At 61.4% G+C, this 230,686-nt stretch carries 202 protein-coding genes and 3 tRNA genes (2 of these 205 running past the window's edge); 130 read left to right on the top strand and 75 right to left on the bottom strand.

From position 1 onward, the window contains the following. The 7 genes from GM415_RS01055 to GM415_RS01085 form a co-directional block, all read left to right on the top strand. On the top strand, positions 1–735 hold the end of the coding sequence (locus tag GM415_RS01055) for an ATP-binding protein (protein ID WP_158945915.1). The gene continues 1,518 nt to the left of window position 1, outside the view; 735 of the gene's 2,253 nt are visible here — the last part of the coding sequence; the start codon falls outside the window, past its left edge; it ends in the stop codon at positions 733–735. 36 nt (positions 736–771) lie between these two features. Beyond that, on the top strand, positions 772–1,290 hold the full coding sequence (locus GM415_RS01060; protein ID WP_158945917.1) for an alpha/beta fold hydrolase: 519 nt from the start codon (positions 772–774) through the stop codon (positions 1,288–1,290). Beyond that, positions 1,287–2,441 carry a rhodanese-like domain-containing protein gene (locus GM415_RS01065; protein ID WP_158945919.1) on the top strand — a complete coding sequence of 385 codons (1,155 nt, stop codon included), beginning with the start codon at positions 1,287–1,289 and terminating at the stop codon, positions 2,439–2,441. Before GM415_RS01060 ends, GM415_RS01065 begins: the two co-directional genes overlap by 4 nt. Before the next feature lie 4 nt (positions 2,442–2,445). Continuing rightward, a complete protein-coding gene (locus GM415_RS01070) occupies positions 2,446–3,408 on the top strand; it encodes an ABC transporter substrate-binding protein (protein ID WP_158945921.1) in 963 nt (320 codons plus the stop codon). Beyond that, the gene (locus GM415_RS01075; protein WP_242012308.1) at positions 3,405–5,342 is read left to right on the top strand and encodes a SpoIIE family protein phosphatase; all 1,938 of its coding nucleotides are present in this window, start codon (positions 3,405–3,407) and stop codon (positions 5,340–5,342) included. Before GM415_RS01070 ends, GM415_RS01075 begins: the two co-directional genes overlap by 4 nt. 184 nt (positions 5,343–5,526) lie before the next feature. After that, entirely contained in the window at positions 5,527–5,844 is a 318-nt protein-coding gene (locus GM415_RS01080) for a phage regulatory CII family protein (protein ID WP_158945923.1), read from the top strand. Between the two features lie 173 nt (positions 5,845–6,017). Next, on the top strand, positions 6,018–7,286 hold the full coding sequence (locus tag GM415_RS01085) for a class II fructose-bisphosphate aldolase (RefSeq protein ID WP_199244318.1): 1,269 nt from the start codon (positions 6,018–6,020) through the stop codon (positions 7,284–7,286). A gap of 772 nt (positions 7,287–8,058) precedes the next feature. Here GM415_RS01085 and ychF read toward each other — a convergent pair. After that, positions 8,059–9,156 carry a redox-regulated ATPase YchF gene (ychF, locus tag GM415_RS01090; protein ID WP_158945927.1) on the bottom strand — a complete coding sequence of 366 codons (1,098 nt, stop codon included), beginning with the start codon at positions 9,154–9,156 and terminating at the stop codon, positions 8,059–8,061. Positions 9,157–9,362: 206 nt separating this feature from the next. Here ychF and GM415_RS01095 point away from each other — a divergent pair, with 206 nt between their 5' ends. Beyond that, on the top strand, positions 9,363–11,750 hold the full coding sequence (locus GM415_RS01095) for an acetate--CoA ligase family protein (RefSeq protein WP_158945929.1): 2,388 nt from the start codon (positions 9,363–9,365) through the stop codon (positions 11,748–11,750). A gap of 68 nt (positions 11,751–11,818) precedes the next feature. Here the strand turns inward: GM415_RS01095 and GM415_RS01100 are convergent, their stop codons facing one another. The 3 genes from GM415_RS01100 to GM415_RS01110 are packed head-to-tail and all read right to left on the bottom strand — an operon-like array spanning position 11,819 to position 17,643. Further along, positions 11,819–14,980 (bottom strand): beta-phosphoglucomutase family hydrolase, encoded by a 3,162-nt coding sequence (locus GM415_RS01100; RefSeq protein WP_158945931.1) that lies wholly within the window; start codon positions 14,978–14,980, stop codon positions 11,819–11,821. Positions 14,981–15,020: 40 nt separating this feature from the next. After that, positions 15,021–16,217, bottom strand: coding sequence for a trehalose 6-phosphate synthase (locus tag GM415_RS01105; RefSeq protein WP_158945933.1), 1,197 nt, complete (start codon positions 16,215–16,217; stop codon positions 15,021–15,023). 10 nt (positions 16,218–16,227) lie between these two features. Further along, entirely contained in the window at positions 16,228–17,643 is a 1,416-nt protein-coding gene (locus tag GM415_RS01110; protein ID WP_158945935.1) for a DUF4139 domain-containing protein, read from the bottom strand. A 222-nt stretch (positions 17,644–17,865) separates the two neighbouring features. Between GM415_RS01110 and GM415_RS01115 the strand changes: the two genes are divergently transcribed. Continuing rightward, positions 17,866–18,846: a diguanylate cyclase domain-containing protein gene (locus GM415_RS01115; RefSeq protein WP_158945937.1), complete on the top strand. Its 981-nt coding sequence runs from the start codon at positions 17,866–17,868 to the stop codon at positions 18,844–18,846. Positions 18,847–19,072: 226 nt separating this feature from the next. On the opposite strand, the gene GM415_RS17940 is transcribed toward GM415_RS01115, so the two are convergent. After that, a complete protein-coding gene (locus GM415_RS17940) occupies positions 19,073–19,237 on the bottom strand; it encodes a hypothetical protein (RefSeq protein ID WP_199244319.1) in 165 nt (54 codons plus the stop codon). Between the two features lie 412 nt (positions 19,238–19,649). Beyond that, a complete protein-coding gene (locus GM415_RS01120; protein ID WP_158945939.1) occupies positions 19,650–20,309 on the bottom strand; it encodes a LexA family transcriptional regulator in 660 nt (219 codons plus the stop codon). A 161-nt stretch (positions 20,310–20,470) separates the two neighbouring features. On the opposite strand from GM415_RS01120, the gene GM415_RS01125 reads away from it, so the two are divergent. The 5 genes from GM415_RS01125 (at position 20,471) to GM415_RS01145 (ending at position 27,639) form a co-directional block, all read left to right on the top strand. Further along, positions 20,471–20,893: a YccF domain-containing protein gene (locus GM415_RS01125; protein WP_158945941.1), complete on the top strand. Its 423-nt coding sequence runs from the start codon at positions 20,471–20,473 to the stop codon at positions 20,891–20,893. 149 nt (positions 20,894–21,042) lie between these two features. Continuing rightward, on the top strand, positions 21,043–21,777 hold the full coding sequence (locus tag GM415_RS01130; protein ID WP_158945943.1) for a Bax inhibitor-1/YccA family protein: 735 nt from the start codon (positions 21,043–21,045) through the stop codon (positions 21,775–21,777). Between the two features lie 39 nt (positions 21,778–21,816). Then, a complete protein-coding gene (gene lpxK, locus GM415_RS01135) occupies positions 21,817–22,947 on the top strand; it encodes a tetraacyldisaccharide 4'-kinase (RefSeq protein ID WP_158945945.1) in 1,131 nt (376 codons plus the stop codon). Further along, complete coding sequence (rnr, locus tag GM415_RS01140) at positions 22,940–25,138, top strand: ribonuclease R (RefSeq protein ID WP_158945947.1); 2,199 nt, start codon at positions 22,940–22,942, stop codon at positions 25,136–25,138. Before lpxK ends, rnr begins: the two co-directional genes overlap by 8 nt. A gap of 77 nt (positions 25,139–25,215) precedes the next feature. Then, positions 25,216–27,639 (top strand): tetratricopeptide repeat-containing diguanylate cyclase, encoded by a 2,424-nt coding sequence (locus GM415_RS01145; protein ID WP_158945949.1) that lies wholly within the window; start codon positions 25,216–25,218, stop codon positions 27,637–27,639. A 78-nt stretch (positions 27,640–27,717) separates the two neighbouring features. Here GM415_RS01145 and GM415_RS01150 read toward each other — a convergent pair whose 3' ends face one another. Next, positions 27,718–29,022, bottom strand: a complete 1,305-nt coding sequence (locus tag GM415_RS01150; RefSeq protein WP_158945951.1) for a methyl-accepting chemotaxis protein — start codon at positions 29,020–29,022, stop codon at positions 27,718–27,720. Between the two features lie 262 nt (positions 29,023–29,284). On the opposite strand from GM415_RS01150, the gene nhaA reads away from it, so the two are divergent. After that, positions 29,285–30,649, top strand: a complete 1,365-nt coding sequence (gene nhaA, locus GM415_RS01155) for a Na+/H+ antiporter NhaA (protein WP_158945953.1) — start codon at positions 29,285–29,287, stop codon at positions 30,647–30,649. Positions 30,650–30,711: 62 nt separating this feature from the next. Here the strand turns inward: nhaA and GM415_RS01160 are convergent, their stop codons facing one another. The 6 genes from GM415_RS01160 to GM415_RS01185 form a co-directional block, all read right to left on the bottom strand. After that, a complete protein-coding gene (locus GM415_RS01160) occupies positions 30,712–30,990 on the bottom strand; it encodes a hypothetical protein (protein WP_158945955.1) in 279 nt (92 codons plus the stop codon). Positions 30,991–30,992: 2 nt separating this feature from the next. Further along, entirely contained in the window at positions 30,993–32,384 is a 1,392-nt protein-coding gene (gene mnmE, locus GM415_RS01165; protein WP_158945957.1) for a tRNA uridine-5-carboxymethylaminomethyl(34) synthesis GTPase MnmE, read from the bottom strand. A 66-nt stretch (positions 32,385–32,450) separates the two neighbouring features. Continuing rightward, positions 32,451–33,176 carry a class I SAM-dependent methyltransferase gene (locus tag GM415_RS01170; protein WP_158945959.1) on the bottom strand — a complete coding sequence of 242 codons (726 nt, stop codon included), beginning with the start codon at positions 33,174–33,176 and terminating at the stop codon, positions 32,451–32,453. A gap of 89 nt (positions 33,177–33,265) precedes the next feature. Beyond that, the gene (locus GM415_RS01175) at positions 33,266–33,691 is read right to left on the bottom strand and encodes a hypothetical protein (protein ID WP_158945961.1); all 426 of its coding nucleotides are present in this window, start codon (positions 33,689–33,691) and stop codon (positions 33,266–33,268) included. 97 nt (positions 33,692–33,788) lie between these two features. Further along, positions 33,789–34,724, bottom strand: coding sequence for a LysR family transcriptional regulator (locus GM415_RS01180; RefSeq protein WP_158945963.1), 936 nt, complete (start codon positions 34,722–34,724; stop codon positions 33,789–33,791). Positions 34,725–34,879: 155 nt separating this feature from the next. Further along, entirely contained in the window at positions 34,880–35,788 is a 909-nt protein-coding gene (locus tag GM415_RS01185) for a LysR substrate-binding domain-containing protein (protein WP_242012309.1), read from the bottom strand. A gap of 96 nt (positions 35,789–35,884) precedes the next feature. On the opposite strand from GM415_RS01185, the gene GM415_RS01190 reads away from it, so the two are divergent. Together GM415_RS01190 and GM415_RS01195 are read left to right on the top strand one after the other, a co-directional pair. Further along, positions 35,885–36,358 carry an NHL repeat-containing protein gene (locus GM415_RS01190; protein WP_158945965.1) on the top strand — a complete coding sequence of 158 codons (474 nt, stop codon included), beginning with the start codon at positions 35,885–35,887 and terminating at the stop codon, positions 36,356–36,358. A 41-nt stretch (positions 36,359–36,399) separates the two neighbouring features. Further along, entirely contained in the window at positions 36,400–36,663 is a 264-nt protein-coding gene (locus tag GM415_RS01195; protein ID WP_158945967.1) for a hypothetical protein, read from the top strand. On the opposite strand, the gene GM415_RS01200 is transcribed toward GM415_RS01195, so the two are convergent. Then, positions 36,653–37,516 (bottom strand): hypothetical protein, encoded by an 864-nt coding sequence (locus tag GM415_RS01200; protein WP_158945969.1) that lies wholly within the window; start codon positions 37,514–37,516, stop codon positions 36,653–36,655. The two genes, GM415_RS01195 and GM415_RS01200, sit on opposite strands and share 11 nt — an antisense overlap. 293 nt (positions 37,517–37,809) lie before the next feature. On the opposite strand from GM415_RS01200, the gene GM415_RS01205 reads away from it, so the two are divergent. Together GM415_RS01205 and GM415_RS01210 are read left to right on the top strand one after the other, a co-directional pair. Then, on the top strand, positions 37,810–39,045 hold the full coding sequence (locus GM415_RS01205; protein WP_158945971.1) for a M48 family metallopeptidase: 1,236 nt from the start codon (positions 37,810–37,812) through the stop codon (positions 39,043–39,045). A gap of 232 nt (positions 39,046–39,277) precedes the next feature. Next, positions 39,278–39,769, top strand: coding sequence for a Crp/Fnr family transcriptional regulator (locus GM415_RS01210; protein WP_158945973.1), 492 nt, complete (start codon positions 39,278–39,280; stop codon positions 39,767–39,769). Positions 39,770–39,914: 145 nt separating this feature from the next. Here GM415_RS01210 and GM415_RS01215 read toward each other — a convergent pair whose 3' ends face one another. Next, a complete protein-coding gene (locus tag GM415_RS01215; protein WP_158945975.1) occupies positions 39,915–41,879 on the bottom strand; it encodes a methyl-accepting chemotaxis protein in 1,965 nt (654 codons plus the stop codon). A gap of 349 nt (positions 41,880–42,228) precedes the next feature. Here GM415_RS01215 and pgm point away from each other — a divergent pair, with 349 nt between their 5' ends. Continuing rightward, on the top strand, positions 42,229–43,866 hold the full coding sequence (pgm, locus tag GM415_RS01220; protein WP_158950693.1) for a phosphoglucomutase (alpha-D-glucose-1,6-bisphosphate-dependent): 1,638 nt from the start codon (positions 42,229–42,231) through the stop codon (positions 43,864–43,866). Positions 43,867–43,885: 19 nt separating this feature from the next. Here the strand turns inward: pgm and GM415_RS01225 are convergent, their stop codons facing one another. Both GM415_RS01225 and GM415_RS01230 read right to left on the bottom strand, forming a co-directional pair. Continuing rightward, on the bottom strand, positions 43,886–44,677 hold the full coding sequence (locus GM415_RS01225; RefSeq protein WP_158945977.1) for a substrate-binding periplasmic protein: 792 nt from the start codon (positions 44,675–44,677) through the stop codon (positions 43,886–43,888). 204 nt (positions 44,678–44,881) lie between these two features. Continuing rightward, positions 44,882–46,654, bottom strand: a complete 1,773-nt coding sequence (locus GM415_RS01230) for a motility associated factor glycosyltransferase family protein (protein ID WP_158945979.1) — start codon at positions 46,652–46,654, stop codon at positions 44,882–44,884. A 143-nt stretch (positions 46,655–46,797) separates the two neighbouring features. On the opposite strand from GM415_RS01230, the gene GM415_RS01235 reads away from it, so the two are divergent. Further along, the gene (locus GM415_RS01235) at positions 46,798–49,080 is read left to right on the top strand and encodes a cysteine synthase (protein ID WP_158945981.1); all 2,283 of its coding nucleotides are present in this window, start codon (positions 46,798–46,800) and stop codon (positions 49,078–49,080) included. Between the two features lie 848 nt (positions 49,081–49,928). On the opposite strand, the gene GM415_RS01240 is transcribed toward GM415_RS01235, so the two are convergent. The 4 genes from GM415_RS01240 to GM415_RS01255 form a co-directional block, all read right to left on the bottom strand. Further along, entirely contained in the window at positions 49,929–50,219 is a 291-nt protein-coding gene (locus GM415_RS01240; RefSeq protein WP_158945983.1) for a YciI family protein, read from the bottom strand. A 109-nt stretch (positions 50,220–50,328) separates the two neighbouring features. Beyond that, positions 50,329–51,174: a deoxyribonuclease IV gene (locus tag GM415_RS01245; protein WP_158945985.1), complete on the bottom strand. Its 846-nt coding sequence runs from the start codon at positions 51,172–51,174 to the stop codon at positions 50,329–50,331. Positions 51,175–51,259: 85 nt separating this feature from the next. Continuing rightward, complete coding sequence (locus tag GM415_RS01250; RefSeq protein WP_158945987.1) at positions 51,260–51,541, bottom strand: hypothetical protein; 282 nt, start codon at positions 51,539–51,541, stop codon at positions 51,260–51,262. 218 nt (positions 51,542–51,759) lie between these two features. After that, a complete protein-coding gene (locus GM415_RS01255) occupies positions 51,760–52,392 on the bottom strand; it encodes a peroxiredoxin (RefSeq protein ID WP_158945989.1) in 633 nt (210 codons plus the stop codon). Between the two features lie 275 nt (positions 52,393–52,667). On the opposite strand from GM415_RS01255, the gene GM415_RS01260 reads away from it, so the two are divergent. From GM415_RS01260 to metK, 4 genes are all read left to right on the top strand, one after another. Then, complete coding sequence (locus GM415_RS01260) at positions 52,668–55,577, top strand: insulinase family protein (protein ID WP_158945991.1); 2,910 nt, start codon at positions 52,668–52,670, stop codon at positions 55,575–55,577. Between the two features lie 109 nt (positions 55,578–55,686). Further along, positions 55,687–56,535 (top strand): pantoate--beta-alanine ligase, encoded by an 849-nt coding sequence (gene panC / locus GM415_RS01265; protein ID WP_158945993.1) that lies wholly within the window; start codon positions 55,687–55,689, stop codon positions 56,533–56,535. 4 nt (positions 56,536–56,539) lie between these two features. Beyond that, positions 56,540–56,917 (top strand): aspartate 1-decarboxylase, encoded by a 378-nt coding sequence (gene panD / locus GM415_RS01270; RefSeq protein WP_158945995.1) that lies wholly within the window; start codon positions 56,540–56,542, stop codon positions 56,915–56,917. Between the two features lie 39 nt (positions 56,918–56,956). Next, positions 56,957–58,126 carry a methionine adenosyltransferase gene (gene metK, locus GM415_RS01275; RefSeq protein WP_158945997.1) on the top strand — a complete coding sequence of 390 codons (1,170 nt, stop codon included), beginning with the start codon at positions 56,957–56,959 and terminating at the stop codon, positions 58,124–58,126. A gap of 374 nt (positions 58,127–58,500) precedes the next feature. On the opposite strand, the gene GM415_RS01280 is transcribed toward metK, so the two are convergent. From GM415_RS01280 to GM415_RS01290, 3 genes are all read right to left on the bottom strand, one after another. Beyond that, positions 58,501–59,748, bottom strand: a complete 1,248-nt coding sequence (locus GM415_RS01280; RefSeq protein WP_158945999.1) for an EAL domain-containing protein — start codon at positions 59,746–59,748, stop codon at positions 58,501–58,503. Between the two features lie 124 nt (positions 59,749–59,872). Next, on the bottom strand, positions 59,873–60,205 hold the full coding sequence (locus tag GM415_RS01285; RefSeq protein ID WP_158946001.1) for a P-II family nitrogen regulator: 333 nt from the start codon (positions 60,203–60,205) through the stop codon (positions 59,873–59,875). A 42-nt stretch (positions 60,206–60,247) separates the two neighbouring features. Continuing rightward, a complete protein-coding gene (locus GM415_RS01290) occupies positions 60,248–61,606 on the bottom strand; it encodes an ammonium transporter (RefSeq protein ID WP_158946003.1) in 1,359 nt (452 codons plus the stop codon). A gap of 545 nt (positions 61,607–62,151) precedes the next feature. Between GM415_RS01290 and GM415_RS01295 the strand changes: the two genes are divergently transcribed. The 12 genes from GM415_RS01295 (at position 62,152) to trpA (ending at position 74,378) form a co-directional block, all read left to right on the top strand. Further along, on the top strand, positions 62,152–62,946 hold the full coding sequence (locus tag GM415_RS01295) for a 2-amino-3,7-dideoxy-D-threo-hept-6-ulosonate synthase (protein WP_158946005.1): 795 nt from the start codon (positions 62,152–62,154) through the stop codon (positions 62,944–62,946). An 18-nt stretch (positions 62,947–62,964) separates the two neighbouring features. Further along, positions 62,965–63,948: a 3-dehydroquinate synthase II family protein gene (locus GM415_RS01300; RefSeq protein WP_158946007.1), complete on the top strand. Its 984-nt coding sequence runs from the start codon at positions 62,965–62,967 to the stop codon at positions 63,946–63,948. Positions 63,949–64,290: 342 nt separating this feature from the next. Next, the gene (gene pheA / locus GM415_RS01305; RefSeq protein WP_158946009.1) at positions 64,291–65,391 is read left to right on the top strand and encodes a prephenate dehydratase; all 1,101 of its coding nucleotides are present in this window, start codon (positions 64,291–64,293) and stop codon (positions 65,389–65,391) included. Beyond that, positions 65,388–66,728, top strand: a complete 1,341-nt coding sequence (gene aroA / locus GM415_RS01310) for a 3-phosphoshikimate 1-carboxyvinyltransferase (protein ID WP_158946011.1) — start codon at positions 65,388–65,390, stop codon at positions 66,726–66,728. Before pheA ends, aroA begins: the two co-directional genes overlap by 4 nt. Positions 66,729–66,764: 36 nt before the next feature. After that, on the top strand, positions 66,765–67,535 hold the full coding sequence (locus GM415_RS01315) for a prephenate dehydrogenase (protein WP_158946013.1): 771 nt from the start codon (positions 66,765–66,767) through the stop codon (positions 67,533–67,535). Between the two features lie 299 nt (positions 67,536–67,834). After that, a complete protein-coding gene (locus GM415_RS01320) occupies positions 67,835–69,292 on the top strand; it encodes an anthranilate synthase component I family protein (RefSeq protein ID WP_158946015.1) in 1,458 nt (485 codons plus the stop codon). Further along, positions 69,273–69,845: an anthranilate synthase component II gene (locus tag GM415_RS01325; protein ID WP_158946017.1), complete on the top strand. Its 573-nt coding sequence runs from the start codon at positions 69,273–69,275 to the stop codon at positions 69,843–69,845. Before GM415_RS01320 ends, GM415_RS01325 begins: the two co-directional genes overlap by 20 nt. Before the next feature lie 4 nt (positions 69,846–69,849). Further along, positions 69,850–70,857, top strand: a complete 1,008-nt coding sequence (gene trpD / locus GM415_RS01330) for an anthranilate phosphoribosyltransferase (protein ID WP_158946019.1) — start codon at positions 69,850–69,852, stop codon at positions 70,855–70,857. Next, the gene (locus tag GM415_RS01335) at positions 70,847–71,617 is read left to right on the top strand and encodes an indole-3-glycerol phosphate synthase TrpC (protein ID WP_158946021.1); all 771 of its coding nucleotides are present in this window, start codon (positions 70,847–70,849) and stop codon (positions 71,615–71,617) included. Before trpD ends, GM415_RS01335 begins: the two co-directional genes overlap by 11 nt. A gap of 1 nt (position 71,618) precedes the next feature. Next, complete coding sequence (locus tag GM415_RS01340; protein WP_158946023.1) at positions 71,619–72,248, top strand: phosphoribosylanthranilate isomerase; 630 nt, start codon at positions 71,619–71,621, stop codon at positions 72,246–72,248. Between the two features lie 75 nt (positions 72,249–72,323). Then, positions 72,324–73,487 (top strand): tryptophan synthase subunit beta, encoded by a 1,164-nt coding sequence (trpB, locus tag GM415_RS01345; protein WP_158946025.1) that lies wholly within the window; start codon positions 72,324–72,326, stop codon positions 73,485–73,487. A gap of 129 nt (positions 73,488–73,616) precedes the next feature. After that, on the top strand, positions 73,617–74,378 hold the full coding sequence (gene trpA / locus GM415_RS01350; RefSeq protein WP_158946027.1) for a tryptophan synthase subunit alpha: 762 nt from the start codon (positions 73,617–73,619) through the stop codon (positions 74,376–74,378). A gap of 474 nt (positions 74,379–74,852) precedes the next feature. On the opposite strand, the gene GM415_RS01355 is transcribed toward trpA, so the two are convergent. From GM415_RS01355 to GM415_RS01370, 4 genes are all read right to left on the bottom strand, one after another. Then, positions 74,853–75,581: a tetratricopeptide repeat protein gene (locus GM415_RS01355; RefSeq protein ID WP_158946029.1), complete on the bottom strand. Its 729-nt coding sequence runs from the start codon at positions 75,579–75,581 to the stop codon at positions 74,853–74,855. A 308-nt stretch (positions 75,582–75,889) separates the two neighbouring features. After that, positions 75,890–76,357, bottom strand: coding sequence for a TadE/TadG family type IV pilus assembly protein (locus GM415_RS01360; protein ID WP_158946031.1), 468 nt, complete (start codon positions 76,355–76,357; stop codon positions 75,890–75,892). Positions 76,358–76,367: 10 nt separating this feature from the next. Beyond that, on the bottom strand, positions 76,368–77,588 hold the full coding sequence (locus GM415_RS01365; protein ID WP_158946033.1) for a pilus assembly protein TadG-related protein: 1,221 nt from the start codon (positions 77,586–77,588) through the stop codon (positions 76,368–76,370). A 19-nt stretch (positions 77,589–77,607) separates the two neighbouring features. After that, positions 77,608–77,994 carry a TadE/TadG family type IV pilus assembly protein gene (locus tag GM415_RS01370; protein ID WP_158946036.1) on the bottom strand — a complete coding sequence of 129 codons (387 nt, stop codon included), beginning with the start codon at positions 77,992–77,994 and terminating at the stop codon, positions 77,608–77,610. A gap of 257 nt (positions 77,995–78,251) precedes the next feature. On the opposite strand from GM415_RS01370, the gene GM415_RS01375 reads away from it, so the two are divergent. The 16 genes from GM415_RS01375 to GM415_RS01450 all read left to right on the top strand — a co-directional run bounded on the left by GM415_RS01375 (position 78,252) and on the right by GM415_RS01450 (position 95,135). Next, complete coding sequence (locus tag GM415_RS01375; protein WP_158946038.1) at positions 78,252–79,643, top strand: sigma-54-dependent transcriptional regulator; 1,392 nt, start codon at positions 78,252–78,254, stop codon at positions 79,641–79,643. 47 nt (positions 79,644–79,690) lie between these two features. Then, the gene (locus GM415_RS01380; protein WP_158946040.1) at positions 79,691–80,845 is read left to right on the top strand and encodes a phosphatase PAP2 family protein; all 1,155 of its coding nucleotides are present in this window, start codon (positions 79,691–79,693) and stop codon (positions 80,843–80,845) included. A 10-nt stretch (positions 80,846–80,855) separates the two neighbouring features. Continuing rightward, a complete protein-coding gene (locus tag GM415_RS01385; protein ID WP_158946042.1) occupies positions 80,856–81,017 on the top strand; it encodes a Flp family type IVb pilin in 162 nt (53 codons plus the stop codon). Positions 81,018–81,898: 881 nt separating this feature from the next. Next, the gene (locus GM415_RS01390) at positions 81,899–82,075 is read left to right on the top strand and encodes a Flp family type IVb pilin (RefSeq protein ID WP_158946044.1); all 177 of its coding nucleotides are present in this window, start codon (positions 81,899–81,901) and stop codon (positions 82,073–82,075) included. Between the two features lie 149 nt (positions 82,076–82,224). Further along, positions 82,225–82,770: an A24 family peptidase gene (locus GM415_RS01395; protein WP_158946046.1), complete on the top strand. Its 546-nt coding sequence runs from the start codon at positions 82,225–82,227 to the stop codon at positions 82,768–82,770. Between the two features lie 15 nt (positions 82,771–82,785). Next, positions 82,786–83,610 carry a Flp pilus assembly protein CpaB gene (gene cpaB, locus GM415_RS01400; RefSeq protein WP_158946048.1) on the top strand — a complete coding sequence of 275 codons (825 nt, stop codon included), beginning with the start codon at positions 82,786–82,788 and terminating at the stop codon, positions 83,608–83,610. 9 nt (positions 83,611–83,619) lie between these two features. Continuing rightward, positions 83,620–85,059 carry a type II and III secretion system protein family protein gene (locus tag GM415_RS01405; RefSeq protein WP_158946050.1) on the top strand — a complete coding sequence of 480 codons (1,440 nt, stop codon included), beginning with the start codon at positions 83,620–83,622 and terminating at the stop codon, positions 85,057–85,059. Between the two features lie 17 nt (positions 85,060–85,076). After that, positions 85,077–85,358, top strand: coding sequence for a hypothetical protein (locus tag GM415_RS01410; RefSeq protein WP_158946052.1), 282 nt, complete (start codon positions 85,077–85,079; stop codon positions 85,356–85,358). 2 nt (positions 85,359–85,360) lie between these two features. Continuing rightward, positions 85,361–85,510: a hypothetical protein gene (locus tag GM415_RS01415; RefSeq protein ID WP_158946054.1), complete on the top strand. Its 150-nt coding sequence runs from the start codon at positions 85,361–85,363 to the stop codon at positions 85,508–85,510. 44 nt (positions 85,511–85,554) lie between these two features. Beyond that, positions 85,555–86,739 carry a CpaE/TadZ family protein gene (locus GM415_RS01420; protein WP_158946056.1) on the top strand — a complete coding sequence of 395 codons (1,185 nt, stop codon included), beginning with the start codon at positions 85,555–85,557 and terminating at the stop codon, positions 86,737–86,739. Beyond that, on the top strand, positions 86,736–88,115 hold the full coding sequence (locus GM415_RS01425) for a TadA family conjugal transfer-associated ATPase (protein WP_158946058.1): 1,380 nt from the start codon (positions 86,736–86,738) through the stop codon (positions 88,113–88,115). Before GM415_RS01420 ends, GM415_RS01425 begins: the two co-directional genes overlap by 4 nt. Positions 88,116–88,118: 3 nt before the next feature. Beyond that, complete coding sequence (locus GM415_RS01430; RefSeq protein WP_158946060.1) at positions 88,119–89,093, top strand: type II secretion system F family protein; 975 nt, start codon at positions 88,119–88,121, stop codon at positions 89,091–89,093. A 12-nt stretch (positions 89,094–89,105) separates the two neighbouring features. Further along, positions 89,106–90,047: a type II secretion system F family protein gene (locus tag GM415_RS01435; protein ID WP_158946062.1), complete on the top strand. Its 942-nt coding sequence runs from the start codon at positions 89,106–89,108 to the stop codon at positions 90,045–90,047. Positions 90,048–90,069: 22 nt separating this feature from the next. Continuing rightward, positions 90,070–91,410: an SPOR domain-containing protein gene (locus tag GM415_RS01440; protein ID WP_158946064.1), complete on the top strand. Its 1,341-nt coding sequence runs from the start codon at positions 90,070–90,072 to the stop codon at positions 91,408–91,410. Positions 91,411–91,591: 181 nt separating this feature from the next. Next, entirely contained in the window at positions 91,592–93,739 is a 2,148-nt protein-coding gene (locus tag GM415_RS01445; protein ID WP_158946066.1) for a response regulator, read from the top strand. A gap of 148 nt (positions 93,740–93,887) precedes the next feature. Continuing rightward, positions 93,888–95,135 carry a hypothetical protein gene (locus GM415_RS01450; protein WP_158946068.1) on the top strand — a complete coding sequence of 416 codons (1,248 nt, stop codon included), beginning with the start codon at positions 93,888–93,890 and terminating at the stop codon, positions 95,133–95,135. Here GM415_RS01450 and GM415_RS01455 read toward each other — a convergent pair. Both GM415_RS01455 and GM415_RS01460 read right to left on the bottom strand, forming a co-directional pair. Then, entirely contained in the window at positions 95,132–96,769 is a 1,638-nt protein-coding gene (locus tag GM415_RS01455) for a sensor histidine kinase (protein ID WP_158946070.1), read from the bottom strand. The two genes, GM415_RS01450 and GM415_RS01455, sit on opposite strands and share 4 nt — an antisense overlap. After that, entirely contained in the window at positions 96,766–97,887 is a 1,122-nt protein-coding gene (locus GM415_RS01460) for an FIST signal transduction protein (protein ID WP_158946071.1), read from the bottom strand. Before GM415_RS01460 ends, GM415_RS01455 begins: the two co-directional genes overlap by 4 nt. 188 nt (positions 97,888–98,075) lie before the next feature. On the opposite strand from GM415_RS01460, the gene GM415_RS01465 reads away from it, so the two are divergent. Together GM415_RS01465 and GM415_RS01470 are read left to right on the top strand one after the other, a co-directional pair. Next, positions 98,076–101,735 carry a DUF748 domain-containing protein gene (locus GM415_RS01465; protein WP_158946072.1) on the top strand — a complete coding sequence of 1,220 codons (3,660 nt, stop codon included), beginning with the start codon at positions 98,076–98,078 and terminating at the stop codon, positions 101,733–101,735. A 55-nt stretch (positions 101,736–101,790) separates the two neighbouring features. Continuing rightward, on the top strand, positions 101,791–103,683 hold the full coding sequence (locus GM415_RS01470; RefSeq protein ID WP_158946073.1) for a PAS domain-containing sensor histidine kinase: 1,893 nt from the start codon (positions 101,791–101,793) through the stop codon (positions 103,681–103,683). Positions 103,684–103,711: 28 nt separating this feature from the next. Here the strand turns inward: GM415_RS01470 and GM415_RS01475 are convergent, their stop codons facing one another. Then, the gene (locus GM415_RS01475; protein ID WP_158946074.1) at positions 103,712–104,338 is read right to left on the bottom strand and encodes a TetR/AcrR family transcriptional regulator; all 627 of its coding nucleotides are present in this window, start codon (positions 104,336–104,338) and stop codon (positions 103,712–103,714) included. Positions 104,339–104,480: 142 nt separating this feature from the next. Here GM415_RS01475 and ispH point away from each other — a divergent pair, with 142 nt between their 5' ends. From ispH to GM415_RS01500, 5 genes are all read left to right on the top strand, one after another. Beyond that, the gene (gene ispH, locus GM415_RS01480) at positions 104,481–105,329 is read left to right on the top strand and encodes a 4-hydroxy-3-methylbut-2-enyl diphosphate reductase (protein WP_158946075.1); all 849 of its coding nucleotides are present in this window, start codon (positions 104,481–104,483) and stop codon (positions 105,327–105,329) included. 383 nt (positions 105,330–105,712) lie between these two features. Then, positions 105,713–106,075 (top strand): molybdenum cofactor biosynthesis protein MoaE, encoded by a 363-nt coding sequence (locus GM415_RS01485; protein ID WP_158946076.1) that lies wholly within the window; start codon positions 105,713–105,715, stop codon positions 106,073–106,075. Positions 106,076–106,205: 130 nt separating this feature from the next. Then, positions 106,206–107,210, top strand: a complete 1,005-nt coding sequence (gene moaA, locus GM415_RS01490; protein WP_158946077.1) for a GTP 3',8-cyclase MoaA — start codon at positions 106,206–106,208, stop codon at positions 107,208–107,210. 138 nt (positions 107,211–107,348) lie between these two features. After that, a complete protein-coding gene (locus GM415_RS01495) occupies positions 107,349–110,207 on the top strand; it encodes a bifunctional diguanylate cyclase/phosphodiesterase (protein ID WP_158946078.1) in 2,859 nt (952 codons plus the stop codon). A 108-nt stretch (positions 110,208–110,315) separates the two neighbouring features. After that, positions 110,316–111,170, top strand: a complete 855-nt coding sequence (locus GM415_RS01500) for a glutaminyl-peptide cyclotransferase (protein WP_158946079.1) — start codon at positions 110,316–110,318, stop codon at positions 111,168–111,170. Positions 111,171–111,227: 57 nt separating this feature from the next. Here GM415_RS01500 and GM415_RS01505 read toward each other — a convergent pair whose 3' ends face one another. Genes GM415_RS01505 through GM415_RS01515 form a run of 3 tightly spaced genes read right to left on the bottom strand, consistent with a single transcriptional unit; the run spans position 111,228 to position 114,069 of the window. After that, a complete protein-coding gene (locus tag GM415_RS01505) occupies positions 111,228–112,157 on the bottom strand; it encodes a calcium/sodium antiporter (protein WP_158946080.1) in 930 nt (309 codons plus the stop codon). 39 nt (positions 112,158–112,196) lie between these two features. Further along, on the bottom strand, positions 112,197–113,270 hold the full coding sequence (locus GM415_RS01510; RefSeq protein WP_199244320.1) for a tRNA(5-methylaminomethyl-2-thiouridylate) methyltransferase: 1,074 nt from the start codon (positions 113,268–113,270) through the stop codon (positions 112,197–112,199). A gap of 58 nt (positions 113,271–113,328) precedes the next feature. Further along, positions 113,329–114,069, bottom strand: coding sequence for a substrate-binding periplasmic protein (locus GM415_RS01515; protein ID WP_242012311.1), 741 nt, complete (start codon positions 114,067–114,069; stop codon positions 113,329–113,331). A 311-nt stretch (positions 114,070–114,380) separates the two neighbouring features. Here GM415_RS01515 and recA point away from each other — a divergent pair, with 311 nt between their 5' ends. From recA to GM415_RS01565, 10 genes are all read left to right on the top strand, one after another. Continuing rightward, the gene (recA, locus tag GM415_RS01520; protein WP_158946082.1) at positions 114,381–115,433 is read left to right on the top strand and encodes a recombinase RecA; all 1,053 of its coding nucleotides are present in this window, start codon (positions 114,381–114,383) and stop codon (positions 115,431–115,433) included. An 86-nt stretch (positions 115,434–115,519) separates the two neighbouring features. After that, positions 115,520–118,159, top strand: a complete 2,640-nt coding sequence (alaS, locus tag GM415_RS01525; protein ID WP_158946083.1) for an alanine--tRNA ligase — start codon at positions 115,520–115,522, stop codon at positions 118,157–118,159. Positions 118,160–119,258: 1,099 nt separating this feature from the next. Continuing rightward, on the top strand, positions 119,259–120,758 hold the full coding sequence (xseA, locus tag GM415_RS01530; protein WP_158946084.1) for an exodeoxyribonuclease VII large subunit: 1,500 nt from the start codon (positions 119,259–119,261) through the stop codon (positions 120,756–120,758). Next, entirely contained in the window at positions 120,755–121,744 is a 990-nt protein-coding gene (locus tag GM415_RS01535; protein WP_158946085.1) for a M23 family metallopeptidase, read from the top strand. Before xseA ends, GM415_RS01535 begins: the two co-directional genes overlap by 4 nt. A 33-nt stretch (positions 121,745–121,777) precedes the next feature. Then, the gene (gene xseB / locus GM415_RS01540; RefSeq protein ID WP_158946086.1) at positions 121,778–122,014 is read left to right on the top strand and encodes an exodeoxyribonuclease VII small subunit; all 237 of its coding nucleotides are present in this window, start codon (positions 121,778–121,780) and stop codon (positions 122,012–122,014) included. After that, positions 122,004–122,903, top strand: coding sequence for a polyprenyl synthetase family protein (locus GM415_RS01545; protein ID WP_158946087.1), 900 nt, complete (start codon positions 122,004–122,006; stop codon positions 122,901–122,903). The genes xseB and GM415_RS01545 overlap by 11 nt, the downstream gene beginning before the upstream one ends. A 21-nt stretch (positions 122,904–122,924) precedes the next feature. Then, positions 122,925–124,826: a 1-deoxy-D-xylulose-5-phosphate synthase gene (gene dxs, locus GM415_RS01550; RefSeq protein ID WP_158946088.1), complete on the top strand. Its 1,902-nt coding sequence runs from the start codon at positions 122,925–122,927 to the stop codon at positions 124,824–124,826. Between the two features lie 324 nt (positions 124,827–125,150). Further along, positions 125,151–125,909 (top strand): MBL fold metallo-hydrolase, encoded by a 759-nt coding sequence (locus tag GM415_RS01555; RefSeq protein WP_158946089.1) that lies wholly within the window; start codon positions 125,151–125,153, stop codon positions 125,907–125,909. Positions 125,910–126,249: 340 nt separating this feature from the next. Further along, positions 126,250–126,591 (top strand): hypothetical protein, encoded by a 342-nt coding sequence (locus tag GM415_RS01560; protein ID WP_158946090.1) that lies wholly within the window; start codon positions 126,250–126,252, stop codon positions 126,589–126,591. Between the two features lie 2 nt (positions 126,592–126,593). Beyond that, positions 126,594–127,163, top strand: a complete 570-nt coding sequence (locus tag GM415_RS01565) for a MarR family winged helix-turn-helix transcriptional regulator (RefSeq protein WP_199244321.1) — start codon at positions 126,594–126,596, stop codon at positions 127,161–127,163. Positions 127,164–127,309: 146 nt separating this feature from the next. Here the strand turns inward: GM415_RS01565 and GM415_RS18025 are convergent, their stop codons facing one another. The 7 genes from GM415_RS18025 to GM415_RS01600 all read right to left on the bottom strand — a co-directional run bounded on the left by GM415_RS18025 (position 127,310) and on the right by GM415_RS01600 (position 133,824). Next, complete coding sequence (locus GM415_RS18025; RefSeq protein WP_242012312.1) at positions 127,310–128,116, bottom strand: 4Fe-4S binding protein; 807 nt, start codon at positions 128,114–128,116, stop codon at positions 127,310–127,312. 11 nt (positions 128,117–128,127) lie between these two features. Then, positions 128,128–129,207: a hydrogenase large subunit gene (locus tag GM415_RS01575; RefSeq protein WP_158946091.1), complete on the bottom strand. Its 1,080-nt coding sequence runs from the start codon at positions 129,205–129,207 to the stop codon at positions 128,128–128,130. A 9-nt stretch (positions 129,208–129,216) separates the two neighbouring features. Beyond that, complete coding sequence (locus GM415_RS01580; RefSeq protein WP_158946092.1) at positions 129,217–129,585, bottom strand: NADH-quinone oxidoreductase subunit C; 369 nt, start codon at positions 129,583–129,585, stop codon at positions 129,217–129,219. Between the two features lie 21 nt (positions 129,586–129,606). Further along, positions 129,607–130,050: an NADH-quinone oxidoreductase subunit B family protein gene (locus GM415_RS01585; RefSeq protein ID WP_158946093.1), complete on the bottom strand. Its 444-nt coding sequence runs from the start codon at positions 130,048–130,050 to the stop codon at positions 129,607–129,609. Positions 130,051–130,053: 3 nt separating this feature from the next. Beyond that, positions 130,054–130,902 carry a respiratory chain complex I subunit 1 family protein gene (locus GM415_RS01590; protein WP_158946094.1) on the bottom strand — a complete coding sequence of 283 codons (849 nt, stop codon included), beginning with the start codon at positions 130,900–130,902 and terminating at the stop codon, positions 130,054–130,056. Further along, the gene (locus GM415_RS01595; RefSeq protein ID WP_158946095.1) at positions 130,902–132,803 is read right to left on the bottom strand and encodes an NADH-quinone oxidoreductase subunit 5 family protein; all 1,902 of its coding nucleotides are present in this window, start codon (positions 132,801–132,803) and stop codon (positions 130,902–130,904) included. The genes GM415_RS01590 and GM415_RS01595 overlap by 1 nt, the downstream gene beginning before the upstream one ends. A gap of 337 nt (positions 132,804–133,140) precedes the next feature. Next, positions 133,141–133,824, bottom strand: a complete 684-nt coding sequence (locus tag GM415_RS01600) for a phosphoadenosine phosphosulfate reductase family protein (RefSeq protein WP_158946096.1) — start codon at positions 133,822–133,824, stop codon at positions 133,141–133,143. 69 nt (positions 133,825–133,893) lie between these two features. Here GM415_RS01600 and GM415_RS01605 point away from each other — a divergent pair, with 69 nt between their 5' ends. The 4 genes from GM415_RS01605 to GM415_RS01620 all read left to right on the top strand — a co-directional run bounded on the left by GM415_RS01605 (position 133,894) and on the right by GM415_RS01620 (position 135,456). Continuing rightward, the gene (locus GM415_RS01605; RefSeq protein WP_158946097.1) at positions 133,894–134,325 is read left to right on the top strand and encodes a pyridoxamine 5'-phosphate oxidase family protein; all 432 of its coding nucleotides are present in this window, start codon (positions 133,894–133,896) and stop codon (positions 134,323–134,325) included. Between the two features lie 51 nt (positions 134,326–134,376). Further along, a tRNA-Arg gene (locus GM415_RS01610) sits at positions 134,377–134,453 on the top strand. Positions 134,454–134,569: 116 nt separating this feature from the next. Next, a complete protein-coding gene (locus GM415_RS01615; protein ID WP_158946098.1) occupies positions 134,570–134,827 on the top strand; it encodes a zinc-ribbon domain-containing protein in 258 nt (85 codons plus the stop codon). Positions 134,828–134,829: 2 nt separating this feature from the next. Further along, a complete protein-coding gene (locus GM415_RS01620) occupies positions 134,830–135,456 on the top strand; it encodes a phosphatase PAP2 family protein (protein WP_158946099.1) in 627 nt (208 codons plus the stop codon). Positions 135,457–135,533: 77 nt separating this feature from the next. Here the strand turns inward: GM415_RS01620 and GM415_RS01625 are convergent, their stop codons facing one another. From GM415_RS01625 to GM415_RS01655, 7 genes are all read right to left on the bottom strand, one after another. Continuing rightward, positions 135,534–135,728 (bottom strand): YgaP family membrane protein, encoded by a 195-nt coding sequence (locus GM415_RS01625; protein WP_158946100.1) that lies wholly within the window; start codon positions 135,726–135,728, stop codon positions 135,534–135,536. 4 nt (positions 135,729–135,732) lie between these two features. Further along, a complete protein-coding gene (locus GM415_RS01630; protein ID WP_158946101.1) occupies positions 135,733–137,499 on the bottom strand; it encodes a M14/M99 family metallopeptidase in 1,767 nt (588 codons plus the stop codon). 99 nt (positions 137,500–137,598) lie between these two features. Then, positions 137,599–138,303, bottom strand: a complete 705-nt coding sequence (locus tag GM415_RS01635) for a hypothetical protein (protein ID WP_158946102.1) — start codon at positions 138,301–138,303, stop codon at positions 137,599–137,601. Continuing rightward, on the bottom strand, positions 138,300–139,559 hold the full coding sequence (locus GM415_RS01640) for a L,D-transpeptidase family protein (RefSeq protein ID WP_199244322.1): 1,260 nt from the start codon (positions 139,557–139,559) through the stop codon (positions 138,300–138,302). The genes GM415_RS01635 and GM415_RS01640 overlap by 4 nt, the downstream gene beginning before the upstream one ends. A gap of 50 nt (positions 139,560–139,609) precedes the next feature. Beyond that, positions 139,610–140,170, bottom strand: a complete 561-nt coding sequence (gene pyrE, locus GM415_RS01645) for an orotate phosphoribosyltransferase (protein WP_158946103.1) — start codon at positions 140,168–140,170, stop codon at positions 139,610–139,612. A 1-nt stretch (position 140,171) separates the two neighbouring features. Next, positions 140,172–141,470 carry an adenylosuccinate lyase gene (purB, locus tag GM415_RS01650; RefSeq protein WP_158946104.1) on the bottom strand — a complete coding sequence of 433 codons (1,299 nt, stop codon included), beginning with the start codon at positions 141,468–141,470 and terminating at the stop codon, positions 140,172–140,174. A gap of 205 nt (positions 141,471–141,675) precedes the next feature. After that, positions 141,676–141,975 carry an FmdB family zinc ribbon protein gene (locus tag GM415_RS01655; RefSeq protein ID WP_158946105.1) on the bottom strand — a complete coding sequence of 100 codons (300 nt, stop codon included), beginning with the start codon at positions 141,973–141,975 and terminating at the stop codon, positions 141,676–141,678. 435 nt (positions 141,976–142,410) lie between these two features. Between GM415_RS01655 and GM415_RS01660 the strand changes: the two genes are divergently transcribed. Further along, a complete protein-coding gene (locus GM415_RS01660) occupies positions 142,411–142,914 on the top strand; it encodes a hypothetical protein (protein ID WP_158946106.1) in 504 nt (167 codons plus the stop codon). A gap of 88 nt (positions 142,915–143,002) precedes the next feature. On the opposite strand, the gene GM415_RS01665 is transcribed toward GM415_RS01660, so the two are convergent. Together GM415_RS01665 and GM415_RS01670 are read right to left on the bottom strand one after the other, a co-directional pair. After that, positions 143,003–143,227 carry a hypothetical protein gene (locus GM415_RS01665; protein ID WP_158946107.1) on the bottom strand — a complete coding sequence of 75 codons (225 nt, stop codon included), beginning with the start codon at positions 143,225–143,227 and terminating at the stop codon, positions 143,003–143,005. Between the two features lie 164 nt (positions 143,228–143,391). Beyond that, positions 143,392–144,000, bottom strand: a complete 609-nt coding sequence (locus GM415_RS01670; RefSeq protein ID WP_158946108.1) for a hypothetical protein — start codon at positions 143,998–144,000, stop codon at positions 143,392–143,394. A gap of 255 nt (positions 144,001–144,255) precedes the next feature. Between GM415_RS01670 and GM415_RS01675 the strand changes: the two genes are divergently transcribed. The 5 genes from GM415_RS01675 (at position 144,256) to GM415_RS01695 (ending at position 150,247) form a co-directional block, all read left to right on the top strand. Then, the gene (locus GM415_RS01675; protein ID WP_158946109.1) at positions 144,256–144,525 is read left to right on the top strand and encodes an acylphosphatase; all 270 of its coding nucleotides are present in this window, start codon (positions 144,256–144,258) and stop codon (positions 144,523–144,525) included. 250 nt (positions 144,526–144,775) lie between these two features. Beyond that, entirely contained in the window at positions 144,776–146,200 is a 1,425-nt protein-coding gene (locus GM415_RS01680; RefSeq protein ID WP_158946110.1) for a HAMP domain-containing sensor histidine kinase, read from the top strand. After that, positions 146,197–147,576: a sigma-54-dependent transcriptional regulator gene (locus tag GM415_RS01685; RefSeq protein WP_158946111.1), complete on the top strand. Its 1,380-nt coding sequence runs from the start codon at positions 146,197–146,199 to the stop codon at positions 147,574–147,576. Before GM415_RS01680 ends, GM415_RS01685 begins: the two co-directional genes overlap by 4 nt. Positions 147,577–147,688: 112 nt before the next feature. Beyond that, positions 147,689–148,642: a chemotaxis protein CheV gene (locus GM415_RS01690; protein ID WP_158946112.1), complete on the top strand. Its 954-nt coding sequence runs from the start codon at positions 147,689–147,691 to the stop codon at positions 148,640–148,642. 27 nt (positions 148,643–148,669) lie between these two features. Next, entirely contained in the window at positions 148,670–150,247 is a 1,578-nt protein-coding gene (locus tag GM415_RS01695) for a DUF885 family protein (protein ID WP_158946113.1), read from the top strand. A gap of 81 nt (positions 150,248–150,328) precedes the next feature. Here the strand turns inward: GM415_RS01695 and GM415_RS01700 are convergent, their stop codons facing one another. Both GM415_RS01700 and GM415_RS01705 read right to left on the bottom strand, forming a co-directional pair. After that, the gene (locus GM415_RS01700; RefSeq protein WP_158946114.1) at positions 150,329–152,071 is read right to left on the bottom strand and encodes an HD-GYP domain-containing protein; all 1,743 of its coding nucleotides are present in this window, start codon (positions 152,069–152,071) and stop codon (positions 150,329–150,331) included. 16 nt (positions 152,072–152,087) lie between these two features. Continuing rightward, positions 152,088–152,468 carry a response regulator transcription factor gene (locus tag GM415_RS01705; RefSeq protein ID WP_158946115.1) on the bottom strand — a complete coding sequence of 127 codons (381 nt, stop codon included), beginning with the start codon at positions 152,466–152,468 and terminating at the stop codon, positions 152,088–152,090. 387 nt (positions 152,469–152,855) lie between these two features. Here GM415_RS01705 and GM415_RS01710 point away from each other — a divergent pair, with 387 nt between their 5' ends. Then, a complete protein-coding gene (locus tag GM415_RS01710; protein WP_158946116.1) occupies positions 152,856–153,281 on the top strand; it encodes a DUF2721 domain-containing protein in 426 nt (141 codons plus the stop codon). Here the strand turns inward: GM415_RS01710 and GM415_RS01715 are convergent. Further along, positions 153,272–153,772: a hypothetical protein gene (locus GM415_RS01715; RefSeq protein WP_158946117.1), complete on the bottom strand. Its 501-nt coding sequence runs from the start codon at positions 153,770–153,772 to the stop codon at positions 153,272–153,274. The genes GM415_RS01710 and GM415_RS01715 overlap by 10 nt on opposite strands. A gap of 197 nt (positions 153,773–153,969) precedes the next feature. After that, entirely contained in the window at positions 153,970–154,314 is a 345-nt protein-coding gene (locus tag GM415_RS01720; RefSeq protein ID WP_242012313.1) for a hypothetical protein, read from the bottom strand. A gap of 432 nt (positions 154,315–154,746) precedes the next feature. Between GM415_RS01720 and GM415_RS01725 the strand changes: the two genes are divergently transcribed. The 3 genes from GM415_RS01725 (at position 154,747) to rpsI (ending at position 157,122) form a co-directional block, all read left to right on the top strand. Further along, complete coding sequence (locus tag GM415_RS01725) at positions 154,747–156,027, top strand: cyclic di-GMP phosphodiesterase (protein ID WP_242012314.1); 1,281 nt, start codon at positions 154,747–154,749, stop codon at positions 156,025–156,027. Positions 156,028–156,291: 264 nt separating this feature from the next. After that, positions 156,292–156,720, top strand: coding sequence for a 50S ribosomal protein L13 (gene rplM / locus GM415_RS01730; RefSeq protein WP_158946119.1), 429 nt, complete (start codon positions 156,292–156,294; stop codon positions 156,718–156,720). Positions 156,721–156,732: 12 nt separating this feature from the next. After that, on the top strand, positions 156,733–157,122 hold the full coding sequence (gene rpsI / locus GM415_RS01735) for a 30S ribosomal protein S9 (protein ID WP_158946120.1): 390 nt from the start codon (positions 156,733–156,735) through the stop codon (positions 157,120–157,122). A 155-nt stretch (positions 157,123–157,277) separates the two neighbouring features. On the opposite strand, the gene GM415_RS01740 is transcribed toward rpsI, so the two are convergent. Next, entirely contained in the window at positions 157,278–158,549 is a 1,272-nt protein-coding gene (locus tag GM415_RS01740) for a toxin-antitoxin system YwqK family antitoxin (RefSeq protein ID WP_158946121.1), read from the bottom strand. 347 nt (positions 158,550–158,896) lie between these two features. On the opposite strand from GM415_RS01740, the gene GM415_RS01745 reads away from it, so the two are divergent. From GM415_RS01745 to GM415_RS01800, 12 genes are all read left to right on the top strand, one after another. Further along, positions 158,897–160,159 (top strand): radical SAM family protein, encoded by a 1,263-nt coding sequence (locus tag GM415_RS01745; RefSeq protein WP_158946122.1) that lies wholly within the window; start codon positions 158,897–158,899, stop codon positions 160,157–160,159. Positions 160,160–160,182: 23 nt separating this feature from the next. Further along, positions 160,183–160,968 (top strand): hypothetical protein, encoded by a 786-nt coding sequence (locus GM415_RS01750; protein ID WP_158946123.1) that lies wholly within the window; start codon positions 160,183–160,185, stop codon positions 160,966–160,968. A gap of 395 nt (positions 160,969–161,363) precedes the next feature. Continuing rightward, positions 161,364–162,482 (top strand): BMP family lipoprotein, encoded by a 1,119-nt coding sequence (locus GM415_RS01755; protein WP_158950703.1) that lies wholly within the window; start codon positions 161,364–161,366, stop codon positions 162,480–162,482. A gap of 3 nt (positions 162,483–162,485) precedes the next feature. Beyond that, a complete protein-coding gene (locus GM415_RS01760) occupies positions 162,486–163,961 on the top strand; it encodes an ATP-binding cassette domain-containing protein (protein WP_158946124.1) in 1,476 nt (491 codons plus the stop codon). Continuing rightward, on the top strand, positions 163,958–164,998 hold the full coding sequence (locus GM415_RS01765) for an ABC transporter permease (protein ID WP_158946125.1): 1,041 nt from the start codon (positions 163,958–163,960) through the stop codon (positions 164,996–164,998). The genes GM415_RS01760 and GM415_RS01765 overlap by 4 nt, the downstream gene beginning before the upstream one ends. A 46-nt stretch (positions 164,999–165,044) precedes the next feature. Next, positions 165,045–166,028, top strand: coding sequence for an ABC transporter permease (locus GM415_RS01770; protein WP_158946126.1), 984 nt, complete (start codon positions 165,045–165,047; stop codon positions 166,026–166,028). Positions 166,029–166,178: 150 nt separating this feature from the next. Next, positions 166,179–167,342 (top strand): M20 family metallopeptidase, encoded by a 1,164-nt coding sequence (locus GM415_RS01775; RefSeq protein ID WP_158946127.1) that lies wholly within the window; start codon positions 166,179–166,181, stop codon positions 167,340–167,342. A gap of 105 nt (positions 167,343–167,447) precedes the next feature. Further along, positions 167,448–168,455: a phosphotransferase gene (locus GM415_RS01780; protein ID WP_158946128.1), complete on the top strand. Its 1,008-nt coding sequence runs from the start codon at positions 167,448–167,450 to the stop codon at positions 168,453–168,455. Continuing rightward, on the top strand, positions 168,431–169,387 hold the full coding sequence (locus GM415_RS01785) for an ABC transporter ATP-binding protein (protein ID WP_158946129.1): 957 nt from the start codon (positions 168,431–168,433) through the stop codon (positions 169,385–169,387). Before GM415_RS01780 ends, GM415_RS01785 begins: the two co-directional genes overlap by 25 nt. Further along, positions 169,384–170,601, top strand: a complete 1,218-nt coding sequence (locus GM415_RS01790; protein ID WP_158946130.1) for an ABC transporter substrate-binding protein — start codon at positions 169,384–169,386, stop codon at positions 170,599–170,601. The genes GM415_RS01785 and GM415_RS01790 overlap by 4 nt, the downstream gene beginning before the upstream one ends. Further along, positions 170,588–171,478, top strand: a complete 891-nt coding sequence (locus GM415_RS01795) for an ABC transporter permease (protein ID WP_158946131.1) — start codon at positions 170,588–170,590, stop codon at positions 171,476–171,478. The genes GM415_RS01790 and GM415_RS01795 overlap by 14 nt, the downstream gene beginning before the upstream one ends. Continuing rightward, complete coding sequence (locus GM415_RS01800; RefSeq protein WP_158946132.1) at positions 171,475–172,260, top strand: ABC transporter permease; 786 nt, start codon at positions 171,475–171,477, stop codon at positions 172,258–172,260. Before GM415_RS01795 ends, GM415_RS01800 begins: the two co-directional genes overlap by 4 nt. A gap of 15 nt (positions 172,261–172,275) precedes the next feature. Here GM415_RS01800 and GM415_RS01805 read toward each other — a convergent pair whose 3' ends face one another. The 6 genes from GM415_RS01805 to GM415_RS01830 form a co-directional block, all read right to left on the bottom strand. Next, positions 172,276–172,935 carry a Crp/Fnr family transcriptional regulator gene (locus tag GM415_RS01805; protein ID WP_158946133.1) on the bottom strand — a complete coding sequence of 220 codons (660 nt, stop codon included), beginning with the start codon at positions 172,933–172,935 and terminating at the stop codon, positions 172,276–172,278. A 546-nt stretch (positions 172,936–173,481) separates the two neighbouring features. Further along, entirely contained in the window at positions 173,482–174,615 is a 1,134-nt protein-coding gene (locus tag GM415_RS01810; protein ID WP_158946134.1) for a calcium-binding protein, read from the bottom strand. 383 nt (positions 174,616–174,998) lie between these two features. Then, a complete protein-coding gene (locus tag GM415_RS01815; RefSeq protein WP_158946135.1) occupies positions 174,999–176,420 on the bottom strand; it encodes a carbon starvation CstA family protein in 1,422 nt (473 codons plus the stop codon). A gap of 136 nt (positions 176,421–176,556) precedes the next feature. Then, positions 176,557–178,257 (bottom strand): LytS/YhcK type 5TM receptor domain-containing protein, encoded by a 1,701-nt coding sequence (locus GM415_RS01820; RefSeq protein ID WP_199244323.1) that lies wholly within the window; start codon positions 178,255–178,257, stop codon positions 176,557–176,559. 11 nt (positions 178,258–178,268) lie between these two features. Next, complete coding sequence (locus tag GM415_RS01825) at positions 178,269–179,048, bottom strand: LytR/AlgR family response regulator transcription factor (protein WP_158946136.1); 780 nt, start codon at positions 179,046–179,048, stop codon at positions 178,269–178,271. Between the two features lie 125 nt (positions 179,049–179,173). Beyond that, entirely contained in the window at positions 179,174–181,867 is a 2,694-nt protein-coding gene (locus GM415_RS01830) for a cation-transporting P-type ATPase (RefSeq protein ID WP_158946137.1), read from the bottom strand. A 248-nt stretch (positions 181,868–182,115) separates the two neighbouring features. On the opposite strand from GM415_RS01830, the gene GM415_RS01835 reads away from it, so the two are divergent. Continuing rightward, positions 182,116–183,021, top strand: coding sequence for a universal stress protein (locus GM415_RS01835; protein ID WP_158946138.1), 906 nt, complete (start codon positions 182,116–182,118; stop codon positions 183,019–183,021). On the opposite strand, the gene GM415_RS01840 is transcribed toward GM415_RS01835, so the two are convergent. Next, positions 183,002–183,691, bottom strand: coding sequence for a carbonic anhydrase (locus tag GM415_RS01840; RefSeq protein ID WP_158946139.1), 690 nt, complete (start codon positions 183,689–183,691; stop codon positions 183,002–183,004). The two genes, GM415_RS01835 and GM415_RS01840, sit on opposite strands and share 20 nt — an antisense overlap. A 273-nt stretch (positions 183,692–183,964) precedes the next feature. On the opposite strand from GM415_RS01840, the gene GM415_RS01845 reads away from it, so the two are divergent. Then, positions 183,965–184,774 carry an MBL fold metallo-hydrolase gene (locus GM415_RS01845; RefSeq protein WP_158946140.1) on the top strand — a complete coding sequence of 270 codons (810 nt, stop codon included), beginning with the start codon at positions 183,965–183,967 and terminating at the stop codon, positions 184,772–184,774. 29 nt (positions 184,775–184,803) lie between these two features. Here GM415_RS01845 and GM415_RS01850 read toward each other — a convergent pair whose 3' ends face one another. Next, positions 184,804–187,947 carry an AfsR/SARP family transcriptional regulator gene (locus GM415_RS01850; RefSeq protein WP_158946141.1) on the bottom strand — a complete coding sequence of 1,048 codons (3,144 nt, stop codon included), beginning with the start codon at positions 187,945–187,947 and terminating at the stop codon, positions 184,804–184,806. 249 nt (positions 187,948–188,196) lie between these two features. Between GM415_RS01850 and GM415_RS01855 the strand changes: the two genes are divergently transcribed. Continuing rightward, positions 188,197–188,658 (top strand): hypothetical protein, encoded by a 462-nt coding sequence (locus tag GM415_RS01855; RefSeq protein ID WP_158946142.1) that lies wholly within the window; start codon positions 188,197–188,199, stop codon positions 188,656–188,658. Positions 188,659–188,773: 115 nt separating this feature from the next. Here the strand turns inward: GM415_RS01855 and GM415_RS01860 are convergent, their stop codons facing one another. Then, a complete protein-coding gene (locus GM415_RS01860; protein ID WP_158946143.1) occupies positions 188,774–189,109 on the bottom strand; it encodes a zinc ribbon domain-containing protein YjdM in 336 nt (111 codons plus the stop codon). A gap of 378 nt (positions 189,110–189,487) precedes the next feature. Here GM415_RS01860 and GM415_RS01865 point away from each other — a divergent pair, with 378 nt between their 5' ends. The 3 genes from GM415_RS01865 to GM415_RS17945 all read left to right on the top strand — a co-directional run bounded on the left by GM415_RS01865 (position 189,488) and on the right by GM415_RS17945 (position 191,364). Continuing rightward, positions 189,488–190,714 (top strand): DEAD/DEAH box helicase, encoded by a 1,227-nt coding sequence (locus GM415_RS01865; RefSeq protein WP_158946144.1) that lies wholly within the window; start codon positions 189,488–189,490, stop codon positions 190,712–190,714. Positions 190,715–190,839: 125 nt separating this feature from the next. After that, a complete protein-coding gene (locus GM415_RS01870) occupies positions 190,840–191,106 on the top strand; it encodes an RNA recognition motif domain-containing protein (RefSeq protein WP_158946145.1) in 267 nt (88 codons plus the stop codon). A gap of 102 nt (positions 191,107–191,208) precedes the next feature. Further along, a complete protein-coding gene (locus GM415_RS17945) occupies positions 191,209–191,364 on the top strand; it encodes a hypothetical protein (protein ID WP_199244324.1) in 156 nt (51 codons plus the stop codon). A gap of 125 nt (positions 191,365–191,489) precedes the next feature. Here GM415_RS17945 and GM415_RS01875 read toward each other — a convergent pair whose 3' ends face one another. The 3 genes from GM415_RS01875 to GM415_RS01885 all read right to left on the bottom strand — a co-directional run bounded on the left by GM415_RS01875 (position 191,490) and on the right by GM415_RS01885 (position 194,871). Continuing rightward, positions 191,490–192,992, bottom strand: coding sequence for a tetratricopeptide repeat protein (locus tag GM415_RS01875; RefSeq protein ID WP_158946146.1), 1,503 nt, complete (start codon positions 192,990–192,992; stop codon positions 191,490–191,492). Between the two features lie 85 nt (positions 192,993–193,077). Continuing rightward, positions 193,078–193,545: a hypothetical protein gene (locus GM415_RS01880; RefSeq protein WP_158946147.1), complete on the bottom strand. Its 468-nt coding sequence runs from the start codon at positions 193,543–193,545 to the stop codon at positions 193,078–193,080. Positions 193,546–193,611: 66 nt separating this feature from the next. Further along, on the bottom strand, positions 193,612–194,871 hold the full coding sequence (locus tag GM415_RS01885) for a hypothetical protein (RefSeq protein WP_158946148.1): 1,260 nt from the start codon (positions 194,869–194,871) through the stop codon (positions 193,612–193,614). A 673-nt stretch (positions 194,872–195,544) separates the two neighbouring features. Here GM415_RS01885 and GM415_RS01890 point away from each other — a divergent pair. Further along, positions 195,545–196,519 carry a sensor histidine kinase gene (locus tag GM415_RS01890; protein ID WP_158946149.1) on the top strand — a complete coding sequence of 325 codons (975 nt, stop codon included), beginning with the start codon at positions 195,545–195,547 and terminating at the stop codon, positions 196,517–196,519. A gap of 225 nt (positions 196,520–196,744) precedes the next feature. Here GM415_RS01890 and GM415_RS01895 read toward each other — a convergent pair whose 3' ends face one another. After that, positions 196,745–197,611 carry a serine hydrolase domain-containing protein gene (locus GM415_RS01895; protein ID WP_158946150.1) on the bottom strand — a complete coding sequence of 289 codons (867 nt, stop codon included), beginning with the start codon at positions 197,609–197,611 and terminating at the stop codon, positions 196,745–196,747. 366 nt (positions 197,612–197,977) lie between these two features. On the opposite strand from GM415_RS01895, the gene GM415_RS01900 reads away from it, so the two are divergent. The 7 genes from GM415_RS01900 (at position 197,978) to GM415_RS01930 (ending at position 203,950) form a co-directional block, all read left to right on the top strand. After that, on the top strand, positions 197,978–199,159 hold the full coding sequence (locus GM415_RS01900) for a LuxR C-terminal-related transcriptional regulator (protein WP_242012315.1): 1,182 nt from the start codon (positions 197,978–197,980) through the stop codon (positions 199,157–199,159). Between the two features lie 58 nt (positions 199,160–199,217). Next, positions 199,218–199,457, top strand: coding sequence for a hypothetical protein (locus tag GM415_RS01905; RefSeq protein ID WP_158946152.1), 240 nt, complete (start codon positions 199,218–199,220; stop codon positions 199,455–199,457). Between the two features lie 260 nt (positions 199,458–199,717). Continuing rightward, positions 199,718–201,031: a lysine 2,3-aminomutase gene (gene kamA, locus GM415_RS01910; RefSeq protein ID WP_158946153.1), complete on the top strand. Its 1,314-nt coding sequence runs from the start codon at positions 199,718–199,720 to the stop codon at positions 201,029–201,031. Continuing rightward, on the top strand, positions 201,021–201,881 hold the full coding sequence (gene ablB / locus GM415_RS01915) for a putative beta-lysine N-acetyltransferase (RefSeq protein WP_158946154.1): 861 nt from the start codon (positions 201,021–201,023) through the stop codon (positions 201,879–201,881). Before kamA ends, ablB begins: the two co-directional genes overlap by 11 nt. Further along, positions 201,829–202,725, top strand: coding sequence for a YitT family protein (locus tag GM415_RS01920; protein WP_158946155.1), 897 nt, complete (start codon positions 201,829–201,831; stop codon positions 202,723–202,725). The genes ablB and GM415_RS01920 overlap by 53 nt, the downstream gene beginning before the upstream one ends. A 32-nt stretch (positions 202,726–202,757) precedes the next feature. Beyond that, entirely contained in the window at positions 202,758–203,381 is a 624-nt protein-coding gene (locus GM415_RS01925) for a class I SAM-dependent DNA methyltransferase (protein ID WP_158946156.1), read from the top strand. Between the two features lie 14 nt (positions 203,382–203,395). After that, on the top strand, positions 203,396–203,950 hold the full coding sequence (locus tag GM415_RS01930) for a class I SAM-dependent methyltransferase (protein WP_158946157.1): 555 nt from the start codon (positions 203,396–203,398) through the stop codon (positions 203,948–203,950). A gap of 252 nt (positions 203,951–204,202) precedes the next feature. Here GM415_RS01930 and GM415_RS01935 read toward each other — a convergent pair. The 3 genes from GM415_RS01935 to GM415_RS01945 form a co-directional block, all read right to left on the bottom strand. Next, a tRNA-Asp gene (locus GM415_RS01935) sits at positions 204,203–204,279 on the bottom strand. Positions 204,280–204,326: 47 nt separating this feature from the next. Then, positions 204,327–204,402: transfer RNA gene (locus GM415_RS01940), tRNA-Val, on the bottom strand. Between the two features lie 181 nt (positions 204,403–204,583). Then, on the bottom strand, positions 204,584–205,867 hold the full coding sequence (locus GM415_RS01945; protein ID WP_158946158.1) for an RsmB/NOP family class I SAM-dependent RNA methyltransferase: 1,284 nt from the start codon (positions 205,865–205,867) through the stop codon (positions 204,584–204,586). A 144-nt stretch (positions 205,868–206,011) separates the two neighbouring features. On the opposite strand from GM415_RS01945, the gene GM415_RS01950 reads away from it, so the two are divergent. From GM415_RS01950 to GM415_RS02025, 16 genes are all read left to right on the top strand, one after another. Further along, positions 206,012–207,679 (top strand): FG-GAP repeat domain-containing protein, encoded by a 1,668-nt coding sequence (locus GM415_RS01950; protein ID WP_158946159.1) that lies wholly within the window; start codon positions 206,012–206,014, stop codon positions 207,677–207,679. A gap of 65 nt (positions 207,680–207,744) precedes the next feature. Next, positions 207,745–208,758 (top strand): TRAP transporter substrate-binding protein, encoded by a 1,014-nt coding sequence (locus tag GM415_RS01955; RefSeq protein ID WP_158946160.1) that lies wholly within the window; start codon positions 207,745–207,747, stop codon positions 208,756–208,758. A 51-nt stretch (positions 208,759–208,809) separates the two neighbouring features. Then, positions 208,810–209,298, top strand: coding sequence for a TRAP transporter small permease (locus GM415_RS01960; RefSeq protein ID WP_158946161.1), 489 nt, complete (start codon positions 208,810–208,812; stop codon positions 209,296–209,298). After that, a complete protein-coding gene (locus GM415_RS01965) occupies positions 209,298–210,602 on the top strand; it encodes a TRAP transporter large permease (protein ID WP_158946162.1) in 1,305 nt (434 codons plus the stop codon). The genes GM415_RS01960 and GM415_RS01965 overlap by 1 nt, the downstream gene beginning before the upstream one ends. Further along, positions 210,599–212,599, top strand: a complete 2,001-nt coding sequence (gene bioA / locus GM415_RS01970; RefSeq protein ID WP_242012316.1) for an adenosylmethionine--8-amino-7-oxononanoate transaminase — start codon at positions 210,599–210,601, stop codon at positions 212,597–212,599. Before GM415_RS01965 ends, bioA begins: the two co-directional genes overlap by 4 nt. Before the next feature lie 12 nt (positions 212,600–212,611). Beyond that, on the top strand, positions 212,612–213,934 hold the full coding sequence (locus GM415_RS01975; protein WP_158946163.1) for a sodium:solute symporter family protein: 1,323 nt from the start codon (positions 212,612–212,614) through the stop codon (positions 213,932–213,934). A 340-nt stretch (positions 213,935–214,274) separates the two neighbouring features. After that, a complete protein-coding gene (locus GM415_RS01980; protein WP_158946164.1) occupies positions 214,275–215,378 on the top strand; it encodes an iron ABC transporter substrate-binding protein in 1,104 nt (367 codons plus the stop codon). A gap of 1 nt (position 215,379) precedes the next feature. Next, the gene (locus tag GM415_RS01985) at positions 215,380–216,450 is read left to right on the top strand and encodes a FecCD family ABC transporter permease (protein WP_158946165.1); all 1,071 of its coding nucleotides are present in this window, start codon (positions 215,380–215,382) and stop codon (positions 216,448–216,450) included. Next, positions 216,447–217,202: an ABC transporter ATP-binding protein gene (locus tag GM415_RS01990; protein WP_158946166.1), complete on the top strand. Its 756-nt coding sequence runs from the start codon at positions 216,447–216,449 to the stop codon at positions 217,200–217,202. Before GM415_RS01985 ends, GM415_RS01990 begins: the two co-directional genes overlap by 4 nt. A gap of 26 nt (positions 217,203–217,228) precedes the next feature. Further along, entirely contained in the window at positions 217,229–217,840 is a 612-nt protein-coding gene (locus GM415_RS01995; RefSeq protein WP_158946167.1) for an FmdE family protein, read from the top strand. A 207-nt stretch (positions 217,841–218,047) separates the two neighbouring features. Further along, on the top strand, positions 218,048–220,423 hold the full coding sequence (locus tag GM415_RS02000; protein WP_158946168.1) for an intermembrane phospholipid transport protein YdbH family protein: 2,376 nt from the start codon (positions 218,048–218,050) through the stop codon (positions 220,421–220,423). Between the two features lie 11 nt (positions 220,424–220,434). After that, positions 220,435–220,656: a hypothetical protein gene (locus GM415_RS02005; RefSeq protein WP_158946169.1), complete on the top strand. Its 222-nt coding sequence runs from the start codon at positions 220,435–220,437 to the stop codon at positions 220,654–220,656. Continuing rightward, positions 220,646–221,005, top strand: a complete 360-nt coding sequence (locus tag GM415_RS02010; RefSeq protein ID WP_158946170.1) for a YdbL family probable chaperone protein — start codon at positions 220,646–220,648, stop codon at positions 221,003–221,005. The genes GM415_RS02005 and GM415_RS02010 overlap by 11 nt, the downstream gene beginning before the upstream one ends. Before the next feature lie 215 nt (positions 221,006–221,220). Continuing rightward, entirely contained in the window at positions 221,221–222,120 is a 900-nt protein-coding gene (locus tag GM415_RS02015) for an RluA family pseudouridine synthase (RefSeq protein WP_158946171.1), read from the top strand. 75 nt (positions 222,121–222,195) lie between these two features. Next, positions 222,196–222,750, top strand: a complete 555-nt coding sequence (locus tag GM415_RS02020) for a BON domain-containing protein (protein ID WP_158946172.1) — start codon at positions 222,196–222,198, stop codon at positions 222,748–222,750. Between the two features lie 10 nt (positions 222,751–222,760). Next, positions 222,761–223,279 (top strand): C40 family peptidase, encoded by a 519-nt coding sequence (locus tag GM415_RS02025; protein ID WP_158946173.1) that lies wholly within the window; start codon positions 222,761–222,763, stop codon positions 223,277–223,279. A gap of 80 nt (positions 223,280–223,359) precedes the next feature. Here the strand turns inward: GM415_RS02025 and GM415_RS02030 are convergent, their stop codons facing one another. Next, positions 223,360–223,815, bottom strand: coding sequence for a hypothetical protein (locus tag GM415_RS02030; protein ID WP_242012317.1), 456 nt, complete (start codon positions 223,813–223,815; stop codon positions 223,360–223,362). Positions 223,816–223,991: 176 nt separating this feature from the next. On the opposite strand from GM415_RS02030, the gene GM415_RS02035 reads away from it, so the two are divergent. Further along, a complete protein-coding gene (locus GM415_RS02035; RefSeq protein WP_158946175.1) occupies positions 223,992–224,882 on the top strand; it encodes a hypothetical protein in 891 nt (296 codons plus the stop codon). On the opposite strand, the gene GM415_RS02040 is transcribed toward GM415_RS02035, so the two are convergent. Both GM415_RS02040 and GM415_RS02045 read right to left on the bottom strand, forming a co-directional pair. Beyond that, on the bottom strand, positions 224,879–225,112 hold the full coding sequence (locus tag GM415_RS02040; RefSeq protein ID WP_158946176.1) for a hypothetical protein: 234 nt from the start codon (positions 225,110–225,112) through the stop codon (positions 224,879–224,881). The genes GM415_RS02035 and GM415_RS02040 overlap by 4 nt on opposite strands. Positions 225,113–225,170: 58 nt before the next feature. Beyond that, on the bottom strand, positions 225,171–226,643 hold the full coding sequence (locus GM415_RS02045) for an alpha,alpha-trehalose-phosphate synthase (UDP-forming) (RefSeq protein WP_158946177.1): 1,473 nt from the start codon (positions 226,641–226,643) through the stop codon (positions 225,171–225,173). 204 nt (positions 226,644–226,847) lie between these two features. Here GM415_RS02045 and GM415_RS02050 point away from each other — a divergent pair, with 204 nt between their 5' ends. The 3 genes from GM415_RS02050 to GM415_RS02060 all read left to right on the top strand — a co-directional run bounded on the left by GM415_RS02050 (position 226,848) and on the right by GM415_RS02060 (position 229,609). Continuing rightward, positions 226,848–227,108 carry a co-chaperone GroES gene (locus tag GM415_RS02050; protein WP_158946178.1) on the top strand — a complete coding sequence of 87 codons (261 nt, stop codon included), beginning with the start codon at positions 226,848–226,850 and terminating at the stop codon, positions 227,106–227,108. 81 nt (positions 227,109–227,189) lie between these two features. After that, entirely contained in the window at positions 227,190–228,776 is a 1,587-nt protein-coding gene (gene groL / locus GM415_RS02055) for a chaperonin GroEL (protein WP_158946179.1), read from the top strand. Between the two features lie 281 nt (positions 228,777–229,057). Further along, entirely contained in the window at positions 229,058–229,609 is a 552-nt protein-coding gene (locus GM415_RS02060) for a tetratricopeptide repeat protein (RefSeq protein ID WP_158946180.1), read from the top strand. Between the two features lie 12 nt (positions 229,610–229,621). Here the strand turns inward: GM415_RS02060 and GM415_RS02065 are convergent, their stop codons facing one another. After that, positions 229,622–230,686: the 3' portion of a methyl-accepting chemotaxis protein gene (locus tag GM415_RS02065; protein ID WP_242012318.1), read on the bottom strand. The gene runs 1,002 nt beyond the window's last position; 1,065 of the gene's 2,067 nt are visible here — the last part of the coding sequence; its start codon lies off the right edge, out of view; its stop codon occupies positions 229,622–229,624.

Here is a 230,686-nt window from a genome sequence, read left to right on the forward strand (position 1 = left end):
GCCTTCCTGTTCACCGCCCGCTTCAACCTCTCCGAACCGATCGACATCATGCCGGGAGAGCCCCTCCCCACCATCGAGGACGGCGACCTGCCCGCTCTGAACCTGCTCGTATGCGAGGACTCCAAGTACAACGCCTTCGTCATCCAGACCTATCTCAAGAACACCCCCTGCACCCTGACCATCGCAGAAAACGGCCAGGTCGGCGTGGACGCCTTCAAGAGAGAGGCCTTCGACTGCGTGCTCATGGATATCCAGATGCCGGTCATGGACGGGTATGAAGCTACCCGCACCATCCGGGAGTGGGAGGCGGAAAACGGGCGGGCGCGCACCCCGCTCATCGCCATGACGGCCTACGCCCATTCCGAGGCCGCCCAGGCGTGCCTTGAGGCGGGGGCCGACAGTCACCTGGCAAAGCCGGTCAAGAAGAGCGCCCTCTTCGACGCACTGCAAGCTGTCAGTCTCCCCAAGGGAGGAGACGCCGAGAGCGAGGAAGCTGAGGCGGCCCGAATCAGCGTGAAAGCGGCCTACGCCGCATTGGAGCGCGACGACTTCGCCTCTGTCCGGGTGCTGGGCAGCGACATCGAAAACCGAGGGAAGGCGCTGTCCCTGGAACTGCTGACCGAAAGCGGCGCAGCCCTGCAACAGGCAGCCGGAGACGTTCCTGATCGTGCGGCTGTCAGACGAATCCTGGACGACCTCGCCCAAGTCGTTGATATACCGGGGCCGTTGGGGTAGCTTCCGTAAGGGTTGAACAGCAGTCGGGGAGAGGTCATGCATGATATTCGTCTAATCTGGTGCCACGGTTCACTGAGTGAACCATGGGGCGCCAAGTCCAGATACCTGGCTGGCGTGGCCGAAACCGCCGGGCTGGAGATGGACGCCCTGGATTTTCGGGATCTCGACGACCCGGACGATCGAGTGGAGCGCATGGTGTCCCACCTGGAGGGCTCGGACGTGCCCGCCATCCTCGTAGGTTCCAGCATGGGGGGCTACGTGGCCGCCGCCGCTTGCAGCCGCCTGAAGATCGCCGGAATCTTTCTCCTCGCGCCCGCCTTCTACCTGCCGGGATACGCCACCCATGTCTTCAACGGCCTGCCCAAGGCCGTCACCGTGGTCCACGGCTGGCGGGACGATGTGGTTCCCGTGGAAAATGCCATCCGTTTCGCAAGCCTCCACCGGGCCGAGTTGCACGTCCTCGACGACGGCCACCGGCTGGCCGCCAGCACCGAGGCCCTCGGCGTATATTTCTTCAATTTCCTCGATGCCATCAAGGGCGGAGACCAGGCATGATCCCGGCCCGCCGCGTCATTGCTCTCCTGGCGGCCCTGGTTGTGCTGCTGGCCTGCGCACCGAGCCTGGCAGAGGAGTCCTTTCCCCTGCGCCCCTACTATCCCGAGGTCCGCTACATGAGCACCGAGCAACTCCTCAGGGACTACACCCGGACCGTGGTTGTCGATATCCGCTCCAGCTTCGAGTACGATGTGGCGCGCATCAACAAGGCCAAGCTGCTTCCCCTGACCACTCCGGACTTCGGAGAAAAGCTGGAAAAGCTCAGGCCCAAGGACGATCCCACGCCCATGGTCTTCTATTGCAACGGGCACAGCTGCGCCAAGAGCTACCAGGCAGCCCAGGTCGCCCTCTCCCTTGGATTTTCCCACGTCTTCGCCTATGACGGGGGCATCTTCGACTGGATCGGAGCCGCACCCGACAAGGCCACGCTCATGAATGAGACCCCGGCCCGCAAGGACCGGATCATCTCCCCGGCCCAGTACGAGACGCGACTTCTCGGCTTCGACGAATTCTCCCGCCAGGCCATGGAAAAGGATACCGTCACCATAGACATCCGCGACCCGTTCCAGCGCTCCATGCGACCGCGCATACCTGGCGTTCGCAACATTCCCCTGGACCCCCTGCTCGACCTGGTTGTCTCGCGCATCTGGACGGAAAAACGGCTCCTGTTCTTTGACGCCGTGGGCAAGCAGGTCCGCTGGCTCCAATACTTCCTGGAGTCCTACGGCTACTTCGACTACGCCTTCCTGCGCGGCGGCATGCGCGCCATAGAGCACGATCGGGGCAAGGCCGAACCGGTCATCGAGGCCAACCGCTCCATAGTCTCCAACCAGGAGATGCTGCTCACCCTTACCGCCGACGGCAGGCTGGACAACAGCGACCGCAAGGTCATGAGCTTCCTGCTGGCCAACGTCAAATTCGACAACTACATCGTGGTGGGCCTGGGTGACGCGGTGAAGACCCTGTCCATGGGCCGGGACCTGCTCATGAGCACCATGCGCAAGCTCGACCAACTGCAATACGCCACCCACTCGGTCATGCAGGACTCACTCATCGTCAAGGTGGACCCCCGCCTGGCCTGGAAGGGCAAGCCCGGCACCAAGGCGTGGAAGGACAAACTGGCCGAATTCCGGGCCTCGGTGAGGGATTAGACTCATGCGCCGCGCCGTATACAACCTGCTCCTGCCCCTGGCCGTCCTCGTGCTGCTTTCGCCCGTGGCTTTTGCCGCAGAGAAGGCTTCCCTGGTCCTGCAATGGACGCCGCAGGCCCAGTTCGCCGGATTTTTCATGGCCCAGGAAAAGGGCTTTTACGCCGAGGAAGGCATCGACCTGACCCTCATCTCGGGCGGTCCGGACGTCCTGGCCAGCGAATACCTGGAGACGGGCAAGGCCGAATTCGCCACCATGTTTCTCTCCTCGGCCCTGCAGCGGCGAGCCACCCTGCCCGTGGTCAACGTGGGGCAGTTCGGCCAGCACTCGGCCCTGATGCTCGTGGCCATCAAGGGCAGGGGCATCGAGCGCATCGAAGACCTCGGCTGGAAAAAGATCGGCCTCTGGGCCAATGAATTCCAGATCCAGGCCCGCGCGCTGTTCAAGCGCAAGGGGCTCAAGGTCACGGTGGTGCCCCAGTCCGACTCCCTGGACCTGTTCATGCGTGGCGGAGTGCAGGCGGCCTCGGCCATGTGGTACAACGAATACCACACCCTGCTCTCCTACGGCCTGGACGAGTCCGAACTGATCCCCTTCTTCTTCCGCGATTACGGCCTCGACTTCCCTGAAGACGGCATCTACTGCCTGGATACGACCGCAGAGAAGAAACCGGAACTGGCTCGCGCCCTGGTCAGGGCTACGGCCAGGGGATGGCGCTACACCTTCGATCACCCCGACGAGGCGCTGGATACCGTGCTCAGCCGGATGCGGGAGGCGCGGATTCCCGCCTGCCGCGCCCACCAGAAATGGATGCTCGCCCGGATGCGGGACATCATGGTCGAAGGCGACGTGCCGTCCATGGGCATCTTGCGCCGCAAGGACTTCGAGCGCGTCCGGGACGTACTCCTGGAAACGGGATTCATCAGCAACAAGACTGACTTCAACGATTTTTACCGAGGTGAGCGATGATCCAGCGACGCGGCCTCGCCTTCAAGCTCGCACTCTCCATCCTCGGCTGCGCCCTGCTCGTGGTGGCGGCCATCCTTGCCTATACCTACCAGTATTCCCGGGATATCATCCTGCGACAATCCAGGGAGCACTCGAGGAGCCTGGCCATCGAGACCGCCAGCCGCATAGACTCGGTGCTCGCGGGCGTGCAGAAGGTGGCCTCCAACATCGCCTTCTCCCTGGAAGACGCCAGCCTGACCGAAGAGGAGATCCTGGACCTCAACCGACGAGTGCTTGCCAACAACCCTGAAATCTACGGTATGGCCATCGCCTTCGAGCCCTATTTCCTGACGCCCGACAAGCTCTACTTCGCGCCCTACCATTATCGGTCCGGCAACCGAATCGCCTACACCAATCTCGGGTCGCCGCAGTACCGCTATTTCTACATGGACTGGTACCAGCTTCCCAAGGAACTGGGCCGCGCGGTCTGGACCGAACCGTACAGCGACGAAGGCGGCGGCAACGTGACCATGGCCACCTACTCCGTGCCGTTCTATCGAACCGAGCACGGGCAGCAGGTATTCGCCGGCGTGGTCACCGCGGACATCTCCCTGGATTGGCTCCAGGAGATGGTCCATGAAATCAAACTGTTCGACACAGGCTACGCCTTCCTTATCTCCCGCTACGGCACGTTTGTCACCCACCCGGAAAAACACCTGGTCATGAACCAGACCATCTTTTCGCTGGCCGAGGAGACCGGCTCGACCCAACTCCGCCAGGTGGGCCGGGACATGGTCGAAGGCAAGCGCGGGTTCGTCCAGCTGAAGGAGGACCGGGGCGAGGCCAAGCGTTATCTCTATTACACCGGGCTGAAGAACGGAGGCTGGTCCCTGGGCGTGGTCTTTCCCAAGAGTGAGATGATGGCCGACGTCTACTCCCTGTCCAAGGCAACCGGTCTCATCGGCCTCGGCGGCTTCGCGGTCCTGGCCCTGGTCGTGATCGTGGTGGCCCGCCGCATCACCTGGCCCCTGACCGAACTCTCCGGCTCCGCCCTGGAGATCGCCTCGGGCAACCTGGACCTCAAGCTCCCGGATATCGGGAGCAACGACGAAGTAGGCGAGCTGGCCGAGTCCTTCTGGATCATGAAGACCTCCCTCAAGCGGCACATCGCAAACCTGACCGCCACCACCGCGGCCAAGGAGCGCATCGAATCCGAACTGCGCATCGCCCGTGACATCCAGATGGGCATCCTGCCCAAGCTCTTTCCCGCATTCCCGGATCGCGACGAATTCGAGGTCTTCGCCTCCATCGAACCGGCCAAGGAGGTGGGCGGCGACCTCTACGACTTCTTCTTCGTGGACGAAACCCACTTCTGTTTCCTGGTCGGCGACGTCTCGGGCAAGGGCGTGCCCGCCGCCTTTTTCATGGCCGTGACCAAGACCCTGCTCAAGGTCGTGTCCGAGCGGGGGCTTGATCCGGGCGAGGTGCTGACCAAGGTCAACTCGGACCTGGCCGCCGACAACGAGTCGTGCATGTTCGTGACCCTGTTCCTGGCCGTCATCGACATCGAGACCGGCGAGACCCGCTACGCCAACGCCGGGCACAACCCGCCAATCTTCCTGAAAAAGGGCGAAAAGCCGGAGTGGGTCCCCCCCTTGGGCGAACCCGTGGCGGGCATCATGGAAGGCTTCGAGTATTCCACCAAGACCATGGTCATGGACCCGGGCGACATCCTCTTCATCTACACTGACGGCGTGACCGAGGCCATGAACCCGGCCAAGCAAATCTACTCCGACGACCGGCTCATGGACCTGCTCACCTCCATGCGCGACCCGGCTGCCACCGCCATGATCAGGGACATAGACACCTCCATCAAGGACTTCACCCAGGGCGCGGAACAGTCGGACGATATCACCATGCTCGCCATGCGCTTCCAGGGGCCGGACAAGAGCTGACCTCGGCTGTTGCAGTGCAAAAAAGCTAACAATCCATATTTCAACCGCTTATCCGGCATTCCCCCGCTCTTTTAGGGCGCTCTTCTCGAAAAACACCGCCCTTTTTTCGGTTTTCGTTGACGCAAAGTCGAAAATGGGGCTAATTTGCATACTAGCCAGCAATTCCAACATGTGGGGGGTAAACATGTTCGAGAAAAGCGTGACAAAGAAGATGCAGGACATTGTCCTGGGTGGCAGGGTTCCGGCCAAACAGGTGTGCCGGGAAATCAAGAAACCGTATTCAACATTGCTGCGGGAGCTCAATCCGTTCGACAACCACGCCAAGCTCGGCGCGGAGACCATGTTCGAGATCGTCAAGGCGACGCACAACGTCTCCATCCTCGAATTCATGGCAAGGGAGCTGGGTTATACACTCATGCCCATGGAGCGGGACAATCCCGTCGGCAGGCCCAAAGGCCGCAAGACCACGGAGCGCGTGCGTCGCCAGGCAGCGACAATGTAGCCGTTCTCTTACCGGCCCTTCATCGCCCCCCGTGCGCGACGCACCGGGGGGCTTGATTGCGTGATAATCCGGTGAAGAGGGCACCTTGCATTTTGACTTTTCAGGATAATTGGTTTTAATTAATGGTTGCGCGTCAACGCACTCAAGCCACACCATTTCCCAAGGAGGAACTCGTGTCTCAGGATACATTCAACAAAGCGCTCGCCGTGGGCCGCCCGCCGAACGTGGTCCGGAATTTCCCCAACTCCCAGGCGCTCATCGTCAGCGGCAAGGTCATCGACCGCGCCATGCTCGCCAAAGGGCAGGCCATGACCATCGCCGCCAACGGCCGCAACATCTTCGTCATCGAGGGCGCGCTCAAGGCCGCCCAGCGCGCCAACGCAGCCATCATCATCGAGATCGCCCGCAGCGAGTCCACCTACTGCCCGACCACCCTGTGGAACATCGCGCGCCGCGTGGACTATCTCTGCAACATGCACAACATCACCGTGCCCGTTGCCGTCCATGCCGACCATTACTTCATGAAGAAGTGGGATGACGTGCCCGTGGCCAAGGCCGAGATTTCGTCCGTCTTCGACGCGGGCGTCACCTCCATCGCCATCGACGCCTCGCACATGACCGACGATCTCAACCTGCTCGCCAACATCGAAGTCTCCTCGTCCATCCCCTCCTGGGCCGGATACGAGACCGAAATCGGCGAGATCAAGGGTGAATTCGGTCTCTCCACTCCGGTGGAAGCCAAATATCTCTGCCAAGGGCTCAACGCCCATGGCCTGTGCCCGGACTGGATCGCCCTGAACAACGGCACCACCCACGGCATCGAGGCCTCCGGCGAAGGCATCCAGGTGGACGTCACCGCTGAAATTCACGAAGCCCTGAAGGCCTACGGCACCTCCGGCGCACAGCACGGCACCTCGGGCAACGACTCCGCCCGCCTGCGCGAAATCGCCGCCAAGACCAAGACCACCAAGGCCAACGTGGCCACCGCTCTCCAGATGATCGGCTGGGGCGTCAAGGTCAACGACTTCGGTAACGCCATCATGACCGATGACGGCCGCTTCGACAAAGTGCCCGGCGAAGGACTCCAGGACGCCCTCTGGGAAGAAATGGTCGCCTACGCCGATGCCAACGACATCCACGGCGGCAACTACAAGAAGCTCAACCTGCCCTTCGAGCGCCGCTGGCAGGGCCAGGATGCCACCTCCCGCGACCGCATGGCCAAGGCCGTCGAGGATTTCGTCCACCACCTGCTGGTGGATGTGTTCAACGCCGATGGCACCGCCGACATCGCCTGCGACCTCATCCTTGAGGCCGGTTCCTACGACCTTGGCGCCAAAGCCGAGCAGTTCGAGGACCCTGCCGAGTGGACCGAGGAGAAGATCAAGGCCAGAGCCGCCGCCATCGATACCGACAAGGGCCCTGAAGGGGACTTTGACGACTAGGGTGTAGCGATATGCCAATGCAAACCGGCCCGACCGCTTGTGCGGTTGGGCCGGTTTTTTTGTGGTTGGCCGGGGGGGTAAGAAGCTGTTATTTTTGCAATAAGGTGGGTTGTTGCCGCACTCCGCAAAGAGCCGGTGTTGGAGCGTTCCGCTCCTCCCCCTCCAGGAATCGCGCTTGCAGCGCGAACAGAGCCGTGTTTGGGGGCTGTGCCCCCAAAAGCCCTCCATGCCCTCCCGGCGGGGTCCATTTCTTTTGCTGCGCCAAAAGAAATAGACGAAAGAAAAGGAGCTTGGAGCGTCACCCCCGCCCCGATCTCGCTGGCGAGAATCTCATCCAACCCGGTCGGCTCCGGACTACGTTGAGTGAAACGCTCTGCCAGCCTTATCAGTCGGAGGCCGTCAGGCTCCTTCGTACAGCGGCTGAAGAGCCGCCGACCAGTTTGGTGAGCTTCTAGGCCCGCGAGCAAGGGGCTGACTGCGGAGCTTCGGATGGAAAGGCGAAGAGCCCAATGGCTTCTTTCTAATTCGTAGAGAGGTGCTAGCTCGACTTGACGGACGGCTGCAGCTACAAAAAAGCGCGTCTTTTGCCTTCTTTTGAACGCGCTAGACTAGCGGTAACCGTTGGCGAGTCTTCGAGCCTTACGGATAGCGACAGCAGAGCAAAGACGGTCGCCCCGAAAGGGGCGAAATCCTTCCTACATCAATCGCCGCCTGAAAGGTGGCTTCCTCATCTCTTCCTCTTTCTTCCAAAAGAGACAGGAGACAAGCAAAACTAGACGTTGAACAGGAAGTGGGCGACGTCCCCGTCATGCATGACGTAATCCTTGCCCTCGACGCGCAGGACGCCTTCGGCCCGGCACTTGGCCTCGGACCCGTACTGGACGTAATGGTCGTAGCTGATGACCTCGGCACGAATGAAGCCGCGCTCGAAATCGGTGTGGATGACGCCCGCGGCCTGGGGGGCCTTGTCGCCCTGATGAATGGTCCAGGCACGGACCTCTTTGACGCCGGCGGTGAAGTAGCTGATCAGCCCGAGGGAGTGGAAGCCGGTGCGAATAATCTGGTGCAGGCCGGACTCCTCGATGCCGAAGGATTCCAGAAACTCCTGCTGCTCCTCTTCCTCCAGGCCCACGAGTTCCTCTTCCATCTTGGCGGAAATCTTGACGAACTCGGCACCGCGTTCAGCGGCCAGCTTGCGCACGGACTGGACGTAGTCGTTGTCTTCCATCAGACCGTCTTCGTCCACGTTGGCGCAGTAGATAACGTTCTTGGCGGTGATCAATCGCAGCTCGGCGAGCAACTCGGCCAGCCCCTTGCGTTCTTCGGTGAAGGTGGCGGCGGGCTGTCCCTGGTCGAGATGGGCGAGGAGCGCCTTGGCCGCCTCGATCTTGGGGGCCAGGGTCTTGTCGCCCTTGACCATCTTTTCCATGCGCTCAAGCCGATTCTCCAGAACCTGGACGTCGGCGAGGATCAGCTCGGTTTCGATAACCTCGATGTCGCGCAGGGGATCAACGGAGTTGGCCACGTGAATGACGTCGTCGTTGTCGAAGCAGCGGACCACGTGCAGGATGGCCTGGGTCTCGCGGATGTTGCCGAGGAACTTGTTGCCCAGTCCCTCGCCCTTGGAGGCGCCTGCCACCAGGCCCGCGATGTCCACGAAATCCACGGTGGAGTACTGCACGCGCTGGGGCTTGACCAACTCGGCCAACACCTCGATGCGCGGGTCCGGCACGGGCACCACGGCCTTGTTGGGTTCGATGGTGCAGAAGGCGTAGTTGGCGCTCTCCGCGTTCTGGGCCTTGGTCAGGGCGTTGAAAAGCGTGGACTTGCCCACATTGGGCAGGCCGACGATACCGATGCTGAGTGACATGGATGCTCCTGGAAAAGAGATTGCCGGACAAAACCGGCGCGGTGCTGGAAGTACCGTCCTTTATCGGTGAATGCAAGCAACTTTTCCGTCACGCCCCTTGAAGGGACCGCTGTACATGGGAGAAAAATGCCACAGGACACGCCTTGATGGGGAGGACTGGAGTGGGGTAGGATGGATAATCGAAAAGCTCCAGCCAGAGGAACCGCATGCAAGCCGCAACCCGAATCGACTTTCCCGCCCTGACCGAAAACCTGGCCTCGGCCCACCGTGAGGGCCGGAACTTTCTCTATGAATATGAAGTATACGACTTCCTGGCCAACCTCGGCTCGGAGACTCCACCCCGCTGCCATCTGGTGGAACGCGGCGAACACGTGGCGGACGAGAAGATCCTTTCCCTGCCCGGTGACAAGGCGGTACTCAAGATCGTTTCTCCCGCCCTGCCGCACAAGACCGAGGTAGGCGGCGTGCGCATCGTGGACAAGGAGCCCAACAAGGTCCGCTCCGCCATCAGGCGCATGCTCTACGAGGTGCCGGAGAACGCGGCCATGTGGATCGAGCGGAACAAGGACGTGGCCCACGAAGCCTATCTCGGGCTCTCGGGGGACGAACTGGTGCAGGCCATCGCCGATGACATCCGGGGCGTGCTTCAGGTCCAGTTCATGCCGCCCGACTCAGAGGCCTTCGGCAACGAGCTGATCGTGGGCCTGCGCAACACCCGCGAGTTCGGCACGATTATCAGCGCCGGGCTCGGCGGCACCGACACCGAGCTGTACGCCAGGCGATTCCGCAAGGGACAGGCCATCGTGGCCGCCTCGGTGGAGATGATCGACGGCGGCGGATTCTTCGAGCTGTTCAAGCGGACCATCTCCTACCGCAAGCTGGCGGGACTGACGCGCGGCCAGCGGCGCATCGTCACGGACGAACAGATCGTGGAGTGTTTCAGCGCCTTCATCGAGGTGGGACGACATTTTTCGTCCGGCAACCCCGACGCGCCCTTTGTCATTGAAGAGTTGGAAATCAACCCGTTTGCCTTCACCGACTACCTGATGATCCCCCTGGATGGGCTCTGCCGCTTCTCCCTGCCCGGCGATGCCCCGTCATCCAGGCCTGTACACAAGATACGTTCCATCGTCGCGCCGGAGACCATCGGCGTGGTTGGCGTGTCATCCAGCCGGATGAACTTTGGGCGGCTCATCCTCAAGAACGTCCTCGACGCGGGTTTTGCGCGGGAAAAAGTGTTCGTGATCAAGCCGGACGCGGACGAGGTGGACGGCGTGCGCTGTGTACCGGACCTGCACTCCCTGCCGGAACCGCTGGACCTGTTCGTGGTGGCAGTGCCAGCGCCTCACGTCCCGGCCATCGTGGACGAGGTGCTGGATACGGGCCGGGCCGAGGCCGTGCTCCTCATTCCGGGCGGCATGGGCGAGACCGAGGAAAGCCGCGAGCGGGCCGCCGAGTTAACCGAGCGGATGCGCAAGGCGCATGAAACCGGCGGCGGACCAGTCTTCCTGGGCGGCAACAGCATGGGCGTAGTCTCGCATCCTGGCCGGTACGACACCTGGTTCATCCCCGAGAACAAGTTTCCCAAATCCCACGGCAAGCCCTACAAACGGGCCGCGCTCATCTCCCAGTCTGGGGCGTTCATGCTCACCAGACTGGCCCAGTGCCCGGAGATCGAGCCCGCCTACATGCTCTCCATGGGCAACCAGAACGATCTGACCCTGGGCGACATGGCCCGCTACTTCAAGGACGCGGACGACGTGGACGTCATCGCTGTCTATGCCGAAGGATTCAAGGACCTGGACGGGCTGGCTTTCTGCCGGGCGGTGCGCGAAGCCGTGCTGGCAGGCAAGGACGTAATCTTCTACAAAGCGGGCCGGACCCCGGAGGGCAAAGTTGCCACGGCCGGGCATACGGCCTCCCTGGCCGGGGATTACATGGTCTGTGAGTCCTGCGTGCGCGAAGCCGGGGCCATCGTGGCCCGGAGCTTTACTGAATTTCAAAACCTGGTCCTGCTGGCCCAGCGGCTGCATGGCAAGACAATCGCAGGCAACCGGCTGGCGGCTCTTTCGGCCGCAGGCTTCGAGGCCGTAGGCATGGCCGACTCCATCGAATCGGACGATTTCGCCATGCGCCTGGCCCCGTTGCGGCGCGAGACCCGCGACCGCCTGGCCGCGCTGTTCGAGCGAAAACGCCTGTCAGGACTGGTCACCCCCCGCAACCCCCTGGACGTCACCCCGGCGGCGGACGACGAGACTCACGCCGAAGCGGCCCGGGCCCTTTGCCAGGACCCCGGCGTGGACGCGGTTGTGCTGGGGCTGGTACCCATGTCCCCCTCCCTGGACGCGGTGGCGGATACCTGCGGTGCCTCGGAGCGGGTCGAGACCATCGTCCCCCTGCTCGCGGCCCTGGCGGCAGAAAGCGACACGCCGCTGGTCTGCGTGGTGGACGCCGGCAGGCTCTACGAGGGGCTGATCCGGCGGCTCATGGAGGCGGACATTCCGGTCTTCCGCTCGTCCGACCGGGGCGTGGCAGCCCTGAGCCAGTACATCGAGGGCAGGCTCCATGCCGCCCGACTGCGTGATGAGAGCTAACCGGAGGCCATAAAAATCGCCCGTCCCCGAAGACCGGAGACGGGCGCATACTTTAGCACTTCCGACCGCTAGCGCCGAGCCTCAACCGTCATGCCGGGCTTGAGGTTGTACTTCTTGCCGAATATCTCCACGGGCACGAGCTTGTCGCCCTTGTGGTAGGCGGTCATGTTCACGCGGTCCTGATCAATGACCAGATCGAACCAGATTTTCTTCCAGGAGAAATTGAGGTGCATCTCGCCCCAGTGGGCGGGCAGATCGGGGTCCACCTTCATGGGGGTGGAGGAAAGGTTCAGCCCGGCGAAATCCTGCTTGAGCACTTCCAGGGTTCCGGCCATGACGCCGGTATGGACGCCCTCGATGGTCGTGCCGCCCTGGGTATCGTAGATATCGCTCCGCATTGCCTCCATGAACCAATCCCACGATATTTCACTAGGATATATGTACTTCGAAATAACCGCGTGAACGACCTTGGAAAGGGTTGAACCATGGCTCGTCCGCTGTTCGTAGAAGTCGTAGTTGGCCTTGAGGAGCTTGAGTGGATCGTCCACCTTGTGGCCAAGTTGGGTCAGGATGCGGGCCACCTCCTCGGGTTCAAGCACGTACCAGGTCATCAGGGTGTCTGCCTGCTTGGCCACCTTGTAGTTGTCCGGGTTGTCGCCTTCGGCCTTGAGGATGCGGTCCATGCGGTGGATGGAATAGAACCGCTTGCGGTAGCTCTCCCAGTCCAGCTCCTTGAGGTCCATGTAGCCTTCGAACTGGGGAATGATGCCCTCTTCGGTCAACGCCACGTTGAGCTTGGTAGTCATCTCCCGCCACTTGCCGATCTCCTCGTCCGTGAGGCCTATGGTCTTGCGAATCTTGGCCAGAGGCTTGGCAGGTATCTCCTCCAGTATCTCAAGCGACCTTTCCAGGAGCCAGACCACCATGATGTTGGTGTAGGCATTGTCGGTGAGGCCGTGCACGCCGCTGCCCGGCAGGGCCTCATGGAACTCGTCGGGGCCCATGACCCCGCTGATGTGATACTTGTCCGTGTCCTCGTCGCGAGTGGCGATGCTGCTCCAGAACCGTGCGATGTCGAGCATCATCTCAGCCCCGTACTCGCGGAGAAACGTTTTGTCACCGGTCCAGGAAACGTAGCGCCAGGCATTGACGAAGACCGCGATGGACACATGCCGCTGGTTGCGGGAGAGGTCCGGCCCCCAGTCCTTGGCCTCCGGGTTGTAGTGGACCTCCTGGGTCTCCTCGGTGCCGTCATCCGCAGTCTGCCACGGGAACATGGCCCCGGAGTAGCCGTTCTCCCTGGCGTATTCCCTGGCGGCATCCAGCCGGTTGTAGCGGTACAAGAGCAGTGACCGGGATATCTCCGGAAAGTTGGAATCGAAGAACGGGAGGATGTAGAGCTCGTCCCAGAAGATGTGCCCCCGGTAGGCTTCGCCGTGCAGGCCGCGCGCGGGCATGCCCGCGTCCAGGTCCACGTTGTGCGGCGAGGCCGTAACCAGAAGATGGTAGACATGCAGCCTGAGCACCCGCTGGACGAGGCGATCGCCCGTGACCCGGATGTCCGCCTTCTGCCAGAGCGACTTCCAGCTCTTGGCACTGGGGCCGTATACCCCCTGGTAAGTGCGGACCTTGGCCAGCGTGTCCAGGCACATATCCTTCAGGTTGCCCGGAGTGCGGTCCAGAGAGGTCCGCACACACACAAATTTCTCCAGCGCGTAGCGGGTGTTCTCCTGAGCGTGAATCTGCACCTCCTCGGACACCCGGCTGCGGTTCTGGGTCACGGTCTTGATCGGAGTCAGGGGCTTGCCATCCTCCATTATCACGGTCTTGGAGGCCATGACGATCTGGTAGCGGGAATGCGTGGTCTCCATGTGCAGGTAGATGCCGTCGCCCGCCTTGCCCGCCGAGACTCGGCAGAGATGATGCATGTTGAGGGAGGAGTAGCGGGCCACTCCGCCATTTTCCACGTTGCCGTCCAGGGAGGAGCGGAAGGTCAGCTTGCCCGAATAGTTGAGCGGCGTAATGCCGAAATTGAGGGCGCACAAGTGCGGGTCCGCCATGGAGGCCACCCGGCGGGAGGCAATGCGCGTGATCCGCCCCACCTGGTCCTTGACGACCATGAACCGTTCCATGACTCCTTCCCGCATATTCAGTTGATGGCAATAGCTGAGGATTTCCATGTCGAACGGACTGGCGAACTCGCCGTTGCCTATCTTGAACTCCACGGGCAACCAGTTCGGACAATTGACGAGATCATTGTTCCATATCTCACGGCCCTGAACCTTGCTCGGAGTCTTGTTGAAGATGCCCGCTATGTATGTTCCGGGATAGAAATTGAAGCCCGCGCAGGCGCACTCGGAAGCACCGCGCGTGCCAAGGTAGCCGTTGCCCACGGTGGTCAAGGTCTCGCGAAGTTTTTCGTCACCAGGATCAAAGCCGGAGTAGGTCAGGAACCAGTCGTCAGTGGCCATGCCGGTCTCGAACCACTCCTCGAAGTCCTGGACCGTGATCTCGCCCAGATCGGAGACGACCATGTCCGCGCCGAAGCGCAACAGCATCTCGCCCTGAACGTTTCGGGCGACGCCGAGGGTCAGGCCGAAGTTGCCCGCGCGTCCGGCCTGGACTCCTGAAATGGCGTCCTCAACCACCACGCACTCGCCAGGATTGAGCCCAAGATTCCTGGCAGCTTCAACAAAGATATCCGGGTCCGGCTTTCCCTTGAGCTTGTGCTCGGCCGAATACACGCCGTCCACCTGGGCCTGGAACACATCCTCGAGCCCGGCCAGTTGGAGGACCAACTGGCAGTTGCGGCTGGAGGTGGCCACCGCCACTTTGATGCCGTATCCCTTGAGTTCCTCGATCAACGCCACCGAGGTCTGGAACACCTCCGGCCCCTCGGTGCGCAGGATGTCCTGAAAGAGTTCATTCTTGCGGTTGCCGATGCCGCAGATGGAATCCAGGCTCGGCGGGTCCTCGGGATCGCCCGGGGGCAGTTGCACGTTGCGCGACTTCAGGAAACTCAAAACGCCCTCGAAGCGGGGCTTGCCGTCCACGTAGTTCTGGTAGTCGTTGGTCCGGTCAAAGGGTTCGAAGCGCAGGTTCTTCTCCTCCGCGCGCTTCTTGAGAAATTCGTTGAACGCGGTCTCCCACGCCTGGGCATGCACCTTGGCCGTACGGGTGATGACACCATCCAGATCGAAAATCACGCCTTTGAGGGTAATTGCAGACACGGTCACTCCTTCACGCTTGATTGACGTCGATCATTCCGGGCTAGAGCGTGCCCAGAATGGTCACCAACATATCCGGCTGCGGCACGATGAGCGCGTTGCGGCTCAGGCCGGTCACCCGTTTCGCCAGTTCCTCGTTTTCCGTTACATAGATGGCCCTTGCCTCCGGGGTAAGCTCCAGGGCCGCTTCCAGCATGGGCACGTCGCTGCCGGTGTCGCCGCAGATGAGATGGGGCCCCCGGAACATGTCCAGGCCCAACTCGCTGTTCAGGAAGCCGACACCATCTCCCTTGTCGAAATCCTTGAGTCCGTCCCCGCCCGTTTCAATGGTCAGGATGATCTCCACGTCCAGCCCGGTGTCCTCAATGCGGAAGTTCAATCCATCGGGGTCCAGTTCGGCGACCAACGACTCCAAAGTCCGAAGAAACGCCTCGGACTCGGCGGGATCGATGGACTTCCCGATGTCCTGGCGGGCCACGGTGGACTGGCCGAACTTGAATTGCAGCCCCGAGCCGATGAGCGAAAACTTTTCGTAGGAGGGTTCCCGGAGCAACGCATCAAGACGGACGTTGAGCACATCAATGGCATCCTGCTTGTCACGAGAAATGGGCAGACGGCGGACCCGCCCCTCCCTGTCCAGGCACTCCCGCCCCTTGGATGCGGCGTAATAGAACTGCCCCTCCGGGTTGACCGAGATGTGGATCAGGCCGTCCAGGGGGGCCGAGGTCAGGATAATCGGCTGCTGCACCCTTTCCCGTGCGAAGCGAGAGAGGAAAACCGCGTTGTACACGGACTGGATGGAGGTGAGATACCGGGCGCAGTAGTTGTTGATGGTCCCGTCGCGGTCGGAGACAAGGCAGTTGAGCTCCAGGCCGCGCAACAACTCATGACCTGCGGCCACCCGCTCGTCGAAACCGGGATGCAGGTCCGCAAGCAGGTCCAGAAAGGTCTCCTCGCCCTCCTCCAAATAAAAGACATCCTTGCGCAACTCATTGATTTCGTAATCCATGTCCAGGGAAACACTGCGCTCTCCATCCAGGGAGAGGGTCTTTCTGCCGTCCTGCTCAGGGATGTCCTCCAGAGTGGACAGCGCATTGGACAGGGCTGTCACCGCCTCCTCGTCCACACGCCTGTCGGCCAGGATGTTGCCCACCGCCCGGTAGCGCACCTCGCGGGTGACGTCCATGAGCGCGTAGAAATCCCTGAGGGTTTGCAATTCCGTCTGTTCGATCTCCGCCATGATTCCCTTCCTAGTAATTCACCTGCACGGTGTAGTTGACTGTCATCGGCTTCCCATCGGGTGTCGGCGGGACCTCCAGCGCAAACTGGAGAGTGGCTCCATCGCGCCGGGTGTGCTCCCGATCGGCGGTCAGCACCTTCCACTGGCCCGGATAGACGTCGCGCAGAAGCAGGGCCTGCTTCTCCTTGCTGCCGTTGCGGACCTCGATCCGCCATGACATCTGATAGCTCTGCTTGCCGAGCTTCTGAAACTCGGCCTGGGTGCGCGTGACGCTCAGGTCGAAGGCGCGACCCAGAGGAAGCCGGACTTCGCCCCCTACAGGGGAGTGCCCCACACGGGTCTCTCCGGCCAGAAGCAGTGCCCCGTCACCGGCGGGCTTGAAGACCCGTACCAAACCGGCGGGCATGGGCTGGCCGAGCCCTCCCGCCTCAGTGTTTTCAAGAAGATAGGCGAACTCCACGTTCTGCCGGACCTCGTCCCGCAACTGGCTCCCTGCCCTGTAGGTGGAAACCAGTTCCCGACGGGCCTTCACCGAAGGCGCGGAAAACAGGGCTATCTGCCGCATGCCCGATTCGGTCAGGGAAACCGGCTCCGGGATGGTGTAGACGTGATACTGCGTAAACTCTTCGCGCACCGGGGCTGATTCCATGGAGTCCGCCTCGGCGCTCTTCATCATGACCGCGCGGGCCATGGCAGGACGGGGAGCCGCGTTCTCACGACGGACCTCACCGGCCACCAGCTTCAGCCTCGCTCCGGAAAAAGCCCGTCCCGAGGAATTGGATACCGTGGCCCAGGCGCTCAGCGAGGCCGACTGCCCGGCGCCATCCAGGACCAGGGTATAATCAGCGCGCCAGTTCAGGCCGGACATGAGATAGCTGAGCTCCACGTCGCGTTTGCCCGCCGAGCCGCTCTCCGCAGTCAGGGCCAGGGACGGCTCCTTTTGCAGATCCTTGGGCAGTTCAGGGAAAAGCAGCGCGTCGTACTTGCCCACGTAGACCTCGTTGCCCACGAGAAAAACCGGCCCCTCCGCCATGGAGGCCAGGGTCGCCTTGCGCAGGATGCGCGCATCGGCCCCGGAGGGATCGGGCATGACCACGGTCAGCTCCTTGCCCAGGTAGCGCTTGAGCAGATTGTGTTCGGTGATGGGAACAAAGCTGTACTGAAGCTCGCGCACGGTCATACCCTCGGCTGCGGCATGTACCGATGTGGGGTCGAGGGTTCCGGGCACATCCTTGAAGATGATGGAGGCCAGCCCTGCCGGCAGGTTCACCGACCTCGTCTCCTTCACCAGCGCCTGTCCCGAGTTGTAGACTGCCAGGTCGGCCCCCTTGATGTCGGCGGCCAGGGAGGCGGAAGTCATTGCCGAAAGCAACAGAAGCGGCAAGGCCAAGACACTGAGAACACAACAATATTTACGTCCGATCATTTTTCCTCCAAGAACGGGAGCTAGGCTCCCGGTGATTGTCATAGCATTGAAACTGTAGCCCATGTTACATTGGCCCGGACGGTTTTGCAAAATATTAACCCAAGTTATCTTTTCCCTTCATCAGCCAGGAGGAGCCGGTTCCGTTACGATTTGCTCGGGAAGGCTCTGCAGAGGCATTCTCCGCTCGCCATCTGTATGGATGTTTGATATGAGAAAACTGTCATGAAGATTCTCATCGTCGATGATTGCCGAACCACGGCACTGCATCTGGCGGGACTCCTCAAACAGGCGGGATATGAGGACTCCGTCATCGTTCCCGGCTATGAACAGGCCATCCTGACACTGACGGCCTGCAATGAGACGTCGGCTCAAGTAGACCTCATCCTCATGGACGTCTCCATGCCCGGCACCGACGGGATCGCCGCCACCCTGACCATCAAATCCCAATACGACTTCGAGGATATTCCGATCATCATGGTCACCAGCCATGGCGAGGATGAAATCCTGGATCGCTCTTTTGCCGCTGGAGCATGCGACTTCATCGTCAAGCCCGTGGGCAGGGTTGAACTCAGGGCCAGAATCCGCTCGGCATTGCAACTGCGCAAGGAAATGCTCAGGCGGCATCGCCGGGAACGGGAGCTGGAACGGCTGGCAAGGGAGCTTGAAAAGATGTCCAACCTGGACGGGCTCACCGGGATCGCCAACCGGCGCTGCTTCGACGACACGCTGATCCAGGAGTGGGTGCGCACCGGACGGCTTGACGCCCCGCTTGGCCTGCTGATGATCGACATCGACCACTTCAAGCCCTACAACGACTCACTCGGCCATGTGGTAGGCGACGGCTGCCTCTGCGCGGTGGCCAAGGTCATCCAGTCCGCCGTGCATCGGCCCGGCGACCTAGTGGCACGCTACGGCGGCGAGGAGTTCGCGGTAATCCTCCCGCATACGGACTACATGGGTGCCTGCGCCGTAGCCGAAAACATCCACGCCAACCTGGCTGAGCAGTGCATCCACCACCCCAGCTCACCGGTTGAGGACTGCGTGACGGTCTCCATCGGCGTGGCCTCGGGCGTTCCCACCTGCGAGACAACCCCCGAGCATCTCCTCAACGCTGCGGACACGGCCCTGTACCAGGCCAAGCAAGCCGGACGGAACAGAACCGAATCAATGAATCTGGCCTGCAGAGACGACATTCGGCAATAACCCACTCTTCACACCGGAAAGGACGGCGCCAGCGACAGCAGACGCCGCATCGGGTTCATCCGCTCCAGACCAAGATAAAACTCAACCGATGGGGAAACAGAAAATCCCAAAAGCGAACGCGGGGCGCCACCGTGCCGTTCGGCGTGCGCCCCGCAGTCGACAGGGAAGGGGGAATGACGGGGTGAGGAACCGCCCGGAGGCGGACCCCGCCATGGGGATGTGCTTATTATCGAAGAAAATGGATGGAGAGGTACGCTCCGCAGTGAGGGCAGACCTTGACCGGGGAAGGCTCGCCGTCATCACGCATGATGATTGCCTCCCAGGGAAGGAAACCGTCGAGGGTGTACTGGACCTTCAGCCTGTGACCACACTTGCAAAACCGTTCCTGCATGACTCTCCTCCTGATGTCGCGCCGTGGCGCGTTTAGTATCGTTCACAATCAACGTGAGTCATTAATAAACAGTTTCGACACACAGTGTCAATTTAAAATTTACATTTTGTCGTCAAAAAATTCACTTCCTTCAAACAAAAAAATAATCTCCAATAAATTCAGCAGACACAGTCAGACAAGATGTAGAAAACACGCACAGGAAGCCTACCTTGACCCTGAGATCACGTCGCTCAAAAGGGAAAAGAACTCCACCCAGATCCTCGCGCAAATGAACTTCCTGCCTGACACCTGCCAACAGAGCAGCTGCTGCCAGAGCCCGTCTTTCCGATCCTGCACCACAAAAAAACGGGCCCGAACGCATCAAGCGTCCGGGCCCGGTCTCGTTTCGGATGCGAGAATACGGACAGATCGGCTAGCGGTACTCCCTGGAGGCCCACAAAACCTTGCCAATGACCCGGACGTTGTCCAGCTCATCGCCGGAGAGATGGATGGGCGAATAGTCCAGGTTGTCACTGCGCAGGACCAGGGTGCCGGGCAGCCGCTCCACGCGCTTTACCATGACCGTGTCCTCCACGCCCACGGCGTAGATGGACCCGGACAGAACCTGGGTGCGCGACTCGTCGATGAGCACCATGTCGCCTTCCTTGATCTCCGGCTCCATGGAGTTGCCGACCACCTCCATCAGGACCATGTTGGTGGGATTGCCCCGCGAGTGGAGCCAGTCAGCCCGAAAGGAATAGTACCCCTCCACCTGGGACTCGGTCTCGAAGGAACCGCCTCCGGCAGAAAGCCGGGCGCGCACCTTGGGCACCTCGAAGTAGGCGGGGTCGTCCTCGCCGGACGCCCCCGCCGCCTCGGGACGAGGTACTCCCCGCCCCTGCTCCAGCCAGAGAGGATTGAGGCCGTAGGCCGCAGACAGGTCCAATATCCATCGGGCCGGAACCGAGTCCTTGCGCTTGGCCAGTGACACGGCGGCCCGGCCCACGCTCAGTTCGCGGGCCAGTTGAGATTGATTGGTAATGTCCGTCTCCGAACACAGTCTGCGGAAAAACGCCTCGAATCCATTGTTCATTGTTGCGCCCTGGTTGGTGTGTTGCTTTTGTTGCCCACTGTTTAACATCGGTATACACATAAAGTCAAGACCATGGTGAAAACTTTGCACACCCATTGACGCCGCAAGGTGATTCGGTGCAAGAATGGCGGGACCATCAACCATGACCAAGGAAGACAATAGTGCTCTCACTCATCGGTAATATCATATGGTTTCTCCTGGGCGGCGTGTTCATGGCCCTGGGCTGGTTCCTGGCGGGCTGCCTCATGGCCATTTCCATCATCGGCCTGCCCTGGGCCCGCGCGGCCTTCGTCATCGCCAAGTTCTGCCTGGTACCCTTCGGGCGGACCCTGGTGCGGCGCGATCTCCTGACCGGCAGACGCGACGTGGGCACCGGCGTGCTCGGCTTTATCGGCAACATCATCTGGTTCGTGTTCGCGGGCTGGTGGCTGGCCATAGGCCACGTCCTCTCGGGCCTTGCCTGCTGCGTGACCATCATAGGCATCCCCTGGGGCTGGCAGCACCTCAAGATCGCGGCCATCACCCTGGCCCCCATCGGCATGGCCGTGGTGCCCATCAACCAGGCAGAGCGAGTGGAACGCTGAGGTAAGGAAATAGGACCACAACGCATGAAGCGGATTGTGCAAAATCCGGTTTCTCTTGCCAGCCGTCGCAATCCTGCTTACTTATGGACAACTACGGGAAACATCCCGGCAATCAAACACAGGAACATCACTTCTTCGGAGGCAAAACAATGAATCAGTATCCCAGCATGCAACGCTCCGCCGCCAAGGCCGAGGTTCTCAACGCCTTCATGCGCGGCGTGTACGGCTGGATGTCCGGAGGCCTGGCCCTGACCGCCGTGGTGGCGTACCTCACGGCCAGCGTCCCGGCTCTTCAGCAGCTCGTCTTCAGCATCGACCCGGCTACCAACACCGTGGTCGGCATCTCCAGCCTGGTCTGGATTCTCATGTTCGCCGAGATCGGCATCGTTTTCTACCTGGGCGCGCGCATCAGCTCCATGGCCGCATCCACGGCGACGGGTCTGTTCCTGCTCTATTCCGGGCTCAACGGCCTGACCCTGACGCCCATCCTGCTCATGTATACCTTCGAGTCCGTGGCCTCGACCTTCCTCATCACGGCCGCCATGTTCGGCACCATGTCCATCTACGGCATGATCACCAAAAAGGACCTCACAAGCTGGGGCTCCCTGCTGTTCATGGGGCTGATCGGCCTGCTCATCGCCATGGTGGTCAACATGTTCATGCAGTCCTCGGCCATGGCCTTCGCCATCTCGGTCATTGGTGTGATCATCTTCCTGGGCCTGACCGCCTACGACACCCAGAAGCTGAAGACCATGGGTGAAATGGTCCCCGAGGGCGACTCCGCAGCCATCCGGCGCGGCACCATCATGGGCGCGCTGACCCTGTACCTCGACTTCATCAACCTCTTCCTCATGCTGCTCAGACTCATGGGCGACCGCAGATAAGCATTCCGGGGGAGGCCGCACGGCCTCCCCTTTCTCCCCATGACAAGCACCGTCACCTCGCTACAGCATGCCTTCGGACCAGTGCTCAAACCGGCAGCCTGGGCCAACGGCAAGGTCATGCGCCTGCGCGAGTGGCTCTACAGGCGCGGGCTCAAGCCCTCCTGGCGACCCGCTCCGGTGACGGTCTCGGTCGGCAACATCGGCTGGGGCGGCTCGGGCAAGACCCCCATCGCAGGCTGGCTCCTGGACTGGGCCGAGGCCAACCGCAAGACCGCCCTGCTGCTCACGCGCGGCTACCGCGCCAAGCCCGAACGCTACCCCTATCTCGTCAGACCCGGCGCCCTGGCCGAAGAGGCCGGGGACGAACCGCTCATGCTCGCCTGCGACCATCCCAAGGCGCACGTGGTGGTGGACCCGGTCCGCAAACGCGGCGGCCGCTGGGGCGTCAAACGCTTCAAGCCCGACCTGATAGTGCTTGATGACGGCTTCCAGCACATGGCCGTGAGACGGCACAGCAACCTGGTCCTGCTCAAGCCCGAGGACCTCGGCGAGCAGTGGAACAGGCTCATCCCGGCGGGCTCCTGGCGCGAACCAGCCTCGGCCCTGGCCCGCGCCGACGCCTTTCTCATGAAGGTCGGCCCGAAAAATTTCCATCGCGTCGAGCCTCGCTTCAAGCAATTGCTCGGCCACCTGCGCAAGCCCCTCTTCACCTTCCAGGTGGTGCCCACCGGCATCCGCCAGGTGACGGGCGGCGCGGCCAAACGAGACTTTGACAACGAGAACTACCTGCTGGTCTCGGGCGTGGGCGATCCGGCCCTGGTCGAACGTACGGCCACCAGGCACTTCGGCTACAAGCCGGTCAAACATCTCATCTACCGGGACCACCACGCCTTCACCAAGGCGGACGTCAACGCCATTCTGGCCGCGGCCCAGGGCCACGGCTGCGAGGCGATCCTGTGCACGCCCAAGGACGCGGTCAAGCTCGGCCCCCTGTGCAACAAACAGTTCTGGCAGTTCGACCTGCGCGTGGAGTTCGGCCCTTCGACCATCGGGCCCAAGGCGACCTTCGCCGCATGGTGGCCCCGCCACTTCGAACGGCTCCGGACACTCTCTGCCGTACACGGCCCGCAGTCCCGCCTGAATCACGAAACCGGAGACGACAATGGCTAACCGCAAGCGCAATCAACCCCGCCCCTCCACGCCGCCCCTCTCGCCCACAGCCCTGCTCAAGCTGTTCAAGGAGGTCAAGCGCCCCCTGTCACGGGCCGAGGTAATCCGCCACCTGAAACTCAAGAAGAGGGACAAGAGCGTTGTCAAGGACCTGCTCGGCTCCCTGGTGGAGCAGGGCAAGCTGATCCGCATCCGGCGCGGCTACGGCCTGGCCGAGGCCATGCGCTGCGTCACCGGGCGGCTGGAAATCCAGCGCGGCGGGTTCGGCTTCGTGGTCCCGGAGGACTCCCGGCGCAAGGACATCTTCATCAGCCAGCGGGACATCGGCGAGGCGTGGCACGGCGACAAGGTGGTGGCCGCCATCGTCCGGGAGAACAAAGGGCAGCGCAACAACGAGGGGCGCATCGTGCGCATCCTGGAGCGCGGACGAAAGACGTTGCCGGTCAAAATTTTCAAGCAGATGCGCGACGGGGACTGGCTCTGCCGTCCCACCGATCCCAAACTGGCCTTCGGTATCATCGCCACCCTCGCCGACGAATCCCTGAAGCTCACGCCCGGCGACATCGCCCTGTGCGAGCCCGGCGACAAGATCGATCCCACCATGTGGGAGGGACAGATCACCGGCATCCTCGGCCCGGAAGAGGACATCACGGTGCAGGAGGCCCTGGTCAAGTCCAACCACAACATCCGCACCCGCTTCCCCTCCGGCTCCCTGAGCCAGGCCGAAGCGCTGCCCGAGGAGCCCTCGGAGAAGGACCTCAGGGGTCGCCGCGACCTGACCGCCAAACCTTTCGTGACCATCGACGGGTCAACGGCAAGGGACTTCGACGACGCCATCCTGGTGGAGCAACGCAACAACGGCTACCGCCTCTGGGTGGCCATCGCCGACGTCTCCCACTATGTGCCCGAGGGTTCGCCCCTGGACCGCGAGGCCCTGGAACGCGGCAACTCCTACTATTTCCCCCGGTCCGTGGAGCCCATGTTCCCGGAGCGGCTCTCCAACGGACTCTGCTCCCTCAACCCGGACGTGAACCGGCTGGTCATGGTCGCACGCATGGACACGGGCGAGGACGGCGTGACCCGAAGCGCGGAATTCTTCCCGGCGGTTATCCGCAGCCACGCACGGCTGACCTACGGGCAGGTGAAGAAGGCGATCCTGGACAAGGAGCCGGAAGCCCGCGAAGCCATGGGCGAAGTGCTGCCAATGGTCGAGCTGGCCGAGAAGCTGGCGCGCAAGATCAACCTGCTCCGGCAGCGGCGCGGCTCCCTGGACTTCGACCTCCCCGAGGCCGAGATTCTCTTTGATGACAACTCCGAGGTGGTGGACATCCGCCCCAAGCAACGCCACTTCGGGCACCAGCTCATCGAGGAGTTCATGATCGCGGCCAACGAGGCCGTAGCCCGCTTCCTCACCGAGAGCGGCCTGCCCTGCCTCTTCCGCATCCACCCGCCCGCGGACGAAGAAAAGCTCAAGAACCTGTTCCGGCTCCTGGCCCAGACCGACAAGAGCATCCTCATGCCCAAGGAGATGGAGCCCAAGGTGATCCAGCGGCTCATCGCCTCCCAGGCCGGCACGGACAAGGAATACATCGTCAACCGCATGCTGCTGCGGTCCATGAAGCAGGCCAAGTACTCGCCGATCAACGAGGGGCACTTCGGTCTGGCCTCCGAGGAATACTGCCACTTCACCTCGCCCATCCGGCGCTACGCCGACCTGGTGGTCCACCGACTGCTCAAGGCGGCCCTGGCCATCGGCGACAAGGACGCCCCGCCCCGCCCGGTGCCCGGCCTGAAAAAGTTGACCAACGTGGCCGGCCAGCTCTCGGGAAGGGAGCGCGCCGCCATGGACGCCGAGCGCGAGATCCACAAGCGGGTCATGGTCCTGTTCATGCGCGACAAGGTCGGCGGCACCTTCGGCGGCGTCATCTCGCACATCACGGACTACGGTTTCTACGTGGAGCTGCGCGAGGTCATGGCCGAAGGCATGGTCCGGCTCTCGACCATGGACGACGACTACTACACTTACTGGCCACACCGGGAAATGCTGGTGGGCGAGCGCACCGGGCAGTCCTTCAAACTCGGCCAGGCCGTGGAGGTCGTGCTGGAGGAGGTCAGCCTGGAGCGGCTGGAGCTCAACTTCTCCCTCAAATCCGTGACCGCTGCGGCCATGGACTACAAGGACCTGATCTAGGCTCTGCAGACACTCCGCCAGGGACACGCGCCAAGTTTTGTTTGTGAAAAAACCCGGCGCGTTGTACCCTTTTCGCCATGAGGACAATCAATGACATCTTCGCGGACGGGTCCCTGTCGCTCACGCCCCAGGAGCTGATCGACTTCGAGCATACGATCAAGGATTGCATCGCCGAATTCCTGCCTTTCACCTCCTACAGCCTCTTCTTTCCCAGAGAGACGCCGGGCGACGCCGTGCCCGACCCGGAATACCGGGCGGACGACAAGGAGCTGATCCTCCCGCTGGTCTTCCAGGGCAAGCTGCTCTGCTACTTCATAGCCAAGGGCGTGCGTCTCAAGGCGCCCTCCACCGCGCCCAGATACATCATGGCCCTGGCGAGCAACGTCCTCGAAAAGCTCGCCCTCTACAAGATGGCGGTCACCGACCCGCTCACCGGCCTCTATTCCCGCGACTACTACCTCGACGAACTGGGCAAGGCCATCGACCAGGTCCAGGGATGCATCGAGACCGGCAGTTGCCAGGCCGGGGTGGAGAGCCGCGCCGTGGACATGGCCTTCTCCGGCACCCTGGGCGTGCTTTTCCTCGACCTCGACAATTTCCAGTGGATCAACGAGCACTACGGCTACCTTACGGGTGACGCCATCCTGCACGAGGTGGGGCTGTTGCTCAAAAAGGTCTGCCCCAAATACACCACGGTCTCGCGCTTCTCCAACGACAAGTTCGCGGTGCTGGTGCCCGACGCCAAGCCGCGTGCCTGCTTCCAGCTCTCCGAGGTCATTCGCTCGGACATCGGCAAGCTATCGTTCACTGACGAGATCACCAACGACACCATTTCCATCACCGGCTCGGTCGGATTCGTCAACTATCCTCAAGGATTGGAAGGAGCGCAGTTCAGGCGCACGGTTTCGGAACAAGCGCGTATGCTGGTACGCAAGGCGCGCAAGGGCGTGGCCGTGGCCAAAGACCGTGGCCGCAACCGGGTGTTCGGCTACGCGGACATCCTGTCCAAGGGCGGCCGCGTGCTCGACGTGCTGCCCATGAACCGCATGGTCGTCTCCCTGGGCGAGACCTCCGGGGCCAAGGTGGGCCAGCGCTTCCTGGTCCGTGCGCCCAAGTCCGGCGAGGCCGCCACCGCGCACCTGACCGAGGACGAACGCATCCAGGTGCGCTACCCTGCCATCTACAAGGGCGAAGTGGTCCTGGTGGAAGTTCAGGACGAAATAGCTTTCGCCGAGGTGCTCAGCCTGGGCGACGCAGCCGCCACAGTCACCTCGGGAGACCGCCTCAAGCTGGTGACCGGGGACGATTCGCTTTTCGAGGAAACCATGGAAAAGGACGACACCGTGCGCAAGGACGCCGCCACCCAACTCTTCAGCTACAGCGACTTTGTCGCCAATTTCTCCACCGCCCGCCTTGCCCCCGAGTCCTTCGGCCTCTCCCTCATCCGCATCCTGGATCAGCCCGCCGAGTCCGAGGAGAACTACCAGGAGGCCATGGACCAGATGGTGTCCCATGTGGGCAAGATCGCCCGGGGAGCCTTCTCCGGCGGGACCATGGGCGGAAGGCACGGCCTCAACGGCATGATCTTCTTCCAGGAGGACGTGGACGGCAAGACGCTGCGAGAGCAGACCCTGGAGATCGTACGCCTGGCAGACGAAAACTACGGCATCACCGTTTCCATCGGCTCGGCAGGCTACCCCTTCCTCAACTTCGACCGCTCCGCCATCCTGGAGAACTGCCGCAAGGCCCTGGAGCACGCCCTGCTCCTGCCCGAGCCGCGCGTGGCGGTCTTCGACTCCATTTCCCTCAACCTGTCCGCGGACCGCAGGTTCATGGACGGCGACATCTACGGGGCCATCGAGGAATTCAAGCTGGCCCTGCTCGACGACGAGAACAACCTGCTGGCGCGCAACTCGCTGGGCATCTGCCACGCCCAGCTCGGCCGGTTCGAGGAGGCCCGCAAACAGTTCGAGGAGGTCATCGCCATCGACGGCAACGACATCCTCGCCCTGTACAACCTGGGCTGGGCCAACCACCGCCTGGGCGACCTCAAACGCGCTCGGCAGGCGTACAGGGAGTGCCTGAAAGCCGACCCGGACCACGTGTTCTCGCTCATGCGCCTGGGTACCATCGAGGAAAACGCCGGCGCTCTGGACAAGGCCGCCGGCCTCTACAAGAAGGCGGCGGACCTGCCCGGCGGCGAGCGCATGGTCCTGCGCCCCCTGGCGCGCATCGCCTACAAGCGGGGCGACATCGAGGGGACGCGCGAATATCTCCACCTGGCCCTCAACGCGGACCACAACGACCACCAGGCCATGCACCTGCTGGCACGGCTCTATCTCGACCAGGGAGAGGACCCGCAGATCGCCGAGGTGCTCGCCCGCCAATCCTCGGCCCTGTACCCCGCCAAGGACGCCTACTGGGACGTGCTGGTAGAGGCCCTGGAGGCCCAGGGCAAGTCCGAGGAAGCGGCCAAGGTCGCTGCCCGCGCCGCCGGCTAGGACCGGAAAATCAAATTACGGTTAAAAAAGGCCGCCGGGATTACCCGGCGGCCTTTCACTGTTCCGAGGAAGAGCAGGCTAGCGGTTCCGAGAGGAAGGAAGGGATCGCGGCTGGGATGAGCACTGTCCGGCCTGGCCCATGCCGGGCAGCCGGAAATAGCCGATCACGTCCCGAAGCTGCTGGGACTGGGCCGCCAGTTCCTGGGCGGTGGAGGAAAGTTCTTCGGAGGCTCCGGCGTTCTGCTGGACAACGGCGTCCATCTGGCTCACGGCGCGGGAGACCAATTCGGTGCCCTCACGCTGTTCCTCGCTGGAAGCGGCCACTTCCTGGAGGCGCTCCGCAGTGGACACGATGTCCGGCACCATCTGCTTGAGGATCTCCCCTGCCTTGGCCGCCACGGCCTGGCTGGAGGCGGAGACCTCGCCGATCTCGGCAGCGGCCTCACCCGATTTCTCAGCCAGCTTGCGCACCTCGGCGGCGACCACGGCAAAGCCCTTGCCATGCTCACCGGCTCGCGCGGCCTCGATGGCCGCGTTCAGGGCCAGCAGGTTTGTCTGGCGGGCGATCTCCTCGATGATGGTGATCTCTTCGGCAATGCGATTCATGGCCTCCACGGTCTGCGCCACGGACCTGCCGCCCTCTTCGGCCTCGTTAGCCGCAGAATTGGCCGTGGCCGCCGTGGACTTTGCGGTCTCCGCCGTCCGGGCGATGGTGGACGTCATCTGTTGCATGGAGGCCATGGCTTCCTCGACGCCAGCGGCCTGCTCAGAGGCTCCCTGGCTCATTTCCTGGGAAGAGTTGGAAAGGACCTCGCTGCCTTCGGCCACGCTGCACGCGCTCAATTGAATCTGCCCGACCACCTCGCGCAGCTTGTCGCCCATGGTGTTGAGCACGCTGCCCAACTCCTCGAATTCATCGTTCACGGCGTGTTTGTAAATCTTGCAATCGCGGCAATCCAACCCCTGAATGGCCTTGGGGCAATGCGGGTCGGCGTTGAAAGACCCGGCCTCAACCCAACAATAGGCCTCCTTGCCGTAGGACCGGCACTGAGGCTGCCCGCAGCCGACCTTGTCCCCGCAGTTCACGGCCTTGCCCATGGGGATGTACTCCACGTCGAGGTTGCCGAGATTGAGCTGCTTGAGCACGTCGGCCACCCGCATGACCGCACCGCTGACATACATACCGAGCCCCTGCCCCGCGCCCAATGCGATAAGCAGCGACAGGCCGCCCAGACCCCAGGCCCAAAGCCGGATCGATCCAGCCAGCTCCTGGGCCTGGACCGAATCGCCGCCGGTTTTCCAATAGATGAGACCAATAAAACAGGCGGCCGTGACCACGGCCACGGAACCACTGAGCGTAAGCACCTTGTATCCGACTTTCATAACAGCATTCCCCCAATGCACACAGGGCCGTCCATGTTGCGGCAGTTTCTTAAAACCGCACTCTCTCCCATGGGACAGCCCAATTCAGACCAGACAAGTATGGTAAGACATAGCGCAAATTTCTCATCCTTTGCCATTATAAAAATCCGAAGACGACACCGACGTCAAAGGGGCAAAAGCGCGATGTGTCACTCTTGATTGACCGGGCAGAAATTCCTGCTAAACTAGAATGGAAATCAAAAAGAGGGAGTTATCCGATATCATGAGCCAACCCGCTGAACGTCCCCTGCCGATCCGTTGCCTGCTGCAATCCTTCAACGACTTTTTCAAGATGGAAGCGGCGGGAGGCATCGCCCTGATGGTCTGCACCGTGGCCGCGCTCGTCTGGGCCAACTCGCCCTGGGCGGAGTCCTATCACGCCTTGTGGCAGGCCAAGATCACCGTGGGGGTGGGAGACTGGATGCTCTCCAAGGCGGCCATTCTGTGGATCAACGACGGCCTGATGGCCATCTTCTTTTTCCTGGTGGGCCTGGAGATCAAGCGGGAGCTGATGGTGGGCGGGCTGTCCACGCCGAGCCAGACCGTCATGCCCGTGGCCGCGGCCCTTGGCGGCATGGTCGTACCGGCGCTCCTTTTCTTCTCCCTCAATGCGGGCACCGAATCCATCGGAGGCTGGGGCATCCCCATGGCCACGGACATCGCCTTCGCCCTGGGCATCATGTCGCTGCTCGGCAACCGGGTCCCGGTGGGGCTGAAGATATTCCTGACCGCCGTGGCCATCGTCGACGACATCGGCGCGATCCTGGTCATCGCCCTGTTCTACACCACCTCGCTGGACGTCGCGGCCCTGGGACTGGGCGTGGCCGTGCTCGGGCTCATGGCGGTATTGAACCTGCGCTGGAAGATCCGGCACTCCATCCCCTATCTTGTGCTCGGGGTCATCGTCTGGTTCGCGTTCCTCAAGTCAGGCATCCACGCGACCATCGCAGGCGTGCTGGCGGCAATGACCATCCCTGCGGGCACGCGCATGAACTGTGTCTCCTTCGTGGAAGAACTGCGGGGAGCGGCCGAGACCTTCGAGCTGGCCATCACGCCGGGGAAAACCGTGCTGACCAACAAAGAGCAGCAGGTTGCCCTGCACTCCATCGAGCACGCCTACAACGACGCCACCACGCCGTTGCAAAATATTGAGCATGCCCTGCATCCCTGGGTGGCGTTCTGCATCATGCCTGTCTTCGCCCTGGCCAACGCGGGCGTGGCACTGAAGGCTGACGTCTTCCGGGATCTGCTCACTCCGGTTTCCATGGGCATCTTCGTGGGATTGGTGGTGGGCAAGCAGATCGGCGTCACAGGCGCGTGCTGGATCATCAGCAAGCTGGGCCTGGCGAAGTTCCCGGACCGGACCACCCTGGTTCACCTGTGGGGCGCGAGCTGCCTGGCGGGCGTGGGCTTCACCATGTCCATCTTCATCGCCAACCTCGCCTTTGACGAAGGCTCACGACTGGTGGAGCTTTCCAAGATAGCCATCCTCTTTGCCTCACTGGTTGCGGGCGGACTGGGCTACTTCGTGCTCAAGTACCTCGCTCCGGACGCATCGGAACGGCCCGAACCCGGTTCGAATGAGTGACAAAAGAAGAACGGCAGGGCCGGGAACGGCGGTGACAACCGGGAATGGGAGTCCCTACAGGACTAGAATTCCATGAGCCCGAGGGGGTCCAGCTCGCTGATCTCACGGCGGTGGAAGGTGACGAGGTCGTAGAAGAGCTCCTTGCGAACATCCGTGAGGAGCCACTTGCCCCCGGTGCCGAAGGAATTCCAGAGTTCGGTTTCAATGCCCTGGCGGACCTTGAAGGCCAGCACGTCAACTTCGGGCTCGGAACCTTCGAGGTGAGTCTGGATGAGCGGCACCAGGCCGCAGGTCACATGTTGGACGTCGATGACTTCCGGAGTATCAGTGTGTTCGGTCACGGCTATTTTCCTATGCAGAATCCGTCGAAAATGGTGTTCAGAATCTCGTTTGACGTAATCTCGCCCGTAATGTTCGCCAGACTGTCGCAGGCCGTCTCGAGCCTGACGCTCAGCAGGTCGTAGGGAATGTCCGCCATGGCGTCTTCTTCCAGCAGGAGCAGCTCCTCGCCCGCTTCGGCCAGTACCTTGGCTTGGCGTGCGTTGGGCGCGATTTCGTCTGGGTCCGGCTGCCCTGCCCCGCCCAACACCCGGTCGCGAATACGCTCGCAGAGCCTGTCCACGCCGTTGCCGGTCTTGGCCGAGACCGTCACCGCCTCCATCCCCATGTCGGCCAGGGGAGCCCCGTGCGCCTCGGCAAAACCGGGCAGGTCGGCCTTATTCAGCACGACCAGGGTTCGGGCCGGGTCCAGCCCTGCGGCGGTGGTCAAAACATCTTCGGAGAAGGGCTCGGAGGCGTCGGCCAGGAGCAGCACCAGGTCAGCCCGGTCCATGAGCTCACGCCCCATCTCCAGACCCGCTGCCTCCACTGCGTCCTCGGTCTGACGGATGCCCGCCGTGTCGGCGAGCCGGATGTTCAACCCACCGAGGTTGATAGACTCCTCCAGGTAATCCCGCGTGGTACCGGGCTGATCGGTAACGATGGCCCGGTTGCGTCCGAGCAGGGCGTTCATCAGGCTCGACTTGCCCGCGTTGACCCTGCCCGCCAGTACCACCAGGGCGCCCTCGCGCCACGCCCGGGTCCGGTCCACGGCGGCCAGCAGCCCTTCGATCTCCCCACGCACGGAGGAGCAGACCGCCACCATTTCCTCGGGCGGCAGACACTCGAGCTCGTCCTCCGGGAAATCCACGGCCACCACCAGTTGGGCGCGCAGCCCCTCCAGCCGCTGCCGAAGCCGCTGGATAGTCTCGCCGAGCACGCCGGAAAGCTTGACCTGGGCAAGGTGCATGGCCGCCTTGGTAGGCGCGTGGATCATCTCGGCCACAGCCTCTGCCTGGGAGAGGTCGATGCGCCCGTGCATGAACGCTCGGTAGGTGAACTCGCCGCGCTCGGCTAGCCGCGCACCCCGGTCCAGGATCTCCTCCAGCACGGCGGCGAGCACAGCCCTTCCGCCGTGGCAGTTGATCTCCACCACATCCTCGCCGGTGTAGGAATTGGGGCCGGGCATGAAGGCGGCGAGCACGTCGTCCAACTCCCGCCCCTGCGCGTCGAGCACATGGCCGTAGTGCAGGCGATACGGCTTGAAATCAGCAAACGTCGAAGCGGCTGGCCGGAAGACGGCGGACGCGATGATCCGGCTGTTCGGGCCGCTGATGCGGACGATGCCGACCCCGCCGTCTCCGGGTGGAGTGGCGATGGCCGCAATGGTGTCCTTGGCGAGTTTGGGATCGGGCATGGGTGGGTAATACAGGAAGGCTTTTTGAAAGAAAAGCAGAGAAGGGACGCCTTCGGGACCGACCGTCTACTCCGCGCCCTGTCTCCGCTGGAAAAAGCCCATGTTCCCCTCTGCCCGGAGAACGGCGTCCATCCCGGCCCCGGCGAGAATTGCCAGCACCTCCTCACTTGTCCGGCAGACGACCTCTCCCTTGCGCTCCCACATCCGCAGGTAGCGATCCGACCAACGCCCCGAGAGATGCAGCGTGGTGAAGCCCGCCTGCCCGGAAGGTCCGAGCACCCGCCGGACCTCGGCGAGCATGCCCTCGGGCTCGGGCAGAACGTGAAGCATGTTCATGGACATGACCGTGCCGAAGGCCTCGTCACGGAACGGGAGCGCCATGACGTCCGCCTGAAGCAGGACGATGTTCTCGCCGGTCATCCCCTCCGCCAGCAGCCGCTGACGGGCTTTCCTGAGCAGGGTCAGGGACTGGTCCGCCAACACAACGGGGCGGCTACACCGGGCGTAGGCACCGGCGGTGAAAGCCAGCGAACCGCACCCGGCGTCCAGGAACCATCCCTCGCCCCCGGAGAGAAGGATTTCGCAGAACCGGTCCAGCCCGGCTGTCCGGTATCCCCACATCAGGCGGTTGTATATCGGGTTGCAGGCCACGGCGTCGTAAAAGGCGAGCGCGCCGTGATCATCATAGGAATTGGCAGAGCCCAGGGGCAGCACGGTCAGAATGCCGGGCTCCACCTCTCTGGCGGGAATACTCGGGTGCAGCAGGCCGGTAAAAGATGCGGTCTCCGTCACGGGGTTCCTCCTTGCCGGACAGTGGTGACATCGACCGCATACGACACATGAGGCCCTTTAACAAGAAATCAGCGAACAAAATTTCCCGGTCAATCGCAGGCCTTTTGGGGCGCTCCCACACACTTCCGAAGAACCGGGTCCCACGCCTGGCACTCATGGGGGCACTTTTGCGGCTGCTCCCAGCCCGGACACGAGAACTCCCCCTTGGCCGAGCATCCGGCATCCGGGCAGGCCTTAAGGTTGTCCCGGCACTGCTTGTAGCAGGCTACGGCGCGGGTGCCCTCCTGCCCCTGACAACTGCTAACGCAGGAGCGGTAGGCCGCATAGCAGCTTGCGGGCAGGGTCGCCTGGAAGGCTTCTTCGCAACAGGAGGTGCATTGATTTTCGCCGGGGAGGCAACCCAGCAGGCAATCGGCAAAAGTCCCGGACTCGGCGGACGCCTTGACGGGACCGGCAAGGACAAAGGCCATGACGAGCATGGCGGCCACAGCCATGAATTTCGGCGACGGACGCATGACGAGCACTCCTTTTTTCTTCCCCATAGCACGGCGGCGCAGGAAAGGCATGCGCAAAAGAAGGAATCACGTCCGAAACGATGGGAGCGTCCAATTATCAGTTGGAGGCCAGAGGGCCGTCCGCCGCATGCAGAAGTTTTTCCTCCTGACAGTAGCCGCCCATGAGTTCGAGAAAACGGCTCAAGGCGGGAGAGAGCGGCCCGTCGCGCCAGGCGAGCATGACGATACCTTTTCGCACGGCCCCCTCCCATTCAAAAGGCACAAGGCGGACCTGGGTGGGACAGACCTCGTGCATGCGCTCGGGCACGAACCCGACGCCCATGCCCGCAGCGACCAGGGCGAGCTTGGTGTGGTGGGTCTTGGCCTCCTGCACCACGCACGGCGACACGCCGAACTGCCGGAACCGGTTCATCATCAGGTCATAGCTGGCCGGATAGTGACGACGAGAGAACATGATGAACGGCTCGCCGTCCAGATCCTTCCAGCGTCCGATGCCGCGTGCGGCCACCGGATCGTCCCGGTGCACGGCCAGATAATAGTCGTCGTAATAGAAAAGGCGACTGGCCAGCCAAGGCTCCCGGGCATACCAGTCGTGGCAGATGCCGACGTCCAGCTCGCCCTCGTGGAGCGCCTTGGCCTGGTTGAAGGAATCCATCTCCCGGATGTCGAGAATAATGCCGGGATACTGTTTGCGAAAATCGGTCAGCGCGTCGGGGAAAGGCGTCTGAATGGAGGAATTGAGGAAGCCGATGCGCAACAGGCCTACCTCGCCACGCGAGACCATGCGGGCGTTTTCCACCCCCTGAGTCAAGCCGTCCAGCGCGCTCCGGGCCGTAGCCAGGAAGCTCTCGCCCTCGGCGGTGAGCCGAACCCGCTTGTTGGTGCGATCGAAGAGCCTGATCTCCAGCTCCTCCTCCAGCTTCTTGATCTGCTGGGAGAGAGGCGGCTGGGCGATATGGCACCGCTCGGCCGCGCGAGTGAAATTCAACTCCTCGGCCACGGCGATGAAATACCGAAGCTGTCGCAACTCCATGTCCGCCCTCCATCATACTTAAGAAGTATCGTCAGTGAATTGAATATATATTGTACATATCATCATTCAGACGCATATGTAAGGGTTCATCCACTGAAAAATTCCGGAGGAACAGAAAAGGAGGCCTCATGAACAGGCAATGCGGGCAATGCGGCTCAGGCCGAGACGGCGTCGGAAATCTCCCGGAACTGTGCCACCACATCAAGGAATTTCCGCAGCAGGACACTCTCGTTTTTCTTTTTCCAAAGGGCTGTGATCTCCCATTGCGGGAGGTCGCCGTCCAGGGGGCGGAAGACCACGCCGGAGCGCCGGTCGCCTGCGCTGGAGGCAGGAACCAGAGCGCAGCCCAGGCCTGTGGCCACCAACGCCACGGTGGACTGCTCGGTGTTCACCTCCTGGACGATGCTGGGCATGAACCCGGCCTTGTGAAAGGAGCCGATGAGCGAGCGGTACAGGGCGGGCTGGGCGATACGCTGATTGAAGATGAGCGGTTCGTCCTCCAGGTCGGTGATGTCGATTCGTTCGCGGCTGGTAAAGGCGTGGCCTTCGGGCACGGCAAGGACATAGGGCTCGCGCAGGAAAAGCAGCGTGTCGAGCCCGCGCGTGTCGTGGCCGAAGAGCCGGACAAAGGCGATGTCCAGCCGGTCGCCACGCAGCATGGGCAGTTGTTCTGTGGTGGACTGGGCCGAGAAGTCCAGCCGGATGTTGGGATTCTGCTCGCGGAAGGCGCGGATGGCCTTGGGCAGTTTGGACAGCGACGCCGGGCCGATGAACCCGACCCGGAGCTGCCCCTCCAGTCCCTGGGCCATGTCCTGGACGCAGTTTACCGCCTCTTCGAGCCGGTCCCGGATATCCCGACAACGGCGCAGGAACTCGGTGCCCTCCGGGGTGAGGGAGACCTTGCGGCTGGTCCGTTCCAGGAGCGTCACCCCCAGCTCCTCCTCAAGGCGCTTGATCTGCTGGGAGAGTGGCGGCTGGGCAATGTGGCACCGTTCGGCGGCTCGGCCGAAGTGCAGTTCCTCTGCCACGGCGATGAAATACTTGAGTTGTCTGAGTTCCATCATTCAGATGTAACAGATATCAATCTTCGTGTAAATATGTATTGGACATATCAATGTGCAGAAAATAGCGTCGGGCGCACACGATAAAGGAGGTTCGTCATGCAGGGTTTTTCGATGTTTCGATGCGTGTTGGTTGTGGCGATGACCGTCATGCTGCTGGCCGTAAGCAATGCCTTGGCCGCACCCGGAGGCAAGAGCGCGCCCATGGGTCATGTCCTCTGCCGGGTGATGCCCACCGCTGTGGGACTGGTCCTGGACAAGCGGGGTAACCTGTACACCGCCGACAGGGACACCGGGTGCGTATACTGCCTGACGCCGAGTTCCGGCACGGTGCTGTTGGCCCGGGTGCCGGGAGAACCCCGCGTCCTGGCCGTGGATCGTTTACGCACCGTGTATGTCGGGACCGGCGAAGGCGCGGTTTATGCGGTCTCCCTTGCCGGCGAGGTCGGCGAGGTCTGCCGGTTCGGGACCGGCGTGGTAGGGATGGTAGTGGACCGGGATGGCGGACTGGCCGTGGTCCTCGCAAACGGAGCGGTCATGCGGGTTGACAGGGAGCGCTTTCGCATGCAGTGAAATCCCTAATGCGGCGCAAAAAAAGGGCCGATAAGAAAGGCATGCAGCGTTTCATCTGGATCATAGGACTGGCGGGACTCGTGGGATACGCCATGGCCGCGGCGGCATTGCTGTTCGCCGGGTCCGGTTGGTGCGGCCTGCTCGGCACGGCCATGGTGGCGTTTGCGGTGGGATTTGCCGTCTTTCTCGCCCGACTGGTGATCGAGGGCCGCCCTTCGGGAACCGGTCGGGGATGGCGAAGCCTGCTCGCCCCGTGGCTGTTCCGGCCGCGTCGCCGCGATTGCCTCGGACGGCCTAGAAATTGAGATCGTGGGTTTTCTTGGCCTGCCCTCCCGAGGGCTTGGCGCTGCCCCCGGCCATGACCCGGGGTTCGGCCTGCTTGAGCAACTTGCTGGCCTCTGCGTTGAGCGGATTACGATCCAGTGCGGCCTTGGCGTTGTTGTAGACCTCTCCCCAGTCCCGTTTGGCCAGGTGAAGTTTGGCCGCCCGCACGTAGAGATTTTCGCTCACGCCCAGGTAGCGCATGCAGTTCTGAATGGCGTCCAGCCCCTTTTCCGTCTCCCCCAACCCTTCATAACAGGCAATCAGCGCGTTGTGGGCGCGGATGTCACTCATGGATATTTCCAGGGCCTTGGTCAGGTACTCGACGGCTTCCTGAAACATGCCGAACTGGGTCATGCGGTTGCCGATGTCCGAATCTATGCCCTCAATATCCTGGAAGTGCTCGGAAATCTTCCGGTAAAGCTTTCGAGCTTCGAGTTGATCGCCTGCCTGGACCAGCTTGCCCGCCTTGATCAGGTTATCGTCGAGAACCTGGTAGCGGTTGCGCTGCTTTGTCGTACGGGCCTTGTCCATGGCCTCCTTCAGCTTCTTGTGAAGGCGCATCAAGGTGAGATAAAAATCCTTTTCCTTGCCCCGCTGGTACTTGAGCCCGGCCGGAAAGAGCTTCTCGATCATGGGCATCTTGTTCAGATCTCGCATGGCCTCGTCCAGGTGGGCGTAGATCTCGAACTTCTCCGCCCCGAACACCGGACTGGTGAGCATATTCTTGAGCGCGCTGGCCAGACAGGAGAGCGTCCTGAGATAGTCGTTCTTCCTGGCGTAGGCTCGCGCGCGGGCGATATCTTCCCTGATGTCCTTGGCGGTGGCTTTGGGCATGGCTTCGTTTTTTCGATGGTTGTAACAGTATTGTTAAGCGCAAATTAATACAGGGCGAAGGTTTTCGCAAGCCGATTGGCGAATTGGCCCATTTTCCGAGAGGATAGGAGGCCGGGATAAGCGGATGGCACCCGTTCCGGGGTGACGATTCCGCGTGGCCGTTTCCTTTTTCCCATTCCGCCATTGACGCGAAAGCGTCCACCGTATAGCGTACATTCCCAATCTTTTCCGTTGCGCCAACAGGTTGCCGCAACTGGATATTCACGCCACCAACAGAACGAACCGGAGCCCAGTTGAACGTATATCTCGCCGTCATCCTCGCTTCTCTCGCCCTCTCATGGCTCCTCGGTGTGCTGTCTAACTTTCTCACTACCAGGGCCATGACACCCGAGCCGCCTGAAGAATTCGCGGACATCTACGACGCCGGGGGCTATGCCGATTCCCAGGCCTATGCCAAGGCGAACATGCGCTTTTCCAATGTGGCGGACACGGCCTCCACCCTGGTCTCCTTTGCCGTCATCCTGCTCGGCGGCTTCAACTGGCTGGACGTCGCAATGCGCTCCCTCGGGTACTCGCCGCTGATCACCGGGTTGCTCTACATCGGCACCCTCAGCCTGGCCAGCTATGCCCTGAGCCTGCCCTTCGAAATATACCACACCTTCGTGCTGGAGAACCGCTTCGGCTTCAACAAGACCACAGCGGGCACCTTCGTGGCCGACCGGGTGAAGGGGTTGGTGCTCACAGCGCTGCTTGGCGGCGGGCTGTTGGCCGGAGTGCTCTTCTTCTTTGAGCGCACCGGGGACTCGGCCTGGCTCTGGTGCTGGGGCATGGCCTCGCTCTTCAGCCTGGGGCTGACCTATGTGGCCCCCACCTGGATACTGCCGCTCTTCAACAAGTTCACGCCCCTGGAAGACGGGGAGCTGCGCACCGCCCTGGAGAATTACGCAGCAGGGGCGGACTTCGAGCTGGAGGGCATCTTCGTCATGGACGGCTCCAAGCGCTCCACCAAGGGCAACGCCTTTTTCACCGGATTCGGCAGGCGCAAGCGCATCGCCCTGTTCGACACCCTGATCAGGGAGCAGTCCCCGGAGGAAATCCGGGCCGTGCTCGCCCATGAGGTCGGCCACTCCAAGCGCGGGCACATCCGCAAACGGCTGCTGGTAGGCATCGTCAGGACCGGGGCGGTCTTCTACCTCATGTCCCTGTTCATGGATTCACCCGGCCTGTTCGCCGCTTTCGGCATGGAGCAACCCTCCCTCTACGCGGGGTTGGTCTTCTTCATCCTGCTCTACACTCCCCTGTCGCTGGTCCTCTCCGTGGCGGGCAACTACGTCTCCCGCAAGCATGAATTCGAGGCGGACGAGTTCGCGGCCAGAACCACGGGAGCGCCGCAGGCCATGGTCTCCGCCCTGAAAAAGCTCTCGGCCAGCAACCTGAGCAACCTCACCCCGCACCCTCTGACCGTATGGCTCGACTACAGCCACCCCCCGGTGCTGGCGAGGGTCCGCGCCCTGAATGCGCTGAGCTAGGTCGTAAAGCCAACCATCCGCGCCGCCAGGTCGAAGGCACGACGGCCCCCCACGGCACTTGGGTAACACCCATGGCGCAACCTGAGGTGCAACGCCCCCCCGCTCGCATTGGCATATACGATCCCGCCGCGAACTCGGGACCACATCCTGTTTTAGATACGCCCATGTCGCATCGCTCATATTTTTCTGTTAAGTTGGGACAAACCGAGTGCTCTACCCGACGAGGTTCGACATGAAGGAAGTCCCTTTCGATCCGGAAAACAACTGTTTCATGAAACGGTTGCGTTGCGTACCCGCCTTTGACGCCCTGCCCGACGACCATATCCGCCTGGCCATGAACGCCGCATCCCTCCGCCGCTACGACCCGGGCGAGGTGATCATGGGCGACGGTGTGTGTGAACGGCAGGTCCACTTTCTCATTGCCGGAGAGGTGGAGGTGAGCGGGATCGGCGAGGAGCCCTACCGTCTGGACCGGTTGGGGGATGTATTCGGCGAGGTCTCGGTGGAAGACGGGTGCTCATGTTCGAGCCGAGTCACGGCACTTCGCCGGTCGCTGGTGGTGGCCTTTGACGAAGACGCCCTCGGAGCCATGGGCGACGTGGGCAAGATTTTCACCCAGGCGATCATCTACAGAATATTTGCCGAGGTTCTGGCCATGCGCCTCAAGGAGGCGGACCGGAGAATCGCCAAGCTCCAGGCCGAACTTGACGATCTGCGCAACTGATCCCCCTGCCGGGAGGACGCGTCGAGTCTCCTGGCCTCCCCTTGCCATCATGGCCCGTCACTCCTCCGTGGGGCCAAAGCCAACAAACAAAGGCGGCGCACCCGAACAGGATGCGCCGCCGTTTTAATCTCGCTCCAGGAATCGCTTAGAAGCGCTCGTACTCGTCCTCGCCATCGGCCGTGATAGCCTGACGCATGATGGGCTTGGGCTCGGTGTGCGGCGCGCCGTGAGCTGCCGACACGGCCGGAAGCTGCCGTTGGGCGGGCCGGCCGACCACCTTGACGCCTCCCCGCATGGACGGGTCCGTGCGATGGGCCGCGACCCGGAAGAAGTCCATGGTCTGCTGCAACTGAACTGCCTGGCTGGACAGCTCCTGGGAGGTGGCGGACAGTTCCTCGGAGAAGGAGGCGTTCTTCTGGACCACCACGTCAAGGTGCTGGATGGAGGTGGTAATCTGTTGGGAGGAGTCGTGCTGCTCGCGACTGGCCGCGGCGACTTCCTGAACCAGCTCCTCGTTGTGCTGGATGTCCTGCACGATCTGCTCGAGCATGGAACCGGCCTTTTCCGCCACCTGCAGGCTGTTGCCGGTCAGCTCGCTGATCTCGGCGGCGGCCACGCCGCTGCGTTCGGCCAGCTTGCGGACTTCGGCGGCGACAACGGCGAAGCCCTTGCCGTGCTCTCCTGCGCGGGCGGCCTCAATGGCCGCGTTCAGGGCCAGCAGGTTGGTCTGGCGGGCGATCTCCTCGATGATGGAGGTGCGGTCCGCGATGTCCCGCATGGCGGAGACGGTCTGCTTGACGGCCTCGCCGCCTTCCTGGGCGTCCCGGGCCGTACGCACCGCGATGTCGCGGGTCTTCTGGGCGGTCTCCATATTGTGCTTGATATTCTCGGCCATCATTTCCATGGAGGCGGAAATCTCCTCCACGCTGGCGGCCTGCTCCACGGAACCTTCGCTCATCTGCTCGGCGGAGGCGGCGATCTCCTCGCTGCCCGCGGCGACCATCTCGGCAGCGGACTTGACGTTGTGGACCACGCCGCGCAGGGCGTCGACCATGGAGCCGAGGGAACGCATGAGCCGTCCCAGTTCGTTGGGAGACTTGGAGTCGATGTCCTTGAGCAGGTCACCCTGGGACATGTCGTGAGCCAGGACCATTCCATCGGACACAGGCGAGATGACCAGCCTGTTGAGGAAGAGGGTGACGATGCCGATGACCAGCAGGATGATACCCGCGCCGATGCCCATGAGCACGTAGCCCTGGTGTATGGCTCCGGCTGCCAGGTCATCCTCGAAGGCGGACATGCACACGATCCAGCCGGTGGTTTCATCCGTGACAAAGGCCATGAATTTGTTCTTGCCGTCCCACTCGTAAGTGATTTGGCCCTTGCCCATCCGCATGGCCTCCTTGACGAAACCTTCGCGGCTGTAATCCTTGAGCATGGCCGAGGCGTCCTTGGGGTGGTGGATGAAGCGGCCCGTCCCGTCAAAGACGAAGCCGTATCCCTCGGTCCCGATGACGATGGGGTCTATAAAGACCTTGGTGAACTTGTCCCAGGAGCACAGCAGGGCGATGCCGCCGAGGACGCTGCCGTTGTTATCGTAGACCGGCTGGCTGGCGCCGAAGAGGTAGGACGTGCCGTCCTTGGATTTGAACACCGTGTTGGTCACGTAGTTCTTTTTTCCGGACAGGGCTGCGGCGACGTAGTTGCGGGTGGCGACGTCCATGCCGTGCATATCCGCATTGGCAGCGGAGGACCCGGCCAGGATCTTGCCGCCCCGGTCGAAGATCAGCACGCCCCAGAGGTTGGTGTTGTTCGCCAGGTAGGCCTTCATGTCAGGCGCGGCTTCCTTTTCATTGAGCCTCAGGGCCCGGATGACGCCGGGATCCTGAGCCAGGGCCATTCCGGCCGCCAGGTTGTCGCGCATGAAAAGGTCCAGGGAGTACGCCACGGTCTGGGCCTGGTTGTGGGCCGCCTTGCTTTCCCCTTTCAAAACCATGTCGTAGGAAGAAAGATTGACATAATACACAAGCGCGGCGACGCCTAAGATTATGGAAGTTATTATTGGAACCAGGATGGCCCGTTTGAGGCTTTTTGCGATCCAGGTAAGCATGTCCAGACTCCTAAAATTGCTGCGGGTTGAGGTGTTTTCAAACAGGAGGTTTAGACCATCTCTCCTGCAGAGAATGCAAGAAAAAAAGTATCTATATACACTTTCTATTCTCTGCAGACTGATTGATCAATCTGTAGTCGCGTTTAATAGCTTGGGCCATTATAAATTACTCCCTATTTCGTGTCGTTATTGTTACGGTTTTGGTAAAATACGTGATAGTCGAATCCGTCGTGGCCTTTCTCCCGCTCCTTTGCTATGGCTGGGATGCTGTCCGGCTACAGGCGGTTCAATGGCGTTCGCCGACCGCTCGGGCGGCGTGGCAATCGATACTCAACACCGGAGAGACGCCGTGGCACTGCATGAACTGGCGGGTCTGCCCGCCCCTCAGGAACTTCTCGTCAACATTCCCCGCCTGGTTTCCGCCTATTACCTTACTAAGCCCGACCCGACCGAACCCGGCTGCCGGATTTCCTTCGGCACATCAGGGCATCGCGGCTCGTCCCTGGACGGCAGTTTCAACGAGGATCACATCCTGGCCGTGACCCAGGCCGTGTGCGAACACCGGGCGCAGGCGGGCATCGACGGCCCCCTCTTCCTGGGCATGGACACCCACGCCCTGTCCGAGCCAGCCCTGGCCACGGCCCTGGAGGTCTTCGCGGCCAACGGGGTGACCGTGTACATTCAGGAAGGGCTCGGCTACACCCCCACTCCGGTCATCTCCCACGCCATCCTGACCTGGAACCGGGGCCGGGAGACCGGCCTGGCCGACGGCGTGGTCATCACCCCGTCCCACAATCCGCCCCGCGACGGCGGCTACAAGTACAATCCGCCCCAGGGCGGCCCTGCAGACACGGCCACTACCGGCGCCATTCAGGACCGGGCCAACCAGTTGCTGGAGAAAGACCTGGAGGGTGTCAGACGCATGCCCTTCGAGCGGGCGCTCAAGGCCGCGACCACAGTGCACCACGACTACATCGCTCCCTATGTGGCAGATCTGGAGACAGTGGTGGACATGGCGGCCATCCGGGCCACCGGGCTGAAGATCGGGGTGGACCCCATGGGCGGCTCGGGCATCGCCTTCTGGGAACCGATTGCCGAGAAATACGGCCTGGACCTGACCCTGACCAGCAAGGTGGTGGACCCGGCCTTCGCCTTCATGACCGTGGACAAGGACGGCAAGATCCGCATGGACTGCTCCTCGCCCTATGCCATGGCCTCGCTCATCCGGCACAAGGACGCCTACGACATCGCCTTCGGCAACGACCCGGACTATGACCGGCACGGCATTGTCACCCGCAGCTCCGGCCTGCTCAATCCCAACCACTACCTGGCCGTGGCCGTAAACTATCTTTTCACCCACCGGCCGGACTGGCCCGTGTCGGCCGCCATAGGCAAGACCGTGGTCTCCAGTTCCATGATAGACCGCGTGGCCGCGGACCTGGGCCGCCGCCTGCACGAGGTGCCGGTGGGCTTCAAGTGGTTTGTGGATGGACTGCGGGACGGGTCCTGTGCATTCGGCGGCGAGGAATCCGCCGGGGCGGCCTTCGTTCGCCTGAACGGGAGAGTGTGGACCACGGACAAGGACGGCATCATCCTCGACCTGCTGGCCGCCGAGATCACGGCCCGCACAGGACGCGATCCGGGCGAGGCGTATACGGAACTGGAAGCGCGGTTCGGATCACCGGTCTACGAGCGCATGGAGGCTCCGGCCAACCGGGAACAGAAGGCGGCCTTCAAGGCCCTGACCCCGGAAATGGTCACCGCCGACACTCTGGCGGGCGAACCCATCACGGCCAGGCTGACCCATGCCCCGGGCAACGGCGCGCCCATAGGCGGTCTCAAGGTGACCACCGAGAACGGCTGGTTCGCGGCAAGGCCCTCGGGAACCGAGGACATCTACAAGATCTACGCTGAATCCTTCAAGGGCACGGACCACCTGCGGGCCATCCAGTCGGAGGCGCAGGAAATCGTTTCGGCTCTGTTCTAAAGGACGTCAGGAACTCAGCTCAACGCAGGCTGTCATCCAACTCATGGAGCATCGTGCGCAGCCTGCCGCTTTCCCGCATCTGGAACAGGGCGGTATTGAACGCCTGCCAGAGCTGGTAGGCGTAAGAAGTGTGCTTGCTGAAAATGACCCGGTAGAGTGACGTGCGCAAGGGCTTGGGGTGCGGCGCGAACGCACTGGAATATACCATGTTGCCGGATTCCTTGATCGCCGACAGAAAGACCCTGCGGTTGCAGATGACTGCGTCGATCCGTCCCTTGAAGAGCAGGTCGAGCAGCGTCTGATAGGAAGAAACCTGAAGCAGTTCCACGTCTCCCTGTTCATATGCCTTCAGAAACTGGCAAGGCAGGGATTCACCCATATGGTTGCCCAGACGTAACCCCTTGGTCGCGCCTGTGGACTCGTAGTCGAGGGGCTTCCTGTCCGCCCGTTGCCAGAGGACAAGGTCCCCCTGAAACAGGGGATCGCTGCCCAGATGGGTGGAAGCCCAGGTCCGCCATCCGCCCCAGGCCGCAACGCCGTCGATCGTGCCGTTCTTGGACTGCTCCAGAGCCCTGGCCCACGGCATGGGCCTGAACTCCACCTCTATGCCGGACAGGCTGAAGGCCTCTCGTATGATCCGGCAGACAATGCCACCATCCTCCAGATCAGGAGAGACGTAGGGCCGCCATTCACCCGTGGCCAGAACGACCTTTGCGGGTGGATGAAGCTCTTCCGCGTTCGCTGTTCCGGCAGAAAGAAGCAGGAGCAAAACGAGGAGAACTAGCGGGATTATGACGCGGCACGATTTCACGGACATTCTCCAAGATCGACTTTGTATATTGTCGACCCACAAAAAGAATAAAACCGTCGATAGTTGGCAGGCAAGTATTTTTTTAGCTCAGTGAAATGCGGCGTTGAATCGCATGCAGAGCAGCGGGAACCGAAAGGAGAAGATACAAAAAATCCGGCCCGCTGAGCGGACCGGATCATGAGTTTTCCGTTAAAGCGAAGCCCGCTATGCCACGGCCTCGGCTTCGTCCCCGCCTGTGCAGACCAATCGGTCGATCTCCCGAACCTTTTTCAGAGCGCACCGGGCGATACGCTTGAATTCCGGGAAGTCCTTGGCCTCGTAGCGGTGCTTGGCGCGGGTCAGCCCGGCCAGATCGAGGGTCTCGTTGAAGAGATAAGGCATATACAGCGGGTCCTGCTTGAAAAAGATGTCCACGCGACCGAGGGTTTCATGGATTTCCTTCTGGTTTTTTGACAGATCCTTGAACAGCTTGCCCAGGCGCTTCTCTGCGTTGCGCAGAGACGTGCTCCACATGGGGCCGCGCGGTTCGAAGCGCATGCGCTTGCCCTTGCCACGACAGGCCATGAGGTCGGTCATGAACCGGTCCACGCTGCCGGGGGCGGAAGCGAGCACGCCCTGCTTGAAGGCGGTTTCGATGTCCAGGGGCTTGGTCCCCTTGATCACCGCGCCGCCGCCGTAAATGTTGTAGACCGGGAAAGGAGACTTGCGCAGGTCCTCTTCCAGTTCGCGTTTGGCGGTCATGTACTGGATGGTGGTCAGAATTTCCTCTCCGTCCGCGTTGGTGGTGGTCTGGTGGAAGGAGCGCTTGTGCATCTTCGTGGCGCAGCTGTGGTGGCCGCCCGCATGGGACTGGTTGTTGATCCAGGCGTAATCCTGGCCGACCATCACCAGGTGGTTGACCCCGAACCGTCGCAGCAGGCGGGACAGGGTGACCGAGACGTTGCCGCCCGCGTCGATGACCAGGTCGTGCTCCTTCATGACGAAGGTGCCCAGGCCGCCCACGGTCCAGATGGGCAGGGTCGGCCCGGCATACCGCTTGACCGCCTCGGGGACGATCTTGGTTGAATAGAGCAAGGGAACGTCCTGCACGAAATCCGGGTCAAGGCGCTGGAAAATATCGAGCATGGACTTGTCGTAGTCGATGGCCACGCAGAAATGAGGCTTGAGCCCGATTTTCTGCAGGGCGGGCACGGTCTGCAGGCCGCAGGCGTAAAGCACGTGGCTGCGCCTTTTCAGCAGTTCCGGCCCGTGCCGCTCCAGGCTGGGGCCTGCGCCCAGGAGCACTGCGCCGACTCCGCCGGCCTTGCCCTCCAACGACTTGATGGAGCCGTCTGCCAGAGCGCGCTGAAAATTGTGCACCTCGTTGCCGACCATGATGTCCTGGCGGAAACGCAGGGTGGAGAGCTCAAGGGAGAAGTTCTCCAGCTTGTCGCGCAGGACCCTGTGCCACCAGGCGTATTCCTTGCCGAGCTGACGGCTGGGGATATCCGCCTTGAGGTGAATCTGGCCATAGACGAACTGGAGGTCCAGATTGCGGATGACCTCGGACACGTAGTCGCGGTCCGGCACCAGGAAGTGCAGCTTCTTGGCCTTGAAAAAGGGGCGGTAGTCGGTCTGCCCCAGGCAGGCCAGGAGCATCTCTGCGCGCGGCTCCATGACCATGACCTTGTGGGAATCCGGCGTGTTGGACAGGACGTGATTGATGCCGTAGCCGAGGTTCGCGCCCACGATGAAGGTGGCCGAGGTCTCGGGCTTGGGGCTGTCGGTCCACCCCGCATAGAGGCCGTGGGGAGGCAGGGACTCGAACATGCCCTTGCCGCTCTCCATCTTCCAGTCGTGCAGCCCGAACTGGTTGATGTAGATGTTGTTCAGCAGTTCCTCCTGCTTGAAATCCTGTCTGGAGAGCCACTGATACACCGGATGGCCGATGCGTTGGAGATACTCGATGTTGTCCTGCAAAAACGGATACGCGGTCATGCCTGGTCCTTTTGCTTGCTGAAGTTTGCCTGGGGATACGGGAACCGAATTGCATCTTGCGTGCCAGTTGCGCGAAGCGTTTTTTTACCCTACTGTGCTCTGGTTACATCGAAATACTTTGCCCATGATTTCAGGGGAATGTCATGAATGAAGACCTGTTGGCGCTCATCGGCGGCACGCCGCTGGTGAAGATCCGTCATTTGAATCCGCATCCGAACGTCAAGATTTTGGCGAAGATCGAGTCCCAGAATCCCGGCGGGTCCATCAAGGACCGTGTGGCCGCCGCCATGATCGCGGCAGCCGAGGCCTCGGGCGAACTGACCCGCGACAAGACCATCATCGAGGCCACCTCGGGCAACACCGGGGTGGGGTTGGCCATGGTCGCGGCCATCAAGGGATACCGCATCAAGCTGCTCATGCCGGAGACGGCCAGCGAGGAGCGTAAGATGATCATGGCCGCCTACGGCGCGGAGCTGGAGCTGACACCCGGACACCTGGCCACGGACGGGGCCATTGAACAGGCTTACCGTTACGCCCGCGAGGAACCGGACAAGTACGTGCTCATGGACCAGTACAACAACCCGGCCTCCATAGACGCGCACTACAACGGCACGGGCCGAGAGATCTGGGAGCAGACCGGAGGCGAGGTCACCCACTGCGTCATGGCACTGGGCACCACAGGCACGGCCATGGGTATCGCAAAGCGGCTGCACGAGGAAGGCGACGCCTATGTGGCCGCGGTGGAGCCGTACGCAGGGCACAAAATCCAGGGCCTCAAGAATATGCTCGAATCCTATCCGCCCGGCATCTATGACAAGTCTGCCCTGGACGAGGTGCTGCACGTGGACGACGAGACCGCCTTCGACACCTGCCGCAGGCTGGCCCGCGAGGAAGGGCTCTTTGTGGGCATGAGCTCGGGCGCGGCCATGGCCGGCGCGCTGCAACTGGCCGAACGCCTGGACTCGGGCCTGATCGTCGTCATCTTCCCCGACTCGGGCGAACGCTATCTTTCCACCCACCTTTTCCGCCGCCAGGCCGGTTCCGGCATCACGGTGCACGACATGGCAACTGGCACGGACAAGCACCTGAACACCGGCGGCGGGCTGGGCGTGTACGCCATGGGCCCGAGCCTGGACAATCCGGACGGCCTGGACGCATGGCGGCGGGTCATCCTCCTCGACGTCTTCACCCGCCACCTCGCCTCTCGCGGAGTGGACATCTCCGCCGCCGTGGGCCTGACCGACATGGACGACCGCACCCTTGCAGCGGCCCGCGCCGAGAACGGAGCCCGGGACACCTTCGCCGCCAGCCGCAGGGAGGCCATCCTGGCCCGCGCCGCGCAGATGGGCGTCTCCGACACAATCGACTTTCCCCTGTCGTCGGCCTCCAACGACGCATCCCTGGACCTGTGCCGCAAGCTGCTCGGCAAGGGGCTGGCCTACGAGAAGCTCCGCTCCGTCTACTTCGACGTATTCCGAGACAAGCGCTACGGCGAGATCGGAACAGTAGATATGGACAAGGTCTCCGGCGGCCGCACCGTGGACCTGGACGCCTACGTCAAGGACAATCCGCTCGATTTCACGCTGCTCAAACGCGCCTCGTTACTCGACTTGAAGCGGGGCGAGGTGCTCGAAACCCAGTGGGGCAACGTCCGCCCGAGCTGGTTCCTGCAGCACGCCGCCGCCGCGCTCTCGGCCCAGCCGCGCACGGACGTGATGATCGGCAGCGAGAAGCACCGCTTCCCGCATCTGGAGAACCTGCGCGCCATCTGGTCCGTGACCGGACGCGAGCTGCAGGCCTGGATGGTCTGCCAGCAGGCCACCGACACGGGTGGCGGCGACCTCGATTCCGTGGCCGAAGCCTTGGGCGGATTCCGCGCGGCCCGGCTCTGGCTCCTGTCCGCAGCCAGCCGCAAGCCGCTGTGCGCCAGCCCGGAGAACCTCTCCATGTGGGCGCGCAACTGGCGCAAGATACAGGAGTGCGCCGCCGCGCTGACCCTCTCCCTGGACGCCAGGGGCGACGCGGTTCCAGCCGGTGTTGAACAGGCCGTCTTCGACCTCAAGGCCGGGCTCAAGACCGCCCTGGAGGAAGACCTCTCCCTGCACCATTTCTGGCCCGTGCTCTTCCGCTTCGTGAAGCGCGTCAACGGCTGGCTCGCCGCCGGTGAGTTGAGCGGCGCGTCCGCCCGGACATGCCTGGAGGAGCTCAAGGCCGTGGACGCCGTCCTCGGCATCTTCGACCCCGAACAGATGCCCATCCCTCTCTCCGACCTCCCGGCCGGGGTTCAGGGCATGCTGGCCGACCGCCAGAAGGCGCGGGAGTCCAGGGACTTCGCCGCCTCGGATGCGCTCAGGGATGAGATCGCCGCCGCCGGATACCGGTTGGAGGATACGGCGGGAGCGCCCAGAGTGTTTAAGGTGGTTTAGCCTGACGGCGTCTTTAAGAGAAAAGGAAAGCCGCCCTTTTGGGGCGGCTTTTTTCATGGACTGTGCGTCTGCGGTGCGGGCGAAGAGTCAGCGTTGGGGCCTGCGGCCCCTCGCTTCCAAAGATCGCGCTTGCAGCGCGCGGAGAGCCGGGTTTGGGGGCTTTGCCCCCAAAAGCCCTCCATGCCCTGCCGGGCGGGCCTACTTTCTTTGGCAGCGCCCAAAGAAAGTAGCAAAGAAAGGTCGCTGTGAATGGTATCCCCGCCCCGGTGCTCACTGGCGAGAATCTCATCCATCCCGGTCGGCTCCGGACTACGTGGAGTGAAACGCCCTGCCAGCCTTATCGATCGGAGGCCGTCCGACTCCGGGCGGGTTACGGCACAGGAGCCGCCGCCCGGGTTGGTGAGCTTCTAAGCCCGTGAGCAAGGGGCTGACGGTGGTCCTTCGAATGATTATTCGAAGAGCCAAATGACTTCTTTTTATTCGATCGGCTAGTGCCAGCTCGGCTTGATGGGCAAAAGGCAATTGCCGCTTTCGGAAAGTTACCAATTACCCCGGCAGCGACCGGTCATCGAGTTCGAGGCTTAGAGCCGCTTGCACACGGCTGAAGTGGAGCCCGAAGCGCGCCTGCCCGCAGGCTTTCGCTTTTCGGGCAGCGGAAGCCGTGTTAGCGGCTCTTAGGCCCGAGATCGCGCTGCAGCAACAACAGAGCGACTTTTGCTTACTTTTGGGCGCTCCGGTCCAAAAGTAAGTCGCCCCGAAAGGGGCGAAACCCTTACAACATCAATCGCCGCCGACAGGCGGCTTCCCTATCTCTTTTCAACCGTAAAAAGGCTCTACCCCCTACCCTTCTAGGCTTCCTTTAACGCCTCCAACCCTTCAGCCGTCATGGTCGGCAAAAACTCCATGATCTCATACTCGGCGATGCCTTCCTTGAAAAACGGGTCCTGGCTGACCAACCGCTCCACGGCTTCGCGCCGGGCCGCGCGGGCCATAATCACGCCGCCGGTGCGGGGATTCTGCGGGCCGGAGAGAAGCAGATTCCCAGCCGCATAGTGCTTGGCCAAAAACTCGCGATGCGCCTCAAGGGCGCGTTCAACGTCTTCGATGGGCTTGAGGTAGTTGACGAGAATAATGAACATGAGGATTCCTCCCTGTCTTTCAGAATGATGCCGTGGATCGGCGGGACAGGCAGGATAGCGCCGAGGACGAAGGCCGTCCACGGGAAAAGGGTAAAGCTCTGCGGACTGCCTAAGCGGCCAATTCGCGCAGTATCCCGAGGTTGCGGACGTCGTCCTGAAGGTCCTTGTCCTTGGGCGTCTCCAGGGTCTTGGGGATGTCCGCGAAACGCGCGTCGCGCATGAGGTTGCGGAAGCCGTCGAGTCCGATCTCGCCCTGGCCGATGTGCTCGTGGCGATCCTTGTGCGAGCCGAACGGATTCTTGGTGTCGTTGAGATGGAAGAACTTGAGGCGGTCCAGGCCGATGAGCCGGTCAAAGGCCGCGAAGGTCTCGGCGTAGGCCTCGGGGGTGCGGATGTCGTACCCGGCGGCAAAGGTGTGGCAGGTGTCGTAGCACACGCCCAGCCGGTCAGCATGACGGGAAACGGCGATGATGGCGGCCAGCTCCTCGAAGGTGGCGCCGAGATTGGTGCCCTGGCCCGCCGTGGTCTCCAGCAGGACCATACCCCGCTCGGTGCGGGAGGCCTCGATGGCCTTGTCCAGATTGGCGGCGTAGCGCTCTATGCCCGCGTCCACGCCTTGTCCCAGGTGCGAACCGGGATGGGTGACGAGATACGGCACTTTCAGGGCCTCGATGCGACGGAGCTCCTCGGCGAACGAAATGCCGGACCGCTCGGCCTGGTCCACCTTGGGCGAGGCCAGGTTGATCAGGTAGGAGTCGTGGGCCGCGATGGGATAGTCGCCCCACTGCTCCCATGCCACGGCGAACAGTTCCGCATCATACGGGGTCAGGGGCGGAATCTTCCACTGCCGCTGATTGCGCGTGAATATCTGGAGGGCGGTGCCGCCCACCTTGCGAATGTGCTCGAAGGCCATGTGCAGGCCCCCGGCAATGGACATGTGCGCTCCGAGATACATGGATGTCCCTGCCTGTCCCAGTCGGATTCGATGCGGAGTTTCAAAAGGATCGCCCGCCTTGACGGCTCGATCCCTTCGGTCTTCCCTACTCGATCCAGCCCTTGAGGGCCTCGACGATCTTCTGGGCCTGGGCCTGGCTGGAAATGTTGAACTTGGACTTGGGGCGGTAGGTGCCATCCACCTTCTGATAGCGGCGGATGGTAAACTTCTCCGGGCCGTATTCGCCCTTGGCGCGGTTGAGTTCCTGATAGCGGAAAATGATGGTGGTCCAGGCTCCCTTGGAGAGGATGACCTTGTCCAGCTCCTTGACGATGAGCTGGTTGTCTTCGGAATAATTGATCGTGATTTCGTCCACGTTGGTTGCCATTGTCTGCTCCTTGAATATATCTGGCATCCGCATTTTCATGCGGTGAGGCGTCCCCCTTTACATATGATAATGGGTGTTGGCAAGGGCGTGATAGGGCTCTCCCTCGGCCAAAACCCCGCAAACGGTGCCTTTCCGACGCGGACGCACCCCCGGCGGACCATCCGCCGGGGGCGCTATTCCAAGCAACAGGAGGCGAGAGTGTGACTGTATTCGCTATCCTAGTCGTTCAAGGCTTCGTAGACGTGGCCCACCAGATTTTCGCCGGGGGTCAGGGTCTTGCCGCCCGGGGTCCACTTGGCAGGGCAGACCTCGGCGGGGTGGTCCACCAGGTAGGTGTTGGCTTCCATCTTGCGGGTCAGCTCGTCGGCGTTGCGGCCCACATTGTAGAAGTTGATCTCGGAGGAGACCAGCACGCCTTCCGGGTTGATGACGAAGGTGCCGCGCAGGGCCAGGCCGGTGTCGTAGTCCCAGACGTCGAAGAAACGGGAGACCTCGCCGGTGGGGTCGGCGCCCATCTTGAATTTGACGTCGGCCAGGAGCCGCTCATCGGTTTTCCAGGCCATGTGCGTGAACTGGGTGTCCGTGGACACGGAGATCACCTCGGCCCCGAGCTTGACCAGCTCTTCGTGTTTGGTGGCCAAATCGGCCAGCTCGGTGGGGCAGACAAAAGTGAAGTCCGCCGGGTAGAAGAAGAGCACTACCCATTTTCCGGCCTTGCGCAGTTCGCCCAGGTCAACTTTGGCGAACCCGCCCTCGGTGGGATCGAAGGCGTCCAGGGTGAACTCGGGAACCGGCTGGCCTACTTTGGCGAATTCCGGGAACAATTCTTCATGGTTGGTATCGCAGGACATAATATTCTCCTTTATTGAAAGCTGGTTGATTTCGAATTAGGAATGATTGCTGTTTTCAAGAAGCTAACGATGAGCCGGTCTGCCGTCAAGCCTTTTCTCGAATTTCCGCAAAAAAAGGCCAAGCCAACCGCTCCACATGATGAAGAGACTACATGACGGTGCGGGAGAGCTCTCGGCGCCGGTGGGACAACAATCCAAACTGGCGTATTGCCACTATCGACCATGGTGCTTATAACCTTGGTTCCGCCAACGAAAATCAAACCAAGCGAGCATACATGAGTCACGGTTTTACCAAGATACAAGAGCAGGCCATCCCCGAACTGGCGTCCGTCGCCCACGTCTACCGTCACGACAAGACCGGCGCGCGCGTGCTGTCCATTGTCAACGACGACGAAAACAAGGTCTTCGGCATCTCCTTCCGCACCCCGCCCGAGGATTCCACCGGCGTGGCCCACATCCTGGAGCACTCGGTGCTGTGCGGCTCGGACAAGTATCCGGTCAAGGAACCCTTCGTGGAACTGCTTAAGGGCTCGCTCCAGACCTTTCTCAACGCCCTGACCTTCCCGGACAAGACCTGCTACCCCGTGGCCAGCGCCAACACCCAGGATTTCTACAACCTCATCGACGTCTACCTGGACGCGGTCTTTCACCCCCGGCTGACGCCCAACACCCTCAAACAGGAGGGCTGGCACTACGAGCTGGAGGCACCGGACAAGCCCATCACCTACAAGGGTGTGGTCTATAATGAAATGAAAGGGGCGTATTCCTCGCCCGACTCCCTGCTCTACGAGCACTCCCAGCAGTCCCTGTTCCCGGACACCACCTACGGCATCGATTCCGGTGGCGACCCACTGGTCATCCCCTCCCTGACCTTCAAGCAATTCATGGCGTTCCACGAAGACCACTACCACCCGTCCAACGCCTACGCGTATTTCTACGGGGACGACGATCCGGAAAAACGGCTGGAGATTCTGGACGCGGTCTTCTCCGAATATGAGAAGATCAACGTGGAAAAGACCCGGGTTCCGCTTCAGGGCCGCTTCGACGAGGCCAAACAGGTGCGCAAGCCCTACCCGGCCTCCGAGCGACTGGCCAAGGGCATGTTCACGGTCAACTGGCTGCTGGCCGAGACTGCGGACGCCAACCTGAACCTCGCCCTGCACATTCTGGAGCATATCCTCATCGGCCTGCCCTCCTCGCCCCTGAAGAAGGCGCTCATGGACTCCGGCCTGGGCGACGACCTGGCGGGCGTGGGCCTGGAGGCCGACATGCGCCAGATGTTCTTCTCCGTGGGCCTCAAGGGCATGCACCCGTCCAACGCCATCAAGGCGGAATCGGTCATCTTCCACGCCATCAAGGACCTGGTGGAGAACGGCATCGCGGCAGAGGATATCGAGGCCGCAGTGAACTCCGTGGAGTTCGCCCTGCGTGAGAACAACACCGGTTCCTACCCGCGCGGCCTCTCGCTGATGTTCCAGGCCCTGTCCACCTGGCTCTACGACGACGAGGAGTGCGAGGGCGATCCGCTCACCCTCCTGCCCTTCGAGGAGCCACTGAAAAACGTCAAGGCCTGGATCGCGAACGGAGAAAAAATCTTCGAAGAGCTGCTTGCCCGCCTCTTCCTGCACAACCCGCACCGCACCACCGTGCTCCTGGAGCCGGACCACCAGATGGCCGCCAAGATCGCGCATAAGGAAGCCAACCGCCTGATAAAGGTCAAGGACTCCCTGAGCGCGGAACAGGTCGAAAAGGTCATCGCCGACGCTGCGGAGCTCTCGCGCCTCCAGGGCGAGCCAGACTCCCCCGAGGCTCTGAACACCATTCCCCGCCTGTCCGTGGCCGACCTGCCCAGGGAAAACCGGCCGATCCCCACGGAAGAAAGGGAAATCGCGGGGGCCCCCCTGCTCTTCCACGACCTGCCCACCAACGGCATCGCCTATTTCGACCTCGGCTTCGATCTCTCTGTGCTGCCCGCCGAACTCCTGCCCTACGCAGGCGTCTTCGGCCGGGCTCTGACCGAGTCCGGCACGGCCAAGCGCGACTACGTGGACCTGTCCCAGTGGATCGCCCGGACCTCGGGCGGCATCTGGGCCCAGCCCTTTGCCGCCCCCGTGCGTGGCAGCGCCAAGGCGGCCTCCCGCCTCTTCCTGCGGGCCAAGGCCACGGGCGACAAACTGGCCGAGACAGTGGAAATCCTGACGGAAATTCTGACCTCCGCCACCCTGGACAACAAGGAGCGGCTGACCCGCATCGTGTCCGAGGCCCGCGCCCGCGCCGAACAGCACCTGGTCCCGGCAGGGCACCAGGTGGTCGCCACCCGGCTTCGCGCCCGCACTCATGCGGCCCACGCCATGGAAGAGGCCATGTCCGGCCTGAGCAACCTCGACTTCCTGCGCTCCCTGGAGGAACGACTGGAAGCGGACTTCAGGGGCGTTGCCAAGGACCTGGAGCGGATGCGCTCCCTGCTCCTCTCCCGCAGCGGTCTGATAGTCAATGCCACCATGGACGCGGACCTCTTCGCCGCCGCCGAGCCCGAGCTGGCGTCCGTCGCCTCGGCCCTGCCCGAATCGGACGCTGCTCCCGCCTCCGGCTTTCCCCTCGATTTTCCCGCGCGCGAGGGGCTGGCCATCCCGGCCCAGGTCAACTACGTGGGCAAGGGCGTGTCCCTCGCCGAACACGGCATCACCCTTGGCGGCGCGGCCCAGGTGGTCAACAAGCTCATCCGCACCGGCTACCTGTGGGAAAAGGTGCGCGTCCAAGGCGGCGCCTACGGCGCTTTCTGCCTCCTCGACCGGCTGGCGGGAGCCATGGCAATGGTCTCCTACCGCGACCCTAACGTCGCAGCCACGGTCAAGGCCTTCGATGGCGTGGCCGACTACCTCGAGACCATCGACGTCAATGCGGACGAACTCGAAAAGTCCATTATCGGAGCCATCGGCGAGATCGACGCATACCAGCTGCCCGATGCCAAGGGTTTCACCGCACTGACCCGTTATCTAACAGGCCAGGACGACGATTACCTTCAGGAGATTCGCGAACAGGCCCTGTCCGCCACCGAGGCGGATTTCCGAGCCTTTGCCGAGGCTGTGCGCGTCAACGCCGCCCACGGCGACATCTGCGTGCTCGGGGACTCCCTGGCCATGGAAAACGCGGACCTGGACCTGGAAATCCGTCAGGTGCTCTAGCCGGACCCGGATTTTCCGGAAGGAATGAGGCTATATCAATACATCTTGATATAGAAATTTCGCTTGACTAAAGTGCGTAACCCTGTCAGCACCATTTTACATTATGGACATGCAGATCATTACCGCCCCCGCAAAGCTGCAACGGCAGTGCCTTACCTGGCGGCGTGAGGGGTTGACTATCGGCCTGGTCCCGACCATGGGCTTTTTCCACGACGGGCATCTCGCGCTCATGGAGCGCGCCCGGCCCCTGTGCGACAAGCTTGTGGTCTCGCTCTTCGTCAACCCGACCCAGTTCGGGGAAAACGAAGACCTGGATAAATATCCGCATGATCTGGACGGAGACACGGCCAAGGCCTGGTCCAAGGGCGTGGACCTGCTCTTCGCCCCCGAAGCCGGGGCCATGTACGCCCAGGACCACGCCACCTGGATCAACGTCCCGGCCCTGGGAGAGCACCTCTGCGGTGCGGCCCGGCCAGGCCACTTTCAGGGCGTGTGCACCGTGGTGACCAAGCTCTTCATGCTGACCCAGGCCAACCTTGCCGTATTCGGACAGAAGGACTGGCAGCAATTCGCCATTCTCAGGCGCATGGTCCGCGATCTGAACATCCCGGTGGAACTCATCGGCCACGAGATCGTCCGCGAAAAGGACGGTTTGGCCATGAGCTCGCGTAACGCCTACCTGACCGAGACGGAGCGCGCCTCCGCCCCGGCCATTCGTAAAGGTTTGCTCAAGACCGCCGATAAGGTACGCTCCGGGATGCGGAACGTGGACGACATAAAACGCTTCCTGCACGACGAGTTCGCCGCCGCCCTGCCCATGGGCGAGGTGGACTACGCGGAGATAGTGGACCCGGACGACATCGTCCCGCTGAAGGAAGTGACCGGTCCGGCCCTGCTGGCCGTGGCCGTGCGCCTGGGCAAGGCGAGGCTCATCGACAACCTGTTACTTGAGGGGTAGCCCATTGGCCCAACGCTGTTTTTTGAGCGCCAAGATACACGGCGCGACCATCACCGAGGCAAACCTGGAATACCGGGGCAGTCTCTCCATAGACACGAAGCTCATGAAGACCGTGGGCATCCTGCCCTACGAGCAGGTGGACGTGTACAACCTGGACAACGGGGAGAGGCTGACAACCTACGCCATCCCCGGCGAACCGGGACAAATCTGTCTCAACGGCGCCGCCGCCCACAAGGGTGAGCCCGGACAGCGCGTCATCATCGCCACCTACGCGTGGCTCGACGAAACCGAGGCTCGCACCGGCAAGCCCCGAGTCGTCATCGCAGGCAAAAACAACGAGATCGATGAAATTCTCGAATGCGATCTCAACCCGAATTTCTAGGCGACGTACCTAGCAGTACCCCATAAGGAGGATTGTTTAATGCAGATTGAAGGCAAGTATCTCTTCACTTCCGAGTCCGTGACCGAAGGCCACCCCGACAAGGTCGCCGACCAGATTTCCGACGCCATCCTGGATGCCATCATCGGCCAGGATGAGAACGCCCGCGTGGCCTGTGAGACCCTGGTCACCACCGGCATGGCCTTCATCGCCGGCGAAATCTCCACCACGGCCTACGCCGATTTCCCGGATATCGTCCGCGCCACCATCAAGGACATCGGCTACAACTCCGCCGACACCATGGGCTTCGACTGGCAGACCTGCGCGGTCATCTCCTCCATCGACAAGCAGTCCCCGGACATCGCTCAGGGCGTCGACCGCCAGAAACCCGAAGATCAGGGCGCGGGCGACCAGGGCATGATGTTCGGTTTCGCCACCAACGAGACCCCGACCCTGATGCCCACCCCCATCTACTACGCCCACAAGCTTTCCCGCCGACTGACCTACGTGCGCAAGGAGGGCATCCTTGACTACCTGCGCCCCGACGGCAAGACCCAGGTCTGCGTCGAGTTCGACAACGGCAAGCCCGTGCGCATCGACAACGTGGTCGTCTCCTCCCAGCATGACGAGAGCATCGCCTACTCCGATCTCCAGGAAGGCATCCTGAACGAGGTCATCAAGAAGACGCTGCCCGAGGACCTGATCGACGACAGGCTCAAGACCTACATCAACCCCACCGGCCGGTTCGTCATCGGCGGCCCCGTGGGTGACTGCGGCCTGACCGGACGCAAAATCATCAATGACACCTACGGCGGTGCCGGTGCCCATGGCGGCGGCGCTTTCTCCGGCAAGGACCCGTCCAAGGTGGACCGCTCCGGCGCCTACATGGCCCGCTACGTTGCCAAGAACGTGGTTGCCGCCGGCCTCGCCGACCAGTGCGAAGTGCAGATCGCCTACGCCATCGGCGTGGCCGAACCCGTCTCCGTGGTCGTCTGCTCGCGCGGCACCGGCCAGGTCTCGGACGAGCAGCTGACCAAGGCCGTGACCGAGGTCTTCGACATGCGCCCCTACTACATCCAGGAACGCCTCAAGCTGCGCCGCCCCATCTTCCAGAAGACCACCAACTACGGCCACTTCGGTCGCGAACTCCCCGAATTCACCTGGGAGCAGACCGACGCCGTGGACGATCTCCGCACTGCCTGCAAGATCTAGCACGCGCAGAATCGTAATGCCGACGGGGCCGGGAAGCATGCTTCCCGGCCCCGTTTTTTTTGAATGGAAAGCCTCTCCCCTTCCCCCGAACCCCCATCCTCTCTCCTTTCCTAAACTCTTTAGCGCCGCTTCGCGGGGAGGCTGACGATTTTACGGATTAATCCCGGGAAAGGTATTCGTTGCGCGACAGGCCCGGGATTAATGCACACTGGAGGGTGTAGTCAGGAGATTTTCGTGAGTAATTCAAGCGGCAAAACGGAAAGTAAATGGATTACGGGCGTAGCTGCAGCCACGGAAAGATTCCTTTTTCCCTGACAATGCAGTCAGTTGAGACAATCTGCAAACGCAGCAGAAGGGTCTCGAGACGACACCAATTAGATGCGGTAGCCGTGGATATCGTCCCGGCTCAAGTCCACGCAGAGAATGAGGTGACGGCCGGTGCTGCGGTGGTAGAAAACCTGTGAGATGGTGGTGCAAAGATTGCCGGAGGCCAGGGAAATGTAGGGAGGGGAAGTGAACCGCTCAAGGCCGGCCTGGATGGGCAGGAAGTACTTCTTGAGAGAGTGGTCCGCCCCCTGGCGGGCAGGCTCGTACAGGCAGCGCTTGGACTTCTTGAGCTTGTCCGGGTTGCATAGGGTGTCGGACGTCTGCCGCCCCTTCATGTCCAGGACATAGAGGCACTCAACATTGGTGTAAGTGTCTATGAAACGTGTCAGGGAGCGGTTGATGTCCCGGGAAGGCACGTCGGCCAGGGCCTGGCACATGGTCAGGACCATGAGATTGAAATTCGAGAAGAGGCGCTTTTCCTCGGCGATGTGCCGGGTCCGGTTTTCCCGGTACTTGTCCGCCAGGGCGTCGACCTTCTTGGCCATGGCAGGAACCGCGTCCAACCCCGGGGCCGGACGGGCGAAGAAGAACCCCTGGAAAAGGTCCACCTCCTGACCGAGCAGACACATGGCCTCGGAGCTGGTCTCCACGCCCTCAGCCAGGACCAGACAGCCGAGGCGGTCCGACATCTGGACAAAGGAGCGCACCACTTCAAGCTTGTGAAACTGGCTGTCCACCCCGGAAATAAGGGAGCGGTCAAGCTTGATGATATCCGGCTTGATCAGCGGGATTCGGTCCAGATTGGAAAACCCGGCGCCCACGTCGTCCAGGGCGATGAGAAAATTCTTTTTTCGGTAGAAGCGGACGAAGTCGAGGAGCGCGTCCTGATCTTCGCACCGGGATTCGATGATCTCGATGATCACGTTGCTGGGGCTGATGCCGTAGTGCTTGACCAGCTTGAGCAGATGGTTGGAGCCCCGCGTCATGCTGTTGATGCACGTGGCGTCGATGTTCATGGAGAGCATCACCGACTTGTCGCGCCGGTGGAGGGTGGCGAAGGATTCCACCGCTTTTGTTCGGCAGGCCCGGTCCAGGGCGAGCCGGGATTCCTTGTCCCGGGCCTGCTCGAACAGCAGGGTTGGAGGTATAATATCTCCGCTTTGGGGGTCGAAGCCTCGGCTCAAAGCCTCCAGCCCGATGACGGCCTTTCTCTTGAGGGAGACCTGCGGCTGGAAGTGGGTAAGGATTGAACCGGATTCAATGATCCCCTGTAAATTTATGTCTGTAGTCAGCATCTTTCGAACCGTTTCGGCGAGTTGCCGGGAGGGGGCTGTCGAAGTTCGTTTTCCCGTTTCTCCGCCGATACAAGGCCGGGGCGGCTTGGCCGCCCCGGCACTCATATATTCTCGCAATCCGATTTTAGAGGATTCCGTCTTCTCCGGTCCGGATACGGAGGGCTTTGGCGAGTTCGGTGACGAAGATCACGCCGTCGCCTTCGCTTCCGGTCTGGCCGGCGGTCCGGATGGCGTCGATGGCCTTGGCCTCGAACTCATCGTTCACGCCGATCTCCAGGCGGACTTTCTTGAGCAGGTTCACTTCCATCTGCACGCCGCGGTAGGTCTCGGTGAACCCTTTCTGGCGGCCGGAGCCGAGGATGTTGGTCACGGACAGGGAGTAGATCTCCTTGGCGTACAAAGCCTGCTTCACGTCGTTCAGCTTTTCGGGCCTGATATATGCTATGATAAGCTTCATTTTCTTGTTCTCCTTATAATGTCTGGTAATCGAGCTTCTTGACTATTCGTTGCTGAAGAGCTGGAAGCCGTTGTAGGACTCGGAGCCGTGCTCGGCGATGTCCAGACCCTTGAGCTCCTCTTCCTTGGTGACGCGGATGCCGAAGATGGCCTTGACGATGGACATCAGGATGAAACCGGCACCGAAGGCCCAGACGAAGAAGACGCCCACGCCGAGGAGCTGCACGCCGAGCTGGGAGAACCCGCCGCCGTAGAGCAAGCCGCCGTCAACGTTGAACAGACCGCAGGCGATGGTACCCCAGGCACCACAGACGCCGTGGACAGAGGAAGCGCCGACCGGATCGTCGATCTTGAGGACCTTGTCGATGAATTCGATGGACAGGACGACCAGCACACCAGCGACCAGGCCGATGATGATGGAGCCGCCGGGAGTGACGGTGGCGCAGGGGGCGGTGATACCGACCAGACCAGCCAGGGCGCCGTTCATGGTCATGGAGATGTCCGGCTTGCCGAAGCGGAACCAGGAGATGACCATGGAGCCGAGCACGCCGGCACAGGCGGCCAGGGAGGTGTTCATGGCGATCAGGCCGATGGTGTCGTCAGCTGTGGTGGTGGAACCGGGGTTAAAACCGAACCAACCGAACCAGAGGATGAAGACGCCGAGACCGGCCAGGGGAATGTTGTGACCCGGGATAGCGTTGGCCTTGCCGTCCTCGGAGTACTTGCCGATGCGGGGACCGAGCACCATGGCGCCGGCCAGGGCGATCCAGCCACCCACGGAGTGAACGACGGAGGAACCGGCGAAGTCGCAGAAGCCGTAGGCTTCGAGCCAACCGGCGCCGTCATCGCCCAGCCACAGGGAACCCCAGGCCCAGTGACCGGAGATGGGGTAGATCAGGCCGCTGAGGATGATGGAAACCACAACGTAGCTGCCGAACTTGGTACGCTCGGCCATGCCGCCGGAAACGATGGTGGCGGCGGTGGCGGCGAACACGGACTGGAAGAACCAGAAGGTGTAGGTCCAGGAGAGGTCGCCTGCGGCAACGCCACCCAGGCCGAAGCCGGAGGTGCCGAAGAAGCCGCCGGCATCAAGGCCGAACATCAGGCCGAAGCCGAACAGGAAAAAGACGATGGAGCCGGCGGCGAAGTCCAGGAAGTTCTTCATCATGATGTTACCGGCGGATTTGGCGCGGGTGAAACCGGCCTCGACGCAGGCAAAACCGGCCTGCATGATCATAACCAGACATGCGGCTACGAGCGTCCAAAGGATGTTGGCGTTGAACTGGGTGAGGTACTCTACCTCTTCAGCGTGGGCGAGGGTCGGAGCAAGGACAGCCACTGCGGCTGCGAGTGCTATTGCGACCTTCGGGAACTTGTGGGTCGGGGACTTTCTCAAAAACATTACGGTACTCCTCCTTGAAGTGGAATGCGTTACTAACCTGAGCCCCCCTCTATCAAGACCCGTGCCAAAGTCGTTTTTTGTTGATATTGGCGTAAAATCGTTGTTCTCAGCCGATTTTACATTTGCACTTTTTAGCAATTTTGTTATTTATTACATTTTTGCAACCGATTTTTTGCCCCAAAATTGTCAATACGCACAAAATTGAAAAAATGACCGCCGGTCGCAAAAAAATAACCTGTTATGTCCTATCTAATTGAAATCGTAACAAATATAATTGTTGACACAACTTCTACCCTAGTGTTAGGTTCCCTTCACCATGAAGTTTAACACCTCTCTACCCGCATACTTTACCAACTTTTATTTTGGCTACTGGTATTCCCGCGCTCGCGGTCAGGGGAGAGGTACACTGTAAGCAAATGGCTGATTACAACTAAGAAAACCTCTTCAAGGGCCGCGGGCGAAAGCCGGCGGCCCTTGTTTTTTAAGTTGTCGTCGATCCGCCGGTCCCGGTTTGAAGAGAGAGAAAAACCTACGAGGAGAGAATCATGCACATCGGCAAGGCAATCAGGCTGGAGAGAATCGTCAACCGCAACACCGGACGCACCATCATCGTTCCCATGGACCACGGCGTGACAGTCGGCCCCATCGACGGGCTGGTGGACATGCGCGAGGCCGTTGGGCGGGTCGTCGATGGCGGCGCAAACGCAGTCATCGAGCATAAAGGGCTGGTCCGCTGCGGACACCGCGCCCAGGGCAAGGACATCGGCCTCATCGTCCACCTGTCCGCGTCCACCACGCTTTCCCCCTTCCCCAACGCAAAATCCCTGGTCGCCAGCGTCGAAGACGCCATCCGCCTGGGAGCTGACGCCGTCTCCATTCACTGCAACCTCGGCGACGAAACCGAAGCCGCCATGCTCAGCGACTTCGGCAGGGTGGCCTCCGAAGCCTCCAACTGGGGCATTCCGCTCCTGTCCATGATCTACGCCCGCGGCCCCAAGGTGAAAGACGAATACGATCCCGAAGTGGTCGCCCACTGCGCCCGCGTCGGCACCGAACTGGGCGCGGACATCATCAAGGTTCCCTACACCGGCGACATCGACACCTTCGGCAAAGTATGCGACGCCTGTTGTGTACCCGTGGTCATCGCCGGAGGCCCCAAGCTCGACAGCACAGAATCTTTCCTCCAGATGGTCCACGACTCTCTGGAAGCCGGCGGCGCGGGCCTCTCTGTCGGTCGAAACGTCTTCCAGCATGACGATCCCACCCGCCTGGTGGAGGCCCTGAACATGGTTGTTCACGGCGACGAGTCCGTGGAGACCGCCCTCAACCATCTCAAATAGTACATACGGAAACACCCCATGAAAAAAGTCATCTTCAAATCCGTTCCCTTTGACAAAAAACTCATCACCCTTGCCCTGGAATCGGGCGTGGACGCCGTGATGGTCGAAAAGGACCAGGTCAAGAACGTGCAGTCCCTGGGACGCGTCACGGTCATTACCCCTGAAGACATGCCCGTGGTCGAACTGACCAAGAAGGCGGACGAGGACGTGGCCGTCAACAAGATCAAGGCCGGCGATAACGTGGCTCTCAAGAAGGGATGGGAGATCATCCCGGTGGAAAACATCCTGGCCCAGGTGGAAAACCTGGCCCTGGAATGCGAGAACCTGGACCGCGCCATCCTGGCCGCAGGCATCCTGGAGCGCGGCTGCGACACCATCGTGGTCCTGCCCGAGGGAGCCACCGATCTCAAGCAGATCGTGGCCGAGCTCAAGCTCTCCCAGGGCAAGCTGGACCTCCAGGCCGCCACGGTCACGGCCATCGAGGCCACCGGCCTGGGCCATCGCGTCTGCGTGGACACCATCTCCATGCTCAAGCGCGGCCAGGGCATGCTCATCGGCAACTCCTCGGCCTTCTCGTTCCTGGTGCACGCCGAGACCGAGTCCAATCCGTATGTTGCCGCTCGCCCCTTCCGGGTCAACGCGGGCGCGGTGCACGCCTACGCCCAGATGCCCGGCGACAAAACCACCTACTTGGAAGAGCTGGCCGCCGGCACCGATGTGCTCATCGTCGGCGCGGACGGCAACACCAGCCTGGCCACCGTGGGCAGGGTCAAGGTCGAAATCCGGCCCATGCTGCTCATCAAGGCCGAGGTCAAGACCAAGGACGGCGTCAAGGCCGGACAGGTCTTCCTCCAGAACGCCGAAACCATCCGCGTGGTCTCCGACAAGGGCGAACCCGTGTCCGTAGTCACCCTCAAGGTGGGCGACAAGATCATGGTCAAAACCGACGAGGCCGGCCGACACTTCGGCATGCGCATCAAGGAAGAGATCAAGGAAGGATAAGATGCCTCCGGCGGCCGGGGGAAGGGGAGAAGGAAACCCTTTGAGGAGGGTTGTCCCTCTCCCCTTCCCCCGGACCCCCATCCCCTCTCCTTTCCCAAACTTTTTGGCACCGCTTCGCGGGGTGGGGGATGACATGACGAGGCACGGCTGCAAATTTTGACGGATATGTTAGGCTGGCGGAAATGAACAAGAGACCCGACCCGCCGAAGGCGCGTTAAAAAGTTTAGGAGGGTCCAGGGAACCCTTTACAAAGGGTTCCCTGGCCGTCGGAGACGCCCCGCCGGCGAGGCGCCGCCGGAGGCAACCCGCGCAAGCGGCATCCTGAAGAGAGAGAATAAAGACATGGCTGACAAGGAACAAAACGACATCCCGGATCTCGGGGAACTGCGCGAGAACATCGACGCCATCGACGATCAGATCGTGGAGCTGCTGAACAAACGCGCCGAGCAGTCGCTGGGCGTGGGCCGCTACAAGGCGGCCAAGGGCGAGGCCATCTACAAGCCGTTTCGCGAGCAGGAGGTCCTGAACAAGATCGCCGACTCATCGCCCGGCCCGCTGCCGGACAAGCACCTGCGCACCATCTACCGCGAGATCATGTCCTCCTCGCGCCACCTGCAGCGGCCGGAGCGCGTGGTCTATCTCGGCCCTCCCGGCACCTTTTCCTATTTTGCGGCCATCGAACACATGGGCAGCTCGGCCTCGCTCACGCCCAAGAGCAATTTCGAGGAGATCTTCCGCGCCGTGGCCGAAGAGGGAGCGGAACTGGGTGTCATCCCCCTGGAGAACTCCATCGAGGGCACCGTGGGCCAGGTCGTGGACCTGTTCATGAGATATAAGGTATATATCCAGGCCGAGGTCTTCAGCCGCATCAGCCACAACCTCATTTCCAACGCCACGAGCCTGGAGGACGTGGAGGTCATCTACTCCCACCCGCAGCCGCTGGGACAGTGTCGGGAGTGGCTCAAGCACAAGATGCCCGACGTCCCGACCATCTCTACGGAATCCACGGCCGAAGCCGCCGAGATCGTTTCCGGCAAGAAGGCCGCCGCGGTCATCGGCCACCGCAAACTGGCCGATCTCTACGGCATGAACATCCTGGCCGAGGCCATCGAGGACCAGCCGGACAACTGGACCCGGTTCCTGATCATCGGCGCGTCCCCCTCCCAGGAGGACCGGCGCGACAAGACAACCATCCTGTTCACCCTGCCGGACAAACCGGGCGCCCTCGCCCGGGTGCTGACCACCCTGGCCCATCAGTCCATCAACATGACCAAGCTGGAATCCCGCCCGTTCAAGGGCGAAAAATGGAAGTACGTCTTCTTCGCCGACCTGGAATGCGATTTCGGAGCCGACCGCTACGAAGATGTGCTTGAAGACATCCGGCACCAGTGCCACACGCTCAGGGTGCTCGGGTCCTACCCGACCCAGGAGGAAAGACAATGATGAAAGAACCGATCCTGATCAACGCACCGGCATCCAAGTCCCTATCCCACCGGACGCTCATCGCGGCTGCGCTGGCCAACGGCGTGTCCGAGGTCTCATCGGCCCTGGACTCCGACGACATCACCCGTACGCGCGGCTGCCTCACGGCCTGCGGCGCAACAATCGAGAAAAAGGACGGCGTACTTGTGGTCACCGGCATGGAAGACGGCCCCAAGGGCGCCAATGCCGACGGCAAGCACAAGGACGAGGAGCCCCACGAACTCTACATGCACGAATCCGGCACCACCTGCCGGCTGATGACCGCCGTGGCTGCGGCAGGGCATGGCACCTTCCGGGTTCACGGCGCGCCTCGCATGCACGAGCGGCCCATGGGAGAGCTGACCGGAGCCCTGACGACCCTGGGCTCGAAATTTCAATACGACGGCGAAAAGGGGTTCCTCCCCTTTTTCATGACCAGCAGGGGCTACACCAAGAAATCGGTGGACATCACCCTGGAGGAAAGCAGCCAATACCTCTCCGGGCTGCTCCTGGGTGCGCCCCTGGCTGGCCACGAAATCACCGTCAACGTCACCGGCAACAAGGCCGTATCCTGGCCTTACGTAGCCCTGACCCTGCGCATCATGGAGGACTTCAAGGCCGAGTTCGAGGTCCAGCTCAAGAAGAACGGCAAGTGGCAGGCCGTCCCCTGGCGCTCGGTCAAGGGTGTCACCCCGGGCAAGATCCGCTTCGTGGTACAACCCTCGGGCTACCAGCCCACGAACTACCGCGTGGAAGGCGACTGGTCCAACGCCAGCTACTTCCTGGCGGCGGGAGCCGTGGGACGCAACCCGGTGCTGATCAAGGGACTGGCCGCCGATTCCCTCCAGGGAGACCGCGCCATCATGGACATCCTGAGCCAGATGGGCGCGTCCATCCAGGTCACCTTTGACGGCATCCTGGTCGTGCCCGCCCCCCTGCGCGGCATCACCGTCGACATGAGCCGCTGCCCGGACCTGGTGCCCACCGTGGCCGCGGCCGCGGCCTTCGCGTCCACGCCGACCACCATCGAAAACGTGGCGCACCTGCGCATCAAGGAGACCGACCGGCTGGCGGCCTGCGCCGAGGAAGTGGCCCGGACCAGGACCGACACGTCCATCGTCGGCGATTCGCTGATCATCCGCCCCGGCGCCCTGCCCAGGGGGGAGACCATCGCCTTCAAGACGTACAATGACCACCGCATGGCCATGTCCATGTCCCTGTTTTCCCTTGCCGGAATGGACGTCGAGCTTGACAATCCCGCCTGTGTGGGCAAATCATTTCCCGGCTTCTGGGATGAATGGAAAAAGATCACCGGCTAGATCCCCGGAACCGGACACGACAACACCAATGAGACAATGACCGAACCAGCCCTTAAACATATCGCCATCGCCGGAGCCAACGGCTCCATGGGAGCGCTCTTCCTGGAGCGTTTCCCGGAGGCGGGGTGTTCCGTTGTCGGGCTGGCGCGTCCGTACACGGAGGACAAGCTCCGCGAGGCGCTGTCCGAATGCGACATGCTCATGGTCTGCGTGCCGGTCACGGTCATGGCGGATGTCGTGCAAACCATGCGCCCGTACCTGCCCGAGGGGTGCATCCTGGCCGACGTGGGTTCGGTCAAGGAAGGTCCCATGCGGGCCATGCTCGAAAACTACGACGGCCCGGTGGTGGGCACCCACCCGCTATTCGGCCCGGTCATTCCCGACGGCTTCCTGCCCAAGACGGCCATCGTGCCCGGCAGGGAGAGCGACAAGGAGGCGGCGGAGAAGGTCTACTCCCTCTTCGAAGCCTGCGACTACGATCCGTTCATGACCACCGCCGAAGAGCACGACCGGGCCATGGCCTTCATCCAGGGCCTCAACTTTACGTCCACCGTGGCCTTCCTGGCCGCCACCAGGGACGTCCAATCCATCAAGAATTTCGTTACGCCATCGTTCAAGCGCAGGCTGGATGCGGCACGCAAGATGTTGACCATGGACACGGAGCTCTTCGAGACCATCTCCGAGGCCAACCCCTACCTGCAGGAATCCAACCGCAAGTTCATGACGTACCTTAGCCTGGCTGCCGGCGGCGACCTCGAGTTGCTCTCCAACCGGGCCAAGTGGTGGTGGAACAGAAACATTCGTTAAGGGGTGCGGCGCTTGCCTGCACACGGATCACGGTATTTGACCGAGGCCGCACCCCAAACGGGAGCGGCCTCATTTTTTTTGAGGAGGACCAATGAAATTTACCTGAAAGTCGTATGAAAACCGGAAGAAGATAAAAGGCTGGGAAGTTATTCCCCGCCCATACCATTAAAAGAAATCACAGCGGCTTTCGATAGCGGCGCAATCGCGTAGCGAAAGGGTTAATCCTTTCTCGACGTGGCCGGGCCATCCGCCCGACACTGGCTCCACTCCCGAAAGCATGCATACGAAAGGAATACGGAATGAATAAAATTTTACTGACGCAACACGGGAAATGGCTCCCGGCCGATGTCCAGACGACCATCAGTCTGTACATGGGACTGGTGGGAGACCAGCCGGGAATCCTCCTGGAATCGGCGGAAGTCGACGGACGGCTCGGACGCTACAGCCTCCTTGCCTGGGATTACCGGCTCACCCTGCATCCGGTGGACGGCAAGTTGGTGGTGGACACCGAAGATGAACGCCTCCTCCCCCTCAAGGACCTCCAGGGCATGGACTACCTGCCCGGCATAAAAGAGGTCGTCAAACGCCTCTCCATCGAACAGCAGGCCGAAGGCGGCAACTCGCGCGACGGCCTGCCCGGCCTGACTCGGGGCCTCTACGGCTACTTCGGCTACGGCGTGGCCGGCATGTTCGAGCGCAAGCTCAAGGACGTGTGCAGGCCCGAGGACGCCGAGGCGTGCCTGGTCCTGCCCGGCCAGATGGTCCTCTTCGACCACCTCCGCCACTCCTGCTGCTACCTGAGCCTGGATGAAGGCGCCACGCCCACGCCCGCGCCCGTGCAATGGGGCGCGGACCTCACCGCTCCCGAGGCCGGGACGCCCACGGTCCACCCTGGCAAGGAGGAGTACATGGCAGGCGTGGAGAAGTGCAAGGAGCTCATCGCCGAGGGCGAGTGCATCCAGGTGGTCCTCTCCACCCGCTTCACCATGCCGGTGCCGGACGATCCGTTCAAGATCTACCGGCGGCTGCGGCAGGCCAACCCCTCCCCGTTCATGTTCTACATGAAATTCCCGGACTGCGTGTCCAAGGGCAAATCCTGCGGCACCACCCTGCTCGGCTCCTCGCCCGAGATGATGGTCCGCTCCGCCGCCGGACAGCTGGAAGTGCGTCCCATCGCGGGCACCCGCTGGAGGGGCGAGACCGAGAAGGAGGACATGCGCCTGGAGAATGAACTCCTGGCCGATCCCAAGGAACGCGCCGAGCACGTCATGCTCGTGGACCTGGGCCGGAACGACCTGGGCCGCATCGCCAAGCCCGGCTCGGTCACCGTGGAGAAATTCATGAACGTGGAGCGGTTCTCCCACGTCATGCACCTGACCTCCTACGTGGAGGCCGAGCTCAAGGACGGGCTGGACGGCGTGGACGTGCTCCAGGCCACTTTCCCGGCGGGCACCCTCTCCGGCGCGCCCAAGATCAGGGCCATGGAGATCATAGCCGACCTGGAACCCCAGGATCGCGGCCCCTATGGCGGCTGCATAGGTTGGATGGGACTGGACGACGGCGTGGTCAGTCTGGATACGGGCATCACCATCCGCTCCATGTGGATTCGCGACGGCATCTGCCACTGGCAGGCCGGGGCCGGGATCGTCTACGATTCCAACGCCGAAGCCGAATGGAACGAATGCCACAACAAGGCCCGCGTCATCCTCGAAGTCATCACCGGTAAAGGAGGCACCGATGTTTTTGCTGATAGATAATTTCGACTCCTTTACGTTCAACCTGGTCCAAGCCTTCCAGCAACTGGGGGCCGATCCCACGGTCATCCGCAACGACCGGGAAGAGGTCCTGGAGCTGGCTGAATCGGGCAAGCTGACGCGAGTATGCCTCTCGCCCGGCCCTTCCAACCCGGAGAACGCGGGCTACTGCCTGGAGTTCCTGGCGCGGCTGCCCAAGGAAATCCCGGTGCTGGGCGTCTGCCTCGGACACCAGACCCTCGGCCACTTCGCCGGGGCTCCTGTCCGGCGCGCCGACCGCATCATGCACGGCAAGACCTCCGAGGTGTACCACGAGGGCAAGGGTGTGTTCGCAGGGCTGGATTCCCCGTTCACCGTCTGCCGCTACCACTCCCTGGTGGTTCCGGCCGAGCTGGCCCCGGACCTCTTGGAAGTCACGGCCCGCACCGACCGCGACGAGGTCATGGGCATCCAGTACAAGGACCGCCCGTGGCATGGCGTGCAGTTCCACCCGGAATCCATCCTCACGCCCCAAGGCCCCAAGCTGTTGCAAAACTTCCTGAACATCAAAGGATAAGATCATGACCGTACCTGAAATTCTTGAAATACTGGCCCAGGGGAAAGCACTGACCGACCAGCAGGCCGACTTCATGTTCGGCAAGCTCATGGAAGGCGAACTGACCGAAGGACAGACCGGCGCCCTGCTCATGGGCATTCGCGCCAAGGGCGAGGACTCCACCGACCTGGCCGCGGGTGTCCGCGCCGTGGTCACGCATGCCCGGAAGATTCCCGGCTATGACGGCGAACGCTCTGAACCGGTCATCGACACCTGCGGCACGGGCGGAGACGGCCAGTGCAGCTTCAACAACTCCACGGCGGTCTCCCTGTTCCTGGCGGACATGGGCTACACCGTGGCCAAGCACGGCAACCGCGCCCTGTCCTCTTCCTGCGGTTCGGCTGACGCGCTCGAAGCCCTGGGCATCCCCCTTGAGCAGACCCCGGAAGAGGCGGCGGCAGGACTGGACAAGTACAACTTCGCCTTCCTGTTCGCCCCGGCCTACCATCCGGCCTTCAAGTTCGTCATGCCGGTGCGGCAGCAGCTCGGCATTCGGACCCTGTTCAACTTCATGGGACCGCTGACCAACCCGGCGCGCCCCTCGCACCAGCTCATCGGCGTAGGCGACCCGGAAAGGCTCCACCTCATGGGTGAAACCCTGCTGCTCACCGGTGTCAAACGGGCCCTCATTTTCTCGGGCGCGGGCGGCTTCGACGAGCTGACCACCTGGGGCGTAAACCGAGGCTATGTCATCAAGGACGGCGTCATGGAAAAGATCGCCGTCGACCCGGCCAGCCTCGGCTTCGAAGCGCACCGCCCAGAGGACGTGGTAGTGAACGGCAAGGACGACGCCGTGGAAAAACTCAAGGCCATCCTGGCCGGAGACGGGCCTGCTGCCATGATGGACATGGTGGCCCTGAATCTGGCAGGGTGCCTCCATCTCCTCGACGAGGGCTCCCTGGCCGAGTGCGCCGCCAAGGCCCGCGACGTCGTGAAAAACGGACTGCAAAAAGGAATCCCCTATGTTGGATAAATTCAGAGAGGCCAAGCAGCTCGAGATCGAGTCGCTGCGCAAGGACTTTGCGGAAGGCCGCATCCCCGCCGCCTACCAGGGCGAGCGCCCCTCGTTCGTGGACGCCATCCGGGCCAAGGGTCCGGGCGCGATCATCGCCGAATTCAAGCCGGCCAGCCCGTCCAAGGGCGTACTCGGCGAGAACCTCAACCCACTCGACTGGGCCGAGACCTACGCAAAGAACGGGGCCGCCGCCATCTCCGTGCTCACCGAGCACAAGTACTTCAAGGGCACCCCGGACTTCCTGTTCATGATGAACGGCCCGGGCGTCCCCCTGCTGCGCAAGGACTTCATATTCGACCCGCTCCAGGTGGCCATGACCGCGTCCAGTCCGGCCTCGGCAATGCTGCTCATCGCGCGCATGTGCGACGACGCCGCCCACCTGCGCCAACTGATCGAAATCGCCCGCATGCCCGGCCTTGCCCCGGTGGTGGAGATCTTCGACCAGGCCGACCTGGACATGGCCCGCGAAGCCGGAGCCGACATCATCCAGGTCAACAACCGCGACCTGGACACCCTGCAGGTGACCCTGGACCAGGCCCGCAAGTTCATCACCCAGAAGAAAGAGGGCGAACTGTGGATCTGCGCCAGCGGCGTGAACGAACGTGCCGAGGTGGAGGAAATGGCCTCCCTCGGGTATGACGCCGTGCTCATCGGCACCAGCCTGATGCGGGCCGAAAACCCCGGCGAGAAGCTCGCCGAACTGACGGGAGCAAAGTAAAATGCCACGTCCCCTGGTCAAGGTCTGCGGAATGACCCGCATGGAAGACGTCAGGCTCTGCGTGGAGCTGGGCGTGGACCTGCTCGGGTTCATCTTCCACCCCAAAAGCCCGCGCAACGTGGACCCGGCCTTTGCGGCCTCGGTTAAGACGGGCAAGACCACCAAGGTCGGCCTGTTCGTCAACCAGACGGCCGACGAGGTCATCGAGATCATGGACCGCTGCGGCCTGCACGCGGCCCAGCTGCACGGCGGGCAGGACCGCGCCTTCTGCGAGAAGGTCGGCCCGGACCGGGTAATCAAGGTCTTCTGGCCCGACACCTACGCCTCGCCTGTGGCACTGGCCCGGGATCTGGATGCCTACGCAGAGGTCTGCGGCCACTTCCTGTTCGACGCAGGCAAGACAGGCCAGGGCGGAACCGGCACGACGATCAACTTTGCATCACTGCAAGGCATTGAAATACATACACCCTGGTTCATTGCAGGTGGCATCGGCCCCGATAATGTCGACCAGGTGCTGGCCCTCAACCCTCCGGGTATCGACATCAACTCCGGAGTGGAGAGTGCGCCCGGCATCAAGGACGCTGCCAAGCTCAGGGCGGTCTTCGACCGGCTCGAGGCAATGGACGACTAGCAAAGCACGAAAAGGGCCCCGGATCGGGAAGGGAGACGATTCCCTTCCTCCGGGAGGCCCAGTAAGGATAGAATCATGAAGAAAGGATACTTCGGCGACTTCGGCGGACAGTTCATTCCCGAGCTGCTCATGCCGCCGCTCATCGAGCTGGAGCAGGCCATGGAGACCATCCTCCCCACCGAGGAGTTCCAGACCCGCTTCACCCACATGCTCAAGGAAAACGTGGGCCGCCCCTCGGCCATCACCTACTGCCCTAACCTGTCCAAGGACCTGGGCCTGGACCTCTGGCTCAAGCGCGAGGACCTCAACCACTCGGGCGCGCACAAGATCAACAACACCCTGGGCCAGGGACTGCTGGCCAAGATGATGGGCAAGGACGTGCTCCTGGCCGAGACCGGCGCAGGCATGCACGGCGTTGCCACCACCGTGGCCGCAGCCATGCTCGACATGAAGGCCGTCATCTACATGGGCGCCACAGACGTGGTTCGCCAGGCCCCCAACGTGGGCCGCATGCGCCTCATGGGCGCTGAGATCGTAGCCGTCGAGTCCGGCACCAAAACCCTCAAGGACGCCATCAACGAAGCGCTGCGCCGCTGGCTCTCCGACCAGGAGACCACCCACTACTGCTTCGGCACCGCAGCCGGGCCGCACCCCTTCCCCACCCTGGTCCGCGAATTCCAGCAGATCATCTCCAAGGAAGCGCGTCAGCAGTTCATGGACCGCAACGAGGGCAACCTGCCCGACGTGGTCGTGGCCTGCGTGGGCGGCGGCTCCAACGCCATCGGCATGTTCCACAACTTCGTGCCCGACGAGTCCGTCAAGATCGTGGGCGTGGAGGCCGCAGGCACGGGCGAGCCGGGCTGCTACAACTCCGCTCCCCTGGACCGGGGTACCGACGGCGTGCTGCACGGCATGATGACCAAACTGCTTCAGACGGAAGAGGGCCAGATCCTGCCCTCGCACTCCATCGCCCCCGGCCTGGACTATCCCGGCGTGGGCCCGGAGCATGCGGAGCTGCAAGCTTGCGGACGAGTGGATTACACGACCATCAACGACGGCCAGGCCATTAACGCCTTCAAGCTGCTGTCCAGGCGGGAAGGTATCATCCCGGCGCTGGAGTCCTCCCACGCCGTGGCCTACGCCATCGAGAACCGGGAGCAGCTGCAAGGCAAGTCCGTGCTCGTCTGCCTGTCCGGCAGGGGCGACAAGGACCTCGGCATCTTGGACGAGATTTTGTAGAGGGGCGCCTCCCCCGGCTTCCCATCCCCTTTCCCTTCCCAAAATTCTTGGCGCGCTTCGCGTCGTGAGCGGAGGGATGGCTAGGAGAGGGGAAAACTACAACGAGTTTTACCTTAGTTGGAGATAGATATGAATCCTATGCAAGTGAAGATAGAAGAGGCCAAGAGCAAGGGGAAGGTGGGGTTGATTCCCTTCCTGCCCGCGGGATTCCCGAACAGGGAACAGTTCTGGAAGGAGCTGGAGCAGTTGGACAAGGCCGGGGCATCGGTCATCGAGATCGGCATGCCCTTCTCAGACCCCGTGGCCGACGGCCCCGTGGTGGAAAAGGCCTCCCTGAAATGCCTGGAGGACGGCATCAACCTGACCTGGATCTTTGACGGGCTCAAGGAGCGCAAGGGGCAGTTCAATGCCGCGTTGCTGCTCATGGGCTACCTCAACCCGGTATACCAGTACGGACTGGACAAGTTCGGCGCTGACTGCAAGGCAGCCGGGGTCTCCGGGCTGATCATCGCGGACATGCCCCTGGAGGAATCCGACTTCGTCAAGGAAGCCATCGAGCCGCACGGTGTGGCCCTGGTCCCGCTGATCGGGCTGAACACCTCCAAGGAGCGTATGAAACTCTATTCCGACGGCGCTTCCGGCTTCTGCTACTTCGTCTCGGTCCTGGGCACCACGGGCCAGCGCGAGTCCCTGCCCGCAAAGATCAAGGAGAAGCTCAAGGAGGCCAAGGAGGTCTTCGACATCCCCATCGCCCTGGGCTTCGGCATCAAGCACCCGGACCAGCTCGCCGAGTTCGAGGGGCTCATGGACGCAGCCGTGTTCGGGTCCGCCCTGATCTCGCATATCGAGGCCGGCAATTCGAGCACACAATTCATGGAGCCATGGCAGTAAGCCACATATGACCACAAAAAATGGAACAGCCCGGCATGCCGGGCTGTTTTTTTGTGTGCGGCAACCGCCTTCCCTTATCTCCGTCTGTGCACAACTCTTCCCCAACGGCACAAAAAAACCGAAGGCCCCGTAAAGACTGGGCCTTCGGCTCTTATGCGTTTATTGCATCGTTAACTGTCGTCGTTGCTGTCACGGTTTTCGTCCTGGCTCTCCGTGATGTTTTCGTCCCACAGCCCGCAGCTGTCGGAAATACAGGAGAGGCACGGTCCGGGGTAATCCATGTTGGGCATACTTGCCTCCATTGTCGGAGTATAGGAAAGGCCGGTCAGGCGCTTGGCGGATCGGCCACAGTGTCTAATTTATCTAAATAGATAATAAGAATCATTATCAAGCTGGCAAGAGCATTACCTGGAAAATCGACAAAAAAAAGCCCGGTTGTTCCGGGCTTCGCTTTTCAACAGACTGAAACTGCTATTAAAAATTTTTCCTGCAATATTTTAGGAATTTTTGAGCCTCCACAAAGCTCGGATTGATCTCCAGGGCGGTCTCAAGATTTTTGACGCACTCGGTGTTCAAGCCCTTTTCGAAATAGACGCGGGCAAGATTGAAGTAGACGTTTTCGTCGTTGTCCACCAACTCCAGGGATTTCCGGTAATAGCGGATGGACTCGTCGTAATGGCCGTTTTTCCGCAGGCTGATGCCGAATCGGTTGAATTTCTGCCTATGTTCGAAGGAAAACGCTTCTGGCAGGCCCATGAGAGTATCGAGCACGTTCTTGAGCTTGGAGAACTCCTTCTTTTCCGAGTAGACCTCGCCCAAACCGTAGTTGGCGTCGACGTTCTTGTCGTCGATCATCAGCGCCTTGAGAAACTGCGACTCGGCCTCGTCCAGATCGCCGTTGGCAAAGGCCTCCTCACCCTGCGCCACTTTCCGCGACAGGGTTTCCAGCGCCGGGACCGTATGCAGACGGTAATAGGTGGGCTCCGGCGTGTACTGCTTGAGGAAGTCCAACCGCTTCAGTTCCGTCCGAACGCCGGACGGGACGTGGTGCTGGTTGAGAGGCTGGACCTCGAAGTTGTCGACGGACAACTGGCGAGCATACCAATAGGTTATGTTCTCGTGCTTCTCCTGGGTCCCGCCGGTACCGATGTCGGCCTGGAGCTGAAGGGAGTACACGCCGAGTATATGTGGATAATCACTCAAAATCGAATCTCCGTTAAAGAGGGATTGCGGTGGCCGGTTCAGCCCAGAGACTGTCGGCCATAGGCACCTGATTATCTATCGCAGGTACAATTGAAAATCAATTATTCATATGTACCCATGAACTTTGCCCCAGCAGACACACCCCGGGAATGCGAACCGGGGGATTGAAGAAGGCCTGAGGAGATCTCCGCGGAAGGCTCAAACTTTCGATCAGGTCATTATCAGGCAGCCAGAGAGCCCCCTTTCGGGGGCTCTACAAGGAGGAGTTGAAAACGGCGTAACGCCTTGGAGGGTTCTATCGGGAGAGGTTAATCACCGCATGGCTTCCATGGTTCGTTGAGCTTCCGGTCCTGCCCGGTCAGTTCAATTACTTCGGGGAAAACACCGCTCAGGAAGGGAGTGAAGGGATGGTATGCATAGACCACGGCCACTTCCACCAGTTGGCAGGGGCCTCCGGCGCTGCCTTCGGAACCGCTGCCGTTGGCATTGGTCGAGGGCCAGGACGTGACCGTGACCTCCTTCTCGCCGCTCAATACGGCGAGCCCATTTTCGGTGACCGAAATGATCTGGGAGACACGAGTGCCCTCCTCCTCGCCCTGACCTGTCGAAGCGAACCGGGCCCCGGACTGGGCCGCCTTCTGGATGGTCAGCCAGGAATAAAACAGGGAGCCGAACTCTATCAGGCCCATGGTCAGCACGAAGAGCAGGGGCATGACCAGGGCGAATTCGACGGAACTGACGCCCCTGCGGCGATCGGTAAAGTTGCGTTTGCTCATGTTGTCCCCCTTAGTTGAGAAGCCGCCAGCCAAGCTGCCTGCCGATCTTCTTGAACACGTCCGGAATGTCATAGACAGAGGGCGCGTCGAAGTAATGGTCGTCCGTGCCCGCCTTGCTGGAGGCGATCTGCTTCATGAGGTTGATGTCGACGTTATCGGAGGCACCGAACCGGATGGCGAAGATTTCGATGCCGGCGTCCTTGGCCGCCTGCGCCTCGGCGAGCATCTGCGTATTGAGGACGCCCCCGTCCTCGCAGTGGGACAGGTCGTCGCCCATGCGGAAATAAGCGTTGGTCCAATAGTTGTTGGGGCGGTAGTAAGCGCGGTAGGTCCCGCCGCACTCGCCGTCCTCGGTATCGCCGTCGGTAAGCACGATCATGACCTTGCGGTAGTCGTCCTTGTCGCCGCCTTCGGTATAAGGCGCTTCGGGAGTCAGCACGTGACGGCCCCACTTGATCCCCTCGGGAATGACCGTACCCGAGGAGTTGCCCGTCGCGGTCTGGCGGTTGATGGCCTCGATGACATCCGCCTTGTCTCCCGAAAGAGGCATGGTTTCCGGGATGCTGGAGCAGGTGTCCATGTCGATCCGATCGCGATAATAGTAGGGAAGCGCATAGTACTCATCCATGAAGTCTTCATGCAGCCCTGTTTCGTTGACCGAGCCATCGGCGTTGCGGCAGCCTGCATCCTGTCCGTCCACGCCTGCGCCGATACGGACCTTGCCCCGGAAGGGCACCACGCCGACCTTGGTGTCGGCAGAGGCCCCGTCGGGCATGAGCAGATCGGTCAGTTCGATGGAAGCCTCTTTGACCAGGGTAATGGGCGTGCCCTTCATGGAACCCGAGTTATCAACCACGAAGACGACCTCGAGCTTGTTGAAGCCTGCGGCTGCCGAGGCCTCGACCCACTGGTTGCCGATGCCCAAAATCTTCATGAGGACGAGCTTGACCTCGGCCTTGCCCTTGACCACCACCGAGCGCACTTCCGTGCCGGGCGTGACGGTCTCGACCTCGGCCTCAGGCATGTTCACGGCCAGCATGTCCGTGACGGCCTGGCTCACCAGCCCCTTGTCCAGATTGGGATCATAGGGCAGCTGCAGGGAACCGGCCAGGGCCGCCGCATCCACAGCGGTCTGCAGGCGGGTATGGGTCACGTACATGTTACCCATGTCGATGGCCAACCCGGCCACTCCCAGCAGTACGGGGAGCAGGAGCGCCACGATGGTGCTCATTGCGCCCCGGCGGCCCGGGTCAGGGCAGAGGCATTGTCGTCTGGGCGACGATCTGAAGAGTCTGCTGACCTGTGAGCATTTCAAGGGCATCTTCGCCAAAGGGCTGGTAGTCATATGCAACCTCGACGGTAACGGTGTTTTGTCCCGCGTCGGTGGACACGGACGTGGACAGGAATTGCGGGTCAAGTTCGTCGGTCACGGCCTTGACCAGGGCCTCGATGTCGGAGGTCTCTCCGTCCATGAGCGCGAGCCTGGCTCCTTCGCGGCTGGCTTCCACCAGGTTCGAATAGGCGTGCATGGCATTGGCTCCCTCGACCAGAAGGAGAAACAACAGCGCCACGGCCGGAAGCATCAGGGCGAATTCCACTGCCGCCAGCCCCTTTCGGGATTTGTCCGTCTTCCTCATCGCCGATCTCCTTATTTGGTTTCCTTACATGTGCGGCAAAGCGCACGGCACGGTTTAAGCAACCTATATGCCGAAGTATTCATCCAATTCACGGAAATACAATTCAACTGTCAGATTTTACTCCCAAAAAAAATTTGTGACCAAACACTTGTTTCATCCGTATTTCTTGGGTGAACCAATAAATATCTATTTTTTGTGGACACTCGGCATAAACCATGTATGCTATAGACTCAGGGAAGGATGAAGAGGAAAACCCAATGCCGGAAAAAATTCTCATAGTCGACGACGACCGCGCCTTCCAAGGCATGCTGGTGGAGGCCCTTACCGACAAGGGCTATGAGGTCGACACCGCATCCACAGCCGAGGACGGCATCAAGAAGGCGGCGAGCGCGTCCTTCGACCTGATCCTGCACGACATCAAGCTGCCGGGCATGTCCGGGCTGGATGCCCTGCCCCACCTGGCCGAGGCCGCACCCGGCGTGGACGTCATCGTCATGACCGGCTACGCCTCCAAGGACTCCGGGGTCCAGGCCATGCAGCGCGGGGCCTACGACTACTTCACCAAGCCCTTCTCCCTCTCGGAGATGGAGGTGGTCGTCCGCAGAGCCATGGAAAAGCGGCGCATGCAGGAAGAGTTGAGCGAACTCAAGAAACGCGGCAAGACCAGTCCTCTCAACGACATCATCGGTCAGTCCCCGCCCATGCTCGCCATCAAGGAGCGTATCGCCCGAGTGGCCGAACTCAACGCCGACGTCCTGATCATGGGCGAAACCGGCACCGGCAAGGAGCTGGTCTCGGACACCATCCACGCCATGAGCAAGCGGGCCAAGGGGCCTTTCATCAAGATCAACTGCGCGGCCATCCCGGAAAACCTCATTGAGAGCGAATTGTTCGGCCACGAAAAGGGCGCCTTCACCGGGGCGGCCGCGGCCAAGCAGGGCAAGTTCGAGCAGGCCAAGGGCGGCTCCATCCTGCTCGACGAACTGGGTGAGATGCCCCTGCACCTCCAACCCAAACTGCTCCGGGCCGTGGAACAAAAACAGGCCGAGCGCCTGGGCGGTACCAAGCCCATCAAATATGATGTGCGCATCATCGCCGCCACCAACCGCAACCTGGAAGAAAAAATCGAGGCCGGAGAGTTCCGCAGCGATCTATACTATAGACTGAATGTGGCCACTCTCATCCTCCCCCCCCTGCGCGAGCGCAAATCCGATCTGCCGCAACTGGCCGACTTCTTTTTGGAGCGGGCAAACCGCCGCCTGGGAACGGACATTGCGGGCATCTCGGCGGAAGCCATGGAGATTTTCTTCAACTACGATTGGCCGGGCAACGTACGCCAGTTCGCCAACGCCGTGGAACGCGCCGCCATCTTCTGCGCCTCGTCCATGATCACCGCCGCCGAGGTGGACCAGGCATTCTCCAACAAACAGCCTGAACAGGACGCCCAGCAGCAGCCCGCCCTGCCTGAAACCGACCTGCCTCTCAAGCAGGCGCTGATCCAATACGAGCGATATCTCATCGAAAACGCCCTGCGCCGGGCCGGGGGCACCCAGACCGACGCAGCCGACACTTTGGGCATCTCCGCCAAGAACCTCTGGAACAAATTACAGAAGCACGGCATAGATCCTGCACAATTCAAGTTGCGCTAGCGCCGCCCTCATATTTTCCACTTTTCGTGGAATAGTGGCGGCCCCACATGCAACCGAATACAAGGATCAGGACCGCCATGCACGACATAACCAGAGCTCCGGCCGCACGCCCGGCCGAAATCGCAGCTCACCATATCCGAACCGTTGCCGCGTCCCTGCTGGACAGCCTTTGGCGGCACCGTTTCCTGGCTGCGCTCAGCGCGGTCTACGCGCTTTTCTGCGGGCCTTTCGCCAAAATGTTCGGGGTGGAGCACCTCGTGGATTACTCCGTCGGCGGCCAAGTGGGGATTTATCTCATGATCCTGACCCTGGTCTGCTTCCTGATCCTCCACTGCCTGCGCACCCAGTGGCGTGACCGCCCAAAACGGCTCCTGCCCCATGTCGCCAAAAGTCTGAAAAACGATTTTCTCAGCTATGACAGATTGTTCCATGGCATCATCGCCATCGCCTGTCTCTATCTGCTCATGGCGGTCTTTTCGAACTACAAACGGATGATCCCGTTCGTCGTGCCCTTCCACCTGGACGCCTTTCTCCACAACCTGGACAAAACGCTTCATTTCGGCATGGAACCGTGGCGGCTGCTCCAGCCCCTGCTGGGCCATCCCCTGATCTCCTTCGCCATCAACTTCCTCTACAATATCTGGCTCTTCCTCGTGGTCATGGTCTTCTACTGGCAGGCTTTTTCACGCAAGGATCCGGCCCTGCGCATGCAGTTCCTCTCCTCCTTCCTGCTTTGCTGGGTGATCGTCGGCACGGTCGCGGCCACCCTGCTCTCCTCTGCCGGGCCCTGCTTCTACGGCCTCGTAACCAGTGGTGCCGACCCGTACGCGCCGCTCATGGACTACCTGCGCACCGCCAACGAGACCTACCCCATCTGGGCGCTGAGCATTCAGGACACCCTTTACCAAAGCTACACCCAGAGTTCGCTCACTGTGGTTTCGGGCATTTCGGCCATGCCGAGCATGCACATTTCCATCGCCACGCTCATGGCGCTGCTGGGGTGGCGCATCGGACGCGTGGCAGGATGGGGCTTCACCGCCTATTGCGGCTGCATAATGCTCGGCTCGGTCCATCTGGGCTGGCATTATGCCGTCGACGGATATGTATCCGTGATAATGACCCTCGCCATCTGGCACGCTTGCGGATGGTTCACCGGAAGAGCGTCCGGCAACGAGCCGAAGACCCTCTCCGCAACCCTGTAACGGAGGCAACATGACACGATTGCTGAAAGAGGAAAGAGGGGCGACGGCACTCGAGTACGGCTTGATCGGAGCCCTGATCGCCGTGGCCATCATGGGTGTGGTATCCACCCTGGGCCTCCAGATCCAGACCATCTTTTCAACCATCGCCACGACCATCGCAACAACTCCTTAACCCCGCGCGGTTGTTTGATCGCGAAAAGGGCTTGCCTGCCACGGCAAGCCCTTTTGTTTTGGCCTGCCCCAGACCGCCCCCGAGCTTGTCCCGGGGCCATCTGCTCAAGGACCACGCCGAGGTTCGAGCTATGGATTCATGTATTATGCAGGAGAGGGAATACAGGCCTGAGCCATACCCAGGCTCCACGATGATCATATTCAGTTAAAAACACGACAGCCTGTATCAGTGCCAGGCGGCCCATAAAGGAAATTGGAGTACACGGAAACGATGGAAGATGCCGGCCAGCCCTGGCACGCCAAAGGGAGCACGGGCCCAAGCCTCTCGGGCAATTGCTTTTGCCATTGCCAGCCCGCATGGCCAGACTCCTGAGGACTGTGGGAGAGGGGGGCAGCCCATTTTCCCGTTCTGGTGGATTGCCCCCCTCCCCATAACGAAGCCCATGGACCAATGTTATAGCGTCCAGGAGGCAGTGTTTGTTCTTCTTGAAATCATTTGATTTTCAACAATCCGCTCCCATTCTGTTCCGTAACTTCGGGGCATTCAACCAGACTTTCAGGCAGCCACTCCACAATTAATAGATGGAATTAACCTTCTGTTTTAACGGCTTTTTCTCGACGAGGTAGAATACTTCCACGCAAAAGGAGATCCACTAATAGTGGATACACAAAACCAGGCCAACCTCCCTGGTAGGCAGGCATCCGCCTATAAACTTTTTTTCACGTTTTAAATCAGCATGTTATAAAAAAAATTTTCATTTTGCAGCCATCTGGCACACCGGTTGCTTTATTCGGGGCGTGGCTGATGTGAAGAACGCGAAAACAAATTTCATCAAAAGTAGCCCGGATCGGGCAAACCGAAAAAAACCTAGGAGAGAAACAATGACCAAAATCATGAACCTCATTCGTAACGAAGAAGGCGCCACCGCTCTTGAATACGGCCTGCTCGCCGCCCTGATCGCCGCAGCGATTATCACCGCTGTGACCACCCTGGGAAGCACCGTTTCGTCCACCTTCTCTACCATTTCCACCAAGATGAGCGCCGCGATGGCTTCCTAAGCCGTCAGGTCAAATCAAGGTACTACCGTTTAACGGAAGCAGCCAGAGCAGCCGAACCGGGGCCGCGGGAAAGCAGCCCGCAGCCCCGGTTCAGTCATCCGAGGGGAAAACGGATGACGCGGCCGGAACTGGCACACATCGGGGGGAACATGAATATTCTCATCACCGGCGTGCTCGGAGCGGCGCTCCTGGTCGCCACCATCACCGACCTCAAGAGCCAGAAAATTCATAACTGGCTGACCTTTCCGCTCATGCTCACCGGCCTGATCGCGCACACGGTCCACGGCGGCCTGGACGGGCTCGCCCTGAGCGCGGGCGGCTTCGCCCTGGGGCTCGGCCTGATGATCGTTCCCTTCCTCATGGGTATGATGGGCGCGGGCGACGTCAAGCTCATGGCCGGAATCGGCGCATGGCTCGGCGTGGAAGCCACCTTCACCGCATTCCTCTTCACCTGCCTGGCCGGCGGCATCTACGCCATCGCCGTCCTTCTCATGAACTTCGCCCAGTTCAAGGCCGTCATGGCCAACCTCTGGGGAACCTTCCTCCGCTTCCTCTCCACCCACAAGTTCGACTACTCCCCGGTCAACACCGAACAGGCGCTTCCCAGGCTCTGCTACGGCGTAGCCATCGCCGTGGGCACCGTGGGCGCCCTGATCCTGAATTTCACCCAGACCGGCTCGGTCGTGGTCCGCTAGGCAAGGGGGAACCAGATGAGCAAATCAACCAAGGCACTCCTTCAGATCGGCGTGGCGCTGATGCTGGCAATGGCCGCAGGCGTCCTGATCTTCATGTGGACATCCAAGCTGACCAAGCAGCCCAAGGCCGTGGCCGAAAAAGCCGTCACCACTGTGGAAGTGGTCGTGGCCAAGGCCGAGATCAAGCGCGGAACCAAGCTGGTCGAGGACATGCTCGAGGTGAAGCGGTTCACCCCCGATTCCAGACCTTCGGGCGCGTTCCCGGACGTTGAAGCCCTTGAAGGCCGTGTCCTGAGCACCGACGTGGCCGCCAACGAGGCCGTGACCGAATCCAAGCTGGCCGACCCGTCCGTCATGGGCGGCGGCGTCTCCGCCCTGATCGAACCAGGCAAGCGCGCCATGTCCGTCAAGGGCAACATGGTCATGGGCCTGGCCGGCTTCGTCCGCCCCGGCGACCGTGTCGACGTCATCGTCACCCTGCCCGAGGGCTACGACAACAAGCCCGTGACCAAGCTGGTCCTGGAACGGATCAAGGTCCTGGCCACCGGCACCGAACTCTCCCCGCCCGACAAGGACGGCAAGACCGCCTCCGTGGACGTCTACACCCTGGAACTGAGCCCCGAGGAAAGCGAACGCCTGGCCCTGGCCTCCACCCAGGGGACCCTGAACTTCGCCCTGCGCAACGAGCAGGACGAAAGCAAGATCCTGACCACCGGCGTCAACGTCAAGAAGGCCCTGGCAGCCCTGCGGCCCAAGCCCAAGCCGCGCAAGGCCACCAATCGCAACCAGGTCAAGGTCGAAGTCATCACCGGCGGCGACACCAGAACCCTGAAATTTTAGGAGACGGCCATGACCATACATAAATATCTCATAGCCGCTCTCTTCGTCCTGGCCCTTATGGCTCCGGGCACGGCGTCGGCTGGAGTAAGCATCCTCAACACCGAAGCACCCGGCGTCATCCGCCTGGTACTGGACAAGTCCACCATCCTGAGCACGGACAAGCCCGTGACCCGCGTGTCCCTGGCCCAACCCGCCGCCGCATCCATCGTGGTCCTGTCCCCAACCCAGATCTACATCACCGGCCAGGAGCTGGGCACCACCACCCTGACCCTGTGGGAAGGCAAGACCGTCTCCGGCGTATACGACCTGGTCATCACCCCGGACGTCACCCGCCTGAAGCGGATGATCCATGAGATCCTGCCCGAGGAAAAGGGCATCCAGGTCCTCTCCTCCGGCGAATCCATCACCCTGTCCGGCTACGTGACCAACACGGGCAACCTGACCTCCATCCTGTCGCTGGCCGAGGCCGAGGCCCCGGAAAAGGTCGTCAACCTCCTGCGCGTGGACGGCATCCAGCAGGTCATGCTCGAAGTCCGCGTGGCCGAAATGAGCCGCACCGTGACCAAGCGCATGGGCGTCAACCTCGCTGCCACCTTCTCCAATTTCACCATGTATTCCTTCCTCAACAACCTGACCTCCCTGGGCAGGCAGACCGACTCCGCCCTGGGCGCGGTCAACTATGTCGAGCTGACCGACCGGATCAACGGCGTGGCACAGTACAGCAGCGGCAGCATCAGCGTGACCGGCCTGCTGGACGCCCTCAAGGCCCACGGCCTGGCCCGCCTGCTCGCCGAGCCCAACCTGACCTGCGTGTCCGGCGAATCCGCCGACTTCCTGGTGGGCGGCGAAATCCCGATCCCCATCCCGGGCGCCCTGGGCACCGTTTCCGTCGAGTTCAAGCCCTTCGGCATCGGCCTCCAGTTCACGCCCACGGTCCTCTCGTCCGGATCCATCAACCTTCAGGTCAGCCCCGAGGTCTCCGAACTCGATTACACCAACGCCATGCGCTACGACGGCTATGAAATCCCGGCCATCTCCACGCGCAAGGCGGCCACGGTCATCGAACTGGCGGACGGCCAGTCCTTCGCCATCGCCGGACTGATCAGCCAGTCCCTCAAGGAAAACAACCACCGCTTCCCGGTCCTCGGCGACGTCCCGGTCCTCGGCACCCTGTTCCGCTCCTCCGACTATCTCAAGGACAAGACCGAGCTGGTGATCATCGTCACCGCCCACCTGGTCAAGCCCATCGACATGGCCAAGCAGACCCTGCCGGGTGACGGTTTCAAGGAACCCAGCGACTACGAATTCTACATGCTCGGCCTGCTCGAAGGCCAGGGCGACGAAAAGCACGTGGCCGACGCCAAGAACGTGAACGCTCCGGCAGCGGGCACTGTGGTCCGCCCGGAAAACGGCTTCGACGGCGAGTTCGGCCACGCCTGGCCCAAGTAAGGACAAGGAGAAAGACCATGCGCAACATGCTCATCACCCTAATCATCATTGGCATCGCGGCCCTGGCCGGATGTTCCATAGTCCAGGTGCAGCACGAAGAATCCACCGTGGCACACGGCAGCTCGGTCAAACTGGCCGTGCAGCAACAAATCTACAACCCCGAAGCGGGCGGCGACGCCCCCGTGGTCGGGCTCGACGGCCGCTACGCCGCCACCGTCGGGGACAAGTACCACGAAGGACCGCAGACCAAGCCCGAGTCCGGGCAGTCCGTGTCCGAAATCATCATCGGCGGGAACTGAGCATGACCAAGCGATTCTATTACTGGCGGGAGCTGCTGTTCATGAGCCTCATGTTCGCCGTCCTGCTGCTTGACCTGCTCTTCATCAACGGCCTGTCCCCTTTTGGAGATGAGAGGACAACGCCCGAGACCGCGGGATATCTCGCGAAATAGATTTGAACGGTCCCGTAACAGGGACCACGGGGAAAGGGGGAACCATGAACAATCGAATCATCCCGGTCACGCTGGCGCTGAACGATCCGGAAGAGCAGAAAAAGCTCGAACGCATCATCGCCTCCAGCTACATGGTGCGACTGGCCGACGAGGACGCAGGGGAAACAGGCGTACTCATCTACGAGCCCGGCGAAACCGTTGACGAGGACCTGCCGCACATCATTCACGCCCTGGAAGCGGCCGAGGCCGAGGACGTCTACCTGGCCGGACACAAGGCCGACACCGACATCCTCATCCGCGCCATGCGCAGCGGCATCCGCGAATTTCTGCAATACCCCATCGAGGAAAACGACTTCCGGGCCGCGATCATGCGCACGGCCATGCGCGAGTCCCTGGCCGGCGACGAGACCGAAAAGGGCAAGATCATCACCGTCCTGTCCGGCAAGCCGGGTCTGGGCGCCACCACCGTGGCCGTGAACCTGGCCTGGAGGCTCAACGAGCGCTTCCCCAGCCGGACCCTGCTCCTGGACCTCCGCCGTCCGGCAGGCGAAATCCCCTATTTCCTGGACCTCAAGTACGAGTACACCTGGGGCGACCTGATGCAGGACATCTCGCGCCTGGACACCACCTACCTCCAGTCCGTGGTGACCGAGCACGAATCCGGCCTGCACGTCCTGCCCGCGCCCGGCGGAGATCCCCGCCCGGACCCGCAATCCCTCTACCTCATCCTCGAACAATTGCGCATGATCTATGACTTCGTGGTCGTGGACACCGGCGACGTGACCGGCGACGACCTGCCCAAGGAAATCGAGGACGCCGACACCATCCTGATGGTCATGCAGCTCACCCTGCCCTGCCTGGCCCGGACATCCCGTCTGATGGAAGCCATCCGCTCCATGGACCCGGACGCCGAACGGCGCATGCGGGTAGTGGCCAACCGCGTGACCAAGGACTCCACCATCGCCGTGGCCGACGCCGCGGACGTGCTCTCGCGCGAGATTCCCTGGGCCATCCCCGAGGACGGGTCCTCGGCCCTCTCCGCGCTCAACCAGGGTGCCCCCCTGGTGGCCGCCTACCCCAAGTCCGCCGCCGCCAAGGAAATCCTGAAGATCGCCAAGTCCATGGACAAGCGCGAAAAAGCCAAGAAGAAGCTGTCCCTGCCCTTTGCCGGGCTCTTCCGCCGCAAGAAGAATGCGTCTGACGACAAACTCGCCGGAGTCGCCTTATGAGCCTCGCAGCAAGACTGAACAAAAAGGCGTCCAAGAATCGCCCGGTCCCTGCCAAGCCCAAGGGAAAGACCTCGGAAAGCAAAGCGCAGGACTATTACTTCGACATCAAGGCCCGCATCCACGATCGCCTCATCGACATGATCGACCTGACCCTGCTCGACACCCTCGAGGAGCGGGAAAAGCGCGCCGAGATCGCCAAGGTGGCCGAGGGGCTGCTCTGGGAAGAATTCCAGAACGCTCCCTTGAACATGGCCGAGCGCAAGCGCATGCTCGCCGAAATCCAGGACGAGGTCATTGGACTGGGCCCCCTGGAACCGTACATCCAGGACCCCACGGTCAACGATATCCTGGTCAACGGCTACAAGCAGGTTTACGTCGAGCGCAAGGGCAAGCTGGAGCTGACCCCGGCACGGTTCAAGGACGACAACCACCTGCGCAAGATCATCGACCGCATCGTCTCCCTGGTGGGACGCCGCATCGACGAATCCCAGCCCCTCTGTGACGCCCGCCTGCTCGACGGCTCGCGCGTCAACGCGGTCATCCCGCCGCTGGCCATCGACGGCCCCTCGCTCTCCATTCGTAAATTCTCCGCCGACCCCCTGGAGGTCCAGGACCTGATCGGCTTCAACTCCCTGACCCAGGAGATGGCCGACCTCATGGACGGCATCGTCAAGGCGCGGCTCAACGTGCTCATCTCCGGCGGTACCGGCTCGGGCAAGACCACCCTGCTCAACTGCCTCTCGCGCAACATCCCCGAGGACGAACGCATCGTCACCATCGAGGACGCCGCGGAGCTGCAGCTCAAGCAGGACCACGTTGTCCGGCTGGAGACCCGTCCTGCCAATATCGAAGGCAAGGGCGAAATCGACCAGCGCGAACTGGTCAAGAACTGTCTGCGCATGCGCCCGGACCGGATCATCGTCGGTGAGTGCCGCGCCTCGGAAGCCCTGGATATGCTCCAGGCCATGAACACCGGTCACGACGGCTCGCTGACCACCATCCACGCCAACTCCCCGCGCGACGCCCTGATGCGCCTCGAGACCATGGTTTCCATGGCCGGGCTGAACCTCTCCCCCCTGTCCATGAAGCGCTACATCTCCTCGGCCGTGGACGTCATCATCCAGGCCACCCGCCTGGTGGACGGCACACGCAAGGTCATCGCCATCTCGGAAATCTCCGGCATGGAAGGCGAAATGATCACCATGCAGGAGATCTTCGCCTACGAACAGACCAATATCGACAAGAACGGCAAGGTGGAAGGTTTCTTCACGGCGCGGGGCATCCGGCCCAAGTTCGCTGAAAAGCTCGAACGCATGGGCCGCCCGTTCCCGCAGCACATGTTCGAGATCAACCCGCTGGCGCGGAGAGAGAGGTAAGCCATGCACGTCACCATCCTCGTCGCAATCGGCTGCACCGTCGTCATCTTCCTCCTGGTCATGAGCCTGGGTTCCCTGCTCCGTGCGGGCAAGGAAGAGGCCAACGACAAGGTCCAGAAAAGGCTCCGCCGTTTCGCCATGGACGAAACCGAAGCCGAGACCCTGGACCTGCTCCTCAAGCACTCCTCCATGAGCCAAGTGGCCTGGTTCAACAAGATACTGAAGAATCTCCGTTTCGCGGCCAACCTGGAGCGGAACATCAAGCAGGCCGACACCAAGGGGTCGGCCGGAGTCTACCTGCTCCTGTGCGCCGTGCTGGGCTTCGCCGGTTTCTACGGAGGCTTCATGGCCTCGGACAAATGGTGGGTCGGCCTTATTCTCGGCGGCCTGCTCGGCTACGCTCCCGTGGCACACGTGAACCGGCTCAAGGCCAAGCGCATGGACCGCTTCCAGGCCCAGCTTCCCGACGCCCTGGACCTCATGAGCCGCGCCCTCAAGGCCGGACACACCTTCGCAGGCTCCATGAGCATGGTGGCCGAGGAGTTCGATGATCCCATCGGCGTCGAGTTCCGCACCACCCTGGAGGAGATCAACTTCGGCGTGGACGTTGACCGCGCCATGGGCAACCTCCAGAAGCGTGTCGACGTGGACGACCTCAAGTTCTTCATCGTCTCGGTCAATATCCAGCGCGAGACCGGCGGCAACCTGGCCGAGATCATTTCCAACATCGCCCGCCTGGTGCGCGAACGCTTCGTGCTCTTCGGCAAGGTCCGCATCCTCTCGGCGGAAGGTCGCATCTCCGCACTGCTGCTCTCGGCCCTGCCCTTCTTCATCACTGGTGTGCTCTTCTTCATCAACAGGGAGTACATGTCCCTGCTGTGGACCAGGGAACTGGGCAGGAGCATGGCCTGGGCAGGCATCATATCCATGGCCGTCGGCATCGTCATCATGCGTCGCATGGTCAAGATCAAGGTATAGGGGGAGGCAATCATGGACATGATCTACATCCCCTACGTCGCCGCAGGTATCGGCTTCTGCTCCGTGCTCCTGGCCGGATACGGCCTGGTTGGCTACCTCTCCTCCGCGGGCGACACGGCCCGCCTCAGGGAAAGGGTAAGCGGAGGCCGGGGAGATGCGTCCAGCGCCGCAGGCGGCCTGCGCAACAAATTCTCGGACATCTTCGAGAGCATGGGGACCAAGATCGGCCCCAAGGACTCCGAAGAGGTGAACAAGACCCGCCGCGAGCTGATCCAGGCAGGCCTGCGCACCCCCGGTGCGGCAGTGAAGTTCCAGGGAGCCAAAGGTGTCATCGCCCTGACCCTGCTCGGCCTCTTCCTGGCCGCGCGCTTCCTCCTCTTCCGGGAGATGCCCCTGGCCACGACCTGCTTCGGTGCGGTGGCCATGGCCGCCCTCGGCATCTACGGGCCCCAGGTCTGGCTCAGGAAGCGCATCGCCAAGCGCCAGTTGGCCGTTGCCAACGAGCTGCCCGACGCCCTCGACCTGCTGGTGGTCTGCGTGGAATCCGGCATGGGCCTGGACCAGGCCATCGAGCGCGTCCAGAACGAACTCAGGGAGTCCGGCCCGATCATCAGCCTGGAATTCCGGCTGCTGACCCTCGAACTACGCGCGGGCAAGGCCAGGGCAGACGCCCTCCGCTCGCTCTCCGACCGCGTGGGCCAGGACGACCTGTCCTCCCTGGCCTCGCTGCTCGTCCAGGCCGATATCTTCGGCATCAGCGTGGGACGGACCCTGCGCGTATATTCCGACGCCATGCGCACCAAGCGGTCGCAGCGCGCCGAGGAAAAGGCGGCCAAGCTGCCCGTCCTCCTGCTGCTCCCCCTGGTCACGTTTATTTTACCCGCCCTGTTTATCGCCATCATGGGCCCCGCCGTCATCCTGTTCATCGACATCTTCGCCCAGGTGAACCCCTGACGGAAAGGAAAGGAGAAAGACCATGAAGAAACTGATCGTCATCGCCACCGTCATGCTGCTTCTGGCCGGAATGGCCGGCTGCGCCGCCAAGTCCAAAGAGGACCCCTCGTTCAAGGAGTTCGCCTACGGCAAGGACGAGGGCATCCCTCTCTCCGCCGAACAGCACGAACAGGTGGGCGACGGCTTGCTCCGCCGCGGCCAGGACGAAATGGCCTTCATGCACTACGCCAAGGCCGCCGAGCTGGATGAAGAGAACCTCGACGTCCGGGTCAAGAAGGCCGACCTGCTCTGCCGCAAGGGGCTCGATGAACAGGCCCTGGCCGAATACATCAAGGTCCTGGAAAAGGACGCTGATCACGCCGTGGCCAACGGCGCCGCCGGAGCCATTTACTTCCGCGCCGGACTGTACAATGAAGCCCGGACCCACCTGGAGAAGTCGGTCCGTCTCAACCCCATGCTCTGGAAGTCCTACAACTACCTGGGTATCCTTGACGACAAGGACGGCCACTACGAAATGGCCGCCGACAACTTCGCCAAGGCCATCGACCTGCACCGCGGCAACAACACCGCTGAAATCTACAACAACCTCGGCGTGGTCCACATCGCCCGCAAGCAGTACGGCATGGCCGTGGACGCCTTCCGCCGAGCCCTGAAGACCGGCGGCGCCTCGGCCCGCACCTACAACAACCTCGGCCTGGCGCTGACCCGCCTGGGCCGACTGGACGAGGCCCTGGAGGCCTTCAAGTACGCCGGCGGAGACTCCAAGGCCAACAACAACCTCGGCTACGTGCTCCTCACGGACAACCAGCCGGAAAAGGCCGTGGCCTACTTCGAAAAAGCCATCGAGCTTTCCCCCAGTTTCTACGTCAAGGCAGCCGACAACCTGAAGCGCGCCCGCCTGGCCGCCCGGTTCAAGGAAGCCAACGACACCATCCAAACAAGCGGTTCCACCCCGAACCCCCTGCTCCATGAGTCTTTCCCCGACTCGGAGCAGAACCCCGGCGAGCCTGCGGCATCTCCCGCGTCCGCGGGCTCGCCTTCCGTGGGATTCAAGAAGATCTCCCACGTGCAGGGTTCCGGGGACCACATACTCACCGAGACCTATGGTCTCCATGTCGGCTCGTACAAGGACCACAAGCGCGCCTTCACCCACTGCGAGCAACTTCGCAAGCAGGGCTTCTCCACCTGGATCAACCAGATCGACCTCGGCGACAAGGGCATCTGGTACCGAGTCCTGGTGGGCGAATTCCCCACGATCAAGGCAGCCCAGACCGCGCGCCCCGATGTGCTCGCCGTCCTCGGACTGGACCGGGCCACGGTTTACGCCAGGGTCATGCCCAAGCCGAAAGGCGCGAGCATCTAACTCCAGCGCAATGAGCAACGGCACACGCAAAGACCGAAAACAGGCCCCGGCGGGACGAACCAGGTTCGATCCCGCCGGGGCCGAACGCCCTCTTTCGGAGGAGCTTCCTTTTTATCAGAGAATTTCCTATGATTTCCGGGTAGGCTGGCAAAAGTACTCAACCCTGTCGGAGGACTCCCGCGTGGCAGCAGACACCCGCCGCATTCGCGTACTCGCCGTGGATCACGACGAGAATATGCTCACCCGGTATCGGGACGTGCTCTGCTTCGAGGGAGAGGAAGCCGCAGAGTTGGAAGCCCTTTTCAACGACGACCTGCACCTCCCTTCCCAGGAGGATATCCTGGCCGAAGCGAGCAACCCGATCTATGAAGTGGCCTGCCTGTCGGACCCGGAAGACGCGCTCACGGCGGTCAGCCAAGCCTCAAAACAGGATAACCCCTTCGCTATCGCGCTCATCGACGTCCACCTCAACGACGAGGCGCGGGGCATGGCGGGGGTGGATCTGGCTTCCGCCATCCGGGACCTCGATGAAAAAATCGAGATCGTCCTGCTCTCCTCCCAGGTCAGTGTCCCCCTCAAGGAGATCAACAAGCGCGTACTCCCCACCGAGAAGCTGCTCTACGTACAGAAACCCTTCCAGTCCGCCGAACTCAAGCAGATCGCTGCCTCGCTGTGTTCCAAGCGGGACCTGGAAACGCGCCTGCATGAACTCAACCAGACCCTGGCCACCAAGGTGGAAGCGCGTACGGCGGAACTGAACGCGGCCAACCGCCGCCTCCGTCTCGACATTTCCAAGCGCGCGGCCGTGCTTAGGGAGCTCCAGGCCAGCGAGCAGCGCTACCGCATGCTCTTCGAGAAGGACATCACCGGCAACTTCGCCTCGGACGGCGACGGGCTCATCCTGGACTGCAACGTGGCCTTTGCCGAGCTGTTCGGCTTCAACTCCCCCCAGGACGTGCACGGCGCAAACATCTTCGAACTCTGGGACGCCATGGGCGCGCCCGAGCCCCTGGCCGAACTCCTGCGCGGGCAGGACCGGGTGACCAACAAGGAGGTCACCCTCAGGCGCGGCGGCCTGGACCAGCATCTGCTGGCCAACTTCGACACCGTGCGCGGCGAGTCCGGCGCACTGGCCGAGGTTCGCGGCTACATCTTCGACATGTCTGAGCCCAAAAGGCTGGAGGAACAGCTCCGCCAGTCGCAAAAGATGGAGGCCCTCGGCACCCTTGCGGGCGGCATCGCCCACGACTTCAACAACATCCTCGGCGTCATCCTCGGCTATGCCGAGATCATCGAGAGCAGCGCCGAGCCGGACTCCGGCCTGGAGCGACGGGTGCGGGAGATTTCCCGCGCGGGCAAGCGCGCCCGCGATCTGGTCAACCAGATCCTCAATTTCTCGCGCCAGGGACCGCAGGAACGCCACCCTCTGACCCTGGCCCCACTGATCAAGGAAGCCCTCAAGCTGCTCCGCTCCAGCGTGCCCACCAACGTGGAGATCATCTCGCGAATCGAGACCGACCAGGACAACGTGCTGGCCGACCCCACCCAGGTCCACCAGATCATGCTCAATCTCTGCGGCAACGCCTCCCACGCCATGCGCGAAAAGGGCGGGACCCTGACCGTCACCCTGGCCGACGTAAAGGCCGGAGACCCGGTGGTGCCTCCCGCGGACCTGGGGCAGCCGGAGCGGTTCGTGCGCCTCACGGTGGCGGATACGGGCGGCGGCATCGCCCCCGAGGTGGTGGAACGCATCTTCGATCCCTTCTTCACCACCAAGAAACAGGGCGAGGGCACAGGCATGGGGCTGGCCATGGTCCACGGCATCGTCAAACGGCACGACGGCCACCTGGAACTGGTCAACGAACCGGGCACGGGAGCGGCCTTCCATGTCTTCCTGCCCAAGACCGCCATGGTCGAACGTCCGGTGGCCGAATCCGCAGCGGCGGAACTCGTCTTCCTCCAGGGCCGCATCCTGTTCGTGGACGACGAAAAGCCGCTCACCGACATCGGGCGCGAGATGCTCGAATCCTTCGGCTTCGAGGTGGTCACCCGAACCTCCTCGGTGGAGGCCCTGGAAATGTTCAAGCACCGCGCCCGGGACTTCGACCTGGTCATCACCGACCAGACCATGCCCAACATGACCGGCCTTGAGTTGGCCAGGGAAATCCTGCAGATCCGCCCCGGCATGCCCATCATCCTGTGCACGGGCTTTTCGGACGCCGTGTCATACGACCGGCTGCGCGACATCGGCATCGGCGATTTCATCATGAAGCCGATCCTCAAGCACGACCTGATTCGTTCGATCTCCCGCCAGCTGGCCGGAGAGTAGGCACGCCAGACACCGCAGGGAGCCTTACCGGAATAGTCGCCGGAGAGGCCCCTGCCAAACTCTAACGCCCTTGCATCTTTTTTCCTGTTCGGCGATCATGTAACGCCGCACACAACCGTGCGCGCCGAAAACACTCCTCGGGTGGACCATGTTCAAACATTTTGCCCTGTTGCTGTCACTCATGACAATCCTGGCCGGATGCGCCGGCGGGGTAGCCAGCACCATGAACCAAGCGGCGTTCCGCCATGTCCCGGCACAGCCCGGCAAGACTCGCGCGTCCAAAGGGAGCAATGCAAAGGCCCGGCTTCAGGGAATCGGCCCCCTTGAGCTGCAGGCGGCGATCATGAGCTTTGCGGACACCTCCAACGCCCGCATAGCCGAGGCCGCCGCAGCGCTGGAGGAAATCGGTACGCCCCAGGCACGAGTCACCGCAGCCCGGATGATGGTCTTCGATGTCTCCTCCAACGTGGAGATTGCCGCCGGACCGTATCCCGGCATGGCCCTGCTCGATCTCATCGTGGTCACCACCCTGCGGCGCATGGTCTGGGAAGACTTCTGGCTTCCAAGGTTCGGTCCCGAAGCCGAAAAGGCCATGGAGCAGTTCCGGGAGATGGAGGAGGATGTCTGGGAAGAGGCATCCAGGGTGATGAATGCCGAACAGATGGCCGAGATGCGCATGATCATCGAGGCATGGCGGGCCAAGCACCCGAAGCAGGTGGCGGTCAACTATGTCCGGTTCAGCGATTTCGGGGAGCTGGGCCTCAAGCCGGCCCTGCGCAGGCTGGACCAGCCGGGCGGCCTGTTCGCCAGCGTCCAGGCCGCCGCCCTGGTGGCCGAGGACATGAAGGTGGCCGTAGACCGTGCCTTTTACCTCATGTCCCGCATGCAACTGGTCATCAGCTACCAGGTGGAACTCGCCTACCTCGAACTGCTCTTCCAGCCTGAAGTCAACGGACTGATCAACGAGACCGAGAACATGACCAGCCTCGGAGAGCGATACGCGGAAATTGCCGAGAAGCTGCCTGAAGAACTGAGAACCGAAAGTTCCAAGATCGTCAACCAGCTCTTCACCCAACTCGCCCAAAACAGCGACCGGACCATCAACACCGCCCTGACCGGGCTGACCCAATGGCAGAACCAGGCCATCGTCGGCATCATGGAAAACATTTCCAAGGAAAGGGAGGCGGCGATCAATCAGGCCATCGCCGGGCTGGTGCTGCAGCAGAACGAACTCTACCAGCGGGTGGACCGGCTGGTGGACCGGAGCAGCTCGGAACTGGAGAGATCCATGGACCACGCCTTCCTGCTGGGATTGCTCCTGCTGGGCGCGTTCTTCCTGCTGCTGACGCTCTACAAGGTGTTCGTGGCCCGTCCGTTGGACCGCAGAAGGAGCTAATCCATGACCGGGAGGGTAAAGGCGAAGACGCTGCCGCCCTCCGCATTCGGCTCATGCCAGAGAGTGCCGTGGTGGTGTTCCACGATCTCCTTGCTGATGGGCAGCCCCAACCCGGAGCCTTTGGGCTTGTCGGTCAGAGTGTTGCCCAGTTGGCGGAACTTGTCGAAGATGACGTCCCTCTCCTCCTCGGGCACTCCGATGCCGGTGTCGGCTACTTTGACCACCACCCTGCCCTCTTCGGGGAAAGCGCTGAGGGTCACCGTTCCCTCCTTCGTGAACTTGGCCGCATTGGAGAGCAGGTTGATGACAACCTGGACGAGCCGGTCCCGGTCTCCCTGCACCATGGGCAGCCCCTGATCCGGCAATTCGAAGGCCAGCGAAAGCCCGGCCCTGTCAAAGAGGACCTCGGTGGCGGCCAGGGAATGGCGGAGAATTTCCTCCAACGGGACCTCCTCCATGTCCCACTCGAACCGCCCGGCCTCCAGTTTGGCCAGATCAAGAACATTGTTGATCAGTTCGGTCAGCCGCTCGCCCTCGGTCACGATGACCTGGTTGTTGCCGGCGATGCGTTCCAGCCGCCGAAGCGCTTCCGGGGTGGCGGCTTTGCTGTCCGTCATGATCTCTTCCAACGCCTTGCGCGCGAGCTTGGCAAAGCCGAGGATGGAGGTCAGGGGCGTGCGCAGCTCATGCGACACCATGGAGAGAAAGTTGGATTTCAGCATGCTGAGGCGCTCGGCCTCCTTCTTGGCCTCGCGCAATGCATCCACCGCCTGATGCTTGGCGGTCACGTCGTCCACCATGCCCTCGATATACTGGGGGGAGCCATCCGCGCCGCGAACCAACCGGGCGGAGAACGAACCCCAGCGAAAAGCACCGTCACGGCGGCGCAGCTTGACCTCGAAGGCCGACGCTCGCCCCCTTCGCTTCAACAGGTTGATGAGCCTGACCCGGTCTTCCGGATTGGCATAGACCTGCTCGCCGATGTTGTCATACCGCTCTATGACTTCTTCCGGTTTTTCATATCCGAGCAACCGGGCCATGGCAGCATTGACATGCAGCAGGCGGCCGTCCATGGAGGTCTGGAATATGCCTTCCACCGCGTTGTTGAAGATGGAGCGGTACTTTTCCTCCGCCAACTCACGCTCCCGAATCTCACGCTGCAGCCGTTCATTGGCAAGGCAGGAGATACACGCCCCGGCAAATTTGACATTAAGCGGCGCGAGGGATTTGAGGACGGCCTCTTCCAGCGGTGCGCTCTTGATCAACAGCAACACTCCGAATCCGGGCAACTCCATCACGTAGCGGCGATTCCCGTTCGCCTTGTCCTGTTCCGGCAGGGACGCCAGGTAGTCGTCAACTCCTGCGGAGTCCAACCCTTTGGGCACGCTCTCGATGGCTTCCAGCACGGCGCTGTTGGGCCTCATGCGCTTGGGGATGGCATAGATGCTCCTGAACGAAACAAGCCCGGCCTCATCCGTTTCCTGCTGCAGCACCGCCCCGGCAAGGCAGTTCAGCCGCCTCAGGTAGATGGAAACCGCCTCCCTGAGCATGGCCCCGAGGTCCAGGCTGTTGCCGATGGACATGGCGATCTCATAGTAGATGCGCTCGTAAACATGGATCTCGGAAGTCCTCACCGACCCTCCAGCAAGGCGACCACGGCCGTCATGTTGTAGAATTCCAGATAGTCCTGTCCGCTGTTGGCCAACTCGCCCATGGAGCAGATCCCCACGGACTCCATTCCCTGCTCAGTCATGGCCTCCAGCTCCAGCCTGTACTCGTCATCCAGAAACAATGCCCGCGAGATGCAGTCGATGAAAAACCCCAGCCTAGGCCGGGCGTCGGGCGGAAAATTTTCCTTTGCCATGCGCAGGGACGATCCGGCGGCCTGGATCAGATTTTCCGGGCTGCCGTGGAGGATGTCGACATATGCGCCCTCCGGGATATCCCCGATGCACACGAGCGCTTCCTCTCCATCAAGCCCCATGGGGTCCCGGACCACGCGCTCGGCCCCCATCTTGGCGATGCCGAAGGGGTAGGACTGGGCGATGTCGAAAAAAGGCTCAAGCATGAACCGCTTGCCGGAATGGGCTTCGACCACCTCCCGGTAAACCTCGAACGCGGGCCGCCAATCCAACGATTTGATAAGGTTCCCCTCGGACTCGGTAACCTTGAACGGGCCCTTGACGTACTCCCAGCCATGACTGACGCCCACCCCGCTCTCCATATGATACGCGCCCAGCACGGCCGCGTCCCTGAGCACTCCTTCGTTGGTGAACACGCAGGGGGTCCGCCGAAAACTGAGTGAACCAGCCCCGCCGCCAATGTAATTCACCTCCAGGCCGAAAATGGAATAGAGTGCGTCGACAAAGGCCCCGATACGGCTGGACAGCCCATCCACAAAGACGAGCACGGTCCGCGCATCCGTCTCTTCGGCGACCATGCGGTCAAGCACATCCTCAAAGTCGACAGCGGGAGAGTTCATGTCACGAACGACATAGGTTTCGGGGTGTTCATCCATGGCAACGACGACGTTGCCCTTTTCCATCAAAAGACCATCGCCCAAAACCCTGGGGAATATGCCGCCGGACAGCGGCACCGGAGTGCTGCGCAGAAGTGGATCGAGACATTCCGACTCATAGCCGTTGCCATCGCACGAAAAGATAAGCAGGCTGCCCGCCCCATTTTCAAGAGCGCTGTCCATGGCCTGCCGCAATCCTGCGAGGGTCCCTTCCCTGTCAATGAATACTCGCATGATCCATCTCCCTGCTCCAGCTCTTGAAGGAGAATAGCAAACAGCGCCCACTCCGACCATGATAATCCCCGGCGGCCATAAAAAAAGGTTAAGACCGGTGGCAGTTGGGTCTTCCCCACTGGCGAAGCGGATAAAATTCCGCTACTCTGGTAATCGTTCCCGAATACAATCATCAGGACGGAAAGAACATGCTGGCTTTTCTCGACAAAATTCCATACGGCACCCCCCGGCTCAGGCGGGTCCTCTTCTGGGCGTTGACCCTGTTCACGGCCTATGTCCTCATCGGCTTCTTCGTCCTCCCTCCGGTGGTCAGGACCGTAATCATCGACCAGGCCACCAAAGGCCTCAATAGAGAGACGACCCTGGAGAGGGTGGCCTTCAACCCGCTGACCATGCGTTTCGAGCTGCAAGGACTGCGCGTGGCCAAACTCGAAGGCGAAGGCGCGCTCGTGTCCATAGGCTCCCTGTCCGCGGCACCGGGCATCGCCACCCTCTGGAAGTTCGCCCCGGTGGTCTCCTACCTCCATCTGCGCGACCTGACCGTGGACGTCACCTTCTTTGGTGGAGGAAAGTATTCCATCTCCGACCTGATCGGCGCGCAACGCAAACCGGAAGACGAGTCCCCCGAGGCAAACGAAACGGTATTCCCCTTTGCCCTGTACGGCTTCGAGATGACCAATGCGACGATCATCTTCGACGACAAGCCGCATAAAAAACGGCACGTCATCTCCAATCTCAACCTGCTGGTGCCCTTCACCTCAAGCTTTCTGGACCTGCGCAAGGAGTTCACCCAGCCCAAGTTCACGGCCGTGGTCAACGGCGACCCCGTGGAACTCAAGGGGCGCACCCTGCCCTTTGACGATACCCTGCGCACCGAGTTCGAGCTGGGCGCCGTGGATGTCGACCTGCATCAATACTGGAGCTACCTGCCCGTCAAGTCTCCCCTGCAGCTGGTCAGCGGCAAGTTCACCTCGGACATCACTCTCCTCTTCGAGCGACCGGACGCCACCCGCATGCGTCTGTTCCTGGGCGGCGGCGGAACCCTCACCAACCTGGAACTCTCCGCGCCTGTGGACGGAAAGGTCCTTGCCCTGAACAAGCTCGACTTCGAGATGGAGAAGTATTCCCTGGGCGACAACGAGCTGGCGCTCAAAAGCATCCGCCTGGACAAGCCATACTGCAAGGTCATCCGGCGCGGGGACGGCGACATCAACTGGACGGACTATTTTCCCGCCGAATCCCCCGGCACCGTTGCGAACAACGCCACGGCCAAAACCACGACCGAAAAGGACACCTCCCTGCGCCTGGACATCCGCTCCCTGGAAGTGGCGGGCGGCAGCGTGGACTGGCAGGACCTGACCGTGCCTGGAGGATTCTCCCGCGCCTTCGGCGACATAGCTTTCAAGGGCAAAGACCTGTCAACGGCCAAGGATGTGGTCAGCTCCTTCAACCTGAGCCTGGGGCGCAAGGGACGCGTCTCGGCTCAGGGGACGGCGACCCTGAGCCCGGTAAAAGCCGATGTTTCGGTCAAGGCCGAAGGGTTCAGCCTGCCGGACTACAAGGCCTATCTTGCCCAGGCCCTCCCCCTGCGCGTGGACTCCGGCGTGGCCGGGGCTACGGCCAAGCTCACGGTCAGCGACAACGACGGCGTCTTCAATCTGGCCGCCGACAACGCCACCCTCTCCCTGAGCGGGCTGGCCCTGTCCAAGCCGGACGCGGAGAAACCGAGTCTCGGCCTGAAGGCCCTGTCCGTGACCGGCGCCAACTTCGACCTCGCGGCAGGCAACGTGCTTGTGGACCGAATAGAGTTGACCGGTCCTTCGGTCGAAGTCGTCCGGGAGAAGTCGGGCGACCTCGATCTGGCGCGGCTCTTTGCCAAGGAGAGCGAGCCCGTGCGAGAGGAACAGACCGCCGCCGAAGAAGAGGCCAGGCAATGGACCGCCACGGTCAACACCGTGCGCGTGACCGATGGCGAAGCCACCTTCCGCGACCGTGCACTGAAGAATCCGGCGAAGCTGACCCTGAACGGTCTGCAGGCCACCTTGAGCAACCTGACCACCCGCCAGGGCGCGACCATGCGCTACGACATGAGCACACGATGGGGCGGAAAAGGAGAGATTTCAGCCGCTGGCAGCCTCGGTCTTGATGAATTCGGCACCACCGGCCGACTCCGCCTCAAGGACGTGGGGCTGAACCCGTTCGACCCCTACCTGGGCGAGTCCACGGAACTGCTCTTTTCCAAGGGCAGCGCCTCGGCCGACCTGAAGTATGAGTACTCCGGCACCCGCACCAACAAGTACACGGTGACGGGAGGGGCGGGCCTTCGCAGCGTGGCGCTCCGCGACGACAGCGGCGACGGCGAATTCGCGGGCTTCGACGCCTTCACGCTCACGGGCGTTCGTTTCGAAAACGAGCCCAACCGGCTGGACATCCAGTCCATCGACCTGGACGGCCCACGCGCCGCAGTGGATTTCGACAAGGACGGACGGCTGAATATCCGCCGCGCCTTCCGCATCCCCGAACCGCCGCCGGTGCCCGAAGAAAGGGAATCCAACGGCAAGGGGAAGCCTAAGCAAAAAGCCGAGACCCCGGCCAAAACCGCAGGAGACGCGCCCCAGACGCCTGCCCAACCTGCCGAGCCCCCCTTCTTCGATTCCGTGAAGATCGCCAAGGTGACCATGAAGAACGGGCACGTCACCTACCGCGACGCCTCGGTGGAGCCGGTCTATTCCACGGTCATCAGCGACATGACGCTGGGGCTGGTGGATGTTTCCCAGGCCCCGGAGGCGCGGCCCAAGATGGAGTTCAGCGCCAAGATCGGGCCCACGCCCATGTCGGTGACAGGCGTGCTCAACCCGGTCATCACCCCCATGTACTCCAACCTGACCGTGGCCGTGAACGGCCTGGAGATGGTGCCGCTCTCGCCCTACACCCTGAAATACATGGCCTACCCCGTGGAGAAGGGGCGGCTTTATGCAGACGTTACCTTCAAGACCGATAACTGGGAGCTGGACGCCAGCAACAAGTTCTTCATCGAGCAACTGGTCCTCGGGCCCAAGGACAAGCGACCCGACGCACCCAACGTGCCGGTCAAGTTCGGGCTGTCCCTGCTCCAGGACGGCAACGGCGACATGGAGCTGAACCTGCCCATCCGGGGCAGGCTGGACGACCCGGACTTCCGCATCGGCGGCATCGTGTTCAAGGCCATCGTCTCCCTGTTCGTCAAGGCCCTGGCCTCGCCCTTCAGCCTGATCGGCTCCATCTTCGGCGGCGGGGGCGAGAACATGGACTTCGTGGTCTTCCAGCCTGGCCGTGCCACATTGGATCAGTCGGGCATGCAGAAACTGGAGACCGTGACCAAGGCGCTCGAGGAGCGGCAGAAGCTCAAGCTGGAAGTGGACGGCGTGGTCGATCCGGCAGCGGACAAGGCCGGCCTGATCACGGCCTTCTTCGAGGCCAAGCTCAGGCAGCAGAAATACGAATCCCTGCCTCGCAAGGAGCGAAGCCAGACCTCGGCGGACGCCATGCGTATCGCGCCTGAAGAATACGAGGAATTCCTTTACGAGGCATACGCCGCCGAGCCCGATCCCGAAGGGATCAAGTCCACTACCCTGTTCGTCACCGACAGGCAGCCGGTGGACGTCATGGAGAAGTTCATCATCGACCGGATCCAAGTGACCCAGGAAGACCTCAACGAACTGGCCAGACAGCGGGCCAGCGCGGTCAAGGAGTTCATCCTCGCGCGCGATCCCAACCTGACCGAACGGGTTTATCTCCTCGACCGGCAGAAGGACGCCAAGGGCAAGACCGGCGTGCCCAAGCACCGGGCCGACCTGGGGATCAAATAACCGCCGGGGGGGAGAGCTACGGCTGCGCCTCCCGCAGGAAAAACAGGCAGGGACCATGGCTGGGAAGGAACGAATGTACCATCGCACCAGAACGTACGCATCGGCCATCGCGGCCTCCCTGGCCCTGCTGGGCCGGGGCGTTCCTGCGTTGGCCGCGGCTCCCGATGCCGGGATGACCGAATTCATCGGGCGATGGAGTCCGGCCATCATCCCGGTCTCCGTGGCGGGACTCCTGTTCGTGATCGTACTCCTCTACCTCAACCGCCGCCTGAAGCTCGGCTACGAGCAGCAGACCCGCGAACTGAACAACAGCCGGGACACCCTGCGCAAGGTCGTCGACCTGATGCCCAACCTGCTCTACGTCAAGGACCGCAGCGGCAGGTTCCTGCTCCTCAACCGCTCCATGGCCGAGTCCCTGGGCTCCGGCGTGGAAGATCTCACCGGCGTGCGCCACGCCGATGTCCATCCTGACGACGAGCAGATCCGGCGCATGGAGGCCGACGACCTGGCCGTCATGGACACGGGCCTGCCGTCCGCGAATATGGAGGAGCCGTACCTTCACGCTGACGGAACCACCCACTGGCTCCAGACCACGCGCCTGCCGTTTCGTCCGGCCAACGCGGAAGAGCTGGCCGTCCTGGTGCTCTCGGTGGACATCACCGCCCGCAGGGCCGCAGGGGCCGCGCTCAAGGCCAGCGAGGAACGATTCCGGGCCATCTTCAACCAGACGTATCAATTCTCGGCCACCCTGACGCTGGAAGGCGAGGTCATTCAGATCAACACCACCGCTCTGGACGCCTTCCGGCAAAAAGCCGACGACGTCGTGGGCAAGCCCCTGACCCTCGCCCGATGGTGGTGGGACGGGACCGTGAAAGACTGGCTCAATGACGCGGTGCAGCGGGCCGCCGAAGGGGAGACCGTCCGCAGAGAGGTCAAGAACACCCTGCACGAAGGCACTGTCATCGACGTGGACTTCACCCTGAAGCCCGCCCGAAACGACGAGGGCGAGATCATCTTCCTCATTGCCGAAGGGCGAGATATCTCCCAGCTCAAGAAGTCCCAGCAGGCGCTCAAAAAGCTCAACGAGGAATTGGAGCAACGTGTGGCCGATCGGACCAGAAACCTGGAAGAGGCCAAGGAAGAGCTCGAGGCTTCGCTGGAAGAGCTGCGCAGGACGCAGAAAGAACTGATCATGGCGGAAAAGCTTGCGGCTCTGGGCAGCCTTGTGGCGGGCGTGGCCCATGAGATCAACACGCCGCTGGGCGTCGGCGTCACCGCTGGCTCCTACCTCCGGGATCGTCTCGCGGTCCTGGAGTCGAAGCTGGCGTCAGGAGAACTCAAACGGTCCGAACTGGAAAATTTCATCGAAAACGGGCTGGAGTCCGCAGGAAGCATCCTGACCAATCTCGAACGCGCCGCCGAACTGATCAGCAGCTTCAAGCAGGTGGCCGCTGACCAGTCCTCGGAGATCCCTCGGAATTTCGAACTCAGGTCCTACGTGGGGGAAGTGCTCATCAGCCTCAAGCCCGAGTACAAGCGGACCGGCCATCGCATAGAGAACAACGCGCCGGAGGTGGAGCTATACAGCTACCCGGGCGCGTTCATGCAGATCATCACCAACCTGCTGGTCAACGCCCTGCTCCATGCCTACGGCGAGGACGAGAGCGGCACGATCAGCATCGGCGGCGAGATCGAGGGCGATAGCCTGGTCTTCACCTTCGAGGACGACGGGTGCGGCATCCCGTCTGAGAACATCGACAAGATATTCGAGCCTTTCTATACGACGAGACGGGGGACGGGAGGCACGGGCCTGGGCCTGCACATCGTCTTCAACACCGTGACCAGCACCCTGCACGGCACCATTCACGTGGATAGCGAGGTGGGCCGGGGCACCAGGTTCACCATTACCATGCCCCTGCAGCGGGCCGGAACCGAAGAAGAAGCCTGATAGAAGTCCTCCCCGGGGAAGACCGGACCTACCGGCCCACCGCCTTGATCCCACCCAGAGAGAACTTGAAGACGTGATCCACGAACTCCTCCAGGTTGGCGCTGTTCACGGCGGGACGTCTCGGCGTGAGCCTGTCCAGGATTGGCTGTGTCAGCAGATGGTCGAGCAGGAGCACCCAGATGCTGGAGCTGGTGTAGGCCAGGACACTCTCCGGACATTCCGGCCCGAGAAGAGCGGACACGATCTCCCTGAGCTCATCGGCTCGGGGCTGGACCTGCCGCCTGACGATGAAGTCGAGGTTCCGGCTCGGTTTGGCCATTTCGCGAAGGAAGATGGACCAACGCTGGGCGATGGTGGCGCTGCCGCTCTCGTAGATATCGCTGATCAGGTTGCGCAGGTAGCGCTTGAAGCGCAGCTCGGGGTCCATGTCCTCGTCCCCTGACTGCTCGTAGGTGTCCCTGGGGAAGACTTCCTCCAGCACGGCCAGGTAGAGCGCGTCCTTTCCACCGTAGTGATAGTTGACCGCCGCCACGTTGGCACCGGCACGGCCGCAGATATCACGGACAGTGGCCGCGTCGAACCCCTTGTCGGCGAAAACCTCGATGGCTGCCGCCAGTAACGCGTCTTTTGTGTTGACGTTGCGTTTCTCGTTCATAATGATAATTCCGCCTTATCCGCCTGAAACGTTTAAAACAAATGTTTGAGCTTAGTATGCTCCACGGCGGACCAAGTCAAGCAAAATATGCGGCTGGCCGGGAGGGAGCGTTCCCTCAAGCGCCGCCACAAGGAGCCGGAATATGGAAGTAAAACTCGCGGAGACGGCAGGGTTCTGCATGGGCGTGGACCTTGCGCTCAGGCGGCTGGACAAGCTGGTCAAGGCTGCCAAGGGCAAGCCCATCCACATCCTGGGCCCCATCATCCACAACCCCCAGGTGCTCAAGCGCTATGCCGAGCAGGGGGTGATCATCGCGGAAACGCCGGAAGAGGTGCCCTCCGGGGCCTGCGTGGTCATCCGCGCCCACGGCATCACCCGCGAGGTGGAGGAGGCACTGCGCAAACGGAACGTGGTCATCAAGGACGCCACCTGCCCCAGGGTGAAAAAGGCGCAACTGCTCATTCAGCGCCACACCGGCGAGGACCGGGAGCTCCTGCTTTACGGCGAGGCCGACCATCCCGAGGTCAAGGGACTGGTCAGCTACGCTCGGGACGGCCACTTCCTTTTCGGCTCCCCGGAGGAGCTTGAGGCTTATCCGCTCTCCCCAGAGAAAAAATACGTGCTGGCCGCCCAGACCACCCAGGACAGGGTCCTGTTCGAAATGATCGCCGAAAAGCTCAGGACGACACCCGATCTGGACGTCCTGATTCTGGAGACCATCTGCGACGCTACCAAGCTGCGGCAAAACGAGGCCAATCAACTGGCCCGCCAGGTGGACTTCATGGTCGTGGTCGGCGGCTACAACAGCGGCAACACCCGGCGCCTGGCCCAGGTGGCCGAAGAGAACGGCACACCTTGCAGGCATGTAGAAACCGTAGATGACCTTGACCTGAAAGAACTGCGCGGCTATGGCTCTGTGGGCGTCACTGCGGGCGCTTCAACCCCCCGCAGGCTCATTGACCAGGTCATCGCCGCGCTCAAGGCGCTCTGATCCCGGACGCAACAGGGGCCAGGCGCTTTCCGGTGATCCGAAAAACAGGCCCTGGCCCCGTGTGGACGCCTGCCGGGAGGTGTCGTTTCGTCGGGAAATGCCAACGCCGATGTGTGGAGGGTTGCGGCGCGGACTCCCGACGGCAATCCTGTCAGGGGGAGACAGGAACGGCAGGCCGTTGGACTTCCGTGAATCCGTGCGGAGGATTCGGTCTTCGGCATAATTCTGCCCCAACGCCGCGCACCTGGGTATTATAATCATGGCACGTTGCAAAACCGGGGACCACGGTGCCGGAGTGAAAGGGAAACAGCAGGGCTTGCCAGGAGGCGGCGCCGTGCTTATCAGGAAGTAACGATACATCTATCAGCATTCGAGGGACTGACATGGATATCAATAAGGCTATTGCCGATCTGAAAAAGGAACCGGGTTTTGCCGAAAACGTCGGCATGATGTTGGTGCACAACGGCGTGGTCCGCGCGTGGTCCCGCAAGGACCGGGCAGAGGTGACCGCCATCGAGGTGCAGACCGACCTGGACAAGGTCGAGGAGATCCGCAAGGATATCGAAGCGCGCGAAGGCATCTTCAGGGCCGTGGCCCAGGCCAGATGCGGAGCCATGAAGCCGGGAGACGACGTCCTCCTGCTCATCGTGGCCGGAGACATCCGTGAAAACGTGAAGCCCGCGCTTGCCGACTTCCTGGACCGGGTCAAATCCGAAGCAGTCACCAAAAAAGAAATTTTCGCCTAGGCTTTTCCAGAGGCCTGCAGTCCGTCATCCGAACGGCTTCGATCCCGGCGCGTCCGAACGCGACCCGGCTTCGTTTCCTTGCCGGAATCGGCGCTCGCCCATTCTCAAACGGCGGCAACCGGGGTTTCCCATGCACAAGATTCTTGAAGACACACACGGCCGCACGGTCAGCTATCTGCGCGTCAGCGTAACGGACCGCTGCAACCTTCGCTGCACCTATTGCGCGGGCGAAGGGCAGGAATTCATTCCGCACCCGGACATCCTGCGATACGAGGAAATCCTCGATTTCATCGGCATGGTGGTCGACATGGGCATCGAGAAAATCCGCTTCACCGGCGGTGAGCCCTTTGTGCGCAAAGGATTCGGCGACTTCATGATCGAGGCGGCAAAGCGCTACCCCGACCTGGACCTCTGCGTGACCACCAACGCCACGCTGATCAAGGACTACGTAAAGCCCCTGGCCGAAGCGGGCATCCGGCGGGTGAACATCTCCCTGGACACCCTGGACCCCGAAAAATTCAAGCGCATCACCGGCCGCGACCACTTCGCCGAGGTCAGGGCCAACATCGATCGCTGCCTGGAGGCGGGGATGCGGGTCAAGATCAACGCCGTGGCCATGCGCGGGTTCAATGACGACGAACTCCCCGCTTTCGTGGAGTTCGCACGGGAGAACCCGCTGGACATGCGCTTCATCGAGTTCATGCCCGTGGGGTTGGAGACCGGTTGGGATGACGCAACAGTCTGGAAGGCCGAGGAAATCCTGACTGAGGCCGAAACCTACGCTGAACTGGTGCCTCTGACAGAGGACGACAAATGCCAGCACGGCCCGGCCCGGGTCTTCAACATCAAGGGAGGCAAGGGCCGCATCGGGCTCATCTCTCCCTACACCAACCACTTCTGCGGCACTTGCAACCGCCTGCGCCTGACCTCGGACGGCAACCTGCGGACCTGTCTCTTCTCAGACAAGGTATACCGCCTGCGGCCCGTGCTGCGCAATCCCAAGCTCGGATTGGCCGCAGTGGAAAAGATTCTCAAGAAAGCCAGCCGCCACAAGCCCATCGGGCACGACCTGCTGGAACGCATGCCCGCAGGACAGGGTGTGTGCCGCACACGCATGGCGTCCATCGGCGGCTGATCCGCCGAAACCCGGGGGGGCAATCCATACATGCCATTGCGCCCCCCTTTATACTAGGCAAACCTTGGCTGAAAAGGTATTCTTCCGCCCGATGGATGAAGCATTGCGGTATGAACCTCGTTCAAGGATACAATGGACTTGCCCCTGTCTCTGAGAAATCTCAGCATCAAATACCGGCTCATGGTCTGGTTTACCGGGTTCATCTTCGTCAGTTCCCTGGTGGCCTCCTCCGTGGCCTATTACTCCATCCGAAGCTATGTTGAGCAGGACATCGTCTTGGACCTCGGCACGGCCACCGACGGCATCCTGACCATGGTCGGGACCTCGGCCAAGGTCTCGGTCCGCAACCGCTTGCGCGCCATCGCGGAAAAAAACATCGACATTCTGCACAGCCTGGAAAAAGCCGTCCAGGCCGGGAGCATGTCCCAGGCTGTGGCCAAGGAAACGGCCAAGAGGGTCCTGCTCAGCCAGACCATAGGCAAAACCGGATACATTTACGTGATCAAGTCCGATGGCGTGATCGTGGTCCATCCGTCCCAAGCCCTGGTCGGCAGAAACCTTTCCAAGGAGTCCCTGGGACAACAGCAGGCCAAACGGCACCGGGGATACCTGGAATACGAGTGGGCCAACCCCGATGACGAGGAGAAGCGCCCCAAGGCCATGTACATGGAATACTTCGCCCCCTGGGACTGGATCGTTTCCGTGTCCTCGTACCGGGACGAGTTCCGATCCCTCATCGACGTGGCCGACTTCCGCAAAAGCGTCCAGTCCTTCGCTCTCGGCGAAATAGGCCATGCCGCAATCCTGAACAACGAAGGGAAATACCTGGTCGCCCCGACCGCAACGGACGGCAAGCCTCACGACGCCATCTCCCCGGCCCTGCTCAACAGGATGAAGGGTCTGGACCATGGTCGTATCATCCACACGCCGGAAACCGGACCGAACAAGGGCAGGGCAACCATAACCTTTTTCCGACGGATACCGAACCTGGGATGGATCGTGACCGCTTCATCCTGCCTGGATGAGGCTTATGCGCCCCTGTACCGGCTTCGCAACATAATCCTGGGCATAGTAGCCTTCACCCTGCTCTGCTCCATTCCCCTTGCCCTGAAGCTCGGTTCGGCCGTGGCCACGCCGCTCACAAGACTGGCGGACAGCATGTCCAAGGCGGACAAGGGCGACCTGTCCGTACGGGCCGAGATCAACGGCCAGGGGGAAATCGGCCAACTTGCCCAGCGCTTCAATCAGTACATGGGGCAACTGGAGGAATACCGGGACGGCCTGGAAACCGAGATCGACGAACGCCGCCGCGCCGAGCAGCAGCTGAAGCTGTTCGCAATGGTTTTCGATAACGCCCTGGAAGGAATCACCATCAGCGACAAGAACGGGGCCATGCTGGCCGTAAACCCCGCCTTCACCGCCATCACCGGCTTCGAACCCGAGGAGGTGCTGGGGCAGAATCCGCGCGTGCTCAAATCGGAGCACCACAACAAGGATTTCTACCGGGAGATGTGGCAAAGCCTGATCGAATACGGCTCCTGGCATGGCGAAATCTGGAACCGGCGCAAGAACGGCGAGTCCTTCCCGGAAATCCTGAGCATCAGCTCCATCCGCGACGAGAACGGAAAAGTCTCCAATTACGTAGCGGTGTTCCATGACATTTCCGACATGAAGCGCAAGGACAAGGAGCTGGAGCACCAAGCGTACCACGACGCCCTGACCGGACTGCCCAACCGCGCCCTGGCCCATGACCGCCTGACCATGGCCATCGCCCACGCCCGGCGTGAAAATACCAAGGTGGCCATCCTCTACCTGGACATCGACGACTTCAAGAAGGTCAACGACCAGCTAGGATATTCGGCGGGCGACGTGCTCATTCAGGAGGTGGCCGACCGGCTCTCCACCCAGTTCCGCGACGCGGACACCGTGGCCAGGCTGGGCGGCGACGAATACCTGATCCTTGCCGAGCACATGGAGGATGAACGCGAGGTCGTGGAGCTGGCTGATCGCGTCCTGCTCTCCTTTGACGAGCCCTACCTGATCCACGGCCAGGAACTGACGATTACTCCCTCAGTGGGAGTGACCATGTACCCGGACGACGGCGACGACGCCGGCACGCTGATCCGCAACGCGGACATGGCCATGTACCAGGCGAAGTCCGCTGGGAAACGCAACTATCTGCTCTACACGCAGGAGATCAACGAGCGCATCTCCCGCCGCATCGAGCTGGAAAACGACATGCGCCGCGCCCTGAAGGAAGAGGAGTTCACGGTCTACTTCCAACCCAAGGTCAACCAGCGGACAGGAAAGGTGATGGGCATGGAGGCGCTGGTGCGCTGGAACAAGGCCGACGGCAGCGTGGTCAGCCCGGGCGATTTCATTCCCCTTGCCGAGGAAACCGGCCTCATAGTGCCCCTTGGCGAATATGTCCTGGGAGCCTCCTGCAAGGCCATGCAGCTCTTCGAAGGGCTGGGCTGCTCCAACATCAAGGTCTCGGTCAACCTCTCGCCCATCCAGTTCGAACAGCAAGACCTGGTAGAGATGGTCATCGCCAGCCTGGAACACAACGGGCTGAACCCGTCCAAGCTGGAATTGGAGATCACGGAGTCCACCCTCATGACCGATGTGAATGCCTCGGTTGCCAAGCTCGAACAGTTGGTGGACCACGGCATATCCATCTCCATCGACGACTTCGGGACGGGCCATTCCTCACTGTACTACCTGAAGAATTTCCCCATCGACGTGATCAAGATCGACCAGTCCTTCGTGCGGGACATCACCTCGGACGCTTCGGACGCCCAGATCGTGGAAACCATCATCCTCATGGCCAGGAATCTCGGCCTCGCGGTGGTGGCGGAAGGAGTGGAGACGGAGGAACAGCTGAGCCGCCTGAACGACTACGGTTGCGAACTCATCCAGGGATACTACTACAGCCCTCCGCTGCCTCTCGAAGGCATCGTCGCCTATCTTCAGGAAAGAAACACAGAGTGTTTCTGACCGGAACCGGGGGAGGTCAGGCCGGATTGAGCCTCAACGCTTCCCAGCCTCTTCGACACTAAAGGGACAGCACGGCAGCACGGCCAACTTCCGACATCGAAACCGCACATGACACCACGCAAGTTCCCCTTCATTCTCCGACTTCTCGTCCTGCTCCCGCTCATCGCCCTGCTCCCGCCTCTGCCCAAGGCGGCCGCGGCACCGACCTATCCCTGCCGCGTGGCAGCGGAGTTTCCGCACAACCCCGAATCATACACCCAGGGGCTCTTCGTCCACGACGGCAAGCTGTACGAATCCTCGGGCGGTTTCGGCGAATCCTACCTGGCCGTGGCCGATATCGAATCCGGCGACTACCTCCTGCGCATGCCGGTCCCCCGGAAATACTTCGCCGAAGGCATCGCCCCGTACCGGGACAGGCTGTTCCTCCTGACCTGGCTCTCCGGCACCGGCTTTCTCCACTCACTCGGCGACCTGGAACTTCTGACCTCCTTTGCCTACCGTCCCGCCGGGGACACCACCGAGGGATGGGGACTGACCTTCGACGGCCAGTGGTTCATCTCCAGCTCGGGAAAGGACTCGCTCCGTTTCCACGACCCGGAGGACTTTGCCATGATCGGCGGCATCAAGGTGCGCGACGGCAGGGAACCGGTCCGACTGCTCAACGAACTGGAATACGTGGGTGGCATGGTCCTGGCCAATATCTGGAAGCGCGACAGAATAGCGGTCATCGACCCCGAAAGCGGCAAGGTCCGGGCCTGGATCGACCTTTCGCCGCTCAGAAAACGGATCGCGCCCGCCAGCGGCGTGGCCAACGGCATTGCCTATGAAAAGGAAACGGGACGGCTGTTCGTCACCGGCAAGCACTGGGACAAGCTGTTCGAGATAACCGTGGACGAAGTGCTCTGGCGCAGGCCGGTGAGCATGGAACAACTCCCCCAGGCAAAACAGGCGGAGAAAAAGTAGCGAATTTCACCCCGAAAGAGACCGCTGTCTGCGCGGCAATGGGGGAGGAGCTTTCCGTCAACCCATGAAGTCCCGGCTCCAGCGGGCCAGGTTGATGGCCACCAGCAGGGCGCCCTCCCAGCGGGAGACTCGCCAGCCTGTTCTGAGCAGGATGAGCACCAGGCCGACCATGGCCACCAGCACCATGAGCCCCGAAAGGGCCTCGTGCGAGACGGGAAGCGGCTTGAGCAGGCAGGTCAGCCCCAGCACTCCGGCAAAGTTGAAGAAATCCGACCCGATCAGGTTGCCCAGGAGCATCTCGTTCTTGCCCCGGAGCGACGCGGCCAGGCAGGTGACCAGCTCAGGCAGGCTGGTGCCCGCGGCCACGATGGTCACGCCGATGACCCAGGAAGAGACCCCTAGCTTGGCGGCGATGGACGTGGCCGCCGTGACCATCAGGTGCCCTCCCCCTGCGATGGCGGTAAAACCACCCAGCAGAAGCAGCGCGTGCAGCCAATTGGCCTCCTTGCCGTCCAGATCGTCCAGTTCGTCGTCTCCCACGTTCTCCCGTTTCATGCCCAGATAGAGCAGATAGCCGATCAGCAACGCCAAGAGCGCACCGCCGAAGATCCTCCCCAGCTCACCGGTAAACGCCACGGCGAGAATGCACGCCGTGGTCAGGAACAGGAGCAGGCCGTCACGGTAGACAATGGTCCGGTTTGAGACCAGGGGCTTGATCATGGCCATCATGCCGAGGATGAAACCGAGGTTGAAGATGTTGGACCCGACCACGTTGGACAGAGAAATGTCGTTGTGCCCGCGCAGAGCCGCGTCCACGGTAACCAGGAACTCCGGGGCCGAGGTGCCCAGGGCCACGATGGTCAGGCCGATGACCAGCTCCGAGACATTGAACTTGCGGGCGATGAGCGCGGCCGAGGTGACGATCCAGTTGGCGCCGAACCAGAGCAGCACGGCGGAAACGGCGAAGGTGATGATATCGACGGTCATGGGGGTCGTTGTAGACTATGGGCGAAGACGGGGCAAGGACTACCGGTTCTGATCCGCCCGGTCCTTTTTCCACGCCTTGACGATCTCCGGCTTGGGTTCGGCCCAGTCCAGGACGGTCTCACGGGTAGGCGCGACCTCGATGACTTCGGAGGCCTCCCCACGCCGGACGCGGACCTTGATCTTTTCGCCCGTGGCCTCGAAGTGCCGACGCGCCTTGGTGGAATAGGAGGCGACAAGGGACGCGGCGTCGGCCACGGCCAGCGGCGTCCAGTCCCCTTCCAACGGTCGGCACACGGCCAGCGGGCCGGGAAAATCCACGGTCTTGAGTACGTAGTCGCCGGGCTGAACCTGGGCAGCGATGTCCGCGTTGTCGTCGGCCTTTCTGCCGAAGGTCAGCCAGTGGGCCCCGGCCCAGTACTGCCGCCCGACACGGGCCAGGGCGAAGTCGGAGACCGACGGACGCTCACGGTGGGTGAGCAGCTTGACGAAGCGGGCCGCTCCGTTGGCCTCGGTCAGGCAGCAGCCTCCCGCCGGTGTGGGAATCTCGGTGAAGCCGTAGTGCTCGGCCATGGCCATCTGGGGCTTGCGGCCCCGTCCGTACCAGTCGTGCAGCCGCTCGCGGTCTACCAGGCCGGACTCCTCCATGGGCGTGATCGGCTGCTTCTTCGCGCACAGGGGCCGAAGCAGCACGTCGCGGACGTCCGCCCGCTTGGTGATCAGGTTCAGGGCGTCCTCGCGCTGGCTCATGGGCCGCTGGCCGACCACCTCGCCCGAGATGAGAAATTTAGCCCCGTATTCATCCAGCAGCATCCTGGCGTGGGCCAGCATGGTGATCTTGCAGTCAATGCAGGGGTTGAGCCACTTGCCAAAGCCCTGAGACGGGCCGTCGAGCATCATGTCCACGTACTGCTGGCGGATATCCACCTCCACGGCGTCGATGCCGTAGTGTTCCTTCCAGAAGGGGATCAGCTCCGGTTTGCCGAAAAAAGGCGTGACAAAATGCAGGCCGAGGACCGTAAGACCCTGGTCCATGACCGTGCGCACAGCCAGGATCGAATCCAGGCCGCCGGAGAGCAAAGCAAGGGCGTCGTACTGTTTCACCGTGTTCGTCATGGACGGGACCATTAAGAGAGAATGGCGTGGAGAGCAAGTGCTATCGGTCAGTCGAGCCCTAATCCCCGGCCTGAATCCTCTTCAGGACCGCATTGAAACGGGCCAGGAATGCCGATGTCGACAGACCACGATCATCGAAATACTTGCGGGAAACAGGAGCCCCAAAAGGTCGCTTTTCACCAATGATCTTCGGACAGGGATAGATATCATCAAACTCCGGGGCATACTGTTCCTTGATGAAGGCTCCCACCGCCAGATCGCTGATGAACATGTCGATGCGCTCTTCGGCCGCCATGCGGAAGTGGGTCAACTCGGCACTGTTGCCCCGTGCCAGGTCCAACGAAAAAATCTCCGACTCCACGGCAGCGTCCCAATCCTCACCATAGGAATACCCCAGGCCGACTCCGATACGCAATCCAGCGAGGTCGTTGTAATCCTTCCAACAGGACGACAACTCCTTGCCTTTCTTCCACAGCTTCGTCGTGATGTAATATATGGGGGCGGAATATTGCATGAACGCTCTCCGCTCTTCATTAGTGGCGCACGGGAGCATCATGGGTATCAGCCCATGCCGCATATCCGCCAGGCAACGCTTGAAGGGCAAGACCGTCAATTTCGGCTCATATCCCATCTCGGTCAACACGGCTTTGATGGTGTCCACAGCCTGCCCATGTGGTGTGCCGTCATCGTCGACATACGCAAAGGGAGGAAAGATCCACACAGCCACATCAAACACGGGGGATTGTGCCTTGGCAGGCACGGCGATCAGACACAAAGCAACTGCTATAGCCCCAACCATGGCCAGGAACCGGGCTCTCGGCTCAAGCGAAACTATACATAAAGCAGATCTGTTCACTTCTTCATATTAATAAAAAACATAACAACAGGTCAATTCAAAAAAGGCCTCGGCGCACTCGCAGACGGGCTGGAATACCGGAAAACAATTTGGCTCGCTCCCGGAATCGACATCTGCTGCATAACAGATTGCAGTGCGCTGCCACGGGGGCGGCCGTTTCCCGCCTATAGATGCCGGTTGCCCGCCGTGCGTCTATCTGTTATCGAGACGTGTTGCTGAATTTGTTGCGCCCGTAACCCCTCAAGGAGACACCCATGGCACGTAAGGCCGTCGACCCCGAAGTCCTGAGAAAGGAAGCTCTCGGCACCGCTCTGACCACCATCGAACGCAAGTTCGGCAAGGGGTCCATCATGCGGCTCGACGACGAGGCGTCGCACTCCATTCCGTTCATCCCCACCGGTTCCATCGGCCTGGACATGGCCCTTGGCATCGGCGGCGTACCGCGTGGACGCGTCATCGAAATTTATGGTCCGGAATCCTCGGGCAAGACAACCCTGGCCCTGCACATCGTGGCCGAGGCCCAGAAGAGGGGCGGCAACGCTGCCTTCGTGGACGCCGAGCACGCCCTGGACCCGGGTTACGCCAAGCGCCTCGGCGTCAAGACAGACGAACTGCTCATCTCCCAGCCGGACTACGGCGAACAGGCCCTGGAGATCGCCGACCTGCTGGTCCGCTCCGGCGCCATGGACGTGGTGGTCATCGACTCGGTGGCCGCCCTCATCCCCCAGGCCGAGCTTGAGGGCCAGATGGGCGAGACCCAGGTGGGCGGCCAGGCGCGGCTCATGTCCCACGCCCTGCGCAAGCTGACCGGCACCATCCACAAGTCCAACTGCGTGGTCATCTTCATCAACCAAATTCGTATGAAGATCGGCATGACCGGCTACGGCAACCCCGAGACTACCTCGGGCGGCAACGCGCTCAAGTTCTACGCCTCCTGCCGCCTGGACATCCGCCGCATCCAGACCCTCAAGGACAAGGACGAGTCCTACGGCATCCGCGCCAGGATCAAGGTGGTCAAGAACAAGGTGGCCCCGCCCTTCCGCGAGGCCCTGGTGGACGTGCTCTACGGCCAGGGAATCTCCCGCATGGGCGAGCTCATCGACATGGGCGTGGAGCACGGCATCATCGAGAAGTCCGGCTCCTGGTTCGCCTTCGGTCCCGAGAAGCTCGGCCAGGGCAAGGAGAACGTCCGGCAACTGTTGCAGGAAAACCCGGACATCGCCGAGGCCGTCGAGGAAAAACTGATGCAGCATCTGGGATACCGCGAGGCCCCGGAAGCTGAAGAAGCCGGAGACGCCGGCGAATAGACAGACCTTTCCCGGATGAACCGCCCTGGGTTTCCGCCCGGGGCGCTTTTGTCTGGAGATTCTTAGTATTTGGAGAGAGTTAACACATGAAAGCTGCTGAAATCCGTAAACGCTTCCTGGAATATTTTCAGAGGAACGGCCACACCATCGTGGACTCCGCGCCGCTGATCCCCAAGGACGACCCGACGCTCATGTTCACCAACGCGGGCATGGTCCAGTTCAAGAAGCTCTTCCTGGGCCAGGAAAAGCGGGACTACATCCGAGCCACCACCTCCCAGAAGTGCCTGCGCGTGGGAGGCAAGCACAACGACCTGGAGAACGTGGGCCGCACCGCGCGCCACCACACCTTTTTCGAGATGCTCGGCAACTTCTCGTTCGGCGACTATTTCAAGGAAGACGCCATCAAGTTCTGCTGGGAGTTCCTCACCGAGGAGCTGAAGCTCGACAAGGATCGCCTCTACATCACCATCTACAAGGATGACGACGAGGCGGGCGAGCTGTGGCAGAAGGTGGCCGGCGTTCCGGCCGAGCGCATCTACCGCCTGGGCGAGAAGGACAACTTCTGGTCCATGGGCGACACCGGCCCCTGCGGTCCCTGCTCCGAGGTCCACTACGACCAGGGCGAGGAAGTGGGCTGCGGCCCGGACTGCGGCATCGGCAAGTGCGACTGCGACCGCTACCTGGAAATCTGGAACCTGGTGTTCATGCAGTACGACCAGGCCGAGGACGGTACCCGCACCGACCTGCCCCGCCCGTCCATCGACACGGGCATGGGCCTGGAGCGCATCGCCGCCGTGTGCCAGGGCGTGGCCTCCAACTACGAGACCGACCTGTTCCAGTCCATCATCCAGTACACCGCCGAGATGGCGGGCGTGAAGTACCGCGAGAACGAGGAGATCGACACCGCGCTCCAGGTCATCGCCGACCACTCCCGCGCCATCGCCTTCCTCATCCCGGACCAGGTGCTCCCCTCCAACGAGGGCCGCGGCTACATCCTGCGCCGCCTGATCCGCCGCGCCTACCGCTTCGGCAAGCTCATGGGCCTGGAAGGCTCCTTCCTCTGGAAGACCGCCAACAAGGTCGTCGAGGACATGGGCGATCACTACGCCGAGCTCAAGGAGACCCGCGACTTCATGATCGAGGTCGTGAAGGGCGAGGAAGAGGGCTTTGCCAAGACCCTGGACAAGGGCTTGGAGATGCTCGAAGAGGAGCTGGCCGAACTGACCAAGGCGGGAGCCAAGGTCGTGCCCGGCGAGACCACCTTCAAGCTCTACGACACCTACGGCTTCCCCATCGACATCGTGCGCGACATCGCCGAGAAGCAGGGCATCGACGTGGACGAGCCGGCCTTCGACGCGCTCATGAAGGAACAGAAGGAACGCTCCAAGGCCGCCTGGAAAGGCTCCGGCGAAAAGGACGTGGCCAGCCTGTTCCAGACCTTGCTCGAACAGGATGTCACCAGTGAATTTTCCGGCTACGAGGGCATGATCGATCAGTCTACGATCACCTACCTCCTCGACGCGGACGGCAACCTTGTCGACACCCTGCCCCAGGGCGAGGTGGGCTGGCTGGTTGCCGAGGTCACGCCGTTCTACGGCGAATCCGGCGGCCAGATGGGCGACACCGGCGAGATCGCCGCGTCCGGCGGCAAGGCCGTGGTCGTGGATACGGTCAAGCCGTCCCAGAAGCTCACCGCCCACAAGATCGAAGTGGCCGAGGGCACCATGAAGGTCGGCGAGTCCGCCTTCCTCAACGTGGACCGGGGCCAGCGTCTGGCCACCATGCGCAACCACACCGTGACCCACCTGCTGCACGCCGCCCTCCAGAAGGTGCTCGGCGACCATGCCAAGCAGGCGGGTTCCCTGGTGGGCCCCGACAGGCTGCGTTTCGACTTCACCCACATCAAGAAGCTCTCCCCCGAGGAGATCGAGCAGGTGGAGGCCATCGTCAACCAGAACATTCTCGACGCCATCCCGGTGGACCGCGAGGTCATGTCCATCGAGGCCGCACAGGCCAAGGGTGCCACCGCCCTGTTCGGCGAGAAATACGGCGACACCGTCTCGGTCATCGAAGTGCCGGGCGTGTCCATGGAATTCTGCGGCGGTACCCACCTGGACAACACCGGCATCGCCGGATCGTTCGTCATCATCAGCGAGTCCGGCGTGGCCGCCGGCATCCGGCGCATCGAGGCGGCGACGGGCGGCAACGCCACCGCCTACCTCGGAGGCCGCAGCAAGGCGGCGGCGGAAGCCTCGGCCCTGCTCAAGGCCCAGCCCGTCGACCTGCCCGGCAAGGTCAAGGACCTCCAGCAGCAGGTCAAGGACATGCAGAAGGAGATGAAGTCCCTCCAGGCCAAGCTCGCCTCGGGCGCAGGCCGTGACATGATGAGCGAGATGGAGGAGATCGGCGGCGTAAAGGTCCTGGCCGTTGAGCTGGAGGCCCCGAACATGGGCGTCATGCTGGAGCAGATGGACGCCCTGCGCTCCAAGGTCGACTCCGGCATCATCTGCCTGCTGGCCGGTCACGACGACGGCAAGGTTTCCGTGGCCCTGGCAGTGACCAAGGACCTGCACGGCCGCTTCAAGGCGGGCGACCTGATCAAGCCCGTTGCCGGCGAAGTCGGCGGCGGGGGCGGCGGCCGCCCGGACCTGGCTCGCGCCGGCGGCTCCGATGCGGCGGGGATTCCCAACGCCATCGCCAAGCTCAAGGAGATCGTGGCCGGGTAACGGGCGCGTTCATTCAGGAAATTCAGCGGCGCATGCTTTATAAGCATGCGCCGCTTTTTTCGTGGGAACGCGCGGAAAGGGGAAGAGGTCGTTCTGTTCGGAGGTTGTAGGGAGAAGCAAAGAAGAGAGGGATGAAGAAATATGGAAGCCGCCTATCGGCGGCGATTGATGGAGGAAGGGTTTCGCCCCTTCCGGGCCGACTTACTTTTGGACCAGAGCGCCCAAAAGTAAGCAAAAGTCGCTCTGTTGGTGCTTCAGCGCGATCTCGGGACCAAGAGCCGCTAACACGGCTTCCGCTGCCCAAAAGCGAAAGCCTGCGGGCAGGCGCGCTTCGGGCTGCACTTCAGCCGTGTAAAAGCGGCTCTAAGCCCCGAGCTCGATGACCGGTCGCCGCCGGGGTGATTGGTAGCTTACCGGATGAGGTAATTCTTTTTTGCCCGTCAAATCGAGCTAGCACCCAGCTATGCGATAAGGGCAACTTGTCATCGCCACCAAGTCGAGCGGCCTCGCTGTGACGGGCCAGAAAAAGCAATTCGGCGCTCCGACTTCCTCTTCTGAGGTCCGCAGTGAGCCCCTTGCTCACGGGCCTAGAAGCTCACCAACCTGGTCGGCGGCTCTTCTGTCGTGACCTGCACGAAGTGGGACGGCCTCCGAATACGAAGACAGGCAGAGCGTTCCACTCAACGAAGTCCGGAGCCGACCGGGTTGGATGAGATTGTCGCCAGCGAGCACCGGGGCGGGGATGCCCCTCCAAGCGCCTTTTCTTTCGTCTATTTCTTTTGGCGCAGCAAAAGAAATGGACCCCGCCGGGAGGGCATGGAGGGCTTTTGGGGGCAAAGCCCCCAAACCCGGCTCTCCACGCGCTGCAAGCACGATTCCCGGAGGTGGCGGAGCGGAACGCTCCAACACCGGCTCTTTTCACGCCACAGGCGTGAACCTGGAAGCGAGGGGCGCAGGCCCCAACGCTGACTCTCAGGACGCGCCGCAGGCGCCCCCTCCCCCCTTCGTTATTCCATCTGCGACAAATGGTTGTCCTGCCCTGCCCGCTAATGCTATGGTCCACTTCACCCGTACGCAATGATCTGGAGGCTTCCCAATTTTGTCTGCGATTTTCACTGTTTCCGAACTCACCCGCTCCGTGAAGAATTTACTCGAAGCGGAGTTTCCCTTTGTTTGGGTTCGCGGACAGGTCTCCAATCTCGCCAGACCGGCCAGCGGACACATCTATTTTACCCTCACCGACGGCGACGCGGCGCTGTCCGTTGTCTGGTTCAAATCCGCCCAGGCAGCCAGCCAGCCCGTGACCGATGGGGGCGAACGCATCAATCCCCTGACAGGAGAGGTGGAGGAAACGGCCGGCACCACGGCCCTCAGCGGCAGTGGTCTCGAGGAAGGCATGGAGGTGCTCTGCGCAGGCCGCCTCAACGTCTATGAGCCGCGCGGCCAGTACCAGCTTGTTGCCGAGCTGGTCCAGGACCAGGGCGTCGGCGACCTGGCCATCGCCTTTGAGGCGCTGAAGAAGAAGCTGAGCGAAAAAGGCTACTTCGACGAGGACCGAAAAATGGCCATCCCGCGCAATCCCAAACGCGTGGCGGTGATCACCTCCCCTTCGGGAGCGGCCATCCGGGATTTCCTGCGCATCGCGGACACGCGGGGAACCGGCGCTGAAATACGAATTTATCCGTCCCTCGTACAGGGGGACCTGGCCCCGGAACAGTTGGCCAAAGCGCTCGACCAAGCAGACGCCGAAGGCTGGGCCGAGGTGGCGGTGCTCATCCGCGGAGGAGGGTCCCTTGAGGACCTCTGGGCGTTCAACACCGAGCCCGTGGCCGACGCCATCTACCGCTCGCGCTTGCCGGTGGTCACTGGAGTGGGGCATGAGCCGGATGTGTCCATCGCCGACTTCGTGGCGGACAAGCGCGCCGCCACGCCGAGCCATGCGGCCCAGGAGCTCTGGCCCCGGCGGGAAACCCTGGCCCAGCGGTTGGACGACCTGGAACTGGCCATGACACGCGCCTATACCGGCTGGTTGCTCTCCAAGGGGACGGATTTCGAGCACCTGCGCCGAGCCTTGGTCTGGCTCTCGCCCGAACGCAGGCTGGAGCGCATGAGCGACCGCTACGCCGGTCTGCTCACCCGGCTGGAGGACGCCGGACAGGATCTGATTTTCAACAAACACCGTGACGCTCGGGATTGTGTTGAACGCCTCGGGAGGGCCTACGGTCCCGGAAGGATGCGCGCCCTTTCTGCGGAGACCGCTTCCTGGGTGCGGCGCATGAGCAACGCCTACAATACGCGCAGAACCGAGGATACCGCCCGTCAGACCGGCGCGCTCGTCCAGCGCCTGCGCACGGCCATGGAGCGATTGGCCGAAGACCGCAGCCAAGAACTGAAACTGGCCGATACCGCCCTGTCCGGGCTCAACCCGGAGGCCCCGCTGGAACGCGGCTACGCCCTGATTCGGGTGGAACGCACCGGACAATTTTTACGCAACCCGAAAGAGGTGACGAATGGCGACGCTCTTGCTATCAGAGTCAGGGAAGGCAACGTCACCGCCGTGGTCACATCCGGCGGTTCGACTTTTTCGGAGAATAAATGAAACGAATTTGGACAGTTATACTATTGACAGTAGCCATGGCGCTTTTGCCCATGGTTCCGACATCGGTGACGGCCCAGGATTACGGGCTGGAGGACGGGGATAATATAGGCCTGCTAATGCCTGGAGAAGCCAAGGCCGCCGAAACCGATTCCACTGCCCGGGCCGGAGGAGCCACTGTGCTCGCCGCGCCCGGGCGCATAGGGGAAGGCAAGCCCTTCCTGGTCCGACTTACCTCGGACCAGCCCCTGGATTCGGTCTCCATCCACTGGCTGGGCAAGGAAGTTGTCCCGTCCATCTCGGTCTGGAACAACCGCCATGTGGCCCTTGCCATGCTCGGCACCGACGTGCTGAACGCCAAGCCGGGCAAGCAGGAGCTGGACGTCATCGCTTCCATAGACGGCAAGGAGAACACTTTCCGCCGTACCGTGCAGATAGTCCCCGTGGACTACCCCAAGCAGGAGCTGACCCTGCCTGAGAAAATGGTCACCCCGCCCAAGGCGGTCTACGACCGGATCAAGGCAGACCGCGTGGCAACGGCCAAGGCCAAGAACACCGTCTCGCCCAAACGCACCTGGCAGCTGCCCTTCGAACGCCCGGTGGAAGGCAAGATCACCAGCCTGTACGGAATGCGCCGCATTCTCAACGGCAAGCCCAAGAACCCGCACCGGGGGCTGGATTTCCGCTCTCCCATGGGCAACCCCGTCAAGGCCACGGCTGACGGCGTGGTCATCCTGGTGGGCGACCACTACTACGCGGGCAACTCGATCTACATCGACCACGGCAACGGCGTGGTCTCCATGTATTTCCACCTGTCCAAGCCCACGGTCAAGGAAGGCGACTCGGTCTCACGTGGCCAGACCATCGCACTCTCCGGCATGTCCGGACGGGCCACGGGCCCCCATCTCCACTATTCCGTCTCGGTTCTTGGGAAGCTGGTTGACCCCGAGCCCTTATTGAAAAGCACCACTGACGAACTCTTGAAATAATTACATATTGATTACCATCCCACGAGGGAACCCATGGCAGAAGATAGCTTTGAAACACGACTGGACCGACTGAAGTCCATCGTCGATAAACTGGAGCGTGGCGACCTGCCCCTGGAAGAGGGCGTGGCCCTCTACAAGGAGGGCCTGACCCTGGCCAAGGCCTGTGGCAGACAGCTCGAATCCGCGAGAAACGAAGTGAAAATCGTGTCCGAGGGACTGGTCAAGGAGTTCGAAGCCCTGGAAAACCTGGGGGCTCCGGATGACGATTAAGGAGCAACTCGCGCGGCGCGCCGCCGGGGTCGAGACGTACCTGACCGGCTGCCTCAAGGACCGGGGCATCCCTGAGAGGCTGCTCGCCTCAATGGAGTATTCCCTGCTGGCGGGCGGCAAACGGCTCAGGCCGGTGCTGGTCCTCTCCTGGGCCAAGATGCTCGGCGGCCCGGACATCGATGACGCGGTCATGCCCTTTGCGGCCAGCCTCGAGTGCATCCACACCTACTCGCTCATCCACGACGACCTCCCGGCCATGGACGATGACGACCTGCGGCGCGGCAAGCCCTCCAACCACAAGCAATTCGACGAGGCCACGGCTATTCTGGCGGGCGACGGCCTGCTCACCGAGGCCTTCGGGCTGATGAGCGCGGCGTCCATTGTCAAGGGGCTCCCTGCGGACCGCGTCCTGCGTGCCATCCTCGTGCTGGCCAAGGCGGCGGGTGCGGGCGGCATGGTCGGCGGCCAGGCTGTGGACATGGAATTCACCGGACGGGACGGCGTCCCCCTCGAAGAGTTGCGCGGCATGCACGCCATGAAGACCGGAGCGCTGATCACGGCGGCCTGCGAGTGCGGCGCGATCCTGGCAGGCGGCAATGAGACAGATGTGGACAAGGCGCGCGGTTTCGGCAAAGCCATCGGCGTGGCCTTCCAGATCGTGGACGACGTACTCGACGTGGTCTCCGACACCGAGACTCTGGGCAAACCCGCCGGGAGCGACGAAGCCATGGGCAAGTCCACCTACCCCGCCCTCATCGGCCTGGAACGCAGCAAGGAGCTGGCGGGCGAGCACATCGACACGGCCCTTACCCATCTTTCCGGCTACCAAGGCGAGGAAAAGGGCTTCCTCTCGGAATTGGCGCGCTACATTGTAGACAGAGTGTATTGATTGGCATATCCTTTCCCGCCTATGACTGATGAACTTCAGAAAATGACCCTGCTGCCCCGGATCAAGAAGCCTGCGGACGTCCAGCTCCTCTCCGTGGAAGAGCTTGAAATCCTTGGACAGGAGCTCCGCGACACCATCATCGGCACCGTGGCGGCCCATGGCGGGCACCTGGCCCCGTCCCTCGGCGTCATCGAACTGACCATGGCCCTGTTCAAGAGCTTCGACATCGGCACGGACAAGCTCGTCTGGGACGTGGGACATCAGGCATACGCGCACAAGCTGCTCACCGGCCGCGTGGAGGATTTCCATACCCTGCGGCAGAAGGACGGCATCTCCGGATTCCCCAGACCGGCGGAATCCGAGTACGACCACTTCGGTGTGGGACACTCTTCCACCTCCATTTCTGCCGCTCTGGGCATGGCCATGGCCCGCGACCTCAAAGGGGAAGACCACGAAGTCATCGCGGTCATCGGCGACGGCTCTCTCACTGCCGGGCTCGCCTTCGAGGGCCTGAACCAGGCAGGCGACCTGGGCCGCAAGATGGTGGTCGTGCTCAACGACAACGAGATGTCCATCTCCCGCAACGTGGGAGCCATCTCCCAGTTCCTCAGCCGCAAGATGACCACGCCCTTCCTGCAGCGCCTCAAGACCGACGTGGAAGGCCTCCTCGGCACCATCCCCAAGATTGGCGGCGACCTGGCTGGCTACGCCAAACGGTACGGTGACTCGGTCAAGTCCTTCTTCACCCCGGGCATCCTGTTCGAGGCATTCCACTTCACCTACGTGGGTCCCATCGACGGGCACAACACCGCGCAGATGGTCAAGGTCTTCGAAGAGGTCAAGAAACTGGACAAGCCGGTGCTGGTCCACGTGATGACCACCAAGGGCAAGGGCTACGAGCCTGCCGAGTCCGACCCCACCTCCTTTCACGGGGTGGGCAAGTTCATCCCGGAGACCGGGCTGGCACGCAAATTTTCCGGCTCCGGCCTGCCCTCCTACACCTCCATCTTCGGTTCCACCCTCTGCAACCTGGCGGCCAAGGACGACAAGATCATGGCTATCACCGCGGCCATGCCCGAGGGTACGGGCACGGAGTGCTTCCACAAGAAGTACCCGGAGCGCTTCGTGGACGTGGGCATCTGCGAGCAGCACGCGGTCACTTTTGCCGCCGGACTGGCCACCCAGGGCTACAAGCCCGCCGTGGCCATCTACTCCACCTTCATGCAGCGGGCCTACGACCAGATCATCCACGACGTCTGCCTCCAGAACCTGAACGTAAATTTCTTCCTGGACCGGGGCGGCCTGGTCGGCGAGGACGGCGCGACCCACCACGGGGTCTTCGACCTCAGCTTCCTGCGGCACATCCCCAACCTGGTGCTCATGGCCCCCAAGGACGAGGCCGAGCTGGCCCAGATGATGGCCACGGCCTTTGCCCATGAAGGTCCCTGCGCCATGCGCTATCCGCGCGGCACCGGCGTGGGCGCGAAGGTCTCCAAGACTCCGCGCAAGATCGCCATAGGCAAGGGCGAGCTGGTCCGCGAAGGCGAAGACGCCGTGATCATCACCCTCGGCTCGCGGGTCTATCCCGCCATGGAGGCGGCCATGGAACTGGAAGGCAAGGACGACATCAAGGTGGCGGTCTTCAACACACGGTTCGTCAAGCCTCTGCCCAAAAAACAACTCCTTGAGCTGGCCGACCGCTACGACCGCATCCTCCTGGTGGAGGAAAACGTCATGGCCGGGGGCTTCGGCTCCGCCGTGCTGGAGATGCTCAACGAGAACGACGCGCTCCAAGGCAAGCGGATCAAGCAACTCGGCCTGCCTGACCAGTTCATCGAGCACGGCACCCAGCGCGAGCTGCGGTCCATGGTCGGCATCGACTCCGAGGGCATCAAGCGGGCCATCAAGGCGTTGCTCAAGTAGCCCGAAATCAGAACCAGATGAGAATGCCGCCTTCGGCGGCCAGCGTCAGCTCCTGGGCCGAGCCAGGTCGGCTTTAGAGATGAAGACAGCAGAGATAAGGGGCGCCCCCTTTGGAAACCCTCCCCTGCCTTCGGCAAAGCCGCGACCTGGCGTGTTGGATTCCCCTGCCCCTGTGGGCTGCGGGCTCGCTGGTGCGTTTCTCCTCTTGGCCTTCAGAATTTCTTGTACCCTCATCGCAAAACGCGAATGGCATCCTTACCCGGCGTGGTGCAGGATCAGGGCAGTTTCAAGCCCCGACCTTCCACCGCAACTCAAGGATCAGCCATGAAGATACATCAACTCCGCAACGCCACCATCATCGTCCATCTGAACGAACGCCGCCTGCTCATCGACCCCATGCTCGGGGATGTGGGCGCGTTTCGCGGTTTCAAGCGCTTCGGGCCGGGCAAACGCCCCAATCCCCTCGTCCCACTGGCAAAAGGCGCTCACGAGGCCCTGGAGGAGGTCACGGACTGCGTCATCACCCACTGCCAGCGCGGTCACCTCGATCACATCGACCCTGACGGAGCCGGCTTCCTCACGGAGCACGACATCCCGGTCTGGTCCGTGGCCGACGACTTCGCCTATCTCCGCGAACAGGGGCTCGCTCCCCGCGAATTAGTTGACGGCACCTTCGGCATGACCATCCGCGCCATCGACGCCCGCCACGGCCACGGCCCGGAGGGTGACATGCTCGGGCCTGGCCACGGCTGGTATATCGCCGCGCCGAATGAGCCGTCCCTTTACCTGACCGGCGACACCGTGCTCATCGACGCGGTACGCACCGCCATCGCAGTACTCAAGCCGGACGTCATCGTGGCCCCGGCCGGGTGTGCCAATTTCGGACAGGGGCAGGACATTCTCTTCCCCCTGGAGGAGTTGGTGGAGTTGGCCCGGCTTGCACCCGGCATTGTCGTCTTCAACCACATGGAGGCCCTGGACCACTGCCCCACCACGCGGCAGGAGTTGCGCATTCTGTTGGAGGCCGAAGGAGTCGGGCATAAGTGCCGCATCCCCGAGGACGGCGAGATGGTTGGGATTTAGCCTCCGGCGACTGGGGAAAGGGGAAGAGGGGCACCCTTTTGAAAAGGGCTTCCCCTCTTCCCCTTTCCCCCAGACCCCCTATCCCCTTCTCCCCTCCTAAACTTTTTAGCGCGCCTTCGGCGAGGTAGGGAGACAGGAAAAACGGTGCCAGCCATAGCGTGTACCAGCCTATAATACCATACTAAACACACTGTCCTCGTTGCCAGCCGCAGTATGCGAACAGACAACGCACAATAAGAAGGTACCTTTTTATCTTGACACTCCACCATAACGACATATATTTCTCTCAAGAAAGGAAGGTACCTTTCTAATTGAATACAACTCAACAAGGAGAAATAACATGTTTGGACACAAACGAAATCATGAATTCGGCAGAGGTGGAACCGGTGGTGCGGGATGCGGCAAGGGCCGCAGGTGTGGCGGTGGACGCGGCAGGCGCGGGGGCCAAGGCAACCGCAGAGGCCGTGGCATGGGCGTCGGACCGGCTTCCGGGCGTCACGGAGGCGGCGGTTTCCGGCGGGGCTTCGCGGAAGCCAACGGACCGGAACAGAGAGCTAAGTCCTTCACTGACACCCGCGACGGTCGGCCCGAGGAAGCCACCTGCCCCCTGTGCGACAACCACTGCCCCCTGAGTGATCCCGCCTGCCCGAAAGGCGAGGCCTACGCCGCAGGGAGGATATAACCATGCCCGACAACAGGCACCCCGGAAACGAGGGCCAGGATCTCGTCATGCTCTTCCGCCGCGCCGCCCGACTCATGGCCAGGGCGCACCATGGAGGAGAGCGTGGCCATCGCGGACATCACGCCCAACGCCATGTGCTCTCCCTTCTTCTGGAAAAAGGTCCCTTGCCCCAGAGTGAACTGCTGGAAATTCTGGATGTGCGCTCCTCCTCTCTCAGCGAGATCCTGGGCAAGCTGGAGCGCAACGACCTGATCACCCGTGAACGGAATGAAAGCGACAGGAGGAGCTTCATCGTCAAAGCCACTGAGTTGGCGCGGAAAACCCTGGGGGACCAGGGAATACCCAACGGGACGGCTCCCCTCTTCGCTTGCCTGAACGCCGAGGAACAGGATCAACTGCGCGCCATACTGCAAAAACTAATCGACTCCGCACAGGAGGCCCCCCTCTGCGATAAGCCCGCCTTCGAGCGAGGCGGTCCCGGTCGGGGCAGGCCCGGCAAAGGCAGAGGACAAGGCAGAGGCGAAGGACGCGGTAAAGGACGCGGCAAAGGAAAGGGAGGCCGCCGGGGCTGATCCGCCCAGCACCGAAACAGGTCGTACCCGACACCGTTGTCACCGCGTGACACGCCCTTTTGCAAAGGCCTACCCGAGAAAAGCAGAAAGAAGCCCCGAACCAAACGGTCCGGGGCTTGTTGTTTCTTGTCAGGGCTTCAAAGAAGCTACTTCTTTTCAGCCTTTTTCTTCGGGGCCGCTTTCTTCTTGGAAGCAGCCTTCTTTTTAGGCGCAGCCTTTTTCTTCGGAGCGGCTTTCTTTTTCGGCGCGGCCTTCTTCTTGGCAGCTGGCTTTTTAACCGGTTCCGTTTCCCTGGCTTCCTTCTCCGGAGCTTTGGGAGCCTCGGGCTCGGGCACCTCGGCAATCTCCGCCTTGGGAGTTTCCTTGGCCTCCGCCTTGGGAGCCTCGGCGGCCTCTGCTTTGGGAGCTTCCGCCTTGGGGGCTTCCACGGTCTCAGCCTTTGGAGTCTCAGCGGCTGCTGGCGCGGGAGCTTCCACCGCCTCAACCTTGGGGGCTTCGGCGGGGGCGGCTTCCTTGGAGGCCGCTACCGGTTCGGACTTGGCTTGCTTACCTGGGTCCGCCTCCTTGGGCGCGTCGCCCTTGGCCTCGGAAGCGGCCTTTTTCGCGGCCTTCTTCTTGGCGGGCGGCGTACCCTGCTCGATCCAGGTGGTCTTTTCCAGGAGGGGCTTGCGGTGCACGTCCTTCATGGACAGGCACTTGGTCGGGCAGGCGTCGCGGCAGTAGCCGCAGTACACGCAGGCGTGCGGATCGCACTGCCAGGTGCCGGCCTGCTTGTCGACGATGATGCACTGGCTGGGGCACTTGCGCTGGCAGGTGCCGCAGAAGATGCAGTTGTCGATGTCGATGACCAGCTCTCCGCGATACATGGGGAAGGCCTCGCGCACCTCGAAGGGATATTTCCGGGTGGCGGGCTTCTTCAGCAGGTTCTTGACGACGATGGGTGTAAACAGCATGGCACGTCCTCCTAGCGTTCGGTGCAGCTGATGCACGGGTCGATGGACAGGATGATGACCGGCACGTCGGCCAGCTCGCATCCCGGCATCATGGCCAGCAGCGGCGGGATGTTGGCGAACGTGGGGGTGCGGATGCGCAGCCTGTCCAGGTGCTTGGTGCCGTTGCCGCGAATGTAGTAGACGCACTCGCCGCGCGGCTGCTCCACCCGGGTGAAGACCTCGCCCTCGGGCGGGTTGCCCTTGACCTTGGCGCGCAGCTCACCCTCGGGGAGCTTGGCCACGGCCTGGCGCACCAGATCCAGGGCCTGAAGGGTCTCGCGGAAACGAACCGTGGAACGCGCCCAGCAGTCGCCGTCGGTCTCGACGATCGGCTCGAAGTCGAGCTCTGCGTACCCGCCGTAGCCGAGCATGCGCATGTCCTGGGCCACGCCGGAGCCTCGCAGGGTCGGCCCTGCGGCGCCCAGCTCGTAGGCCTGTTCCTTGGTCAGCACGCCCACGCCGCAGGTGCGGGCCTTGACCGTGTAGTCGTTCATGATCGTATCCTGCAGGGCGCGGACTTCCTTCTCCACGATGTCGATCTCGGACAGGATCCAGCGGATCTGTTCCTGGGAGAGGTCGGCGCGCACGCCGCCGATGACGTTGACGGAGACGATGACCCGGCTGCCCGTGGTGGCCTCGTTGATGTCCATGATCCGCTCACGCACTTTCCAGAACTGCATGAACAGGGATTCGAAGCCGAAGGCGTCGGCGAAGAGGCCGAGCCAGAGCAGGTGGGAGTGGGTGCGGTGCAGCTCGCTCCAGATCACGCGCAGCAGCTCGGCGCGCTTGGGCACCTCAATGCCCATGAGCTCCTCGAGGCCCTGCGAATAGCAGACGGCGTGGATCATGGAGCAGATGCCGCAGACGCGCTCGCACACGGTGATCATCTGGTGATAATCGCGAATATCGGCCAGTTTCTCCAGGCCGCGGTGCACGTAGCCAAGGGCCGGGATGGCCTCCTTGACGATCTCGTCCTCGACCTTGAGGGTCAGGTGGACCGGCTCCGGCAGTACGGGATGCTGCGGGCCGAAGGGAATTACGGTAGTAGCCATGGCAGCCCCCTATTGCTTGGACTCGATCTTGACGTTGGAGACCAGGGGAACCTGGGTCACCTCGGGGTCAAGAAGGAGCGAACGGTTGAAGTCAAGGACCAGGCCGTCAAACTTGACGTCCCACTGGTCGCGAATCTCGTTTTCCACCAGCAGGGCGGCGAAGAGCACGCCCGAGATGGAGGGAATGGGCTTGCCCATGTCCGCCTCAAGGCGCAGGTGGGTCACTTCCAGGTTCTTGTCGAAATGGTACAGGATGCCGATCGTCTTCTCGTCCGCCTGATAGGTGGAATAGGTGACCAGCCTCTGACCGTCGTTCTTCAATTTCATGACTTCGCTGACGAGAGTGTCGGCGGTCACGTCGATTATATTACCTTGCATTTTTTACCTCTTGTGGCCGTCCTAACCGGCGTCTTCGACTTTTTCCGCGAACTTGGCCAGTCCGGCGACCACGCCGTCGATGATGGCTTCCGGCTTGGCCGGGCAGCCCGGGACATAGACGTCCACGGGTATGACCTTGTCCACGCCGCCCACGACGTTGTAGGCGTCACGGAACACGCCTCCGGTGTTGCCGCACGCGCCGATGGCGATGACGGCCTTGGGCTCGGGCATCTGATCGTAGATGTTCTTGAGCACCTTCTTGTTCCGGTGGTTGACGGTTCCGGTGACCAGCAGCACGTCCGCGTGCTTGGGGTTGCCGACGTTGATGATGCCGAACCGCTCCACGTCGTAGAGGGGGGTCAGGCAGGCCAGGACCTCGATATCGCAGCCGTTGCAGCTACCGCAGTCGAAATGCATGATCCACGGTGACTTGGCGCGAGATTTCTTGATGAATGATCCGAACATGATTTACCCCGCGTACAGCCAGATGAGGTTTACGACGGACATGCCCATGCCGAGCAGCCAGACGCGCTTGAGCATCCAGCGCCAGGTCATGCGGGCCATGGTGTTGTCCACCAGGATTTCGAGCAGGTAGGTGCCGATGAGCAGCACGGCCATCCAGGCCACGTTGGTGGACCAGAACAGCGCACACAGGCCGAGCACCAGGACGGTTTCGTACCAGTGGGCGATTTCGACCAGGGCCAGGTAGGGGCCGGAGTACTCGGTGAGCACGCCCTTGACCAGTTCCTGGTGACCGTGGTGGGAGGTTGAGAAGTCAAAGGGCGACTTTCGCAGCTTGATGGTCAGGGCATAGCCCAGGGCCAAGTAAAGCAGCGGCATCTTGGCGATGAGCGGCTGATCAAGCTGCCAGACCGCCTCAATGGAGAAGGAGCCCGTGACCAGGAAGAAGCCCACGAACACGAGGATGAGCACCGGCTCGTAGGCCAGAATCTGCATCAGCTCGCGTTGCGCGCCAACCTGGGAGTAAGGCGACTTGGCGGCCATGGCGCCCATGACCAGGAAGACCGCGCCCACTGCCTGGACAAAGAAGACCAGCAGCAGATCGCCCTGGGCAAAGAACAGGGCCACGGAGACCGCGGCGGCGATGAGGTAGACCCAGGCGCAGAGAATCTGCCACTGGTTTACCACCATCTTTTCCTTGCCCAGCAGTTTGGCCACGTCATAGAAGGCCTGCATGATGGGCGGGCCCTGACGGGACTGGAACCAGGCGGTGATGCGGCGGTCCAGACCGGCGATCAGGCCGCCGACAAGCGGGGCCACCACAATTCCGATGATGACGAGTATGAGCGTATTCATTAGAGAGCCCCTCCCAGCATGAGAACGATCAGGGCGACCGCCAGCGAATTGAAGACCGGCGTGAGCTTGCCTTCGGCAAAGAGCTCACCCAGGTACATGTTGCCCGCGGCGTAAGCGACCGGGCCGTTCATGGGTCCGATGTAGGTGCCGTCCATGTCGGCAGGGGTGTTTGCGCCGGCCACGTAGGGAGGCGCGATCCTCGTCTTGCGGAAGCCGGAAGCGGCCTTCATCGCATAGAGGAGCCCCAGACCGAGCACGATGAACAGCGGGACCACCACGAAGGAGCCGGAGACGGCGTCCAGGGAGCCGAAGCTCAGGGTAAACGGAGGCGCGTTGAACATGGGGGCGACCATGGAGTTGTAGATCCAGGGCGAGCCCAGGGACAGGATCACGGCTGCTGCGGCCAGAGCCATCAGCGGCAACCGGATCAGCGCGGCCTGGCGCTCGGGAGCGGCGTCGGCGGCGCGGGAGGCCATCAGCGAACCGGCCCAGCGGGACAGGTAGACCATCATCAGAGCGGAGCCCATGGCCAGCATGACGATGACGTAGATGTTGGAAGCGCCCGCCTCGATAGCCATCCACTTGGCCATGAGCACGCCGAACGGCGGCAGCATCATGGTCAGGATGCCGATGACGGTGATCATCGCGGTGCGGGGGAACTTGGCGTACAGGCCTCGCATGTCCTCCAGGTCACGGGACCCGATGGCATGTTCGATGGTGCCCACGCACAGGAAGAGCAGGGACTTGGAGATGGCGTGGAAGAGAATCATCATCACTGCGGCGGTAATGGCGAGCGGGGTGTTGATGCCCGCGCAGCATATGATCAGGCCCAGGTTCGCCACCGTGGAGTAGGCGAGGATCTTCTTTCCGTTGGACTGGCCGACGCCCAGCGCGGCACAGGCCAGGAATGTGAACGCGCCGCAGATGGCCACGCCCGTGGAAAGGAAGGTACCCTCAAAGGCCGGGGCAAAACGCAGGATCACGTATACGCCCGCCTTGACCATGGTGGACGAGTGCAGCAACGCGGAGACCGGAGTCGGCGCGACCATGGCACCGAGCAGCCAGGACTGGAACGGCACCTGCGCGGCCTTGGTGAACCCGGCCAGGCAGATGAAGCCCACGCCCGCGACCATCAGCGCACCCTGCGGACCGGCTGCCAGGATGGCGGCGATGTCCAGGGTGCCGGTCTTGGCGTAGACCAGCATCATGCCGATGACGAAGGCGAGACCGCCCAAGGAGTTCATCCACAGGGCGCGAACGGAGTTCCGGGTGGCTATCTCGGTGGCGTCGTGGCCGATGAGCATGAAGGAACACAGGGTGGTCACTTCAAAGAAGAAGTAGAGCCAGAGCACATTGTTGGCCAACACCAGACCGTTCATGGCGCCCAGGAACAGCACCAGGAAGAAGAAGAACCGGGGCTGGCGCGACGTCTTCAGGTGCAGATGCTCTTCATGCTCCTTCATATAAGGAAGAGCATAAATGCAGATCAGGGAACCGATGATGGAGATGACCAGGACCATAATGATGGACAACTGGTCGCCGGCCAGCGCGGGCACTTCGGCGTGCTCCACCACGAAGAACTCGAACCAGGCCAACAGCACGGCCTGGGCCAGGGTAAAACCCTGAATCAGCAGGTTCTTGTGTTTGAGACCGTAAAAGAAAATGACACCGAGCAGAGCAAAATCCATGACCGTAATCAGGAAGTCGCTGCCGATGCCGAGGAATGAACCGACGGCTATCGGTTCAAAGGCCCCCTTTCCCAGCAGAGCCAACGATGCGAGCGTAAGGATCGCACCGTTGGCCACGACTGTCAGCTTTCGGACGGCACTTGACCGAACGAAGTAGCAGACCAGCGCCGCCGCAACGGGCAGGAGGATGAGAAGAAGTAGCAGATTCGACATGAAGACCTCGTTTCAAAAAGTTGAATCCGGGCACGGTCGACACGCGAAAACCGGATCACCTCCTACCGGATTTCGATGGCAAACGCACCTTGACCTGAGCCTAATAACCTAGGGTCATTAGGGGAAGTAAGCCATCGCGTCAAGGGGGGTTCCGAAACTGTTTGGTCAACAAATTGTTAATTTAACACACTGTAATAACAGTGTATTGATTCAACGCTTGACTCACCGCTCAATCAATTCCATACAAAAAAAGAGGAAAATTACCGAAAAAACTTTCCTTGTGCTCAACTTCACAAAACAGAGGGTGTTGAAGTATAGATAATGTCGATTGCTTAGATCAAAAATAACCGAGACTGGTGAGGGTATTCAGGACCGATTCCTTGGCAGGATTTCGCCCGGCACGCTCACCGCCGGAAGCGCCGGGTTCGGCGGTGCACGGAAGGCAGCCCAGGGAGCGGTATCCCCGGTCATAGAGTTTGCAATGCGGGATGTTGAAACGATGGTGCAGGGCCCAGATATCCGTCTCCGTCCAATCGAGTAGCGGATTGACCATGACATGGTCCGGGTCCTTGCGGGGCTCCAGGGGCTGGCGGCCAGCGCGATCCGGGTGCTCGTCCCGACGTATGCCAGTGATCAGATGCGTAGTCCCTGTCTCACGAATAGCTCGCCTGAGCGGCTCCACCTTGAGTTCGCGGCAGCACGCCACCGGATCGGCGGCCAGGGGATAGCCGTCCAGAGCAACCTCAGGCCGGGCAATGTGCAGGTTAATGCCCCACTCTGCCGCGAGCCTGTCCCGGAAGGCCACGACCTCCGGAAACTTGCAGCCGGTGTCGAGGTTGATGGCCTGTACCGGCCCCAGCCCCCGATGATCGAGCAGCGCCTTCCAAATGAACAGGGCCACGGTTGAGTCCTTTCCCCCGGTCCAGGCCACGCGGATGCCTTCAGACCCGACCTTGTCCAGGAGGTCCGAGAGAAGCTGCTCGACATCACGTATTTTTTGTTCCAGGGAGTGCTCGTTCATGGTTCCGCAATTCTCGGTAAAACGCTTGTTATAATGGCACGCCGCCATTACTTGGGCTAGCGTTCTTCCATGACACAAGAAAAAATGCAACTCATCGACGACCTGGTAACCCATGAGCGCCATTGCGTGCTGGCCACGACCGACGGCATAGAACCCCTGTGCTCGCTGATGACACTCTTCGTGGATCATGCGGCGATGAAGTTCTACTTCCTCTCCCGGAAGGACTCCCGCAAAAACATAAACATCAAGAAACACCCGCACGTGTCCATTCTCATCGACCGGCGGGACCAAGGTGTGGCCCTGACCGTCCAAGGCGTATACGCCCCCATCAAAAGGGCGCAGACCGTGGAGGCCATCACCAAGATGTTCCTACGCAAGTATCCGGAATTGGAGGAATTCGCCAACCACCCGGACACGGAACTGCTGAGGGTGAACGGCCAATCAGCCCAACTCATCCAGGGCGTAAACGAAAAATTCTCGACAAAATTAAAGAATTCCTAAAAAAATCCCTTGACGTCTCGGGGTGTACGGCATAAACAGTCCTTCCACCGCGCGCCCGTGGCTCAGCTGGATAGAGCATTCGGCTACGAACCGAAAGATCGCACGTTCGAATCGTGCCGGGCGCGCCACGAAAGCAAAGGCCCTCCACCGACAAGGCGGAGGGCTTTTTCGTTCCTGACCGCCAGACCTCCCGGCACCCCCCTCGGGCCTACCAACTCCTTGCAATCTCTGCTATCGTCCGGCCATGAAGTGTCCCAGTTGCGGCAAATCGCTTAACCCGCGCGCCGTGCGCTGCACAGGCTGCGGAACCCGCCTGATCAGGCCCAGCGACAAGCTGGCCAGAAAGATGACGGCCGGGCGCGGGCTCTCCCTGGCCTGCGGCGGGCTGCTCGTCTGGCTTGCCGTGTTCCTCTTCTTCAACGACGCCATGCTGTTCGGCACCATCACCGCCGTGGCCGGAGCAGCGCTCCTGTTCCTCGGCAAGACCATGAACCGGAGATGAACATGCACTCCACGGCGCTCAAGACAGCCCTTGCCGCTCTGGCCACCGCCCTGCTCATCTTTCTCCTATACCGTTATGCGGACCGTCCCCTGGCCGAGGCGGCCTTCGCCCTCAGGGACACGGCGTGGCACAGCATGGCCAAATCCCTCTCCCTCGCGGCCGACCACCTGTTTTTCACTTTCCTGATTGCCGCAGGGCTTGTGGTGGGAGCCCTGGACGGGCTGCAAAACGGCCTGACCGCCCGCTCAAGGCACGTTCTCCACTTCTGCCTGAGCGTGGCCTGCGCAATGCTGATCGGAGACGCCCTCAAGGAAGTGTTCGGCCGGGCCAGGCCGCCACTGCTCTTCACCAAAGGAATCTACGGGTTCTTCCCCATGGCCGGGGACTACCTGCATTATTCCTTCCCCTCCGGGCACACCCTGCGCATTTTCTCCGCCATGACGGCGCTGGGCCTGATCCTGCCCCGGCTGCGCTGGCCAGCCTTGGGTGTCGCCCTGGTGGTGGGCGCAAGTCGAGTCCTCGCCCTGAAGCACTATCCGTCGGACGTGCTCTTCGGCGCATTTATCGGCATCACCGCCGCGGTCTGGGCATGGCGGCTTCTCTATCCCTACGGACGGGAACGTCGCTAGGCACACGAAAAGACTCCGGTAGCAGGCCGGAGAAATCACTCAGACAAGATGCCTGGAAACCGAACGGAGGGAGCGCCCTATTCGCAGCCCTTGAAGCCCAGCTTCTTGAGCAGGATGGAGGGTGGGCAGAAGCCCGTGAAGGCCGACTGGAGCAGGTTTGCGCCCACAAAGGCGGTGAACCAGAGCCAGTAGGGGGAATGGAAGTAGGCCAGGGTCAGGCTGAGCAAAATGAAAAAGCCGGCCATGCCGCGAACGATGCGTTCGATCATCATAGTCTCACTCCAGGTGCGTTGTCCGGCTGCCGGGGGCCGGATCGCCCAGAGCCAGCCCGCCCGCCAGAAAAGTCATGGTCCCGAGATCGCCAAAGGTGGTTGCCTGACGCACGGTCAGTCGCACTGGTTCGCCGTACTCCACCTTGAACGGCTTGCCCACTTCCAGGGGGGAATTGCCCGCCGTGGCAACCAGCTTGTCGCCGGGGCCGTTGGACCAGGCCGCCTCAAGCACGTATTCCCCTACGGGCAGCCTGTAGCTGCCGCCGGAGGTCCAGGGGATGAGCAGGGACTGACCGCTGTTGCAGGCCAGCCGCAGGGCATGCACCCTGCGCGGCTCGATGTCCACATAGAACTCCGCCGTTTCCGCTCCGGGAGTCTCGCGCACCACCCGGTAGCGCACCGCGCCGGTCCTGTCCGACGCCACGGCGTACCGTTCCAGAAAATTGCCGGGATCGAGTATGATCTCCCAACCCAGGTCCTGGCCGTTGTTGGCCCAGGGAATGGCCACGAACCCCTTGAGGTTGACCACCTCCTGCCGGTCACTGCCCCAGATGCCCTCCATGATGAGCTGATCGCCGACCACAGTGCGCAGGACCTGGCCGTCACGGACAAAGGTCGGATTCCCGTTGAGCCAGCAGACGAACACGGGTTTGTCGTCGGCGCTTCCGGCGGGCATCTTCCCGGTCCAACGGACACGGGTCTTTGCCACCTGCTTGCCGTCGCTCCGCAGCTCCAGCTCGGTGAACGGCTCCAGGGCCATGCGCCGGGCCTTGATCAGGTTGACGCCGGGACGGTCCGAGGCGAACAGGGCCAACTCCGGGGAGAACGCCTGAGGACCGGAGGACTCCTTCTCCACGGACAGGGTCGCGCCCGGAGTCAGGCTGATGGCCGAATTCCCTTCCATCAACCGGCCGTTGACGCGCACGCGGACATCCTTGCGGGCGTATGCACGCACGTCGGCGTCGGTGAAGTCGGGCGGGGTGACGGACACGCCCAGGCGATTCAGAAGCATCACCGTGGCCGCCAACTGCTGGCGCACCTTCCAGTCGATCTGTCGGATGTCCTTGGATACCTCCACGGCCATGGCCGGGATGCCGACCTCGGCCAGCGCGTAACAGGTCAGCGACTTGCGCATCTCGGGGTAGTCGGTGGCCTTGTCGAAAGTCCGGGTATTGAACAGCTTGAACTGGTAGTCACTGGCCCCGATGGAGCGGTTGAGCTCGTCCAGGACCGAGTTGACGGTGTGGGCCAGGTCGATCTTGTCATAGACCAGGGTGTCAACGATGATGGACTGGCCGTAGCGCATGGGGTTGCGCAGGTTGTCGATGTACGTGGGGTGATAGAAACCGCTGCCCTCGTGCAGATGGATGAAGGCGTTGCTCTGGGCCAGCAGGTAGCGGATGACGCGGGCCACGCGGTCTTCGTAGAAGCGGTTGTAGTCCCGGTCGAAGCGCCGGTTCATGTCAACGTTGATCTGCCGCTTGTGCAGGTTGATCGACGGCACGTTGGCCCGGGGCAGGATGAGCAGGTTGCCGCGCGTGACCTTGGCCTGAGTCAGAAGCTGAGCGGTGATGAATCCGGCAGATTCATCGCCCTGTATGCCGCCCTGGACCATGATGGTCGGCCCGGGCAGGGGGCCCTCCAGATAGACCACCTTGAGGGGATACTGGGTATCCGCAAAGAACGAGTGAACCCAGGACTCCGCTGAAGCGGGCGAAGCCGCGAGAAAGACCGCCAGGGTCAACGCCATCAGAAAGAATACACGTTTCATTGCACCACCACCTGACTCCCCCCGGGGAATCCGGCCGGCGTACGGCGGGAGCCCGGATTACCGTGTCCGCCGGACGCGTCCGGCCTGCCGGCGGCCCGGCTAGGAAAGAATATGGTAGAGGGGGTATGTTTCGGCAAAGATCACCCCTCCGTCCTTGCCCTTGATCTCGAGCCGCAGCCCGAACAGCTCTTTCCTGTCCACACCGTCGGGAAGGACGAAAACGGTCTGGATGCGCTTGAAGCGCTGAATCTGGAAGCTGAGATCGCTCTTCTTGACGTTGGCGTCCTGCGTGGAGCCATCTTTCTTCACCAGCGCGATATCGCCCTGCCCCACCACCGAAGTGGAGGTCTGCAGGTTATTGAGCTCGAAGCTCACGGAAATCTTCTGCCCCGCAATCTTGGCCTGGATGTTCTCCACGCCCACCTGCTGGGTGTCCACGCGGGTGAATACCTTGTTCAGGTCCACCTCGGGGGCCTCGGGCTCGTTTTCAGCCTCGTTGGTGGCGGCGGCCAGCAGGGATTGCAGTTCCGCCGGATCGTAGGACTGGAGTATCTTCTCCATGTTTCCCAGCCGCTCCAGCCGGACCTCGGCGCCCACCAGGCGCTGCTCAAGCTGCTTGTTCTCGCCCCGAAGATCGTTGTTGACCTTGAAGCCCCGCACGCCCATGTATATGCCGCCCGCCGCGCACAGGAACAGGAAGACCTGCATGAACACGAACATCTTCAGCCAGAAAGGGCTCACGCGATAACGCGTCACGTCGCGGTCGTCACGCATGAAGAGTACGCTGTATTTGGAATTACTCACCGTGTCCGTCTCCACTGCTCGCTTTCGATTTTCCAGGACTTCCCGTCAGGCACCAGGACCATGGTCTTGCGGCCGAAATCCGAATAGCCCGCCTTGTCTGCAAATGTCTGATCAAAGGCCACCTGCAGGCCCTGGGGATGCATCGCGACCGTCAGGTGATCAACGCCGACCCTAACAGGCGGCGTCTTGGCCCACAATGCCTTTTTGTAATCAACAATGCTGGTTGCGCCGCTCCGGTTGCCCTGCACCGCCTGCGGCGCGTAGAGCGAGCCGTAGGCCTCGGTGTCCATGCCGAGCCAGGCCTTGCGCCACGCCTCGACTACTGCCTTGGCCTCGCCGGTCTTGGCAGCCAGGTACTTGTCGGTCAGGTCCTCGCTTGCGGGAACATACTCGCGCCCCACGATCCGCCACCGGCCGTCGGCGTCCTGCTTCCAATAGAATCGCTTGCCCGTGGTCGAAGCCATGCCCGTGGTGCGATAGTACTGGTCGAACCAGGTAACCCAGTAGTCCGGTCCGGGCAGGGCGCGGATGTTGTCGACCATGACCTGAATCCAAGCCTTGGACGCGAAAATCCGCCGTTTGTGATCCACGAACCCCTTGAAGTCCTGCCCCTCGGACAGGGTCATCAGGGCCGGGTCGTAATGCTTGAAAAAGTCGTCGCTTTGCTCCTGCCAGGTCTTGGCCCAGTCGCGCAGCTCACTGGCCAGGGAGTCCGCCACCACCTCGTTCTCGCCGGGATCGGCGGTCCACTCCACGTCCCTGGCGATGACCACGGGCATGCCGTAGCTGATCTCCTTGGACATGTAGCGCATGTCCGGAACCTTCAGGGCGACGCAGCCACGGGTGTCGCGGGGCACGAAGGTCTTGCCCCTCCCGTGAATCCAGATCCCCCCCCCGGTCTTGCCGTTGATGCGGTCGACCGGATTCGGATAGTTCAAGGAATAGGCAAGGTTGCCGTACAGGTCCCAGTCCAGGTCCTGATTTATGCGGTATCCCACGAAGTAGACGCCCTCGGGCGTGCGCAGGTCGCCTTCCACGAGCTTGTCGCCCTCGGACTGTCCCGTGGTGCACGGGAAGCGGTAGAGCTCGTGCAGGGGCGAGCGGCGCTCCAACATGAAGAGCGTCTGGTCTTCCTTGTCCACGGCCACCATCCTACGCGGACCGTAGTCATGGGACGACAAGGTGGGAGTCCACCCTCCGGCCAGGGCCGGAGCGGTGCACAGCATCAGTGACAGGACTACGATCAATAGGCGCAAAGCCTGACAACTCCTTGCGGTCGGTTTCCCCTTCCCGAACGACCCCGGGACTACCTGCCTCCTGCGGACAGCAACTCGGCGCGGGTAAAGATGGAACGCAGTTCCAACCCGGCTTCCTTGAGCTTTTCGCGTCCGCCCTCTTCACGGTCTAAAACGGCCAGCACGCCGACGATCTCGAGGCCCGCGTCCCGCACGCGTTCAGCCGCCGTGATCAGGGTGCCGCCCGTGGTGCAGACGTCCTCCAGGAGCACGACCTTGTCGCCCTCGCCGAAGTTGGCCAGCCCTTCCAGGTACTGGTTTGTGCCGTGCCCCTTGGACTTCTTCCGGATGATGAACCCCGGCATGGGGCGACCTTCCAGATGGGAAACAACCGTCACGCTGGACACCAGGGGATCGGCCCCCAGGGTCATTCCGCCCACGCCCTTGGCGTCGATATCCTTGAGCATATCGACGAAGAGTCGGCCGATGAGGTAGCTCCCCTCGGCGTGCAGGGCGGTCTGCTTGCAGTCAAAGTAGTAATCGCTCTTCTTGCCCGAGGTCAGGGTGAAATCCCCCTCGCGGTAGGAGAGCTCCAGCAGGAGTTTGGCAAGCTTGGCTTTCATGTCGTTCATGTTATTTCCCCTCGAAGACGCGAGCAAAGACCACATCCTCGTATCGCTTGTAATACGAGGGGTCGAAAGCTTCGTCAAGGTCGTTAGATGCAAGGTGTTTGTTTACTTCCGCATCCTGGCGGATCTCATCCTCGAACTGGACTTTGTTCTCCCAGCAGCGCATGGCCACCTTCTGGACCATCTCGTAGGCGGCCTGCCGCTTGAGGCCCGTGGCGATGAGCTTGTTGAGCACACGCTGGGAATAGAACAGCCCGAAGGAACCCATCAGGTTGCGCTGAATATTGTCTTCTTTGACAACCAGCCGCTCCAGCACGCCGCACATGCGGTGCAGCATGTAGTCGATGAGGGCGGTGGTGTCGGGCATGATCACGCGTTCCACCGAGGAGTGGGAGATGTCGCGCTCATGCCAGAGAGCCTGGTTCTCCATGGCGGCCAGGGAGTTGGACCGGATGACCCGGGCCAGGCCGCAGAGGTTCTCGGCGGAAATGGGATTCTTCTTGTGCGGCATGGCCGAGGAGCCCTTCTGCCCCTTGGAGAAGCCTTCCTCCACCTCCAGCACCTCGGTGCGCTGCAGATGCCTGAGCTCCAGGCCGAGACGCTCGATGCCGCCGGCCAGCATGGCCAGGGCGGTGAAGAACTGGGCGTAGCGGTCGCGCTGCACGATCTGGGTCGAATGCGGGTCGGCCTTGAGGCCGAGGATGGCGCAGGCGCGCTCCTCCAGCTCCGGGCTCAGATGGGCGAAGGTGCCCACCGCGCCGGACAGCTTGCCCACGCGGATGTTCTCGCGGGCCGCCTCGAAGCGCTCCTTGTGGCGCTGAAATTCGGCGTGGAATCCGGTGAACTTGAGGCCGTAGGTGGTGGGCTCGGCATGAATGCCGTGGGTCCGGCCCATGCAGATCAGGCCCTTGTGGCGGTAGGCCATGTCCTTGAGGACGTCCAGAATACGGTCGATGCCCTCGGCCACGATGGCGCCCGCCCGAGTCAGGAGCACACCGTTGGCGGTGTCCACGATATCCGAGGAGGTGCAGCCAAGGTGGATGTACCGGGAACTGGGGCCGACCTTCTCCTCCACGGCGGTGAGGAAGGCGATGACGTCGTGCTTGGTGGTCTCCTCGATCTCGAGGATGCGGTCCAGTTCGAAATCCGCTTTCTCATGGATCTCGTCGCAGGCCTCCTGCGGCACCTCGCCCATTTCGGTCCATCCCTTGGTTACGGCCAGTTCGACCTCGAGCCAGACCCGGAACTTGTTTTCCAGGGTCCACAATTCCCTCATCGCCGGACGGGAGTATCTATCTAACATGGTCTCTCACTCTCCGGTCGCCGAAAGGTTCAGGAAACATCCGCCGACGGTCCGGCCCCATGCCGGGCACGACCTTCGAGGGCCGACGCAATCCGTCTCTGTCCCGAACTTCCGGCAACCCTATAGTTGTCGAGTTCTCTTTCTCGCGTTGCGTGCGCGGTGCGAAACATAAAAAAAGGCAGCCAGGGCTGCCTTTTCCGTGCATTTACGATGCGGAGCCCGCGGATGACGTATCCGAGGCTTTCGCGGGTGCGGGTTTGGCCCCGGAATCTTCCGGGCCGGTCTTGGCGGGTTCCGCCGCCTTGCCCGGTGTGGAACCGGACTTCTTTCCGCCGTAGCCGTCGGCATACCAGCCGCCGCCCTTGAGGTGGAAGGAAGAATGGGAAATGAGCCGCTTGGACTGTCCACCGCACTCGGGGCATTCCATGTCGCGGTCCTCGAAACCCGACTGCCACTCCTCGAAAACGGACTGGCAGTCCCGGCATTGATATTCATAGATGGGCATGATCGCGCAACCTGAAAATCGTGATGTTCACAGTAAATGACGGCAGATCAAGAACCTGCCGCCGCAAGGCGCGGAAAAGCAAGTGCGCCGGAAATCCCTCCAGGGGATGGATCCGGACAACAGCGCCGCCGCGCCTGACCAGACCTTAGGCCTTGGCGGCCTTGGCTTCCTTGATGGCGGCCTTGATCGCCTTCTGGCGGCGATGACGCTTGCGGTCCAGTTCCTTCTTCCGTTCGTGCTTCTTGTGACGTGCCATGATGGTCTCCTTGATATTTCGGCCCCGTATCGGGCTTTTCTTTCTTGCGAGCCGTGCTACATAAACCATTCGAAGCCGGTTTGTCCACCCCCCGGACCGACGAAATTCTCCCTTGACTCCCCCGGATATGATGACCATATTCCCAATTCCAACGAAAACAACCCGAGAGGTTTAGTATAATGATACGCAGCGTCAGTGTAAAAAGTGCAATCAAGGATGCCCTGAAGGTATTTCAGTTCGACCAGTGGGTCCGGTTCTACTTCGTCGTCGAAAAGGGCGAGGAACTGTGGATCGAAATCCCCCAGGAAGTCTTGGACGCCCTGAAAGAGGACGATCCGGACATGCACCGCTACGCGGACCTGATCAACAACGCGATCACCGACTACAACCGCTCCCAGGAGAACGTCTGCTCCTACATCGCGGGCCGCCTGGACGGCCAGAAGTACGAACAGACCGTCCTGCCCCAGGTCTTCGACAACTCCACCTTCAAGGTCGAGATGTACATCTTCAACGTCTGGCTGAAGATGCATGAGCCGCACCTGGACGAGGAGTACATGGACTTCGCCGGATGGATGGAAATGTATGACGGCTGGAATTCCCTGGACGAGGTCAAGGCATACCGCGCCAAGCTCGTCGAGTCCGGCACCGACCCGCAAGTCCCGGACTGCACCACCGCCCAGTAGGCGATACGGTGCGAAAAAGCCCCCGCCTCCAAATTGGAGCCGGGGGCTTTTTCGCGCCGCAAGTCCGAAGGACGCCGTGACGAGCCCTCTACTTCTTTCCGTTCTTTTTCGGCTTCTTCACGCTCGTCACCTTGCCGCCCTTACCGGTGATGACCACCTTACCGCCGGGCTGTCCCTGGGAGTTGTTCCCGGAATCGTCGCTGGCCGAGGCAACGAGTACGCCCGGCGCGGCGCAGAATGCTGCCTGTGCCGCCGGAACGGACAGAATCAGGCTCAGGGCCAAGACCAATGTAAACAGAACCGTTTTCAACACTATTCCTCCCGGTGAGACGAAAGCAAGATGCATGCCCGGCAACATCGAGCCGACACGGGCGTTTTGCGGGAAATGCGGCCAACCGGCGTGCCCAAAAATGCGCAACTGAGGACGACTGTTTCCCACCGGTTCCGGTGTAGCCGCCCCCTCGGCGGGGTGTCAACTCACTGAGACAACCCCTGGTCCAGATAGAGAGTGGACACGGCCTTGTCGATGGCCCTGAGACCCGCGGCGTCACCCTTTTCGGTCAGCCCGAGAAATTTCAACATGCCGCCCCTGGTATAGACAATGTAAACCACCGCCGAGACGGGCCTGCCGTTTTGTCCGGTGGCGTCCATCTCAAGCCGGAGCACGGCTTTGTCGGAATCGTAGTTGGCCCGGCGCAGATGGACCGGGCTTTCCGCCCTCCATCCTCTGGAACGGCCTGTGTCCCGCTGAAGCTGCCTGACAACGTGCCGGTTGAATTCCGAGATGGCATTGCGCGAGACCACCCTACCGGAAAGCTTGGAGACAAGCAGGCAGACCGAGTCGGAGCCGTTCAGGACATACCCGGCCTCCCAGCCTGCGGCCAGGGCATCCAGACCGTCTTCGACCAGGGCAAAGCGCTCCAGGCGGGCATTCTCCGCCACGGACCAGCCGTCGCCCAACCAAATGGTATAGCCGAGATCGCGGTTGTAATAGGGGAGCGACGCTAGGGCCGGGGCCGCAAAAAGCACACAGAACAGCAGTGCGGCGACAAGAACCGGCAATCTGTATCGATGAGGAAAAGCCATGGGGGACCTCTGCTTCACGGTTGCGAAGCAGGCAGAGCAGAGAGGCAATATAGGCCAGGAGCCGAATGAAGGCAACAGGGAACCCGACCTTATTTTTCAACGGCGAAGCCATGTCCGCCACGACCCTGACCACCCGACCGATACAACGGGAAAACGTATATTCTGCCTTTTTTTCATTCCTCCCCTTTTCACAGCCGCCGATTTTTCATATATTAATTGTGGAATCACAATTCGTCATCGCCATGGAGGTACATCATGAAGAGCTACACCTGTATCGTGGAAGGCAAGGTCACCGGTGGCAATTTCCAATCCTGGGTTCAGGATGCCGCCAACCAGTTGAATCTCAAGGGATGGGTCCGAAACATCGGCGACAAGAAGGCTGAAATTCTGGTTCAGGGCGACGCCGACGCGTACAGCGCCTTCAGGGAACGTCTCAAGGACGCCCCGGTGCCCGACCTCGCCGACATCTCCTGTCACTCCCTTGAATACGACAAGGAACACACCGAATTTGCCGTGCGGGGGTAATCCCGCCGCATAATCCGATCCGGCACAGCCGAATGCGCTCCGGCGCGAGTCACACTGCGTCCGGCGATTCCGGAACCCCCGGAGCGCCGGGCGCTCTGCGCTGAAGCGAGCAGAAAAGGGGTTCCTCTTCAGGCCGGGACTGCGGCCGCTACCCGGTTGTCCACGCCCCTGCCAACCAGGCCGACCATTTCGAAGCGGCCCCAAGTAGATTGCTTTTGCCCCAAGGGCGGAAAAAAGCTATCCAAAACCCATGCCCGATGTCCGCCGTCTTTCCATAGCCGCCAAACTGCTTGTCTGGTCGGGCTCATTGATTGTCGTCTTCCTGGCCGTCACCGCCTACCTCATCGGCCAGGTGCGCAGCGACGCCAAGGAGGCCGAGCGCATCGTGAAGGTCAATCACGACCTGGACTCCTCCATTCAGCGCATGCTGGAGCGCCTCGTCTCGGTTCAGGACAACATCCGCCGCTACAAGCTCCTCGGCAACGAGGACGCCGTCAAATTCATCGTCGAAGATCTTACCCGGTTCGGGGAAATCCTGGAAAAAACCCTGACCCGACACCCCCGGTACAAAACCGAGTGGCAAGTCCTCAGCGAGGATTTCGAGATCACGCTTGATCCCGTTCCCGGCACAGGGGCGAACCTCGCGCCCGACGCCACCGTACTGGAGTGGACCGACATCCTGGAACAATCGCAACTGGACAACCAGGCAGACCTGGAGCTGGCCCTGACCCGCCAATACGAAGCGGGCGAGCGCGCCTCGCGCATCGGGCTATACGGCCTGGCCCTCTGCCTGGCCATCGGTCTCGGCGGCGGCCTTGCCCTGGCCTGGTCCCTGAACCGCTCCCTGACTGAAATCCGGCGCGGAATCCGGGAGTTGGGCACCGGCTCCACCCCGAAGGACGTGCGCGTGCTCTCCGGGGACGAATTGGGCGAACTGGCCCTGGCCTTCAACGCCATGGCCCACCGACTGCGGCGTGAGGAGGCAATGCGCGCCGACTTCGTCGCCATGCTCAGCCATGAAATCCGCACCCCGCTGACCTCCATTCGCGAGTCCGTTGATCTTATCGGTTCGGGCGTGTTCGGCGAGGTCAATGAAAGGCAACGCGAGTTCCTGTCCATCGCCGAAAAGGAGACCGTCCGCCTCTCCGGCCTCCTGTCCCGGCTGATGACGGTCTCCCGCATGGAGTCCCAGTCCCTTGAGCTGGCCGTGGAAAAGGTGGACTGCAACGAACTGGCCTCCTCGGCCCTGGAGCGAATAGCACCCGCTGCCGAGGCAAAGGGCATCCGCCTCGAGAGCCGCCTGCCCGAGCCCTCGCCCGTCTGCCTGTGTGACAAGGGACACATCCAGCAGGTGCTGCTCAACCTGCTGGGCAACGGCGTGAAATTCTCTCCCGAAGGAGGCGCGGTCTCCGTGTCGGTCTCCCGGGAACCGAAGCGGACCGTCTTCAGCGTGACCGATTCCGGGCCGGGCATCCCGGAGGAAGAACGGGAGCGCGTATTTCTCAAGTACTACCGCGAACCGGGCGTGCGCGAGAGCGTGGACGGGGCGGGCCTCGGCCTGGCCATCGTCAAACGCATCGTCGACGCCCACGGCGGCAAAATCACCCTGACCGGCGGGCCGAACGGAGGCAGCGTCTTCCGCTTCACCCTGCCCGACCCCGAGGACAAGCCATGACCGCACCCCATATTCCCACCGTCCTGGTGGTGGACGACGACGAAAACATACTCCGGGTCCTGGAGGCCCGGCTGCTTTCCTCGGGCCTGTCCCCGCTGCTGGCGGACCGGGCCGAGACCGCCCTGGAGATGCTCGCCGACAACGATGTGGACTGCATCGTCTCGGACGTAAAGATGCCCGGTATGGGCGGCCACGGGCTCCTTCAGGAAGTACTGGCCAACTGGGCGCATATCCCGATCATCATGCTCACGGCCCACGGCACCATCCCGGACGCCGTGGACTCCATCCAGTCAGGGGCCGCCGACTACCTGACCAAACCCTTCGACGGCAAGGAGCTCGTCCGGCGCATCCGCGCGGTCATCGAGCGGGGACCGGTTTCGCAGGATGGTGGCACGCCCGCCGCGCCAGCGAAAACGCAGCCAACCGGAGGCTCGCCGCAGGAACGCCTCTGGGGCGGCAAGGCTCCGGCCATGGCCCGTTTTCTGGAACTGCTGGAGCGGGTGGCGCGAGCCACCGTCCCGGTGCTGCTCCTGGGCGAGTCCGGCACGGGCAAGGAGATGGCCGCGCGCATTCTGCACGAACACTCTCCGCGCGCGGACGGTCCCTTTGTGGTCGTGGACTGCGGCTCGACCCAGCCCACCCTGCTGGAGAGCGAGCTCTTCGGCCACGTCAAGGGTTCCTTCACCCACGCGGTCAAGGACAAGGTGGGGCTCATGGAGGCGGCGGACGGCGGCACCCTCTTTCTGGACGAGATCGGCAATATCTCCCCGGAGATGCAGACCCGGCTGCTGCGCTTCCTGCAGGAGGGCACCCTGCGCCGCGTGGGCGACACCAGGGAACGATCGGTTTCCTGCAGGGTGGTGGCCGCCACCAACGCCGACCTGCGCGCCAGGGTCGCGGAAGGGGAATTCCGCGAGGACCTCTACTATCGGCTCAAGGTGGTGACCCTGACCATCCCGCCCCTGCGCGACCGCATCGAGGACATCCCCGAGCTGGTGGAACGCTTCACGGCATCCCTGGCCGCCGAGCAGGGCATGAGCGGGGTCACGGTGGACGGCAGGGCCATGGACAAGATCATGGCCCACCCCTGGCCGGGCAACGTGCGAGAGCTCAAACACGCCATCCAGGGTGCCCTGGTCTTCTGCCAGGGCGGCGTCATCCGCCCGGACGATCTGCAGATCGACCCGGTCCCCGATGACTCGCCCATCCTGTCCGGCTCGGCCCTCTCCCTGGAGGAAAACGAAAGACAGGCCATCATCCGCGCCCTGGAACACGCCAACGGGGTAAAAAAAGACGCGGCGGACGCCCTCGGCATCAGCCGCAGGGCCATCCACTACAAGATCAAGAAATACGGACTGGGCAACGGAGGAGATTGACCCGGCGGGTCAAATTGCCCCACCGCCGGGCTTGCAAGTGGGCAACCGCTTGGTATATGTGTCAACTTCAGTCAATGCCGTTTTGTCCGCGACCGTCCAGGAGACGCCACCCATGCCCGAAACCAACATCCTGCTCAAATCCGGTACCAACGAACTCGAAATCGTCGAATTCTATCTCGACGAGGAAAAGAGCACGGGCGAGTACCGTGGCTACTACGGGATCAACGTGGCCAAGGTCCTGGAGATTCTCCAGATGCCGGAACTCACCGAAATGCCTGAGGTGTCCCACCCTGCCGTGCTTGGCGCCTTCAACCTGCGCGACGAGATCATTCCCCTGATCGACCTTGCCGGATGGCTGGGCAGGAAGCGGAAGGAGAAGGAACCTCCCAAGGTCATCGTCACCGAATTCAACCGCACCAAGTCGGCCTTCCTGGTCTCCGGAGTCACCCGAATCCACCGCATCAACTGGAACGAGGTGGAAGCGCCCACGGACTACGTGTCCTCCCTGACCGCCAACTCCATCACCGGCGTGGTCAAGATTTCCGGACGGATCATCTTCATCCTGGATATGGAAAAAATCTGCGCGGAGCTCAACCCCAACGCCGCTCCCATCAAGGAACCAGCCGAAGAGATCAAGACGGCCATCCGCACCCGCAAGGTCAAGGCCCTGGTGGCCGACGACTCGACCATGGCCCGGAACATCATCGTCTCCATCCTGCAGAAGGCCGGGTTCCAGGTCCACGCCGTGGAGAACGGCGACCTCGCCCTGCGCCACCTGCGCGACTGCAGACGCAAGGCTGCGGACCAGGGCAAACCCCTCTCCACCTTCGTGGACGTGGTGGTATCCGACATCGAAATGCCGGTCATGGACGGGCACACCCTGACCCGCCTGGTCAAGGAGGACCCGGACCTGAGGCACGTCCCGGTGGTTCTCTGCTCTTCCATCATCACCGAGACCCTGCACCACAAGGGTGTGGCCGTGGGAGCCGACGACCAAGTATCCAAGGCCGAACTCAACGAACTGGTGGACCGGGTCTACGCCCTGCTCGACCAGCCGTCGGCCTAGCGCCTCTCTTCCGGCAACGACACCGACATGAAAATCCGGGCCGCCGACAAGTATTTTGCCTACATCGCCAAGGCGTTTCCGGTCATGTGCGCGTCCGGCGCGTTTTCGCTCATCCCCCCTGCGGCCGATGCGGCCAAGCGGCTCGACCGCCTCGACGACCTTTCCGCGAAAGGCATTGCAAAACATGTGGATCGGCTGAAGCGGTTCGTCAGGGACTTCGAGACCGCCGAGACCAAGGCGGACAATCTCCTTGACCGGGCCACGGCCCGCGCCCTGCGCCACAGCGCCTCCTGCGCGGTGACTGAACTGGAATCGGTCAGGTCCTGGGAGACTTCACCCGCCCTGTACCTCCAGGTGGCCTTCACCGGGTTGGAGCACGCCGCGGTCCTGCCGAGCAAAAACGAGCGAGTCCGTGAAAAACGCTTCCTCAAACGGCTCAAGGCGGTGCCCGGGCTCCTGGATCAGGCCCGGACCAACATCAAGGGCGTGAGCCCTGCGGCCAAAGGGCTGGCCCAGACCATGATCCGCGACTGCGCGCGCCACCTGACCACTCTCTCCCAGAGCAGCCTGGGCAAGTCGCCCCGCCCCTTCGAGGATTGCCTCACCGCCCTGCGGGACTTCGACCGTTTCATGGCCGTCAGCCCGGAAAATGTGGAACAGGACGGTCCGTCTTTTGCCGCCATGGCGGAGGGCGTACTGGGTACGGACAGAAGCGCGGAAGAAATGTTCACTGTGGCGGAGCGCGAGTTTGCCCGCCGGGCCGAGGCGTTGCGACGACTGGAGACAGAGGTGGGCACGGACTGGAAGGCGGCCCTGGAGAGCTATCCCGGCCCTGAGGATGGCGACCTTGCTGCCACGGACGTGGTCATCAGGGAGATCCATAGGCTGCGCAGCTTCGTCTTCGAATCCCCTCTGGGACAGGCGTTCCGGGATGGAGGACTGCGCATAGAACGGCAGCCGCTCTACCTGGCGTCCACCCTGCGCCCCATTCACTACGACCCCGCTCCCGGAGCCGGGGAAGACGAACCCTCGCGCTGTTACGTCAGCCCGCAAATTTTCTCCGGCCGGGGTTTCCGCGACGACCCGGCCCATCTCGGCCGCATGCGCCGGGAATTCCCGTTCCTGGCGGCCCGCCAGTCATACCCGGGACGGCACCTGGTGGACACGCAACGTCGTGCCCTGGAAAAAACGCCCATGGCACAGGTGGCCAGCCCCATCTTCATTGCAGGATGGCTGGGCATGGCGGAAAACCTGTTGGAGGAACTGGGATACCTCCGCTCGCCCCTGGAGCGCATGGTTCACCACCGGCGCGGCCTGGCAAGGGCGGCGCTGGCCATGATCGACGCAGGCCTGGGCATGGGCGACCTCGACCAGGACAGGTGCATGACGATTCTCCGCCAGGCCGGATACTCCACCGCCGAGTCCCTTGAGCGGGTCCGCACCATCAGGCTGCAACCCGGCAGCCGCGTCATGCCCGTTCTGGGCACACATGAACTCGACGAACTCAGGCGCTCCTCGGGCCTGGAACTGCCCGATTTCTGCCGAGCGCTCTTCGCCCACGGGCAACTCGCCTTCGCCGACCTCGGCGAACTCATGAAGCAATAGCATACCAGCCGCTACGGAGCGGCCCGAACCGGGACAAATTGAAGGAAGACCTCCCGGGAATCCGGGAAGCAATGGAGGCGGCTACACGCCCGCCCGATGGCTGATCTCGGCCAGATGGTTGATGCGCGCGGACTTGACCCGCTCGGAAAGACGCTCGATTCTCTCGATGTCGCCGATGAAAAAATCCACCAGGCTCTTGTCCAGCTTTCCCGCCTCGACCTCCATGCGCAGGATCTTGATCGCCTCGCTCCGCGTCGAAGCGGGCTTGTAGTGGCGTTCCTGGGTCACGGCGTCGTAGATATCGACAATGGACATGATCCGGCTCTGCAGCAAAATATCGTCGCCCGTGAGCTTGTCGGGGTAGCCCGAACCATCCAACCGCTCATGGTGCTGGCGGATTATCGTCAGCATGTTCTTGTACCCCTCCTGCATGGGGATATGCTGAAGAATGCGCTCGCTCTCGGCGGGATGGCGCTGGATTTCGCACCGCTCGTCCGGAGTCAGGTTGCCGTACTCAAGCGACAGGACCGCCAGTTCATCTTCATACAGCAGGGGATGCTGATCGCCTTTCACCCGCCAGGAGCGTTCGCTCAATTGCCGGACCGCTTCCAGGTCGGCGGCATCCGGACACATGGTCCTGTTCACGCGGCTGACCAGTTCGAAGGCTTCCGCCCAATCGAAATCATCCAGCTCCGCGAGCAACTGAAAACGGCCGCGAAGAACCTCCATGTGCCGCTCGGGCAGCCGAGTCTTCTTGGTCAGCACGTCTTCCTTGATGCCGATCTTGCCCACGTCGTGAAGGATGCCCGAGTAATATATTTCGCGCAGGTCCAAGTCGGAGAAGCGGACGTCGGGGCGCTCCGCGTCCTCGCTGAGCAGCAGACAGAAGGCCACGGCAAGGTGGGCCACCCGCTCGGAGTGGCCTGCGGTGAAGGGATCCCTGGAATCGATGGCTTCGGCCAGGGCCTGCAGGATGGCGTTCATCAGGGTCTGGATTCCCTCGAAGTTGAACGCGTTGGATACGGAAATACCCGCCACCGAGGCCAGGGTGATCAGGGATTGGCGATGGGCCGCCTCGAAAAGCCCCTTGTTCTCGGAGGCCATGACGAGCACGCCTTCGGTCCGGTTGGGCGAGGCGATGGGGATGAGCACCATGGAAGCCAGGCCGCCCACCTCGTTCTGCCACCGCTCCTCCCGGCTGAGGTCGTTTATGATCTCCCCCTTGCCCGTGTTGATCACGTCGAAAAACAACTCGCTCTCGGTCAGCGACTGAGGATCGAGCCCGAAGGGCAGGCCGAACTGGGCGGCCAGGTGGAAGCTTTTGCTGCCGGGCTCTGAGAGAAAGACCATTCCCAGTTCTCCGGGAAAGTTCTCCCGCCGGCATTCGTTGATCAGCGCTCCGATAACGTCGCGCATGCTGAGCGAGGTGTTGATGCTCAGCACCGAACGGTGGAGCAGGGCGAGTTCACGGTACTTGGACAGGGCCTCGTCCGCGATGGAACGTCTGGCCCGCTCCGTGTCTATCAATTCCTGAATGGATTGCGTAACAAAGACAAGTAGACGTTTGTAGCCCAGACACTCCTCCTGCAAAGTGCCCGTGGGAATGCGCATCCGAATCTCGCCGCCATGGATCATGTCGAACTGGAGAGGGACGCTGAGGACGTCGTCGCCGTCGAATCCGCCCAGGCCCTCGACGCCTTCGGTCAGGACCACTTCGCCCTCATAGACGATGGCAAAAGGACACTCTCCGCCAGTCAGGCCGAACGCCTTGCGCAGCAGGTTCCGGAGCACGCCGGGACGAATGAATTTCTTGAGCGGAGTCATGCCATCCAGCTAACGGCTATAGTTCAAGCAGATCCTTGGATACCTTGAGAATTTCATCAGGATCAAAAGGCTTGGTCATGTACATCTCGGCTCCCATTTCCAGACCCTGCTTGCGATCCACTTCCTGTCCCTTGGCGGTCAGCAGGATGATCTTGATGCCGCTGAGTTGCTCGTCCTCCATGACGATACGGCACACCTCATACCCGTTCATCTTGGGCATCATGATGTCCAGAAAAACCAAATCCGGCCGCTCGCTGCGAATAAACTCCAGCCCTTCCTCCCCGTCAGAGGCTGTGAAGAGTTCCACGTCAAATTCGTCTTCCAACTCTTCGAGCGTCTGCTCCAGAAGCATTTTGATGTGGACCTCGTCGTCCACAATGAGAATCTTCTTGGCCATTTGCAACTCCTTGAACCCAAAGGAACTCTCGGATTCCATTTCATGATTTGCCGCCGGGTTTCCCCCCCTGCCTGAGCTCACCATAGGGCATCTGTCAATCTCGAACAACCCGATTATATTTTTATTATTCCGGTAACAACAATACCTCGAGCAGGTTGAGTACGCCCTCGCCGGCGCCTCTGGAGGGCCATTTCCCCGCGCCCGGCATCCTGCGCCGGTTGCAGTGGTACGCGGTACTATGTTTTCCGGAAAGGAGGTTGTCAAGAGGTGCGGGGCATGAACGCATGCAGCTTGCGAACCGTGCGCAGGTGCAGTATTTCCAATTGAAGAGCCTGGGCCGTACGCCAGGCCGGGAAACCAACCCCCTACCGCCGACAGGAAGAAGCAATGCAGATATCCGTAACCACTCCGGCCCTCCTCTTTCCGGCCATTTCCCTGTTTATGCTCGCCTTCACCAACCGTTTCCTCTCCCTCGGGGCGCGCATCCGCAACCTGCACGCCACCTACCGTCAGAGTCCTGAGGAATCGGTGCGCAAGCAGATAGAAAACCTGCGGATACGCATACACATGATCCGGCGCATGCAGGGCTTCGGAGTCATGTCCATGCTCAGTTGCATCTTCGCCATGATCTGCCTTTTTCAGGAGTGGAACCTGCCCGGCCAGTTTCTTTTCGGGGCCAGCCTGCTCTTCCTGGTCATTTCCCTGGGCATTTCCTTCATGGAAATACGCATCTCGTCGCAGGCGCTGGACATTCTGCTGGAAGACATGGAACGGGGAACGGCGGAAGGCGGAAAGGACGGAACTCAGAGATAGAGATGCGCCACGCTCCTCCCGGAGCCGGGAGTGGCGATAAAATGCTCGTATTCGCTGGCCGCTTCGGCCATGGAGCGGGTCACGTGGCGCACGAGGTCCGACCGGGAAACCCGCCTGCTCCAGAATTCGACCACGGCCTTTTCCGCATGGCAGCGCAACGTCAGGACCATGGTGGTCCTCTCCTCTATTTCAATGGGGGAGAACTTGTCGGGAAGGACGAGATTGATGTCCATTTTGTGAAACAGATTCCCGTAGCGGCGCGCCAGGTTGTTGATCTTGGTGATCTCCCTGCCTGTCAGATGCAGGTCCCGGGCCTTGATCGTCCCCGATACCTGGACGGAATTCAGCAGCGCGTCATCGTACCGATGACCGGTGCCTCTCAGCAGGTCCGTCTGGAAGAACACCACGGCGCCCACAGCTGCCAGCAGGATCAGGCTGAGAGCAACACCCAACGCCACGTTGGGCTCTTTTCTTTTTGCCGGTTTGGCCATGCATCCTCCGGGAGCACACTGAAAGTTTGCCCCGACCATACACATCCAAAAGAAAAATGAACAGCCCCGGAACGAAAATCGGGACTTTTCCACGCCGACCCTGAGGTCGAACGGGAAAAAGTCCAGCGACGGCTCCGTTGGCCCGGCATGAGCGGCAGAACAGGAGAAAAGCCCTGCCCCGTCATCCGGTCGGCGTTTTAAATGTACAGGCTCCGAAAATTTTTCTTCACGTCCGGGTATTTCAGGAACCGCTCGTATTCGATGGCCGCCTTGTCCATGTACAGGGCCACCTGCGAAACCAACTCTGCACGAGACACCTTTCGGCCCCAGGAGCGGACCTCGCAATCCCCACCGGTTTCCAGGATCATGGCCATGACCAGCACGGTCTTGTCCGTCATCCTGGAATCTCCCGAATAGTCGAGGAACAAAGCCACCTTAGTGAACATGGTCTTGTGGCTCTCAACAGCCCGGTTGAGCCGCCCCACCTCTTCTCCGGTCAATCCCAGGTCCTCGACCCGGACCGTCCCCTTGACGGCGACCATACCCGAAAGCCCGCTGGCGGGCGCGATGGCCGATCTCCCCCCTCCGAATTCAAAAAACAACATCCCGGACAGGCAGAGAAAAAATATAACCGAAGCGGACGCCTTCCACTGTCTCCACAATCCCCTCCTTCGAAATGCCACTTCCCCCTCGCTTTGCCATGAGTCCTACCACCGAAACGCCGGCACCACCGCCGTCATGCTCCCGTACTGTTGCCAACAGCAACCGTTGCTCCAGTTTGGGAAACAGACATTATCCCGTTGAATTATACGGTTTGCAGCCCTGTTTGGTCACAACCTCTGAAGAAAAAACCGCATAAGGAGACCATCGCGACGGAGGGCGACGATAACTCCCGTTTTTTCAAGATCAAATGGCTGTTTACTCCCAAGCAATCTATTGTGTGTTTTTTCCCGATGGGATAACAGTGTCACGTGATGGCAAAATCCAACATGCCCGAATACCGCATATCGGTGGACCTTCTCCGCCCCGGTGTTTTCATCCGGCTGGAACGAACCAGCTGGTTTGATCACCCGTTCCTGTTCAGCAAATTCAAGATCAAGGACGAGGAACAGATCGCCCTGCTTCGCGAACTCGGCATCGTCTCCGTCATCTGCATTCCATCCCGAAGCGACGTCCCGCCGCTCAAGCCAGCCGAGCGCAAGGCCGCCCCTCCCAAGCCGGAAAAGCGCCTCAAGCAGGAGGTCATCGACCACCTCTGGGAGGTCAAGAAGGAACGCACCCGGAGGCTCAGGGAGAAGAAAGAGCGCATCGCCCGGTGCGAAGAGAAGTTCACCTCGTGCATCCGGGATTTCGACAACATTCTGAAAGGAGTGTTGGGCGGCAACGCCGGAGCCGTGGAGGAATCCATCGCCTTTGTGGACAGGCTCAGCGACAATTTCCTGGATGACCGCGAGTCCACTCTGCATCTCATGAATGTGGTGGACCAGGGCGAGGCGGCATACTCCCACCCCATGAACGTGGCCCTGCTGTCCATGATGGTCGGCAAGGAGGCCAAACTTTCCAGGGAGGCGATGGTTTCCCTGGGACTGGGTGCGCTGTTCCATGACATCGGCAAGGAACGCATCCCCAAAAAGCTGTTGAAGAAACGGGGACAGTTGACCAAGCCCGAGCAGGAAATCCTGAACCGGCATGCCGCAGAGGGTGCGGCCCTGATCGCCAAGGTGGAGGAATTCTCCGAGGATGTTGCCCGAATCGTGGCCCAGCACCATGAACGGGCGGACGGCTCAGGCTTTCCCCTCGGCCTCGGGAACGGCCGGATAGACAAGCTGGCGTCCATCGTGGCCATCGCCGACACCTACGACAACCACACCAACTCGATGGACCCGAACGCCTCCCTCACCCCGTACCTGGCCCTCTCCTACATGTTCGGCCAGCAGAAGCAGCTTTTCGATGTGGAGATGCTCGCCCTGTTCATCCGATGCCTGGGCGTCTACCCGCCGGGCACGGTGGTGGAGCTGAGCAACGGCTCTGTCGGCATGGTCATGTCGGTCAACCCCAAGAACCAACTCAACCCCAGCGTGGTGCTCTACGACGAGGAGGTCCCCAAGAAGGAGGCCCTGATCGTGGACCTGGCCGAAGAGCCGGAACTGCGGGTGGAAAAATCCATCCGACTCGGGCACCTGCCCCAGGCCGTGCTGGACTACCTCTCACCCAGGACCAAGATCACCTATTTCGTCGACCCCAACGGCGGCTAGGGCAATCCCGAGTCCGGTGCAGCCCCCGGAACATCCTCCCCTTCTCCCCCACCCGAAAATAACGCTTGTGCCCCCCCTCATAATTATGTATGAACTTCATCCCCGGTCGGTGCCAGCCGGTTTTCCAGGAGCGTCCCCCCGTTACAAACCTCCCGGCAAACAAAAGCCCGATCGCGAATCATATAGCTTATACACAAGGGAGTTGACATGCGCACTTTATGCGCGTAGAAGCCCCTCTCTTAGTTTGCGCAAGGAGCATTTATTATGAAGACATATAGCCCGAAGCCGGAAGACGCGAACCGCGAATGGTTCATCGTCGACGCAACCGATAAGATCCTGGGCCGTCTCGCCACCGAGATCACCAATCGCCTGCGTGGCAAGCACAAGCCGGAGTTCGCCCCCCACATGGATATGGGCGACTTCGTCATCGTCATCAACGCCGAGAAGATTGCGGTCACCGGCCAGAAGATGGACAGGAAGATGTACTACCGTCACTCCGGCCATCCCGGCGGTCTGAAGGAAAAGACCCTGCGCGAGATGCTGGACATCAAGCCCGAGAACGTCATCACCGCCGCCGTCAAAGGCATGCTGCCCAAGAACAAACTGGCCGCCAAGCAGCTCAAGAAGCTGAAGGTCTACGCCGGTAGCGAGCATCCGCACGCCGCCCAGGCTCCCAAAACTCTGGAATTTTAATCGGGGATTATCATGAGCGATTTCACTTACGCCACTGGCAAACGTAAAAATGCGATCTCCCGTACCCGCCTGTACGCCGGTACCGGCCAGATCACCGTCAACGGCCGTCCCTTCGAGGACTACTTCCCCCGCAAGACCCTGCAGATGGTCGTGCAGCAGCCCCTGAAGCTGGTCAAGATGCTCGAGAAGTTCGACATCAAGGCCAACTGCTCCGGCGGCGGCGTTTCCGGTCAGGCCGAGGCTCTGCGCCACGGCATCTCCCGCGCCCTGTGCGAGATCGACCCCGAACTCCGCGCCGTGCTCAAGCCCGCCGGTCTGCTGACTCGCGACGCTCGTAAGAAAGAGCGTAAAAAGTACGGCCTCCGCGGCGCCCGCGCCTCCTTCCAGTACTCCAAGCGTTAAGCCGGACACCTGGAACACAGATCATCAAGGACCGGTATCCTCACGGATGCCGGTCTTTTTGCGTGGGCAATCTCAACCCGACGCTCAAAGGCGCGAGCCGGACTGGGGGAAGGACCACATCGTCCTTTCCCGCCAACGAACTCTGCCCCAACCCGCTACTGACAGGAGCGGAAGCCACCCTGAGAGCTCCGGCAATAAACGCCCCTGAGCTGCCCCGTGTTCCGGGCATACTGCCAGTACTTCATCATGACACCATCCTGATATATCTCCCTGCGGAGCAACTGGCCGTTTTCGCTGAACGCTCTTCGCTCGCCGTGCTCCTTGCCCCTGAAGTATTCGGCGACGGATATGCGGTACACCCCGCCGGACTTCGACAGTTCGAAACGCTCCTGGGTCCCATGCTGCTTTCCGTCAACGTACCTCAGCAGGCGGCTTTGATAATGCTGTCCGGAACCGTCGACACGAAAGTCCTCCCTTGTCCCGTTCATTTTGCCGTCTGCAAACTGGATTCGTTCCGAAAGATAGACCCTGCCGTTTTTAACGCGGTAGACTTCCCTGACGCCGTCTAGCTTGCCCATCGAATAGGCGGCCTTATTGGCCAAGTAATAGATGCCGTCCCTCTCCGTGAAACGGTACTCCACTCCATGCTTTTTCCCCTCGACAGTGGGAACCTGATGGCTGAGCCTGCCGTCATCCCAAAAGCTGCAATAGACATATGTCTCGTCCTTGGGGTTATTGTTGGTGTCAAGCCTGAGACTCCCTAAACCCTTATCTGGACAGATCATTTTGCCAACATAGACGACCTCGCCCTGACCTGCCGAATGATTACCGACTTCGGCGGCCTGTGCTCTCTCCCCGAGAAGATTGACACCCTTCTTTTCATTCAGGCTGCCCCTGCCGCTGGCAGCGGCCGAGCCCTCAAGCACAGGCACCTCGCCCAGCATCATCGGCAGGTTGACCGTCGCCGGATCAACCCCGAACTTCTGGATGAAGAAACTGTTGGGAACACCGTGAAGGCCGGTTTTGAAATCCCTGATCAGGACCTCCGCCCCCATTGGTTTGCCGTCCTTGGGATTACGGTTATTTTTGGTCTCGGCTATCCATCGCAGCAACCCCTCGCACTGCATATTAAGCGACCGATACTGCTGCACATACTGCTGATTCTGCCCTGCATAGTTCAACTGCCGCTGCAGGGTTACCCCCAGAATGCTGGCGAACATTCTGGGATCGCTGTTCACCAGTTTGTCCACGGTGATGTGGAATCGGCTGGCATACATCTCGTTGGTCTGCCGAAGCAGGATCTTCATCTCCCTGGACAGGTTTGGCTGTGCTTTCTTCTGCTTCGCTTGTGAGGCAGAAGGCAGGCATATCATCACCGCCAGCAAAATTGCCGCCAGCAGTCTGTTGGCCGTGGCAAATGCAGTCATTCTTTCCTCCCGTAATTCTCTTTCAACCCCATCCCCATAAGCGGAACAGCGGCATGAGTGCGCAAAAACGGGTCGTGACGTACCACACGTTCACCTCCCGCCACCCCTCCGTTTACAGTTCGCTGTAGGCATGGCGGACCAAAAAACGGAAAAGGGCAGTTTTCGCGTAATTCCCACACAAAAAATTTGCAAAGTTCATTCCTGACTACGCTATCATGCATCGCATAATCAAACGACAGTGGCAAACTAGCAACAGAACAACCTCCCTCCTTCTGCTCCGAGAACAAAATTGCGGGGGAGCGAATAGTTCCTTGCCCAATGAGGAAAATATCCCGTATACATCCGTCATGCCATCAAAGAAGAAGCCCCAACCCAGGATGCTGTTCGCCACGGCGGACGGCGAGATATTCGACCACCCAGACCTGCTGCTCATGTGCCGCAGGGGCGAGGAGTTCGGCCTGCCCAGGCCCGACGAGATCATCCCCCTGCCCCCGGAGTCGGAGTTTTTCATGCTCCCGGGCCGTCACGCCATGGGCTACAACGCGGAAGAGGGCCAGGCCGAGGTGATGGAGGAGCTGGCCGTGGCGGCCTTTGTCTGTCCGGGCCACACCCTGACCGGCGTCTCCGCCTACGAATCGGACGACAACGCCCCGATACTGCCGCTCCTCTCCTACGCGGCTATCGGCTACGCCAACGGCAAGTTCTGGGTCTGCGCCAAGAAGGTCGACGACGACAAGCGCCAGATATTCAGCCACATCCCGCCGGACCGCATCGAGGCGGGCGCGCATCAGTTGATCAATGAATTGTCCGGCAACCGCCTGGTCAACCACCTGGCAGGTTGCGCCCTGACCAGCGGGTGCCCGGCGGCCAAAAATCTCTCACTGGGACGATTCGAATGCCCTCTGCCAACAGCCCGCACCTGCAATGCCAACTGCGTGGGCTGCATCTCCTATCAGCCCGAAAACTCGGAATTTCCCTCTCCCCAGTGCCGCATCTCGTTCACGCCTACGGCGGACGAGATCGTTCAGATCATGCGACGCCACGAGTCTCGCGAACGCCGTCCCATCTTTTCCTTCGGGCAGGGATGCGAGGGTGAACCGCTCATGGAGGCCGAGCTGATCTGCGAGGCGGTCAAGCAGTATCGCTCCGGCGGCGGCACCGGCACGGTCAACGTCAATACCAACGGTTCCCGGCCCCAGGCCATGCCCGCCCTCAAGGTAGCCGGAGTCAATTCCATCCGCGTCTCGCTCAATTCCGCCCGCAAGGGGCCCTACGAGGCCTATTACCGGCCCAAGGGGTACACCTTTGAAGACGTGCGCGATGCCGTCTGCAAGGCTCACGACGTGGGGTTATTCGTCTCCCTGAACCTGCTCTACTTCCCTGGCATCACCGACACCGAGGAGGAGTTCGACGCCCTTGTGGAACTCGGCGAGGCCTGCCGGTTCGACTTCATCCAGTTGCGCAACCTGAACCTCGATCCAGAGCTCTACCTCGACCTCATGCGCCCCTTCGGCCACTCGCCGTGCATGGGCTTCGTGAACTTCAAGAAGCGGCTCAAGAAGGCCCTGCCCTGGATCGACTACGGCTATTTCAACCCCTTCCTGGGCTGAACCCCGACGCTACCGGAGTCACCATGAGCGAAGACAGGATCGACACGGCGGAACAGGTGAGCCCCGACGCTGGCGAAGTCTCCATGAAAAAAGACTGGATCGACAAGGCTGAACAATGGTCGAAGATCATTTCGGCCATCGTCATACCCATCTTATTAATTTTCATTACGCGAGGCATCGAATCCGTTAAGGATGGGATTGAACAGGCAAAAATATTCGAAAGCCTTATCGACGATCTTGCAACAGACGGCAACCAGATACGAAAAGACATCGCCCTGATCACGCTGGACGAAATATCCAATGAGGAGCGCAGCAGTTTGGTGGTCAGGATCGCCGAAGAAATATATAACTCGACGGATTTCAAGGATCAGAAGTACCTTCCTGTAGCATTGGATATCATTAAAAAAAGGGATTCTGAACGCTACAAGAAAATCCTCGCAGCCAAGGAAGCGGCTGATAAAGAAAGACCGGATAGCTTCGAAAACAATTCGGTCTACCTTCAGTACTCTGACGATTTCGGGCAATATGCGAAAACGGCTGAAGAGTTGATCTCGCAATACAAGAAAGAAAATATCACGACCGACAATCCTGAAAAGCTGGAAATGTCCTTCCCGTCAAATGTCAGATATTTTCATGAAAAAGATAAAAAGGCGGCGGAACGAATCGCAGGACTGACCAACCAGTTTCTTGCCTCAAAAAATATTCCGCTGACCCTGCCGGTTCTCGATCTGTCAAAACACCAAGGGCTGAGCGCACGAGAGAAGTTGATCGAAGTATGGATATCCTTTCCCCATACCTCCGAGCAATAATCGCCGTCCAGAGGCAGCCAGACAGAGTGGCGGGGAAATGGTGCATAGCAAGACGGGTCAGAAAGTCCTCCTTTCTTCCCAGCCGATAAAGAAAGGCGGCTAGGCGGTTGACACACCCCTGCCGCATCATTCAAATAGAGTGTTCCCGGGTGGTGGGCGATGGTCCATCCCCCCGCTTTTTTTTGCGGCCTGCATCCGTGGGCCGATGGCCATCAACCGCAGGCCGCCGCGTCCCTTGCTGAAGCGGGGCGGCCTCACCCCATACGGAGGAGAGGATGTTGAAATTTCGCACGTTGGCGGTCCTGGCGCTGAGCCTTGCACTGCTCCTGATCCAGGGCTGCGCTTCCGAACCGCAGAAGGAAGAAAAAAAGGAAGAAGCCCCGGCCAAGGCAGAAATGAAGACGGAAGAGGCCAAGCCCCTGACCGTCGGCCTGATCCTGGTCGGCCCATACAATGACAAGGGCTACAGCCAGGCTCAATACGAAGGCGGCAAGTATGTCGAGGCAAAGATGGGCGCCAAGCTCGTCTACCTGGACAAGGTCAACCCCGCCGACCGCCCCGGCCTGACCATCCCGCAGGTTGTCGACGACCTGATCGAAAAGGGCGCTGACCTGATCATCGCCGGCTCCGACGACATGAAGGACGGCATCCTCGAAGCCGCCGCCATGCACCCGGACAAGGCCTTCGTCCATGTTTCCGGCGACGCCGCCTGGACCGGCAAGGCCCCGGCCAACCTCGGCAACCTCTTCGGCCGCATGGTCTACTCCAAGATGATGGCCGGTTTCACCGCAGGCATGACCACCCAGACCGGCAAGATCGGCGTGGTTGGACCGCTGGTCAACGAAGAAACCCGTCGACTCATCGCCTCGGCCTACCTCGGCGCGCGCTACGCCTGGACCGAGGTGCGCGGCAAGGACGCCAAGGACCTGACCTTCGACGTCAAGTGGATCGGCTTCTGGTTCAACATCCCCGGCGTCACTTCCGACCCCACCCAGGTGGCCGGCTCTCTGTATGACGCAGGTTGCGATGTGCTCATCTCCGGCATCGACACCCCCGAGGTGCTGACCGTGGCCAAGCAGCGCCGCGACGCGGGCAAGAACGTCTGGGCCATGCCTTACGACTATGAAAAGGCCTGCGAGGGCCAGGGCGACATCTGCCTCGGCGTGCCCTACTTCAACTGGGGCCCCGGTTTCCTGCGCGTGGCGCAGCAGGTCCAGGCCGGCAACTACAAGCCCGGCTTCGAGTGGGACGCCCCTTACTGGGCCAACATCAACGATGCGGACAAGTCGCCCGTCGGCTTCATGCCCGGCGAAGGCATGAGCGCCGAGACCAAGACGGCCCTGGACGCTTTCACCGCCAAGCTCGGCAACGGCGAGCTTGACCTGTTCACCGGCCCGCTCAACTACCAGGACGGCACCCCGTTCCTGAAGGACGGCGAGACCGCCACCGACAAGCAGATCTGGTACCTGCCCCAGCTGCTGGAAGGCATGAAGGGACTGTCCTCTTCCAAATAGCGAATGATCGTCCTCGACAACATACATAAACACTACGGCCGGGTTCGGGCCAACGACGGCATCAGCCTGACTCTCGAACCCGGCCGTATCTATGCCCTCGTCGGCGAGAACGGCGCGGGCAAGTCCACGCTCATGCGCGTGCTGGCAGGGCATACCCGGCCCACGTCCGGCACGCTGACCATGAGCGGAGAGACGCTCTCCCACCTCACGCCGGCCCTGGCCCGCAAGTACGGGGTGGGAATGCTCTACCAGGACCCGCTGGACTTTCCGGCCATGCCCGTGTGGGAGAACTTCCAGCTCGGCGCGCCCAAGCGGAGCAAGCAGGAGGTCATCGACGTCATCGGCGAGCTATCCTTCCGCCTGGACGCCTGCTTCCTGCCCGACGAGCCGGTCTCGTCCCTTACCGTGGGCGAACGCCAGCTCCTGGAGCTGCTCCGCCTGCTGGACCTTGGGGCCACGACCCTGATTCTGGACGAGCCCACCACAGGCATCACCCCGGAGCAGAAGCAGGACCTCTTCAACCTGCTGACCAAGCTGGCCCGTGAGGACAACCACACCATCATCCTGGTCACCCACAAGCTCTCCGAGGCGTACGAGATGGCGGACGCCATCTTCATCATGCGCCAGGGCAGGCTGGTCTCCACCCTGACCCCGCCCTACGATGAGAAGGAGCTGGTCACCCTCATGTTCGGCGAACAGGCCGATGGCGAGGCGGACGAACTGCCGTCGCTCGATGCCGGGGCGCCGCCACGGCTGACCATGACCGACACGCTCTTCGCCGGGCCGAAATATTCCATGGGTCCCATGCACTTCACGGCGCAGCCGGGCGAGTGCGTCGGACTGGCCGGACTGGACGGCTCGGGCCAGGAACTCTTCCTGCGCGGACTGTGCGGACTGGACCGCATGCCCGGCGGCACCATCGCCCTGGACGATTCCGTATTCCGCGCCAACGACTTTCCGGCCCTGCGCAGGGCGGGCGTTCAGTTCGTTCCCGCCGACCGGCTGGAGATGGCCCTGTTCCCGGCCCTGAACCTGATGGAGCACATCACCCTGGCCTTCCCGGACAAGCACGATGGCCTCCGGGAGTTCTATGACTCCCAGTGCGTGGACTGCTTCAACCTGCGCGCCCACCCGGACACCCAGGCCAAGGAGCTCTCGGGCGGCAACCAGCAGCGTCTGCTGCTCTCGCTCATGCCGGATGAGGCGAAGCTGCTGCTTATGGAACATCCCACTCGCGGCCTGGACGCGGGCTCGGCCCGCCAGGTCTGGAACCACCTCATGGGGCGGTGCCGGGACGGCGCGACCCTGATATTTTTCTCCCCCGACCTGGACGAAGTGCTGGAGCACGCCCACCGGGTCATCGTCTTCTATGACCGGGCCATCGCCGGGATCGTGGACCGCGAGCACGCCACCATGGACGTGGTCGGCGCGCTCATGGCGGGCAAACCGTATGCGGAAGTCATGGAGGGAGCGGCATGAACCGGGACTCCCTGCTGACCCAACTCGGCTGGCTCGGGGCGGCCCTGGCCCTGGCCCTGGTGCTGACCGTGCTGGTCACCCTGCCGTCGGGCGCACCACCGCTAAAGACCATCTACGTGCTCTTTAACGGCGGGGTGGGCTCCCTGTCCAAGCTGGGCCGCGTGCTGGCGGGCTGGGTTCCGCTGACACTGTGCGCCGTTGGCCTGCTGGTGCCGTTCACCGCCCGGCTGTGGAATATCGGCGTGGAGGGTCAGGTGATCATGGGCGCCATTTTCTGCACCGCCGCACTTCGGCCCTTTGACGGGGGCGGCGCATTGGAGATCGCGCTGGCCATGGGCGCGGCCATGCTCGGCGGAGCGCTCTGGGCGCTGCTGGCGGGCGTATTGCGCGTCTTCGGACGGGTACATGAAATCTTTTCCGGCCTGGGGCTCAACTTCGTGGCCCTTGGCGTGACCCTGTGGCTCATCTTCGGCCCGTGGAAACGGCCCGGCGTGGCCTCCATGTCCGGCACCGAGCCACTGGACGTCTCCCTCTGGCTGCCCCGGCTGGGCACGCTCTCGGTCTCCTGGGTCGGGCTGGCCCTGGCCGTCGCCGCCATAGTAGCCATCGCCGTGCTGCTCAACCGCTCCGGCTGGGGGCTCAAGCTGCGCGCCGTGGGTGAAAACCCCAAGGCCGCCACCCTGTTCGCGTTGGGACCGCGCCGCCGCCTGCTCCAGTCCTTCGCCATTTGTGGCGCGCTGGCAGGGCTGGCCGGAGCCACCCAGGTCCTGGGCGTCTACCACCGCCTGCTGCCCGCCATCTCCTCCAACTACGGCTACACCGCCTTGCTGGTGGGCATGATGGCGTCCTTCCGGCTCTCCCTGGTGCCGTTCATCTGCCTCTTTTTCGCCGTACTCAATGTGGGCTCCATCCAGTTGCCGCTGCAACTGGGGCTGGACTCCTCCCTCTCGGGCGTGATCCAGGGCATCATGGTCCTCTCCCTGTTCATCATTCAGGGATTGCGGCTGTGGCTCAAGCGCAGGCAGGAGGCAGACTGATGACGCGCCTTCACTCTTTTCAGCACAGCGGACGGAGGTCGGCATAATGGAAACCTTCGGCCTGACCATCGCCGCGATTCTTCTTGCCGGGGCGCCCCTCGTCCTGGCCACCCTGGGCGAGACGCTCACCGAAAAGGCGGGCATCATCAACCTCTCCCTGGACGGTTCCATCCTGCTCTCGGCCATGGCCGCGTTCGCCGTCTCCGCCACCTTCGACAACCCGTGGCTCGGCGTACTCGGCGGCATGGCCGTGGGCGCGGCCATAGCTGGCGTGCTCGGTCTCATCGGCATCTATCTGGGCCAGTCTCAGCTCGCCGTGGGCTTCATCCTGACCCTGCTCTCGCGCGATCTTGCCTATTTCCTGGGGCACTCCTTTTCCCGCCAGCCCGGACCGGACCTCGGCCTGTGGAGCATCCCCGGCATCGGCGACGTGCCGCTTCTGGGCCCGATATTCGCTTCCCAGTCGCCCGTGGTCTACCTCGGCCTGGCAGCCATCTTCGGCTGCTGGTGGTGGATGTATCGCACTGAGGGCGGCATGCGTCTGCGTGCCGTGGGCGAGTCCCCGCGCGCGGCCTTCGGGCGAGGCATCCGGGTTCGGCTGGTCCGCCTCTACTACTGCCTGGCGGGCGGCGCTCTGGTGGGCATGGCCGGCGCGGCATACTCACTGGCCGTCAAGCCCGGCTGGGGCAGGCCCCAGGGCTGCGAAGGCGCGGGCTGGATCGCCCTGGCCATCGTCATCTTCGGCGGCTGGCACCCGGTGCGCACGGCCCTCGGCGCGTTCTTCTTCGCCGGGCTCCAGGTATCGGGTATCTATCTCCAAGAGGTCTTCCCCTCCATCCCCGCCCCGGTCTTCCAGGTGGCCCCGTTCCCCATGATGATCCTCACCCTGCTGGCCGTGAACATGGGCCGCATGGGCTGGGTCCAGGACATCATTCGCCGCCACCCCTTCCTGGCCAGATTCTCGGGCGCGTGGTCCATCAACGCCCCCGCTGCACTCGGCCAGGACTTCGATCCGAAGAAAGGACTGTAAACAGCCTTCGACTCCCCCCCCTTTCGGACTCTCCCATTTATTTGCCGCCACTTCGCAAAGGAAGCTGGCAAAAAAACTCCACGCCTGCTAGTAGGGTGCCCGTTAAGGGATGAATGAGAGAAACAGACCCCTAACAACCGAGGATTCGGAATGACGGATACAATAGCGGCGATGGATAAATATTTGCGGAAGCACGAGTCCGACATGATCTACCTGCTGGAGCGACTCGTGAACATCAACAGCCACTCGGCCAACGTCGAGGGCGTGAACCTCGTGGCCGCGGTGCTGGAGGCGACCCTGCGCGGCATGGGCTTCGCGGTACGCCGCCTGGCCAACCGGTACACCGGGGACAACCTGGTGGCGGAGAACATGGCCCGGCGGCAGCGAGGCGGCGGCCCGCTCCTAGTCGGACACATGGACACGGTCTTTCCGCCCGAGATGGGCTTCGACCGCATGCGGCGCGAAGGCAACCGGATCATCGGCCCTGGCGTCTCGGACATGAAGGGCGGGCTGGTGGTCGCCATCTTCGCGGCGAGGGCACTGGCCGCAGCCGGACGCAACGACCTGCCCATAGGCTTTTTCTTCAACGCCGATGAGGAGATAGGCTCACCCCACTCACGCGGCCCCATCGCGGACGAGGCCAAGAAGAGCAAGTTCTGCATGGTCATGGAGAGCTCCGGCAAGGGCGGTGAAGTGATCACAGGGCGCAAGGGCCGGATCATCTTCGACCTGACCGTCGCGGGCAAGCCCTCCCACGCCGGACACAGCCCCTATCCCAAGCCGAGCGCCATCGTCGAAATGGCGCACAAAATCCAGGGCCTGGAGGCGCTCAACGCGCCAGAAGAGGGAATCTCGCTCAACATCGGCCTCGTCGAGGGCGGCGTTGGTCCCAACACCGTGGCTGCCCGCTGCACCGCCAGGTGCGAGACCCGGTTCGTGGACGCGCAGCAGGGCGAGACGGTCTGGAAGGCCATTCAGGAACTCTGCGCAAAGCCCGTGCTGGACGGCACCTCCGCGTCCCTGGACATCCACATGGACCGGCCGCCCATGGTCGCCAACGACAGCATTCTCGGCCTCTACGAGCTGATCAGCGACGCCGCAGGAGAGATCGGCATGGAAGTTTCCTCCGTATCCCTTGGTGGCGGCTCGGACGCCAACATCGTGGCCCGCGAGAACGTCCCGGTGGTGGATGGCATGGGCCCGGCGGGCGATCTCTTCCACACCCCGGAGGAATTCCTGGAGACAGACTCCCTGGTCCCGCAGGCCCTGCTGACCGCAGCGGCCATGCTCAAAGGGGCCGAACGCTATTCATAACCCCCGAGAGCGGCCCCGGAGACTTGCTCCGGGGCCGCTCCTGGGTCAAGAAAATCCCCCAAGAACATTGCCTTCCGCCCCTGGTTCTTGCTATCAGGCTCCATTATGGAAACAATTCAGGCGATCTATGATTTTCTCCAGACCCGAACCTGGCTCCAGGTGAATGATCCGGAAGAGCAGATCGTCTTTCTGGCTGCCGGAGAATACAACGAAAACTACCTGATCACCGTGGAGGAAATATACGGGACCGCCCGCCATGTTTTCCGCATCAACCACGGCAGCCAGTTGGGCCTGGCCAACCAGATCGAATACGAATTCGCCGTGCTCCGCGCTCTGGCCCGCTCCGGGGTAACCCCGCGCCCGTACTACTGCGAACCCGACCCCGGCTTCGATGAACTGGGCAACGGCGTCCTGCTCATGGAATACCTGCCGGGCCGCCCCCTTGACTATGCGAAGGACTGGCGCGAGGCAGCGTCCATCTTCGCCGCCGTCCACGCACAACCCGTGGACGATAGACTCATTCCCCAGCCCGACCCGGTGCGGGACATCGCCCGCGAGTGCGAGGGGCTGATCGGCCGCTACCCGGACCACCCCATGACGGAGGCCAGGGACAGGCTGCTACGCTACCGCGAGCGGGTTCTGGAGACGGCCGACGAATTTCAGACGCTGACCGCCGACGACAAGCCGGTCATGGCAAATACCGAAGTCAACTCGCACAATTTCCTGATCGACGACGAGACCGGACGAGGCTGGCTGGTGGACTGGGAGAAGTGCGTGGTCACCAGCCGGTTCCAGGACCTGGGACATTTCCTGGTGCCCACCACAACCCTCTGGAAAACGGATTTCGAGTTCGGCCGGGAGGGCAGGCGAGATTTCGTGGCCGCCTATCTCGAGCTCTGCCGAGCAAAGGCAGGAAGCGGCATGGACCTGGAGACCGCCCTGCGCTGCACCGAGATCATGGAGCGGACCATCCTGCTGCGCGCCATTTCCTGGTGCTACATGGCCCACTACGAGTACACGCAGGACGGACGCGCCCTCAGGAACGAGGACACCTTCGCCCGCATCGAACAATACCTGGACCGGATGGCATGGTTCTTCGAGTCGAAAACGTAAGCAAGGCCTATGACGGCCGCCCGGTGCTCCGCGACGTTTCCTTTTCCGTCTCAAAGGGAAGCGTCACCTCGCTCATCGGGCCGTCAGGGGTGGGCAAGACCACCCTGCTCAAGATCATCGCCGGGCTGGAAACGCCCGACGCCGGGACCCTGTCCTTTGCCGAGCCGCCGAGCCGGGAGCATCCGGCCATCCTGGTATTCCAGGACTACCTGCTCTTCCCCAATCTCACTGTCTTCGAAAACGTGGCCTTCGGGCTACGCGCCCGCAAGGTCGCCAGAAAGGAGATCGAGCGGCGGGTCATGGAACTGCTGGACCACTTCCAGCTCGCGGACAAGCGGCGGGAGTATCCGGCCACCCTGTCCGCAGGGCAGCGCCAGCGGGTGGCCATCGCCCGGGCCATGGTCGTGAACCCGACCCTGCTCCTGCTGGACGAGCCCTTCGCCAACCTGGACCGCAACCTCAAGCTGCACACCGCCGAATTCATTCGGGACACCCAGAAGACCTTCGGGGTGACCACCATCGCCGTGACCCATGACCAGGAAGAGGCCTTTCTCATGTCCGACACCGTGGGAGTCATGCTGGACGGCTCCCTGGCCCAGTTCGCCCCGGCCAGGGAAGTCTTTCTCGATCCGGCAGGCCTGGAGGTGGCGCGCTTCCTGGGACCGGTCAACATCCTGCCCGAGGGGCTGGCCCGCCGCCTGGGCGTGGCGCGGAAGGACGGGACATGGTATGTACGCCCCGAGCATTTGCTCCTGACGCCGCGCCCTGACGGCATGGGCGTGGTCACCGAAGCGGTCTTCGCCGGGCACCTCGTGCGCTACACCGTGGACGCGGACGGGACCGAGCTAACAATTTTTTCCAACGACACAACCGTCCGGATCGGCGAACGCGTCGGCCTGGCCGTCAACAAACCCGAGGAGAACCGACCATGAAGCTGATGACCAACCTTTTCCTTCTCGTCTTTCTGCTGACAGCCTGTGCCGGGGAACCGCCCAAGGAAGACGGCAAGGCCCTGCTCTCCGAAGATTGGCAGACCATTGAGACCGCAGCCAAGGGGAGCACGGTCCGTTTCTACATGTACGGCGGCTTCGCCCATGTGAACAACTGGATCGACACTTTCGTGGCGAAAGAGGTGAAGGACCGCTTCGGCATCACTCTGGTCCGCGTGCCCATGGATGCCGGGGTTTTCGTCAACAAGCTGCTCACGGAAAAGAGCGCCGGGAAGAAAGTCGGCTCCATAGACCTGCTCTGGATCAACGGAGAAAATTTCAAGACGACCAAGGAGGCGGACACCCTGTTCGGCCCCTTTGCAGACAAGCTGCCCAACTATGTAAAATACGTGGACAAGGGGCTCGCCGCCAACGACTTCGGCTACCCGGTCGAGGGCTACGAGGCCCCCTATGGCAAGGCGCAGTTCGTCTTTGAATTCGATCCGGCAAAGACCCCGGACCATCCGGCGAGCTTCGAAGCGTTGACCGACTGGGTCAAGGCCCACCCCGGCCAGTTCACCTACCCCCAACCCCCGGACTTCACCGGCTCGGCCTTCATCCGCCAGGCCTTCTACGCCGTCACCGGCGGCGCGGACCAGTACCTGCACGGCTGGAGCCAGGACCTGTTCGACGAGCAGGCTCCCAAGCTCTGGGCGTACCTGAATGGACTCAAGCCCTACCTCTGGCAGCAGGGGCGCTCCTATCCCAAGGGGTCCGCCGAGATGGACACCCTGTTCGAGCGGGGCGAACTGGCCGTGAACATGTCTTACCACCCGCTGCACGCCCAATCCAAAATCCTCGACGGCTCCTACGCCAAGACAGTCCGCACCTTCGTCCTTGCCGAAGGAGCCATTTTCAACCTCCACTTCACCGCCATTCCGGCCAACGCGCCTAACAAGGCCGGAGCCATGGTGGTGGCCAATTTCCTGCTCTCCCCCGAGGCGCAGCTCTCCAAGTTCAATCCGGCCAACTGGGGCGACTTCCCGGCCATTGAGACGCAAACCCTGACCACGGACGAGCAGGCCGCGTTCCGACAGGTGGACCTGGGCGAGGCCACCCTGCCCCTGAGCGAACTCGGCAAGGCGGCGGTCCCCGAAATCCCTGCAGAATACCTCGAAGCGCTGGAAAAGGGGTGGGAGGAGCATGTGCTCAGGTAGCCCCGCGCCGGAAGCCCGGCCCGGCAGGACGCTGCTCAAGCTCGCGCCCCTGCTATTGCCCTTTGCCGTGCTTTTTCTGGGGGGACTGGCCATGACCGTGGCCCAGTCCCTCGGCTTCCTGCTCCCGGTTCCTGTTGATGGCGGTCCGTTCGCGGCCTACGCCGCGCTGGCAAACCCACACATACTGGCCTCGGCAATGCTCTCGCTCTGGGTGGCCGGGGCATCGGCGGGGCTCTCTATCTGTCTCGGCGCGGTTCTAGCCTATCTCATCTGGCGGTTGCCCGCCCGGCTGGAGCGCCTGGCCGTGGTCTACAAAGTGCCGCTCATCCTGCCGCACATCGGCGTGGCCTTCATCGTCCTTGTCTTCTGGAGCCAGTCCGGAGTTGCGGCCTCTCTGGCCCATCAACTCGGACTTATCAGCGCTCCCGGCCAATTCCCCTCGCTCATCCACGGCAGCCTCGGTGCGGGAATGATCCTGGCCTATGTCTACAAGGAAACGCCCTTTGTCGTCATCCTTGCCCTGGCCCTACTCAAAAGAATGGACCCCAGGCTGATCCAGACCGCACTCATGCTCGGCGCGACCCCGGCGGCCGCCTTCCGCCGCGTGGCCCTGCCGCACATGCGCCCTGCCCTGAGCACGGCCTTCATCATCCTCTTTCTGTACGGCTTCGGCGCCTTCGATATCCCGTTCCTGCTCGGCGACAGCTCGCCGGGCATGCTCTCCATCGAGGCATTCAACCTCTATTTCCGGCGCGACCTGGTCAATCGGCCCACGGCCATGGCCATCCTGGTCTGCATGTTCCTCTTTTCGGTAGGGTTCATAGTGCTCTACACCCGGCTGGCCGCCAGGCTGAACCAACGGGAGCGCAAGCTGTGAGCCCCCGCACCATATTCGCGCTTATAGCCGCATGCGCTGTCCTGCCGCTGACGGTCCTGGCGCTCTACGCCGTGGCGCCGGGCTGGCGATACCCGGACCTGCTGCCTGCGGAGTACGACCTGCGGGCGATCCGCTTCCTGGCCTCACAGGCCGACCCCGTGGCCGGACACCTGCTCGCTTCACTGGGCTATTCGCTGCTCACCGCCGCGCTGACCCTCGTGCTCTGCGTCGCCCCGGCCCACCACTTCGCGCGGCGCCGGTTCCGGGGCAAGGCCGTACTCGAAGGCCTGCTCCTGGCTCCGGCCCTGGTCCCTGCCATGACCTTTTCCATGGGGGTGCATTTTCTGTTCATCAAGGCGGGGTTGGCCGACACCTTTACCGGCGTGGTTCTGGTCCTGACCGTGTTCAGCTATCCGTACATGCTGCGCGCGCTCACGGCAGGCTACCAGGCGTTCGGCGAGGAATACGAACTCTGCGCCAAGAACCTCGGCGCAGGCCCGGTCAGGCGGCTGCTCAAGGTCGATCTGCCCCTACTGCTGCCCTCGGCCATCGCGGGCGGCTCGGTGGTCTTCCTGGTGGCCTTCTCCGAATATTTCCTGGTCTTCCTCATCGGAGGCGGGGCCGTGCGGTCCTTTACGGGCTACCTCTTTCCCTACCTCGCCTCGTCCGACCGCAGCACGGGATCACTGATGACGCTGGTCTTTCTCGCCGTGCCTGTCTCCCTGTTCTTCCTCATCGAACTGCTGGTGGGCAGGGCCTATCGCAAACGGGGTATGTACTGAACCAGGACACACGGCTCAGTACGACTCGAGCGTTTCCAGATCAGTCAGGGTCACGGCGTTGCCCTCCATGTCGATGACGTCGTCCTCGCGCATCTTCTTGAGGGCGCGGGAGAGGGCCTCGGGGGTCACGCCGATGATCTTGGACAACTCGCGGTAGGATATGTCCATCTCCACCCTGCCATCCTTCTGGCGGCTCAGAAAATAGGCGGCCACCCGCGAGGGAACCTGCTTGAGGGACAAGGAATCGATCATGTCCATGGCCTCCTTCAGGCGGCGCGACATGACCTTGAGCATGGAGAGCAGAATGGTCGGATCTTCATGGGTCATCCGCTCAAAGTGGGAAGGGCTGATGACCAGCACCTTGCTCGGTCGCAGGGCCTGCATGTTTGCTGGCAGCCTGCCGTCGGAGAACACCGAGCAGAGACAGAACGGCTCGCCCGGCCCGAACACGAAGATGGTCTGCTCCTTGCCGTCCTCGGAGATCTTGAAAAGCTTGACCCGGCCGTCCAATAAAACGTGCATGCCCTGGCCCGACTTCTCCTCGCTGTAGAACACGGCGTTTTTCGGGATCTCGTTGACCAGCGAATTGTCGATGAGCATCTCCAGTTGGGCCTCCCCCAGTTTGGAGAAAACGGGGAATGCACTGATTATCTCACGTATTTCATATCGTTCCATGCTATCCTTCCAATGCCATTACCCTGCCCGTTGACCTGGATCAATGCACTGGTCGGAGGGGCGGGATAACCTGATTATCTTATGTCATTCCAAACTCATCATCCAGGGGGAGCCATGACTTCCGCCATCGTTAATTGCCCGTATTGCATGGCTGCTCAGCATATCTATGCGACGGACGACCAAAAACTATTTTACGTCTATTGCCCCGCTTGTAACAGCTGGTTCGTAGCTGAGCCCATGGACGACCTGGTACGAACCTACAGGCACAGGGAGGCTCCGTTGCTGCCCAGAACAGACTTCAGGCAGACGGGGCGATGCATCGAACGCCCCGCCGCAGGGGCCGGCCGGGAGGACGGCCGCAATACGGATGATCGCCTCCCAAAGAGGAACTGCGTACAAAGGATATGCTCGAAACAGCGGTAGGTCCACCCTTCAACAGGTAAAGAGACCGTGGCCAGACCAGACAGCCTTTGCTTGGGCTGTCGCAAAAAAGACAAGCCCCGACAGATCTGCCGGGGCTTGAAAATGTTGTCTCGAGCAGTCGGGTTAGGCCAAGGCCTGGGAGTGATCGATCATGTACTGGATCAGGTCGTCGGGCGAAGCGTCGATACCGGCGATGTGGGCGGAGTAATCAGCGGCATCCACACCTGCCAGATGAATGGTCGAAGTGTCGCCGGTGCTGCCCGTGGCCGTAAATTCGTAGTCGCCGGCAGCAGTTTTAGTCACGCCGGTGATATCCAGATCGCCACGCAGATCAATGATGTCGATACCGATGTCGTAATCTTTCACTTCGATATAGCTGCCGCTACCCAAGGCGTTTTCCTGCACGATGAGTGTGTCCTCGCCTGAACCGAAAGTGACGTAATCATGCCCAGTGCTGGCGTAGAGGATGTCGTTGCCTGCACCGCCGTCGAGTTGGTCGTCTCCAGCCCCCCCCCAAAGGAGGTCCGAGCCGTCGCCGGCTATAAGCATGTCATTGTTTTCGGTACCTACCAGGATGTCGTTGCCCCCCCTGGCCGACAGGCTTTGAAATCCATCGGCACCCACAATCGTGTCATCTCCCTCGGACCCGACAATAATGCCGTAGGGACCGATTTTGAAGACGCCATCCGAGGTTTCATACCCTTCGAAGGTAACCATCTCGTACGGCGCGGAGGGTTCGGGATTACCCCCGGAAACTGGCGTGGCACCTGTAGAGAAAAGCAGATGATCAGGCGAATCCTGATGAGCCCCCCCATCAAATCCTCCGCCACCGAAACCGGCATGCTCATCTCCACCGGAAAGGGCACCGAAATCTCCGCCCGCACCGACAAAATGGCCCGCCTGGTCCGAGTATTCTCCCGCGCCGCTTCCGAAAGAGGAACCGCTGGCAGCAGTGGCCATCTCGAACTGACCACCGTGCAGCAAATCCAGGAACACGTCTCCAGCTATGACATTGCCTTCAGCAAATAGAATCTCCGGTGCGTCGGAACCGACAACGGATGCCGCATAGTCATGAAGAATCGTAGCTCCGCTGTCTTGCGAAGTGATTACCAGATCGCCACCATTCATGGTAAAAGTCATGATTGCGGGGTCAAAGTCGAAGACCAGCGTCGCGTCCGCCGGGATATCTACCAACTGGGCATCCCCTGCCTGGACCGTTATTCTGACTTCTCGATTGGATTCTGTGTTATTCTGCATGGCAACTCCACTTTTTCAACCACTCATGCAAGGGCCATTCCATTCCATCTATCCACAATTTAACTATTTCTACAACCCGCAAAAAAACAAAGCAACCAGATAAAAAACCAAACTTTATTATTTTTCACAGCATCCAAAACCATATAAACGATTAGAGTTTTATCGGCTATGGAACCCGTAAGATCAAATGCAAATGCATACCTCACCGACACCTTGTCGACTTTTTTTACACATACTTTCCGAAAAACCCGGACAATCGCTTCAACAACAGTACAGACCGGGAGGGATTTAAGCCCAGCAGCCGCAGTCGTCACAGATAAAAGGCCCGCTCCCAATGGGAGCGGGCCTTGCAGCGTTAATGGTATCCGTTGCCGACCGTACGGTTAGGCGGACTCTACTGCGGGCTTGCCGGAACGGGCGTACTTGAACATGAACGCACCGAACACGGCCAGTGCGCCGATGATGCCTGCGACTACGGCGACGTCGTAGGACAGACCGAATCCGATCTTGGCATTGCAGATGAAGGTCACGCAGACAGCCGTCATGAAGGTCGCCGGTATGGAAGCGATCCAATGCAGCTTGTCGCGCTGGGCCAGGTAGGCGGCGGCGGTCCAGAGTACCATTGCGCTGAGACATTGGTTGGAGAAACCGAAGTAACGCCAGATGGTGGAGAAGTTCTGGGTGGAGATGACGTAGCCCATAACGAACAGAGGCACGGCGATCATCAGACGCTTGAAGCCGGCATCCTGCTTGACCTTGAAGGTCTCGGCCACGATCAGGCGGGTGGAGCGGAACGCGGTGTCGCCGCTGGTGATGGGCAGGACGATGACGGCCGCGATAGCCAAGGCGCCGCCAACGGAGCCCAGCAGGGAGCGGGAAACCTCAGCGACCACGGCGGAGGGGGAGCCTGCGGCGATGACTGCGGACATGGCCTCCGGGGAGTCGTAGAAGGACAGGCCCACGGCGCACCAGATCAGGCCGATGATGCCCTCGATGATCATGGCCCCGTAGAAGACGGAGCGGCCCTGGCGTTCATCGGTCATGCAGCGGGCCATGAGTGGCGACTGGGTGGAGTGGAAGCCGGAGATGGCGCCGCAGGACAGCGTGATGAAAAGCAGCGGCCAGATGGGCTTGTCGCCGGGATGGACGTTGGTCATGAAGTCGAGGTTGGGCAGGATCGGATGGCCGCTGAAGAGCAGGGCCACGACCAAAGCCACGGTCATGGTCAGCAGCAGCGCGCCGAGCAGGGGATAGATGCGGCCGATGATCTTGTCGATGGGCAGGATGGTGGCCAGGAAGTAGTAGCCGAAGATGGCGGCCACCAGAATACCGGTGTTGATGCCGGTCAGGCCGTTGAGCAGCTTGGCCGGGCTGAGCACGAAGACCACGCCCACGAGCATGAGCAGAACGAAGGAGAAGAGGCGCATGATCTGGCGGGCGGACATGCCGAGGTGCTCGCCCACGACCTCGGGAATGGACGCGCCGTTGTTGCGCACGGAAAGCATGCCGCTGAAGTAGTCATGCACGGCACCGCCGAAGATGCAGCCGATGACGATCCAGAGCATGGCAGCCGGACCATAGAGGGCTCCCAGGATGGGGCCGAAGATGGGGCCGATGCCCGCGATGTCCAAAACCTGGATGAAGATCAGTTTCCATTTGGGCATGGGCATGTAGTCGATGCCGTCCTGCATGGCGATGGCGGGGGTGACGCGGTTGGCGTCAGGGGCGAAGACGCGGTCCACGAACTTCCCGTAGATGAAATAGCCTGCGATAAGCAGGGCGATGCAACCGAAAAAGAATAGCATTATCTTAAACCTCCAAAAGATAGTTGGCCGCTGGGCGGCGTGCTTTCTTATAGGAGGTCTTTTTCGGATGATTCTACGGTTTCCGTCCGAAACGCCCCTTTCCGGGACTGAATGAACGGATCCGGCGACTGAAGGATCAGCTCCTGTCCGGCACCCGAAGCACTATGGAGGTGCCCTCGCCCGGTGCGCTTTCCACGGAGGGGCTGTATTGCGAGCCGTAAATGTGCTCAAGGCGGCTCAGGCAGTTGTGCAACCCGATGCCGCCGGTGCCGGAATCGGCATACTCACGCGAGAGCACCCGGTCCAAAGTCTCGGCGTCCATGCCCACGCCGTCGTCGGCCACAGTGACCTTCAAATGCCCGTTCTCGCGCCCGGCGCTGAGCCGGACCGAGCCGCCCTGCTTGCGCCCCAGGACGCCGTGGCGGATGGCGTTCTCCACCAGCGGCTGGATGACAAGCGGCGGGATGGGCCAGGCTTCACAGCCCTCCTCAATCTCCATCTCCACGGCGATTCGGTCGCCGAAGCGGGCCTGCTCGATGGCCAGGTAGGAGCGGACCTGCTCCAGCTCATCGCCCAGGGGTATAAACCCACGGCTCAGGTCGAGGTTGCGGCGCATGTACAGAGAGAGGTCCATGAGCAGCTCCCTGGCCCGCTCCGAGTTGGTGCGGCAGAAGGAGGTGATGGTGTTCAGGGAGTTGAACAGGAAGTGGGGGTTGATCTGGGCGTGCAGGCGGCGGATCTCGGCGTGGGCCAGCATCTGCTCCTTGATCTGGATCTCCTCCAGCTCCACCTGGGTGGAGAAGAGATTGGCCAGCCCGCGCGCCACTTCGTAGAGCGTCGCGTTGAGCGGCCGCGTGCGGCTGCCGTAGAATTTGAGGGTGCCCACGATCTCGTCGTTCTTCTTCAACGGGACGATGATGGCCGAGGTCATGGGGCAGTCCGGGTGGTTGCAGCCGATGGCGTCCGAGCTGTGCATGAACGTGGACTCGCCAGTCCGGATCACCTCTCGGGTGGCGTTGGTGCGGATGGCCCGCCCGGCCAGGTGGTGATCGTCGCCCGCGCCCACGTGGGCCAGCACGTCGCGCGTGTCGGTGATGGCCACGGCGGCAACCCCCACGCGGCTGTAGATGATCTCGGCGGTGGCCGCAGCGGTCTCCAGGCTCAACCCCAAGCGCAGGTAGCTCACCGCCATGTTGGCGATGTCGAGGATGATCTGCGCGTGCAGGGACTCGCGCCGCTCGCGGTCGCGGGAGAAGAGGTTGATCACCTCCACGAACAAAGCCGCGCCAAAGGCGTTAACCAGGAGCATGGGCGGAGCGATGAGCTTGACCAGGGCCACGGCGTCCGGAAAGGGCCGGGACATGAGCAGGACCAGCCCCATATGCAGGGACTCGCCCACCAGGGCCAGCCCGGCGGCTATGCGCCAGTTCAGGGCCTTGTCCCCGAGGCGCATGCACAACAGCCCGGCGGCCAGTCCCTCGACGGCCGTGGCGATGCCGCACGGCCAGGCGCTGAACCCGGCAAGGTCGGTGACGATACGGTGCACCCCCGCGATGAGTCCGGCTCCGATGCCCACCACCGGACCGCCGAACAGGCCGCCGGAGATGACCACCATGGCCCGCAGGTTGGCCACTGAGTCGAACACCGCGTTACCGGTGTAGGTGCCGAGGATGCCGAACAGGCCGAACAGGATCGTGATCAGCATGGTCCGGGACCGGGAGTCCTCGCTGGTGAAATGCATGCGCTGCACCGGCATGATGGTCATCACCAGGAAGATGACGCCCACCATGAGGCCGAACCGCTCGGCGAGGGTCAGAATGATTTCGTAGGTATTCACGTGCGGCCCGCCTACAGTTCCATGACGGCCTTGAAGTCCCGCACGCGGGCCTTGCTGACCGTGATCTCGGTTTCCTGCACGTCGTTCATGGTCAGCACATACTTGCCGTTGAACCACGGGGCATAGGTGCGCACCAGAGCCAGGTTGACCAGTTGGGATCGGTTGGCGCGGAAAAAGGGATACTGCACGAGCCGCTCCTCCAGCCGTTCCAGGGTGAGATCGGCGGCGCAGGGATAGGCGTCGTCCCTCGTTCCCGCATAGATTCGGCGGTTCCGGCAGTCGAAATAGACGATCTCGCGCGGGTTGAGCAGGATATTACGGCCCGAATGCTCCACGCTGATGCGGGTAATGCCCGGCTTGATGCCCACGTCGGCCAGCAGCTTACGCAGCACCTCGCCGGAGTCCTCTGCCACGCTGGGCTTGAGCAGCTTGCGAGCACGCTCCAGGCTGGCGGCCAGCCGCCGCTTGTCCACGGGCTTGAGGATGTAGTCCACCGCGTTCTCCTCGAAGGCACGGATGGCATACTCGTCAAAGGCGGTGACGAAGATGACCAGGGGCCGGGGGTCCATGGTCATGACTTCCTTGAGGACGTGGAAACCGTTCCGCCCCGGCATCTGGATGTCCAGAAACACGAGGTCCGGCCGGTGGGCGAATACGGCGTCCACGGCGTCGGCCGCGTTGTCCGCCGCGCCCACGATCTCGATGTCCGGGTGGGACGACAGCAGGTAGCTCAGTTCATCCCGAGCGGGAAGCTCGTCGTCCACCAGTATGGTGCGAATGGTGTTGCTCATGATGTTCTCTCTAAGGGGGGTCATGCCCAGTTAAAGCATCAGAGCGCGGTTGGCAAGGCGGAGCAGCGGCCAGGGCCAGGAGGACGGGCCCGGCCGCTGAACTCACGCCATGTACAAGAGAAGACCTAAATGTCGGACGAGCTTCGCTTCTTGTCCAATTCGACTATGCCGTAGGCCAGAAGCCCGCAGGCAGCGATTTTCACCCAATCGAAAATTCCCAGCGGTGCGCTGGCGAACAGCCGGTGCATGAACGGCGCATAGGTGAAAACAAGCTGCAGCAACAGCATGATCAGAAAGCCTCCGACAACCCACCGATTGCTGGCGAACCCCAGTTCGAACGGCGACAGCCGGAAGGACCTGGCGTTGAAGAGGTAGAAAGCCTCCACGCTTACGAACACGTTGACCGCCATGGTTCGCGCCTTTTCCAGCGTCGCGCCGTTGAACATCTCCCACTCGAACAGACCAAAGGCGAACACAAGCAGCAAAAGGCTGACAATGCCGATCCGACGGAGAATCGTCCTGTCCAGAAGCGGCCGGTCCGGCTCGCGAGGCGGACGATTCATGATGCCCGGCTCCTTGGGCTCAAAGGCGAGCGTCATGCCCAGGCAGCCCGCCGTGGTCATGTTGATCCAGAGAATCTGGACGGGAATGATGGGCAGCGTGGCGCCGAACAGGATCGCGGCGAGAATGACCAATCCCTCCCCCGCATTGGTTGGCAGCGTCCAAGCGATGAACTTCACCAGGTTGGCGAAAACTCCGCGCCCTTCCTCCACCGCGGCCTCGATGGTAGCGAAGTTGTCGTCGGTCAGAATCATGTCGGCGGCATCCTTGGCGACCTCGGTGCCGGTGATGCCCATGGCAATGCCGATGTCCGCCTGCTTCAATGCCGGGGCGTCATTCACGCCGTCGCCGGTCATGGCGCAGACATACCCGTTTTTCTGCAACGCCATGACCAAACGGAGCTTCTGCTCGGGCGAAACCCGAGCAAATACCGGGATACCGGGCACCCGCTCAATGAGCTCGGCGTCGCTCAAGTCGGCGATTTCCCTGCCTGTCAGTACCGGACAGGTCTCGCCGATGGTGCAATCAACGCCTCTCAGCCCGAGCCTCAGCCCGATGGCCTCTGCCGTCAGGGCGTGATCCCCGGTGATCATCTTGACGGCGATCCCCGCGTCCTGGCAGGCAGCGATAGCGCGCCGGGCCTCTTCCCTGGGAGGATCGATCATCCCCTGCAGCCCGAGGAAGACCATCCCCGCGCAACCGTCCGTCCGAACGAGCCCCTCGCCGGGGTCCAACTCCTTGCGGGCAAAGGCAAGCACACGGAGCCCCTTGGCTGCCATGGCGTGCTGGGCCTCGACAACGGACCGCTCGTCCAGAGGCACGGTCTCGCCCAAGGCGTCCATGGCGCTGCTGCAGCAGCCGATAACCTTTTCCACTGCGCCTTTGACATAGACCACGCGGAGGTCATCGCGCTCGTGCAGGGTGGCCATGTACTGCCACTCGGACTCGAAGGGCAACTCGTCCACACGCGGGAGGTCGTGGTTTTCCTCTTCCTGCCGCATGCCGTATTTGCGGGCAGCGACGATAAGCGCCCCTTCGGTGGGGTCGCCTTCGACGACGTGCCGCCCTTCCTTGCTCAAGACGCGCGCGTCATTGCAGAGCAGCCCGGCCCGCATGCACTCCGCCAGGGCTTTGTCGGCCCCCGGCTCTCCGGCCGGAAAGAACTCTCCCTCGCTGTCGTACCCTGCTCCGGAAACCGAGTAGAACGAGCCGCCGCTGTTCACCTCCTGAACCGTCATCTGGTTCTCGGTCAGAGTTCCGGTCTTGTCGGAGCAGATGACCGTGGTTCCCCCCAGGGTCTCCACCGCAGGCAGCTTTCGAATGATGGCCTTGCGCCCGGCCATTCTGGATACGCCCAGCGCCAGGATGATGGTCACGGCGGCGGGCAGCCCCTCGGGGATGGCGCCCACGGCCAGCGCCACGGCGGCCATGAACATCTCGGTGGCCGGCTCGGAGCGAAGCAGGCCGAGCACAAAGGAAGCGGCGGCCATGGCGAGAATGGCAAGCAACAGGACATGGCTGAAACGGCTGATCTTGCGCGTCAACGGCGTTTCCAGCTCATCAGCGGCCTCGATCATTCCCGAGATGCGGCCTATCTCCGTCTTGTTGCCGGTGGCAACGACGAGCCCGCGCCCCTGTCCCGAGCTGACCAGGGAGCCTGCATACGCCATGCAGGAACGCTCCGCCAGAACGGTATCCGAGGAGACCGGCTCGGTCCCTTTGCCGACTGGCAATGACTCGCCTGTCAGGGTGGACTCGTCGACCCGCAATTCCTTGTGAGCGATGATGCGCACATCGGCCGGCACCTTGTCGCCCGACCGAAGCAGGACCAGGTCGCCGGGCACGATGCCCGAAGCCGACAGCCTGACGGTCTCTCCGGCGCGCAGCACTGTGGCCTCCACCGACATGCTGCTCGACAGGGAATCGAGCGCCTTCACGGCCTTGGCCTCCTGCAGATAGCCGACCATGGCATTCACCAATACAACGCCGAGGATAACCAGCGAATCGACCCATTCGCCCAGATAGGCCGTGACCAGTCCGGCCGCTATCAGGATATACACGAGGGGCTGGTGAAACTGCAGCAGGAACCTCTCAAAGGCGGTACGTTCCTTCTTTGCCGAAATGACGTTTTCGCCGAACCGCTCCAACCGTTGCTCGACCTCGAAGACATCGAGCCCTTTGTCGCCGTCCGTGTCCAGGATTCGCGCCACTTCGTCCACGTCCAAGTGATGCCAGAATCTATTCAGCAGGGTTTCCATAGGTTCTCCGTCGGAAGCATAGTGTGATCATTGGGGATGCCGTATTGTAAAAACTGAAATAAACTAAGGGAGACGTCAAGGGGGGAAAAGGCATCGTTTGACACCTTCACGGTCGAATGCCATAAACTAAATGGAGAAAATTACGCCGTCAGCCCGCCGGAAATCGGGCCCGGTCCCAAAAGAATCGACCGCAAAAGACGCCCGGCAAGGTGACACGTCCAACGTCAGGCCCAGTAAGGAATACGAGTATGTTCAAAAAGGTACTCCTGTATGCAGGCTCCTCCATTGACGGCTCCCTGATCGCACATGCAGACGACTTCTGTGATCGGGCGGGAGCCGAACTGACCACTCTCAACATATTCGAACAGCCATCCAGCCCCGTGTCGGATTACTTCACATCCCACCACATAGACCTCCACAATATCGTGATCGAGGGATACGAGTCACGGCTGAAGCAGGAAACGGTAGAACAGGGCATACGAACCGACATCAAACGGGAAGTCCGCTGGGGCAAGGATTTCGTCGAGGCCATACGTATGGTCCGCGAAGGCGGGTACGATCTGCTGATCTCGGCGTCGCAACAAGACGATGGCCCGCCGGACGGGACGGCCATGCACCTCATGCGCAAGTGTCCCTGCCCCGTCTGGATTCATCGCGGCCACCTCTGGAAAGGAGCCATCCGAATCCTCGTAGCGCTCAACACCTCCGCTCCATCCGAGGAGAACCGAAGGCTGAACAGAAAGATACTGGAGCACGGAAGCCGCCTGAACGATATCCTGCGAGGCCATCTGCACGTGATCACCTGTTGGTCGGGCTACATGGAATCCATGCTCTCCGGCCCACGCTTCGGGGAAAAGGAAAAAAACGACTACCTGCAATACGAGCGGGAAAAAGCCGGGGAAGAGCTCCAAACGCTCCTCGATTCGCTGGGGCTCACGGACAAGGTGAAGACAAAGATCCTGCACGGGAATCCGGACAGGCTCATCCCCCACTACGCCGACGAGCAGAAGATGGATATCGTGGTTATCGGCAGTGTGGCCAGGACAGGCATCCCCGGGATGCTGGTCGGCAACACCGCCGAAAAGATCGTGGCCAACCTCAAGGATTCGATCCTTGTGATCAAACCTGACGACTTCATTTCACCGGTGAGCTAGTCTCCGAGGCTGGCGCGTCTTCCGAATCCAGCTTGGGGCAAGGGTAGGTCAGGGGCTCGAACGCCTTGGTCTGCTGCAGGTAGCTGAGCAGCTGGCCGCTATCCATGTCGAAATACCAGCCGTGCAGGTCGAGCGTTCCCTGGGCCACGCGCTCGGCAATCCAGGGAAAGGTCATGAGGTTCTCCACGGAACGGAGAATCCCGGCCATTTCGCAGGCCGTGCAGGACTTCTTGTTCACCTCGCCGAAATGTTCCACCACCCGGTCGCGCACCGGCTTCATCACGGACAGCCAGCGGTTGATGAACTCGCTGTCCTCGGCGGCGTCGTCCTTCATCAGCGTGTCGATGCCGCCGCAGGAGCTGTGGCCGAGAACGATGATGTTGGCTACATTGAGGTGCTTTACCGCGTATTCAATGGCAGAGGAGACGCCGTGGTAACCGGCGTCGGACTCGTAGGGCGGCACGATATTGGCGACGTTTCGCACCACGAAGATTTCGCCCGGCTCGCACTGCATGATGAGCGAGGGGTCCGTCCGCGAGTCGCTGCACGCGATGACCATGGTGGTCGGGGTCTGGCCCTCCCGCAACTTGCAGAACGGGGAATCCTCCCGACAGAAATATTCATCTCGAAAATCCTTGAAACCCGCAATGAACCGTTTGATGTCCCTCATGATGACCCTATCCCTTTGCTCTTGGCGGGATGTCTGCCATCCCTTCCGTAAAAACATACTATCGCCCCTGCCCCGCTATCGAGGTCAGGCCCTGCCGTCCTTCCTCCGGCTTGGTGGCGTTGTTTTCTAGTTGATTTCATACCGGAGCGCAAATTCACGGCTGATCGCCCCAAATCCGGACTCCGGCTCCCCGGCGCCCATGACATGGGCAAAAAAATCGAGTAATTGATTCCCGCCCGCCCTGCTGCGGCACACAGCTTCAAGGAGAGAGACATGAACGGCAATATCGACATCACCCTCGTGGCCAACGCCGGAGTCCTGATCGAGCACAACGGCATCGGCCTGCTCGTGGACGGCATGCACAGCGAGGAAGGGCCGTTCAGCAAGGTCCCGGGAGCCGACCTGGAGCTCATGCGGCGCGGCCAGGAGCCGTTCGCCAATCTCGACTATATCCTGTTCACCCATGAACATCCGGATCACCTCACGCCGGGACTCGTTCTGAACCATGTTCGGCAACGCCCGGTCAAGGGGCTGTTCCTCCCCAACGAGCGCCATGGTTCGCAAACCCTGGGCAGCCTGCTTGAATATGCCGAGGAGCAGGCCGTGCCCCACCGGACCATGAGCCTGGAACCGGGCGAAACGCGGGAGTTCAAACTGTCCGGAGACTTGTCGGTAACCGCCATCGGCACCCGGCACATGGGGCCGCAATACCAGGCCGTGCGCAACGACTGCCTGCTCCTGTCCCTGGAAGGCATGAACCTGCTCTTCACCGGGGATGCGGACCACGTCGCAGCCTATTACGAACTCCCCCTCCGGGGCGTGACTTTGGATGCCGTCTTCGTGAACCCGCTCTTCTTCCACAACGCGGACGGGCAGGCCATCATCAATGAAATATTCCAGCCCCGCCACGTGATCGTCTACCACATGCCGTTCCCGGAGGAGGACACCATGCGCTTCACCGCCCTGGTCGACAACGACATCCGCAAGCACGCACGGCCGGGGATTCAGGCCCACGCCCTCAACCAGCCGCGACAACGGATTCGCCTCTTGCCGGACTCCGGCGTTACCAGAAACAACCGCTAAGGGAATCGCTAAACGCGAGCCGTCCCGCGCTATCCGTCGTGCAGGAGCGAATCGATGATGTCGTCGATCTCTTCCGCGCCGAAATCATGCTCCCGGAGAATCTCCCTGTACTTTCTCAATGCCAGGGCCGCCTCCGAAGGCCGTCCGAGCGCCGAAAGGAGATTGTAACGCTGGCGGTGCAGGGTGTCATTGACGGGCTCCAGGACAAGGGCCATGTCGGCAATGGCCAGCGCCTTTTCCCTCATGTTCGCCTTGATCAATATCTCGAGCCAGTCCCCCAGCGCCCTGAGCAACATTCGGGAAAGGGCGTCCGACAGTCCACGCCGATCCATATCCCGCGCCAGGGCGGCACCCAGCCAATGCTCCATACAGGAGAACGCGGCGTGGGCCTGCCAGGAGCCGCCCTTTTCCGCATACGCGATCCCCTCTTCCGCATAGTGGGCGACCTTTCCGATATCGAACAGGCAATGGAGAAGAGACAGACGCTGCGCCTTGAGCTGGATATGGCGCTTCACCGCATCCCTGCCGAATACCTTTGTAAGCCTGGACCTCAGCCGGGACAGCATCGTGTCGAATTTCGAGCGGGAGTCGGCGGGGTCCTCGTCCGGCCACAGTCGGCACTGGACGTCCTGGACGTCCAGCTCGTGTCCAGGTTCCACGGCGAGCATGGCTATGATCTCTCTCCAAGCCGGAGACAGGCTTCTCCCCGATATGGCCTCATCGCCCAGGACGAGCTTCGTGCCCGCCAAAACATGAACGTGCATAAAGGGGACAAGCGTCCCGTCGTCAAGGATATCCGATGCCAACCGCTCTCGCGCCAAGCCGCGTGCGAAACCGGCATGAATCCCTTCCCGCACGGCAAAGGAGAGCACTGGCCGCATGACGCGGGGCGACCACCCGAAGAAATACCGGTTGCCGCACTGACGCATCCTGCCGAGCATGAGCCGAGTCAATTCCCGCGCCTTGTCCGTCTCGCCGTTGCGCAAATACAGTGCCGCCAGATAGGACTGCGCCACCTTGCCCTGATACGGCTCCAACGCTCCGTCCAGGACCTTGCCGGACCGATGGACGAGCCGCGTGGCGGGACGTTCCCTGCCCGCCAGCGAGAGCGCGCACGCCGACAGACTCAGCGTCAGGTGCACGAAGTATGGCCCGCCCGCATTGGAACGGATACGCAACGCCCTGCGCATGCTCCTTTCCATGGCATCCCATCGCCCGAGATGGGCGTGCGCCATCATCTCGTAATGAAGCAGCTGGCTGACAATGTGCGGTGAAAGCGCGTCTTGATCGGCGAGGGTCCGTTCGCACAATGTCACCATCTCCTCATGCCGCTCCTCGCTGAGCAGGACGTCCAGATCCCAGACGTCGAGAAAAACGCCGAGATACGAATTCCGCAGTACGTCTTTCCATTCCCGACGCAGCTCGGCGCTCAGCAGCTTGTATTCCGTCACGCGGCCCGCCATAAGCAGATAATTCACTTCGATGATGGAGGTGGAGAACCTCGTGGCAAAGCTGAGCCATTGCGAATTGCTCTGCACGAAATAGGGCGACAGGAGTTCGAGCGCAGCTTCCACATCCCCTTTTAGCGCCAGAATCAGGGTATATACGATTGTGGCCCATATTTTCGACGTGTCTCCATGAGGGGTCAGCTCGTCTGAAATGCGGGCATATTCCCTGCCGGTTTCGAAATCACCGCGATAATGAGCCATGCCCACGGCTATGGCCTGGGCGCAGGAAACGACGATGGGAGCAGGCAGTCCGCCGCGCAACGCCTCGAAGAGAAGGATCGCCCTCTCCAGTAGTTGGTTGTTCCGCTCGAACGCCCCGCTGATAAGAAACTGGAAGTTCAGCAGGCTGCATGAGGCCAACAACTCGCCGAAGCCGTCATCCTCACCCCGAAACAAATCAATGGCGCGCCGCAACGCAGGCTCGCACCGGGCCGGGTCCAGCAACATGCGGGTCACGCCATAGGCGAAACTCAGCCAAGGCGTCGCCTTCACTATATCATCAGGCACCGCATCCAGGACCGTCATCAGGAGATGGTGATGATTAAGGGCGAGCAGCGGGAGACAATGCGTTCGCATGGCCTCTGCCATGCGCGGCCAGTCCTCCGCCTGGGTGTAATACAGCAGCCCCTCCTTTTCCCTGTCGTTGGCGATACACCAATCGCCAACGCGGGACAGGAACTCCGCCCTTTCCTGATCCGTCAGCAGATCGTCGGCCTGCCTGGCGAGATATTCCTGAAAGATGTGATGAAGCCTGAAGACCTTCGCGCCTTCGCCTTTCAAGACCCGGACGAAACAGTTCTTGTCTACCAGCTCGTTGATCCAGGCCACAACAGCCGGATCGACGTTGGACCGGAGCAGGGCCTCCGGCAGTTCCTCAAGAAGCGCCAGCCGCGCCATCTCCCGGTATTCCGCCGGAGTCAGGGAGGGGAGCAGCAGCTCATCAAAATAAAAACCGAGAGAGGCGGTATCCGCATGCACCAGTCGCCGGATGGTCCCCGACGTGTGCAGCAGCTTGAGGCCGGATATCCAGCCCTCGGTGGCCTCATACAATTGCCGGATCTTTTTCGTGCCCGCCGGTTCGCCCAGGACATCATTGTAGAGCAAGGCTATTTCCTCGCGGGAAAACGCGAGAAGGGATTTGTCTATCTGCATCAGCTCGGAGGAGGGGAAAAGCGGCTTCCCGTCCATGGCCAACGGATAGCGTGAGATAAAGATGAACTTGACGAAAGAGGGGGTGGTTTCAACCAGTGCCTTCAGCAAATCCAGCGTATGATCGCCACTCTTCAGCAGATGCACATCGTCAAAGACAAGAATGACTGGCCGCGCTGATTTCTCGAGAGCTCCCCCCAGGCTGGCCGACGCGATCCCCACGAACTCCGGGTTTACCAGTTGCTGTTGCAGCGCCTCGGACAGGGCGTCCGAAGAAAACCCGGAAAGCGTGGTAGACAGGCCATGGAGCACCTTCTCGAACAGGAGCCGGGGGGAATTGGTGGCGCTGGAGCATGTCGTCCAGGCGAAAGGGGTTCGGGAGGCCTCGTCGAACTGCGTGGCCAGGACAGTCTTCCCCTGCCCCGCCTGGGCCTGGACAAGAAGGATCCTGTAATCCGATCTTTCAAAGAGATCGCAGTGGGAGAGAGCTTCGCGGCGGCGGATGAGTTGGGACATGATCTGATTGGGCTTGCTGGCGTCGTTGGCGCAAGCCGAAAGCTACCTCCGGCCCCTTGATCTGTCTAGTTATTATCAACACCCCGGTCAGCGTTAGTTTTTTGTAAGACCGCCCCGGTATGCTGCCGAATATTCGGGCAAGCCCCTCTCGCCATGGATCCCGGCGGAAGCAATTCGGCCACCAGGATGTCGGGAAACGGTTTGCCATGGTTTACGGTTTTCAATCCACAACCAGAAGAGTTACCGACCATGTTCCCTGCACGCATGACCACTGAAAAGTTTCACGCAACACCTCTTGAAGACGACAAGATCTGGCAATACACCATTGTGGAGCACCAGGGCTTCATCCGTTTCATCGCCCAGGACTACCCCCGTGACAACAAGGATATAGGAGCGCTCTCCAAATACATCATCCTGGCCGCATGGGTCAGGGACAACTGGCGCATCCTGTTGGACACACGCTCCTTTCCGCCCAAGGTGAACTCAGAGCTTCTGCTGGAGCTCCTGGCCACGCTGAACCTGCCCCACTACCTGGCTATGGGGTTGAAAATAGCCATGCTGACCCCGGACACGCGACTGCTTGACGTCAACAATCTGAAAACCGACAACTTGAGCCACCGCTCCTTCACCAACGAAGCGATGGCACAGGCCTGGCTTCTGGGAAAGACTGGCAACCAAGGCGCGCCTTCAGTGACTCCGGCACGCCTCTGAATCCACCCCGCTTCCATACAGGCGGTGCCGCAAGGCCAAATAAAACATGAAAAAAGGGGCAACAAGCCGTGACTTGATGCCCCTTTGTCTTCTCGGTTCGGTTCAGCCCCGTTGATCAGCCCTTCTTGACGACCGACGTCTTCAGCATCATAGCGCCGAATCCGGGGATCTTGCAGGAGATGTCATGAACGCCGTCCTCGGGCTCCACGAGCCTGATGTTCTTGACCTTGGTCCCCTTTTTGATGGGAGCGGACGCGCCCTTCACCTTGAGGTCCTGCATGACGATGACGGTGTCGCCGTCGACCAGGACATTGCCGTTGGCGTCCTTGTAGACTCTCTCTTCAGCCTCTTCGGCCTGAAATTCGAAACCACACTCCGGGCAGATGAGAATGCTGCCGTCGGAATACACGTATTCACAGTTGCACTGCGGACAATTCGGTAAATTTTCCATAACTTCCCAATTGGTTGATTTTCGGGCACCCCTCCAACCGAAGGGATTGGTCCATCATCATATCGGCGATCAGATCACAAAAAAACCGAATGGGCCACTCATTATTTTCATATTTAAAACCAAATGGTTAAACCCTGAACACTCTTAATCTGAAAGAGTTTTCAAAATAAACCTTTACTTCAGACAAAAAATGTTTGACAAGGAGGCCTCAGCGTGACTGGACGCATGACTACTTCTTAGCCCCAATTGGGCAACTAACGTTCCACGTCAGTCGAAGATTTACTCTCCGTACCAGAGCCATCCGATTACCACCTGAAAGCTTCAGGTTCGATTGCCGTCGCGCGCAGTCGTCATCACTTCTTTTCACCCAAGGCTTTTATGACCTTTTCCTCTTTTTCCTTTGACAAGCGTATCGACGCCTGTGTCAAAGCTTGCGGCTATGAATCACCAACCCCCATCCAACGCCAAGCCATCCCGCTGATCCTCCAGGGTCACGACGTATTGGGCCTGGCTCAGACGGGAACCGGTAAAACCGCCGCCTTTGCGTTGCCCATATTGCAACGCCTCATTTCCAGCCGATCCCCCCGCAACGCTTCGAAAGTTCTCGTGCTTGCTCCGACAAGGGAATTGGCGCTCCAGATCAATGAGAACTTCACTGCTCTCTCCCGCGATATGGGCATACGCAGCTGCATCGTGATCGGCGGAGTCGGCATGGAGCCGCAGATCAGGGCCTGCAAGTCTTCTCAGATCATTGTTGCCTGTCCGGGAAGACTCGTCAGGCTCATTGCGAGAAATGCAGTCCACCTCAATGCGATCGACACCCTGGTGCTCGATGAAGCGGACCGGATGCTCGACATGGGCTTCCTGCCCGACATCAAGCGAGTCCTGGCGAAGCTTCCGGCCAAAAGACAGAACCTGCTCTTTTCCGCAACCATGCCCAAATCCATTCGCAGCTTTGCCGATCGCATCCTCAACAATCCCAAAACGGTCAAGATCGACACGGCGACACCGGTAGCCAGCATCGAGCACACGTTCTACTCGACGCACAACAAGAATAAAGCAGCCCTGCTCGAAGACCTTATCAAGCGCTCCGAGCACCAGAGCATGCTCATCTTCACCCGCACCAAGCACAAGGCGAAAAACCTGTCACGCAAGCTGTCCCAAATCGGCCACGACAGCACATTCCTGCAAGGGAACATGAGCCAGGGCCAGCGGGAAAAGGCACTGAACGGTTTTCGTACGGGCCAATTCTCGATCATGGTCGCCACGGACATCGCCGCACGGGGAATCGACTGCGACCGCATAACGCATGTCATCAATTATGATATGCCGGACACCGTCGAGACCTATACTCACCGCATAGGCAGGACCGGCCGGGCAGGCAGAGCCGGCAATGCCATCAGTCTGGTGACTCAGGATGATGCCGACCAAATGAGGGCACTCCAGCGGATGCTGAAAATCTCCATCGAACAGCCTGCATGCGCTGGCGTGGATGGAGCTGAAACAAGATTCGACGAAAAGAGCGCTGCCCCTCAACATAAGAAGCCGAAGAACCGCTATCGTGGACAGAGACGTAAATCCCAAAGACGTCCCGAAGCGGCTTAAACATATACATGGTTTTCCGGCAATCCGGACAACCTGGTCGATTTTTCAAGACAACTAGAGCATTCCATTTAACGCCGACGTCACCATCTCAGAGTGGCGGGCACAATACTCACTAGGGAGAAACAATGTCTAAGAACTTATATGTAGGAAATCTGGCTTGGTCCACGACGGAAGATGAAGTACGCAGCGCCTTTGAGGCATATGGCGAAGTCACCTCCGTCAAACTCATCGAAGACCGCGAGACCGGTCGTCCCCGCGGCTTCGGATTCGTCGAAATGAGCGACGACAGCGCTGCTCGCGACGCTATCGAAGCCCTGGACGGAAAGGACCTGGGCGGTCGCAACCTCAAGGTCAACGAAGCCAAGCCCCGCGTCGAGCGGCCGCGCTGGTAGCCTCCGTTTTCACATCAGTGAGCATTCTTGCCGTCCCTCTCTCGGGAGGGGCGGCTTTTTCGTATCTTTGCCACGACGGCAAACAAGCCAGGGAGGAAAGCCATGGCCAAACCCAATTACAGCTTCGCCAAGCGTCAAAAAGAGCTGGCCAAAAAAAAGAAGAAGGAAGAAAAGAGAAAACGCAAACTGGCCAAAAAGGTTGAAACTCCGGAAGCCGAAAACGACACCACCGAACAGGACCCGGATGAAGAGTCATGAACTTCCCCTCCCTCCTTCTGGAATCCATGCAACACTCGCGTGGATTAGCCCCAAAGCCCAAAAAGAAGAAGGACCTCAAGCCACGTGCTTGAGGTCCTTCTTCTTTTACGCCGGACAGGGGCTTATCACAGCGCCGACTCCTTCAGCTGGACGAGTTTATCCCGTATCATGAGGGCTTCTTCATTGTCCGGGTGCGTGGACAACAGCGTAGTGACGGTCGCGAGCGCCTGATCGCCATTCTTCTCCTGCAAAAAGAGTTTTGTCCGGTTCAAGAGTGTTTCTTCATCAAGGGGATCGATTTGAAGGGCGTCATTCAATATCGCATGAGCCTGCTCAAAATCTTTGATGACCATAAAGCATGCGGCCAACTGGTTGAGAGCCTTTATATTCCCGGGGTCCACCGTGGCCGACTTGGCAAAGCACTCACTTGAGAAAGCGAGCTGATCGAGACCGTGCACGGCCTGCACGCTGAGGCCCGTGAAATACCACAGCCAGGTGTCGTTCTTTTCCGTTTCAAGGCTTTCCTTCAACAGGATTTCAGACTTTCGGTAATCCCCTGAAAAATATGCTGTGAGGCCATCCGCAAAGCTGCCCCACGCCGGCCGGAGTTCGAAGGACGCGAAAACTTCCGAAAGGATCTCGCCTTGAAAAGAAGCAGAGGAAAACTCGGGGGCGGTGTAAAAGAGCGTGACAAGAAACCTGTCCTCAACGAAGAAATTCCACTGTGTGGCGCTGCCACGCACATTCTCAGTGCCCGGGATTGAATACTTGAAGGAATAGAGAAGCACCGGCTTTCCTCCCTTCTGAGACACCCTCATTTCGCCGAGTTCGAACCCTGCGAACTGCATTGCGAACTGTTCTGAAAGGTTGTTGCCGAGAAGCTCAAGATACGTTTTCTCATCTCCACAGGCATTCTCGGCATAGCTTAGATCAACCCCTAAAAAATTGTATTTGATATCGGGGTTCTCAATTTTGACAGAGCTGCTTGATGCCAGAGACGCCCGCCATGTGTCAGGCATCTTCACGTTGAAAGCCGGCTCCAGGTTGGAGGCGCCCTCCAGAGCCACAACCAGATCTACAGCGGCATAAGAAGATGCCCGGCGCTCTACCGCCCCTCCGGGGCTCCCGGTCCCCGGCCGAAAGGAGGCCAGCGCATGCAGCAACGGTTCCCGGTAATCCGGATAATCCAGGGGATAGACGCCGACGACAACGACGGTGAATCCATCATATTTCATGAAATAGATTTGGCAGCCCAATGCAATATTATTTTGCCGACCGGAGTATTCCCTTTTCAGGGCTCGCACCCCCGTCCCGGGATAATCATGAAATCCCGAGGAGTTTCGATCTGTCATGTAGGGGATTCCACGGCCCTTGGCAGCGGCTTCCCATTGGTCCGCCAGCACCATAAGCGTGTCGGGAGACTCCTTGCCGTAATACACTTCGATCATGGAGTTGTTGCCCGGATCGGTTATCTGACGAAGCATGTCCCTGCCCAGCCCCTTGTTATCCTTCCAACCGCTTGGCACATGCAAGGTGTAGGAGGGATAATCCGCTGCGATGACCGGATTGCCCATGGCAAGGAGAGTGACGGCAACGATAGCCAAAAATGACAGTTGTAATTTCTTCATAGTGATCCTGTGATGGGGTAGCACACCATTAAGACTATCTATTTACCAACCTGGCTGAATCAATCCGTATAAAAAATGAAACTCACTACTCCATGCAAACCGTTTTATAGATGTCGCCATCATCAGATACCGTCACGTAAAACTCATTGAACACAAAGCAATTGTAAAAACCGAATCCAAGACTTTGGCATTCGATCCTCGTATCCTTCTCTATTCTTTCGGTATCGTAATACCCTTTTTGAACCGTAAAGAGCCATTTATTGAAAAAGGCCTCCGCGTCGTCCTTGTTGCGGATATTTCTTCCCGACTTGTATAAAGCGCCATCTCCATACTCCCCGAGCCCCACGGCTGGATCCAAGAAGCAATCACAGGCAGGAAAAGCTTCATGATAACGGGAGCAGAAGTCTTGCTCGTAAATCTTTCTATCCACCGGGTCCTTGTCACACCCCGCGCACAGGAAAGCCGCAAAGAGGCTAACCAGGATCAGTACACATTGATTCTTCATAAGCACCGCCCACAGAGTCACATGACGTTTCAACAAGGCAAGGAGCACACTCCACCACCGGGCCGATGGAAAGAAAAAGCCTCACTGATCACATGAGGACCAGTGAGGCTTCGTCTATCTGACCAGCTCGAAATACATCGCCTTTCCGCCGGAGCTATAACATCCGCTCTTGAAGCGGACTATCTTGTTCCCGGCAGTATCGGTCACGTATCCGTCAGTACACGAACCCTTGCCGCTCACGACGTAATAATTCCCCGACTTGGATATCTTGCAGCGCTTTGTCTTCGTATCCATTTTGACTTTGCCGCTTGCGGCGTTCTTGCTTCCCTCGACATAGGTTCCATCGCCGTTGAACTGATACATGCGGTAGTGATAGCTGCCGGCCCAGTAATCCTTTTTATCGGCGATGAAAGTTCCGGCTATCGTCGGCGTTCCAGTCGTTTTAACTCTGTCCTTATTGAGCGATGCGTTCCCTGTGGCCTGACGGAAGTACATCGCCTTGCCGCCGGAGCTATAGCATCCGCTCTTGAAACGAGTAACGGCATTGCCCTCGGTATCGGTAACGTATCCTTCGGTGCAGGAGCTCTTGCCCTTCACAACATAGGAATTGCCGGACTTCGACACCTTGAAGGTCTGCCTGCGATTACCCATCTTCACCTGGCCCGTCTTCGCATTCTTGGTTCCGTCGATGTATGTTCCGTTTCCGTAGAAATGGTAGATGCGGTAGTAGTGATTTCCGCCCCAATAGTCCTGGCTATCGGAGATGAACGTTCCGGAAATCGCGGGAAGGCCTCCCCCGGAAACCCCGTTATGGCTTTTGCCGGAAGAACTGCCCGCCCCGAGCGGCAGGGCATTCGAGTTCCCCGAGGATCGGGGAGACGCGCCGGGATAGTACCAGGTATTCATGGCATGCCGGACCTGCTGTCTCGCCTGCTCCCGCCCTTTGAGGGACAACCCCTGGAAAACGTAACACATGCCGTTATAGTGCGAGGCCACAAGGGAGGAGTCGAACTGCGCGCCGTTATTGATGTGCCCTGAATAGACGCGCGTTACCGCAGGATAGCCTGAAATCTGTCCGGGCTGTTCGGAGACAAGGTTCTGGAAAGGAAGCCCCCGCCGGGTCATCTCGGCGGCCCAGGCGTCAAGCAGCTTCCCGAGCGGCACGTCCTGCGCCCGCGAGGAGTACAATTCTATAAAGGCATCCTGTGAAGGAGATACGCATTGTTTCAGGAGGTCATTACCCCTTGCGGATACGTTGTCATTCCACCCGGGCGGGCAAGTCAGGCCTTGAGACATGTCGGCGGCAAGCAGACATGAGGAAAAGCCGAGCGATGCAACAATTACCAAGACAACAATTCGACCCAGTTGATACATAATGCACTCCCGCTGAAAGGCCCTCTGGCGATCGCATTCACAGGGCACGGTTATGATGATTCTTTTGCCGATAGCATCAAGAGAACTCTTCGCATAGCATTTGATCATCCTTAAAATTCCAATGCGCACACTCCGACTTCATCCACTCAACATAAGTACATGCGGATACACGTGCCCTGGATCGAAGGATCTTATCTCCACACCGAGTTCTTCCTCTTTTTAATAGCCAGCCACTTGCATGATCGCCTATTTTTGCCACGTTTTTAACGTGATAGCAATAAATGCGAAAAGCGGAAATCCAAGTTCGCCCTGCGGTACGCTTATACTGTCAAGCCGGACAACCCGGCAGCCCGTCGGCAGCCCGTCGGCAGCCCGTCGGCAGCCCCGGGCTCACGCAGAGGAGCTGCCCGTCAACCACGCATGCAGGCTCCTCTGGCGGGCTGACCATCACTCTTATAATATCCGAAGGCATCTCCCGGGCCTATGATAGTCTTGACTCCAATGGCCGAGGCGCTCCTCCCCGGTCCATGCGACCGACAGGAAGTGAAGGTTCGCCCCAAAACGAGAGGCGCGAAATAACGACCAAACCATTAATGAAAATCACGGCATCCGAAGGCAGTCTTTCAAAACAAATGAGAAAATCATTTATTACAAGAAACGGCAGCTTGATATCATGTCTGTAAACAAGAAACTGACCGAACTCGCTTTGTATGCCGCCATCCTGATCGGTGGCTCCGCTGTTCTGCTGTCTCTGGATGCTTTCGAGTACCTCCACGACTTCGTAGCGACTCATGAAACATACGAGGTCGACGAACTGTTTATCCTGATCCCCCTGCTGTTGTTCTGCCTGATCATTTACTCCTACCGTCGAAGCCAGGACCTTGTGGACAGGAACCGGGAATTGATAAACACGAGCAAGAAACTCCAAGCGGCATACGACAAAATCCATACTCTTTCCGAAACCCGGGAAAAGTTCATGTCCATCGCCTGCCACGAACTCAAGGGGCCCCTTGCCAGCGTAGCCACAGCCCTGGACCTGACCAAGCAGGCCGAATCCGAGGCAGAAGCCGAAGAAATGATGAGCCATGCAAGAAACAACCTGAAGAACCTGCAATTGCTGGTCAGCGATGTGCTCTTGTTCACCAGCCTGAGCCATGACGACTCCCTTGCTGACACGGCCACGTTCTCCGTGCGCGAGACACTCGAGTCAGTGCTCAGGATTACGATTCAGCCATGCCGTGACAAGAATCTATCACTGGAGCTGAATGTGGACGCGAATGTGCCGGACAGGGCTGTGGGCATTGAAGGATGGGTCCGCCTAATCTGCCTCAACCTGGTGGGCAATGCCATCAAATACACGAAGAAAGGCTCAATCTCGCTGCATTGCGGATTCCGGGACGCGACCCGCCCTGAACTCATTCTGAAGGTCCGAGACACTGGAGTCGGGATCCCCGAAAACAAACTGGAGCTCGTGTTTGAGCCGTACGAACAGGCCCCCTTGTCGGAATGGGAAAAACGGGAAGGGCTGGGACTCGGCCTCTCGGTGGTCAAGGAGCTGGTAACCAGGCTGGACGGCACCGTGTCCGTTGAAAGCCAGGTCGACGTAGGCTCAACCTTCACGGTCGTGCTGCCCATCGAACTGCAATGACGGTCCAGCGGAAATGCGGACCATGAACCGCAAAAGGCCTGCGAAGCCCTGCCCTGCAGGCTACGTGAATGTAGGCCCATCCCTGAGGAGCCAATAAGGCTTCGTTAGGGGACACTCCAACGAGACTAAAGAACAAGCCCTTACAATTGAATGCAAGGGCTTGTTCTTTACTGGCGGAGCCGAAGGAACTCGCCCCCCGGACTCAGGCGTGACAACATGAATAAGTCAGCTCCCTACCATGGCATAGCGAACGACTTCAGACTCGACTTCGCCTTGATCTTCCGTTTGTCCGAAGACCGCAACCGTTACCGATACCGGCTCATGGAAATGGTACACGCCAATGGAGCTGCCGGGCCCTAAACCTGTATGCCCCCAGCAGTGTCGCGAGGGAGCCGTATCCACCATCATCCCCAACCCATATCCGGGTTCCATCCAGGGACGCCCTTCAACCGACACCTTCAGAGCCAGAGGAGACCGCATCGCAAAAAAGGTTTCCTGCTTGAGGAGCTTGCCGGAAGAAAGCTCTGCGAGGAAGGATGCCGCAGCCCGAAGAGTACCGACGACGACGCCGTGATACACCCAACCGGGATGATAGTTTTCCAGTTCGCCGAGGCCTGTCCGTCTCATATCATCCAGCCCGAGCGCTAAACCTGCATCCTGAATGCCCAGCGGAGCGAAGAGCAACTCCTCCAGCGCCGAGGCCAAACACCCGTTAGTCACCCGTTCAATCTCGCGGCGCACGTAGGCATACCCGATGTTGGAGTACTGCCAACCGGCCCCAGGCTCAAAGAGCAGAACATTTGCCCTGGCCTTTTCGAGCAACGTATCGAAACTCCATGGCTCCCGACCCTGAGCAACAGCCTCATGATACGCCTTCAGCACCCAGTAATCCGGCACGCCTGCCGTATGCTGCAACAGGTGACGTAGCGTAAACGGTTGTCCCTTTACAGGCTCATCCAGGCGGAGCCTGCCCTGATCAACCAGAACAAGCGCAGCAGCAGCCATGACGGTCTTGCTGAAACTCCACCATGGAACTACGCGTGCTTCCCCGTGATCATCGACCGCTTTTCCCGCGACTCTTGTTTTCAACATACCAACAGTCCCCTGCACATTAAGATCCTGACAGCACAAGCTTAAAATCAATACTAAAAAACCTTACAAGCAATGTAAGGGCTTATCCTTTACTGGCGGAGCCGAAGGGGCTCGAACCCTCGGCCTCCGGCGTAACAGGCAAGCACTTGGCTTTACCCAACCCTATTTTATTGGAATTTTTGTCGCTTCACCTAGTCTCAAGTCGCTTTGAGAAGGTTAAAGGGCTCACCACTGGGCCCACCACATTAAGGCAACCGCACGCCTCGAATCCACACATTCATAGCAGTTATTGACATGGTTTTCATTGTTTTGATGCCGTGATATTCGATCCCCATGAAGGGACGGAAAAAAAACACGGCCCCCTTGATGGAGACGAGCGATGTAATCGAGGCCTGGGACGACTTCATCCTGTTCGCCGACGAGAAAGGGCTCGTATCGGAAACCTATGGGACCAGGCTCGCCTATCTTCCCGACATGGCAGGAAAAAGGGAACCCTTCTGGAACGTGCTGACCCTGAGTACTTCCTCCCTGAAGGAGACGCTGGACCGCTTCCCGCCCCTTCAGATCCACGAGATTTCCTGCGGGGAGGCGAGAAGCTTCCTGCTTCGCATCATCCCCCTATCCGCCGCCACGGCTGAATATGGCGGATATATCGTCATCGCCACGGACAACCGCCCCATGGAAGCCCTCTACGAAAACTACGAGGAGCGGCTGGAGGACAACATCTCGGCCTGGTCGGACTCCATCACCCTGTTCAACGCCTTCTTCGATACGGTCCTGGATGCCACTTTTCTCATCGATGAAGCCGGGGGAATCATTGCCGCCAACAGCGCGGCCCAGGAGAAACTTGCCAGGCCTGAGCAGAGCCTTGCCGGAGAAGACTGCACAAGGCTGCTGGGCAAACGGTTTCACCCTGCCATCAGGAATGCAATGCATACTCTCCGAGCAAAGGAGTTGTGGACGGAAAACGTCGTCGCCATTGACGGCGACGGGGAAGGTTTTCCAGCCGAAGCCACCCTGCGCAAGATCGACTTCGCAGACTACGCCCTGTTCCAGCTCATCCTCCACGACTTGACTAGCCACGAGGAGCTCAAGGAGGACCTGCAGGAAAAGCAGGCCGAGGTGCGCGAGAAGGAAATCGCCCTGCGCCAGGTCATCAAGTCGTCGGTGGAAGACCGAAAGGAGATGCGCGAGCAGCTGACCAGCCAGGTCAGAAAACAGATGCTGCCCGCCCTGGAGCGCATCACCACCTCGGACACCCCGGAAGTGCGCGAAGGCTATAAGACCGTCATTGAAGACCAGCTTGTGGACCTGGCCGGTGAATCACCGGGCGAGTTCGACTCCGACCTGCTCCGGCTCTCCCCCCGGGAAATGGAGGTCTGCCAGCTCATTCAGTTGGGCAGGAGCGGCAAGGAAATCGCGCAGTTGCTCAACATGTCCTTCGAGACCGTGCAGACGCACCGCAAAAACATCCGCAAAAAACTCGGCCTGCGCGGCCGAAAAGCCTCTCTTTTCACCTACCTGCGGCAAAAGCCTTCTCTCGCCTGATCGGGTATACCCGAATACCCGAGATATCCCTGACATGCCCCCTTGTCGGGGATATGTAATGCTGTTTCAATTTCCCCCGGAAACAGCATGCGCCGCCATGCCCCAAGCGACAATGCACAATATCAAAGAATTGAAATTCGACATGACCGATATCTTGATTATTGCTTTTCCGCTTCTCGCCGCACTGTGTCTCACGCTCTTCACCACACTGCAGACAAGGGACGTCCTCCCGGACTCCTCTTTCAACAATGCGCGGTTCATCGTCATGCCGCGAAACTGCTATCTCAAAACTCCATAGGAGCCACCATGAAACGGATTCACCTGCTGCTGGCCGCGTTCGCGGTCACGCAATCTGTTCTCATGCCTTTTGGCTCCCAAAAGAAGTGGTGAGAAAAATGGGTACCGCTCATCCGGCATCCCGCTTCCCGATGAGCCAATTCGCCTGAAGCCGCCAAGACCCCTGGCGAAGACAAACGGAAGGCCATCACGAGTTGTACTCCAATCATCTATGCCACCCCCAGTCCACCCTTGGACGAACATTGTAACCAAGGAGATAAATTGAAAATATTCACAGAGCACCAACAGGAGGTTGCGGAAACGTTGCGCAAGACCGCATCGAAATCCGACTGGACTGACTGGAAGTGGCATATCCGCCACGCCATCAAGTCGGTAGACGATTTCGAACGCGTTCTCGGCGTCACCTTCCCGGAAAAAAGGAAACGCATCTTCGAACGAACGCTCCGAAAGTTCCCCATGGCCGTGACGCCCTACTATCTTTCGCTCATTGATCCGGACGACTACGAGAACGACCCTATTTTTCACCAGTCCTTCCCGTCAGCCGACGAGTTGAGCATCGGGCGCTACGACATGACGGACCCGTTGCACGAGGACGAGGACAGCCCGGTGCCTGGCATCACTCACCGCTACCCGGACCGAGTCCTGTTCCACGTCAGCAACGTCTGCTCCATGTACTGCCGCCACTGTACCCGAAAGCGCAAGGTCGGCGACGTAGACTCCGTCCCGTCCAGGGCAGACCTTGAACAGGGACTGGAGTACATCCGCAATACACCGCAGATCCGCGACGTACTGCTCTCGGGCGGCGATCCGCTCATGCTCTCAGACGAAAAGCTGGACTGGATTCTGACCAAAGTCGGGGAGATCGAACACGTGGACGTCATCCGCATCGGGACGCGCATGCCCGTGGTTTTGCCGTACCGGATCACCGAGGATTTGGTCGAGATGCTCAAGAAGCACCATCCCCTGTGGATCAACACCCATTTCAACCACCCGCGCGAGCTCACCGCGTCATCGAGAAAGGCCCTGCGGCGGCTGGCAGATGCAGGCATCCCGCTTGGCAACCAGAGCGTGCTTCTGTCGGGCGTCAACGACTGCCAGCGACTGATCAAGACCCTGAACCAAAAGCTCGTCAAGAACCGCGTGCGCCCGTACTACCTCTACCAGTGCGACCTCTCGGAAGGACTGACACACTTCCGCACGCCCATCGGCAAGGGCATCGAGATCATCGAGAGCCTGCGCGGGCACACCAGCGGCTTCGCCGTCCCCACCTATGTGGTGGATGCGCCTGGCGGCGGCGGAAAGATTCCGGTCATGCCCAACTACATCGTCTCCTGGGGGCCGAACAAGGTCGTGCTCCGAAATTACGAGGGCGTGATCACCACCTATAACGAGCCGGAATCGTACGAGCCGAACTACTGCGACAGGGAGTGTGCAAACTGCAACCTCCAGCTCAAGGAGGAGGACGCCGAGGAAAAGGCCATCGGCATCGAAAAGCTCCTCTCGGACTGGGATGACACCACCAGCCTCACGCCCGAGAACAACGAGCGCCTGGACAGGAGGGACGATGCAGCCTGATGAAATCATCCATTTGGGCAACTCGGTCATCCAGCATGGGCCGGCCAATGATCGCATCTACCTGATGAAGCTCGACCCCGCCGATTTACCCGGCATCGCGCGCGAAATATACGAACTCGGCAGACAGAACGGCTACACCAAGCTCTTTGCCAAGGTGCCGGCCACGGCCGCGCCTCACTTCTCCGAACTGGGGTTCGTGGACGAGGCGCGTGTACCCAATATGTGCCGGGGGGATTGCTCCGCCTATTTCATGAGCAAATATCTGGATCAGAGCCGGGCCGTGCCCAGAAACATCGAACGCATCTCGGCGGTCCTGGACCAGGCGGACAAGAAATCGGACGCGAGCTTTGAGCAGGATGGTCCGGACGAGATCGTCCGGCTGCGTCTCGGGGACGCCGAAGCGTTGGCGACCCTCTACAGCGAAGTCTTCAGGAGCTACCCCTTCCCGGTCCACGATCCGGCCTTCCTCCGAAAATGCATGCTGGCCGACACGGCCTTTTTCGGCATCTTCGCCAAGGACAGGTTGATGGCGGCGGCCTCCATGGAAATGGACATGGACTGGCGCTGCGCGGAGATGACGGACTTCGCCACCCGACCGGACTACCGGGGCCGGGGCGCGGCAGGCAGGCTGCTCGCGACCATGGAAGAGGCCATGCGGGATATCGGCATCAACGTGGCCTACACCATCGCCCGCGCCGAAAGCTACGGTATGAATATCGTCTTTGCCCGCGCCGGATACGCCTTCGGCGGGACTCTGCACAACAACACGCAAATCGCTGGCAAACTGGAGAGCATGAATGTCTGGCACAAGCAGATCGTTTCTCGGCAAGGGACCGACCTTCCGTCTTGACGTCGCCTATGCCGTCTGGTGGAACCTGGCCCTGATAACGGTCGGTTCACTGATCGTCTCCGTGGGCGTCAAGAGCCTTGCGGTGCCCCATGAGCTGGTGGCGGGAGGCGTCTTCGGCCTCGCCTCCCTGGCGTATTACGTCACGGGCGTGCTTTCTCCAGGTTGGATCAACTTCCTGCTGAACATCCCGCTCTTCCTGTTTGCCTGGTTCAAGGTGAGCCGCAGGTTTTTCATCTACAGTGCGTATGCCACAGTGGCCACGACCCTGTTCTATGAGTTCGTGACCATCCCCATTCCGGTGAAGAACCAACTGTACGCCGCAGTGGCCAGCGGCGTCATCACCGGGTTCGGGGCCGGCCTCGTGCTCCGCTCTCTAGGTTCCAACGGTGGCCTGGACGTGGTCGCGGTGCACCTCTTCCAGCGGTTCAACATCGGCATCGGACGCGTCTATCTCCTCTTCAACACGCTCCTATACTGCGGCAGCCTGTTCCGGCTTCCGCTGGACGTCATCATCGCCTCGCTGATCATGGTCTTCATCACGGCAGTCGTTGTCGAGCAGACCCTGTCCCTCTTCAGCCAGCGAAAGGTGGTCCTGATCATTTCCAAACTCGCCGACGCCATCAGCGAGGACATCCTGACCCAGCTCAGGCAGAGCGCCACCTTCCTCAAAGGATTCGGGGCGTATTCGCGCAGAGAACAGAACGTCCTCATGACCGTGGTCAACAACGTGCAGCTCAAGAAGCTGGAGGAGATCACCTTCACCCGGGACGAGAATGCGCTCTTCATCGTGGAGAACACCTTCTCGGTGATCGGATCAAGCTTCTCCAGAAGAAAAATATATTGACCCCGTACCTTAAACCAATCGCAGGAGGCCCCATGATTTCCAAGAACAAGATCCTGGACAAGGTATATACCGCCAGGACCCACGCCGAACTGATGGATGCCTACAAGGACTGGGCTGGCGACTATGAAGAGGACACCGTAGGCGGCTTCGGCTACGTGGCGCCGAAGATCGCGGCGGATGTCCTGCACGGGCACCTGGACGACCCGACAGCCCTCATACTCGACGCGGGCTGCGGCACCGGACTGGTTGGCGAGGCGCTTTCCGCACAGGGATACTCCAACATGGACGCCCTGGACTACTCGCCCGACATGCTCGCCCGGGCCGAACGCAAGGGCCTCTATCACACCCACCTCAACGCCGACCTCTCGCGCCCCCTGGACATCGCCGACGACTCGTACGACGCCGTGGTCTCCGCCGGCACGTTCACATACGGGCACGTGGACGCCTCAGCCTTGGGCGAGCTCGCCAGGATCACCAAGCCCGGCGGCTTCATCACCATCACAATCCGCGACGGCGCATTTGACGACCACGACTACCCTGAAAAAATGCGCGAACTGGAAACAAAGAGAACCTGGAAACAGATCGAAATCCGGGACGAAGACTATCTGCAAAAGGAAGGTGTCGGCTGCAAGGTCTGCACGTTTCAAATAATTTAAGCCGGAGCCAGACCATGAACGCCAAAAAACTCAGCGACACCACCGTACCAAGCACCACAGATTCCAATAAACTTGCGCAGCGGTATGATAGCTGGGCCGAAAACGCGCGTAGCCGAGCTACGTGGGAACGGTCAGTCCAAAGGGCTGCCGCCAAAACGCTTCGGCGTCATTTTGCCGAAAATGATGTAACTATTCTGGGTTACGGCGAGTGTGCCTACAAAATCAAACAGGCTATGTCCGAAAAGGAATTTACTCAGGTCGAGGCGATAGAAACCGAGGAGGGGCTGTCGGCCATCATAGGAAAACCCTATGATGCCATCGTTTGTGTAGGAACCCTCATCAACGGAGAGACCGATCCTTCGGTGTTTGAGAAAATGATCCGGGTAGCCAAGCCTGGAGGTCTCATTTTCTTTTCCTTGTCATCAAAGCCGAGGAACAATCAACAATACCTGAATAAAATTTACGCCATGGAAACGGAAGGCAGATGGAAGCCGGTTGGCTCCTTCGGGGAAGACCACCTTGAGGATGCCGGAGAGCCTGCCACACTGTATCTCTACCAACGAAGCTGACACACCTTCCAGCGAGCGGTAAAACTGCCCACTGGTAGCGCCAGGCTGTTGTCCAAACTTGCCCAATGGAAGCACGCTAGACAGAAGAATACTACAGGCATCAATAGAAGGATTGGCTTTGCCAGCATGTCCACCTGAAAATTCTGGAAGGCGGCTTGAACATCGGGCCCACCAGTGGGTCCACGGAGCTGGAAAACGATTGGCAAAAGAAAAAGGACCTTAAGCTAATCGCTTAAGATCCTTGTTCTTTACTGGCGGAGCCGAAGGGACTCGAACCCTCGGCCTCCGGCGTGACAGGCCGGCGTTATAACCAGCTTAACTACGGCTCCGCTTTTATAATAATGGGGCGTTAAGCAAATCCCCAATATTTCAAATCTGGTGGGCGCGACAGGGCTCGAACCTGTGACCCTCGGCTTGTAAGGCCGATGCTCTCCCAGCTGAGCTACGCGCCCGCAGGAAGAGTGTCTTTAGCTTGGCGAGCAGTCTGTTGTCAACCTCATTTTTATCTGGGATCGACCCGCGCCGCCAGGACCCTCGTCCGCTTCAGCGAAGGGCATACTGCCCACACTGCTCTCGTTTGTCAACGATTTTTAAAAATATTTTTAACCACTCTCAACCAATTAAAATCATTGGCTATTTACTGGACAACATAACCCGCTTCCCCTTGCGGGAAAGCCAAACCAGAGGGAGACCGCGATAAGATAGCCCCACCCCACCCTTGCCGGACTGGAAGGAAACACTCTGCCCTGATACCAAACGCGCAAGGGGCTCGACCTCATCCACATTCAGTATGTCCACCATACCGCCTTTTACCGTCCTCGGCAGCAGGACGCGGGCCATGCCGTCGGGCCGAAAAGTGGCTCGGTCGCCGCGCCCAGCGATCTTGCCCAACAGAGCCCCCTGCCAGCGCAACGAGTCCGGGATGCGAGCCAGCGCCTGGTCGTGCAGAAAAAAGACCTTGCCGCCGAAGTCATAGGTCTCGCCGGGCGGAAGGTTGCCCAGAGCCAACGTGCGCCCGCCTTCAGTGCGGTCCAGCCTCAGCGGACGCCCCGGCAGTTCCCGTTTTTGCACGCGGGCACCGTCCGTTGCGCACTCCCCTCCCTTTTTCCGGAAGCGGGCCAGGAAGAACCCCTGTCCCATGGACTCCTCGGCCACCCTGAGGACGCCATCCATGCCGGGCAGCAACGGCTCTCCGAAAACGAATCCCGGCGGCGGAGCAAGCGGCACCAATTCGAGATCCAACGTCTCCAGCGCCCAGGCCACCTGCGCCTCGTTCTCCTCCACATTGGTCGTGCAGGTGGAAAACAGGACCGTGCCTCCGGGGACGAGCATAGACGCCGCCTTTTCCAGGAGCGTCTTTTGCAAAGCTACCAGCGGAGCGGTCTTGGATTCGGACCACAACTCCATGACCTTGGGATTCTTGTCCACGGTTCCCCACCCGCTGCAGGGCGGGTCGAGCTGGATGTAATCCCAGGAACAGGCCGAGAACGGCAGGTCCTGGGCCATGGCCTTGGTCGTGGCCACGTTGACGGCGCCGGTGCGGCGGAGGTTGGCCCGCAGGGTGCCCAACCGGTCGGCGGACGCTTCGGAGGCGAACACGAACCCATCGCGCCCAACCAGGCGTGAGAGCAGGCTGGTCTTGCTGCCCGGCGCGGAACACATGTCCAGCACGCTTGCCCCCGAAGGCGGATCGAGCAACAGCGGCGGCAGCATTGATGAGCGGTCCTGAATGTAGATACGGCCGAAGCGCGCGGCCAGGCTCTCCCCGAGGGGAAAAGGCTCGCGGGTCAGTTTTCGGGCCATCGGATAGAACGGTTCGGGTTCGAAGCCGAATCCCTGAGCAGAAAGTAGGGCCTCGACGACGGGAGCATCGGCCTCGCCGCATACGAGCCGGAAAGTGCGAAGTTCACTGGTCATGATGAGGTCCAATACCGTCTAGGACGACCGGAGGCAACAGCGGAACTTGCTTTGCATCCCGGTTAGGAAACTGTTACAAGACCATGCCGTGCGCCGAGCCGCATGCGGCAATCAAAACGAAACCATCCCCCAACGGAGGAGTATATGTTGAATCGACGTTTCGTCCTGTCCTTGACCACGTTGCTGGCGGTCCTGCTGCTGGCCGTGCCGGCCCTGGCCCAGGGGACGAAGAAATATGCGGTATTTCCGTTCACCTATAACGGACCCAAAAAATACAGCTACTTTCCCAAGGCATTCCAGGCCAGCCTGAACAACGACCTGGAATGGCCGGGGCACGCCGAGCCCGCCGGCGACAGCGTCATCGATGGCGTGGCAACGCCTTCGGGAACTGCGGATTCCATCAAGACGCTGCGCAGCATCGGCATCGACTACCTGGTAACCGGTTCCATCGCCATCCTGGACAGGGAAGCCAACCTCAAGATCACCGCAGTGGGTGTTGACGGCTCCTCCTGGGAGAGGACAGGCCAGATGCCCATTGACGAGATCACCCCCTGGCTGGACGAACAGAGCGGCATGATCATGGGTGACGTGTTCCAGCGTCCCGGCTACGGCTCCGCCGAGACCAAGGGTGATCAGGAAGACATCAAGGACAGGGTACAGGCCCCCACCAATCCCGCTATCCTCGCCGCCAACGACGACTCCTATCGTTCCGACACCCTGAACCCGCAGTTCCGCTATGAAGGCGGCACCCAGGCCGAGGGAAGATGGAGAAGCCAGACTTTCCGTTTCTTTTCCACCAGCATGGTCGTTGAAGACGGCGACGGTGATGGCCGAAACGAAGTTTTCATCCTGCACAACGACGGCATCTCCGCCTACCGTTTCAATGGCGGCAAGCTCGAGCACCTGGACTCCATGACACTGGCCCCCAACACCCAGTACCTCCGCCTGGAGATTGCCGACGTGAACAGGGACGGTATCAAGGAACTCATCGTGGGAACCTATGTGAGCCAGTACCGGAGCCAGATCAAGGCGCCCGAGGGCTACCCCAGATCCTATATCCTGAGCTTTGAAGGCGACAAATTCAAATACCTCGCCAAGGGCATCAAACTGTTCCTCGGCGTTCTGCGTATTCCGCCCACCTACATGCCCGTGATGGTCGCCCAGAAAAAGGGCCGCCGTCACCTCTTCGACAACCACATGTACGAGGCACTCCTCAAGGACGGCGAGATCGTCAAAGGCCAGCCCGTGTCCATCCCGCCGTGGGGCAACGTCTACAACATGGTCTATCTGCCCGACGGCTTCGGATACCGCTACGTGATCCTCGACGATTTCCACAAACTCATCGTCTACAGCCAGACCATGGAGCGGCTCTACTCGTCCGACAATGACACCTTCAACAGTTCGGGTACCGGCATCGAATACAGCGACAAGCCTGAAGGCATGGGCCCCGGCACGGTGGACGAGGTCGTCTCCACCTACAACGTTCCCTTCCGCATGCTGACCGCCTCATTGACCACCAAGGGCAAGCATGAACTGCTGGCCAACAAGGACCTCTCCATCGCGGCCCAGTTCTTCGAGCGGTTCAAGTACTACTCCCAGGGCGAGATCCACTCCCTGGCCTGGGACGGCGTCGGCCTGAACATGGCCTGGAAGACCAGGCGCATCAAGGGGCAGGTCTGCGACATGGCCCTGGCCGATCTGAACAACGACGGCAAGAAGCAGCTCTGCGTACTGCTCAACACGTTCCCGGGCGGGCTGGGCTTCTCCAAACGCAAGACCGTGGTTCTGGCCTACGACCTGAACACCGATTAGCAAACCCGGCGGACGGCGTAAGAACCGTCCGCCTTTTTCTTTACCCAAACGATGAGAGAGGACCGATGAAAAAACTGATCACCCTGACGGCGACCATGGCGCTGCTGGCGCTCATGGCCGTCTCCGCCCTGGCCGGAACGACCCTGACCTACGCCAACTTCCCGCCCGCGCCCACCTTCCCCTGCGTCCAGATGGAACGCTGGGCCAAGGAAGTGGAGAAACGCACCGGCGGCGAGGTCTCCATCCAGACGTTCCCCGGCTCCACCCTGCTCGGCCCCAAGAACATGCTGCGCGGCGTCCAGACCGGCCAGGCGGATATCGGCTGCCTGAGCCTGGCATACTACCCCGGCGTGTTCCCGGTCATGTCCGCCGTGAACCTGCCCGTGGCCTTCACCTCCACCGAGGTGGCCAGCCTGGTCATGTGGGACCTGTTCACCAAGTACCAACCCGCCGAGTTCAAGGACGTCAAGGTGCTCACGCTTTTCACTTCGGCTCCGTCCCACGTCATGAGCAAGACGCCCGTCAAGACCCTGGCCGACCTCAAGGGGCTTGAGCTGCGGGCCTCGGGCACCATCCTCCAGATCCTCGGCAACCTTGGCGCCCAGGGCGTGGGCATGCCCATGTCCCAGACCCCGGAAGCCCTCCAGAAGGGTGTGGTCAAAGGCCTCGTGTCGTCCTACGACGTGCTCAAGGACATGAATTTCGCCGAGACCTGCCGCTATGAGACGGTCACCAACCTGCCCGTGTACCCGTTCGCGGTGATCATGAACAAGGCGCGCTGGGAGTCCCTGTCCTACAACGCCAAGAAGGTCCTGAACGAGCTCGCCCCCGAGCAGGCCCGCTGGACCGGCAAGTACCTGGACGACTACACAAGCCAGGCCCTGGCCTGGGGCAAGGAAAAGTACCAGATCGAAGAGTTCACCCTGACTCCCGCCGAGTACGCGGAGATCAAGGCCAAGAGCTCCGGTCTGGTTGACGCCTGGAAGGAAGGCGCGGCCAAGGCCGGAGCCGATGCCGACGCCGTCCTGGCCGACATGCTCTCCCTGAAACAGAAATACGAAACCGAACTCGGCAAGTAGATCAAACCCAACGCCCCCCTGCCGGACGGGCAGGGGGGCGTTTTTTTCGTCATGATTGATACACTTGATGCAATCAGCCGGCATATTTCCCGTGGTCTGGCCTTCCTGGCAGGCCTCTTTCTCGTGGGCATGATGCTCCTGGCCTGCGCCAACATGGTTCTTCGCGCGGTCTGGGTGCCGGTGCAGGGCACCTTCGAGCTCATGGGCTTCATGGGCGCGGTGGTGGCGGCCTTCTCCCTGGGATTCGCCCAGCGGGAAAAGGCGCACATCGCCGTGGGTATCCTCCTGGCCCGGTTCCCGGCCCGGGTCCGCAGACTGGCCGACGCCCTGACCTCGGCTGTCTCCAGCGGCTTCTTCATCCTCTGCGGCATGGAAACCTGGAAATGGGCGTCCTTCCTGGTCCAGACTGGCGAGGTCTCGGAGACCCTCCAGATCACCTACTATCCTTTCGTGTTCGCAGCGTCGGCAGGCTGCATGGCCCTGGCCTTTGTCCTGCTCGTGGACACACTCAAAACCCTGACTGCTGAGAAGGTGCAGTAATGGACCCGATTACCGCCGGCATACTCGGCACTCTCCTGCTCCTGGCAGCCATCTTTTTCCTGCGAATCCCCGTGGCCTTCGCCATGGCGCTGATCGGCTTCGGCGGCTTTGCCTACGTCCTCAACTGGAACGCGGCCACGGGCATGCTCGGCACCGAGCTCTGGAACGTCTTTTCCAAATACGGCCTGACCGTCATCCCCCTCTTCATCCTCATGGGCCAGATCTGCTTCTACTCGGGGGTCAACGAGCGGCTCTACAAGTCGGCCTACGCCTGGATGGGCGAAATCAGGGGCGGCATCGCCATGACCACCATCCTGGCCTGCGCCGGGTTCGCGGCCATCTGCGGGTCCAACTCGGCCACGGCCGCGACCATGTCCACCGTGGCCCTGCCCGAGATGAAGAAATTCCGCTACAATCCGATCCTGTCCACCGGCTCCGTGGCTGCCGGAGCGACCCTGGGCGTGGTCATCCCGCCCTCCGTGGTCCTGATCATCATCGGACTCCAGACCTCCCAGTCCATCGCCCAGCTTTTCGTGGGCGGCATGATCCCCGGCATCCTGCTGACCGCGCTCTTCCTCGGCACGGTCTGGTACCTCTGCCGCCGCCACCCGGACTGGGGCCCGGCAGGTCCCAAGACCACCTTCCGCGAAAAGCTGGCCTCCCTGCCCGGCTCCATCGAGATGGTCATCCTTTTCTTCCTGGTCATGGGCGGCCTGTTCCTGGGCTTCTTCACTCCCACGGAAGCGGGCGCGGCGGGCGCGGCCCTGGCCCTGCTCATCTCCGTGGTTTCCGGCGGCATGACGGTGAAGAAGTTCTGGCTGGCCGTGAACGACACGCTCAAGATTTCCTGCATGATCATGGTCATCGTGCTCGGCGCGGTCCTGTTCGGGCGCTTCCTGGCCATCACCCGGCTGCCTTTCGAGGCCGCCAACTACGTGGCCGCCCTGCCCGTGCCGCCCATGCTCATCATCACGGTCATCTGCCTGATCTACGTGGTCGGCGGCATGGTCATGGACGCCCTGGCCCTGCTGCTGGTGACCATCCCCATCTTCTTCCCCGTGGTCACGGCCATGGGCTACGACCCGCTCTGGTTCGGCGTGCTCATCACCGTGGTCACCACCATGGGCGCCATCACCCCGCCCGTGGGCGTGAACATGTTCATCGTCGCCTCCATGTCCAAGGATGTGACCATGACCCAGGTGTTCAAGGGCGTGACCTACTTCATGGCCGCCTATTGCATCTGCGTGGCCCTGCTCATGGCTTTCCCCGGCCTGGTCACCTATGTGCCGGGATTGATGCGGTGACGAAAGGCTTCTTTGTCACCGGCACCGACACCGGTGTCGGCAAGACCAGGGTCACTGCGCTTCTCCTCCGGGCACTGCTGGACGCCGGGCATCCGGCCCTTGCCGTCAAGGCGATACAAACGGGATGCCGGGAGACTGCCGATGGCCTGCAAGCCGAGGACGTGGAGATCTATGCCAATTACGCCGGCGACCATTTCCCGGACGGCTATCCCGACGCCTGCTGCCGGAAGTTCCTCCCGGCCTGCTCTCCGCACCTGGCAGCGGAGTTGAGCGGCGTTTCGATCGATCCGGACCGCCTGGCCGACGAAATTCGCGGCATGGCGGAAGGACATACCCCGGTGCTGGTAGAAGGCGCGGGGGGAGCGGCCGTGCCGCTGGGCAACGGCGCGACCACCCTGGACCTCATGCAACGCCTTGACCTGCCGGTCATCATCGTGGCCGACAACAAGCTCGGCATGATCAACCACGCTCTTATGACCGTAGAGGCAGTGCGCGACAGGGGCCTTAGCGTAGCCGGAGTGGTCGTCAACAACACCACCCCGGCGAACCGGGAAGACGCATTCCTGCGCCGGGACAACGTCGCGGCCATCGCCGAATACGGAGAAGTCCCCATCCTGGCCGACATCCCCCATTCCGCCGCCCGTACGAACGCCGACCCAGCCTGCCCCAACCCCATGGACGGAGCGCTCGCCTCCCTTTTGCTCGAGCCTGAACCGCCGTCCGATGATCTGGATTTCGACCGCACCCACCTGTGGCACCCTTATACTTCGGCCACCCGGCCACTGCCCGCCACCAAGGTCGTCGCAGCCCGAGGCACCCGCCTCGTCCTGAAAGACGGCAGCGAATTGGTGGACGGCATGGCCTCCTGGTGGTGCGCGGTCCACGGTTACAACCACCCGGCCCTGAACCGGGCCGCCCGGGAACAGATCGGGCGCATGTCCCATGTCATGTTCGGCGGCCTGACCCACGAACCGGCGGTGGAACTGGGCCGCGCCCTGATCGGCATGGCCCCCGAGGGCCTCGACCACTGCTTCCTGGCCGACTCGGGCTCGGTGAGCGTCGAAGTCGCCATCAAGATGGCGCTGCAATACATGCAGGCCTCGGGACGAACGGAGCGCACCAAACTTTTCACCGTGCGCGGCGGTTACCATGGGGACACCTGCGGCTGCATGTCCGTCTGCGATCCGGACGGCGGCATGCATCACCTGTTTTCCGGCCTGCTGCCCAGGCAGGTCTTTGCGCCGCGCCCCGACTGCCGTTTCGGCGCGGAGTATGATCCTTCCTCCCTGGCCCAGGCGCGGGACGTGTTCGAGAGGCACGCACGGGAAATAGCCGCCATCATAGTCGAACCCATCGTGCAGGGGGCGGGCGGCATGCGCTTCTACCACCCGGACTACCTGCGCGGCCTCAGGGAACTGGCCGACGAACACGGCGTGCTCCTGATCCTGGATGAGATCGCCACCGGCTTCGGTCGGACAGGCAAACTCTTCGCCTGCCAATGGGCGGACGTCGTCCCGGACATCATGTGCGTGGGCAAGGCCCTTTCCGGCGGCTATATGACCCTGGCGGCAACCCTGGCCACACGGGACGTGGCCGACACCATTTCCGCCGATGGAGGCGTGCTCATGCATGGCCCCACCTTCATGGGGAACCCGCTGGCATGTGCCGTGGCCAAGGCGAGCCTCGACATCCTCCGGCAGAACGCGTGGCAGACGCAGGTCCGGGAAATCGAAGGCTGGCTTGAGCACAGCCTGGAGGGATGCCGTTCGCTGGCGGACGTCACCGATGTCCGGGTCCTGGGCGCCATCGGCGTGGTCGAACTGAAGCACCAAGTCAACGTGCAGGAAATCCAAAAATTCTTCATCAGCCGAGGCGTATGGCTGCGCCCCTTCGGAAAACTCTTGTACGCCATGCCCCCATACATCATCAGCCGCGATGAAGTGGCCAGATTGGGGAAGGCCATATTCGACGCCATCGCGACCGGACGACACGTTTAACAAGGACACACCATGGAATTGCTCGCCCTCTACTGCGCCCTGTTCATCGGAATGGGGGTCTACGAATACATCAAGCGCAAGGATTTCCGCGAATTCGTATTGGCAGGCCGCCGATCAGGCGCGGGCGTTGTCAGTCTATCCATCGTGGCCTCCTGCGTGGGGGCCTCGGCAACCATCGGCATGACGGGCCTCGCCTTCAAGGTAGGAACCCCGGCATTCTGGTGGCTCGGCTCGGGCGCAGCCGGACTGCTGCTCCTCAGCGCCTTCCTGGCAGCCAAGGTACGGAGGGCAAACGTCTATACCCTGCCTGACATGGCCGAACGGTTCATCGCTCCCCCGGCCCGCAAGCTCATGGCGTTGATCATCATTCCGGCCTGGGCCTCCATCCTGGCGGCCCAGTACATCGCTGCGGCCAAAGTGGCGGTATCCCTGTCGGGCATGGGCTACACCACGGCGCTCATCGCCTGCGCCGCGCTCATCACCACCTACACCGTGCTGGGCGGCCAGAACTCCATCCTCAAGAGCGACGTGGTCCAGTACGGTTTCGTGGGCCTCGGCCTGCTCCTTGCCCTCTACTATGCGGGCGCGGCCTCACCCCTGTCCCTGGCCGACGTCAACCTGGAGTTCGCCAACGAAGGCTTCCCCCTGTCCAAGTGGACCTATTTCATGCTCATCGTGGGCGGCAGCTACGTGGTCTGCCCCATGCTCTTCGGGCGGCTCTTCTCGGCCCGAGACGACAAGCAGGCCCGGCGGGGGGCATACCTCTCCGCGGCGGGCATCGCCCTGTCAGCCGTTGTCATCGTCTGCATAGGCCTGTACGCACGCGGCCTGGCCCCGGCGGGTACGGATGCGGACGCCATCCTTACCCGGGTCATCCCGGACATCATGCCTGCCTGGGCCAGGGTGGCGCTGCTCTTCGCCCTGCTCTCCACCATCGTCTCGTCGGCGGATTCCTGCCTTTTCACGGCGGGCACGGTGCTGGAGCACGACCTGCTGAACGGACGCAAGGTCGGCCGCTGCCGCCTGGGCATGCTCGCCATCGGCCTCGGCGCCGTCGTCATCGCCCAGTCAGGCGGTTCCATCCTCTCCCTGCTGCTGGCCGCCAACGACATCTACGTCTGCGGCGTGGTGGCTCCCATGTTCGTAGCCATCCTGGCCAACGGCAAAAGGGAGCTCAACGTGCGCACCATGCTGCTGGCCATCGTTGCCGGCGGCTGTCTCGGCATCGGCGCCGCATACACCGGGGACAAGATATACAGCTATCTCGGTGTGGGTGTGTCCATGGCCCTCTCACTGGCCGCGCTGCTCCAACCGCGCCTCGCCACAGCCCGGTAACCAAAGCCCAGGCGTTCCAGCCCATCTCGTTGCTTTATAGGTCACGCCCGGCCCAACTCCTGTTCTTCCCAGGCCTGCAAAGCCACATGTCAGGTTTGATGCAGTAATGGAAAGCCCGGCCCCGTTCCGGCCACGAAGATCGGCACGGAGGAGGAAGTTATCAAATGCGACGTCCCGGCAGCCCTGCGTGGCCGCCGGGACGTTTGCTTTGTAGATCCTTATTCCGGAGAGCCTTGACTGGACGCGTGGAATTTCCTAGGGTTGCACGGTGTTACTAAATAATATTTTGTAACAAATTTCAGGCTCGATCTTTAAACTAATATAATTATACGGTGAACTAATGAAAAAGATTCTTCATGCCGCCTTGATCGTTTTCGTCCTCGCCGCCACCGCATCGGCGGGTGACCGGACAGTGACCGATTCCGCAGGAAAGCAGGCCCTCCTGCCGCAGACCGTGGAACGCGTCATCTGCTCCGGCCCCGGCTCCCTGCGCATGCTCTGCTATCTCCAGGCCCAGGCCAAGGCCGTGGCCGTGGACGACATCGAAGTCAGAAGAAGCACCTTCGACGCCAGGCCCTATGCCATCGCCAACCCTCACTTCAAGACCATGCCGATCTTCGGCCAGTTCCGGGGACACGACAACCCGGAGCTGATCCTGACCCTGGAACCCCAGCCCCAGGCGGTCCTCAAGACCTATGCCTACAGCATGGGCTACGATCCGGTGGAGTTGCAGGACAAGACCGGCATACCGGTGGTGGCTCTCAACTACGGGGACCTGGGCGCCCAGAGGCAGGAATTCTACCGCTCACTGCGCATCATGGGCGATGTGGTAGGCAAACGGGAACGGGCCGAGGCCGTGATCTCCTATATGGACGGGCTCATCAGAGACCTCGCCAAACGCACTGCGGACATTCCCCAGGACAAACGCCCCACGGTCTTCGTCGGCGGCGTGGCCTTCAAGGGTCCGCACGGATACCAGTCCACCGAGCCCGCCTACCCGCCGTTCGCCTTCATCAACGCAGCCAACGTGGCGCGCGGCAAGGGCATGTCCGGCAAGGAACTCAGCCATTCGGACGTATCCAAGGAAATGATCGTCAAGTGGGACCCGGACTACCTGTTCCTCGATCTCTCCACCCTCCAACTGGGCGACGGCGCGGGAGGCCTGCACGAACTGCGCGCCGACCCGGCCTACCAGACCCTGAGCGCAGTGCGCGAAGGCCGGGTATATGGCCTGCTCCCCTACAACTGGTATTCGCGGAACTACGGTTCCATCCTGGCCAACGCATACTTCATCGGAAAGCTGCTCTACCCGGACCGCTTCACGGACGTGGACCCGGCGGCCAAGGCGGACGAAATCTTCACTTTCCTGGTGGGCGGCCCCGTGTTCGAGGCCATGGATCAGATGTTCGGCAACCTCGCCTACCAACAGCTGCCCCTGGACTGACATGCACTTCTCAGACGGACAAGTCCCGGAGGAATACCGCCGCTATGTGGGCCGGAAAACCTTCCTGATCTCGGCAGCGGCCCTGTTGCTGGTCGCATTGCTGCTCACGGCAATCTCCCTGGGCGCGGCGGGCATCCCGCTGGAGACCGTGGCCAGGAGCCTGGCCGGATTCGAAGTCTCACGGCGCCATGACGCCATCATCTGGAGCATCCGCCTGCCCCAGGCCCTGGCCGCCATCGTGGCGGGCGCGGCCCTGTCCGTGTCCGGCGTGGTCATGCAGTCCATCCTGCGCAACCCGCTGGGCGCGCCCATTACCCTGGGCATCTCCCACGCCGCAGCCTTCGGGGCCGCCTTCTCGGTCATGATCCTGGGCGGCGGCATCATGTCCTCCACAGGGGCGGACGCGGTGAACATCACCAACCCGTACCTGACCACCTTCACGGCCTTTGTCTTCAGCATCCTGGCCGCCGCCGTTATCATCGGCGTGGCCCGGCTGCGAGGCACCACGCCAGAGGCCATGGTCCTGACCGGCGTGGCGCTCAGCGCGCTCTCCACCGCAGGCACCATGTTCCTGCAATACTTCGCGGACGACGTGCAGTTGGCGGCCATGGTCTTCTGGACCTTCGGCGACACCAGCCGCGCCTCCTGGTCGGAGCTGGGCATCATCACCGCCGCCGTGATCCCGGTCTCCCTCTATTTCGTGGCCAACAGCTGGAACTACAACGCCATCGACGCGGGCGACGAGACCGCCAGAGGGCTTGGCGTACGCGTGGAGCGGGTGCGCATGACCGGCATGCTGCTGGCGTCCATGCTCACCGCCGTGGTCATCGCGTTCCTGGGCATCATCGGATTCGTGGGGCTGGTGGTGCCGCACATGGTCAGGCGCGTCATCGGCTCGGACCACCGCTTCCTGATTCCGGCGTCCATCCTCGTGGGCGGGCTGCTCCTGCTTGTCTCGGACACGGTGGCCAGGCTGATCCTCGCGCCTCACGTGCTGCCGGTCTCGGTGCTGACCGCCTTCATGGGCGCGCCCGTGTTCATCTATCTCATCATCAGGGGGCAACAGCGATGATCCTTTCCGTCTCGCGTCTCGATTTCGACTACTCCGGCCACCGGGTGCTCAGCGCCGTGGACTTCGACCTTGCTCCGGGCGAACTGCTGGCCATCCTCGGCCCCAACGGAGTGGGCAAGACCACCCTGCTCAAGTGCATCAACGCCATCCACTCCCCGTCAGGCGGGACGATCATGGTGGAGGACCGCAACGTCCTGAAAATGGCACCCCACGAAATCGCCCTGAGCATTGGCTACGTGGCGCAGCGCAACGACGCCGCGCGGATGACCGTGTTCGACGCCGTGCTCATGGGCCGCAAACCCCACGTCAGTTGGAAGGTCCGTGACCATGACCTGGAGATCGTGGACTCGGCCCTGCGGCGGCTGCACATGGACCACCTCTCCCTGCGCCACATCGACCAGCTCAGCGGCGGCGAACTGCAAAAGGTAGCCCTCGCCAGGGCCATGGTGCAGGAGCCGCGCCTCATGCTCCTGGACGAACCCACCAGCGCGCTTGATCTCAAGAGCCAGGTGGATATCCTGAACCTGCTCAGGCGCATCGTCACCGAGCACCGCATCGGCGCGGTCATGACCATGCACGACCTGAACACGGCCCTGCGTTACGCGGACAAGGTCCTGTTCCTCAAGGACGGCCGCATCCACTCCACCGGCCCGGCCTGCCAGGTGACGCCCGACGTCGTCGAAGAGGTCTACGGCCTACCCGTGGACATCCACAGGGTCAGCGGACGCCTTCTGGTCGTTCCGGCGGCCTGAAACCGAAAACCCAAAGGACAACAACCATGCCCTGCACCATCCCCGAATCACTCATCTCGGAAACCATATCCTTTCACGGCCATGTCTGCCCGGGCCTGTCCATCGGCATCCGCGCCTCGGAGCTGGCCATGCGCGACGTTGGCGATCCCCGCGAAATCTCCATGGTCGCCGTGTCCGAAACCGACATGTGCGGCGTGGACGCCATCCAGTTTCTGACCGGCTGCACCTTTGGCAAAGGCAACTTCATCCACCGCGACTACGGCAAGATGGCCTTTTCCTTCTACGACCGGGACTCGGGCAAGGGCATCCGCGCCGTGCTCAACACCAAAGGCCGCGACAGCCTGTTTCCCGAGTACAGCGCCCTAGTCAATAAGGAGGCCGCAGGCAAGGCCACCGACGAGGACCGGCAGGAACTCGCCCGGATACGCATAGAACTCCAGAAGCGCATCCTGGCCATGGACCTCGACGCCCTGTTCGACGTCACGCCCGTGGACAAGGGGCTGCCCCGCCCTGCGCGCGTGCTGGAAAGCCTGGTCTGCGCCAAGTGCGGCGAGTCCGTCATGGAATCGCGCACCCGCAGGCTCGGCGGCGAAACCCTCTGCATCCCCTGCTTCACTGCCCTGGACCAGAAGTCGTAGAATTGCCTCCGGCGGCCGGGGGAAGGGGAAGAGGGAACCCTTTTGAAAAGGGCTTTCCTCTTCCCCTTCCCCCGGACCCCATCCCCTTCTCCCTCCTAAACTTTTTGCCGCTCGCTTCGCTCGAAAACGAGGGACAACCAAGTCATATTTTCTCTTCCAAAAAATGGCGGCTTGCCTTTGAGCTTGGGGTGGTTGTATAGCTCTTAAATGGGCGCTTCTCTTGGCAAACGTGTCCTCAAGTGGACTCTGCTCGGCCTGCCGTGGCTGTTGGCGTTGCTGCTGGCGGCGGGATGGGCGCTGACCGCGTGGACGCCGGGCTATCTGGAAGAGCTGGTACCCCGGATGGCGGCGGACATGGGGCTGCCCCTCACGGAATTCCATATTCGTGACGCAGGACTCTTCTCGGCGGACATCGGCCCGGTCCGACTCGGCCCAGAGGACGGCGGCGTAAGGCTGGCCAACGTGCACGTCACCTACACCCCGGCCTCACTCAAGCAGGGGCGCGTCAACGCCGTAATCCTGGACGGAGTCGTGCTGGGCTGCGCCTGGGACGGCGAAAAATTTACACTACCCGCCATGGACCTGATCCCGGCCTCCGAAGGAGGCAATGAATACAGATCCTTGCCGGAACTGCCCCTTAGCCGACTGGAAATCCGGGACTCGCGCCTGGAGTGCGCCATTGAGGGCAAAGGCTTCACCCTTCCGTTCTCCGTCACTGTCACCCCGGGCGATCGCCTTGAGTTTCAGGGCAAAGTCATCCCCCGCGACCAGACAGTACGCTTCAAAGGAACGCTGGGGCCGACCCTGGACGATCTGACGGCCAACGTCTCGGCGCAAGGGTTCCGGCTGGGTGCGCTGGCCGACCTGCTGCCCCTGCCCGTGGGCGGCGAGGCGGAACTCGTCGCGGACGCCACAGTGAACCTCGCGGACCTCGACACGCTCAAGGCCGAACTGCGGGCGACGGTGAAAACCCCTATCCTGCCCGACACCGGTGTTACTCTGGAGGAAGGAGCCACCCTGGACCTGCAGGCCACGGTTTCGGGGCAAACCGTGGACTTTTCCCTGGCTCCCGTACGGCTAAGCGCCCCCCAACCCGCAATTTTCACCATCGAATCCGGCCACGCCGAACAAAACGCGCTCAGCGTCGACGCCTCCGTGGAGACCATGGGCATACGCCTGCCTGTGTCGTTTACGGCCAAACGAAACGGCGAACAATGGGACGTCGACCTGGCTTCCTCGTCAACCGAAAGGCTGGCCCTGCAGACCGGAGGGCGGACCATCCGCCTCGCCGGGCTTGACCTCTCCCTGGCCGGAACCGCCTCGCCGGAAGCGGCGGACGTGGTGCTCAAGGCGTCCACCCGCGGCGCATCGCTGGAAGGTGTGGACGCACGAACAGGGACGGTCCGACTTTCCCTGCCACTTAAATGGCCCGCGCCAAAGCGGCATGCGGCGGGCTCCCTGTCCATCGCTAACATCCGCTACGGCAAGTACGCGGTGGGTAAAATCTCGGCCAAGCTGCGCCAGGAGGGCATGGGGCTGAGCCTGGACGGCAGTCTTGCCACCGGCCTGCTGCCCGGCCTGCGAGCGTCCCTGTCCGGCAAGGCATCCATGGAGACCAGAGAGGCGGAGTTCGCCTTTGACGTGCCAGCATACGCTCTGCCTGAGGGATTCGATCCGGCTGGCCTGGCCCCGGCCCTCAAGGACGTGGCCCTGTCCGGCAACCTCAGCGCCGAGGGCGGGCTGCACATCCGGGACGGCAACATCGACAGCCGCCTGGGAGTGTTCCTGACCGGCGGTTCCCTGGTCATGGGCAAGGAGGGCGGCACCCGAATAGACGGCATCCGTCTCTATTTCGAATCCCCGGACCTGATTGATTTCCGTAGCGCGCCCGCTCAGCTCCTGGCCTTCGACAGCCTCAGCGCCGGGCCGGTGTCCGTGGGCAAGGGCGTGGTCACCTTCCAACTGGAGCCGCGCGGCGTGGTCCTGGTGGAACGTATGGAGTTCGACTGGTGCGACGGACACGTGGCCAGCCGCGCCTTCCGTGTGGTGCCGGGGCATGAGGAGTACGACATCACCCTGTTCTGCTCCGAGCTCAAGCTCTCCAAACTCCTGGGCCAGCTCGGCCTGGCCGAGGCCAAGGGGCAGGCCGCCCTCTCGGGCGAACTGCCCGTGACATGGAAGCGCGGGAAAATTTCGTTCCACAACGGATTTTTGCACTCCACGCCGGGCGAAGGCGGCACCATCCAGGTGGAGGCAATGGAGGATTTGGTGTCAGCCATCCCCGAGGGCACGCCCCAGCGCGGACAGATCGAACTGGCCAAGGAAGCCATCAAGGATTTCGACTACAAGTGGGTGCGGATCAAGGCCGACTCCGTGGGCGATGAGCTGCTGGTGCGCCTCTCCGTGGACGGCAAGCCCGCCTCCACGCTGCCCTTCATCTACCGCCGGGAGTTCGGTGGCTTCATGCGCGTCACCGGCGACGTAAAGGGCTCCAATTTCCAGGGCTTGCGCCTGGACGTGAATTTCAGCTTACCCTTGGACCGCATTTTGCTATATAAGGATGTCATCAACATGATCGAATAGGGAGACTCGGTATGAAAAATCTGCTCACGGCGGGCCTATGCCTGACCCTGGCAATGCTCTGGGGATGCCAGACGAGCCATCGTGTCGAAGTCGCTCCGGTGGAGGTTAAACCCATCCACATCACCATCGACGTCAACGTCAAGGTGGACAAGGAGCTCGACGACTTCTTCTCGGACATCGACGACGCGGGCGCGGACAGCGCCGCAACCACGGAGGACACCAATGCCCAATAGACGATATCTCATCGCCCTGCTCGCGCTCCTGGCCTGCCTCGTGGCGACCACAGCCACGGCGGGAGGGCTCAAGGACCGCATGATCCAGCGAAAGCCCGCCATCGACGCCATGCTCGCCAAGGGCGTCATCGGCGAAAACAACGTCGGCATGCTGACAGTGCGGGGCAGCGCGGACAAGGGCGTGGTCAGCGCGGAGAACGCGGACCGCGCCAAGGTCTACGCCGCCATCGCCAAGAAGACCGGGACCACCCCGGCCGTGGTCGGCCAGCGAAGGGCGGCCAAGATAGCCCAGCAGGCCCCTCCCGGCACCTGGCTCCAACAGCCCGGTGGCCAATGGTATAAAAAGTAACCGGCAAGGCACCAGAAAATCAAAACGGGCGACGCAATGAAAACCATTGCGTTGCCCTCTTTTTGCAAATCAAGCCCCCGCGCCAAAGGTGCGAGAACGGGGATGCAAGGGGCTCACCCCCTTGGCCGCCGGAGGCGAAATCATTCGTCCATGCCGCGCAGCGGCTTTCAACTCCTGATTTCCCTCTCTCGGCCCTTCCCCAACAGGACCACTCAATGCCCCAAGCCCAGTTCGTCACGGTAACCGAAGCCGAATCCGGCCAGAAGCTGCTCCAGTACCTGGAACGCCGCCTGACCGGCGACGTGCCCCGCGCGGCCATCCAGCGATGGATACGCAAGGGACAGGTGCGCGTGGACAAGGGCCGCAAAAAGCCCTTCGACCGCATCGCCGCCGGGCAGGTGGTGCGCATCCCGCCCTACACGCCGGGCGAAAACCGGCCGGAGGTCTCCACCGCGCCGCTGGATATCGTCTACCAGGATGAACACCTGATAGCCGTGGCCAAGCCCGCCGGGCTGGCCGCACACGGCGGCGACAAGGTCGAGGACTCGGTGGCCGCTCGGCTGCGGGGCATGTTCCCGGACGCGGACTTTTCCCCCACCCTGGCCCACCGGCTGGACCGGGACACCTCGGGGCTGCTCCTGGCGGCCCGTGACTACGAGACCCTGCGCTCGCTCAACGACGCCTTTGCCTCGGGCGGCGTCGGCAAGCTCTACCTGGCCTGGGTAAAAGGCAGATGGGACGAGCCCGGCACGATCCTGCTGGAGGACCAACTGGAGAAGCGTGGCGCGCCGGGCGAGGAGACAGTGCGCACAGGCTCGGGCAAGACCGCCCTGGCCAGGGTCACCGGCCTCATCACGGGCGACGAATACAGCCTGGTGGCCGTGCGCCTGCTGACCGGGCGCACGCACCAGATCCGCGTCCAGCTCGCCTCGCGTGACCACCCGGTGGCCGGTGACCGTAAATACGGGAAAGGACGTGAACGCGGCCCCATGCGCCTGCATTGCCATGCCATGCGCGTGGGTGAACTTCCCCTCTCCCTGGCCCCGCCGTGGTCCGGCAAATGGGAAGTGCCCGAAGCGGCCCTGAACCGGTGCCCGCCCCTGCTCTCGGAGTGACGAACACGGTTCGGCTTGCGGTCACGCCCCGGAATGCGTATGTAGACATAGTCTAGAAACTCTCAGGGGGAACCCATGAAACGACATCTGACCATTCTTATGCTTCTGCTGGCCCTGGTGGGCCTCCAGGCCCTGTCCGGCTGCGCGGTCTACGACGTGGCGGTGGAAGAGCGCAACGCAGGCGACTGGGCCAACGACAAGCAGATATCCTTTTTGATAGAAAAACAGTTCCTGGAAGACGACGCCATCAAGTACCTCGACTTCGATGCGTACAGCTATTACGGCCACGTCTATCTGGTGGGCGAATATGAAAATCGCGGCCAGGTGGAGCGCGCCGTGGCCATCGCCAAGGCCACCGAGGGAGTGCGCCAGGTGACCACCTACTTCCTGCCCAAGCGGGAGGAGGACCTCTGCGGCACCACGGACAATCTGGAGATCTCCGCCACCATCCGCCAGAAGCTGATCACGGACAAGACCATCTGGTCCACGAACATCGACATCGAGATGATTCAGTGCAACGTGGTCCTGCTCGGCGTGGTGGGCGACAAGACGCAGAAAGCCAAGGCCGAGGCCTACGCCAGGGAGACCCCGGGCGTGCGCAACGTGAAATCCTACCTGACGGTCAACTGACGGGAGGGCGATGTCCTGCAGCACCGCCCATACGTTTTGTAAAGCCGCAGGCGCGGCCCTGTGCCTGATCCTGCTGCTCATGGGCGGGTGCGCGTCCAGGTCCGTGCCGCAACCCGAGTCCGAGCCCCGGCATGCCACCCGGCAAAAGGCCTCTCCGAAGGCCGCCGCCGTCATTCGCACGGCCCGCGTTCTGCTCGGCGCGCCCTACAAATGGGGCGGGACCTCCCCGAAAACGGGCTTCGACTGCTCCGGCTTCGTCTGGTTCGTCTACCATCAGAACGGGATCAACCTGCCCCGCATCTCCTGGCAGCAGTTCGGGGTGGGCGAGGCCGTTGGCTTCGAGGACATCCGCCCCGGCGACCTGCTCTTCCACAAGGTGGACAAGGGAGCCAAGTCCCTGCACGTGGGCATCGTCACGGACCGGGGAACCTTCATCCACGCCCCCAGCTCGGGCAAGCGGGTCATGGAGTCGCTCCTGAGCAACGAGTACTGGCGGACGCACTTCATTGGGGCGCGGCGACTGCTGTAGTTCACCAATTCAATTACCTGCTCAAGAAAAAAGGCCGCCTCCCCAAAGGAAGCGGCCTTTTTACTCTCGCGCGGCAATCGCTATTTCGGCATCAACGGCTTGTAGTACATGCCGATCTTGATGCGGTCCGTGGTATACTGGCTCTTGAGCTTGATCTTGAGCTTGTCGTTCTCCCAGCGATACACGTCCCAACCCGAGTCCTTCTTGGTGTCGGGCAGGCCGTACTCGTCCACGAGCAGGGAGACGACCTTCTGGACGTCCTTGGCCTTGTCGATCTCCACAATGGTGGTGTAAAGGCGGTTCTCCCGGAATCCGTAGGTCACGCGGGTGTCCTCGATCTTGGAAATGCCGCAGGCCTCCACCTTGGTCACCTTGTAGTAGCGGATGCCGTCGGCGGTGTGGGAATATTGGATCTGCTCCACGGCGGTGAGCGGCTCGCCCCACGGAATGGCGTTGCACTTCGCACTCTCGGCCATGGCGGGCAGCGCGGCCAGCAACAGCAGCAACAGGGTCGACAGACAGACAAATTTTCTCAACTCGGCCTCCTCATGGCTCATCGAAATGAATGCAATCCTCAACTTTCGGCACTGTCACGGACCCGGAAGCCGCTGTCAACCCATATCCCGCGCCTTGCCCTGGATTTCCGCTGGCCTCAAAGCCCTGAACACGGTATGTGCGAACGGTCGATACGCAATATCCAAGGAGACTCCCCATGCGGAAGATTTTCGTCCTGCTCGCCCTTGCGCTGCTGCTGCTCCCCGGCTGCGTCGCCGGGAAAAAGGTCACGCCCGTGCAACCCGCGACCAGGGTCGCCCCCAAACAACCTGCCGCCAGGGTCACGCCCGAGCAATCTGCGGCCAGAATCACCTCCGCCCACTTGGCCCAGATGGAAGTCACGCCGGTCACCACCCCGACGGTCTACAGATACGGCCCGGCCAGAGGGACCGCCCGCATGACCCTCAAAAGCGAGAGCAACGGCAACTCGGAGACTTCGATCTTCATCATGAAATATTCTGTTTCAAAGGTGGGAGACTCCCTGCTCTGGCACATATTCATCCCGGAATGGACCAGCGAAGGGGAGCACGTCAAACCCATGGTGCCCCTGGTGGACATCACCATGGACACGGATGACAGGGGCGTGGTCGGCGAGACAAAAACCACCTACCCGCTTTTTGAAGCGCTGCGCATCACCGACCCCAAGGTGTTGGCTTCCTTGAACAGGACAGCGGAAAACATCAAGCGGCTAGTTTACCCACTCCCCGAGGGGGCCATATCAAACGGTGATGTGATGATCAACGCCCAGCCCAATCTTTCCCTGGAAGCGCTCGGCCCCATCAAGGGAGCCGTGCAAAGTCGGCTTGAAGGGGAGTTTTCCAGCGACGGCAAGCGATATGTGGCGATCGCCTCGGCAAACAGACTTTCGACCTCGCTCAAGGGGGAAGACATACCCCTTTATTTCGATACGACAGGCCGGACTATTTTAGCCAAGGACAACATGGACGCGCTTTATTCCGAGGCGCAAGTTGTCTGCCGCGACGCCCTGGCGAACGAACTGGCCACGACCAAGATCATCTTTGAAAAGATTTCCGACGACCTGAACTAGCCGTTGGTCTTGGTTCCCTTGTAGGTGAAGGCTTTCTTGTCCATGGTGTAGTAGGAGCCCCGGTCGATGCCCACGGCCTTGCCGCAGGCGCACCATGCCTTGCCGTCCCGTTCGACCAGGGTGTAGACCTTGCCGATGCGGTCCTTGTGGCAGCGGTGCACTTCACCCTGCCCGATCTTGTGGTACTTCCAGAGCTTGCGGCGGCAGGCCGCGCATTTGAGCGTCAACATAGCGCCAGCCTAGCGCAAACCCGGCGCGGGCTCAAATCCCGGCAGGCCTCCCGCTCTGCTACACCCGCTCGAACTTGAGCGTGTCCACCTCGGGGAAGTCCACCAGGGTCTTGGAAATGCCCGCCTGTAGGAACGAGTCCACCCACCAGTAGATGTTGTTCTTGCGCACCTGGTCCCGAAGATGGGTCATGTGACTGCGTCGCTCTTCCCTGTCCCAGTGCAGGCAGCGATGCAGGGCCTTGGCGATTCCCTCCATGTCGTAGGGGTTGACCAGGTATGCGTCCTTCTGGAGCTGGGCCGCGGCCCCGGCGAACTCGCTGAGCACCAGCACGCCGTCTCCGCTGGTATTGCAGGCGCAATACTCCTTGGCCACCAGGTTCATGCCGTCCTTGAGCGGCGTGACCAGGGCGATGTCCGCCGCGCTGTAGTAGGCTACCAGCTCGTCGTGGGGAAAGCTGCGGTAATGGTAATGGACCGGCACCCAGCCCGGAAAGGAGAACTCGCCGTTGACCCTGCCCACCAGTTGCTCGATCTCGGTCCGCAGCTCCTTGTACTCGTCCACCTCCTCGCGGCTGGGCACCGCGATCTGGACGAAGTTCACATTCCCCTTGAGTTCCGGGAACTGCCGCAGCAGGGTCTGGAAGGAGCGGATGCGCTCGGGAATGCCCTTGGTGTAGTCCAGTCGATCGACGCCCAGGATTATCTTCCGGTGCCGGAGCGCCTCCTTGATGGAGAAAGTCTGCTGCTCGACCTCGGGCCGCTCGGCCATCTCGGAAAACTGGTTGTAGTCGATGGAGATGGGGAAGGCTCCCAGGCGGAACTGGCGGTTGCCCAGGTCCATGGTGACCACCGCGCCCCGGCCCTGAACGCGGGCCTCTGGCATCAGCCGCCGGAGGCAGGCCGAGAAGTTGCGCCGGTCCTGCATGGTCTGGAACCCGACCAGATCAAACTCGGTCAGGGCCTGGATGACCTTCCAGCGCCACGGCAGCTTCATGAAGATGTCCGGGGTGGGAAACGGGATGTGCAGGAAGAAGCCGGTTCGCCGCTTGACCCCCATGCTCTTGAGGAAAAACGCCTGGTGCATGAGGTGATAGTCCTGAATCCAGATGTAGTCGTCGCTGTTGGTCTTGCGCGCGACCATCTCGGCGAACTTGAAATTCACGTCCAGGTACATGCGCCAGTAGCGGGGATGAAAGCGGCAGCGGGACTGAAGATCGTGAAACAGTGGCCAGATGATCTCGTTGGAAAAACCGAAGTAGTAGCCGTCCACCTCTTCCGGGGTCAGGGGGACGGTATAGAGGTCGTAGCCCGCCTTGGAGGAGAAGTCCGCCAGCAGGGAATCCACGTCCAGATTGGGGTCCGAGGAGCCGGACCAGCCGATCCAGACGCCGCCACGGTTCTTGAGCACCGGGGCCAGAGCCGTGACAAGGCCGCCAGCACCCGCCTTGACCTCCCATCCGTCGTCCGTCTTCTTGAGCGCCGCCGGAAGGCGGTTGGACACTACCACGAGCCTCTGTTGCTGGAACGCCATCACCAACTCCTGCTTCTCATTGATTTTTTTCTCTATTACTCCTTTGTTACCGGGGTTTCGCCACTATTTCAAGGGAAGGCCGGTAAAGGTACGGAAAAATGTGACCCGAACCGGTTGACACTGCGCGGAGGAGTCTTATCTCTGTCGGCAGTCAAGCAGAATGCCCGCCCCAAGGCGGGACACTTTTATCATAAGGAGAGAACAATGGGTTTGAAACCGCTCAATGACCGCGTCATCGTCAAGAGGAAGGACCAGGAAGAAAAGACCTCCGGGGGCATCTACATCCCGGATTCCGCCAAGGAAAAGCCCCAGGCCGGTGAAGTCGTGGCCGCAGGCCCCGAGTGCAAGACCGTCAAGGACGGCGACGCCGTGCTGTTCGCCAAGTACGCCGGCAGCGAATTTTCCGTGGATGGCGACGAGTTGATCATCATGCGCGAGGACGACATCCTCGGCGTGTTCGCCTAAACGGCAAGACCCTGCCGGACCGACCGGAATAACGGGTCCGGCCATTCCCCGACAACCAATTCGCTAGAGGATTTTCATACAATGGCAAAAGCAATCGATTACAAGGCTGTCGCCCGCGAGGGCATGCAGAAAGGCGTCAACATCCTGGCCGACGCCGTCAAGGTCACCCTTGGCCCCAAGGGCCGCAACGTCATGCTGGAAAAGACCTGGGGCGCTCCCCAGGTGACCAAGGACGGCGTGACCGTCGCCGAGAAGATCGACCTCGAGGACAAGCTCGAGAACATGGGCGCCCAGATGGTCAAGGAAGTCGCTTCCAAGACCAACGAGATCGCCGGTGACGGCACCACCACCGCCACCATCCTTTCCCAGGCCATCTTCAACGAGGGCGTGAAGCTGCTGGCCGCCGGCCGTAACCCCATGTCCATCAAGCGCGGCATCGACCTCGCCGTGGAAAACGTGGTAGCCGAGCTGGAGAAGCTGGCCAAGCCTGTGAAGAAGAGCTCCGAGATCGCCCAGGTCGGCGCCATCTCCGCCAACAACGACGCCGCCATCGGCGAGATCCTGGCCGTGGCCGTGGACAAGGTCGGCAACAACGGCGTCATCACTGTCGAAGAGTCCCAAGGCCTGTCCATCGAACTGGACGTGGTCGAAGGCATGCAGTGGGACAACGGTTGGCTCTCCCCCTATTTCGTCACTGATCAGGACAAGCAGGAAGCGGTCTTCGAAAACCCGTTCATCCTCCTGTCCGAAGGCAAGATTTCCAACATCAAGCCCCTGGTGCCCATCCTGGAGGCCGTAGCCAAGGCCGGTCGCCCCCTGCTGGTCATCGCCGAGACCGTTGAGAACGAGGCCCTGGCCGGCCTGACCATCAACGCCATGCGCGGCGCCCTCAAGGTCTGCGCAGTCAAGGCCCCCGGATTCGGCGATCGCCGCAAGGAAATGATCCGTGACATCGGCATCATGACCGGCGCGGGCGTGGTTTCCGAGGACACCGCCGTGACCCTGGAATCCATCCGCCCCGAAGACTTCGGCACCGCCAAGAAGGTCGTTATCTCCAAGAAGAACACCCTCATCGTGGGCGGCGCAGGCGACAAGGAAGCCATCGACCGCCGCTGCGAGGAGATCAGCAACATGGCTGCCAACGCCACCAGCGAGTACGACCGCGAAAAGCTGCAGGAACGCCTGGCCAAGCTGGTCGGCGGCGTTGCCGTGGTCAAGGTCGGCGCTCCCACCGAAGTGGAGATGAAGGAGCGCAAGGACCGCGTGGAAGACGCCCTGAACGCCACCCGCGCCGCCGTTGACGAAGGCATCGTGCCCGGCGGCGGCACCGCCCTGGTGCGCGCCGGCAAGGGCCTGGCCAAGCTCAAGGGTGCCAACGACACCGAGCAGGCCGGCATCGCCATCATCGCCCGGGCCATTGAGGAGCCCCTCCGCCAGATCGCCAACAACTGCGGCCTGGAAGGCACCGTGGTGGTGGAAAAGGTCAAGAACCTCAAGGGCGCCAACGGCTTCAATGCCGCCACCGGCGAGTACGTCGACCTAGTCAAGGAAGGCGTCATCGATCCCAAGAAGGTGACCCGTATCGCCCTGCAGAACGCCGCCTCGGTCTCCTCCATGCTGCTGACCACCGAGTGCGCCATCTCCGAAGCCGTCGAAGAAGACGACTAGCCTCGAATTAAATACGATATGCCAAGGGGCCGGACGGTGACGTCCGGCCCCTTTTTTCATGCTTTAATAGCCTCCGGCGGCCGGGGGAAGGGGAGGAAAAACCCTTTGTAAAGGGTTCTTTCCTCCCCTTCCCCCGGACCCCCATCCCCTCCTTTTCCTAAACTTTTTATGTCGCTTCGCTCAGAATTGTGCGTGAGGGGACATTGACGAGTTCTTTGGATCCGGACTTGAGCCCTGGAGAGATCCATTGCCGCCTTGAGCAAAAGAGGGTACCCGAAGACATGTCATTTTTTTCCAGGCTGGTCCCGCCCTCCCGCAAGGGGGAGAATAATTTCAAGCGAGCCCGCGCCGCCGAGTTGCGCCGCGATTTCGACAAGGCGCAAGCGTATTTCAGCGCCGCCGCCGGAGCCTTTGACGACCATTTCGCTCGGCTGAAAGACAAGGGCAAGGCTCCGAGGGCGTCGCACCTGGCCATGGCAGGAATCTGCTACACGAAGCTCGGGCGCAACGAGGATGCGATCACGATCCTTGAGCAATGCCTCGCCATAAAGGATGTCCCGGACGCCTATCTGCACGCGGGATACGCCGCCGCCAAGCTCGGCGACGCTGACCGGGCTGTGGACTACTGGGATCGATATCCCCAGTGGGCGGAGCAGCGCATCGTGGCCAAAGCCCTGAAGGAACAGGTCCAGGCTCTCCGCGAGGAAAAGATCTCCCTCCAGGCCGCCTGCGAGGCGGTGGCCCACGCCGTCCATCAACAGGACAAGCACAACGCCGGAGTCCGTCTCATGCGGCGCGGCAAAAAGGAATATCCGCCCCACCGGGGATATTGAACCTCCCCACGCCTAGTACTGCACGAAATCGTCCTCCCCGGCGGGGAGCGCCGCAGTATTCCCTGTGACTACTACCCGATTCACTTCCGGCTCCGTCCCCACCTGGAAATAGCGCATGGCGTCCTGCAGGGCGGCGGCCTGGCTGGCCAACTCCTCGGACGTGGAGGCCATCTCCTCCGAGGCCATGGCGTTCTGCTGGATCACGGTGTCCAGTTGGCTCATGGCTCGCTCGATCTGGGAGACGCCGTGATTCTGCTCGGCGCAGACCTGGGCCACGCCCTTGATCAGCTCGGCGGTCCGGGCGATCTCCGGGGCCAGCCGCTGGAAAAGGTCGCCGGTCTCCTCGGCAACGGCCACGCTGGAGGCGGAGAGCTCACTGATCTCCTGGGCCGTGATGCCGCTGCGCTCGGCCAGCTTGCGCACCTCGGCGGCGACCACCGCGAACCCCTTGCCCTGCTCGCCAGCCCTGGCCGCCTCGATGGCCGCATTGAGGGCCAGCAGGTTGGTCTGCCGGGCTATCTCCTCGATGAAGACGATCTTGTCTGCGATCTGCCGCATGGCGTCCACGGTACGTCGTACTGAAGACTCGCCTGACTGGATGTCGTTGCGGGAAGTGTCCGCGATGCGGCTCGTCTCCTCGGCGTTCTCCGCGTTCTTGCGGATGGAGCCGACGATCTCCACCAATGAGGCCGACACCTCTTCCACAGAAGCCGCCTGCTCCACGGAGGACTGCGACAGCGTTTCCGAGGAAGCGGACAGTTCCTCGCTGCCTGCGGCCACATTGTCGGTGGCGGACTGGACCTCGCCCACAACCTTCTTCAGGTTGTCCGCCATCCCGAACATGGATTTAAGAATGCCCATGGCCCTGGCCGCGTCCGTTCCATCGGCAATACTCAGGTCCCCGTCTGAGACCCTTGTAGCGACTGCGGCGATATCCACGGGCTCACCACCGATGGTATTGGTCACAGACTTGGAGCCGAATATTCCGGCCCCCACTCCCAACAGGGCAAGGACCGCCGCAACGCCCAGGACCATGAGGATCATGCTCTTGACCGTCGCATCCAGGGAGGCCTGCTT

Origin of the sequence: Pseudodesulfovibrio cashew (assembly GCF_009762795.1) — a bacterium.
GTDB classification, from domain to species: Bacteria; Desulfobacterota; Desulfovibrionia; order Desulfovibrionales; family Desulfovibrionaceae; genus Pseudodesulfovibrio; species Pseudodesulfovibrio cashew.

Excerpts from the sequence above, each read along its gene's own strand:
- GM415_RS01060 (WP_158945917.1), top strand. The coding sequence starts at position 772 with ATGCATGATATTCGTCTAATCTGGTGCCACGGTTCACTGAGTGAACCA.
- GM415_RS01065 (WP_158945919.1), top strand. The coding sequence starts at position 1,287 with ATGATCCCGGCCCGCCGCGTCATTGCTCTCCTGGCGGCCCTGGTTGTG.
- GM415_RS01070 (WP_158945921.1), top strand. The coding sequence starts at position 2,446 with ATGCGCCGCGCCGTATACAACCTGCTCCTGCCCCTGGCCGTCCTCGTG.
- GM415_RS01075 (WP_242012308.1), top strand. The coding sequence starts at position 3,405 with ATGATCCAGCGACGCGGCCTCGCCTTCAAGCTCGCACTCTCCATCCTC.
- GM415_RS01080 (WP_158945923.1), top strand. The coding sequence starts at position 5,527 with ATGTTCGAGAAAAGCGTGACAAAGAAGATGCAGGACATTGTCCTGGGT.
- ychF (WP_158945927.1), bottom strand. The coding sequence starts at position 9,156 with ATGTCACTCAGCATCGGTATCGTCGGCCTGCCCAATGTGGGCAAGTCC.
- GM415_RS01095 (WP_158945929.1), top strand. The coding sequence starts at position 9,363 with ATGCAAGCCGCAACCCGAATCGACTTTCCCGCCCTGACCGAAAACCTG.
- GM415_RS01105 (WP_158945933.1), bottom strand. The coding sequence starts at position 16,217 with ATGGCGGAGATCGAACAGACGGAATTGCAAACCCTCAGGGATTTCTAC.
- GM415_RS01110 (WP_158945935.1), bottom strand. The coding sequence starts at position 17,643 with ATGATCGGACGTAAATATTGTTGTGTTCTCAGTGTCTTGGCCTTGCCG.
- GM415_RS01115 (WP_158945937.1), top strand. The coding sequence starts at position 17,866 with ATGAAGATTCTCATCGTCGATGATTGCCGAACCACGGCACTGCATCTG.
- GM415_RS17940 (WP_199244319.1), bottom strand. The coding sequence starts at position 19,237 with ATGCAGGAACGGTTTTGCAAGTGTGGTCACAGGCTGAAGGTCCAGTAC.
- GM415_RS01120 (WP_158945939.1), bottom strand. The coding sequence starts at position 20,309 with ATGAACAATGGATTCGAGGCGTTTTTCCGCAGACTGTGTTCGGAGACG.
- GM415_RS01130 (WP_158945943.1), top strand. The coding sequence starts at position 21,043 with ATGAATCAGTATCCCAGCATGCAACGCTCCGCCGCCAAGGCCGAGGTT.
- lpxK (WP_158945945.1), top strand. The coding sequence starts at position 21,817 with ATGACAAGCACCGTCACCTCGCTACAGCATGCCTTCGGACCAGTGCTC.
- rnr (WP_158945947.1), top strand. The coding sequence starts at position 22,940 with ATGGCTAACCGCAAGCGCAATCAACCCCGCCCCTCCACGCCGCCCCTC.
- GM415_RS01145 (WP_158945949.1), top strand. The coding sequence starts at position 25,216 with ATGAGGACAATCAATGACATCTTCGCGGACGGGTCCCTGTCGCTCACG.
- GM415_RS01150 (WP_158945951.1), bottom strand. The coding sequence starts at position 29,022 with ATGAAAGTCGGATACAAGGTGCTTACGCTCAGTGGTTCCGTGGCCGTG.
- nhaA (WP_158945953.1), top strand. The coding sequence starts at position 29,285 with ATGAGCCAACCCGCTGAACGTCCCCTGCCGATCCGTTGCCTGCTGCAA.
- mnmE (WP_158945957.1), bottom strand. The coding sequence starts at position 32,384 with ATGCCCGATCCCAAACTCGCCAAGGACACCATTGCGGCCATCGCCACT.
- GM415_RS01175 (WP_158945961.1), bottom strand. The coding sequence starts at position 33,691 with ATGCGTCCGTCGCCGAAATTCATGGCTGTGGCCGCCATGCTCGTCATG.
- GM415_RS01180 (WP_158945963.1), bottom strand. The coding sequence starts at position 34,724 with ATGGAGTTGCGACAGCTTCGGTATTTCATCGCCGTGGCCGAGGAGTTG.
- GM415_RS01185 (WP_242012309.1), bottom strand. The coding sequence starts at position 35,788 with ATGATGGAACTCAGACAACTCAAGTATTTCATCGCCGTGGCAGAGGAA.
- GM415_RS01190 (WP_158945965.1), top strand. The coding sequence starts at position 35,885 with ATGCAGGGTTTTTCGATGTTTCGATGCGTGTTGGTTGTGGCGATGACC.
- GM415_RS01195 (WP_158945967.1), top strand. The coding sequence starts at position 36,400 with ATGCAGCGTTTCATCTGGATCATAGGACTGGCGGGACTCGTGGGATAC.
- GM415_RS01200 (WP_158945969.1), bottom strand. The coding sequence starts at position 37,516 with ATGCCCAAAGCCACCGCCAAGGACATCAGGGAAGATATCGCCCGCGCG.
- GM415_RS01210 (WP_158945973.1), top strand. The coding sequence starts at position 39,278 with ATGAAGGAAGTCCCTTTCGATCCGGAAAACAACTGTTTCATGAAACGG.
- GM415_RS01215 (WP_158945975.1), bottom strand. The coding sequence starts at position 41,879 with ATGCTTACCTGGATCGCAAAAAGCCTCAAACGGGCCATCCTGGTTCCA.
- GM415_RS01230 (WP_158945979.1), bottom strand. The coding sequence starts at position 46,654 with ATGACCGCGTATCCGTTTTTGCAGGACAACATCGAGTATCTCCAACGC.
- GM415_RS01235 (WP_158945981.1), top strand. The coding sequence starts at position 46,798 with ATGAATGAAGACCTGTTGGCGCTCATCGGCGGCACGCCGCTGGTGAAG.
- GM415_RS01240 (WP_158945983.1), bottom strand. The coding sequence starts at position 50,219 with ATGTTCATTATTCTCGTCAACTACCTCAAGCCCATCGAAGACGTTGAA.
- GM415_RS01245 (WP_158945985.1), bottom strand. The coding sequence starts at position 51,174 with ATGTATCTCGGAGCGCACATGTCCATTGCCGGGGGCCTGCACATGGCC.
- GM415_RS01250 (WP_158945987.1), bottom strand. The coding sequence starts at position 51,541 with ATGGCAACCAACGTGGACGAAATCACGATCAATTATTCCGAAGACAAC.
- GM415_RS01255 (WP_158945989.1), bottom strand. The coding sequence starts at position 52,392 with ATGTCCTGCGATACCAACCATGAAGAATTGTTCCCGGAATTCGCCAAA.
- GM415_RS01260 (WP_158945991.1), top strand. The coding sequence starts at position 52,668 with ATGAGTCACGGTTTTACCAAGATACAAGAGCAGGCCATCCCCGAACTG.
- panC (WP_158945993.1), top strand. The coding sequence starts at position 55,687 with ATGCAGATCATTACCGCCCCCGCAAAGCTGCAACGGCAGTGCCTTACC.
- metK (WP_158945997.1), top strand. The coding sequence starts at position 56,957 with ATGCAGATTGAAGGCAAGTATCTCTTCACTTCCGAGTCCGTGACCGAA.
- GM415_RS01280 (WP_158945999.1), bottom strand. The coding sequence starts at position 59,748 with ATGCTGACTACAGACATAAATTTACAGGGGATCATTGAATCCGGTTCA.
- GM415_RS01285 (WP_158946001.1), bottom strand. The coding sequence starts at position 60,205 with ATGAAGCTTATCATAGCATATATCAGGCCCGAAAAGCTGAACGACGTG.
- GM415_RS01290 (WP_158946003.1), bottom strand. The coding sequence starts at position 61,606 with ATGTTTTTGAGAAAGTCCCCGACCCACAAGTTCCCGAAGGTCGCAATA.
- GM415_RS01295 (WP_158946005.1), top strand. The coding sequence starts at position 62,152 with ATGCACATCGGCAAGGCAATCAGGCTGGAGAGAATCGTCAACCGCAAC.
- GM415_RS01300 (WP_158946007.1), top strand. The coding sequence starts at position 62,965 with ATGAAAAAAGTCATCTTCAAATCCGTTCCCTTTGACAAAAAACTCATC.
- pheA (WP_158946009.1), top strand. The coding sequence starts at position 64,291 with ATGGCTGACAAGGAACAAAACGACATCCCGGATCTCGGGGAACTGCGC.
- aroA (WP_158946011.1), top strand. The coding sequence starts at position 65,388 with ATGATGAAAGAACCGATCCTGATCAACGCACCGGCATCCAAGTCCCTA.
- GM415_RS01315 (WP_158946013.1), top strand. The coding sequence starts at position 66,765 with ATGACCGAACCAGCCCTTAAACATATCGCCATCGCCGGAGCCAACGGC.
- GM415_RS01320 (WP_158946015.1), top strand. The coding sequence starts at position 67,835 with ATGAATAAAATTTTACTGACGCAACACGGGAAATGGCTCCCGGCCGAT.
- GM415_RS01325 (WP_158946017.1), top strand. The coding sequence starts at position 69,273 with ATGTTTTTGCTGATAGATAATTTCGACTCCTTTACGTTCAACCTGGTC.
- trpD (WP_158946019.1), top strand. The coding sequence starts at position 69,850 with ATGACCGTACCTGAAATTCTTGAAATACTGGCCCAGGGGAAAGCACTG.
- GM415_RS01335 (WP_158946021.1), top strand. The coding sequence starts at position 70,847 with ATGTTGGATAAATTCAGAGAGGCCAAGCAGCTCGAGATCGAGTCGCTG.
- GM415_RS01340 (WP_158946023.1), top strand. The coding sequence starts at position 71,619 with ATGCCACGTCCCCTGGTCAAGGTCTGCGGAATGACCCGCATGGAAGAC.
- trpB (WP_158946025.1), top strand. The coding sequence starts at position 72,324 with ATGAAGAAAGGATACTTCGGCGACTTCGGCGGACAGTTCATTCCCGAG.
- trpA (WP_158946027.1), top strand. The coding sequence starts at position 73,617 with ATGAATCCTATGCAAGTGAAGATAGAAGAGGCCAAGAGCAAGGGGAAG.
- GM415_RS01360 (WP_158946031.1), bottom strand. The coding sequence starts at position 76,357 with ATGAGCAAACGCAACTTTACCGATCGCCGCAGGGGCGTCAGTTCCGTC.
- GM415_RS01365 (WP_158946033.1), bottom strand. The coding sequence starts at position 77,588 with ATGAGCACCATCGTGGCGCTCCTGCTCCCCGTACTGCTGGGAGTGGCC.
- GM415_RS01370 (WP_158946036.1), bottom strand. The coding sequence starts at position 77,994 with ATGAGGAAGACGGACAAATCCCGAAAGGGGCTGGCGGCAGTGGAATTC.
- GM415_RS01375 (WP_158946038.1), top strand. The coding sequence starts at position 78,252 with ATGCCGGAAAAAATTCTCATAGTCGACGACGACCGCGCCTTCCAAGGC.
- GM415_RS01380 (WP_158946040.1), top strand. The coding sequence starts at position 79,691 with ATGCAACCGAATACAAGGATCAGGACCGCCATGCACGACATAACCAGA.
- GM415_RS01385 (WP_158946042.1), top strand. The coding sequence starts at position 80,856 with ATGACACGATTGCTGAAAGAGGAAAGAGGGGCGACGGCACTCGAGTAC.
- GM415_RS01390 (WP_158946044.1), top strand. The coding sequence starts at position 81,899 with ATGACCAAAATCATGAACCTCATTCGTAACGAAGAAGGCGCCACCGCT.
- GM415_RS01395 (WP_158946046.1), top strand. The coding sequence starts at position 82,225 with ATGAATATTCTCATCACCGGCGTGCTCGGAGCGGCGCTCCTGGTCGCC.
- cpaB (WP_158946048.1), top strand. The coding sequence starts at position 82,786 with ATGAGCAAATCAACCAAGGCACTCCTTCAGATCGGCGTGGCGCTGATG.
- GM415_RS01405 (WP_158946050.1), top strand. The coding sequence starts at position 83,620 with ATGACCATACATAAATATCTCATAGCCGCTCTCTTCGTCCTGGCCCTT.
- GM415_RS01410 (WP_158946052.1), top strand. The coding sequence starts at position 85,077 with ATGCGCAACATGCTCATCACCCTAATCATCATTGGCATCGCGGCCCTG.
- GM415_RS01415 (WP_158946054.1), top strand. The coding sequence starts at position 85,361 with ATGACCAAGCGATTCTATTACTGGCGGGAGCTGCTGTTCATGAGCCTC.
- GM415_RS01420 (WP_158946056.1), top strand. The coding sequence starts at position 85,555 with ATGAACAATCGAATCATCCCGGTCACGCTGGCGCTGAACGATCCGGAA.
- GM415_RS01425 (WP_158946058.1), top strand. The coding sequence starts at position 86,736 with ATGAGCCTCGCAGCAAGACTGAACAAAAAGGCGTCCAAGAATCGCCCG.
- GM415_RS01430 (WP_158946060.1), top strand. The coding sequence starts at position 88,119 with ATGCACGTCACCATCCTCGTCGCAATCGGCTGCACCGTCGTCATCTTC.
- GM415_RS01435 (WP_158946062.1), top strand. The coding sequence starts at position 89,106 with ATGGACATGATCTACATCCCCTACGTCGCCGCAGGTATCGGCTTCTGC.
- GM415_RS01440 (WP_158946064.1), top strand. The coding sequence starts at position 90,070 with ATGAAGAAACTGATCGTCATCGCCACCGTCATGCTGCTTCTGGCCGGA.
- GM415_RS01450 (WP_158946068.1), top strand. The coding sequence starts at position 93,888 with ATGTTCAAACATTTTGCCCTGTTGCTGTCACTCATGACAATCCTGGCC.
- GM415_RS01460 (WP_158946071.1), bottom strand. The coding sequence starts at position 97,887 with ATGCGAGTATTCATTGACAGGGAAGGGACCCTCGCAGGATTGCGGCAG.
- GM415_RS01465 (WP_158946072.1), top strand. The coding sequence starts at position 98,076 with ATGCTGGCTTTTCTCGACAAAATTCCATACGGCACCCCCCGGCTCAGG.
- GM415_RS01470 (WP_158946073.1), top strand. The coding sequence starts at position 101,791 with ATGGCTGGGAAGGAACGAATGTACCATCGCACCAGAACGTACGCATCG.
- GM415_RS01475 (WP_158946074.1), bottom strand. The coding sequence starts at position 104,338 with ATGAACGAGAAACGCAACGTCAACACAAAAGACGCGTTACTGGCGGCA.
- ispH (WP_158946075.1), top strand. The coding sequence starts at position 104,481 with ATGGAAGTAAAACTCGCGGAGACGGCAGGGTTCTGCATGGGCGTGGAC.
- GM415_RS01485 (WP_158946076.1), top strand. The coding sequence starts at position 105,713 with ATGGATATCAATAAGGCTATTGCCGATCTGAAAAAGGAACCGGGTTTT.
- moaA (WP_158946077.1), top strand. The coding sequence starts at position 106,206 with ATGCACAAGATTCTTGAAGACACACACGGCCGCACGGTCAGCTATCTG.
- GM415_RS01500 (WP_158946079.1), top strand. The coding sequence starts at position 110,316 with ATGACACCACGCAAGTTCCCCTTCATTCTCCGACTTCTCGTCCTGCTC.
- GM415_RS01505 (WP_158946080.1), bottom strand. The coding sequence starts at position 112,157 with ATGACCGTCGATATCATCACCTTCGCCGTTTCCGCCGTGCTGCTCTGG.
- GM415_RS01510 (WP_199244320.1), bottom strand. The coding sequence starts at position 113,270 with ATGACGAACACGGTGAAACAGTACGACGCCCTTGCTTTGCTCTCCGGC.
- GM415_RS01515 (WP_242012311.1), bottom strand. The coding sequence starts at position 114,069 with ATGGTTGGGGCTATAGCAGTTGCTTTGTGTCTGATCGCCGTGCCTGCC.
- recA (WP_158946082.1), top strand. The coding sequence starts at position 114,381 with ATGGCACGTAAGGCCGTCGACCCCGAAGTCCTGAGAAAGGAAGCTCTC.
- alaS (WP_158946083.1), top strand. The coding sequence starts at position 115,520 with ATGAAAGCTGCTGAAATCCGTAAACGCTTCCTGGAATATTTTCAGAGG.
- GM415_RS01535 (WP_158946085.1), top strand. The coding sequence starts at position 120,755 with ATGAAACGAATTTGGACAGTTATACTATTGACAGTAGCCATGGCGCTT.
- xseB (WP_158946086.1), top strand. The coding sequence starts at position 121,778 with ATGGCAGAAGATAGCTTTGAAACACGACTGGACCGACTGAAGTCCATC.
- GM415_RS01545 (WP_158946087.1), top strand. The coding sequence starts at position 122,004 with ATGACGATTAAGGAGCAACTCGCGCGGCGCGCCGCCGGGGTCGAGACG.
- dxs (WP_158946088.1), top strand. The coding sequence starts at position 122,925 with ATGACTGATGAACTTCAGAAAATGACCCTGCTGCCCCGGATCAAGAAG.
- GM415_RS01555 (WP_158946089.1), top strand. The coding sequence starts at position 125,151 with ATGAAGATACATCAACTCCGCAACGCCACCATCATCGTCCATCTGAAC.
- GM415_RS01560 (WP_158946090.1), top strand. The coding sequence starts at position 126,250 with ATGTTTGGACACAAACGAAATCATGAATTCGGCAGAGGTGGAACCGGT.
- GM415_RS01565 (WP_199244321.1), top strand. The coding sequence starts at position 126,594 with ATGCCCGACAACAGGCACCCCGGAAACGAGGGCCAGGATCTCGTCATG.
- GM415_RS18025 (WP_242012312.1), bottom strand. The coding sequence starts at position 128,116 with ATGCTGTTTACACCCATCGTCGTCAAGAACCTGCTGAAGAAGCCCGCC.
- GM415_RS01575 (WP_158946091.1), bottom strand. The coding sequence starts at position 129,207 with ATGGCTACTACCGTAATTCCCTTCGGCCCGCAGCATCCCGTACTGCCG.
- GM415_RS01580 (WP_158946092.1), bottom strand. The coding sequence starts at position 129,585 with ATGCAAGGTAATATAATCGACGTGACCGCCGACACTCTCGTCAGCGAA.
- GM415_RS01585 (WP_158946093.1), bottom strand. The coding sequence starts at position 130,050 with ATGTTCGGATCATTCATCAAGAAATCTCGCGCCAAGTCACCGTGGATC.
- GM415_RS01590 (WP_158946094.1), bottom strand. The coding sequence starts at position 130,902 with ATGAATACGCTCATACTCGTCATCATCGGAATTGTGGTGGCCCCGCTT.
- GM415_RS01595 (WP_158946095.1), bottom strand. The coding sequence starts at position 132,803 with ATGTCGAATCTGCTACTTCTTCTCATCCTCCTGCCCGTTGCGGCGGCG.
- GM415_RS01600 (WP_158946096.1), bottom strand. The coding sequence starts at position 133,824 with ATGAACGAGCACTCCCTGGAACAAAAAATACGTGATGTCGAGCAGCTT.
- GM415_RS01605 (WP_158946097.1), top strand. The coding sequence starts at position 133,894 with ATGACACAAGAAAAAATGCAACTCATCGACGACCTGGTAACCCATGAG.
- GM415_RS01615 (WP_158946098.1), top strand. The coding sequence starts at position 134,570 with ATGAAGTGTCCCAGTTGCGGCAAATCGCTTAACCCGCGCGCCGTGCGC.
- GM415_RS01620 (WP_158946099.1), top strand. The coding sequence starts at position 134,830 with ATGCACTCCACGGCGCTCAAGACAGCCCTTGCCGCTCTGGCCACCGCC.
- GM415_RS01625 (WP_158946100.1), bottom strand. The coding sequence starts at position 135,728 with ATGATGATCGAACGCATCGTTCGCGGCATGGCCGGCTTTTTCATTTTG.
- GM415_RS01630 (WP_158946101.1), bottom strand. The coding sequence starts at position 137,499 with ATGAAACGTGTATTCTTTCTGATGGCGTTGACCCTGGCGGTCTTTCTC.
- pyrE (WP_158946103.1), bottom strand. The coding sequence starts at position 140,170 with ATGAACGACATGAAAGCCAAGCTTGCCAAACTCCTGCTGGAGCTCTCC.
- purB (WP_158946104.1), bottom strand. The coding sequence starts at position 141,470 with ATGTTAGATAGATACTCCCGTCCGGCGATGAGGGAATTGTGGACCCTG.
- GM415_RS01655 (WP_158946105.1), bottom strand. The coding sequence starts at position 141,975 with ATGCCCATCTATGAATATCAATGCCGGGACTGCCAGTCCGTTTTCGAG.
- GM415_RS01660 (WP_158946106.1), top strand. The coding sequence starts at position 142,411 with ATGATACGCAGCGTCAGTGTAAAAAGTGCAATCAAGGATGCCCTGAAG.
- GM415_RS01670 (WP_158946108.1), bottom strand. The coding sequence starts at position 144,000 with ATGGCTTTTCCTCATCGATACAGATTGCCGGTTCTTGTCGCCGCACTG.
- GM415_RS01675 (WP_158946109.1), top strand. The coding sequence starts at position 144,256 with ATGAAGAGCTACACCTGTATCGTGGAAGGCAAGGTCACCGGTGGCAAT.
- GM415_RS01680 (WP_158946110.1), top strand. The coding sequence starts at position 144,776 with ATGCCCGATGTCCGCCGTCTTTCCATAGCCGCCAAACTGCTTGTCTGG.
- GM415_RS01685 (WP_158946111.1), top strand. The coding sequence starts at position 146,197 with ATGACCGCACCCCATATTCCCACCGTCCTGGTGGTGGACGACGACGAA.
- GM415_RS01690 (WP_158946112.1), top strand. The coding sequence starts at position 147,689 with ATGCCCGAAACCAACATCCTGCTCAAATCCGGTACCAACGAACTCGAA.
- GM415_RS01695 (WP_158946113.1), top strand. The coding sequence starts at position 148,670 with ATGAAAATCCGGGCCGCCGACAAGTATTTTGCCTACATCGCCAAGGCG.
- GM415_RS01700 (WP_158946114.1), bottom strand. The coding sequence starts at position 152,071 with ATGACTCCGCTCAAGAAATTCATTCGTCCCGGCGTGCTCCGGAACCTG.
- GM415_RS01705 (WP_158946115.1), bottom strand. The coding sequence starts at position 152,468 with ATGGCCAAGAAGATTCTCATTGTGGACGACGAGGTCCACATCAAAATG.
- GM415_RS01710 (WP_158946116.1), top strand. The coding sequence starts at position 152,856 with ATGCAGATATCCGTAACCACTCCGGCCCTCCTCTTTCCGGCCATTTCC.
- GM415_RS01715 (WP_158946117.1), bottom strand. The coding sequence starts at position 153,772 with ATGGCCAAACCGGCAAAAAGAAAAGAGCCCAACGTGGCGTTGGGTGTT.
- GM415_RS01720 (WP_242012313.1), bottom strand. The coding sequence starts at position 154,314 with ATGGTCGCCGTCAAGGGGACGGTCCGGGTCGAGGACCTGGGATTGACC.
- GM415_RS01725 (WP_242012314.1), top strand. The coding sequence starts at position 154,747 with ATGGCAAAATCCAACATGCCCGAATACCGCATATCGGTGGACCTTCTC.
- rplM (WP_158946119.1), top strand. The coding sequence starts at position 156,292 with ATGAAGACATATAGCCCGAAGCCGGAAGACGCGAACCGCGAATGGTTC.
- rpsI (WP_158946120.1), top strand. The coding sequence starts at position 156,733 with ATGAGCGATTTCACTTACGCCACTGGCAAACGTAAAAATGCGATCTCC.
- GM415_RS01740 (WP_158946121.1), bottom strand. The coding sequence starts at position 158,549 with ATGACTGCATTTGCCACGGCCAACAGACTGCTGGCGGCAATTTTGCTG.
- GM415_RS01745 (WP_158946122.1), top strand. The coding sequence starts at position 158,897 with ATGCCATCAAAGAAGAAGCCCCAACCCAGGATGCTGTTCGCCACGGCG.
- GM415_RS01750 (WP_158946123.1), top strand. The coding sequence starts at position 160,183 with ATGAGCGAAGACAGGATCGACACGGCGGAACAGGTGAGCCCCGACGCT.
- GM415_RS01755 (WP_158950703.1), top strand. The coding sequence starts at position 161,364 with ATGAAGACGGAAGAGGCCAAGCCCCTGACCGTCGGCCTGATCCTGGTC.
- GM415_RS01760 (WP_158946124.1), top strand. The coding sequence starts at position 162,486 with ATGATCGTCCTCGACAACATACATAAACACTACGGCCGGGTTCGGGCC.
- GM415_RS01765 (WP_158946125.1), top strand. The coding sequence starts at position 163,958 with ATGAACCGGGACTCCCTGCTGACCCAACTCGGCTGGCTCGGGGCGGCC.
- GM415_RS01770 (WP_158946126.1), top strand. The coding sequence starts at position 165,045 with ATGGAAACCTTCGGCCTGACCATCGCCGCGATTCTTCTTGCCGGGGCG.
- GM415_RS01775 (WP_158946127.1), top strand. The coding sequence starts at position 166,179 with ATGACGGATACAATAGCGGCGATGGATAAATATTTGCGGAAGCACGAG.
- GM415_RS01780 (WP_158946128.1), top strand. The coding sequence starts at position 167,448 with ATGGAAACAATTCAGGCGATCTATGATTTTCTCCAGACCCGAACCTGG.
- GM415_RS01785 (WP_158946129.1), top strand. The coding sequence starts at position 168,431 with ATGGTTCTTCGAGTCGAAAACGTAAGCAAGGCCTATGACGGCCGCCCG.
- GM415_RS01790 (WP_158946130.1), top strand. The coding sequence starts at position 169,384 with ATGAAGCTGATGACCAACCTTTTCCTTCTCGTCTTTCTGCTGACAGCC.
- GM415_RS01795 (WP_158946131.1), top strand. The coding sequence starts at position 170,588 with ATGTGCTCAGGTAGCCCCGCGCCGGAAGCCCGGCCCGGCAGGACGCTG.
- GM415_RS01805 (WP_158946133.1), bottom strand. The coding sequence starts at position 172,935 with ATGGAACGATATGAAATACGTGAGATAATCAGTGCATTCCCCGTTTTC.
- GM415_RS01810 (WP_158946134.1), bottom strand. The coding sequence starts at position 174,615 with ATGCAGAATAACACAGAATCCAATCGAGAAGTCAGAATAACGGTCCAG.
- GM415_RS01815 (WP_158946135.1), bottom strand. The coding sequence starts at position 176,420 with ATGCTATTCTTTTTCGGTTGCATCGCCCTGCTTATCGCAGGCTATTTC.
- GM415_RS01825 (WP_158946136.1), bottom strand. The coding sequence starts at position 179,048 with ATGAGCAACACCATTCGCACCATACTGGTGGACGACGAGCTTCCCGCT.
- GM415_RS01830 (WP_158946137.1), bottom strand. The coding sequence starts at position 181,867 with ATGGAAACCCTGCTGAATAGATTCTGGCATCACTTGGACGTGGACGAA.
- GM415_RS01835 (WP_158946138.1), top strand. The coding sequence starts at position 182,116 with ATGTTCAAAAAGGTACTCCTGTATGCAGGCTCCTCCATTGACGGCTCC.
- GM415_RS01840 (WP_158946139.1), bottom strand. The coding sequence starts at position 183,691 with ATGAGGGACATCAAACGGTTCATTGCGGGTTTCAAGGATTTTCGAGAT.
- GM415_RS01845 (WP_158946140.1), top strand. The coding sequence starts at position 183,965 with ATGAACGGCAATATCGACATCACCCTCGTGGCCAACGCCGGAGTCCTG.
- GM415_RS01850 (WP_158946141.1), bottom strand. The coding sequence starts at position 187,947 with ATGTCCCAACTCATCCGCCGCCGCGAAGCTCTCTCCCACTGCGATCTC.
- GM415_RS01855 (WP_158946142.1), top strand. The coding sequence starts at position 188,197 with ATGTTCCCTGCACGCATGACCACTGAAAAGTTTCACGCAACACCTCTT.
- GM415_RS01860 (WP_158946143.1), bottom strand. The coding sequence starts at position 189,109 with ATGGAAAATTTACCGAATTGTCCGCAGTGCAACTGTGAATACGTGTAT.
- GM415_RS01865 (WP_158946144.1), top strand. The coding sequence starts at position 189,488 with ATGACCTTTTCCTCTTTTTCCTTTGACAAGCGTATCGACGCCTGTGTC.
- GM415_RS01870 (WP_158946145.1), top strand. The coding sequence starts at position 190,840 with ATGTCTAAGAACTTATATGTAGGAAATCTGGCTTGGTCCACGACGGAA.
- GM415_RS17945 (WP_199244324.1), top strand. The coding sequence starts at position 191,209 with ATGGCCAAACCCAATTACAGCTTCGCCAAGCGTCAAAAAGAGCTGGCC.
- GM415_RS01875 (WP_158946146.1), bottom strand. The coding sequence starts at position 192,992 with ATGAAGAAATTACAACTGTCATTTTTGGCTATCGTTGCCGTCACTCTC.
- GM415_RS01885 (WP_158946148.1), bottom strand. The coding sequence starts at position 194,871 with ATGTATCAACTGGGTCGAATTGTTGTCTTGGTAATTGTTGCATCGCTC.
- GM415_RS01890 (WP_158946149.1), top strand. The coding sequence starts at position 195,545 with ATGTCTGTAAACAAGAAACTGACCGAACTCGCTTTGTATGCCGCCATC.
- GM415_RS01895 (WP_158946150.1), bottom strand. The coding sequence starts at position 197,611 with ATGTTGAAAACAAGAGTCGCGGGAAAAGCGGTCGATGATCACGGGGAA.
- GM415_RS01900 (WP_242012315.1), top strand. The coding sequence starts at position 197,978 with ATGGAGACGAGCGATGTAATCGAGGCCTGGGACGACTTCATCCTGTTC.
- GM415_RS01905 (WP_158946152.1), top strand. The coding sequence starts at position 199,218 with ATGCTGTTTCAATTTCCCCCGGAAACAGCATGCGCCGCCATGCCCCAA.
- ablB (WP_158946154.1), top strand. The coding sequence starts at position 201,021 with ATGCAGCCTGATGAAATCATCCATTTGGGCAACTCGGTCATCCAGCAT.
- GM415_RS01920 (WP_158946155.1), top strand. The coding sequence starts at position 201,829 with ATGTCTGGCACAAGCAGATCGTTTCTCGGCAAGGGACCGACCTTCCGT.
- GM415_RS01925 (WP_158946156.1), top strand. The coding sequence starts at position 202,758 with ATGATTTCCAAGAACAAGATCCTGGACAAGGTATATACCGCCAGGACC.
- GM415_RS01930 (WP_158946157.1), top strand. The coding sequence starts at position 203,396 with ATGAACGCCAAAAAACTCAGCGACACCACCGTACCAAGCACCACAGAT.
- GM415_RS01945 (WP_158946158.1), bottom strand. The coding sequence starts at position 205,867 with ATGACCAGTGAACTTCGCACTTTCCGGCTCGTATGCGGCGAGGCCGAT.
- GM415_RS01950 (WP_158946159.1), top strand. The coding sequence starts at position 206,012 with ATGTTGAATCGACGTTTCGTCCTGTCCTTGACCACGTTGCTGGCGGTC.
- GM415_RS01955 (WP_158946160.1), top strand. The coding sequence starts at position 207,745 with ATGAAAAAACTGATCACCCTGACGGCGACCATGGCGCTGCTGGCGCTC.
- GM415_RS01960 (WP_158946161.1), top strand. The coding sequence starts at position 208,810 with ATGATTGATACACTTGATGCAATCAGCCGGCATATTTCCCGTGGTCTG.
- GM415_RS01965 (WP_158946162.1), top strand. The coding sequence starts at position 209,298 with ATGGACCCGATTACCGCCGGCATACTCGGCACTCTCCTGCTCCTGGCA.
- GM415_RS01975 (WP_158946163.1), top strand. The coding sequence starts at position 212,612 with ATGGAATTGCTCGCCCTCTACTGCGCCCTGTTCATCGGAATGGGGGTC.
- GM415_RS01980 (WP_158946164.1), top strand. The coding sequence starts at position 214,275 with ATGAAAAAGATTCTTCATGCCGCCTTGATCGTTTTCGTCCTCGCCGCC.
- GM415_RS01985 (WP_158946165.1), top strand. The coding sequence starts at position 215,380 with ATGCACTTCTCAGACGGACAAGTCCCGGAGGAATACCGCCGCTATGTG.
- GM415_RS01990 (WP_158946166.1), top strand. The coding sequence starts at position 216,447 with ATGATCCTTTCCGTCTCGCGTCTCGATTTCGACTACTCCGGCCACCGG.
- GM415_RS01995 (WP_158946167.1), top strand. The coding sequence starts at position 217,229 with ATGCCCTGCACCATCCCCGAATCACTCATCTCGGAAACCATATCCTTT.
- GM415_RS02000 (WP_158946168.1), top strand. The coding sequence starts at position 218,048 with ATGGGCGCTTCTCTTGGCAAACGTGTCCTCAAGTGGACTCTGCTCGGC.
- GM415_RS02005 (WP_158946169.1), top strand. The coding sequence starts at position 220,435 with ATGAAAAATCTGCTCACGGCGGGCCTATGCCTGACCCTGGCAATGCTC.
- GM415_RS02010 (WP_158946170.1), top strand. The coding sequence starts at position 220,646 with ATGCCCAATAGACGATATCTCATCGCCCTGCTCGCGCTCCTGGCCTGC.
- GM415_RS02015 (WP_158946171.1), top strand. The coding sequence starts at position 221,221 with ATGCCCCAAGCCCAGTTCGTCACGGTAACCGAAGCCGAATCCGGCCAG.
- GM415_RS02020 (WP_158946172.1), top strand. The coding sequence starts at position 222,196 with ATGAAACGACATCTGACCATTCTTATGCTTCTGCTGGCCCTGGTGGGC.
- GM415_RS02025 (WP_158946173.1), top strand. The coding sequence starts at position 222,761 with ATGTCCTGCAGCACCGCCCATACGTTTTGTAAAGCCGCAGGCGCGGCC.
- GM415_RS02035 (WP_158946175.1), top strand. The coding sequence starts at position 223,992 with ATGCGGAAGATTTTCGTCCTGCTCGCCCTTGCGCTGCTGCTGCTCCCC.
- GM415_RS02040 (WP_158946176.1), bottom strand. The coding sequence starts at position 225,112 with ATGTTGACGCTCAAATGCGCGGCCTGCCGCCGCAAGCTCTGGAAGTAC.
- GM415_RS02045 (WP_158946177.1), bottom strand. The coding sequence starts at position 226,643 with ATGGCGTTCCAGCAACAGAGGCTCGTGGTAGTGTCCAACCGCCTTCCG.
- GM415_RS02050 (WP_158946178.1), top strand. The coding sequence starts at position 226,848 with ATGGGTTTGAAACCGCTCAATGACCGCGTCATCGTCAAGAGGAAGGAC.
- groL (WP_158946179.1), top strand. The coding sequence starts at position 227,190 with ATGGCAAAAGCAATCGATTACAAGGCTGTCGCCCGCGAGGGCATGCAG.
- GM415_RS02060 (WP_158946180.1), top strand. The coding sequence starts at position 229,058 with ATGTCATTTTTTTCCAGGCTGGTCCCGCCCTCCCGCAAGGGGGAGAAT.